The sequence below is a fragment of the Fluviicola sp. genome (assembly GCF_039596355.1).
Taxonomy (GTDB): Bacteria; Bacteroidota; Bacteroidia; order Flavobacteriales_D; family Crocinitomicaceae; genus Fluviicola.
This window is the reverse complement of record NZ_JBCNJW010000002.1, coordinates 57,672-288,357: the sequence shown is the minus strand read 5'-3', so window position 1 is coordinate 288,357 and position 230,686 is coordinate 57,672. Positions and strand designations below refer to the sequence as shown.

Genomic DNA, 230,686 nt, shown 5'->3' with positions numbered 1-230,686 from the left:
AGTTTGCTAAACTGACGTACTGGCAACGGTACCGCGAGTTCGAATCTCGCTCTCTCCGCTTTTTTTTTCTCAAAGGGCTTGCACAAGTGAAATAAATGAGTATCTTTGCACCCTCAAAACAGAGAAACACTTCAAGAGCGATTGAAGTAAATTGAAATAAAAAGCCTAGTTCGGGGCGTAGCGTAGTCCGGTCATCGCGCCTGGTTTGGGACCAGGAGGTCGCAGGTTCGAATCCTGCCGCCCCGACACAAGAAAAGGGGATGAGCAATCATCCCCTTTTTTATTTAGTATTCGTTTGTTGTTATTCCGATTGACAACAACAACAGAAAGATTACCGGTCCCATAGCTCAGCTGGATAGAGCAACTGCCTTCTAAGCAGTAGGTCTTTGGTTCGAATCCAAATGGGATCACAAAAAGAAAAAGCGAATTACGGTAGTAGTTCGCTTTTTCTTTTTCCCTCAATACTCACTCTCACTCCCGATAGCTATCGGGACGCTCTGTTTTTCAGAGCTTTTTCTTTAAGGGAAGAGTGTGAGTTTTGAGTGTGGGATTTGTGTTCGAAGTTTCGATTAGGATTCTTCGTAGGGTAAATCCCAATTTTTCGTAAACTCTTGATTTCATTGAGTTTCCTAAACATTTAAAGCAGTTCGAATCTAATTGGGTTTCAGGTGTAATTTCCTTTTGATAAAAAGATTCAAATCCAGTATTAAAAACTTAATTGCTATACTTACAATCTGAAAAGCAGCTATATTATGCTTCAATCGAACAATTTAAACCATCAAAACATGAAATCATGGATAGTACTCTTCATCGCTTTTCTTAACGGCTACAACACCTACGCCTGTAGTGTTTATAAAATCACGAAAAATAACAGGACATTCGTTGGAAATAATGAGGATTACTGGGATCCAAATACCAAAATGTGGTTTGAGAAGGGGAAAAACGGAAATTTTGGAAATGTATATGTGGGATTTGATAACTTATACCCGCAAGGCGGTATGAATGAAAAAGGGTTGGTTTTTGATGGCTTTTCTGTCGATCCGAGAGAAATGAAATCAGATTCTAAAAAACTGATTCCAGGGAATGACATCCTCAAACACATTATGCAAACCTGTAAAAATATAGATGAGGTTTATACGATCTTAGAAAAGTATGATTTAACCACTTTTCTTTATTCAGGCATGTGGATGTTCATTGATGCTGCCGGAAATTATCTGGTAGTAGAAGGGGATGCATTAACGAAGGGAAAAGAAGACAACTATTTATTGTCGAATTTCTGTCCTTCGCAAACACCCGATTTAGATCAGTTAGATATCCCGTTTTATCAAAAGGGCCGAAAAATGATGGCTGAAAAGACAGACACGACATTGTCCTATCTTTCAGCCTTATCAGACGCCTTACATCAGAGCTTTCCATATGATTTAGGAGGAACCCAATACACTACAATCTACGATTTAAAAGAAAAAGTAATCCATCTCTACTATTATCACGATTATTCAAAGAGTATTACGATTCATTTAATGGACGAATTAAACAAAGAGGATAACGTACTGAATATTCCGGACCTGTTTCCCGATAATGTGTCAAGCCGAAAAAACATCCAAAAAGTGAATGATGTAAAAGATTTTCTGAAAGAGTTGTCCAATCCGTTACTTTCCAATGACTACTCTAAAATAAAGGCAGAAATTAGTTTTAGAGACCTTTCATTCGTATTGAGTTTATTTGAGAATGAATTGAATGCATTGGGTTATGAATTACTGAATCAAACAGATAAAACTGCAGCTATCAACATTTTCAAATTGAATGTGGAATATTTTCCCAATTCCTGGAATGTTTACGATAGTTTAGGAGATGGTTACCTGGCGGATGGAAACTATGAATCAGCAATCCTTAATTACGAGCAATCCTTAAAGCTAAACCCCACTAATCAAAATGCGATTACTCAAATCGGGAAATTATCTAAGAAGTAGCTTTTCCAAGAATAAGCTGATAATGAAGGACAATTAGAGTAAGGAATTCAAATCTTCTATTAAATGGTTCGAAATAGCTCTAATCAGGATCACACAAAAGAAAAAGAGCATTTGACGCAAGTTGAAAGTTCTTTTACTAACTGCTGGCTTAGTAAAACTCATAATAGTATTTGTTGGTCGATTGTAAAAAATCGGAATTCTCTATATGGTAAAAATTGGATTCAGTAATTAAATCACCCTCATAAGTAAATGTTAATCGGGTTGGTTTCATTATACCGGCCCTGGTAACAATTGACAGTAACTTAAAATCTTCGGAAAACTGATACTCTTTTGTTATTTCGAAATTGACATCCTTTTTGATCAATCCTGTCTTCTGATCAACAATTTTCTTTTCAGTTTTTGTATAAATCAACTCTTCAGATTCATTATCCAATTGGTAGATTGTAGAAATCAAAGTGTCCTGTAAGTATGTGTATGCAATGCTGTCCTTTAGTTTTCCTTTTTGAAAGGGATCATACGACAGTGAATACTTCATAACGCATGACTGTTTATTGACATAAAAATAATGACGCTCGGAAGCAAACGAATTTAAATTGGTTGAGGGAATAAACTTCCTGTAAATCAATCTTCCATAGGCGTCATACTTTAGTTTTTCTCTTTTGTAAAAAGTGGTGTCATCTAACCGGTATTCATTCTCAATTTCGTTCCCCGATAAATCATACTTTAAAATGGAAGTAGTGTCGGAACAAGAAACGGATGTTTTTTTCTCATAATCATAGTAAGAAGTTCTTATTTGAATGATTGTTCTGACTTTATTCTTAAGAAATATTTCCCGCTCTTTATCCAGGTAATTTTTACAGTTTAGGTAATCTTTATTGCTTTGGGCAAAAGCAACGGAAAACACGTGTATCAAGAGTGCTAAAAAGATCAATAGTTTATTCATGATTGTGAAGATTTATGTAATAAGGTTGTTTGAAATAAAGCATTTTAAGTATAAAGTATCGAGAAGCACAAAACGGCTCAAAGTTCATTAGTTATAGTTAGTTTTATTCATCAGGTATTACTACCTAAAAATACGCGTTTTGGTAGTTTATTTATCTAACCATACCAAAATCTTCAAATTTTCTTATAACCGTCAAAAAAATCCCGCATTTTTCCTACTTTCAAGCCAAACTAAACTCCATGATCCGCAAACAATTACTGGTTTTTCTCTTGGGGATAACAACGTTTTCAGCTTGTAATTCCGGAACTCCGAAAGAAGAAAAAACAAACGCCGTGCTTCAAGCCGAGAAACCCAAAACTGTTCATTCGGAAAAGAAGAAGCAAGCTATATCAGAAGATTCAGAGCAAACACCGGATATACCGGATACCGGAAATATATTTCGACGCTATGATGCCGTTAAAAAAGTCCTGAAAAAATGGAACCAGGCAATTAGTGACCATCAGTTGTCAGATCTCGAAAATTTGTATGCGGATGAAGTGATTTATTATTCCAAAAAGAGCAGTAAACAAACAATTTTAAACCAAAAATCCAGCTGGTTAAAAAAACACCCTTCGTACAAACAGAAATTGGGTTATACAGATGTTTATTTTGATCAAGATGATATCCAGGAAGTAGAAGAACCTGTTTTGAAAGTAGCATTTGTGGCCCGATTCACCAAAATATGTATCGAAAACGGGAAGAAAAAAGAGGTTGAATCGTATTTGTATTTCCGGAAATTTGGGAACAAATGGAAAATAGTTTGTGAAACGGATGCAATTACTGAAGTGAATGTGGCACTAAATAAACCTGTGATGGATCTTCCTGAAGGAGAATATCATTACTACATTGGACAATGGTCAGACACGCGCGATGTTCCCGGTTTTGCACATGACATGGCGCCTTACGATTCAAGATTGGATTTTACAATAAAAGACGGTGAAATTCTCGGTGTTTACGATTGGTACAGTGGTACCTTGAGAAGTCATATTTTTTATTTGATTAAAAGCGGAAAGATAAAGAATGGAATTTTGGAGTTAGAAATAGTTTATTGTGAAGTTGATATTCCTTCTATCCCGGAACATATTGACGATATCGAGGAAGATTATTTAAGCAAGGAAACGGAAACATGGAGCTTCAAGATTCTTGACAACAAACAACTGATTGGTATTTCAAAAGATTGTTACTCCTATTCACAGACTTTGAAAAGAATTAATTAGAATTATAAAATAATCTCCTCACATGAAACGGTCCGAAAGGTAGTGTCAAGGAGAGTGCTCGTTTAAAATGCGCATTAGCAGACGTACAGCTTTATGTGCTTTCTTGACTTGTGTTAATTCGTGTTTCGCTATGAAAGCAAATGTTTTTTTACAAAAAAACGCTTTGGTTGTACACCGATCGAGCTCGCAGGACACCCCCTCATTAGATAACATTATCATAAAGGAGTATGAGTATTGAAAGTGATTAAATCTCAAGTAAACTCGTCAAATCCCCAACCAAACAGTTCGAAATAGCTGACATTAATCGCCATCAATGAACTATTGAACTTCGGGGAGGAAGCATTGTGGCAAAAAGACATAAAAAATCGGGTAGTTCTTTTACGTATTCTTCGTTCGTTTCAATACCATTCTTGATCAGAATGTTCATTGCCAGATTGGGAGATATTTTGCTGTCTAAAAAGACCCGGGTTCTAGTATGGGGGGCTATTTCATTTTGGCTACAACAACAGTCATTTCGGATACGTCCATTTTTTAGAAAGATCAGAAATTTGTACTGTAAGTTAAAATCTGGAAAAAATGAACAAAAACATTGTCATCATCGGGGCGGGACCAAATTTGAGTTTGGGCGTTGCCGAGAAGTTTGCTGAAAACAATTTCTCCATCGGATTGATAAGTAGAAATGAAGAAAAATTAAAAGCACAGGTAGCCGATTTTAAAGCAAAAGGTATCAACGCCATATATGCTGTGGCAGATGCCTGTAACACGTCACAACTAGCAGATGCTGTGTTAAAATTGGCGTCTGAAATGGGACGTGTGGACGTGCTGTTATATAACGCTGCTGCAATGAAGTTCAAAAACATTACCGATGAAAAGTCGGAAGATTTAACGGAAGATTTTAGGATGTCAGTTGCAAATGCTTTTCATTGCGTGAAAATCCTGCATCAACATCTCAAAGAAACACGTGGAGCGGTATTGTTTACAGGTGGCGGATTGGCCCTTCATCCAAATGTTCAGGTCGGTTCATTATCAATTACAAAAGCAGCATTGAGAAATCTTGCTTTACAGTTGCACGAAGTTCTTCAAGGTGACCATATTTATGTGGGTACATTAACAGTCAATAACTCCATTCAGCCGGAGAGTGAAACACATTCGCCAAAAATTTTGGCAGAAAAGTTTTGGGAAATGTATCTCAATAGAGCAGAAGCTGAAATCCAGTATTAACCGGATGTATCTTTTGCCGAAACAATACTACCGGGAAAATGGCAAAATCGATTAGTGAACTGTTGATCCTGTAAGTATCATGCTGTTATTTATTCACAATAAAATGGAAAAGTCAAAAGTGATAACAGAATTAAAACGTGCCATTTTAAAATGGGACGAAACACGTATCGGGGATGGTGATTTTGGAGCCATCACGTTTTTGTATAGGGGAAAAGAATTTGGACACATACACCAAAACGGGGATTTGGATATCACGTTCGGGGAACAAATGACTCAAGAACTTTTAAGTAGAAACCTCGTAGAAAAGCATCTTTATGTTCCCAAAACCAATATCACCTATCCAGTGCCAAACGAGGAAAGTCTACCATTTGCCGTTTCATTATTGCGGATGTCCTATCTTAGTCATTTCATAAATAGCAATAAGGAAGACACGATTTCACAGGAAATAGTTGAAAAAGAATTATCAAAACTTCCGGAAAGTTTATCATCGATTTATGTGAAACAAGCATGAAACAAAGCAAGAAAATAACAACGATAACCGAATACCATCGGTTGCGGGGTTTTGGAAAACCGTCACATCCTTTGATAAGCGTAGTCGATTTAGAAGCTGTTCCAACGGAACATCATTTAACAGGTGTGCTGGTGGATTTCTATTCCGTTTGTATCAAACGCAGTTCAAATATGAAGCTCAAATATGGACAGCAGGACTATGATTTTGATAGCGGTGTCATGTTTTTTATGGCGCCAAATCAGGTATTCAATCTGGTTTCCAGCACCAGTGAAACACCCGAACAATCAGGTTGGTTGCTGCTGATTCATCCTGATTTCTTTTGGAATACGCCACTTGCAAAGACGATTAAACAGTATGAGTTTTTTGACTATTCCGTTAATGAAGCACTGTTTCTTTCGGAAAGAGAAGAAAAGACAATCCATGGCATAATAGAAAATATCCGGCAGGAGTATCATTCCAATATGGATACTTTCAGTAAACAAATCATTGTTGCACATATAGAAACGTTGCTCAGCTATTCCGAACGGTTTTACAATCGTCAGTTCATAACACGGGAAAAAGCCAATCATCAAATTTTGGATCAGTTGGAAACGCTGCTGAATGATTATTTTAATAGTGATGATTTGATTTCAAAAGGATTGCCCACCGTCCAATATGTCGCAGAACAACTCCACGTTTCTTCCAGTTACCTGGGGAGTCTGCTTAGAGCACTCACCGGACAAAATACCCAACAGCATATCCACGAGAAACTAATAGCGAAAGCAAAAGAGAAGCTGTCTACAACCGACTTATCTATCAGCGAAATTGCATTTGCATTGGGATTTGAACATTCCCAATCATTCAGCAAGTTGTTTAAAAGCAAAACAAACATTTCTCCTGTAGGTTTTAGGCGGTCGTTCAATGAATGAGCGATTTCTATTTCAAGTACCTTTTGATTGAGTAAATCCACAGCAGGTATTGTTTATGTACGATTCAAAAGGGACCGTTCTAAAAAAAATCAAAGATGTTCCAAACTTCTTGAGGAGCAATAAGATGAAGAAATGGATGGTCGTCAACCATGATAAATCACAGAATTTTCCAGCGATACCACTTTTTCTTTTCAGGGATGAATGTGCGTATTGAGAGCGGGATTCGTGTTCGAAGTTTCGATTCTGTTTTCCGCCCTTCGAGGAGGATGACGAACTTGTAATCTCCGGCTCCCCATTGATTTTATCCCCGTTTTTGACCATTTTCAACGATCCAAATGCATGCACTTTCTTACAAGATCGATTCCCCATTCGAATCCGTAGTTAACACGTCACTCATGTAATCGAAAAACGGACGAAGTTCCCGAAATGTGTGATCTAGTTTTTCCGCGAAGTCTGATTGCAGGACTTCCTTATCCGTAAAATCATGTCTCAAAATAAATTGCTTTTTCCGCAATAGCTCAATAGCCGGATGATCCTTATCAAAACCTTTTGGGGCTGTTTTTACTCCATCACCCTTTAATTCCCCGAATGTCTCGATCCATTTAGGCTGACTTACCAGTTCCTTCCATTCTTCGTAATTGAAATTAATATCCTCCCGAATGCGTCTTAAATCATCCGGATTCGGAGAAAAGAATCCGCCGGCCATAAAACTGTTTCCGGGTTCCAGGTGAAAATAGTACCCGCCCCGCAAATAAGCTGTTGCTCTGCTGAATCGGATTCCGAAATGGGTCTTGTAGGGAGCTTTATCTTTTGAAAAGCGTGTGTCGGCATAAATGCGGAACAAACTGGCTTTTCCCGATGGTGTTTCAATGGAGTCATGAATCCTCATTTTTTCGAGCAGGGAATCTGCAAAAGCAATGGTGTTTTGATGCGCCTTCTCATAAGTACCTTTGTTTGTTTGAAACCAATCACGGTTGTTATTTGCTTTTAGATCGGACAGAAAATCCAGCGTATATTGTTGTATCATAGCATAAAGGTATGAAGAAGTAAGTCCCATGCTCACACTTAAAGAAGACTTTTTCTTTTGGCGGGGCGTGAAACCCGAAAGCGCAATTCCTTTTCGGAGCCTAAATCGAATATCCCTACTTCGGAGGGCGATTTAAAACCGCGAAACCCAGAGAAATTTTGGTGTTTCTGTGGGGTTTGTTTGATAACAGTTTGGGGAGCTTACAATAAGTCCTGCGAAGTAAAAGACTTGGGATGGTGATTTATGTCGAATAAATTGAAAGGACTGAATAAAAAATGGCCGAAAGAAATATCTCCCGACCATTTTATAGATAAATATTTCTTCTTTTTGTTTATGCTTTTCCAACATGTGCAAAGCAAACAACTAGTTTAATGTGATTGTGAATCAGTGATTTATGATCATTCATTGAATTGATCGAACTAGAAGAAGATCGCGATTAAGAATACAATGATGTCCTCTAGCGTGACACCTCCACCTCCGACAACCCAGCCGTGTCCATAACCATCGTCTCCGTAATAGTAAATCGGAAAAGCAAATCCCATGGTTTCATACTCTCCTCCGGGTTCATACCCGTCCATATAGAAAGTTTGCCCGTCAAAAGATGAGGAGATGTTTTGTTCAATGGTTTGTGTGTAAACTCTACCGTACATTTCGATCGAAACAGTTGTCTTTGCATTACTTACTCCGATGGATCCCAGTAAAAACAAAATTAAAAAAAGGAACTTTTTCATTGTGAATAGTTTAAAAGGTTAAAAAAATTGAACCACATTGCGTGGTTATTTTGCAAAACACATCGCGCGCCAATACATTTTGCTGATTTTAAAAATAGAATAAAAAAACACCCCACCAAACTTTCATATTGTTTTTAACAAGGTATCTCATTTCCTGTTAAGATTACAAAACGAAAGAACATAAGCGGTTGTACTTTTTGGATACACACATCCGTAATTTGGATACTCCTTCCGAAAACAAAACCAGGAACTTTGCAGAAAACAAGAGTGAAGTGATGAGTACAATCAAGCAAAGAAAATTAGGAAGCCAGGGATTAGTGGTTCCGGCCGTTGGATTGGGATGTATGGGAATGTCGCCGTGGGGAACGATGGATACCTATGGCAAGGCAGATGAAAAAGAATCCATCGCAACCATTCACCGCTCGGCAGAGTTGGGCGGGAATTTTTTAGATACGGCTGACCTTTACGGACCTTTCCTGAATGAACAATTACTGGCCAAAGCAACCGAAGGAAAAAGAGAGCAATTTATTATCGCATCAAAATTTGGTTATTACATTGATGATAATAACCGGTTTGATTACAGTCCGAATGGAAGCAAAGCGTATGTGAAAAAAGCGGTTGAACGCTCGCTGAAAAACCTGCAAACAGATTACATCGACTTGTATTATTTGCATTGTCCGGATCCGAATACACCGATCGAAGAAACGGTTGAAGCGATGGCTGAACTGGTAAAAGAAGGAAAAGTAAAGTATATCGGGCTTTCCAACGTCGATTCGGAAACCATCAGAAGAGGTCACCGGGTGCATCCGGTGACGGCAGTGCAAAGTGAATTTTCGTTGTTCGACCGGCAAGTAGAAGAGAAGGGAATCATTCAAACAGTGGAGGAACTGGGAATTGGTTTTGTGGCTTATTCGCCGCTTGGACGTGGATTTATCAACGGAGAAATCAAAAAGCCGGAAGATATTCCGGAAAACGATATCCGGAGACTGATCCCGCGGTTTCATCCTGAAAACTTTCACAAAAACCTCGAATTGGTCAATGCCATTCACCAGATAGCACAAGAGAAAGAGGTAACGGCAACACAATTGGCGCTGGCCTGGATCATCGCCAAAGGACACCTGCCGATTCCCGGAACGAAAAGGGTCAAATACGTAGAACAGAACATTGCTGCAACGCGTATCGAGCTGACTTCGCAGGACATGGATTTGCTGGATAGTTTTGCGCATTGAAACAGAGTAATTATCCATCATCAAAACAATGGCAGGTAATGAGGAATTAGCTGCCATTTCCTATCTTTAATCACATGAAACGAGAAGCGCTATATGCCATTAATTCCATTTCGGAATACCATGCTTTGACCAACCTGGGAAAGCCGGTTCATCCCTTGGTAAGCGTATTTAATTTCAAGGAATACACCCAGCCCAACGAGGCGCGCCCAAGAAGAATGCTGTACAATATTTACGTTGTCAATATCAAAAAGAACTTCGACGGAAAAATAAAATACGGTCAGCAATATTACGATTTTGATGAAGGCGTTATGACGTTTTATGCACCGAAGCAAGTCATTGAAATCAAAGAAATGATTACCAAAATTCCGGATGGGTATACGCTGCTGATTCATCCTGATTTTTTGCACGGAACCGCGTTGGGATCAAAAATCCAGACGTATGGATTTTTCACCTATGCTTCCAACGAAGCGTTGCATCTTTCGGCGCAGGAAGAAGAGATCATCGAAGGGATTTTTGAAAATCTCCGCACCGAAATCCATTCGGGAACAGACACGCACACGCACGACGTGGTGTTGTCGCACATTGATCTCCTGCTGAGTTACTGCAAGCGTTTTTACGACCGGCAGTTCATCACGCGCAAAAAGGTTTCCAATGATATCTTCCTGAGATTCGAAGAAATAATTGCTGCCTATTTTAAAAGCAGGGAACTTTCCCCGGAAGGTTTGCCGTCTGTTCAGTATTTCGCCGATCAATTATTTATTTCGCCGAATTACCTGAACGATTTATTGAAAAATCTGACCGGTCAGACCACGCAGCAGCACATTCACAACCATTTGATTGAAAAAGCGAAAGAACTGCTTTCAACGACCACACTTTCGGTGAGTGAAATTGCCTATCAGCTGGGCTTTCAGTTTCCGCAATCGTTTAATAAGCTCTTCAAAAACAAAACCGGCACGACCCCTCTGGAGTTTCGTCAGTCGTTTAACTGATCGGGTTGAACTTTCGCCTGAAAGTGTTATTAAATCATGGAATAGTGTTACTTTGCTGATGGTGCATTGAATAATTTTATCCGGTATCAATAAGTCATCCATGAAAGAAGACATTTTCCGATTGAGTTCGATCAGTCAGCTGGCGCAATTGTTCGGTTTTTCCAAGCCGACACATCCGCTTATTTATATCGTAGATGTTTCAACCTGGAAAATCGGGAAGGAGTTTGTGGGAATGAAATACCTTTCCGAATTGTATACCATCGGGTTGAAAGACAAGAGCTGCGGTCTGCAATATGGGCGCAACAGCTATGATTTTGATGAAGGTGTTTTGTTTTTCACCGGACCAAACCAGGTTGGTGCTACAGATAAAGAACAACAAATCGGCGAAATCAAAGGTTGGATGATTTTCTTTCATCCCGATTTGATCCGAAATACGCCGCTGGGAAAAAGCATCGACGAGCACCATTACTTTTCCTATGATGTGCATGAGGCTTTGCACCTTTCCGATAAAGAGCAAAAAACGATCACGGATTGCATGGATAAAATCCGGGAAGAAATTGCGGAACGGATAGACGGACACAGCAATAAAGTCATTGTTGCGGGACTTGAATTGCTGCTGCAGTATTGCCAGCGGTTTTACGAACGGCAGTTTCATACGCGGACGGCCCAAAACAAAGACATGGTGACGCGGATGAATGAAGAATTGAAAGCATATTACGAAAACAATTTATTCGCTGAATCAGGGCTTCCGCCGATCTCCTATTTTGCGGATAAGGTTCATCTTTCCCCGAATTACCTGAGCGATTTACTGAAAAAAGAACTGGGAATCGGGGCGAAAGAGTACATCAACGAATTTCTGGTGGATAAAGCAAAAACGCTGCTTCTCGGCACGAATGAATCCGTTTCTGAAATCTCCTATAAACTGGGATTCAATTACCCGCATTATTTCGGACGCTTGTTCCGCACCAAAACCGGTATGACGCCCAAAGAGTACCGTCAAATGAATTCCTGAATCAAAATCCTCAAAATGTGTTAGTCTTCAGTTAGTTTGTGTTAATCGCTTTCCCGTTGTAATCAGACCTTTGTGATATAAAATTGAAAGCAATGAAAAAAGTGATATTGATTACAGGAGCATCTTCCGGGATGGGAAAAGAAACGGCAAAAGCGCTCATCAAGCAGGGACACAAAGTGTATACCGTAGCAAGACGATTGGATCAAATGCAGGATTTGGAAAAACTGGGAGGTTTCCCAATCCAGATGGATGTGACGAGCGAAGAAGACATTCAATATGTCGTTGACACGATTATCCGGAAAGAAGGGAAGATTGATGTGCTGTGGAACAACGCAGGATTTGGTCTCTACGGTTCGGTGGAGGATGTGACATTAAACGATGCCCGGAATCAATTTGAAGTGAATGTGTTCGGAATGGCTGCAGTGACTCAAAAGGTGGTTCCATACATGCGGAAAGCGAAATCCGGAACCATTATCAATACGTCTTCCATGGGCGGTAAAATGTATTTCCCGATGGGAGCCTGGTATCATGCATCCAAACACGCTGTCGAAGGATTGAGCGACTGTCTGCGCCTGGAATTAAAACCATTCAACATCAAAGTGGTGGTTTTGGAACCCGGATTCATCGCTACGGAATTCGGTTCGGTATTGCTGAACGGATTTTCCAAAATTTCGAAAGAAAGTGCCTATAAAAACATGATGGACAAAATTGCTGAAGGAACCCAAAAAGCGGCTCAGGGAAATGGTTCATCCAAACCAACGGTGATCTCTGATACGATCCTGAAAATCGTCAATAGTTCGAATCCGAAAACACGTTACCGGGTTGGGAAATTCGCCAAACCGATGGTGTGGATGCGTACCTATCTGGGCGACCGGATGTTTGACCGCATCGTGATGAGCCAGATGAAATAGAAATATTTAATAAGAATTGAAACAAAGAGAAAGCGTTATGAAAGTGACGCTTTCTCTTTGTTCTCTTGTTTCAAAACGGTAACCGTTTCTTTGATGAACCTGGTTACCAAAGAACGCTGCATCAGGCAAAACAGGATTTTCGTACATTTAACTATGCCAATTGAAATTTTTGAAATAGATACCCTTCCAGGGTATGTTGCTTATCTGAAAAAACGGACTTTGATGCTGCTTTGCAGAGAAGAAATAGATTTATTGGAAGCAAATCTGAATGGTTACCTGATGACGAAAGCTGCGGAAATGGAATGGTTTTCCGGGTTCAATGATTTTTTGTTTCGAACATATCCGGCGGAAGAAGGGAACAGAGGTTGGAGATCGTTTTTACTGGAAATGAATCACCAGGATCAGAAACAGGCACTGGCCGATTTTTTCGTGCAGTTTGAAGCCTATTGCGCCGCTCATCCCAGATGAGGTAATGATAAAAACCGCCTCTCCGTCCGGAGACAAAGAAGCGGTTTGGAAATCACGTGTTTTTTACTTTAAGGCTTGGAAATCGATACTTTGCGAACAATGTGTTCCGTTCCGTTATCAATTTCAACCAGGATCATCTGCGTTGCAACATGAACCGGGATGGCTAATCTGAAGTGCTGAGCACCGGCTTCAGTAACCCGCGTTTCATGCGAGATTTCTTTTCCGTCGATGGTTCTCAGGGTCACTTTCGTTTCACCCGGTACCGATGTCGTGAAATCTACATTCAGCTCATCACTTGCAGGGTTCGGATAAAGTTCCACCTGGGAGTTATTATCCGATGATACTTGTGGTTTCCCGCTTCCGGATGACATGGATTTTCCGCAGTCAGCGATGATGTCTTTGCAGATTTGTTTCTCACACTTCTGTCCGTTCGGTTTCACAGCTGTGATCATCAGACAAACCACGTAAGGACCACTTCCCGGAAGAGGCGTGCTGATGCTGATACCTGAGCCGGCATAAGAACCGTTGACAGTCCAGCTGAAACTTCTGTTTGTCATGCATTCAGGAATCAGCGGCTGAGCCGTTAAGTTCAGTGTACAATTGGTGATGCTGTACAGGAAGTTTCCGTTCATTTGTGCACAGTTGCAGGTGGTGCATTTTTCTACTTTGATATCGCGGCAAATTTTCTTCTCACACACTTTTCCGTCAGGAAGCGTAGTGGTCACTTTCAGGCAGATCACATACGTTCCATTGCCCGGGAAACCGTAGATCATCGATGGAGTTGTACCCACAACTACGCCGTTTACAGACCACTCGTAATTGAAATTTTGCATGCAGGAATTACCCTGAACAATCGCATCGAAATTACCCTGACATGACTGTACCACAATATTCATATCAGCAGCCAATCCTTCGCAGTTACATGGACTACACTGAACCTGTACGTCTTTGCAGATTTCCTGCTCACATTTCTTCCCGTCAGCAGTCACAGTAGATACTTTGACGCACACATTGTGAATGCCATTGGAAGTGAACGGATAGTCGAACACAGCACCTGTTCCTACTGAAGTTCCGTCTACGATCCATTCGTAGTTGACATTACTGAAACAGTTGGTATTAGTACTTGCGGTGAAATGACCGACACAATTTGCTTCAAATGTATAGTCGAAATCGGCATTCAGAGCACTGCAGTCGCATGGAGGCGGAGTTGTACCGCAGTTCGTGGAGATATAACCGGAAAGGATGAATGCTCCGAGCTGATCGATAAACTGCACTTTTGCACGCACTTTCCAGGTTCCCGAAACCGGTGAAGAAACGGTGTAGCCGATGTTCGGACTCACGGTATAGGCCGGAGCAGAAGGAACAGTCAGCGGAATGTTTGGCCCGGTTGGGGGAACGAGTTCCAGTGAAACGAGCACATCATCCCAGGCAACTCCGAAATCCGTTGTGAAGGAAGAAGTTCCTGCCGGGATATAGAAATCGCGGTCGAAAGTTTCAATCCCTACCGGGTCGTTGTACGTACCTGTTGAATTGATCCAGCAGGCATTGGTAAGTCCAACCGGAGTTGGTTCCCAGTAACCGGTAAAAGTTGCCACACGATGCGTAACCGGCCCACTTGCAGGACCTGCAGAAATAGTCCAGTTCGGATCAGCCGCACCCAAAGCAATGGCGTTTCCGGAGTTGTCAATTCCCGTACTGATGTTGTACTTCGGACAGTGTCTCACTTCTCCGGAAAGAATAAATCCTCCCACGCTGTCAATGAAACGGACAACCACACGGATTTTCCAGGTTCCCGCAACCGGGCTCGTAACAGTGTAGTTCACAGATGGGCCTACCCAGTAGTGGTTCGGAGTTCCAACAGGTACGGTCAGCGGAATGCTTGGTCCGCTTGGCGGAACCAGTTCTGCAGACAACAACACGTCGTCCCAGGCCATACCGAAATCAGCGACAATACTTCCGTCTGAAGGGCTGACAGTGAACGTGCGCTCAAAGGTGTAATCTCCCGGCGTACTTCCGAAAATAGAACCGGTTTCATCAATCCAGCCGGCATTGGTAACGGGCATTGGGGTTGTTTGCCAGTAAGGAGAATAGGTTGCCTCCTGGCGTGCAGATGTGGCTCCGTTCGGACCGGCAGTGATCTGCCACCAGTAGTCAAGATTACCTACTCCTGTGGATGCATAGGAAGCATCGAGTCCCGTGCTGACATTTTGTGCAAATAAGCTGTTTGCAAATAACAGAAACAGCAAAAGTGAATAGTGAATGCGTGTTTTCATGTAGTGATAAAATAAATGAAGGTTTATCGATCGAAGTGGTTTTCGAAGGCGCATAGCGTGTCCGGGTCACGAACTATTGAATAGTGTCTCCATAAAAAGTGAAATAGTGTTGGTACCAAAGTATTGGATTTCAGAATTCAAAATAATGAATTGAAAATCAATTGATTGAAATAAAATGGAAGAGCCCCGGTTTTGTTGAGGAATGGATAAATGAAGTGTTTTTATTTTAACATAAAACTGATTTATTGTTTTTTTTGTATTTCTTGGTTGGGATTTAGATCGTGCAGATTCCTGTTTGAAACCTGCACACTGTCTTCCAGCTTAGAAACTATACGAAGGGCATGCGAAAATGTAGCAATACAAATACAAGTACAAAACGGATTTCCCCACGGAGGAAATAGGAAAAATGATGATGATAAAATAATCGAGAATAGCGATTTTGATCTAAAAACAGGCTAAATTGAACATGCTTTTTTGATGTAAACGATAAAAAAATAAGAGCATGCATTCAGGAAAATCCAAAAAAGAAAAAAAAGCGGTGAATAAGCGTGTTGAAATGCGTGAAAACCTCAGGAATTTAACCATTGAAGAAATTGAAAGTGCCTATGAATATCAACGTAAACATACGGACTGGACGTTTTATACCGAGCGGGCGTTCATTGAGAATCTATTCACCAATCGATTTAACTTTTTAATTGTGATATATTCTCTGTTTGTCACAGCCTTTGCAACAATTCAGGGGAGAGATAACAAACTCATCATACTAATCTTAGCTCTGATAATTACTACCATGATGAGCATTACCCTGATCAGGGTTTATGAAAAACTCATGATTAATTTAAAGATACTGCACAAACTCAATGAAAAACACGTTTTTCCCATGATTTCAAAAGAGATTATAAACACAAAGAAATTAGGAAATGTGAACCCGATATTAGCTGTATACATACCACTTACATTCATTATTTCGTTGATTTTGGGAATTGTATTTATTTCATTGAACTTATGGGAGGTAAAGTAGTTTCCCTTACAATCCTGCTGCCTGCCGACGCTCGTTTAGATAACGTTTTACTTCCGAATTGGTAGCAAACTGACGTGTAATCTTTTTTCCGCTATCCGGATGCCCGGGTAATCCGCGAACGTAGATATTCATCAGTTCATTGATGTAGCTCACCGGTTGGCAGTCATCATTTCCGGAAGGTGGTTCCCAGGTGGTCAGCATGCCGTCGCTGTATGGAATCCGGTCGCTGTCAGTCTGAGGATTCTTGCAGGGAAGTTTGGTGTAATGCGACAGCCATTCCGGGCAATCCGTCCGCATAGTATCCAGGCCGAAATCAAAGAAAGCCGATTCCAGGGACGGTGCATTTTGGTCGCGGTCGGTCAGGTTGGATGCGTTTGTTCCGTACTGCTTGTTCATCGTGTCGATCAGAAACTTGAGTAAGGACGTATTTTGATACTGGTTTTGATCAATTCCTTTGGCGAGCCACGGAGAAATCAGGAGTGCTGGTACACGGAATCCGAGCAGGGAAAAATCGAATGTGGAATTTAGAACCCATTTGTTGCCGCAACAACCCGGCTCGGATTGAGTTGCCGGTGAAGCATTGGCAACCGGTGGCGTGGTCGTCGGAGGAGCTACATGATCGTAAATACCTCCGTTTTCATCAAATGTCACAACCAGCAAAGTATCTTCCCAGTAACTGCTGTTTCGCAAGGTATTGTAGACTGCAGCAAGCAGGTTTTCACCTGGTTGAATCATCGCTGCGGGATGCATGCTGGTATCGGTGTATGCGGTGGAATTGGGAAGCCAGCACATGATGAAACTGTAGAACGAGAGCGTTTCGTTGGCGCAATCATCGGCGAATTGCGTAATGGGAGCACCGGAATAGAACTGAAGATTGGAATTCAGAAAACGGGTATCGAGCTGCCCTAAATTGCCTTCATTGTCGACAGGAGCATACATAGTCCAGCTTGGAGAACCGCTTGATCCTGACTGCTGGGAAATCAGGTCGAAGATGGAGGTTGCATTGACCATGCCACCGTCGCTGTCATCAATACCTGCATCACCGGTCTGACCGCAATGCATGAAAGCCCGGTTAGGTTCTGCGTGCCCGGGCATGTCGCAATGCCAGTTGTCGCACAAAACAAATTCATCTGCCAGCTGGTGCAGCACTTTCAAATCTCCTTTTCGGAAATAGCTCATCACCGACTGGCCCTGTTGTTTGCAGCTATTGTAGGTTGTGTAAAAACCTGAATTGGTCGAAGGATAGGTTTGCGGCAGGGGAGTGACGTTTCCTGTAAGCCCGGCCTGTGTATACCCGGATTGATAACTTGCTTTCGGATTGGTCGGCAGCGGAGGAGTTCCGCTTACCTGGAAAACCGGGCCGAAGATATCCGGCATCATCCCATCACCGAAATCGTGTGTGAAATCGTGTGCCAGTGGTTTGTTGGGATCTACAGGAGTCGGATGATGTTTCGGATTGGTCTGCTTATCAGGAGGCGAGAGCGGGTTCTGGAGGTTGTAGTAATCCGGCTTGATATTTCCGTTTTGATCCACCAGACCGTTCGTATTGGAAAAATCGCCGAACAGGTGATCGTAGGATCGGTTTTCAAACATGAGCACAACAATGTGCTTGATTTTTTCGAGTCCTTTCGGCGGGCTTGTGTGCGTGGTGTGTTTCATCGTTCTTTAAATTACTCGTGAGTAGTAGTCATACCGACCAGGTATTTTCAGAAGTAAAGTTAATGGGAGAATGGCATGATTGAAAGAGTATAAATACCCGTTTTTGATGCTGTTTGACAAAGCTGAAGTTCCCGGAAAAAGAAAATATTTCAACGCGTGTCGAAATTCGGATCAGAATTGCATACTTTTGTTGAAAAACATTCCACCAATCGTTCATTCTGTTATTCGGATTATGAGAATTTTTACGCTATCAATCATATTGGCGCTGACCCATTCACTGACGGCACAACAAGCCTACACAGGAATCGTATCAGATAACTTCGTCAATTCATTCGTTGCTTCCTACAACCCGTCTACCATCGTAGACTCCAAAAGCAAGTTTTCCCTCAGTGCGCAAGCCAATATGTCCCGGATCGGGAATTTTGCAGCCACGCGGTTTACTCCTTACGGAACCGGGTCAAAGTATAAGAAAACGGATAAACCCGGTTATCAGAACAGCTATATCAACATCGATATCCTGAATATCAAATACGAGCTGAACCATCAGAATGCTTTGGCATATTCCCTGCGTTTCAGAACATTCAATGTGATGAGGAGACTTCCTACTGTCTGGTCCAAAAATGCAGTATTGGATTACGATTCCAACATGGTCAATATGCAGCAGGATTTGACCGGTTTCAACCTGACTAAAATGTACTTTACCGAGCATAATTTTACCTATGCACGCACCATTTTTGATCGCGGAACTTCCTTCCTGAAAGCCGGAATCTCCTTTAAAATCCTCAACGGGTTGGATGCCTCTTATTTTTATGCGAACGGCGGAACAAGTTATTTTACCGATACGACTTCGAAGAGTATGCAGGTCAATAATATGAATGCCAGTTTCGGGAGTGCAGAGACGAAAAATCAATTGTCCTACAAGAACAGGGGAGTTGGTTTTGATTTAGGATTTACGTACGAGTACCGCCCGGATTTCGAAAAGCAATATTACGAGATGGATGGAGCGAAGCGGAATGTGCGCTATGACATCAACAAGTACAAATGGAAAATCGCAGCATCCATTACCGATATCGGTCGGATCCGTTACATCAACGACAGCGCGAATTACTACAATTTCCAAACGGCGAACATCGTGGTGGATGCATCCAAAATCGTCAATGTCAATTCCGCATTTCCAACATCATTGCTGCAAAGCCCGGTGGATTACCTGAAAGACAGTGTGCAGTCGGCAGGAACCAAAGTTTCCACAGAACGAAAAATGTATATGAACCTTCCGACCTCTTTGCATGCCAGTTTTGACATGAACGTGGTGAAGAATTTCTATGTGAGTTACAATGTTTCCGTTCCATTAGGCTTTAAAAAGGATCATACGCGGGTTGGAAATTTCTTTATCCAGACGGTCACGCCGCGCATTGAAAAAAACAACTGGTCGGTGATGCTGCCCTTGTCGCACATGGGGAACGGGAAATTCTACATGGGATTTGCCGGACGGTTTGCATACAAGCAATTCCTGATTTTTGCCGGATCGAATAACTTGTCTCTGCTTTACGGACAAAAAGCATCGCTTTCACGCAACATTTTTGCAGGAATCAGCTACAGTGTTTGGTACAAAGTACCGGGAGACCGTGACCACGATAAGATTTCGGATGAAAAAGATGCCTGTCCGTATGATCCGGGATTACCGGAATACCAGGGATGTCCGGATACCGACGGAGACGGAATCATCGACAAGGAAGATCATTGTATCTACGATAAAGGACCACGCGCAACGCATGGCTGCCCGGATACGGATGGAGACGGAATTGTGGATATGAATGACATGTGTCCGGATGAAAAAGGATTGGGAATTCATTACGGTTGCCCGGACCGCGATATGGATGGAGTGATTGATGCTGCAGACCGTTGCCCGGATGTTCCCGGGATTGAGTTGAATAACGGATGTCCGTTTGAACTAAAAGGCTGCTGTCTGGATGCGGACGGAGACGGAATCCTGGATTCCCTGGATCGTTGTCCGGATGTTCCGGGATCGGTTTACAACGGCGGTTGCCCGATTGACTCAAAAAACATCGATAAAATCAAACTCCAGGAAGAGAAAGAGAAGAAAGATGCCAACAATACCGGTCAGCAGGTGAAAGACAATCCGGCAATTGATTTGCGGACGCAACTGATCACGTCGAAAGAAGAAATGGATAAAGTCTTGCTGAACAAGAAAGTACTGAAAAACCACAATGTCTATTTCGATGTGGACCAGGCAACGCTGACGGAAGACGAGCAGAAAGGATTGGATGCCTTCATGAAAACATTCCGCAAAAGCGCCAAATTATCCATCATTCTGATCGGGTATACGGATCGCGACGGTTCGCTGGATTACAACCTGATTCTTTCGAAAAAACGGGCGGAAACCATTCAGCGAAAACTGATCGAATACTACGGTTTTGATGCTAAAAACATCACGGTTTACTATTATGGAGAAACCAAATCGATCCATAAAGGCTCCTACACGGAGGAAATGAAGCAAGCCGACAGAAAAGTAGAAATCAAATTGATTACAACTCCTGAATAGGGTTGAAGACGGGAAATGCCGGTTAAATCAGTTGAGACATTAAGGATGATTAAAAGAGTAATCAATACCAGGTTTGGAATACAATTAACGGTTGTATTCCTGTTGCTTTTCCAGGTGGTAAGCGCCCAGCATTTTGAGTTTAGCTGGGCGGAAAAGATCCGGTATTCCAATCGGAAAAACGGATTTTTTTCGGAGTTTATCGAGACGAACAGCAGCTACATGTATGTTCTGAACAGCAATTATGCGCTCACGTCGATCAATCAATACAACAAAGTGAAATTGGTCGCGTACAGTAAGACAACGATGACGGAAGAAGCAGCCATTCCGCTCAAAGGATTTTCACAGAACAAAGGAACACGGAAGCAATACGAATCCCTGCGTTATTTCAAAACGGTGGTGCTGGAAGATAAGGTCATTGTATTCTGGACGAAACTCATCAACGCAGATTCGGTGAAAACCGAAGAACTATATGCCGAAACCTTTAAATCGGATCTTGAACGGGAATCCACGCTGAAAAAAGTCTGGACGATCACACAGCACTTTGATGTGCAGCAGTCGGAATTCGCCCTGCCGTCTTTTGTGATTTGTTCAAACCGGGAAACAGATCAGTTATTGATCGGCGCAGAATTGTATCGTGCGGGTGGAAACGTGACCTTCCGGTATGGTCAGGTGAGCGACAGGCTTGAAGTGTCCGGTGAGCAATCCCTGGAACTCCCGGTTAAATGCGGAGAAGTTCAGAATGGAGTCCTGGCTGATTATGCATTGGAACGTGACGGAAACCTGTATATCCGGTCAACCATTGTGCTTTCCAGGGATGAAATCCGTGCCTTGAATCCGGGGGAAGCAAAAGCGTATCCGGTGTTGACAATAGTAAACCCGGGCTCAGGAAAAAAGGCGTTTATTGAAATGCGGGGAGCGCAGAAAACCATTACCGATTTCAGCGTGCTTGTTACGGATAGCACTGCCCGTATTCTGGGCTTTTTCGGAGATTTGAGTAAAGATCCTTCGGGGATTGACAAACAGGGGATTTTCTATGCCGATTTGATAAGCGATTCCTTACACAATGCTTCCCTGAATTACGCCTATTTTGAAAAAACATCCCTGAATAAATTATTCCCGAAAAGTCGTGGTGGACGACGGAAAACCGATATTCCTTCCCTGGAAGAGCAGCTTCAGACACGTTTTGATATCGAATCCATTTTTTCGATGGAAGACGGAAGTGCGGTGCTATTTTTTACCCGTAAATACAATTATGCCGAGATCACGAGTAGAAGTGGAATGGACGGAAAAAACATCTACAAAACCGATTACTATTGCGAAAAAAACAATGTCTCAGCCATTCGCTTCACTGCCGACGGAAAAATTACCTGGACAGGAAACATCGAGCGGAGTAAAACCTATTCGGGTACCGATATACCGGATGTGCGCGTGATCTATAAGTTCAATAAGTTCTACGTGTTTTATGGAACGGATCCGAAAAAGAAAGGAAAGAAGCGGAAAGAAAGCGCCGATTTGAGAGACGTGCTGGAATACGTGACATTTGACCCGGTTTCCGGGAGACCGAAGAAATTCGACCTGGAAGTGAATCCTGAAAAAACGCCGAAGAACGAACGGAAATACGTTGATCCGAATTCACTCTTCCTTTCCGATGGGAGGTTGTACCACTACCAACTGGCTGTGAAACTGAAACCGGAATGGTATGCGCTCAATATCCTGTGTTTTCCATCCATTTATTACTCTGTTTTGAGTGGAAATACCCGTTATGCTAAGGGAAAACTGGGGGTGATCTCCTTGCTGGAAGGGAAAGCAGATAAGAAAAAAAGATAAGGTCATTGGCGTGTGATTCAATAGAAACACCCCGAAAATAGTTCCGGGGTGTCGTTGTTTTGAATGGTAATCTGCTATTGAGGGATTCTTGTTGCTCCGGTCACTTTTCCAGTGGGATTGAATGTAACATTTGATCCTGCCAGGACATAGTAAGGTCCGTCGAAGTCTGCATGACTTTCAGAGACATACATCACGAATCCGCGGTTGTCAGTACGATTCCATGACTCTCTGCCGTTGGGATTAATTGTAAAGTAAGTTGTAGTACCATCATTTCCCCATTGATTGATAGAAACTTTGATAGGTTCTGCTGTGTTATTGTTTACAGTAATTGACATAATCTGTTGTTTTAAATAGTGATTTTCCTACTCTTTTGGCTTTTCGGAACCCGCCTTGATTGAAGCTTCTGAGACAAATTTATCCGATAGCTGCGGGTACAGAGAGCAGGAAATTACCTGGATTCGCAAAACAGGTGATTTCACGTGGATTGTCAAAAGACTACAAAACAGGTAGTTCGTCAATAGAAATAACCGACCGTTGGATGGCATAAATCACCAAACCAGCCAAATTCTTTTGTCCTGTTTTGATAAACAAGTTGTTCTTATGTCCTTCTACGGTTCGCGGTGTGATAAACAATTCCTCACCGATTTCCTTTGCTGTTTTTTGAAAACACAACAAACGAAGTACTTCCAGTTCGCGGAGCGTTAATGATTCTGCCGTTTCAATGACCGGAGCGGGAGATTTGGATGAAATCTGGCTGCGTAAGTGTTGAATTTGTTCGGGTTTGAAATAGTAGTTCTTCTGATCCACTTCCCGGATAATTGCTACCAGGTCTTTGGGCGAAATTCCTTTCGGAAGAAATGCGGAAACACCGAGTTTGACCATGAACCCGGTAAATGACGCCTGGTAATGAGAAGTCAGAACAATGATTTTGACATCGGGATATCGTTCGATCAGGGATTTCGCTACATCGATTCCGTCGTGCTCCTTCATCTTGAGATCAAGCAGAACCAGGTGAGGAATCAACCCGGAGGTTTCCAGCTTTTCGAATAATTCGGTTTTGCCGGAAGCTGTGAATGGAATGTGCATGTCGGGCTGAAGTTCGATGAAATCAGCCAGTAATTCAACGATCAGCTGATCGTCGTCCACGATGATAACGGGGAGTGATGCGTTCATAAGTTCGTAATTGGATAGCGTAAAAGGAAACGAACGCCTTCACCCGGTGAGGATTTCAGTTTGTAATGCGCCCGGATTTCCCGCGCTCTGAGTGAAAGGGTATTCATCCCGATTCCCTGGCTTATTTGTGAGGGCTCAAAACCTTTTCCGTTGTCTGAGAATTGAAGACAAATATTTGCGGGGGTAACGCGTAGCCTGATTCGTAGTTCAGATGCCCCGGAATGTTTGAGACTGTTGGTCATCAGTTCCTGGAGCATTCTCACGAAATGGGTTTTCCAGCGAACCGGTAATTCTGCCTTGAAACGGAGGTCTTGTTCAAAACGAATCTGAAACTGCTCTGCTGCCAGGGAACAGGTGTTTTCAATCAATTGAACAAGCTGAATCTGCTCCATCATCGGCGGACTCAAATCGTGCGAGATTCTCCGGGCGTCCGTAATGATGGTTGCCAGCAGGTCGGTAATTTCCCGCTTGTTTTCCGACAGTTCATTTTTGAGCTGGACAACGATTAGTTTTCCGATGATATTGTCGTGTAGGTCTGCTCCGAAACGAACGCGTTCTTTTTCCTGGATGTCCAGGAGTTGCTGCCGGAAATGGATTTCCGCGCGGATTTTCCCGAGTTCCGTTTCAATCGTTTGTTTGTATTTCAGGCGGAACAGCCGGACAATCAAAAATGCAAGTACAAAAATAAACGTACAGACAATCCCTATCCAAAAGGCAATTGTCTCCGGGTTTTGCCATTTCTGCATAGTTCAATAGTGATATAAATGTAAAGACCAACGGTAACGAGCAGGTGAACCAGCCACAGGTAAAGCTGTGCAGAAGTGTTTTGTTCGATCAGGAAATTAATCGGGATGAAAAACACAATGTAGAACGAAAAACAGATGAGCAGCACACTGTTCAACCGGAAGAAATACCCCATCGTGTGCGAAGGATGTTGCAATTCGTCAAAGAAATACCCGACAGCCATTGCCATGATACAAACGGTGTCGACTACTTTGGCGTATGATTGAAAACCGCTGGCATTCCGGAAATCGGTCGTAAACAATTCCCACAAAATATAACCGATTCCTACCGGGACAATCACTAAAAGAACCGGGTGTTTTTTGTTGGAATACCATTGCCGGTAGAGTACATAAAACAACAACAACTCAAACAGGCTGAACAGAACCAACAGAATCAGGTTGGGTTGTTTCATCCAGACAGGAAGCCGTGTCAAGACATCAAATGTGAGACACAGCACCAGGTAAAAAAACAAGATGCGATGCGCCTGGTTCAGTGTTCGGAATTTGTAAATACCCAGGCAGATTCCCACCAGCAGCGCCAGCGGAGAAAGAATCGTTAAACGGTCTACAAGTGTATAAAGCATCAGGTTGTCATGACTTTTTCTGATCGTGCTACCTGGTTTAACAGGTGTTGATAGGGATTAAACGGTGGAATCAACCGAACCGTGTCGTAATAGATATACAGATTATGAATTGCCTGGTCATCGTCTTTGTACAAAACGAGGTCAAATTCATTGGAATCTTTTAGCGCAAAGTAGGCCGTAAACCGATTGATTCCACTGGAAAAATTTGTCTTCGGAATAAAAATAGCCTGGAAAATGCTTGTTTGTCTGACCATCCAGTCTCTGCCGTTTTTTTTCCAGTTTTCAATCCTTCTGACAGCAATTTCGGGATCGATGGGACTTTTCAGATCCGGAAGTTCCGTTTCTGCAATCGCTTTATGAATGTCTGCACCTTCTATCCAGCCTTCCTTATCATAAGTATCGGGAAGAATGTACAATGCAAATTTCAGCACGTTATAGTCGTCCCGTACGATTCCGAAATAAACATGATGATCCTGTACTTCCTGATCGCAGGTGCATTCGAATTGAAATCCTGCGTATTTGGGAAAGTGTTCGTTGAATGCGTCCCGGCTTCCCTGGAACGTTGCATACCACAATTGAAGTGATTCGATAATTGGCCCGGTTTTGTGAAATGGCTCCATGGTACTTTGTGAATAGTTGTTCACTCAAATATATCATTTTTAGTCGTAGATACTTTTCGCAACACCCGAAAAAAGCCGCTGAATCCGGTTAATATTCCTTTTTCTCATCGTCTTCCAGGATTTTCAGGCATTCCAGTGCTGCGGTTTGGTAGTCTTCCGGTCTGAAGCGCTTTGGGCACTATGGCAGATTAGACAGAACCGGTAGAAAGCTCTTTTTGCCATGATTTGGGGAAGTAGTTCTTCTCTTCTCTTCTCTTTGGAGGAACGGTCGATCTGTTTCCGGCAATTGGAGTGAAGGGGGCACTGAAATTGAAGGTTTCAGCTTGCTTCCAATATGAATAAATCTGCTATAGGAAACTGTTTTTTTACTGATTTTGTACCTTGATATTTAAATTAATCGTAATATTGCAATATTGCAATATAGTAATATGGGAACGACGAAAATAAGTTTGTATACGGCAGAACAAATTGAGATGTCTTCTTTGCTGAAAGCAATTGCACATCCGGCGCGCATTGCCATCCTGGAATACCTCATAAAAGTTGATGCGTGCATTTGCGGCGACATTGTCAATGAATTACCACTTGCCCAGCCAACGGTTTCACAGCATTTGAAAGAGATGAAAAATGCGGGAATCATCAAAGGAAATGTGGAAGGAACAGCAATTTGTTACTGTGTGGATAAAGTCGTAGTTGCCCGGATTCAATCCTATTTTTCAGCAATCTCACTCAAACTGGATCGAAAAACCGACGATTCGTGTTGTTAATTCAAATTCAAGTATATGAAACTGTCAGAAATCAAAGCCATTTTACCGAGCCTCGAAAACGTTGCATTTCAAACTCCGGACGGTTCTTTTGTCCCGGAACACTTTCACGTGACGGAAGTGGGGAACAGTCAAAAACACTTCATTGATTGCGGAGGCACGATCCGAAAGGAAACGGTCGTTAATTTTCAATTGTGGAATGCCGACGATTACGAGCACCGCTTAAAGCCCGCAAAATTGTTGAACATTATCCGGCTTTCCGAAGAAAAACTGGGAATTGAAGACCACGAAATCGAAGTTGAATACCAAACGGAAACAATTGGGAAATACGATTTGGATTTCAACGGAAAACACTTTGTGCTTGTACCTAAAACAACTGCTTGTCTGGCGAATGAAGCATGTGGTATTCCGGTTGAAAAAACGAAGATTCAATTATCCGAATTGCCTGGAAGTGAAAATGCCAGTTGTACTCCGGGCGGAACGTGCTGCTAAGATGAAAACGGTCGTATTCAAATACAAAAAAGTCATCATCATTACCACGTGTGTTGTCGTGTTGCAGCTGCTGTTCGGGTTCGATCCGAAATTCTGCATCATCAACCTGGTTTGGTTATTTGTATAAATTGGAAGAGATGAAAAACGTACTGGTTTTATGTACCGGAAACAGCTGCCGAAGCCAGATGGCACAGGGGTATTTACAACATTTTGCGGGAGACCGGGCAAAAGTCTACAGTGCGGGAGTCGAAGTCCACGGAGTAAATCCGTTGGCGGTTGAATGCATGAAAGCAGACGGGATCGATATTTCGCATCATACTTCCAATCACGTAGATGAATATGCTGCGGTATGGTTTGATTTCGTGATCACCGTTTGTGATCATGCCAAAGAGCAATGTCCTTACTTTCCAACGAACGCCCGAACCTTTCACCACAATTTTCCCGATCCCGCGAAAGCTGCCGGAACCCCGGAAGAAGTGCAACGCGAATTTGTGCGGGTTCGGGAAATGATTAAAGCATATTCGGCGCAATTTGTCAACGATCAGTTGTGATCCCGTAGCTTTAATTCCATCTGGATATTACATCGTTTGTACGGTGTGGCGTGTCCGGCTACTTTTTGGAATCCGAGTTTGTGATACAGGTTGATAGCCGGTTTCAGGATCGTATTGCTTTCCAGGTAGATGTTGGACGCTCCCAGTTCTTTTGCGGCACGGATGATTTCCTGCCCGAGCAGCCAGCCGATGTTTTTCCCCTGTGCTTTGGGAGAAACGGCCATTTTCGCCAGTTCGAAATCAAAATACGGATCGTTCATTTTCACCAGGGCGCAAACACCCAGCGGTTCGTCGCGGTAGAGTGCCACGAAAATTTTCCCGCCTTTGCTGAGAATGTATTCCTCCGGGTTGTCAAGTGCTTTGTAATATGCTTCTTCCATCTCGAAATACGTGGAAATCCATTCTTCGTTGAGTGCTTTGAAATCGTTACGGTATTGGGAAGAGTAGGGTACAATGACCACGTGCTTGCTTTCGCGCAGTTTCTTTTGTTCTTCAACCCGTTTGAGCAGGGATTTCTGTTCCAGCAAAAATTCCCATTCGGCAAGTGCTTCCCATAAGTTGTACGTTGCTTCGCCGATAATTCCCTCAATTGCCTGATCAATATCTGCACACTGTTCCCCGATCATTTTTACGGCGAGTTCACTTCCTTTTTCAGACAATCCGACTACGTTTCTGCGTTTGTCTGTGGAGCTCAGGTTGTCGTTTACCAGGCCTGCTGCAGTCATTTCTTTGATGATCTTGGTCACAGAAGGTTGGGAATGACCGATTTCATTGGCGATTTCAGTAATGGTTTTGGCGCCGTCTTCAGACAAGACGAAAAACACGGGAAACCACTTTGGTGAAAACTCCACCTGGTACAATTCATAAATTTTAGAAGCTTCGTCCGTGATGTTCAAAGCCATAAAACGTAGCCTGCTTCCCAAAGCCATTTTCCCTGTTCGATCAAAAATATTCATGAGACTATAATTGATTACATAATTAGTTATGTAAATATCAGAAAAATAAATGTACACTGCCAAAAAGAACCAAAAAAATGTACGGAGTTGATCTTTTGGAATGGATATACTTTAGAAATTTGTCATAAACTTCGGTGTGAGCTGCCCAAGTACAATTGGGCAATTATGGGATCTGTGATGCGCCTAAAAATTCGTGAATTCGTGGCTTTTCCTATTTTATCGTTCAATAAATAAAACCATAGGAAAGAATCGACTGTTCATCGGTGAAAAAAAAGCAATCTTCGATTTCCTGCCGCGCGTTTGGCTTTTAAGTGCAACATTTGCCGGATGTGGCTGAATCCCAGAAGTAAATCCATCCGGACAGGAATTCATATCCTGGTCTGGTTTCTGTTGTTTTTTCTTCCGTACATGATGTTTCCCCGCATCGGGAACGAATTCCGGCCGGGAGGTCTCACGCACCTGGTTCCGATCATATGCTACGCGATCATTTTTTACAGCAATTACGTCGTTCTCACCGATAAACTCTTGTTTGAACGGCGCTTTGTGTGGTATTGCCTGATCAATGTGGTACTGATGCTTGTTTTTCTCTGGATTAACTGGCTGCTGCACGACTGGCTGCGTCCCAAAATGCCCGAAATGGGAAATCCGCAACGCATGTTTCCCGGCAAGCGCCCCGATTCGGTCAATTTTTTTGTATTGAAAGACCTCTTTTCCTTGTTTATCCCCATCATTTTTGCGATTGCACTCCGGGCGATGGAACGCTGGATTCGAACGGAGGCGGAGAAAACGGAAATTGAGAATAAAAACCTGGAATCGGAGCTGGAACACCTGCGCTACCAGTTACAGCCTCATTTTTTCTTCAATTCACTGAACAATATTTACTCACTGATTGAAATTTCTCCGGAGAAGGCGCAGGACACCGTTTTGGGATTGAGTAAGCTGATGCGCTATCTTTTGTATGAAACGAACCACAAGCAAGTGGATCTGGCACACGAAATTTCGTTTTTGACCAATTACATCAAGTTGATGGAAATTCGTCAGTCGGATAAAACGACCACGACCTTTTCGTTTCCGGAAGTAGAAGAGAAGAAGTATTTCATTGCGCCGCTCCTGTTTATCCCGATGATTGAAAATGCGTATAAACACGGAGTGTCGGCCACGCGTCCTTCCCGGATTTATTTCGGACTGGATCTCAAAGACGACCACCTCGTATTCTTTAGCGGAAACACGAACTTCCCGAAAAACGAATCGGATATCAGCGGTTCCGGAATCGGGCTGGACAATTTGCGCAAAAGATTGGAGTTAGTATACCCGGGACATCATGAACTCACGATTATGACCGAACAAAAACCAAACGATCCGTCAGGTATGGAAAGTCCGGACAACGGTTTGTTTTGGGTTCGTTTACGCATTGACCTCGAATGAAGATGAAGATCACTTGCCTCATAATTGACGATGAGCCGCTGGCACAGGAACTGATCGGAAGGTATGTTCAGAACACGCCGTTCCTGGAATGCGTGGGAGTTTACAGTAGTGCGATTGAAGCCCTGTCGTTTATGGACACCGGAAAGGTCGACCTGCTCTTTTTGGACATCCAGATGCCTGAATTGTCGGGATTGGAATTCTCGAAGAACGTTCCGAAAGAAACGCGCATCATTTTCACGACCGCATTCGACCAATATGCGCTGGAAGGCTATAAAGTGAATGCGTTGGATTACTTGCTCAAACCGTTTGGTTACAATGAATTCTATGCGGCAGCGCTGAGAGCCAAAGCGTGGTTTGAAGAACAGGCCGATACCGGTTCGAACAGCAGTGACGGCTTCATTTTCGTCAAATCGGAATACAAGCAGTTACGAATCGATTTGAAAGACATTCTCTATTTCGAAGGGCTGAAGGATTACATTAAAATTTGGATCAAAGACCAGCCGAAACCCGTTTTGACCTTGTTGAGCCTGAAAGTGCTGGAATCCGAACTGGATCCACGACAATTTATGCGGGTGCACCGTTCCTTTACCGTGTCGCTGGAAAATATCCGGGTGATCGAGCGCGGTTCGATCCTGATGAGCAACGGAGTATACATTACGATTGCGGATCAATACAAGGGAAAACTCCAGGAATTCATCAGCGGAAAGTCGGTGGTTTGATCTTTTTCCCGGAATCCGGGCGATATTTTCAGCCAGTTCTTCGGGATATTCGGGTTCAACATCTATTCTTCCTCACTTAACTTGCTGCCTGCGTTTACTTTTGAAACCTATCGAAATAACGCTCATTTGGCAATGCAGGGACATCTCATCAAACATTTCTTACTGGTTTCAATTCTCACTTCGGTATCGCTGTCTTTGTTCGCGCAACGGCAGTATACGTTTAATGCAGAAGGAAACCGGTGCTATTTCAACTACGTTTGTTATGCACCGAATAGCAACTACTCGAATGTGAGACGTCCGTTCGTTTTTGTACTGGCAGACGAATACGAAGATCCGATGGACGTTTTTAAGGCCGACAAAATCAAAGACCAGCCCCAGTTTTATAACTATTTGTTTATCTATGTTCCGAACAAGTACGGCAGCAACACCGACAAACTGGAATGCCTGGAATCGCTCACGAGCTTGATTACCTTCGGTTATGCCTACGGTCATACGAATGTATTTCTGCGGGTATTGGATCCGGTGATCAAGCAAACCGATATCGACCTCACCGGGCTGAACAAAACCTATAAAAGCGTCCAGCTGTTTGAAGGAACGAATAAGACACTGGCACAAGACGATCAAATCGCGGAAGATTTCAAGGAGGACACGGAAGCCTACGGAGCAATCAAAGTGGACGACCGGGATCAATACGGAACATTCTACGTGGAAGACGAAAAGAATGAAGCGGTTGTATCGAATCAAAAAGCTGTTAAGACCTATTTCGGGCCACCGAATGAGTATGATTTCACGCTGACGGGAATTGTCAAAGACCGTTCTACCGGTGAAGCACTTCCTTTTTCAACGATCCAGATTAAAGGCACACAGAAAGGTGGTTCATCGAATGCAGACGGATATTACACCATTCAGCAGGTTCCTTCAGATACCGTTACGCTGATTGTCAGCTATGTGGGATTTGAAAAAACAGAAGTGTTCCTCTCACCGGCAATCAACAAAAAACACTTTGTAATCGAGTTGGTTCCGACCACCCAGGAATTGCAGACAGTTACTATTACGGGAATCCGCCAGGATGTGGTGTTGTCGAAACGGGAAGATGTGAGTGTGATCAAAATGACGCCGAAAAAACTGGAACAGCTTCCCAATCTCGGTGAACGCGACGTGATGCGTTCTTTCCAGCTGATGCCGGGAGTCAGTGCTTCGAATGAATCTTCTTCCGGGTTGTATGTCCGCGGAGGAACGCCGGATCAGAACCTCGTGCTCTACGACGGATTTACGGTGTACCACGTAGACCACCTCTACGGATTTTTCAGCGCGTTCAATTCGAATGCCTTGAAAGACGTGCAGTTGTACAAAGGCGGATTCGAATCGCGTTTTGGGGGAAGATTGTCGAGTGTGACAGAAATCACCGGGAAAGAAGGAAACCAGAAAAAGTTCAACATGGGCGGCGATTTCAGCTTGCTGAGTATGAACGTGTTTGCGGAAATTCCGGTCGGGAAGAAATTCTCGTCGGTGATTGCATTCCGCCGTTCTTACAAAGGACCGATTTACGACAAGATTTTCGAAAAATTCAATACCAGTTCCAGCACCACAACAGAGCAGACCGGCGGAGGAGGAGGTTTCGGCGGGAATCGCTCCCAGCAAACAAAAGTGACTTCCTTCTTTTATGATTTGAACGGGAAATTTACTTACAAACCGACCACCAAAGACATTATTTCCTTCAGCATTTTCAACGGAACCGATAAATTGGACAACAGTTCGTCTTTTGCATCTCCTTCATTCGGGAACAGCAATTCCAACTTCAGCATGAGTTCTACCGACCTGACCAAATACGGGAATATCGGAAGCAGTTTGAAATGGTCGCGAAAATGGAGCGATAAACTCTATGGGAATACCATTTTGAGTTACTCCAATTATTACAGCGACAGGGATAAATCCCAGACGCGCACCGTCACCAATTCAGACGATGAAACAACAACCTCCAGCAGCGGAATTTTTGAGAATAACGACCTGAAGGATTACAGTTTCAAATCGGATTATGAATGGAATCCGAGCGATTTCAGCCAGCTGCAGTTTGGGGTATTTGCAACCTATTTTGATATCGATTACACCTATGCGCAAAACGATACGACGACCGTGTTGGATAAACACAACCGTGCATCTTTGAGCGGAGCTTATGTGCAGAATAAATTCAAATTCCTCCGGGATCGGATTCAGTTTGTACCCGGAATCCGAGCAAGCTACTTCGAAACGACGAACAAGTTTTATTTCGAACCGCGGGCAAGTGTTACGGTGAACCTCACGGATAAACTGACGCTCAAAGGTGCAACCGGGAAATACTACCAGTTTGCCAACCGGGTAACGCGTGAAGATATTCTCTCCGGGAGCAAAGATTTCTGGCTCTTGTCGGACGGAAACTCCATTCCGGTTAGTTCAGCTGTACATTACATCGCCGGATTATCCTATGAAACGCAGAATTACCTGTTCAGTACGGAAGGATATTACAAACAGATCAGCAATCTCACGGAATATTCACTTCGTTTCAATACGAGTCCGGGCGGTGTGAGCTACGATGAAAACTTCTTCACCGGGAACGGGTATTCCAAAGGAGTCGAATTCCTGGTTCAAAAGAAATCCGGGAAACTGAACGGATGGGTGAGCTACACGCTGGGTCAGGCGCGCAACAAATTTGCAGTCTATTCGGATGGGTATTTTCCGGCAAACCAGGATGTGACGCATGAATTTAAAGCGGTTCTGATGTACAAATACAAGCGCTGGGATTTTTCGGTGACCTGGATTTATGCCACAGGACGCCCGTATACCGCGCCTTCGGGAGCTTACACCGTGACTTTACTTGACGGATCGACCCAGGATTTCTTCACCGTAACAACTAAAAACGGACTGCGCCTGCCGGATTACCACCGCTGCGATATGGCAATCAATTACAAATTGCTGGGCGGGGTGAAAGGCGATAAAAAACGCCGGGAAATCGGTTATGTGGGCTTCTCCGTGTTTAATCTCTACAACCGCATCAATACCTGGTATAAACAGTATTCTATCGAAGACGGCCAGGTGATCGAAACCAATGTCAATTACCTCGGATTTACGCCGAATGTTACACTCTCATTAAAACTGCGATAAATGAAACGAATGCTCTTTGTTGTTTGTTCCTGCCTGGCGCTTTTGGCGCAGGTCGGTTGTAAAAAATCAGAAGTGTCTGAGTTTACCGACACACCCATCATCGAAGCGTACCTGGAGCCGGGCGATTACCTGACGGTGAAAATCAGCCGGCAGATTCCCTTTGCAGGAAATGCGCAGTATTCAAACGATGATATCGATAACCTGATGCTGACGGTGACCTACGATGGTGGTACGCATGTACTCACACCACTGGGTGATGGAACGTATATCGACAGCACGATCTCCGTCACAGCGGGAGGAAACTTCAGTATTTCCTTCCAGTTCAATTCGAAATTCGTTACGGCTTATACTTACATTCCTTCCAAACCGCAAAACATGACGCAGTCTGCCACGGAAATCGCTATTGAGAAAATGGACAGCACGTCGGGTCCGCCAACGCAAACCACTCAGCCCGATCCGATTGAGATTCACTGGACAAATTCCGATGGATCGTATTACCTGGTGTTGGTCGAAAACATTGAATCCGTTTTGGATCCGATCCGGGATTTTGGGGATAACGCTCCTCCGGGAAACCGCTTTCGGAAATCACCTACAAACCTCGGCGTAGAAGAAATTCGCTCATCGGATTTCCAGTATTACGGCACACACCGGATTATCCTGTACCACGTACTCCCGGATTATGCTTCATTGTATGAAAGTACCAGTACCAGTTCCCAGAACCTGACGAATCCTTCCACGAGTATTGTCAATGGTTACGGCATTTTCACCGGCTTGAATTCCGATACCTTGTATGTGGAGGTAACGCAATAAATGTGAAACGAAAAAGAATCAACTAAAACTGTTTCAGAGAGCAATCTTTTTTCAATGATAAGAGAGATGGAGGTTAATAAATTGAAAGTCGATTTGTTCCTGGATTAGTTGGAACCTGGCTCAGGCCGGTTCATAGAGAAAAGTGTCATGAAGGTGGCGCTTTTTTCGTATACTGTTTGATCTTAAAACCGGTTCTGATCGCGTAAGCAGGGGTTATCCCTGTTTCTGCTTTGTTTGGTTTTTCGGGGTTGAATTTGACGTAGTTTTACCCCGGACAAAAACCAATCATTATGAGCGACATCACATTGAATTTTATCAACCGTTCCAACGATACCAATAATAGCAGTGTCGTGATTTTTCAGAAAAATCAAGCTGCGGATTTCAACGAATTGGCTGTTGCCTGGACGGTCATTCAGAATTGCGGATTCGGAGACAATCATCCGTTTAAATACCCGTTGGGAATTACCGTAGGAGCATCCGATTCCTGGGGAAATTTCACTCCACAGCAACCTGCTGAACCGGGGATGGCTTTTGAAATGGTAAAAAGTAATTCCGGAGATGTGTTACAACTTTCCCGGGATAACGCAACTTCACCCCTGGAGTATGAAATTAAAAATGCATTGCCGCAGGGAGGGATGAATGCGCATTGTTACCGGGACAATCGTGTTTGTGCTTCAAAAACCGGGCTTGCACCCGGACAAAAAGCCGTTTTTTCATTTGAACCCCGGATTTGGATCGGAGTAGTTTCCCAGGTAGTGCAGGGAGATGTGCTCCATGCGGCAATTGTTTCAGATATCAATACCGAAATCAATTTACTGGGAATTTCCAGTGCAGATATCGTGATGACCGGCGGTGGATCGGGGCCCGATGCTTTACCGTTTCAGTTTACATTGGAAAATATCAACGCGATTTAAGAAATCAAAAAAGAGAAGGTTTTGTCCTTCTCTTTTTTGGTGCTTCTTTTTATCGGATCAGGTACACTGCATCACCTGGATTGCCTGCATACACGCTTCGCAAACGAAGCCGAAAACAACCTGGTCGCCGATGTAACCTGTCCATTGACTTGCCTGGTTTTGTCCCACATAGAACATCATTTTATGGCATTTAGGGCAATCCGGAACTTCCGGAGACTGCACCCAATTCGGTCTTCCGCCCAATGTAGCAATTCGTTTGTATTTATTTCTGGAAACGTCTTCCGGTCCGTAGAACAGGTTGGCCGGAACATGCTCATCCAGTGGTTCCGCAGATTCCGGGTCGCAATCCGCTTCCTCCGGATCAATATCGTACTTAAAAACGGGCCCGTCCGAGTAATGAACGTATGTGCCGAGGAATTTCCAGGGCTTTTGATACACCGTCTGAAAGACGTTCGATTCCAGCCAGGCATCACATGCTTCGCAATTGGATGAAAAGAAGTGATACGAACCGGTTTTTTCCAGAACGCTTCCTTTAAACGGAGCCACTTTCGTGAAATCGATATTCAGAAGAGCCGGAATCGGGTTGTTGCAGGTGGCAACTTTACCGCCCTCAAGGGCTGTTTCACTGACTTCCAGAAGTTTCAATCCGTCGGGAAGCGGTGTGTTTTCAGCATCATCCGGTGCTTTGAACAAGCTGTATGAATCCGCTAAAAATCGTCTTTCAAATGTTCCTTCTTGAGTAATGATCACATGCATGTCTGCAGCGGTTTGGATGATGCTGTCAGAATCTTTTGCCAGCTGTGCCAGTTGCTGCAGGGCATAATCCGTATTCGCTCCCAAAAGCAGTAAGATAACTTCGTCTTTGTAATCGTCAAATTGTGCAACCAATGAATCGATTTCGGCATCCGTAGCATCTTTTGCCAGCAGCCACCAGTTTTCGAGATCCGTTATGCCGAGTTCTTCCAGCTGGTCGATATCCGCGAGTAAACCCGCTCTGTAGAATGCCAGTAATGCAGGTTTGTGTTCAATGATTTCACGGAGGGTGTTTTCTTCTGCCATACCGCCCGGGTTTGTCAAAAGGTAATAAACCAGTGATTTTTGTTCCCCTTCGGTCAGGTCTCCAACCTGGAACCAACCGATTTCGTTGTCTTCAAGGGCGTATTTTTCCACATACCACGCTTCTCCTGAAGGGTTTGTGATTGTATTTTCTTCCGGCATATATTTGCTGTTTTAGTTGGTTTTCCTACGAAGATAAGCATCTCAGGAAATCAATTGATTGATTCAATCTGTTTTTTGATTGTAGCCGATCTCTTTTATTTTTGCTAAAAACAACCCCAAAAAGGATATGTCGACAATCTTTATCAAGAACATGGTTTGTAACCGCTGCATTCTGGTCGTTCAGAATGAATTGGATAAACTTGGGTTACCTGCAAAGCAAGTCAAACTGGGAGAAGTGGTATTGGAAAAAGAACCGACAGCAGTGGAAAAACAAAACCTGGAACAGGTGCTGGTTCCGCTGGGATTCGAAGTGATTGATGACAAGAAAGGCCGGGTTATTGAAAAAATCAAAAATGTCATTATTGAATTGGTACATCACCAGGACAACGAGAGCAAGAACAACCTGTCGGAAGTGCTGAGCGCGGAGTTGAATCACGACTACAACTACCTGTCGAACCTGTTTTCGGAAGTTGAAGGAACAACGATTGAAAAATACTTCATTGCCCAGAAAATCGAGCGGGTGAAGGAACTGCTGGTTTATGACGAACTTTCCCTGAGCGAAATCGCCTTTCAGCTGAATTACTCGAGTGTATCGTATCTGAGCAACCAATTCAAAAAAGTAACGGGATTAACTCCCAGTCATTTCAAACAGATCAAGGAAGACAAGCGAAAACCGCTGGATGAGGTGTAAATTTTACAAATCAATTCCATAATTCCGCAACACCAGACGCGGACTTTGTTGTCAACTTTGCAGTGTATCACAAATTCAGGCAGGTTATGGCAGCAAACAATCAAAAAGAATGGATTTACCTCCCTTTGGAGCATGTTGAAAGTGAACATTGCGCGCTGATTGTCGACAGGGGACTCGAAGCAGTTGCAGGAATTGAAAGCCACCGGGTAGAACTGAATAACGGGCGTGCAGCGATTACGATTCAAAACCCGGAAGTACTTCCGGAAGCTATAAAAGCCATTCGCGATCTCGGGTATGGAGTTACGACCGTTAAAAAGACTTTTCCCGTATTGGGAATGACCTGTGCATCCTGTGCAAGCAGTGCAGAAAGTATGGTACGGTATACGGAAGGCGTGGTGAGTTCATCGGTGAATTTTGCTACCGGTAACCTCACGGTGGAGTATCTGCCGAATCTCACGGATGCTACAGCACTTCAAAAAGCCATTCGCTCAATCGGGTATGATTTACTCATCGAAGACGAAACCTCACAGCAGGAAACCCTGGAAGCCATTCACGAAAAGAAATACCGGCAATTGAAAAAACGCACCATTTGGGCAGTTGCTTTGTCCTTGCCGGTTGTCATCATCGGGATGTTTTTGATGGACATGCCATATGCCGATCCGATCATGTGGGTTTTGTCTACCCCGGTCGTGGTGTGGCTGGGAAGGGATTTCTTTATCAATGCCTGGAAACAGGCCCGGCATCGTTCGGCGAATATGGATACGTTGGTGGCTCTGAGTACCGGAATTGCCTATTTATTCAGCGTTTTCAACCTCTTGTTTGCCGATTTCTGGCACCAAAGAGGATTGCATGCACACGTCTATTTCGAAGCATCGGCAGTAATTATTGCGTTTATTCTCCTGGGAAAACTGCTGGAGGAAAAAGCGAAAGGGAATACGTCTTCGGCCATTAAAAAACTGATGGGATTGCAGCCCAAAACGGTGGTGATTATCGGGGAAGATGGCACCGAAAAAGAAATAAGTATTGAAGAAGTGAGTGTCGGAGACAAGATTCAGGTAAAACCGGGCGAAAAAATAGCCGTCGACGGCATCCTGACTTCCGGATCATCTTATGTCGATGAAAGCATGTTGAGCGGAGAGCCTGTTCCTGTTCTGAAACAAGAAGGTGGTAAAGTGTTTGCCGGTACAATCAATCAAAAAGGAAGCTTCCGGTTCGAAGCCGTGAAAGTGGGAAAAGAAACGATGCTGGCGCAAATCGTACGCATGGTACAGGATGCCCAGGGAAGTAAAGCCCCGGTACAAAAACTGGTCGACAAAATTGCAGGAATTTTCGTTCCGGTTGTGATGGGAATCGCGCTTCTGACTTTTATCCTGTGGTTTTTCCTGGGAGGAGAAAACGGTATGGTTCAGGGATTACTGGCTGCAGTGACTGTGTTAGTAATTGCTTGTCCCTGTGCTTTGGGCCTGGCTACTCCAACCGCTATTATGGTGGGAGTGGGAAAAGGTGCCGAGAACGGAATCCTGATTAAAGATGCGGAAAGCCTCGAACTTGCCCAAAAAGTAAATGCGGTGGTGCTGGATAAAACCGGAACCATTACCGAAGGTCGCCCGGAGGTTACGGGACTCAACTGGCTGGACGGCCGGGAAGAAGCGAAACAAGTGCTTTTCAGTATGGAAAAACAATCCGAGCATCCACTTGCCGAAGCGGTGGTGAAATACCTGGAAGGAACGCAGCCGGTCGATTTGGAAATCTTTGAAAGCATTACCGGAAAAGGTGTTCGTGCGGTTTACAAGGACGAAAGTTATTGGATTGGAAACAAAAAACTGCTGGCTGAAAACAACATTACACCGGAAGACAAATTGCAGCAGCAAGCCGGAGAATGGGAGCAACAGGCGAAAACTGTTATTTGGTTCGCGGATAGTAAACGTGCACTTGCTGTACTTGCTATCTCAGATAAAATCAAAGAAACATCCGTTGAAGCAATCCGGCAGATCCGGGAAATGGGAATCGAGGTATACATGCTCACCGGTGACAATGAAGCATCCGCGAAGGCCATTGCACAGCAAACGGGAATCGGGCATTACCAGGCAGAAGTATTGCCCGGGCACAAAGCTGATTTTGTCAAAGAATTGCAGCAAAAAGGAAATGTTGTAGCCATGGTAGGCGACGGAATCAACGACAGTACCGCACTCGCAACTGCTGATGTGAGCATTGCGATGGGAAAAGGAAGTGACATCGCAATGGATGTGGCAAAAATGACCATTATCTCTTCCGACCTGACACGCATTCCGCAGGCAATCCAATTGTCCAAACAAACGGTGGCAACGATCAAGCAAAACTTGTTTTGGGCCTTCATTTATAACCTGATCGGGATTCCGGTTGCTGCCGGGATTTTATATCCGGTCAACGGATTCCTGTTAAACCCTATGATTGCAGGTGCGGCGATGGCTTTGAGTAGTGTGAGTGTGGTGAGCAACAGTTTGCGCCTGAAATGGAAAAAGCAAAAACAGTAAATCTCATAAATCAAACCGAAAATAGTATAACAAACCCGTGGACAAGGATTCCGAACTTTGTTCCATCAGAAAAAAGTAAAATACAAGACATGGAAAATACAGCAATTCAGTTCAAAACAAATATCAATTGCAGCGGTTGCGTTGCATCAGTGAAACCGCACCTGGACCGGGTGGAAGGAATTTATGAATGGAGCGTTGATACGGAAGATAAAGACAAGATTCTGACCGTGAAATTGGAAGGTGTGACAGAAGCCGAAGTGAAAGAATTGGTTCGGAAAGCGGGCTTTCGGATTGAGTCTGTGGAAGTGAGTAGGAACGAGTGATTTACAACCATACCACACCATTTTATAAAATGGTGTAAAAAGCCTAATTTTAAAGGGGTTGAGGACTATTCAAACGAAGAGGAAGTCACCCAAAAGAATAAAAACTAAAAAACAAAAATGATGAAAAATCTTGTATTGGCATTAGCAGTGATGTTGTTTGGTTATACAGCATCTGCGCAGGACACAAAAGCACTTTTGGACAGCTATCTGAAAGTGAAAAATGCGCTTGTAAAAAGCGACAGTAAAGCAGCATCGGAAGCCGTGGCGGCATTTTCCAAAAAGATCAGCGGCGAAAAGGATTTCGCTCAGAAAGCGACTTTACTGAAGTCCGTTGAAAAAATGAACAAGGCAGCAAACCTGGAAAAACAGCGTGCTGCATTCAACGACGTTTCGGTACAGATGTGGAAGTTGGTTCAAAACACCGCACAGGTAGACGAACCGGTATATTACCAGTATTGCCCGATGAAAAAAGCCTATTGGCTGAGTTCTGAAAAGGAAATCAAAAATCCGTATTATGGTTCTTCCATGCTTACTTGCGGCAGCATTTCCGATACTAAAAAATAAATCTCGCCGGCATCCGGCTTTTTAGAAGGATTCTTTTGCGGCAGGGGGAATATTGACTTCCTGCCGTGAAAGGAAAACCGATACTACTGAAAACAAAGCAGAAAAGCTGTCATTTCCGGCAGCAGATGATTCATTTTATCCGATTCAAATGGGACAATACCTGAATAAATACCTGTTGATGCTGACAGTAGTACTGTGTGTTTCTCAAACATTCGCTCAAAAGGTCGTGCATTACGATTTGTATGTGCAGGACACGTTGGTGATGTACGCTGGGAAAAGCAAAAAAGCGATCGCTGTGAACGGGCAGATTCCGATGCCCACACTGGAGTTTACGGAAGGAGATACCGCTGAAATAGTGGTTCATAACCGCTTGAAGGAAAACACCTCTCTGCATTGGCACGGATTGTTTCTTCCAAACAAAGAAGACGGTGTGCCATTTTTAACCCAAATGCCGATTAAGCCGGGCACAACTTATACCTATCGTTTTCCCATTATTCAAAACGGGACACATTGGTATCATTCGCATTCGGGTTTGCAGGAACAGATCGGGATGTATGGAAGTTTTATCATGCACAAAAAGCCCGGTGATCCTGCCTTTCGGAAAGGAATTGATGATCTGCCGGAGATTCCGCTCATGCTGAGTGAATGGACGAATCTGAAACCCGAAAACGTACACCGGATGCTGCACAACGCTTCCGATTGGTTTGCAATCAAAAAGGGAGCAACACAAAGCTATGCCGAAGCAATTCGTAAAGGATATGTCAAAACCAAATTGACCAATGAGTGGAAACGCATGCTGGCAATGGATGTGAGTGATGTATACTACAATCAGGTTTTGATGAATGGTGTTCCGGTTGGAGAGCTCAAAACAGTTGCTGGAAGGGAATTGAAAGCCGGTGATCAAGTGCGCTTGCGGATTTCAAACGGTGGCGCTTCTTCGTATTTCTGGCTGCGTTATGCAGGTGGAAAAATAACCGTTGTTGCAAGTGATGGAAATGACGTGGAACCCGTGGAAGTGGATCGCCTGATTATTGCCGTTTCAGAAACCTATGATGTGGTGGTCACCATTCCGGAAGATGGAAAAGCGTATGAATTCATGGCTACGACGGAAGACCGCACCCGGTCGACCAGTTATTTCATCGGGAACGGAGAGAAACAATTCGTGGGTGACATGTCGCGACTCAAGTATTTCGAAGGAATGAAGATGATGAACGGCATGATGAAAATGAACGGGAATCTTGACGATATGGGAATGCACATGAGTCTCAATAAAATGGATATGAATGTGGTGATGTACCCTGAAATAACCGGGGAAGATCAAAAGGCGAAAAAGAAAAAGAAACCGGCTCATCAGCACGAAGAGGAAAACCCCGATCGGTACAATGCCAATGCATTGAGCAGCCTGGTCACGTTGAATTATTCCATGCTGAAATCTCCCCAAAAGACCACACTTCCCGAAAATGCCCCGGTCAGAGACGTGAAATTTGTATTGACAGGAAACATGAACCGTTATGTCTGGAGTATGGACAACCGCGTGTTGTCGGAAAGCGACAAGATAGCCGTGAAAAAAGGCGAAGTGCTGCGGATCACGATTTACAACAACTCCATGATGCGCCATCCGATCCACCTGCATGGATTTGATTTCAGAGTGCTGAACGGGCAAGGAGAAAATGCCCCCTTGAAAAACATCATAGATATCATGCCGATGGAAACCGATACCCTCGAGTTTCTGGCAAATACGGAAGGTGATTGGTTCTTTCATTGTCATATTCTCTACCACATGATGGCTGGTATGAACCGCGTTTTCTCCGTAGATGATTATCAAAATCCGCTTTTACCGAACAAAGAAAAGGCCTACAAGCTGCTGCAGCGTGAAAGCAATATGCCGCATTTCATGGCGCAGAATGACTTTGCCACGAACGGGAATGACGGAGAACTCATGCTTCAGAATGCGCGTTGGAGCCTGGGAACGGAATGGCGTTTGGGCTATAACAAAATGCATGGCTATGAATCCGAAACGCACTTGGGGCGATACATAGGAAAAATGCAGTGGTTGATGCCATTTGTCGGGTTCGACTGGCGCTACCGGAAAATGGGAATTGACGAACACGAGAAAAACCTTTTCGGTCAGGCAAACAAGAAAGACAACCGGGCTGCGGTTAGTTTCGGGGTCATGTACACGCTTCCGATGCTGATCAATATTCAGGCAGAAGTTTATCATGACGGGATTTTCCGCTTGTCTTTGATGCGGGACGATATTCCGCTTGCCAAACGTCTCAGAGCGAGTTTTATGGTAAACACCGACCTGGAATACATGGTTGATCTGCGTTATATTCTTACCCGCTACATGGGAGTGAGGGCGCATTATGACAGTGATATGGGGTTTGGAGTGGGGCTTTCGTTGAATTACTGATTGAAAACATGGACGTAATATTGCGGAATTACGTCCAAAGTCGGAGCCGCTTTTTACGCTTGATTTGCTTTATTCAAAACCAGTGTAAACGTACTTCCCGCGCCAAAATCACTTTCAACCGTGATTTGTCCGCCCTGAGCTTCCACAAATTCCTTACTGATAGCTAGTCCAAGTCCCGTTCCTTCCTGCTTGGTGCCCGGAACGCGGAAATAACGCTGAAAAATCTTGTCTTTGTATTGAGGCGCAATTCCCTGACCGGTATCTCTGACCGAAAACAGGATTTGGTCTTCCACTTCCCGGATCGTGAGGTAAATAACCGAATCGTCATGAGAATATTGAACGGCGTTGGAAATGAGATTGGTGAGTACCCAGGTCGTTTTTTCGCCGTCGGCAAGCACTTTCGGAAGTGTTTCCGGGTAATCCGTTTCGAACCGGATGTGTTTTTGTTCCGCTTTTGACCGGGTAGCATGAATCGCTTCAATGAGAATCTCTTGTGCTTCGGAAGGGAGAATCGACAATTGAATATTTCCGCTTTCGACTTGCGTCATATTCAGCAGTTCTCCCGTGATACGCAGCAGGCGGTTGATGTCGTCCTGAATGCTTTCAACCAGTTGATGTTGTTCCTGGTTCAGGTTCCCGATTTCCTTGTTTTCCAATAATTGCAGGCTCATTTTGATCGACGAGATCGGCGTTTTGAACTCGTGTGAAACGGTGGCAATGAAATTCGTCTTGGCAAAATCGAGTTCCTTGTATTCGGTCACATTTTTCAGAATAATGACGTGTCCGGCAAACTGTTTACCCGATTCCCCGGTCGGAGTGAATGCAATTTCGAGGATTTCCTTCTCAAAATATCCCTCCTTATTGTTCGCGAAAATCTGGATTGATTTGCTTTTGTCTGTAGCAGAAACAGTATCCGGAAGCAGGTCTTGCAGCAAGGTACGGATCAGGTCGTTTCGCAGAGCCAGTTCCCGGGCCGACTGTCCCACCAGTTTTTCGTTCGGAAGTCCGGTAATCCGCGTAGCTTCTTCGTTGGCAAACAAAATCTTCCCGTCTTCATCCATCCCGATTACCGGATCGTGGAGAATATTGATCAGGGTTTCGATCCGCTTTTTGTCCATCATCAGGCGGGCCAGGTTGCTGTTGTTGTACTCTTCCAGTTTACTCGCCATGGTGTTGAAAGAACGCGCCAGTTCGCCGAATTCACTGTGACTTTCAAAATGCACGCGCTCCGAATAATTTTCCCGGGCGATGGCGCGGATGCTGGCAGTGAGTTCCCGGATCGGGTTGGCGATTGAACCGGGAAGATTGATCAGCAGGGTAAAAGCGATGAGGAAACAGCAGGTTCCGGTGATGACAATCCAGATGGTGGCCTGATTTGCCGTATTTTGGGCTACTTCACTCTTACTTTGAATGGCCTGCATGTTCATATCCATGATCCGGAAAATGCCTTCGCGTATTTCAGCGGCATCCGCCGGATTAGGATGCTTTTTCCAGCGATTGAAAGCCCGTCTCACATCATCCGTGGCATCTTTTTCACCGGTTTCCGTGGTGTTTTTCTCCTGCCGGATGAGGTTCCGCTCAAACCGGTGCACAGCCGTTTCGTGGTGGTTTTCCAGGTTCATGAGCATCATTCTGCTGTAGAGCATACTGTTGTAGTTGTCTACCAGGATGTTCCGGGAATCGTGCTTGAGTGCATTGATGTAAATACTCCCGACCAAACTCAGCAGCAAAATCAGCAGGAACAGGAGTCCGACGCCCAGGGTCAGTTTTGTCTTGATTTTCATTATGAAAGAATTATCAGGTCAATATCGTTTTCCGTCAGTTTCTTGAGCAGTTTGTTAAACACATTCGTTGCGGCAATGATCCGGAGCAGGCTGAAATGCGGTTTTCCCACACAGATGGTCGTTACTTTTCGCTCCGACGCCTGATCAATGATACTCTGTGATACGGATTTGCTTTTCACCTTAATAATTTCTGCACCGAGTTCGGTTGCCAGCTTAAAGTTATTAATTAAATGCCGTTGTTTGTCCAGTGCAATCTTATCCGGGTTTTCTTTGGGAATCTGTACATACAAAACGTACCATTTGCTGTTGTAATAATTGGCTAAACGGGCTGTTTTCCGGATCACCGTCCGGGCTGTTTTTTCGTTGCTACTGATACAAGCCAGAAAGCGTTCGTGACGTACCATGTGCGGTTTGGTAATCTCGCTTTCCACTTTCCGTTCCACCTGTGAAGCGACTTCTTTCAATGCCATTTCCCGCAACTGGAGAATGTGTTCGCTCTTGAAAAAGTTGTTTAACGCAGCGTTTATTTTATCGGACGGATAAATTTTGCCTTCTTTCAACCGGGAGATCAATTCGTCGGCAGTTAAATCGATGTTGACAACCTCATCTGCCTGCGAAAGCACGCTGTCAGGAATACGCTCCTTCACCTCAATACCGGTGATTCCGGCAATTTCCGCATTCAAACTTTCAATATGCTGCACGTTGACGGCAGAAATCACGTTGATTCCGGAATCCAGTATCTCCATGACGTCTTGCCAGCGCTTTTCGTTCTTGCTTCCTTCGATGTTGCTGTGAGCCAGCTCGTCAACAATTACAATCTCCGGGCGCAGACTGATAATGGCTTGCAGGTCCATTTCTTCGAGGTCTTTTCCCTTGTAGAACAGATGTCTTCGGGGAATCACGGGCAGTCCGTTGAGCAAAGCGTGCGTTTCGGAGCGTTGGTGCGTTTCCACGAACCCGATTTTGACATCGATTCCATTCTTCAACAGCGTGTGGGCTTCCTGCAGCATGCGGTACGTTTTTCCCACACCGGCACTCATCCCGATATACACCTTGAATTTTCCCCGTCTCGATTTTTTTATCAGATCGAGGAAATGCTGTGCTGATTGCTTGGTCTCTTCCATGATTCTTGAAGATTAGTATGTTTGACCTACTCCTTGATATGCCTTGTTTCCATGGAAACCGCGCAGAGAATCAAGTTGTTTTCTCCACGCGGTTTGTTGAAAATGAACGGGCTAAATCCGGAAGAGGATCGCAAAAATGAGTTTGTTTTCGCTCTTCACCAGGTCCGGACGCCAGGTCCCGTTCGGATCAACCGGAGTAGTCGTATAACCCGTTGGAGAAGTCACACCGCCATGTCCGGCAAAATACGGAATGGATGAATGCCGTGAAACAAATTCCACCCGGAACGTGATGCTTTGGTTCGGCATCCAGTCGAAATTGGTGCTCATATCCCAGCCCTCAAACTGATCTCCCGGGTTGGCGCTGAACGGAAACGCTCCTTCTGTCTGCGTCGGGTTATTCGGATTGGGCAGCGGACTCGCTTGCCCGGTTGGGTAAAGCACCAGGTAGCGTCCCGGGTTTTTCATCCAGCCGCCGCCGAATGTCCAGGCAAATTTGTTTTTCCCAAACCACATGCGGTTGTAGAACATCGCACTCAGGAAATATTGAGCAGGTTTCGACGGATCATCGTTCTTAAAACCGTTTACGCCGCCGCCTTTTTCAAACCCGATATCTCCGGTGAGTGAGAACGCCATCCGGCTGATTCCTTTCGATTCCGGTTTGTTCAGGTAGCGAACCAGTAAACTGTTGTCGCTGTGGAAACGCGTGCGTCCGGGAATTCCGGCAGCATCTGTTCCCACGTAATCATTGGTCAGCAATTTGACCTTACTGTTGCTCGACATGTAAGTTACATTTCCTCCGAATCCGGGCATTTTGTTGAACTTTCCGTAGCTCTGCCATCCGTTGATAATCCACGGTTCGACCTTCAGGTTTTTGTTCACGAAAATCTGTGTACGTGCCCCGACGAAGAACCAGGGGGTGTTGTCTGAGGTGAAAGAAGCCTGGTATTCCCAGTTTTCCGGTTGGTAATACGAATTCAACCCGACGTAAGACATAAACATTCCCATATCGACATTGATTCCGTGCAGTTTGTTGAAATGGTAACCGGCGTAGGTTTCACTCAGATAACGGTACACATCAGCAAGTTGGTATTGACCTTTGTACGGACTGTAATCGTTTCGGGGAACGACTGTTGAACGTGTTCCGAATTGAGTCATCACGCGGGCACGGGCGTTCTTGTAATTGAAATCACCGCCAAAATGCAAAGCTGCCAACTGAATTTCATTGTGGCGGGCCAGTGCCGTTGATCCGACAACCGTATTGTCGATCGGATTGTTAAACGAGTAGTTGTAATTCACGTCGATAATCACGCTGGGAGTGAAATACTTCATTTTACTGAAGAGAGAAGAGTCTCTGCGGTCGCTCCCGTTCTGCCAGGTTTGATCGATTCCTTCGAAGGGTTCTCCTTTCTGCTGGGCAAAGGCCGAACCGGAGATACAAGGCAGACCGAAGATCAGAGCGGCTGCGAGGATGTTGCGTTGAAGATTCATGTGTCTTTTTTTGAATGATTGAGCTTGTTCGAAAATCTCGGTGAGTTTTAATCCGATCGAAAAGGGGGAGAAAAGGTTCAAAAGGTTGAAAAAGTTCAAGGATGTTTTTCACCTTTTCAACGCTTGGATCTTTTGAACATTTCCGGGGTCAATTCGAACCGATAAAAGCAGCTTTAACCTTAGAACAACTCATATGGATTATTACTTGTTTTTAATTGCTTGATCCAGCTCGAGGTTGAGCTGAAGGACGTTGATGCGTTCTGGTCCGAACAGGCCCAAAAGCGGTTTTTCGGTGTGTTTTTCGACCAGTTTTCGGAGTTCGGATTCGCTCAGACCACGAACTTTACCGATGCGTTTCACCTGTACGAGCGCTCCCTGAACCGAAAGGTGTGGGTCGAGTCCGCTACCGCTCGCCGTGATCAGATCCACCGGAATAGCTTCTCGCCCGATTCCGGGATTGTGAACTAAGAACGTATCGATGCGCTGCTGAACCGTTTCCAGGTATTCCGGGTTCGAGGGGCCTTTGTTGCTTCCTGCCGATCCCGCGGCATTGTAATTCACCGCTGACGGACGTGACCAGAAATAACGGTCGGAAGTAAATTGCTGTCCCACGTTGACGTAGTATGTGTGTCCGTTGACTAGCTGTGTTTCACCTTTTCCGTTTCCCGGACTGAGTTGCGCGATTCCCCAGATCAGCAAGGGGAAGAGGAAACAGAAGCACCCGATGCAGACCAAAGTGAGCCGGATGGCTGTTGTGAGTGTATTTTTCATGCTGTTATTTTTTAGATAGAACTTCAAAATTTCTTTGCGCTCTCTGCTTCTTTGCGGTTCACAAAAGGAGCGAAAAAGAGCGATTTACAGGAACAATCCCACCACCAGGTCGATGAGTTTGATCCCGATAAACGGTACGATGATTCCTCCTAAACCATAGATCAGCAGGTTTCTGCGGAGCAACGCACTCGCACCGATCGGTTTATAAGCCACGCCTTTCAAAGCCAATGGAATCAGTAGCGGAATGATGATTGCATTGAAGATCACTGCCGAAAGAATCGCGCTTTCCGGGCTGCTCAGACGCATGATGTTCAAACCTTGCAGTGCTGGAATAGCCGTGATAAACAAAGCCGGGATAATGGCAAAATACTTGGCAACGTCATTCGCAATGCTGAAGGTAGTCAGCGTCCCGCGTGTCATCAATAGTTGTTTCCCGATCTCCACGATCTCGATCAGTTTGGTCGGATCATTGTCCAGGTCGACCATGTTTGCAGCTTCTTTTGCAGCCTGCGTTCCGCTGTTCATGGCAACGCCCACATCTGCCTGAGCCAAAGCCGGAGCATCGTTTGTACCGTCACCCATCATTGCCACCAACCGGCCTTCTGCCTGTTCTTTTTTGATGTAATTCATCTTGTCTTCCGGTTTTGCCTCCGCTATGAAGTCATCAACTCCGGCCTTTTCTGCAATGAATTGTGCTGTCAACGGATTGTCTCCGGTCACCATCACGGTTTTGATTCCCATTTTGCGCAGGCGTTCAAACCGTTCGCGGATGCCGGGTTTGATGATGTCCTGTAATTCGATCACCCCGATGACCTGCTCGTTTTCGGAAACAACCAAAGGTGTTCCTCCGTTTCCGGATATTTTGCGAACCAATGCTTCCGTTTCTGCCGGGAATGCATTTCCGGCTTGAAGACACAATTGTTTGATCGAATCAGCTGCTCCCTTGCGGATGCGGGTATTGTCGAAATCGATTCCGGAACAGCGGGTTTCAGCGGTGAATTTGATAAAGCGCGGATTGCTGATTCCGTAGCTCGCAGGATGTACTTCCGCCAGCTCAATAATGGATTTTCCTTCCGGTGTTTCGTCCGACATGGAGCTGAGAACGACTGCCCGGATGAAGCGTTTTTCATCCACGTCGTTGAGCGGGTAGAAGTGAGTTGCCTTGCGGTTCCCGATGGTAATGGTTCCCGTTTTATCCAGCAGCAATACATCGATGTCGCCCGCGGTTTCCACTGCTTTTCCGCTTTTGGTAATCACATTTGCCCGCAGTGCGCGATCCATTCCTGCAATTCCAATGGCAGATAACAAACCTCCGATCGTCGTCGGAATCAGGCATACGAAGAGCGAAATATAGGCGGCAATTGTAATCGGTGTGTGTGCATAATCCGCAAACGGTTTCAGCGTCACGCAGACAATAATGAATACCAGTGTAAATCCCGCAAGCAGGATGGTCAATGCGATTTCATTGGGTGTTTTCTGCCGGCTGGCTCCTTCCACGAGTGCAATCATTTTATCCAGGAAACTTTCTCCGGGTTCTGCGGTTACTTCCACCTTGATTTGATCGGAGAGCACTTTCGTACCACCTGTTACCGAGCTTTTGTCACCTCCGGCTTCGCGGATTACCGGTGCACTTTCTCCCGTTATGGCGCTTTCGTCGATGGTTGCCAAACCTTCAATGATTTCTCCGTCGGAAGGAATAATATCCCCGGCTTCGCAGACAAAAACAGCGCCTTTTTTCAGTTGGGACGATTGAATTTTCCGACCGTCGGCGAGTCTTGCAGGAGTTTCCTCGCGCGTTTTACGCAAGCTGTCTGCCTGAGCCTTTCCACGTGCTTCTGCCAGTGCTTCCGCGAAATTGGCAAAGAGTAAAGTGAGGAAAAGCAGGAGGAAGACAGCGAAGTTATAGCCGAAAGAACCTTGTGCGTTGCTTGTCAGTGAAAGCAGTGAAACAAGCAGCATAATCAGCGTTCCGATTTCGACGGTAAACATCACCGGGTTGCGGAAGAGGATTTTCGGATGGAGTTTCACGAAAGCTTCTTTCAGCGCCGTGATGACGTGTGCTTTCTGAAACAGGGATGTGTGTGTATTTTTCATCGTTCAGATTTTTGAAGCGTTAGTGAAGAGAGAATTGTTCGGCAATCGGCCCGAGTGTGAGCGCAGGGAAGAAGGCGAGTGCTGCCACAATTGCAATCACGGCGAAAATCACCATTCCGAAGGTCGAAGTATCTGTTTTTAGCGTTCCGCTGCTTTCCGGGATGTATTTTTTCGCAGCCAGCATTCCTGCAATGGCCAGCGGCCCGATAATCGGCAGGTAACGTGCCAGGAGCATCACGATTCCGCAGGAAATATTCCAGAACGGTGTATTATCGCCCAACCCTTCGAAACCACTCCCGTTGTTCGCGCCGGATGAGGTAAACTCGTAAAGCATCTCACTGAATCCGTGGTGTCCGGGATTATTCAGCCAGGAACCGTAATGTGCCGGATCGGTAGAATAGAGGTAACCCGACAAGGCTGTTCCACCCAAAATCAGCAGGGGATGGAGCAAAGCAATCAGCATGGCGATTTTGACTTCGCGGGCTTCGATCTTTTTCCCGAGAAATTCCGGGGTGCGTCCCACCATCAATCCGCTGATAAACACCGCCAGGATGATGAAAACGTAAAAGTTGAGCATGCCCACGCCGACACCACCGTAGAAACAGTTGACCATCATTCCCAACAACTGATTCATGCCGCTGACAGGCATGTAGCTGTCGTGCATCGCGTTGACGCTTCCGGTGGAAATCACGGTGGTCGAAATACTCCAGTAAGCCGAGGCGGGCGTTCCGAAACGCACTTCTTTTCCTTCCATATTTCCAGCGAGCTGGTTCACTCCCATATGGCTGATTGACGGGTTTCCGTTCATTTCGGTTACCACAGTCGGAATCACTAATAGCAGGAACCCGATGCTCATTACACCGAAGATCACCCAGGAGAGTTTGCGTCGTTTCAGGATGTAGCCCAGCGCAAATACCAATGCGAATGGAATGAGCATTTGTGTGACCATTTCGAGCATATTGGTCAGGTAATTCGGGTTTTCCAGCGGGTGAGCCGAATTGGCTCCGTAAAATCCACCACCGTTGGTTCCAAGGTGTTTGATGGCTGTGAATGCAGCTACCGGGCCGCGGCTCACTTCTACTTGCTGACCTTCCAGCGTGGTGATGTGATCTTTGCCTTCGAACGTCATCGGTGTTCCGTTAAACACCAGAATGACCGCACTAATCACTGCGATCGGAAGTAAAATCCGCGTACAGGAACGCACGAAGTAGACGTAAAAATTTCCGACCTGATCAGTGGTGCGTTCTTTCATGGCGTGGAAGAGCACGGCACAGACGGCAATTCCGGTTCCGGCACTGATAAACTGCCAGAGCATCAGAACCAATTGTCCCAGGTACGACATCCCGCTTTCACCCGAATAGTGCTGCAAGTTGGTGTTGGTGACAAAACTGATTGATGTATTGAACGCCAAATCCAGGCGCATCGACGGGTTGTGATCCGGGTTGAGCGGCAGCCAGCCCATGTTGGTGAGCACGAGCATGGAGAGGATGAACCAAACGGCATTGATCACCAGTAAAGCTTTCAGGTGCTGTTTCCAGTTCATTTGCTGAGAAGTATTGACACCTCCCAGTTTGTAAAACACCTTGTCGAGTGGGGTTAGAATCCGGTCGGGCCAGGTGTTTTCGAGATTCAGCACTTTTCCCATATAGCGCCCGAACGGTAGTGCAAGAGCCGTTACCAGGACAAACATCAGGATAATACCCAGTATTTCAGTATTCATAAAGACGATTTTAATGCGTTAAAAACCAAAGAGTCAGCCGGAATGCGCCCAGCACGAACAGGAATGTGACCAGGTTGGCGGTAATTCCTGTTCCTTCTTTTTTCAATTTGGACCAATTCATCGTTCATCAGAATTTTTCCGGTTTGACTAAGACATAAAGCAGGTAGCCAAACACTGCAATCGATACAAACAATAATGCGATCATGATTTTTTTCTTTGAGAGTTGTAAGAAGAGATAAGACTCCAAGAGACAAGAGACAAGAGACAAGACTTGAAGTCTTTTAGTCTTGCGTCTAACTAGATACCGCTTGCTCCGATCTGCCGGCAATATTCTTTTTTCAGTCCTTCGGGAAATAAATCCAGGTAGCTTTTACCCCAGCTGTAATTTATTTCCAGAATCATGGAAATCGGGAAAATGAATTTATTGGCAATAAGAGATTTGGTGTAATCGCTTCCAGCGGTGAAAATCTGCTCCGTTTTCCGGAATAACTCGATGACTTTTTCTTGCTGGTTCAGAAGAATGGCCTTCTTCGTTTCACGCTCCAGGTGTTCTACCTCCCAGGCGTTTGTTTGTTGAATGGTGCTCATAAGAACTGTTTTTATTTTCCCTTCTTAGCCAAATGGCGTTCCGTTGTGGCACGGGAAAATCAAATCTGTTCTGTGACAGGTGAATAGCGATTTTGGGTGTTTTTAGTGCAATGAAAAACCCTAGCGTTTTGAAAGGGTCAGACCTAGCATTTTGAAAGGGGTGCGAATTAAAAAACGCTGACGAAACCAGGATATGTATTCGTTGTATTAAATGCTTTTTGATAGAACAATATCTTCTGACTTCCCACGGATGCACAGATTAATAGCTCGCCTAACGGTCTCGCTCTAGTGGCGTCTGGTAAGCGCCACAAACAATTTGTGCATTTGCGGGAAAAAACACAAATGAAGTGTAATTAAAGCGATCAGACTTACTCGATGCCGTATTCGGATAATTTGCGGTAGAGCGTGGTAAGTGCAATTCCGAGGAGTTCTGCGGTTTTTGTTTTGTTTCCGTTGGTATGGTTCATCACCTTCTGGATGTGCAATTTTTCGGCGCTTGCCAGTTCGAAAGCAGATAATTGCTTGTCTTTCCGTTCCGGGAGCGAGTGGTTTTGCAGATCCATCGGAAGGAGATCCGCGCCGATACTGTTTCCCGAAGCCAGGATCACAGCCCGTTCGATTACGTTGCGCAATTCGCGGATGTTTCCTTTCCAGGCGTGGGCTTGCAATGCTTCGAGCGCTTCTTTGTCGATTCCCGAAATCCGCTTGTTCATTTTGACTTCGAACAACCGGGTAAAATGTGCTGCCAGTAGCGGAATATCGGAAGTGCGTTCCCGCAAAGCCGGAAGCTGGATGCTGAACACCGAAATGCGGTAGAACAAATCCTCGCGGAATTGTCCGTTCTTCACTTCCTCAGACAGATCACGATTCGTAGCGGCGATGATGCGGACATCTACTTTTGTTGGTTTCGTTTCCCCGATGCGGAAAAATTCGCCGGCTTCCAGTACGCGCAACAATTTGGCTTGCAGTTCCAACGGCATTTCCCCGATTTCATCCAGGAAAATGGTTCCTTTATGGGCTTCTTCGAACAAACCTTTCTGATCTTTCGTTGCCCCGGTAAAGGCTCCGGCTTTGTGTCCGAATAGTTCGCCTTCCAACAAATCTTTGGTGAAAGCAGAACAGTTAATGGCGACAAAACTGTATTTGCTTCGCGCACTTTCCTGGTGAATGGCCTGTGCAAAGACTTCTTTCCCGGTTCCGGTTTCCCCGGTCAAAAGAACGGTAGCATCGGTTTGTGCTACTTTTTTTGCCAAATCTACAGCTTGCGTAATGGCTTTGGAAGAACCGATCATGTTGTCGAAAGAATGTTTTTCTCCGAGTTGTTTTTCGAGTTTCTGGACACGCTTCGCCAATCCCGCTTTCTCCATGGCACTATATACCAGCGGAATGATCTTGTTGTTGTCGTCGCCTTTGGTGATGTAATCGAAAGCGCCGTTTTTAATGGCCTGCACGCCATCCGGAATATTGCCGTAGGCCGTGAGTAAGATCACTTCGGGAAGCGGGAAACGCTCTTTGATCTGCTTGACAAGTTCCACGCCGTTTCCGTCGGGAAGTTTCACGTCGCAGAGCACCACATCGATTTCGTGCTGTTCGAGCTTCTTCAGCGCCGAAGCACCATCTCCCGCCTGGATCACTTCAAATCCTTCCAGGCTGATGATCCGCGTCAACAGCGACCTTAACTTTTCTTCGTCGTCAATGATTAAAATCTTGCTCACAGCATTTCGATTTATTGGGGTAAATGTAGTGTTAAAAGGAATTACTCCCGCAAATTACGCGGATAGCTTTACCCAGCATCTTTGCGAACACCATACAAGTACTTGTAAATTTCTTCTGCCAGCACTTCCGGTTTTTTTCCCCTGCGGTTGATGTCCGTTACTCTGCGTGCCAGTTTCATGTAATCATCATAGATCCGTTCCATTTCAGGATGTTGTTCAATTCCCATTAATTCATAAACCAAGTCTTCCAGCATCAATGTGTAAGCATCTGAAACCGTTAACCCCACCCAATCCAGGCGTCGCAGAAAACGGTAGTAAATGAGGTCTTGCTCGATCAGTTTGGTAACCAATTCTTTTGGAAAGTTGTTTGTTGTGTTCATGATTATAGAATTACATTAATTAATTAAATTTTTACATCAATAATTGATGACTTAAAGTTATAATAAATATATGTTTTTCAAAAATAAAATATCAAAAAAAGTAATTTTATTGATTATTTACGTTATTTAATTGAGTGGTGGGAAAGTGTACATTTGTTGAATAGCTATAGTATTATGACAAAACGCATTATCAATAGAATCAAAGTAGTTTTAGTAGAACAAGGAAGAACGAATAAATGGTTAGCTGATCAATTGGGAAAAACAACACCTACGGTTTCCCGCTGGTGTACCAATGATATGCAGCCTTCTCTGGAAACTTTAGTAGAAATTGCAGAGATTTTGAAAGTAGATGTAAGAGAATTGCTGATTTCGACGAAGTGACCTAAAGTATATCCCGTTTTCTTTGCGCTCTTCGCGCCTTTGCGTTAAAACCCTTCCACGAAAAGAACTGTGTTTTTCTGTCCCATCCCTCCCCAACCTGTAGACTTTCTCCACACTTTTTGAAAAGCTAATTTCGTTAATTGCTTGTTTTTCAATAGTTCCTTTGTTTGGGTACTGTTGTTGATTCATGTATGTCACATCCTTAAAAGAAGTGATTATGATGAACAGTAGTTACCACAACAGCAAAGCCCCGGGAACATCCAAAACAGTTTACCCTCCGGGCATTCACACGCTTCGGGAATACAAAGAAGAAAAACAACGGGAAACAAAAAAATCACCTATTTCTTCGCATCATCTGGCTATTGCAGGAGCGTTCGTCTTGATGATCGGGGCAGTGCTCCTAACGATGATGCTTCAGCCGTATTTCGAGGAAATCCATTTGAAACGCATGAGTTCGGATTGGGGAGTGGCATTGAATACACTGGCCATTGTGTTAATCGCAGCCAAAGTATGTTTTCTGATCTACCTGTTGGTGCTGTATCTGCGCTACAAACCGGTTGTTTCGGTATCAGATGATGCGTTGCCATCTTGTACGGTGATTGTGCCGGCATACAATGAAGGACAGTTGGTATGGGAAACACTGATGAGCCTGGCTGGAAGTGACTATCCGCAGGAAAAATTGCAGTTGATTGCCATCGACGATGGAAGTAAAGACGATACCTGGTACTGGATGAAAAAAGCAAAAGAAACGCTGGGCGATCGCCTTTCAGTGTATCAGCAGCCGCGCAATCAGGGAAAAAGACATGCCCTGTACCGTGGATTCCAGATTGGAACAGGAGATGTGTTTGTGACGGTCGATAGTGATTCGGTAGTGAAAAAAGATACCTTGCGTAACCTGGTGAGCCCGTTTGCAGTCAATGAACGCTGTGGAGCAGTAGCCGGAAACGTACGCGTATTGAACGATAAAAAAGCATTGATTCCGAAAATGCTCAACGTGAGTTTTGCCTTCAGTTTTGAGTTTGTGCGTTCGGCACAAAGCAGTTTGGGATCCGTATTTTGTACTCCGGGTGCATTGGCAGCCTACCGCAGAGATCTGGTCATGAACTGTCTGCCTGAATGGATCGAACAGCGATTCATGGGACGTGTTTCCGATATCGGGGAAGACCGTGCAATCACGAATATGATCCTGAAACAGGGATATGAAGTCGTGTTTCAGCGCAATGCCTGTGTGTATACGAATACGCCGGAGCGCTTCCGAAACTTGTACAAAATGTTTATCCGATGGGAACGAAGCAATGTGCGTGAAAACATCATGATGAGCAAATTTGCTTTCGGAGATTTCCGGGAAGGCCCAAAAACAGGAACACGTATTTTATTGCTCAATCAGTGGCTTAAAATCCTGATGGCATACCCGGCTACTTTGGTGATGTTCTACCTGATTTGTACTTACCCGTTGTTGTTTTTGAGCGGTACTTTGATCGGAATCTTTATTTTCTCAAGCGTCCAGATGTTCTTTTATGCACGAAAACACAACCTGGCAGAGTCATTAATGGCTTATCCGTACAGTATTTTCTACGCATTTACCTTGTTCTGGATTACACCATATGCCATTGCTACAGCAGCAAAAAGTGGGTGGTTGACACGCGAACTTCCTGAAAGTGGAATGGCACAACGGGCTGCATAAGTCCGGTTCCACTTTTTTTCAATATTAAAATAGGTCGTCCGGGAATTTAGATGATTGTTGACATTTCCTGTGGTATGCACTGCAGGAGAAAACCAGGTGTTTTTTGGGTTTAATGCTTTTGGGTGGATCAGCTATGTTTTCGTACAAGACCTGATAAAAAAAGAGGTTGTCTCAGTTTGAGATGACCTCTTTTTTGATGGCGGAGGAGTCTGTAGAAAATTAAAGTGTATTTTTTACACTTTAATTCGATTGTCTTTTGTATTTTTGCTTTTTCTATGTGTTTGATTAACACTAAGAGGTATGTATCAGAAGAAATAGAAACATTCAGATAAAAATGACGAAGATGATCGAATATCGAAAAGGAGATGCTACCAATCCCGTTGGAACCGGAAAGAAGATCATTGTGCATGTGTGCAATGATATCGGAGGTTGGGGAAAAGGTTTTGTTGTAGCGATTTCCAGGAAATGGAAAGAACCGGAAAAGCAATACCGGGAATGGCATCGGCATTCGGATGGTTTCGAATTGGGTGCTGTGCAATTTGTACAGGTAGAACCGGATTTGTGGATTGCGAACCTCATTGGGGAGCATAAAATCGACAGGGGAGTAGATGGTACGGTGCCTCTCAGGTATGAAGCCGTAGAAAAAGGATTGATTCAGATTGTTGAGAAAGCACTTGATTTAAAAGCCTCTGTTCACATGCCGCGAATTGGTTGTGGTTTGGCGGGTGGCAAATGGGAATTCATCGAGCCGTTGATTACTAAAACACTTTCGGAGTCTGGAATTCAAACGACCGTATACGATTTTGAATAGCTTCTCCTTCAAAAAAAGGAGAAGCTATGATTTTATGTGTCATTCGAATTAGAATCGAATGGAGTTGAATTTGTAGCGTTTGGAGTCGATTCCCGGCATACGTGAAACCAATACGGTTCCGTTTTCGGTCGGGAAGAACAACATGGCATCAGCCGCCATCGGGAACGCATTCGGTTTCTGAATGGCATCCAACGGCAGGGAGTTGAATGTGCGGTCGCTATACGCGAATGTTCCGTCCGGATTGATCACCGTCAGCAAAGTCGGGTATGCCGCTTCTTTACCATACAGGTTATCGATATTGATTTTGGAACCGTTGCGGTCAACCCAGTAACGGAAATTGCGTACCGGAGCATCGTTTCTCAGATCGGTAAAGTTCCAGATCAGGTGCAACTTGTCGTTTTTCAACTGGTAAGCAAACGAACCGAAATGTGCCTGCGGATCGCGGGTTCTTACCATCTGAGCTTTATCGTAGAACACATTCCATTCACTATTCCCGGAAGCATCTTTCGACAAAATCATGATCCCGCCAAATTGCAGGTCGAAATCATACACCGGTGGAGTCGTAGTACCTACAGCCGTGCGGTTGGAACGTTGCTGCTCCGCCATGAAAATCAGTCCTCCGGATGGTTTCAGCAACACATCTTTCAACACAAAATCATCCAGACGTGCGCCTTCTTTTGCCGCCTGGTTCGGAGATAAAACAAGTCCCAGAACAGCAGCTCCCAGCGGTTCGACCTTATTCATCGTCACTTCTCCGGCAGTATTGGATCTCAACTGCCACGTACCAAGCCAGTTTGTAGCACTTGTTCCCTGAATGGCAAGCATTCCTGCAATGATCACCCCTCCGCCCGGATTGTTGAGCATGCGGTAATGCGTCGGGAAGTAGTTTTGCAGATCGAGTACCTGTTTCTGAGAAGATTTCCCATTGCGGGTATACAATTCGTAAATATGCTCTTTTCCGCTGATTTTGATGTCTTTGAACAAATAAGCCGTTCCGCTGTTATCCAGTTGAATAGCATTGGTCGGGTACTTGTCCGCTTCATTGTCCAGCACGATGTCTTCTTTCCACAGAGATTCCCAGTTGGAGGTATTGAAAACCTGGAGACGCTGTTTTTCCTTTTCACCTTTCGTAAACGGTTTTTCCGTCAGGACCAGCAATTTGGTTCCGTCAGGAGAAAAACGTACACGGTAATTGGAGCTTCTCATTTGTCCCGGTGCAGGCTCTGTTTCCAGCAACGTAGCTTCGGTTGGAAGCGTTCCGTCTTCACCTAATACTTTTACCAGGAACGAGTTTTCTCCTTTGGATTTACTCCATCCTTCCAGGAATACGTATACTTTTCCGTTGGAAAATTCGGTCAAACGGTGCATGGTGTTCTCGTTGAAACTTCCGCCCGTAGCACCTACGTCGACATTGAAAACAGGCTGGAAGGTAGGCGAGTATTTTTCAACCATCACCTTCATATTGCTCACAGGGCCGTATTCCCGCAACAGGTAATAGCCGCTGTTGTCGTATCCTAAAGTTCTCGTCCAGGGTGCATCCGGTTTAATATTGGTCAACTCAGCCGAACTTTCAACTGTTGGATCCTGGGCAAAAACAGAAGAGGTGCCTGCCAGTAAACAGGCTGATAAAATCAGGTATTTCATAGCTTATTTTTGAGATGCGGCCCATTTGTTATACTCATCAATCACAGCAAACATGTTCAAAAACTTGTAACCGCTTTCTTTGTTAGTCACTTTTTGAGCCATATCCGGGTTATCAGCAATCAGTTCAGGCATTTTTTTAGCAAAAGACAATCCCAGGGAGCTGTGTTCCATCGGAGCTGTAGGGTCTTTCGCGATGATGATTTTCGTATCGAAACGACGTGCGTCAAACGCTTTCCAGCTTTCACCGCTTTGCTTCACCACCGTGTTGTAATTGTCTTTCGTAGCATACCATTCGTATACCCGGATCGCACCGTCAGTGACTACCAGGTTGAAATTCGGTTTTTTCAATAAACCACCGCTGTAGTTGATTGATTCGTATACTTTATCGGCAATTTTATATCCTTTGATTTCTCCCGGTTTGTATTTGGCAGTCGGCTTTTTGTCTTCTTCGTGAGCATAAAACTCCGCCTCATTTTGGTTACTTGCCCCGAGTCCTCCGTTCGAACAACGTGTTTTAGCCTTTAAAAATCCCTGGATGGAGTCACCGTCAAGTGTGATTACGTAGCCCGGGTATTTCTTACCGACCTCGTATACTTTGGGATCCCAATCTGCTGTAGAGGAAATCGTTTCCTGAGCGTAAGTCATAACAGAAAGCAGCATCACTGCTCCTGAAAGTAAAATTGTCTTCATTTTCAAGCGAATTAAATTATTTTGATTGCTACAATGATAAGCATAATTTGTTCAATGGATTCTAAAAGTCATGTGTGAATCAGTCTTTTCCGGGGTTGAATGTATGACTTGCGGAGAGCAGATCGGTCAGAATTCCTTTTGAGGCAAAGCTTCTCCCTGATTTTTTTCGTTATCTTGTCATTCAGAACCCCAATCGCAAAAATAAAATAACCTTATGCCGAAATGCCTGTTTTTCCCCCTATTGTTTGTTTTCCTGCTCCAGTCCTGTGGAGAAAATCCGGTTTCTGAAAAGACTGAAAAACCTCCGGTACAGGAAACGAAAATAAAACCGGAAACGAAGACTGAACCGGAAGTCATTTTCCATGAACCGGAAGAGGAATTGGTTCTTTTCGACATGTGGTCTCCGGATGAAACTACGAAATCGGGATTTATTTCCCTTTCGGATATCGACCCCTTGAGTGAAAACGAAGACTCTTTAGCGATTCCGGACGTATCCTCGTGGTTGTATGACGAAGCAAAATACTTTAAACTGGATGCCGAATACCGGAAACGTTTCCTGGCACGGACAAAAATTTCGGAGAATGACCGGGTTTTTATTTACAATTATTCCTCCGACCTGCTGGTTTCCGTCCCGGTGAAGGAACTGAAAGTAGTGGTTTACCTGAGTGTGTATGTGGATGAACGCGAAGCGCCATTTTCACAGATGGATTACCACATCGGGTTTGAAGTGAACTGGAATCTGTTGAAGGGATTTGATACGGAGTATTTCGCATATACGCTGGTTTCCGTGGGCAAAGAAAACCCATTCACCAAAGGGCAAATGAAACCAATGAAGTGGAAAAAAATGGATGTAAAATCTTTTCCACTGGCGAAAATGAGCGGAAAGAACAAAGCACGCGTTAAGAAACTGACAGTCGGAAAAACAACCGCGTATTCCTATACCCGGGATTCATTGAGTTATTTTATGCGGGAAATGTTTGAGAAGGAAAGTCCGGTATCCCGCTGTGTGGTGGTATTGAACAACCAAACAGATCAGCTGGTTTTTGAACGGATTTATGAAGAAAGTGAAGGAACGGGTCTTGCGCCCTTGAATGGCACCAATTCCGGATTTGACGGTGTGAACCAATGGAGCGGGCAACTTTTTAAAAATAGACCGCCGGTTTTATTCGGATTTCAATATTATTCGTTCGGATGCCCGGAAATTTCCTTCCTGAAAAAAGGCGTACAGGATGTTTACATCAACTGCGATAACCGGCATTAAATGATTTTGCTGTTCACTGCGTAGGAAAGTGCTTCCACGATTGTGTTCACACCCAGGCGCTCAAAAATACGTCTCCGGTAGTACTTCACGGTGTCGGGAGCAACAAAAATCTTCTCGGCAATCTGGTTGATGGTGAGTCCCTGTGCGTGGAGCTGCAGAATCTCGATTTCCCGTTTGGTGAGTTTTGGTTTCCCCGATTTGATCCACAACCTGCTTTCGGTGTCGAGTTTCAGGATTTCATCGGAACCTTGTTTGTGGATATACACGTTTCCAGGTTCCTGGTGATGTGAAAGCGACACAATACACATGGCTTTCCACATTTTTCCTTCACCGGTGAGAAAGAGCGGAGTGAGTTTGTGATTGATGAGGACTTTCCTCCCGTCGGAGTTTACCAGGTGGAAATCATACGTAATGCTGTAGTGCTTCTTTTCCTCCGTGGGCAGTTTTTCGAAGAAATTGAAACCGGCTTCATTGATGGTGTTCAGTAGTTCCAAATCTTTCTCCGGAACATTCCGGAAGTAGAATTCATAACCCATTTCCATGACTTCCCGGGCCGGATAACCACACAAAAACAACGGATTTTCGGAAACGTACTCAAAACTCATGTCGGAGTAATCGATCACATACACGCTTTCATAGGTCAACCGGGCAAAGGAACGGATGACTTCCAGGTAATCTGTTTGCTGCTGCTGATCCGTTTCTGAGATTTGTCCCAGGTGATTTTTAGTCAGCAAACCCGATTGAAGATCCTTATTCTTTTGTGTCATACCCCAACAAATTTACACTAAAGTGTAGTTTCTGAAATCATTTTTGTTTGGACTTTTGGAGGAAAGTAAGCGCGAATGGTGAAGAAAATATCTGAATGGAGCCTGGAAGAGTTGAAAAGACGAAAATCACTCCTGAAAACTTGTCTCATTTCATTTGGAATCCTGGGGGTTTTGATGGTTGTTTTGCTGATCGTGATCAAAGCAAAACTGACTTTGTATGTTCCGGTATTCATGCTTCCCGTTACCTGGCTTCCGATGATTACTTCGCTGAAAGCAGTGAATGATGAATTGAAAGTGAGAATCCCGGAAAGTCAACCGAAATAGCAAGATGGAAATGGAAACAGGTATAAACTGTGCTCATTGCAAACAGGAAGTCAACGGGCGTTATTGCCCGAATTGTGGAGATACTGTAATCGTAAAACGGGTCGATGCGCACTATGTCATTCATGAAATACAGCATTTCCTGCATTTCGAAAAGGGAATTCCCTATACGATTAAGGAATTGATTTTGAGACCGGGAAAGAGCGTCCGCGAATTTGTACGCGTCAACCGGAACAGGCTGGTGAAGCCAATCTTATTCCTGATCGTTACGTCATTGATCTACACCTGGATGACTCACTTGTTTCATGCGGAAGTAGTGGAAACACCTGAAATGATCCGGATCCGGGAAACGGCCCTGGGAGCTATTTTTGATTGGGTTCAAAGCCATTACGGTTATGCCAACATCCTCATGGGACTGAGTATTGCGCTTTGGCTCAAACTGTTTTTCGGAAAATACGACTACAATTTCTTCGAAATCCTGATCCTCCTGTGTTTTTTAATCGGAGTCGGGATGTTGATTTTTTCGGTCTTTTTCATGGCAGGAGCATTATTGCACGTGGACTTGTCCAATGTTTCTGTCATTTTCGGAATTGGTTACTGCGTTTGGGGAATCGGGCAGTTTTTCGACGCGAAGAAAGCAGTCAATTACCTGATGGCCTTAATTGCTTACCTGCTTGGAATGATTATTTTTTGGATCGTCGCAGTTGCCGTTGGAATCACCATTGACCTGATCAATCACGCAGTATAGCGCGGGATCAGAATTCCGGCAATAATTCTTTCGCTTCGTCGAGGAGTTTTCCGCCTTCTTTTCCTGCCGCTTCGCCCACTTCTTTGAGGGTTTTTCCTTTTCTGAACCGATCAATTTGGCCTACTGCTTCTTCCAGGACAGCCACTTTCTTCGCTATTTTGGAAGCATTCGGAACCTGCTTTTGCTTGATCAGCTTATTGGTGTTGACCTGTGCAATGCGGTTATACAAAAAGTTCCCGGTAATTTTCAGCATAAATACCTTATCGTACAAATCCTTCAACACTTTCTCTGAATCGTCCTTTTTCAGGTAAGTGATTGATTCTTCCACGATTTCGCGGTCTTCCGGAAGGAGTAAATCGCTTTTCTTCAGTTTCTTCAGTGAAACGATTGCCTGCTCTTTGTTTCCTTTTTTCAGCTGCACATAACTATCGACCACCCACACCAATTCGTTGTCGAGTTTCAGCTTTTTGCAATCCTTCAATACGCTTTCAAAATCCTCCACGGCACGTTCCCCGTCAATGTCGCGTTCCATCATCAGGCGGTCCACTCCGCGAAACAGGCAGTTCATTCCGTGATATGCCGTGCGGGACTCTTCTTTGTTCAAATGTCCTAATTGTAAGGTCTGCATCGTGAAACTCAAATCTACGTTTTTGTTCTTTTTCAGCCATTCCAGGTTTTGAGTATACTCGTTTTCAGAGAGGTAGTAAAAGCCCTTTTCCATGAAAACAAAACCCCGCAGAAAGCGCAGGAGTCCTTTCAATTCGGTGTCAGGAAGTTGTTCGGGATCTGTTTCCGCACATTCATACAGCGCGATTTCGGTTCCCAGGTCTTTACTCGCCATCGCCAGGATGGTCAGAAAGCCATGTTCGCGGGCTTCCTCTTCCAGTTTCGCTTTGTCTTTGAAAAACTGTGAGCTTTTGGTTCCGTTCCAGTGTTTGCTAAAAGCGTCTACGATGGTCGGGAATTGGTCTTCATCTGTTTTCGTTACAAAATCGTCCATTTGGGTATATACCTGGTACATCGACCAGCAGTCTTTGATGCTCAGTTCATCTGCATGATCCAGTTCCATGATCTTTTGAACCAACCCGTCCGATTCCTTTTTAAACGCTTTGAACTCCGCAGAACCGGTATCGTCGGAAGCGTAGCCGCGAAACATCAGTTTGACGAATTTATACGGAACGACTTTCCCTGAAATCAGGTTTTCCCGGAGTGCCTCACGGTCTTGTTCGAGCAATTCTTCATCGGTTTTTTCGGAAGTGCAGGCGGTGAGCAGTAGTAAACACGTCAGGTAGAACAGTTTTTTCATAGTTTCGGAAACGTTGAAGGTTCATTTGAAGGCGCTAAAATGAGAAAAATAAACCGGTTGAATGAAAGGAAGATCGAAATTATTTCTGGACTTTGCGGCCTCAACTTCTTTGCGTTTGAGATACGTCGCTGGAACACAAAGTTCGCATACCGATTTCAGAAGAAACTCTGAAAATCATTTCGTACCTTTCATCAGATTCCAAAATCGTAATCATTATAAAAACTGAAAAGTATGAAAAGAACGGCAAAAGCACACTGGTCCGGTACATTGAAGGACGGAAAAGGAGAACTGACTACCCAGAGTGGTATTCTGAACAACAGCAATTACAGTTTCAAAACACGCTTTGAAGAAGGTGTGAGCGGCACGAACCCGGAAGAACTGCTTGCGGCGGCGCATGCCGGATGTTTCACCATGGCTGTTGGAGCTGCGTTGACACAAAAAGGAATTACGGCAATTGATCTGCACACAGACGCTGCGGTTTCGATGGAAGGATTGAAAATTACAGGAGTGCATCTGTCTATCAGCGGAACGGTAGAAGGAATTTCTGCCGAAGAATTCAGTGCGATTACAAAAGATGCGGAGAAAAACTGCCTCATTTCACAGGTTTTGAGCATTCCGATTACTTCCGAAGCGAAGTTGGGATAACTAAAAAAGGATAAAACAAATGCCCGTTTTCACGGGCATTTGCTGTTTAAATAGAAAGCCTATTGTTTCGGTTCGGCAAGCCAGGTATTGTTCATTAATTCGTAATCGCTCAGTGTTTTCAAAAAAGCAATGAGCAGTGTTTTCTCATTTCCGGGAAGCGGAATTCCGTTTTCCAGGGAAGGATCGAGCGTGGCACTGTGCTGAATGCCGTTGTTGTAATGATTCAAGACATCATTCAGGGTAAAATAGCGCCCGTCGTGCATGTAGGGATAAGTCAGCGCCACATTGCGCAGACTGGGAACTTTGAATTTTCCCCGATCGCTTTCCTGCTGGGTGATCAGGAAGCGTCCCTCATCCTGGAAATTCTGATCCAACCCGTTGTTGCGGTAGGAATGATCGGTAAACAAGGGCTCGGTGTGGCACTGGCTGCATTTCTGCTGAAACAGTGCATATCCCTGCTGTTCGGCTTCCGTAAAAGTTGCTTCGCCGCGTTTCACCTGGTCGTATTTTGAATTATCCGAAATAAGCATCGCCAGGTACTGAGCGAACGCTTTCAATACTTTTTGATCCGTGATTTCGTCCTTTCCGTAAGCTTCCTTGAACAGCTTTTTGTATTTGTCGGACTGTTGCAGTTTGGCAACGATGTTTGCCAGTGTTTCATTCATCTCCACCGGGTTGGTCAGCGGCGCAATCGGCATCACTTCTATGTGGTTGATTCCTCCGTCCCACATAAAAGCCGGCGACCAGGCCATATTGAAAATTCCCGGCGAGTTCCGTGTTCCGACCAGGTTGTTCACTCCCGGACTCAAAGCCGTATTGTGTCCCGCGAAAGCATGCGATTGGGCATGACAACTTGCGCAGGAAACCATGCCGTCTGAAGAAAGCATCGGATCGTAGAACAGCATTCTTCCCAGGTTGAATTTCGCGTATGTCTGCTGGTTGTTTTCGAAGTTATAAGCCGGCGCAGGAAAATAATCCGGAGAACGGAATCCCCATTTTTTGATTGCCTCAACCTTTTCCTTTCCGCACGACGAAAGCAACAGGCTTCCAGCGAGAAGAGCCGCCGGAAGCTGAAGGATTCGCTTATTCATAAATCTGCTTGAATGCAAACGAAGCGTAAAAATCATCCGCCATGGTTTTGGCTCCCGTGCCCGGCATGTGGATCATGGAATTACCAGAGACACTTCCCGAAGTTGCCCACAAAGTTTCCGGTGCGGCAGACAAACGGATTTCGCAGTTTCCATTACCCGTTACTGACAAACTGTTCGATCCGAAATTGTGGGATCGTTTCGTTACGATGTTATTTGCTCCTGAGAATCCGCCCAAATGGAAGGTAAATGAACCCATTCCTGCATTCGGGGATGTTCCTTCGGCTTTCAACATGATATAGCCCGAATTCCAGCTCCAGAACATGCCGAGGGAAGGGGATAACGCGCCGTCCTGTGCACCCGATACATTGCGTGTACTGTCCACTCCCAGTACGTATTCCACAGCGGTGTATTCTCCTTTCGGTACGCCAGCCAATGGAACGGAAGGTGTTGTTCCCTCCGACAAGTCGAGCAGGAAGTAACTGTTTGGCTGCGTCCACCAGCTGCCATCTGCTTTTTTCAGCCGGATATTGGAAATATAGTATTTGAACGTCACAAAGTTCAGCGTGTCGTTGGTCAGCGGGTTGATTAAATCGGTATTCAGAGCGAATGCGAGGCTATCTTGCCAGGAATGTTCTATTTTCAGGATAACGGTATCCGTTTCAGCGTTTGCAGGTGTTATTTTGTCTTTTTTACATCCGGTAGCTACGGATAGGAAAAGGGCTGTCAAACCCCATATAATGTTGTTTTTCATGGTGTTTCTCTAAAATAATATGGTTCCGGATGAGGTATCCCCTGGACGTAATATTGCGGAATTACGCCCGGCTTTATACAGCGGAAATTTGCCTGTTTTCACCTGCCTGAATCACCTGAAATGACCTCGTAAAGGCATATAAAAGCACCCGCAAACCGCCCGTGCCGGAACAGCATGTTCACTAACTAATAAATGAAATCAGCTCGGATTAAGCTGAAAGAAGATTGGAAGAAAAACAACTGGGCGGATGAAAAAATGCCCTTGCAAAAGAGTGGTCGTAATGAATGGCATATCCACCTCCCTGGTGAGCAGCTGGTTCTGAATTGCTGGTTTGAACCGGGTTCATCGTAAAATCTTCGAAGAAAAGCAGGAATTCAGTTGATTTAATGTTCTTCGGATTAAAAGGAGCTTTGGATTCCTGGTAATCCTGTTCGATCTGCTTCAACTGTTTGGAGAGGTAACACTGTCCGTTGCAATGCATCATCGGATTATCCTTATTGATACAGTACAACTCCGTGATTTGAATCTGGTTGATTTTCCAGTCGATGAAAACAACAGTCTTGATCGATGCCTGTACGAGGAACGAACAAATGATCAAGAAAAGTACTGTTTTTTTCACACCCCGAAATTAATCATTTTAGGTGTGAAACGTTTTCTTCTTTCGGAAGAAGGTAGCGATTTCGTTGACTGGAAACTGCTGTTTCAAGGCTTCTGGATATGTATGTTTTTCAAAAACAAGTATTTATACCTGGATGAAACAGGTGTTTTTATGGGGGGGGGTAACGATTGAAAGAATTAGTTTTACCATATCCTATTCAGAAACTATTCACATCATGAAAACGAAAACGCCCTTGACCCTCCTAACGGGAGTACACTTGTTATTTCAAAGGAAGTCAATTCGATCAGGTACTACAATATTCTCAAATGATAAACCTCGTTTTCCCGGCAACGGGATCACCTCAGCCGGTCGTATGGCCGCACATTACTATCAATAGTCTGGTCAAGGTATGATAGTTTCTAGTTCAACAAAAAACCGCCCGGAAACGGGCGGTTTTTCGCGTTTGGAGGGTTGGGTTTGTGTTTTGGATGTGTTGTATGAGGGATGGAACCAGATAAAAAGGATTGATGGGATTTCAAGAATAAACCAGCCGGTTCGTCATTTTGCGAATTGGCGAATTCGCCAATTTACATTTCAAAAAAGTGGAGTGAAATCTACCATTTTCATTATAAACTTCTCTAACTCCTCAATTCTAAGAATCCAACCATAAAACCGGTTCCTTATTTCTTCAGATACAACGTACCTGTTTTGATCACCTGTTTGCTCAATTTACTCTCTGCAGTCAATCGCTCCAATACTTTCTCGGCCTCTTTGGTCGACAGGGAATAAAGCACGGCGTATTCCTTCGCTGTAAGTGTCGGGTAATGCGAGAAAATGGCCAGCGGATCAGAAGTATCGATTGGTTTTTTCCTGGCGTCCGGTACAATTCTAAGAATCGCCTCTTCGAAAACATCGTAAGGCTTGAAACCATAAACCAGGAAACGCTGTTCATTGGAACCTGAAAAATACATCGAAGGAAAACCTCTTACGCCCAGTTGACGACCGTAAGCCAAATCCTCTTCAAACAACTTCTTCGCGTCGCCTTCGTAGTCCTTTTTCAGTTGCTCCACATCCAGCCCCACAGCTTTTGCCGCTGCACTGATGTGTTCCCACTTTGTGATGTTCTTCTTATCCAGGAAAACATATTCGCGCAGTTTTCGCATGAATGCAATGGCCTTTTCCTTGCTCTGCATTTGCGCAGCTTTTACGGCAATACTCGGAGGATAAGAGGACGGGAGCGGATCTTCGAGCCACACACTGCCGTCAATCGGCATTTCGTAATAAGCACTCACTTCTTCCCAGTGATGAGCCACGTCGGAAGGTTTACTGATCCCACCGCTGTTGTAAGACCAGTCGGGGAGCAAACCTCCCATGCGGTAATCGATTTCAACGTAGTCACCGTATTCGAGTTTCAGTTTTCTCAGCTGCGGTTCAATTCCCCAGCAGGAAGAACAAATCGGGTCGGTGTAGTACACAATTTGAACCGGTTTCTTTTGGTGTAGCTCGATAAATTGTGAACTACTGTCAGTTGCTCCGGAGTTTGGAATTTCGCAGGTTCCCGTCATAGGGTCGCATAAAAGCGGATTGGATGTATGTGTTGTTTCGTTCATTTTGCTCTTTGTTTGTGACTGGCAACTCAACGTGCCGGTCAGGATCCATAATATGAATAATATTCTCATTGGAATCGGTTAAAAGATTCTTTCTGCTGCCGAAATGCGCTTTCTTTTCCTGTTCTGAATCATAATCTTTAAATTTGTATGGTTACTGAATCTGTTTGTTGCGTACAAAGATCGTGACTGTTTATGATTCTGTCAATTAGTCAAAAAAAGATGACTACTAAAAAAGAAATGGAAGAGATCACCAATGGATGCCCGGCCGAGTGGCTTTTGAAAACCCTTTCGGGAAAGTGGAAGCCCCAGATTTTCCGCATTGCGCTTTCGGGCCCGATCCGCTTCAATACCTTGTTGCGTCAGATCGAAGGTTCGAACAAGCAGTCATTGGCTGTGGCCTTGAGAGAATTGGAAGAACAGGGTTTGTTGATTAAAACGACGATCAACCTGAAACCGCTCCACATCGAATACCATTTATCAGAAAGAGGACAGTCGCTGATTCCCGTTTTTCAGCAATTGGAGCAGTTGTCTTAAAGAACACGGATTTAAATGAAAATCAGGTTGAATTTAAACACAGAAGTTCTATCTTAGCTTACATTTACCACATTCATAAACTACACGCTCTATGACGAATTGTTTCCGGATTCTTTCGCTTTTATTGCTTCTATGTACTTCCTGTTCATCAGGGAATAAGCTCCATGTGGTATTGAATGATGGTTTTGGAGTAGATGAGGGGGATGAGGTGGAATTGAACAACGTCAAAATCGGGACGATCGATGCCATTCATTTTACCAAAGATTACAAAATCTGCCTGACGCTGACAATCGATGAATCAGTCAAAATTCCGGCAGACAGTAAATGTTTCTTCCTGATCAATGTACTGGAAATCGAACCCGGGAAATCACAACGCTTTCTGACCGAAAAAGACACACTTTTTGCCGTGCAGGAAAACAATTATCCCGTGAATGAACTGATTGATAAAGTGTCCGATTTTATCGATAGTTCGCGTCCGGTGCGAAACCAGGATACGATTATCGAACAACTCAATGAACTCAATACAGAAGTGCATAAGCTCAACGAAAAGATTCGTCCGAAAGGCAAGTAAAACGGGTGGTTTTTAAAATGTTCACCCGGGTAACTATACTCTAGTATACTAGCGAAAAATGCCGTTTTTGTAGGGAAAGCCGATTCAGAGTAGTAAGTTTGTCGCTTTATAAAAGAAATGAACTTTACAAAAGGATTATTATTGGGATTGACCAGCGGGATTTTATCCAGCGGCGTGTGTATTGCATACAATGAAATTTACAGCAAAGCATTCTATATTGATTTCAGCAACGTGCTGACCATTACCGGAATTGTGCTGTCGAGCATCCTGGGCTGCCTGTTGATGGCAATGGGGTATGTGATCATCTCCAAACTGAAAAAACCGGTATTCATTCCGTGGTTGAATGTACTTTACTGTATTTTGAGCTTTGTGAGTGTCATCGGTGTGTTGGGCTTCAAACTGCCTTTGGATGTAGAATTCCCTGAAATGTTCCCGGGACTGGCTATTCCAATGCACTTCTTCCCGACACTTTCCTTCTTAGCGTTGGTTCCGTTCTTTTGGAAATTGAAAACAAGTAATTAATTAACAAACAAGAGGAAGCACTGCTTCCGATAATTTAAAAACAAACATATATGAAACGTCCAGTAACAATTGTAGCAGCTGCTTTTGCAGGTTTAATGCTCTCTTTCACAGTTGCAACTTCTTCTATTTGGTCTTCAGACTCCGTACACTCCCGACTAGGTTTTACAGTAAAACACATGGGGCTTTCTGATCTGAACGGAAGCTTCAACAACTACGAAGTGAAAATCTCCGCAACAAAAGAAGATTTTTCTGATGCGAAAGTAGAAGTAACAGGAGATGTCAACAGCATCAACACAGGAAGCGAAATGCGTGATGGTCACTTGAAAAGTGCTGATTTCTTCGACGCAGAGAAATTCCCGAAATTCACTTACGTGAGCAAGTCTTTCACAAAATCTCCGAAAGTGAAAAACGAATACACAATCGTAGGTGATTTGACTTTGCACGGTGTAACAAAAGAAGTAACAATGACTGCTGTTTACAACGGAACAATCACTCACCCGATGAGTAAAAAAGAAGTAAGTGGTTTCAAAATGACCGGAAAATTCAACAGATTGGATTTCGGTGTTGGAGCTTCAACTCCTACAAACGCTGCTAGCGACGAGATCAAAGTAACTTGTGACTTAGAGTTGGTAAAAGAATAATACATGAAAAAAACAGCTTTTTTTATGTCGGTACTCCTCCTGATCGGGGGAGTATTTGCGTTCACACAGGTTGCGACCTGGAAAGTAGCGAAGGATTACAACATCGAGTTTTCAGCAAAAGGGGTAGACGGAGTCTTCAAAACCTTTTCGGCAACGATCAACTTTGATGAGGCAAAACTGGCAGCTTCCAAGTTTGTCATGACCATTGATGTGAATTCCATCAATACCGGAAATGGCTTGCAAAACAAACATGCCGTAGGTGACGAATGGTTCAACGCGGAGAAATATCCGAACATCAAATTCACCTCTTCTTCCTTCGAAAAAACGGCTTCAGGATATTCCGTAAAAGGAAAACTGCAGGTGAAAGATGTGACCAAAGATGTAACGATTCCATTCACATTCAGTAAATCCGGAAGCAAAGGAAAATTCGTTGCTTCATTCAGCATCGACCGTTCTGCCTACAACGTAGGAAAATCAGGAGGTGATGTAGGAAACAGCATTAAGATAACAGCGACTATCCCTGTTACCAAATAATAGCGTTTTTAGTACAAAAGGTGACTGAACACTGAGCGGAGTCGAAGTGTCAGTCACCTTTTTCATTTAAAGTTGTTTACAAGAATCCGCATTTGGCTCTTTGCGCCCTTTCATTCTTTGCGTTTAAGACAAAAGCATAAATTTAATGAACCGCAAAGGGGCAAAGAACGCAGAGATTGTATTGTAATACCTATTTTCTAAAGCCACTTTTTCCGCTTAAAAAAGAGCAGCGTAAAGGCCGAAGACGCCACCATCAGGATCACCGCTACCGGATAACCGTAATCCCAGTTCAATTCAGGCATGGCCCGGAAATTCATCCCGTAAATACTCGCAATCAGGGTGGGAGGCATGAAGACCACCGAAACGACCGTAAAGATTTTGATAATCTTGTTTTGCTCGATGTTTACCAAACCCATTAACGTGTCTTGTAAGTATTCCAGGCGTTCGAAACTGAACTGCGTGTGCTGCAAGAGCGACATCACGTCCTTCATAATCACCCGCAAGCGTTCGCTGGTATCGTGATCGATGAAAGGAGAGCGCATCAAAGCCGAAATCAGGCGCTGCTTATCGGTAATGCTCTCGCGGATCAGAATCGTGTTTTCCTGCAATTCCGCAATTTTACGGAGCGTTTTTTCTTCCGGATCCGACAAACTCTGCACTTTCCGGTTGATGACATTCGTAATGCGTGTCAAACTCTCAATGTAGTCTGCATCCAGGTCGATACGGGTTTCGAGTAGCAGTACCCAGATTTGCGAACCGGAACGAATGAAATCCTGGCGCGAAACCTTGATTTTTTTCACGACTTCGGCAAAAGACTGCAGTTCCACATTGCGAACCGTAAAAAGTGTATTGCCTTTCAGCAGAAACGAAACCTGGTGAATCCGGGGTTGTTCTTCATCCTTTAAAAATCCGCTGTTTGCCTTGATGGAAACGGCGTCCTCGGAGTAGCGCGAACTACTCTCAATCTCGACGGCTTCCTTGTAAGTTGGCAGTTTTACCTGGAAGAAATCAGAAACATGCTGTTTTTCTTCCTGACTGGCATGTAGCAGGTCGATCCACAAATACTTGCGGTTCGGATCGAGAGCTACTTTTTCAGGATATTTTTCCCAAACCAGTTCATTTTCGTGTGTATAAAATACGCGGATCATAAGCTTGGATTTTGAGTTGAAGACTAACGAACACAAAGATGTCTTTTTTCGCTTGAATTCAGGTCAAATGAACGTTATTTTTCCTTAACACAAAAAAGAGCAGTTCGTTGAAACCACTCTTGTATCATTTGAAGGATGAAAATACCCATCGGATTATTTCCCGGGATGGATCATCCAAACCGGTTTTTCGCGGTCAATTTCCTCCAGGCCTCTGAAAACCGTTCGTGGAGGCTGAACAGGAATATCGGTGTGGATCAGGGTATTGAATTCCATTTCACGCCATTTGAAATACCCGCTGTCAATGCCCGGATAAGTCTGAATCTGGTCGCTCTGATCTTCATTGAGTCCCTTTTGCAGGCGGTATTCGGCATCAGCGAGGTGAAACATGAATTCAGCACTGAAGGTAGCATCTTTGAATGCCTGGAACAGCAATTCGAGGTTTGGTTTAAAAGGTTGGCCGTAAAATTCGTCCACCAGGCAGCTTGGATAAATCAGGTTGAGATCCCGTGCGACCTTGATGCGGCTCTTGGAATCCAGTGCGTTTCGCAGCTGATCCAGCATTTTGAGTTTTACTCCTTCACGAATAGTTGCGTTGAATAGCTTACGATCCCAGTTTTTCACTTCCAGCCCGGCTTTGCGCCAGGTAAGCGGTGCACGCACCGGAATATGATGTTCCGCAGCAACACGGGCATAAGGTTTAAAGAGATTTGTATTGATGTATACCAGTCCGTGGTGATTGGAAATCGAATCGATTTTTTCGTCTCCGAGTAGCTCCTGCAAAATGTTGATTTGGGAACGGAGCTCTTTTTCCAGGTCATCGGGGTCAACCTGGTTGAAGCGGTAGTTTATGGCAGATTTGAAATCCTGTCTTTTCTTGTTCTTGCTGAGTTTGGTCAGGGAGTTTCCATAAAGCATCGTATCGATATCGTTGGAAAAACCGGCCGTAATGCAAAAATGCAAGCCGATGGAAAACTCGAAACCTTCTTTCCGTAAATCAAGCAGTTTCTGAATGCGTTCGGGCAGTTCTGTTTCGCCGTTCCGGTCAAAACGCACGGCAAAACACGCCACAGAGTTGATTTTACCCGCGCGGATTGCTTTGATGATGCCCTGGTCAATGTAGTCAATCGCTCCGTAGTCGTCAGCGGTGAGAATGTATTTGCTGGTTCTCATAATGAAATAGTGTTTATATGTTAAGTTAAAAAAGCAATTTAATTAAAAATAGCGTCCTGAAGTTCAGGTGATTGAATCTTGTTTCTTTGTGTGAATGAAATTCAATCTGTTCAACAATTTAAAGAGTTCAAATAAAACTCTTTGAACGATTCAATTGTATTTATATTTTATGTGAGTCAACATTCATCATCACCTCACATTTTTATGTCTTAACGGTTGGAAAGTGATTACATGCGATTCATTTTCAGTTGGTTGTTTCCGGAATGCTCCGTTTGATCACCGTACGGGGTTCGTCAAAAGACTGCTTCCGGTAAGGGAACACATCCGCGAGCTCACCGCTGAAGTAAAATTCGTAAGCTACCGAACCGAACGTATACTCCGTATTCTTAATCTTGTAGACAGAACCTCCAACCGCCGGATTGGGCTTTGGAGAAGAACGCTGGAACCCGAGATTGAACAGGGAAGCCAGGATTTCAGGACGGTCATCGATCGGGTAGCCGGCTTTTTCCCATTGGGATTTAATCTCCCGCAGGAACAAAGCAGTATAAAGATACGAATAATAATGGTTTTCCCACTGTACCAAACGCTGTAATCGAACATCCAATGTGTCATTTGCTTTAGTGGCATAATTGGCTGTTGAATCAAAATCCAGTAACCGTTCATATTTTTCGCCCGGGTAGAACGGACTGTCCTTTTCTCTCAGGTAACGTTCGATTGTAATGGCTGTTCCGTTCTTGATTCCCGTTACTCCGTAAGACAAGTGGTTTTCCAGGGCCAGAACCTTTAACGGACCGATGTAGCGCTTATAGGATTCCCTGCTGGAATTGAACAAACGAATCTGCTCCCCGACCAGGCAGGCCACGATTAGTCTTGGCTCCACTCCGGTAACGTGATACACCGAATCAATGTACTTTTTGTCCTTGGTAACAGCTTGTTTGAAATCCTGCCATTCGGCAATGTTCATCCATTCAAACACACTTAAACCGGTTGTTTTTTGCGGCGCTTTTTGTTGTTTGTGCTTCCATTTCGAAACGGCTTTGCGATAAGCCTTGTTCTTTTTCAGTAACTGAAGATCTACCGCATCGAGCATGCGTAAGGCCAGCTTTTCGTCCTTGTTTTCGTTGTAAACAGAGAGAATGTAATTGGCATTTTTCGGGTAAAATTCATTGACCAGCATAATCCGGTTCAGCACCTCGAAACGGTGTTTGACCATCGATACCGAATCGACCTTGAAAGATTGGTCATACTTGTCGTGCATTTCGGCAAAATAGCGGTTGTTTGCGTCAACAGATCCGCCTTCATTTGTCCAGTTGAACTTAACGGCAAAATAGGTTGCGGTGAGAATAAAACCATAGGCTGCAAAGCCGTAGAGGAGGATGGTGTAGGGTATTTTGAACCACTTTTTCCTTAAGAAGGAGAATTTCATTGACGTTTCATTTAAAACTGAGACAAAGCTATAAACTAATTATGAATCGGATTGTGTTTTTAATACATCCGGAATCGTTTTTCAAACATTGATTTTATCTGGTTGCTGCTCTGAACGAAGCAATCCGGATTTCCGTTGTCAGGTTGGAATGCGCATCAGCCAGTTTTTGAATCGGAACAAAACGACCGTGACCGGATTCCGCCGCCTGCTGCATCAAAACAGCATCTTTATCTCGTGCCTGAATCCCGACTACGGAGAAAATGACACCGTCTTTGGCATATTTCTGCACCGTTTTCTCGTAATCATCCGAATCTTTATTGAATGCTCCATCCGTGATAACGATTACCATGTTGGCTTTCTTCGGATCGTAGTTTTTCATCACTTCCTTGTACCCGAGCTTGATTCCTTTTCCTCCGGCTGTCATTCCGAGCGGTTTCAGGTTGGAAATGGATTTTTGTAGTTCCTCTTTGTGATCACCGGATGTGGGACTTTGAAATACTTCTGCTGTATTGGAATAGGTCACCAGACCCATTTTGTCCTGAGGCCGCAGTTTGGCTGCCAGCTGGTTCAGGGAGTATTTCATGAGTTCCATCTTTTCACCCATTTTCATGGAGCTGGAGATATCCAGTACAAAAACCACATTGACGTCTTTGAAGTAATCCGCGTCGAAATTTTCAGCAGGAATAGCAGCCAGTTCCGGGATTGTTTTAGCAACGACAGGGTCTACTTTTTCGGTAACCATCTGCTGATCGAGTTGTTTCTGAGCTTCCTGCTTCGGCAACTCTTCCGCAATGTCGATGATTTCCGGTTCCGGCTCGGGAACAGGAGGAGCGGCAAACTTCGGATCTTTTGAAAGCGGAATGGTGATTTCCGAGATTTCGGGACCAACATACACACCGGCTTCTTTGGTCAGATAGCCTTCCTTGCTCACGATGAAATAGAAAAATCCCGGAGGAAGTTTTTCCCGGAACAATCCGAGTCTTCCGGTAATCCACGTACCGCTCGGCTGACCGTTGTGAATGATGCTCACAACCGTTTTAGACAACCGTTCTTTGGTTTCCTTATCGATGGTGATGATTTCGAGTTCACTGGATTTGTTGCCGCGTACCGGTGCAGCGTTGAAATCCGGACATTGAGTCATGTAATTTTCACCGCCGGGTTCTTCGGTCAGTGTTCCTTTCAAATGATACACCACCGGAGCATTGGTCTGATCGCTTAAATGCAGTTTCACTACGTAGTTGAAAGCCCCCGCTTTTTTCGGGTTGACCTGTAAACGCAAATGAATGGACGAATCCGGTGCAATGAGGTCGGAAGTCAACCGGTAGGTCACTTCCGGACTGTGTTCGACCCGTAAAATATAGATTTTGCTTTGCTTTGGATTCCCGATCGTCAGATCAATGTAGCGCTTGGATGAAGCGTCGATTTTTCCGAAGTCAAATACATCGTCGGAAATGGTTTGCTGCGCGAATCCCGTGACCCAGCAGGTCAGTATACAAATAATGATGAACCCAACTCTCATAGTTAATCGACTTGCCCTAAATTACGCAAAAATGCCTTGCAAGAAGAATGCCTGTTTTTTTGTTTGGTTACAGGGACAAAAAAAATCCCTTCCGGTTTGGAAGGGATCTGATGCTTATTTCGACCACTCTTTCAACGAGTCGTTGAACATTTTGGTATAGTTGTCGTACTTCGTTTTTTCCGCTAAAGCCAATCCTTTTTTCGCAGATTCGATCGCTCCTTTTTTGTCGCCCAGTTCTGCCTGGATCAATGATTTGGTGCGTAGAATCCAGAATGCTTCCGGGTTCATGTCGGATGCTTTGGTAGCCCATTCCAATGCTTTTTTCAAATCCTTCTTGTTCTCCAGGTAGTAATTTGCAGCACCGAAATAATCGTTTGCAGAAGGCCCGGCCATCGTTTTGTTGATGTTTGCCATCACTTTTGCGTCTGTTGGGACACTGAACGGAAAAGCAACCGCCGTTTGATCCCATTTCAGGGTCAGGGTAGCACCATTTACAGATTCCAGTCCGTCGATGGAAATGGTGAAAGTTTCAACAGCCTCTTTCAACGCAGTTGGTTTGGCAGAAACTTTCAACGCCACTTTCTTGTCGTCCCATTTCTCCGGAGTTCCCCAGTTGTCCGTAGCCGTGTAGAAAATCAACTCCCAGGAATCTTTCCCCGGCTTGGTGTACAAGGCATACGTTCCCGGCTTCAAGCTGTCTTTTCCGAAGATCAGCGGATCGGAATTGGTAAAGGTCGTGTTTTCATTCGCCCCGGTTCTCCAAATCTCTCCGAAAGGAACGACGTCGCCAAAAATCGTACGTCCTTTTTTACTCGGACGGGAATAGTGAATGCTCACATCCGTCAAACCGATCGTTTGTTCCAGTTTACAGGCAGGACTCGGCTGCGGAGCTAATTGTGCGTTAGAAATAGCGCTGAATCCAAGCGCGAATATAACGGTCGTAAATACATGTTTCATAACAGTGAATTTGAATTATCAGACAAAAAAAATGTTGGGATTAACCCAACAATTTCTCTAGTGCGGAAGCCAGATTATCATCGGCGTTCCCGTATTTGTTTGTATAATCGTTGTGGGATCTTTTGATGACTTCGAAAGCTTCTTCTTTTCCGTAAACGTGTGTGATCTCTACGTTTTTAGCACCTCCATCCAAATCTTTGTAAGTCAGGAAGAAGTGGCGTACGCGGTCAATCACCATTTTCGGCATTTCGCTGATGTCTTCCACCGAACCGTAAGCCTGGTCGCCTTTCAAAACAGCGATGATCTTGTCATCTGCTTCACCACCGTCGATCATACGAAAACCTCCGATCACCTTTGCTTCACACAAGATATTTCCGTGGTTGAATGAACGCTCGGAAAGCACACAGATATCTAACGGATCGCCATCACCAACGATGTCTGTTCTTCCTGTTTTTTCATTGGAAAAAGCAGCAACTTCCGTATCACAGTATGTTTGCGGAACAAAACCATACAAACACGGCATGTGATTAGACAATTTCTGAGGTCTGTCTACCATCAGGTATCCGGAAGACTTATCAACTTCATATTTAATGGAATCCGCAGGGATGATCTCAATATAGGCATTCACGATTGCCGGTTGTTTTTCCCCCATTTCAATTCCATGCCAGGGATGCGACGTAAAACGTTTGCTCATCGCATCAATTAGTGCTTTAACTTCTGCTTTCATAGGGTGCAAATATACAATAAGAATGGTTTTAATTGCGGATAACGAAGCAGAAAAGTATTCGCGTTCGGGAAGAAAACCAATGGCTTAAATTACCTTTCAGAACTGCCCGTTTCGTTTTTGTTATCAGAAACGCGGATATCTCTCTGCGGGTATGGAATCCGGATTTGGTAATGCCGGAACAGGCGGTCGATCTCGAACCGAATCTCCGATTTGCAGATGCTGATGTCCCAGCTTTGGTCTGCCCAGAAAATCACTTCCATTTTCAGACCGTTTTCTCCGAAATCATTCAAACGCACACTCACACCGCTCGATTTGTTTACCAGCGGATGACTTAGGACGGCTTGCTTCAGCAGTTCGGTCACCAGTTGCGTATCGCTCCCGAAAGCAACCGTTACCGGGATGCGGAAACGGGAAAGCGTGCTGCCGTGACTCCAGTTTTCGATGTATTCCTGGGTCAGTTTGGCGTTCGGAACAATGAGGACGTTTCCGTCACGGGTTTCGATTTGGGTTGTACGGACATTGATCCGGATGATTTTGGCAACCATTGGTTCGGATGATTTTCCATCGTTGATTTCCACCACGTCCCCCACGCGGATGCTTCCTTCGAAAAGCAGGACAAGGCCGGAAAACATGTCTTTGAATACATCCTGGAGCCCAAGCCCGATTCCGACCAATAAAGCGGCAGAACCTCCCAGGAAGATCTTGGCATCCACATCCAGAGCAGCAAGAATGGAAACGAAAGCCATGATCGCAATGATGTATTTGGCAACCTGGATGTAAATGTATTCCGTCCCGATTTCCATTCGTTTGGCGCGTTGGAACCGGCGCTGGATAAACAGGCGCACGATGTTCAGAACAACCCGCGACAGGAAGATGATGAGAATTACTAATGCGACATTTCCGAAACTGATTTTGATTTTCGAGGTATCAATGAAGTTGTAATCCAGGAATTCCCCGAAGGTCACAGATTCGTTATTGATATTGAAACTCATGACGGAAATATATCCCGCCAGTGCAAAACCACTTTGGCTTAATAATCTGAACCAGGTTGCTTTTCTTCCTTCCAGGTGAATGTTGGCAGAAGTCAGGTAGCGTTTCACCGAACGGCGGAAGATTTTCCTCAGGACATAAGCTCCGAAAAAGGAGATGGCGATAATGAGGATGTTCCACATACAAACCGCATAGGGGCCTAACCAAAAGAGTGTCTCATTCATAGGCGTTTAATGCAGCGTTTGATTCAGTTTACCCATAATCGACATCTTCACGCGTTCCATCACAATTTGTTCGGAAAGCAAATCCTGGAGTTGTTCGCCGGAGAGATTTTCTCCCAATTCGTTGAGTTCTTTCCGGATTTCATCAATGCGCTGCATGACCCGCAACTTCTTGAATGCGTAAATACCACTCATCACGGTGGTCTTCAGTTTGTCAATCTCGCGGTTTGTGTCGACATTGTATTTGGAAAGCCACTTGGGGCTTAATTCATACTGCTCGGTTTCAATTTCCGTGATCCACTGCACAATTTCCGGGTTTTCGTGGCGAAGCCAGTAGGAAATTTTGTAAAGTGTTTTATCTGCTAAACCATTTACGATCTGCTGGTAGATTTCCTGGAACAGCGGATATTGAAAGGTGAGTTCATCTTTCGACAGTTCGTGATGAATGAGCTCTGCTGCACTGACTTCTACGGTGTGTGCCACTCCGTGTTCGTCGATATGGTCTGTAGTGATCGCAAAAATGCCGTATTTCACCAAAATGCGCATCAACTCATATTCCTCCCGCGCATACGGAGTTTTTATTTCCGTGGCGGTTGTAGCTTGTGGAGTAGGCGTGGTGAAGGTGTCGGTGATTTCCGGATTCTGAGCAATTATCGGCTCATCCAGTTCCTTTGCAATCTGGTTTTTGCGGAGTTTGTTCAACTCGCCGATCACAATGGTTTCGTCCATCCCGAACTGGCGCGCAATTTCCGTTGTAAACACCGAACGCGTAATCTGGTCCGGAATCAGGGAAATGGAATGAACCACATCGCGGATAATTTGTGCTTTCTGGAGCGGATCGTTGTTTCCTTCCGCAAGCAGGAGCGAGGTTTTGAAGCTCACAAAGTCTTTCGTGTTGGCCTTGATGAAATCCATCAATTCGGTCGTGCTGACCTTTTTGGAATACGAATCCGGGTCGTCTCCATCGGGGAATAACACCACTTTGACGTTCATTCCTTCCTCCAGGATCAGGTCGATTCCGCGGAAAGAGGCTTTGATCCCGGCCGCGTCACCATCATAGAGAATGGTAATGTTCTGCGTATAGCGTTTGATCAGTTTGATCTGTTCCTTCGTCAACGATGTTCCGGAAGAAGCTACCGAATTGGCAACTCCGGCCTGGTGCATTGAAATAACGTCGGTATATCCTTCACAGAGAAAGCAATTGTCGTATTTGATGATATCGCCTTTTGCAAAGTACAAACCGTAAAGAATCTCACTTTTGTTGTAAATGATACTTTCCGGCGAGTTGAAATACTTGGCAATTTTCTTGTCCGTAATCAGCGTTCGACCACCAAATCCGAGTACCCGCCCGGAAATAGAGTGGATGGGAAACATCACACGTCCGCGGAAAAAGTCAAAACTGCGGTCTTCCTTCGTTTTGGTCAATCCGACGGATTCGAGGTATTCTTTTTTATATCCTTTTGCGAGCGCGGCTTTGGTAAATGCATCTCCCGAGTTCAAACAGTAACCGAGCTGGAATTTCTTGATAATATCCGCCCGGAATCCGCGTTCTTCGAAATAGGAGAGACCAATGTTCTGACCTTCGTTGGTTTCGTGCATGTTGTGCATGAAATGCTCTTTCGCAAATTCGTTGATGATGTACAAGCTTTCACGTTCCGAAATAGCCGCAATTTCTTCTGCCGACTGCGGTTCATCTTCCGGAACCTGAACTCCATATTTATCGGCCAGCCAGCGAAGGGCCTCCGGGTATGAGAAGTGTTCCTTTTCCATCAGGAAACTCACCACCGTTCCTCCTTTCCCGGAAGAAAAGCACTTAAAAATCTGTTTGGCGGGAGAAACCATGAATGATGGCGTTCGCTCATCGACAAACGGACTGAGTCCCTTGAGGTTGGAGCCGGATTTTTTCAGGTTCACAAATTCCCCGATAACTTCCTCAATCCGGGAAGCCTGCATGATTTCATCGATAATATGCGGGGGAATTCTGGACATGTTATTTACTGTACAATTTCTTTGTTTCCGTAATCTTTTTCGTTTTGAATGGTTCCATCTTCGTTATAGAATTTCCATACGCCTGCTTCTGTATCCATGTTAAATTCTCCGGTATAACGCATCGTCCCGTTCGGGTAACGTACAAAAATGAAACCGTGTTTCTTTCCGTTCACGTATTCGGTCATGGAAAGTTCATTCCCGCGCTCGTCGTAGAAAAACCAGCGCCCGTTACGTTGCTTATCTTTATCTTGTGGTCCGCGGAATTTAATCGCTTTTCTTCCCGGATAGTATTCGGTATAGATCCCGTTTTTGATCTCTACCAAATCCTCCGTTTTCTCTTTTTTAGGAGCTTTTTTCTCTTCTCCGCAACTGCTCACAGCGAGTGAAACCGCAGTAATGAAAATAAGACCGAATAATTGCTTCATGCTTGCTTTAATATAAATTCAAAGATACTTAATCCCGATAATTATCGGAGTGCAAAAACGCACATATCTTTTCAGAACGTAAATTTTCGGATACAAGTTGAATATAAATTGAAAATGGAGAATTCAAAATGGAGAAGATTGGTTGGATGCTGACTGAGCGGCTTGTGGTGAGTTTGCCGAACTAAGTCGAAGGCTGCATCCAATCAATCGGGCTGTCAATGCCTTCTCAATGATCCCTTTTCAATTTATTTGTCTCTGGTAACGGTGTACTCCACCAAGCCGATCAGTGCCCGTTTGGATTCGGAGTCCGGAATATCAGTCAGCAAATTCAACGCTTCTGCTTTCAATTCCAGCATGCGCTTGTGTGCATATTCGATTCCGCCGGCTTCAATGACCAAATGGATGGCGCGTTGTACGTATTTCTTCTCTTCGTTGTGGTTTTTCACAATGTTCATGAGTTCTTTCCGAACGGCAGGATCGCTGTGGCGAAGTGCATAAATGAGCGGAAGTGTCATTTTGCGTTCACGGATGTCATTTCCGGTTGGTTTCCCGATGTTTCCGGGAGTTCCATAGTCAAAAATATCGTCTTTTACCTGGAAAGCAAGCCCGACCAATTCACCGAAGAGACGCATGCGGTCTGCCATGTCTTCGCGGTCAACGGAAGCAGCGGCTGATTCACAAACGGTTGCAATCAAACTCGCTGTTTTCTGGCGGATGACATCAAAATAGACTTCTTCCGTAATATCCAGTTTGCGGGCTTTTTCGATCTGGAGCAATTCTCCTTCACTCATTTCGCGGACGGCACGCGCCACAATCTGAAGTGCACGGATATTGTCATTTTCCAGGGAATGGAGCAATACCCGCGACAGCATGTAGTCACCGACGAGTACAGCAATTTTGTTTTTCCACAAGGCATTCACGGAGAAAAATCCGCGGCGCTCATTGGCATCGTCTACCACATCGTCATGAACCAGCGTAGCTGTGTGCAGCAATTCGACCAGTGAAGCACTCTGATAAGTTTTCTCGTTGATCTCTCCAAGCATTTTAGCCGTGAGAAACAGGAACATCGGGCGCATCTGCTTGCCCTTTCTGCGAATGATGTAATGCGTGATTTTGTCCAGCAAAGGAACTTTTGACTTCATGCTCTCATGGAAACGAACTTCGAACAATTTCATTTCGGTCTCAATGGGTGCTAAAATCTCCTTCACTGTCATGAATACAAATGTACTTTAATTCAAAATTCAAAATTTAAAAATTGAAAATAAGTTGGGAGAAAGTTCTGTCAGGACTGGAAAAATTGAAATTTTAGAATGGAAAAGTTTGGGATGGATAATATCTGAGAATGAATAGCAAGTAACTTTGCAACAGCTGATCTTCGAAAAACAAACTTAGAATTCGTAACTCGTAATTCGTAATTCGTAATTCGTAATTCGTAATTCGTAATTAAAACGATTACCCCGCTTTCAAAACGCGTTTGTCGATCATCTTGTTTTTATTCGCTAACTGACCACAGGCAGCATCGATGTCTTTTCCGCGGCTTCTGCGCACGTTGACAATCAGGTTGCATTTTTCTTCCAGGAAACGGGCAAAATCATCTACTTTTTGGCGGTCCGCCTGCTGGTATTCGCCACCGTCGATCGGGTTGTATTCGATGATATTGATTTTACACGGAACGACTTTGGCAAAATCAGCCAGTTCCCGCGCATCTTCCAGTCCGTCGTTGAAATCTTTGAAAATGATGTATTCAAAGGTGACGCGTGACCCGGTTTTTTCGTGGAAATAAACCAATGCTTCGGAAAGTGCTTCCAGGTTATTGGTTTCGTTGATGTCCATGATTTTGGATCGTTTCACATCGTTTGCGGCGTGCAATGACAACGCGAGGTTGAACTTCACCTGATCGTCGCCCAGTTTTTTGATCATTTTGGCAATTCCGGCAGTGGAAACCGTGATGCGCTTCGGCGACATGCCCAATCCGTTTTCGTCAGTCAGGATTTCTGTGCTGCGGACTACGTTTTTGTAGTTGAGCAAAGGTTCCCCCATTCCCATATACACGATATTGGAAAGATTGGTATTGTATTTACTGCTTGCGAGGTTTTTCAGGTAAACCACCTGATCCACGATTTCGCCCGCACTCAGGTTGCGCATCATTTTCAGACGGCCCGTTGCACAAAACGCGCAGGACAAACTGCATCCCACCTGGGACGAAATACACGCTGTCATCCGGGAAGTGGTCGGGATTAAAACGCCTTCGATTACCTGTGTTTGTCCTTCGATTCCGAAAGCACATTTGATCGTTTTATCCGATGAAACCTGCTGATCTTCTACCGTGATGCCGTCAAAATAAAAGCTTTGCTGTAATTTCTCCTGCAAGCCCTTACCAATGTTTCCCATTGCTTCAAAAGAGTGTACCTGTTTCTTCCAAATCCAGTCATATACCTGTTTGGCACGAAATGCAGGTTCCCCCAAAGCAACCACTGCTGCTTTCAGTTCTTCCTGGTTTAAATTCCGGATATTGATCAATTTGGACGACATGTTTACACTAATAGGGCTACAAAGTTACGGCTCTTTTCCCGACAATTCAATAAATCAAAAGAACTTACAATTTTTTATAATCTTCGTAGAGCGTATTCAGGAAATAGGAACAGTTTAATTGTTCGCGTTTGAAGTCTTTCCCGGAGAAAGTACTGTCGATGAAAATCTTCTGCTCCATGTTATAGGTAAAGTTTCCTTTATCCGTTGCCCAGCCATACCCGCGAATAATGGCATGGAACGCAAACAAAGGAACTTTTGGATTCATCAAATCCTTGCTATACGGGTATCTTGCCGTGTTTCCTTTCATTTGGTAGAGTAGCGTTGCAGCAATATCTGCCTGCGATCCGATAACATCCATGCGTTTACCGCGATAGGATTTTTTGATCGGTTCTCCATAAAACAAGAGCGGAATGTGGTAGAACTTCCCTTTTCCCGGATCAGATATTCCCGGAGCAGGATGTCCATGATCGGCAACAAAGACAAAAAGGGTGTTTTTGTACCATGGATATTTTTTACAGTTCTGCATAAACTCACCCAGGCATTCATCCGAATACACCAAAGCATTCATGAAATCTGCTTCTTCACCGGTAAAATGTTTTCCTTTTCCTTTTGGCTGGTCATACGGAGCGTGCGTACTTCCCGTAAAGGCACATTGCAGGAACGGTTTTTTGTTGTTATTGATCTCCCGGATGAGGAATTTATACAAATCCCGGTCGTAGAAATTGAGTTTTCCGCGGGGTAAATCCGAAGGGAAATCCGCTTCGTCTTTCACCACGTCAAAACCGTGATCCATGAAATAACCACCGATGTTCCCATATTTCAGGTCGCCGCTGAAGATGTACGAACTATGATACCCCCAGGCTTCCATGTCTTCATTTAAACAGTGGAGTTTGCGGTACTTTTCAGGCTGCATGGTGATGGACACTTCCGGCAGGGTATAATGTCCGCTGAAAATACTGGAGTTCCCGATTTCAGAAGTAGTACTGGTGGCGTAAATGTTGGTGAATAAAACACCGTTTTTAGTCAGCTTATCAAAATTCGGAGTAGCGCCTTTGTTTACGCTCATGCTTCCGATTGCTTCGGCAGACCATCCTTCCAACACAATGAACACGACATTCGGCCGGTTATTTTCCAGGAAATAGTTGGAATGCTCTTTCGGATAGCTGTACCATTCTTCCACCGTTTTTCTTGCCAGTGCTTTGTCTACTTTCGGGATAAATGCATCGATTTCGGAGCGATTGTAAAGCAGGTAGCTCTTTCCGAAAAAATAAAGCGAATTGATCGAAATATCGTTGGCAATCGTTTTATTGGAATAGCTGGATGCGTTGATGTTCAACGGCACAGGCTGAAATCCGCCGCGGAGAAAAATAAAGAAAAGGAAACCAACAATGGCGTATGTTACCGGTAAAGCGCCCCATTCAAAGGCATGCCGGATAGTGACAAGCTCCGGGGTTCTTTTTCGGAAGAATAACCTCGAAAGCACAAGGTACGCTGCGAGCTGAATCAAAGCGTACAAAATGTACCAGAAAATCATCGAATAGTTTGCTGTCCGGGCTACCTCATCCGGGTGGGAAAGGTGCATGAATACGCGCGAAGTAAGTTTGTGGTTCCATTCTCCGTAAGCCACAATTTCGCCGGCCTGAACCAATACCAGGAACACAATCGATGCAACAAGCGAAATCCGGAAAAGGCGTTTCCACCAAACCCAGTTGCTGTAGTGTTGAATCAACCGGAATAAGAATGGGATCGCTGAAAGTCCGGCAGCTGTTGCCAGATCCAGACGGAAAGAATAAACGAAGCTCAACAGCCATTCACCCAGGCCTACATCCTTCAATTTTCCCCAGTGATGGATAGAGAAAAGAATCCGATGAATGTCAAAACAGACAATCCAGAAAATAAGAAGCTTAAAAACATCGCGAAAAGGACGAAGCATGCAATCAGATAATGAGAGTACAAATTTAGGGCTTATTTTTTACGCAGGTATTTTTCAAAGGCTTTTATTGTCGTTGTACTGCCCGATAACTTTTTTCCCGCGCTTCTGTTTCAGAAAATCGGTGTGTTCTTTGATGTTTTGTGGGTGATTCTCCCGCTAATACCGCTGATTTCGCAGATGAATAATCTCTTGAGTTATGCGTGCTACGTTTCTATGTGGTTCTTTTCACGCAGATCATACAGACTTCCACAGACGAGTTCTATCTGAACTATGTGCGCTATGTTGCTATGTGGTTTATTGTTTCCTGCAGATGAGTGATAAAGCTTTGTGCCCTCGCGCGTCTTTTTTACGGTAAAAATGACTTCTCACTGAGTATGCGCTCTCCCGAATACACCAAATTCCAGATTTTTTTCAGATTTTTAAAGGAACTTTGATCTATGAAAGTACTCATTGTAGAAGATGAACCGGAAATGCTCGAATCCATTGAGCGGGCGCTGAAACAGGAAAATGCCGTGGTAGAATCTGCGTCGAACCTGCAGGATGCGCTGGACAAAGCGTTGATTTATGAATACGATTGTATTCTGCTCGACGTGAATTTGCCGGATGGAAGTGGACTGGAATTACTCCAGGAACTCAAAAATCACAACAAGTCGGAAGGAGTACTGATTATTTCCGCACGGAATTCGCTGGATGATAAACTGGAAGGATTGAATCTCGGTGCAGATGATTATTTGACGAAACCCTTTCATTTTTCGGAGCTGATAGCACGAATCCGTTCCATTATCCGGCGTAAGAAGTTTGACGGGAATTCCTTGGTGGAAATCGGGAATATCCAGGTGGATGTGACCAACCAAACGGTTGTGATCTCCGGAAAACCGGTTACGTTGAACCGCAAAGAATTCGCTATTTTGATGTACCTCATTTCAAACAAAGGGCGTTTGGTGCATAAAACTGCATTGGCTGAACATGTCTGGGGAGATAACATTGACGAATCGGACAATTTTGAATTTATCTATTCGCAAATCAAGAACCTGCGGAAGAAAATGAACGACCTGGAATCAGGTATCGAAATACAATCCATTTACGGAGTCGGATATAAACTCATCGAATCGTGAAATTAATTCAGCGTACAGTCATCTTTATGTCGGCGGCACTGCTTATTGCGCTGTCGGTTTGGGCATTCATCTTTTATGTAAACATGATCGATGAGGTGCATGACAGCATTGATGACGGATTGGACAATTCCAAATTGCTGATCATTCACCAGGCGGAACTGGATTCTACGGTGCTTCATAAAAGTAATTTCGACGAAGGAAACTACTTTATCCGTGAAATTCCGGAACACCAGGCATTACGCCATTTTGATGACTATAAGGACACGCTGATGTACATGGAGAATGAAGACGATTTGGAACCTGTGCGCATGCTCACAACCGTCTTTGAAGGAGAAGAACATAAATTTTACCAGCTCAAAGTCATTTCTTCGATGGTGGAGGAAGACGACCTGATTGAAGATTTGTTTTATTCCTTGTTGTGGCTCTACATCACCTTGATTGTGACCATTTTGATCATCAATGTACTCGTTTTAAGAAGTATGTGGAAGCCTTTTTTCGGTTTTTTGAATCGATTAAGCCGCTTTAAATTGGGTAAAAATGAAGAAGTAGCTCCGCTTGAATCCAAAATCATGGAGTTCCAGCTACTCAATACCGTCATCATGGATGTATTGGACAATACGGTCCGGTCTTACCATAATCAAAAACAGCTGATTGAAAATGCATCCCATGAATTACAAACTCCGCTGGCTATTGCATTGAATAAACTGCAGTTACTGGCAGAAAACCCGGAATTGTCGGAAGAACTGGTAAAAGAGGTTTTTCAAACCATCGAAACACTGGAGCGATTGACCCGTCTGAACAAATCCCTGTTGCTTCTCTCTAAAATTGAGAACAAACAGTTTTTGAACGAGGAAAAAATCAACATGAACGAATTGATCTGGTCTGTTTTAAGCGATTTTGAAGACCAGATTGCACACAAAGAACTCGAATTGCATGTGGCGGAAGAAAACCGGCTGGAGGTAAAAATCAATGTCGAACTGGCACGCATTTTACTGACAAACCTGGTTAAGAATGCCATTCGTCATAATGTCAAAAACGGTGTGATAGAAGTCCGGATTGGCGCTAATTTCTTCGAGATAAGTAACTCCGGATCGGAAAAATCATTGGATCAGCAGGCCGTATTCACGCGTTTCTACAAAGAATCCAAAGACAAAGCCTCCACCGGATTGGGATTAGCCATCGTAAAATCCATCACCGATGTTTCCGGCTATCGAATTACCTATGCGTATTCGGCTTCCCAACACCATTTTAGGGTGTGGTTTTCGTAAAACTGGTGTTTTGTTGTTTTCTCCCGCGGATTTCACAGATTACACATATTGCGCAGATGAATTGTTCATGGAGTGAACCTTCGCACTGTTTGCATCTTTGCGTTTCAATCAGGTCTGGTGATCTATGTGCTCTATGATTCTATGTGGTTGAGGAAGTCATATAAATCCTCGTGCCCTTGCGCCTTTGTGGTAAAAAAGAACGTTATTTCCATGCTCTTCCCATTATTCCCAATTCTTTCCCGATTTGCCGGCTAAGTTTGTATCATCATTCAAACAAAAACAATATGAAAGGGTTAAAATTGATGCTGTTAGGTTTTTTGGGAACCGCATTTGTTTCGTGTGCAAGCACCGCCGTTGATCAACAGGAAATTCCATCGGTTGTGATCAATGCAGTTATGACGAAATACCCGGATGCAAAAGACCTCGATTGGGAAATCAAAGGCGATATCTACGAAGCTGAGTTCGATTTGGGAAAAGACGATTACGAAGTCTGGGTAAATAAACAAGGAACGATTCTGAAAGTGGAACAGGAAATTCAAATTACTGCAGTTCCGGCCGTAGTACTCAACAAAGTGAAAGCAGAGTCGAATAACGCCAAACTGGACGACGCTAAGCGCATTGAAATCGGTCAGAAAGTGTACTACGAAATTGAACTCGAGGGAACGTTCGGAGATCAGAAAGTGGTTTATTCGGCCAGCGGAGAAAAACAGGATCCGTCCGTACTGATGAACATTAACAAGTAACAAAAACACGCCGGGACTGAGCGGAGTCGAAGTCCCGGCATTTTTTTATCGCGATGAAACAAGGTATTCTCTTTTTGGTTTTGAGTTGTTCCCTGTCTGTTTTCGGGCAGTTGACTCCTCCTGGATTGGGTAGTAATTCGAAAATGAATCTCTGGTTCGCAGTTGGTTTGGATCAGCAGCTGGATTCAGCGGGAAGATTCCGTTCGATGACTTATATGGGAATCGCCGGACAAAGTACTGTCGATAACTCCAATGTCTTTGACCGGCTGGGAATCCTGGTGGTGAATGAGGAAGTAAAATTCGCGTTCAAACCCACCTGGAGCGTTTCTTTGGCTGCTAGTTACCGTCATCAGAATGAATACGAAAAAGTATCCCCTTATTTAGCCGCCGAAGACAAATTCAAACAGGAATTCCGGCTTTATTCCCGGATTACAAAAAGCTGGAAGAAAAAATGGATTCCTTCTGTTACATTCAGACAGGAATATCGGAGATTCTATAATCCCGAATTCAGAGAGTGGAAAGTGTCTACTGCATTTCGTTCCCGCTTGAAGTTTCAAAGTCAGTTTGCGCTTAGCCGCAATGAACGCCTGGAACTGATTGCCGGTTGTGAGTTCTTGTTTTCCACCGAATTTGAAGAAGAAACACAGCAGTGGGAACATTTTGAATACGGAGAAACCCGTCTTTCGGCAGTGTTTACCTATAAATCCAAAGATGAAAAATGGACTTATGGAATCGGGTATATGGACGATTTGCTGCACGTAGATGCAGGAGAAAAATCGGTCAATTACATCACCTTAAGTATCGTTGCCACCGATCTTTTTTGAAAGAAAGCAGTATAAGTATAAAGTGATAATTTTTCAAATGTATGAGAGTCTTCACATCGTTCAAAAAGAAGAAAGGTTCAAAAAAATTGTAAATTGATTATTTGAACTTTTGAACTTTTGAACTTTTGAACTTTTGAACTTTTGAACTTTTGAACTTTTTTATACTACTAAACCCCATTTGCCGATAAAAACTTCCAATCACCGGTATCTTCAGGCAACGCATAAGGTAAAACAATCAGTATTGCCACTTTTTCCGTTCCCTTTTTTCATGAACCACCCCAAAATCGGTTTTTCTGTCAGTTTCCCTGTCACCTTGTCGCTTTTCCCGTAATGGCAAGGTCCTTGACTAAGAGAAACAAAAAAATCAACAAAATGGCAGAAGAAGGAATTCAAAACGAAGAATTTAACCAGGATACTGACGCTCAAAACCAGGGAAACCAGAGTGAAGCAGTGAATGAGCAGCTGGAAAATGCTGACAATTCGTCAGAAACATCGGCTGCATCCTCAGCTGAAGATCAGGTTGCTGCCTTGAACGACAAATACTTACGTCTGTATTCGGAATTTGACAATTACCGTAAACGTACCAATAAAGAAAAGCTCGAATTAATCTCAACTGCAAGTGCAGGTGTTTTGAAAGATATGTTGTCCGTAATGGATGATTTCGAACGAGCGATTGCAAATAACGAGAATTCTGAAGACCTTTCAGCTGTAAAAGAAGGGTTCAAACTGATCCACCACAAATTGAGAACTAGTCTGGAAGCAAAAGGATTGAAACAGATGGAAGCAAAACATCAGGTTTTTGATGCGGATTTGCACGAAGCGATTGCAAACATTCCTGCACCGTCTGAAGATTTGAAAGGAAAGGTCATCGAAGATGTGGAAAAAGGATATTACCTGAATGATAAAGTGATCCGCTTTGCGAAAGTGGTAGTAGGAAATTAAGAAAAGGTGATTCACGAGAAGTGATTGAATATGGATAAAAGAGATTATTACGAAGTTCTTGGCATTTCAAAGGGTGCGTCGGAAGCAGATATTAAAAAGGCTTACCGTAAAATGGCTTTGAAATATCACCCTGACAAAAATCCGGGTGACGCTGAGGCGGAGGAAAAATTCAAGGAAGCGGCTGAAGCATACGAAGTACTTTCCGATGCGAACAAGAAAGCGCGATACGACCAGTATGGTCATGCCGGTTTGGGTGGAAATGCTGGTTTTGGTGGCGGAATGAACATGGACGATATCTTCTCTCAGTTCGGAGATATTTTCGGCGGTGCATTCGGCGGCGGAAGCTTTGGCGGGTCAAGAGGCGGTCAGCGGGTCGTTCGCGGAACGAACCTGCGCGTTAAAATGAAACTGACCCTGGAAGAAATTGCTGAAGGGGTAACCAAGAAGATCAAGGTTAACAAACTGGTAAATGCAGAAGGTGTTACCTATAAGACTTGTGCAACCTGTAACGGTTCGGGAAGAATTACGCGTGTAGCTCAAACTTTCCTCGGTGCGATGCAGACGCAGTCTACCTGTACAACTTGTCAGGGAGCAGGAAAAATGATTGATCAGAAACCGGCAGATGCAGACAATCAGGGATTGAAGCGCCAGGAGGAAGTGATCGAAATCGAAATTCCGGCAGGAGTAGAAGAAGGCATGCAGTTGAGTGTTTCCGGGAAAGGAAATGCAGGGCCGTTCAACGGAATCCCGGGAGATTTGATCGTGGTGATCGAAGAACAGCCGCATGAAGAATTGCGAAGAGACGGTGAAAACCTCCACTACGAAGCATTTGTGAATTTTGTGGATGCTGTGCTGGGTGAAACAATCGAAGTGCCGACCGTAACCGGAAAAGCAAAAATTAAAGTGGAACCGGGAACGCAGAGTGGAAAAATGCTGCGCCTGAAAGGAAAAGGACTTCCGGTTCTTCAAGGCTACGGACACGGAGATTTGTTCGTACATATCAATGTCTGGACACCGAAAAAGGTAAGTAAAGAGGAGAAGGAAATCCTGGAGAAATTGCGCTCCAGTGAGAACTTCAAGCCGAATCCGGGACAGAATGAGCGTGGATTCTTCCAACGTATGAAGGATATGTTTCAATAAGGAATAGAATTACAAGTGATAGAATAGAAAGAGCCGGACAGAATGTTGTCCGGTTTTTTTGTTTTGAGATGATCAGCATTGGGATGGAAACCCGGATAGACATCCCGCGGCGGCGGGACAAGTTATGTCTATTTTCCCAGTAATAGCAGGGGCTGTATGCAATATCGCGAACATGCATACACACGCCTTTCGATCTTTCAATATTCAATTGAACAAATGAGAATCTTCCGTTTCGGGAATGCGGGTAAAGCAGATAAAAGATGAATAGGCATCCATCTGTTTGCCAGTAGGAACGGGGCTTTCAGCACTTCGAAGAAACAAAACATACCTCCTCCCGTTCATTCCTTCTCAAAAACCATCCCGAACTAACCTGCAGAAAACGAGAATGTTCTTTTCAGGAGTCTGAATTTTATAAATTCTAAATAAGCATTCCTTGAAAAAAGAGGAATTCTTTTCACTAGCTTTACATAATGAGACGATTTACAAATCCACTCGAACCTGCTATTGGCATCCGGCATTATTTACTGGCCGTGATGGTTATTCTATTCGGGTTGGTGATTCTGAGTCCCTTCCTGGTCGGATTGATAAAGCAACATATCACACCGGCAGGTTCCGATATCGGAGAACTTCATAAATACGTGTCGAAGAATGTTTTCTTTCTGATCAACATGCTGCCGTTTTTGATTGGATTTCTCTCGATTGCTTTGTGTTCCCGTTTTCTCTTTCACAGGCCGCTGAGAACTTTTTTTACAGCCCGGAATTGCTTTGATTTCAAGCGGTTTTTCTTCTCATTCGGATTGTGGTCGGCGATCATGCTGGCATCTTTCTTCCTGACGTTTATTGATTTCAACCACCGCCTGGTTTGGAATTTCCAGAGTGAAAAGTTCGTTTACCTGGTGATGATCGCACTGCTGCTTGTCCCGATCCAAACGGGATTCGAGGAAACTTTCTTTCGTGGTTTTTTACTTCAACTTTTTGGAAAAATGACCCAGAAAGGTATCTACCTGGTCTTTATCACAGGCATTCTTTTCGGGGCGCTTCATCTGATGAATCCTGAAATAGAAGAGCTCGGTCTGTTCGCTGTGATTTATTACGTGATATCCGGACTATTTACCACATTAATTGCTATTTTGGACAACGGAATAGAGCTGTCGTGGGGATTTCACCTGGCCAATAACCTGTTTGGAATCATCATCGTAACCAATGAATGGCAGGTATTACAGACGGATGCCTTGTTTATGGATGTATCTCCTCCCACACTGGGATGGGATATGTATGTAACCATGTTCCTGCTTTATCCGTTAATGATTTTGGTATTTTCCCTGGTTTACCGGTGGAAGAACTGGAAAGAAGTACTTTTTAAGTCATAAAGCATTAGTTGTGGTCAAATGTTAGAAATTCACGAGCTTACAAAACGCTACCAGCGGAAAGCTGCGATAGATCAAATTTCCTTCAGCCTGAAAAAAGGCGAAATATTCGGCTTACTGGGGCCAAATGGAGCCGGTAAAACAACATTGATCCGGATCATCAATAAAATCATCGAACAAGATTCGGGAACCATCCGGTTCAATGGCGATTTATTGCAGCAAAAACATTTGGCGCATATCGGGTATCTGCCCGAAGAACGCGGTTTGTACAAACAAATGACGGTTGAAGCACATGCCCATTTTTTAGGAGCATTGCGTGGTATGAGCAGAAGTGAGATCAATGCCTCGTTGGATTATTGGTTGAATAAATTCAATTCCACAGACTGGAGAAAAAAACGCATCCAGGAATTGTCGAAAGGAATGGCGCAGAAAATTCAGTTCATTTATGCGATTTTGCATGAACCGGATTTACTGATCCTTGATGAACCGTTCTCCGGATTCGACCCGGTCAATGTGGAGTTGATCAAAGCCGAACTCCAGGAAATGAAACTGAAGGGGAAAACCATCCTCATCTCAACACACAACATGCGGAGCGTGGAAGAAATTTGTGACCGCGTAGTGCTGATCCACCAATCCAGGAAAGTATTGGAAGGCCGCGTAACCGAAATTCGCGAAAGCCAGAAAACGGGAGAATATGCCGTTCGGTTCAGAGGAAACATGATTGCATTTGTAAATGCCTTGTGGATCGGTTTTGAATTGGTCGATAAAGAAATCCTGGGCGATGACCGTTTCGTTGCCCGTGTGAAAATGAGAGGCGATAATTCCTTCGAAGATTTGCTGAAAACCCTGATCGGACAAGTGAAAATCGAAGCAGCATGGGAAGTGCTCCCATCCATGAATGAAGTGTTTATTGCAACCGTAACAACTGAAAACGATGAGAAATAGTTGGATTATAGCCATGCGTGAATTGAAGGAAAGACTGGTAAGCCGTTCGTTTATCCTGATGACGCTGCTGGGGCCTTTGGTCGTATTGACCTTTACCTATCTGATTTTCCAGTTCGGAGGAAAAGAGCAGCAGAAATGGCACGTACTGATCGTCGATCCGGCAAACATCATGGAGCAGAAAATCATGGCCGGAGAAGACCCGAATATTCAGTATTCGTTTGCGAATAATTACATTGAAATAGAGCAATTTGCCAAAGAAAAACGCTTTGGACCATACGATGCGATGGTGGAGGTGAATGAAAAAGTGCTCTCGAATAAAAGCTGCTTTTTATTCTACAGGGAAAAACCGTCCTTCACGATGTCGGTCAATATCCGCTACCAGGTAGAAAGACGCCTGGAAGAAGTGCTGGCAAAAGAATTTACCAAACTGTCCGTATCGGAATTCCGGAAAATCAAACAACCGCTGAACTTTGCTTTCCGGAATGTGTACGACCCGAAAAATGCGACGGGAGATTTGGCAGGCTGGGTAGGTTTGTTCTTCGGGGCAGTCATTTTCGTCTTCATTTTCTTGTTCGGAATGACCATCCTGAGATCTGTTTCCCGTGAAAAGACAAACCGCGTAGTTGAAATTCTGCTGGCAACGGCGAAACCAAGAGCCTTGATGCTGGGGAAAATCCTCGGAATCGGTTTAAGTGCATTTATCCAGGTATTCCTTTGGATTCTGATCATCGGCTTCGGTTTGTACCTGATGCGTGAAACGATTTTTGTGGATATTTACGATGCATCGAACCAGGTAGAAGGACAAGTAAGCGATTACAATCAATTTGTAGAATTGGTCTTCGACCGGGTGCAGTTTGGAGTGATGCTCTTCTATTTCTCCCTGTTCTTTGCAGCAGGTTATTTGTTTTACGGAGCATTTTTCGCGGCGCTGGGAGCTACTTCGGGTTCAGAGTCGGACGGACAGCAATTTCTCATTCCGTTGATCCTGATTTTGTGTTTTGCGCTCTATGCAGGGTATTATGCATTGGAAAATCCGGATAGTCCGTGGACGACTTTCCTCTTGTATTTCCCGTTTACCGCTCCGGTGGTTGCAATGGTCAAATTATCGATTGGGTTCACCAACGGCGATGCTTATCAATTATTCGTTTCGTTGTTCCTGTTGCTTGCCGGTGCGGTTTTGGTCATCCAGTTAGCTGCACGCCTGTTTAAAAACGGCTTGCTCCAGTTTGGGCACACTCTGCGTTTGAAAAACATTATTCTTTGGTTGAAAGTCAGGTAAGATGCGTATAGCAGTCATTGATTTAGGAACAAATACGTTCAATTTGCTGGTAGCAGACCTGGATTCCAACGGTTTTGAGATCGTCCATAATTCGAAGGAAGGAGTGGCGCTCGGAATGGGGGGAATCAACCAGGGAGTGATTTCCGAAGAAGCGAAAGAAAGGGCTTTTGCCGCTTTTGCAAAATTCCGCGAAATCTGTAATGCTTTGTCCGTTTCTGCCATTGTTGGAATTGGCACTTCGGCGGTACGTGATGCGCAGAATAACGGAGAATTCATTCGGGAAATCAAAGAACGATTCGATATCGACATTGAGATTGTAGACGGTTTGGAAGAAGCCAAATTGATCTACCATGGCGTTAGCTGGTCGTATGAATTCGACCAAACGTCTCTGATTATGGATATCGGTGGAGGAAGCACGGAATTTATCCGCATTGAAACCGGAAAGGAACTGGAATTTTACAGCGCCAATATCGGCGTTTCCAGGGCTGTTCAGTTATTCGAACTGAATGATCCGCTTTCGGCTGGTGATCAGCAAGAATTGGTTGAGTGGTTTGAGAAAAATTCGGAAGGAATCAACCATTTTGGCCCCTGTGAAGTATTGGTAGGAGCTTCAGGAAGTTTTGAAACCTTTTACGAAATGATTCACGAGCGGGAATTCCCCAAATCATTGGAAAATATCCGCATTTCGAGAGCAGAATTAACGAAAACCCTCGACTGGATTATCGGGTCGACTTTTGAAGCGCGTGAAAACCATCCGTTTATTATCCCGATCCGCCGGAAAATGGCCCCGATTGCAGCCTTGAAAACGAAGTGGATCATGGAAAAATTCGGCATCCGGGAAATCGTGATTTCTCCGTGTTCACTGAAAGAAGGAGTGCTCAGACGCTTTTTTAAGTGAGAATTGAAAAGATGCGAATTTTGGAATGCCTGTCTCAATACTTCCGCCTTGTCCGTTTGAGTATTCCTGACAGAAACGAAGTGAATCGTCAGGGATGTATCGAGAACACATGGCGGAAACGCTATAAGACATTTGGTGACCAGCTCTCATTCCGGTTTAAATCGTATCCATTTTCAATTCTCAATTAGATTCAAGACCGTTCGTCAATTCAGCATACGTAATTCATAATTAAATCCTTATTTTCGTTGACCAATAGTAATACATGGCAAAGATTTTAATCATTGATGATGAGCGGGCTATCCGCCGGGCTTTACGTGAAATTCTCGAATTTGAAGACTTCCAGGTAGATGAAGCGGAAAATGGAGTAGAAGGGCTTGAAAAAGCAAAAAACACCTTGTATGATATCATTTTCTGCGATATCAAGATGCCCCAGATGGATGGAATGGAAGTACTGGACGCACTGGTTTCCCAGAAAATCGATTCCCCTGTGATTATGATCTCCGGTCACGGAAATATTGAAACGGCAGTTGAAGCAATTAAGAAAGGAGCGTTTGACTTCATTGAGAAGCCGCTCGATCTGAACCGCATCCTGGTCACGATCCGAAATGCGAAAGACCGGGTGGTATTGGTGGAGGAAACCAAACAACTGAAGACGACCGTTCGCAAGTTCAAAGGTTCTTCAATCATCGGGGAAACGGAAGGAATCATCAAGATCAAGGAAATGATTGAGAAAGTGGCTCCATCGGATGCCCGCGTGCTGATTACCGGGGCAAACGGCTCCGGAAAAGAATTGGTAGCGCGTTCCCTGCACGATTTGTCGAACCGCAAAAAAATGCCTTTTGTAGAGGTGAATTGTGCGGCTATTCCGGGCGAATTGATCGAAAGTGAATTGTTCGGCCACGAAAAAGGAGCATTTACTTCAGCGGTAAAAGATAAGAAAGGCAAATTTGAACTGGCTTCGGGAGGAACCTTGTTCCTGGATGAAATCGGAGATATGAGCGCTTCTGCTCAGGCGAAAGTATTGAGAGCTTTGCAGGAGAATGTCATCCAGCGTGTAGGAAGCGAGCGCGATATTAAAATCGACGCCCGTGTGGTTGCTGCGACCAATAAAGATTTGCGTCATGAAATCGCGGAAGGACGTTTCCGGGAAGATTTATACCACCGTTTGGCGGTAATCCTGATTCATGTTCCTTCGTTGAACGAACGGAGAGAAGACATTCCGTTGCTGGCAGAACATTTCCTGGCATTGGTGTGCAACGAGCACGGTGTTCCGAAAAAGGAATTTACAGACGAAGCCTTACTGGAATTACAGCAAACAGATTGGACCGGGAATATCCGCGAGCTGCGTAATATCGTAGAACGACTGGTGATTCTCTGCGGAGCAAAAATTACCGGAGAAGATGTCCGGATGTTTGCCAATCCAAAAAAGTAAACAGCATAAAAAAACGGGAGCCTTTTGAGTTCCCGTTTTCATTTGTCAGAATACCTGATTATTTTTTCATTTCCTTCGCACCAACTTTCATCAGGGCGTAAGAGAATTCGCATCCTTTTTTCGCTTTCAATGCGTTCAGAATTTTTTCAATCACCACGTCCTGGTCTTCTGTAGTGTATACTTTGTCGTATTTTTTCTCCAGATCTTTGGAACACGCTTCCATATCTTTTCCAAGGTCGATCATTGCCTGAGCATCTGCCATACCTTTTTCCAAATCTTTCATCATGATTTCAGTCATAGCTGCCTGCATGTCAGTTCCGTCTTTCTCAGATTTGATGATTGCATTTTTCATTTCATCAGAAATACCTTTGGAAGATTTAGTCACGCAGTCACACATGTCTTGTGCCATTGCATCGTAATCTGCATCATTGGCCATGTTACAAGATGTAACCAGCACTGCGCTTGAAATAGACAGTAAAAGGATTAATTTTTTCATGTTTTTTTGTTTAAAACTAAGTAATTTAATTGAAAAGCGAGGAGAATTCAAAATGTGAATTGATAACCGGTGATCAATAATTGAGGACTGCCTATGAACAATTGATAATCGGAATTGGGGCTTCAGGATGTTTTTAGCTTCTCAATAAACCACCTCGGTCACTTCAATTCCGCCCCATTCCAGTACATCAAACCCGGAACGGTTCATTGTTTTCAATACCTGTTGTTTCAGGATGAGTGGTTTCGAGACGTTTATTGGCGACCATACCAGGTACACCCGGTTCAAGTGTGCAGGTTGGGGGTCGATCTTCAGTGTTGCGAATTGATTACAGGCATCCTGCAGGATGAATTGCATGCACACCTGTTCGTGTTGCGCCAGCTGTGGTCCCCAAAAGGTGATAAAATCCGTTTGTTCCCGTTCGTTGAATCCCAGCTCGGTAAGGTATCTCTCCAGGGAAGAGATCACAGAATCCCGTCTGACAAGAAAACCACCCATTTCAAAATCGAACCGATCAAAGCGTTGTTCCGCTTCCCAAAAGAGATAAGGATAGCTTTTTCTGTTTATGGTAACCGATCCGTCGGGATGTGAGATTCCTTTCCAGCCTTTGGAATAATCCGGGTAGCTGAACGTGAGCTCTCCCTGTGTTTTCAAGTTGATGGAAACTTCTAAATCTGATTCCGGGTAGAGGTAAATGACCGGCTTTTTGACAGGTCTGGGTTCGGTAATGTGCTGAAAATGCAGTGAAATAATGGTGATTTTCCCTGATTTGATTTCAATGCTGTCTGTTTCAATTTCCCGGAATCCGATGCTGTAGAACCGGAAAACCGCTTTCTGAGGAGTTGTGATTGTCAGGAATGTATTGGTGGAATCCATCCGGAAACTTTCCGCATGGTCGTTGATACTGAATCGAATTTCACCGTTCGGTTCGTAATCGTGATCAAACTCATAGGTGATCTTAATCCGCGCGATGCTGGGAGCAGCTTTCCGGTCGGTCACATAGCTCACCGTATAGTCCGGAACAGATTCGGCAAGTAATTGCGAACTCACACAAAGAAAAAAGATCAGTAAACGCATATGCTAAAGGGATGTTTGGATCTGCATTCCGCCCCATTCGACCAGGTAATTACCCGAACGATCAAGAGGCTTCAGCTGCGGTACATGAAGTTGCAGCGTTTGTTCAACCGGAAGATCCGATCCGCGAAAAACCAGGTAAATGCGGTTGATTTTGAATGCAGGTGACATTTCCAGTGAAGCAATGGGATGGATGTTTTCATCCTGGAGCCAGAGGATTTCAGCATAAGGCTGTTGCTGCATCCGCGGTCCCCAATAGGTAATAAAATCCGCTTTTTCTTTGGCATTGAAACCGATTCTGTCGAGCTGACTTTCGAGATAAGTAACGACCTGTGAACCTTCAATCACATCGGCATTGTACCAGTTTAAATGCAGTTTCTCCGAATTCAGAGCTGCATCCCAAAACAGGTAAGGATAAGTTGTTCCGTTCATCCGGATGGTTCCGTCTGGCGAACTGCTCCCTTTCCATCCTCCATTGTAAGCCGGGTAGGTGAATTGAATAGCCGCTTCGGTATTGACTTTCAACGAAAAGGGTACTTCGTGTTCGCTGTAGAGGTAAATAACGGGTTTTTCGACCATGATCTGGTTGTAGTTTCCGGTTGGCTCGAATTGAATTCCGATCTCCAGGTATTTTCCTCCTTCCAGCTCCCGTTCAAACTGAATACTCTGAAAACTGGCATTCAGGAAGAACTGAAATTGGTGTTTTCCTTTGCTGAGCATGTAACCGAAAGCCCTGTTTTTCGCTGTGATTGTATGCTTTTTGGTCTTTTTATCAATGCGTGCCTGTATAATTTCCGGATGTTGATCCAGCAATAACTGATTGTTGTAATCAAACACACGGATCACGAGTTTAACGCTGTCGGGATGAATGGATTTCGAAACGCTGTCTTTGATAACCCAAAAGGGAGGAAGCGATTCTCTCTCTCCCGAGATTCCGAAAAACGGCACACAGCAAATGAGCAATAAGGTCAATTTTTGAATCATAAGTCAGGAAATTTGATTTCGAAACCACCCCATTCAAGCAGGTTGAATCCGGTTCGGACGAAAGGAGTTTGTACTACAGGATTTAAATAGCTTCGGAACGATTCATCCCATTCCGAGAAAGCAAGATAGATGCGGTTGATTTGTTCCGGTTGCGGATCGCAATGCAGTGTTGCAAATTGATCGCAGGATTCCTGCAGGTAAAACTGGACGAAAACGGATTCGTACTGAATCATTTTTGGTCCCCAATAGGTAATAAAATCAGCTTTTTCATTGGAAGAAAGCCCCAAATCCGAAAGCTGTTTTTCGAGGAACGAAAGCACTTCTGTTTTTGCGACCTGGTAGCCGCTTGCTGTTTTTTGTAACTGGAACTGCTGTTTGGAATCCCAGAATAAGTAAGGATAACGTTTTCCGCTTATTTCGATTTGTCCGTTGGGATGAACTTTACCTTTCCATTCATTGGAGTAAGGAGGATACGTAAAAGAAAATGTTCCGTTTGGAATGACTTGCAGGCTGAAGTCTAGGAGTTGGGGACTCTGAAAATAGATAACCGGTTTGTCTACCTCCACCTGGATGTAATTGAGACTGAACCGGACGTATGCGTCCTGCGTCGTTTGACTCTGAATGTCGATACTATCCGAAATGATTTCACTGTAACCAGGTCCGCCCCAGAACTTAAAGCGTGTTTTGCCGCTTTTTATTTCCAGGGTTTGAGTCATACTGGAATCCAAAAACAAGGTGTCAGTTTTGTCGTTTACCGAATAATAGACCACGGTTTCAAATCCTGTTGGGATATTCCGGAAATTGGGAATCCTGAAGCGAAGCGTAACGAGTGCCGTTCCCACTTTCAAATCTTTGTTCGGCTGGCTGTTATACAAGTAAAATTCCGGGGCTTTTTTGAATTGAACAGCTGCATGTGCCGGGAAAATCGTTCCGAAAACCAGTAAAATCAGGATAATGAACCAACTCTTTTTCATGTTTCTATAGTACATATAACAAGCAATACAAATCAATTGTAAAAAGGTTCAATTTGCAGGATTGGTGTTATTTTTCCCGCAGATCCCGCTTATTGTGCAGGATATCGTAAATAACACTCCATCTAAATCCCATAGGATGTGCGCTGTTCACAGAAAGAAACTTTGCGTTCTTTGCACCTTTGCGTTTTATTTGAGTCCAGAGAGCAGCGTTCGTGTAGTGTTTCTCTCCTTAGTGGTTCGCAGATGATGATATAATTTGATTACCGGCTCTATGTGAACTATGTATTTATGTGGTTTATTCAACTCCAACAATCTATGCAAACGGAAAAGGCGATAATTTCTGACAAAATAGACTGTGGAAGATTAAAGTTCTTATTTTTGAGTCGAACAAATTTCAGGTATGAACTTAAAAGGATTCTTTCAAAAAAACTGGCCGTATTTAACCATCATTGCATTGATGCTGATCGTTTCGGCTATTTTCTTTAAGCCTCAGCTAGAGGGATATGGTGTGAAACAACACGATAACAAAGAGGCAATCGGAATGGCCAACGGTGTTAAAATGTACCGTGAATCTACTGGCGACGAGCCCAAATGGTCGAATACGACTTTTGGTGGAATGCCTGCAGAGCAGATCGGGTTGGAGAAACCGGGAAATTTGTTCAGTTCAATTTCCAGAGCTTATTTCAAAGTGCTGCCTCAGCCGATGGGCTTGATTTTCCTGCACATCCTGTCGTTCCTGATTTTTGCCCGTTTACTGCGGTTAAACCCGTGGATCGGACTATTGGGAGCAGTGATCTTCGGATTTGCCAGCTATGAGCTGATTGTAATCCAGGCCGGGCACGTCATTAAATCAGCGGCGGCAGCGTTTTTACCGGCATTGCTCGGAGCGTTTATCTATGCCTACAAAACCAACCGAATGTGGGGAATTGTATTGTCGGGGATTTTTATGGCACTGGAGCTGACGATGAATCACGTACAGATTACATACTACTTCCTGTTTGTCTTGTTCTTTGTGGGAATTTACTTCCTGGTTGAGGCAATCCGTGAAAAGAAATTGAAGGATTTTGCACTGACTTCCATTGGAATCATTGCAGCCTTTTTACTCGCTTTTGCAGTCAACAGTGAAAACATCGTACTGACAAATGATTATGCAAAATACAGTATTCGCGGTGCAAATGACGTAACAATCAACCCGGATGGAACCGTTGCAAAAAATCAATCCAGTGGTTTGGACAGAAGCTACATCACGCAGTGGTCTTATGGAGTAGGAGAGACATTTACCTTGATTTCTCCGTATGTGAAAGGAGGAGCTTCTGAGCCGATCGGGAATTCGCCGTTTGCAGAACAAGTTGAAAACAGCGATTTATCTCAAAATCAAATTAACGGGGCGCTAAACGGTTATTCGTATTGGGGAACCCAGCCGATTACTTCAGGACCGGTTTATATCGGTGTGGTTGCGATCCTGCTTGCCTTTTTAGGTTTGTTCTTCATGAAAAACAAGATCAAATGGCCGCTTTTTGTGGTGACGATCCTGGCAATCATGCTTTCCTGGGGTAAGAATTTCATGGGATTGACAGACTTTTTCATCGACCATGTTCCGGCATACAATAAGTTCCGGGCGGTAACCATGATTTTGGTCATCGTGGAACTCACAATTCCGGTAATGGCAGTATTGTTCCTCAACGAATTGATCAAAGAACGGGAACAAATCATTGCCCAGAAGAAAAAAATGATGATTGTTTTGGGGGCTTTTGTGGTCTTTTTAATTGCTGTAAAAGTCGTTGGTTTGGGGGATGGATATTCCAACCCGATGGAAGCGAAACAATACGCCGGATTGAATGAAGCATACCTGTCGCAGGTCATGCAGATGGATCCGAAAGTTGCCCTTGCAAACTACCAGCTGGATTTATCCAATCCACAACAGGTTCAACAATTCGTCAGCGCACAGGTCGATGGACAAATGGAATCCTACCAGGCTGTGAAAACGGCTCGAAAAGAGATTTTCAATTCCAGTATGACACGCTCGATTTTATTTGCGATCCTGGCAGGCGGATTGTTTGTGATTTTCCTGTATGTGAAATCAGATAAAACGGCAAACACGGTTTTGATCGCAGGATTGGTTGTGTTGACATTTGCCGACATGCTTCCGGTGGCTTACAATTACCTGGGAGGGGTCGAAGATGCAAACGGAAACGGATATAAGTATTGGGAAGATGCCAGTATTTCGGCTTACCCGATTGCGGCTACGAAAGGCGATGAAGAAATTCTGCAGTCCGAAGTGCGTCAAAACCCGGCACTGGCATCGAAAATTGCAAACGGAAAGGCAAAAGGAGAGGCGTTGGCAGACGACCTGGAATACGAAGGAGCTGCACGCATGAACGTAATCAATTCCTACCGTTTCTACGAATTAAATGCAGCTACCAATTACCGTGTGCTGGACTTCTCGGGAGCATTTTCAAGCAGCCGTGCGTCTTTCTATCATAAATCCATCGGAGGATACCACGGAGCGAAATTGAGAAACATCCAGAACCTGATCGACTTCCACTTATCCAGAACCAACAACCGTGTGCTGGATATGTTAAACGTGAAGTATTTCCTTCAAACCCAGCAAAACGGAATGGACACGGCGATCCTGAATCCTTCAGCGCTTGGAAATGCATGGCTGGTGAAAAGTGTGAAGGAATACGCTACACCGAATGACGAAATCAGAGCGTTAGGAAATAAATTCAAACTGGAAAACAAAGGCCCGGGAGTATTGCTTGTCAACAAACAACCGGTTAAAACCGCTGAGGTTTACGGTGGTGAAAAACTGCAGTACCTTGCTCCGGGACGTAAAGATTCGATCGCTGTGCAACTTGCCAGCGGACTTCCTAAAGGGCAGGAAGCGATGTTTGTTATGGATGTGAAAGGAAGTACGAACCTGGTTCCTTTGATTACCCTGCAGATGGATACTGCAAAATCATTCACTTCGCTGGTTTACCTGAAAGTGGAAGATTCGTTTGATCCGGCTAATGAAGCGGTGATGTTGAACTCGGTTGCAAAAGAACTCAGCAAGAAGAAATTCTCCGGAGAAGGATCGATCAAAGAAATTTCGTCAGCACCGAACAAACTGGTTTACCAGGCTGATTTGAAAGGAGACCAACTAGCTGTTTTCTCCGAGATTTACTACCCAATCGGGTGGAAAGCATTGGTTGACGGAAAAGAAACGCCGATTCTGAAAGTAAACTACCTGCTCCGCGGATTGGAATTGAAAGGCGGAAAACACAAAATCGAGTTTGTTTACGACTTGCCAAAATACCATACGCTTGGTATGGTGGCACGAATCAGCTCATTGATCCTGTTGCTCGGATTGGCATTCATGGTGTTCAAAGAATTTCGTAAGAGAAAAAATACACCGGTTGCAGAAACAAAATAGTTGATTGAATAAATCGCACGAATAGTGAAACAGCTGGCTTATGGCCGGCTGTTTTTATTTGTTTAAAACTCTTTCTATTCGTGTTAGCAAAGCCAAAACGGGAGTTGAGAGAGCATTTACGATGAACTCAGAGATGAAACTTCCCGAATATGATTCTGTCAGAGGAGTGTTTTTTGAAGGAAATGATCTGTACGAAAATGCGGGATTTAAAGAAAAGAATCACATACAGATCGCTATTCGTAACCAGGATTGCATTAAAGGCTTCTTTATACCAAGAGATTTGGATTGATTTGAAAGGGATATCACTTTGAAAAGTATTGATGCCACTTCAACGCTGCAAAACGTTTCATACGTGCCCACAAACTGCCTTTCCGGGTCGCAAAATAGGTTCTCAAAGCTTCGTAGGCCGGCCGGTTCTCTTCTAGTAAATCAGGGAACGCCGTAATTCGTTTCGGATAGATCGGAACTTCATAAATATCATTGATTCCCGAATGTACACCCGAGCCGTCGTGCCCGATATTCTGCACCAGCGATTGGGAAGGGTTAAATGTTAATCCGTCTTTGAGGAAAATAGATGCATACCAGCGGATTGCCCAGCTGTTGTTTTTCCCGGATTTGAATTCCTGCATCTGCTTCCAGTAGTTCATGGAGTTGTCGATGGCAAAGGCACTTTTCTTCTGTTCATCAAACTGTTCCAGGAGGATGTCGATATCGGGTTCGAAGTGTTTCCATGCTCTCTCCCAGGTAGCCCATCCCCAGCTGGTTGCAGCCCGGAAGAAAAACGTTTCGGGAAGATTGTTGGTCTGAATCGGGAACATGTATGAACCAATGTGCATCACTTTTTCAGTTTCGCGGTAATGATTCAACGCATCGTTGAAATAACGGAGTGTATGCGGAGAAGAAATCAGGTCGTCTTCATAAACAATGACCTGTCCGTATTCGCTGATCAATTGGGTAACACCGGAAATAATCGAATTTGCCAGCCCGGAATTCTCTGTTCGCTCAATAACTTCAACAGAAAGAAACCCCGTCGTATTTCGAATAATCTCCCGTACCTCAGTTACTTTTTCTTCGTCCTTCGGTGTTTTTGCCCCATCTGAAAAAATATACAATTTGCTTTGGGATGCCAGCTCATTTTGTTTCAGTGATTCCAGCGTTCGGCGCGTGTGTTCCGGACGATTGTAAACAAATAAGGCAATGGGAGCAAGATCGTACATGTGTTCAAACGAGTTTACCTGGAGGAATTAAAATATGTGCAGACTTTGGTCGGATTTCTCAGTTAAAACGGTATAGGCATTGGCAAATTGTTCTCGTTTCTTTTTTCCGAAGATATTTCCCAGCACTTTTTTTGTTTTATAAATCACATTGATCTTCGCGTTTTTAACAAACGATTTCCCTTTTTTCTGAATAACAAATTCACTGAATTTTGTGATTTCCGGATCGGTAAGAGAAAGTTTGTCGCCCAAGATCTTCAAGCCTTCACTTTGTAGTAAAAATCGCAACGAGGTTGGGGTATACATATTGATATGCCCGTAGCTCAGAAAGTGATTGATGCGTTTGTCTACACCATACCGGTAATCCTTCGGAACTTCGATGACAATGTATCTTGCTACCCGTTTCAATTCGCGGATTAGTATGCGTTCGTGCTCTACATGTTCCAATACGTGTGAAAGCACAATCAGATCAAAACTATTGTCTTCATACGGAATGCGGTAACCGTCAAAAACCTGCACTTCTTTTAAGCTGGAAAGATTTCTGCCCCGGATCTGATCCACACCGCTTTGTGCAATTTCCAGAGCGTATAGTTCAGGAGCAAAATTGGCCTGATCCAGGAAGTGCAGAATACTTCCGTCGCCGGCTCCTACCTCCAGAACCTTGCGTGGTTTGATGGATTGGCACACATCCAGGATGTTTTGTGCTTTGTATTTCGCCCCAAGCATCCGCCAATTGCTTTGATCGTTAGTATAAAACTGATCGTAAGCCGTTTTGACGCTTTCAGTTAAAAATTCAGACATTCTTTATTCGGGTTAAATAAGATTCTGTTCGATATCCAGCCAATGTTCCGCGAACATACAGGTTTTATGCTTTGATTCCGTCAATGATCAGGCTGGTGTAATTCAACTCACCATTCGCATTGCGCTGATCATGTTTTTCAGAACGACGGATAAATCCTTTTGCAGGATCCCATTCATTGTGATGAAATTCCTTGTTTTCGTCAAAGTATTCCAGTAATTCGATCTGAAACCCGGCTTGACTAAACGTATCGCTAAATGTTTTGTAGTTGTACAGTATCTTATGATCGTCAGCACCGGCTCCGTGCCCGCCAGGTCTCACATATTCGATGTATTCCGGTTTTTCATGAAATCCGTCCGGAACGGCAACCCTGATCCAGCCGCCTTTTTTGAGGAATTTAAAGCAAACTTGTGCCGCTTTTTTTCCTTCTTCGGGTGTCAAATGTTCCCAAACATGTTCAGCCAGAATACAGTCTACCTGACCTTCCTTGAAGTAATTGAACCACGTTTTTTCGTCCAGGAGGTTTAAAAAATGAGCTTCACTCGGGATCCAGCCTTCATCAAAAACACCGGAGCTTCCGACTACCAGTTTGATCGGTCCTTTTTCCGCATCGATCCGTTTTCTGAAAGCACGCTCTTCAGCGGCGTTTTTGTATAACTTTCTGTAGATTGATCCAAGCGTTTTTTTAATCATGACGTTATTCTGTTTCTGTTTGTTGATTTCCAAAGTTAAGTGAATAAACGAAATTATCCCACTGTGGCAAAAACATTTGGGGATTATCCGTGAGTGCAATTTGATCTCCATCGGCTCAATTCCCCGGAATCTGATTGATAAAATAGTGTTTGGATATTTCCCGGCAGATTTATCGGGTATAAAATTGTATCTTTGATAGCCAAAATAAAATGAATGAAAGTTGCACTGATTACGGGTATTACAGGTCAGGATGGATCTTATTTAGCGGAATTACTTCTTGAAAAAGGATATATCGTTCACGGAATTATTCGCAGAGCGAGTGTCTTCAACACCGAACGGATCGATCATCTGATCGGGAAGGAGCACTTTATTTTGCACCACGGAGACGTGACGGATAGTTCCAACATCAATAAACTGATGTCCACGATTCAGCCTGATGAGGTGTATAACCTGGCTGCTCAGAGTCACGTGCAGGTTTCTTTTGAAGTTCCGGAATATACCGCTCAGGTGGATGCGATGGGAACTTTGAGAATCCTGGATGCATTGCGGAATTACTGCCCGAATGCACGGTTTTACCAGGCTTCTACATCGGAATTGTACGGTAAGGTGCAGGAAATCCCTCAAACGGAAAACACGCCTTTCTACCCGAGAAGCCCGTATGGAGTGGCAAAGATTTATGGATTCTGGATCGTGAAAAACTTCCGTGAAGCTTACAACCTGTATGCCTGCAACGGAATTTTGTTCAACCATGAAAGCGAGCGGAGAGGAAAAACATTCGTTACGCGAAAAATCACCATTGGTCTTGCAGAAGTGGCACAGGGAATCCGCCAGACACTGGCTTTGGGAAATCTCGATTCCAAGCGTGACTGGGGGTATGCGAAAGAATACGTAGAAGCGATGTGGTTGATGCTGCAGCAGGATGAACCGGAAGATTTTGTGATTGCTACCGGAAAAACGGTTACCGTACGGGAATTTGTGGAAAAAGCCGCAAAATATGTCGGATTTGACATCGGTTGGGAAGGAAGCGGAGTAGATGAGATCGGAATTGACCGCAATACAGGGAAAAAAATCATCGAAATCAACCCGAAATACTTCCGTCCTACGGAGGTGGATTTGTTAATTGGTGATGCGACCAAAGCGAAAAACAAATTGCAGTGGGAAGCCAAAGTTGAATTGGACGAACTGGTTCAAATCATGATGGAACACGATATCGAAATGATCAAAAATACGAAGGCATTTGCAGATGAAAAAAGAAGATAAGGTATATGTTGCCGGCCATAACGGAATGGTTGGAAGCAGCATTGTCCGTAAACTGGAACGCGAAGGATTTACCAATATTATCACCCGGTCATCGAAAGAACTGAACCTGATCGATCAGGCGGCAGTTGCTGCGTTTTTCGAAGAAACCAAACCGGATTATGTGTTCCTGGCGGCAGCCAAAGTAGGAGGAATTCAGGCAAATAATAGGTACAAGGGAGATTTCCTGTACGATAACCTGATGATTCAGACCAATGTGATTCATGCGGCGCATGCACACCAGGTCAAGAAACTCCTGTTTCTCGGAAGTTCCTGCATTTACCCGAAGTTTGCACAACAACCGATCTCGGAAGATAGCTTGCTGACCGGAACTCTGGAACCGACCAATGAGCCTTATGCGATTGCGAAAATCGCAGGGATCAAATTGTGTGATGCATTCAGAGACCAGTACGGAGTGAATTTCATTTCGGCGATGCCTACAAACCTGTACGGTCCGAATGACAACTACGATTTGCAAAATTCGCACGTTTTGCCGGCAATGATCCGCAAATTCCACGAAGCGAAGCTTTCGGGCGGAAAAGAAGTGGTGATCTGGGGAACAGGCAAACCGATGCGTGAATTTCTCTATGTAGACGATTTGGCAGAAGCTTGTTATTTCCTGATGGAAAATTACAATGATCCCGGAGCGATTAACGTCGGTACGGGAAGCGATATTACCATCGAAGACCTGGCATACCTGGTCAAACGCATTGTTGGTTTCGAAGGAGAATTAGTGTTTGATACTTCCAAGCCCGACGGAACTCCGAAAAAGCAACTGGATGTGTCGAAGATCAACAAGTTGGGATGGAAAGCAAAAATTGACCTCGAAAAAGGAATTCAACTGGCTTACGAATCATTTTTGAATCAAGCGAAAAAGTAGACTGTTTTGAAGAAAATCACCATTGTTTCCAGGCATTATCCGCCCAATAAAAACATCAATGGATTTTTAGCCAACCAAATGGCTGAATACCTGATTCGCGATTCACATGCCGAGGTGACTATTTTTTGCATGGATATGGAAGCCGACGGAAATACCAGTTCCGTTGAACCCAATGGAAAGGTGGTGCGTATCCGGCAGCGATTCAATCCCGAAAAGAAAGTTGGAAAATTGCTCAACATGATTTATGATGGATACATGCTCATTAAAAGAAGCAAACAACATCCTTCAGATTTGATCATTGTGACTTCCAGTCCGCCATTGTTACCTTTCTGGGCTTCCAGGTTGCTGAAATCTGGTAAACGCAAATGGGCGTTTTGGTCGCTGGATTTATTCCCGGAAGGATTTGTTGCGGCGAAAACGATCGGTGAGAAGAATTTATTGTACCGCTTTCTGAAGAAAAGAACCTATAAGCATGCTCCCGATGTGCTGATTGCACTTGGAAACGAGCAGTCAAAATACATTCAGCGAAATTATCCGAATCCCGTTCCGGTGATCATTTTGCCGGCAGGAGTGACCCTGGACGAAACTACCGGTGAGCCGCAAGTGCACGAAAAACCGGAGTGGTACAACCCGGATGTCATTACATTGGGATATTTCGGAAACGTGGGACAGGCTCACAACCCGGAATTCATCAAACAAATGATTGCAAAGTCGGCGCAGGCGGGCTTTCAGTTTATTCTGTCCGTCTACGGAATTCATGCGGAAGAAATGAAAGCTTACGGAAAAATCTTCGACCATGTGATTGTGGTGGAAAATGGACTGGCACAGGAGCATTTGCAATACATCGATGTGCATTTGGTGACTTTGCGGTCTGAATGGACACATGCAGCGGTTCCGTCCAAAGCGGTAACGGCTATTTCTATCGGTCGCCCGATCGTGTTCTGCGGAAGCGAAGAAAGCGACAACTGGCAGATGTTTAAGGAAGCGGCCTGGTTTGTTCCGGAAACACAGGAAATGAATACAAAGATCGATGAGTTGCTTGCAGGGCTGAATCCTGCTGAAATCTTCCGGAAAGCATCGTTGACCGGAGAAATTGTGAGTTCCCTGAAGCAACAGGTGCTTGATGCGTATCACCAAATTGGAAAAGCGTGATATGAAAGTGCTGTTGATCAATACCTTTGAAACGCAGGGAGGTGCGGCAATTGCAGCCAAACGGCTTTTGACGGCGCTGAACAAGACCAATCAACTGGAGGCTGACTTGCTGGTCAATGAATCACAAACGAATAGTGTGCACGTACACGAAGTAGCCGATACGAACTGGAAAAAACGCATCCGGAAGTACCGTTTTATCCTGGAAAAGGTATTCTTCATGCGTTATGAAGTTTCTGAAAAAGAACGGTTTGCCTTTTCAACAGGTAAACTGGGAGTCTCCATTCAGAATCATCCGTTGGTAAAGGAAGCTGACATCCTGCATATTCATTGGACAAATCACAGCTTTTTGGCGCATAAACACATCGGGGAATTGATGAATATGGGCAAACCGGTGGTGGTTACGCTACACGACATGTGGTATTTCACCGGAGGCTGTCATTATTCGGGAGCATGCGAACGATTTATGCAGGAATGTGGAAACTGTAAGTTTTTGAAACATCCGCATGAGGGCGATTTGTCTTCCAAAGGCTGGAAAACGAAGCAAGCAATTTATTCCGATAAAATCACCTTTGTGGCTTGCAGTAACTGGTTGACTGATATAGCAAAAACGAGTAGTTTATTAAGTAATAACCGCGTTCTGGCGATTCCGAACCCGATTGATGTTTCGGTTTTCCGGAAAAAGGATCAAACGGAATCGCGGAAACAATTCGGATTGCCGGAAGACAAAACTTTGTTGTTGTACGTCGCTGCCAAAGTAGATGATGAACGAAAAGGGTATAAGTACTTGTCGGCAGCCTTGAAGGAATTATTTGAATCGGATTCGGAGATCAAAAAAGACCTGGAAATTGTGGTGATGGGAAATGTCAAAGACAAAAGTGAAATTGAGTTTTACTTCCCGACGCACTTCACCGGAAGTTTGAGTGACCCGGAAACCATTGTTTCATGCTATAGTGCGGCAGATTTGTTTGTAGCGCCTTCTTTGGAGGACAATTTACCGAACACACTGATAGAAAGCATGGCTTGCGGTACACCGGTGGTTGCTTTCAATACCGGAGGAATCCCGGATATCATTGATCACGGAGTAAACGGTTACCTGGCAGAGTACAAAAATGCACAGGATTTGATTCGTGGAATCGCGTGGACATTGCAACGACCTGAGCTTTCGGATGCGAGTATTGAAAAGGTTCAAACGGCATTTTCTGAGGCCGTGGTTTCTTCCCGTTTTATTGATTTGTATCGCTCGTTGGTGTCGAAACAAGCGTGTCCGGAGAGCTGTTAAAGCATACGCAACCCCTTTTTACTAACGGTTCAGACACAGTTTTATAAAATGGTGTAGAATCTCCATGGTAGTACGAAAAAAGCAGGAGCCGGAAGGTTAGATTTTCCCTTTCAACACAATCAGCGGAGACAGAAAACGGCTTTCAATCGGGATGATTTTAGTAAACCCTTTTCCGGCAACAAACAGCAATTTCATGAATACTTTCACCCATGCCGGCTGTGATTTGATATTTTCCAGCCAGATACTGAATTTTCCTTTGTAGTAAACCGAAACATCCTTCAATCGAAGTTCATTGGCAATGGTTCTCAATAACTCCAAATCCATGGAATCGATGTTGTGCGCATCGTAGTTTTCCTTGTCGAATTTGCGTTGCAGCCAGCCGTTGATTCCCTGGAAATTCGGGAGGATAATCAGCAATTCTCCTGTTTCATTCATGTAATCCAGGTGGCGCTTGATGATGGCTTTGGTGTCGAGGAAATGTTCAATCAAACCAACTGAAAAAACCAGGTCGTATTTGACAGTCACTTCGTGATCCAGTGTTAAATCATCCTCAATCAGGTGAACCGATCCTTTTTCGAGTCCGTTTACTTCCATCAAATCGTCTACAATCGACTGGTTGATGTAGTAATCGAGCAGGGTGGTGTCGAGTTGGTGCTTTTTTTGGATATAAACGGAGAATGTTCCCGGAAAACCACCGAGTTCAATAGAAGTGCGGATTTTGCTGTTGGAAATCACTTTGTCCAATTCCTGGTTGTGAAACCCGGTATCCGGAACTTTTGATACGATCGTGTCCCGTTTGTTGTTCCAATAATCTTCCCAGAATTTTCGTTCGGTCAGCAAATCTTTTTCTTCCATTTCTCGTATTCAAAATTTGATGGAACTGAAGTTTTTCAGCACCGGATTTCGGTTTCGAAGGTATTCAAAATTTTACCAATATCGGTGAATTCCGCTGAATTCTTCATCCGGTTTCTAATTTCGGTTAACTTTGCAGTTCGCACAATCAATTCATGGGATTAGTCCAAAAAGATGCTTTCAGAACAACAGTGATTTCCTACTTTGGAATCCTTTTAGGCTATTTAAACAAAGGTGTGCTGTTTCTGCTGATTTTGTCTACGGCTCAAATCGGGCTGGTGAACCTCATCGTTTCCATCGGAACCTTGTTTGCTCAATTAGCCAATTTTGGCACACTTTATACAACCTGGAAATTCTTCCCATTCGTCCGGAATGATGAAAAGAAACACCATGGTTTTCTTCCGTTCATGCTGTTGATAGTCGGTGCGGGAATTTTACTCTATTCGGTGGTTTATATTGTCTTCCGGGAACAAATTCAGCAGATTTACCTCGAGAAATCGCCGCTTTTCCTGGATTACTATTACTGGACTTTGCCCATTGGAATAGCTTATGTGGTCTTCATGGTGCTGGAGATTTACCTCCGGAGTCTGTACAAGAACATTATTGCCGTTTTTGCCTATGAAGTGGCATTAAGGGGCGCAACTACGGTAATCCTCGTCCTGAAATGGGTTGATTTGATCTCGTTTGAATGGTTTGTGGCACTGCACAGCCTGGTCTATATGATTCCGACGCTCATCCTGGTCATTTACCTGATCCGCCTGGGAGAATTCAATGTGCGTTTTTCCAATATCCGGATTGCAAAGAGGTTGCGACGAATCATCTTTTATTTTTCGACTTTTTCCTATTTCAATACGCTTGGAGCAACACTGGTCAATTCACTGGATGTATTGATGGTTGCACAGCTGATCGGATTGAGCGAAACAGGAGTGTTTACGACCGTTGTGTTTCTGACCAGTGTGTTGCAGGTTCCCTTTAAATCCATCGCCCGGGTAAGTACGCCATTGATCTCCGATTATTGGAAACACCGCGATATGGCAAAAATGCGAGACTTGTATCAAAAAGTGAGTTCCGTTTCCCTGGTTATCGGCTTGACCATGTTTATCCTGGTGTGGGTGAATATCGATTTCCTGTTTTCCTTCCTGAAACCCGAGTTTAGAGACGGAATCTGGGTCTTCTTTTTCATTATGATGGGACGTTTGGTGGATATGTACTTCGGGTTGAACGGCGCTATTTTTGTCACCTCTAAAAAATATAAATACGATCTTATATTCACTGTTTTCCTGATTATCGCCGTATTGGTGCTGAATATGGTCATGATTCCTGTTTGGGGGATTGTGGGAGCTGCGATTTCAACGAGTATCGCGCTGGTGGTTTACAATGTGGGAAGATTGATTTTTGTGTGGGTGGTTTATAAACTGCATCCCTTTCACCGCAACCAGTTCGTGATCATCGGGCTGTCGGTAATTACCTTGTTGGTCGGGCACTTTACACAAGGTCTTATAAACAACAAGTGGATTCAATTTTTGGTCGAATCCACTGTTGTGTCTGTTGTGTTTTTGGTTCCGATTTACGTTTTCTCTCTGGAAACCGAAACCATCAATTATATCAAAAAGGCTTTTGCCTTTATCAGGTCGAAAATCTCTTAAGCGATCGTTTTACGAACAGCTTCAATTGCCTGACTTAGTCCGGATGCGTTTTTACCTCCTGCTGTAGCGAAGAAAGCCTGTCCACCGCCACCGCCTTGAATCAGGGCTGCTGTGGATTTAACCAGGTTCCCTGCATTCCATCCTTTGGAAGAAACCAGACTCTCGCCAATCAGGATGCTCAAAGCACATTTGTCGTCTTCTTTTGAACCGATCACGGCTACCAGGTTTGGAACTTCACCCTTCAATTGGAAGAGGATATCTTTTACGGAAGCCGCATCCAGGTCGATAATCGCATCTACGTAAGAGAAATCCCCTTTAGACGTGATTTTCGTTTTCAAATCTGCTTTGACCAATTTAGCCTGTTCTTTCCTGAAGTTTTCAACTTGTTTTTGAAGCTGGTTATTTTTTGAAAGCAAATCTTCCACTGCTTTGGTCAGATCCTTCGGGTTTTTCAATAACTCATTGACCGACTTCAGTTTTTCTTCCTGGTCAGCATAGTATGTTTCAACCGCAGCATTCGTAATCGCTTCAATACGTCGAACACCTGCTGCGACCGCAGATTCAGACTGAATTTTAAACAAACCGATTTGCCCGGTGTTTTTCACGTGAGTTCCTCCGCACAATTCCACGGAATCACCGAATTTGATCACACGCACCGTGTCGCCGTATTTTTCACCGAACAAAGCCATCGCACCCATTTCAGTTGCTACTTCGATCGGAACATTGCGTCTTTCGTCCAGGTCGATATTGGCACGGATAGCCTCACTCACCAATGCTTCGATTTTCGCCAGTTCTTCGTCCGTTACTTTGGAGAAGTGCGAGAAGTCAAAGCGCAGATAGTTCGGATTCACCAGGGAACCTTTCTGCTCCACGTGTGTTCCGAGAACAGTTCTCAAAGCGTGGTGAAGCAAGTGCGTTGCCGAGTGGTTGTAAGCCGATAATCTGCGTTTCTCTGCGTTGATTTCCGCTGTGAATGGGTTTGAAGGGTTTGCCGGAAGTGTTTCGGAAAGATGCACAATCAGGTTGTTCTCTTTCTTTGTATCGAAAATCACCACGGATTCCGAGTCGTTGTAGATTCTTCCGGTGTCACCAACTTGTCCACCACCTTCCGGGTAGAAAGGTGTTTTGGTGAAAACCAATTGGTAGAATGTTTTTTGTTTCTGCGTTACTTTTCGGTATTTAACGATTTCAACCGCTGTTTCCAGGTAATCGTAGCCTACGAATTCTTCCACGGAATCTTCGCGCAGCTGCACCCAGTCGTCTGTTTCGATTGCCGTTGCAACTCTTGAACGATCCTTTTGTTTGTTCAATTCTTCGTTGAATCCGGCTTCATCTACGGAGAGGTTGTTCTCACGAGCAATCAGGCTGGTCAAATCGAATGGGAACCCATAAGTATCATACAATTCGAATACCGCAACACCATTCAGGATGCTTGTACCTGATGCTTTTGCCGTTTCAATCAATCCTTCGATGCGCTTAATTCCCTGTTCCAGTGTACGGAAGAAAGAAAGTTCTTCTTCGCGGATCACTTTTTCGACCAGTTCGCGTTGCTTGATCAGTTCTGTAAACGGATCTCCCATCACTTCCGAAAGAACAACCGATAACCCGGAAAGGAAGGGTTCTTTCAGTCCCAATGTTTGGTAACCGTAGCGAACCGCACGTCTCAAAATGCGTCGGATTACATAACCAGCTCCCGTATTGGAAGGCAGCTGTCCGTCAGCAATGGAAAAAGCAATGGCACGCACGTGGTCAGCGATCACACGCAATGCGATATCTGTCGTTTCGTCAGTTCCATATTTTTTACCGGAAACCTGCTCCATGTGGCGGATCAGGGTCTGGAATAAATCGATGTCGTAGTTGGAAGTTTTCCCCTGAAGTGTCATAGCAAGGCGTTCCAATCCCATTCCGGTATCTACGTGTGTAGCAGGAAGTGACTCCAAACTGCCGTCAGCCTTGCGGTTGAATTGCATGAAGACGTTGTTCCAGATCTCAATCACCTGCGGGTGATCCTCGTTGACCCATTTTTTTCCGTCTCCTTTCGCTCTTTCAGCTTCCGGACGGTTATCTACGTGGATTTCGGTACAAGGCCCGCAAGGTCCTGTGTCACCCATTTCCCAGAAATTGTCTTTTTTGGAAGCCAGAATGATACGATCTTCCGCAATGAAACGCTTCCAGATATCATAGGATTCCTGGTCTTTCGGAACGCCATCCTTTTCATCACCTTCAAAAACGGTTACATACAGGCGGTCTTTCGGAATGCCGTAAACCTCCGTCAGTAATTCCCAGGCCCAGGTAATCGCTTCTTCCTTGAAATAGTCGCCGAACGACCAGTTTCCAAGCATTTCGAACATGGTGTGGTGGTAGGTATCCACACCCACTTCTTCCAGGTCATTATGTTTTCCTGAAACCCGTAAGCATTTTTGAGAATTGGCGACACGACGGTGTTTCGGAACCGCGTTTCCAAGGAAATAATCCTTAAATTGGTTCATTCCGGCATTGGTAAACATCAACGTCGGGTCATTTTTAACAACCATCGGTGCAGAAGGAACAATCTGGTGTCCTTTCGATGCAAAAAACTCAAAAAAGTGCTTGCGAATTTCGTGTACTGTCATTGTAGTTAACTTGCGAACTTTTGTTCAAAAATTTATTGTTGGCAAATTTAGTGTAATTACTGAATTTTATTCGTTTAGAGACGGGATTTCCTGTAATTTTTCTTACTCCGGTTTCGAAAGGATCGGTTTTATAAATGCGGTGAATAAAACGATGAAACCGGTTCCGATGAGTAAAATCCACAAAGGGTCGCAGATCACATAAAACAAAGACGTATGAATCCGGTATGTTTCATAGCAGCGGGTGGCTTTTTCCGTCAATAACAGATCGAAGAAGATCGCAGCAACAAACGGAATGATCGGTGCAGCCACAAAACAGAGGTACATGGTGATGTTTAAGACAGCTTTGCCCACCTTTTTAGACCGGTAAAAGATGAAAAACAGCGAATAGAGAATGAATGCAAAGACAAGCATTTGAGAAAAGACACGGAAATTGATATCTACTCCATATTCAGTGCGTCTATAGACTGCAAAAAAGAAGAAAAATACATTTAGGATGACGAGTGCTCCTCCTATTGGAACAGCAATTAACATGTGAATGATATTTCCGATGGAAAGCAATAGAAAGATAAAAGCCAGGGCCACAGCTCCGAATAGTGAGCTCATGATGAGCGGCCAGGAGTAACTGTAAGCATAAACTTCTGCGGCATTTTCATACAATTCACTGACTTCGGTGTTAGCCACAAAATACATGGGAGTGTGATAGTAATTCTGATCCTGACTGGCACGGAATTTTTCGTATTCCGTAATCCCATTGTAATTATTTTGAATGGAAGAGATGAAATCGGGGTCTTCAGAAGATCCCGAAACAGGATTCTTCACGATGAAGCGATCCGCATGATTCAAAACATAACTCCAGATCGAATCGGTGTTCAGTGAATGGCGAACCTCGTGTTTGGATAAAAAACGGGCATACCGATCCAATACCTGTTTTCCCTTGTCATAAGTGTTTTCAGAGTTAAACAGATCGACAACTTCCCGGTTGAATTCGCGTGACGGGTGAACTTCGGAATAATCGTAATAACGGTACGAATGACGATAGCCGTAAAAGGAGAAATAGTAGGAGTTAAAAATAGAAATGGGTTGTTTATCCAGTTTGTTTGGTTGTATGAGTTGATTTTTGCAAAGTCTCAGATCGAATGGTTTATAGGGAACCAGATCAGCATATTTTTTCCATCCGGTCACGTAATCGTAATTGTGACGATTACAGGGATTGCCTTCAACGATGTTTTTGTACGTGACGAACTGAATCAACTGCCTGTTGACTGTGTCCGTATAGCGGAGGTTCTCTCCCGGGTGATAATCTGTGAGGAACGGACTGCTGAGCTTTCCTCCGGTTTCCATCATACTTGAATCGATGATTTTTATGCTGTTACTCCACGATTCACTGTTTTTGTCGTAACTGATGATTTGAACTTCCGGGTGGGCCATGTTCAGGTAGGAACGGTAACTTGGAGATTCCATTCCAAGCAGAACCTGCGAGAGATTGATCGTTGAAATCATGGCCTTCAGTTCTTCTTGTGGAGCCAGTTCGCGTACTTTGTGATTCACTCCCCATTGAAAGCTGAATAACGGCCAGGAAAAACTCCAGAAAATGATGACAAACAACCCGAACAAACGCGTGAGGTAGAATCGCTGAAGCGGGTAAAAATGCCGGATGGCACTTTTCCGGAAAAAACTCAGCGACCAGACAATGATTCCGATCAACCACAGGATGACCAAAAAGAGCATGGCATTGGAATGTTCGATAAAGCGGCTGACACTGAAATTATTGATCAGGTAATTGGTTGTGTAGGTAACACCCCAGATGTAAAAAAACAAGCTGGTGATTACACTGAAAAAAAGCACATAAACGATTTTAGTGTGCCAGATCAGCGGGAAACGTTCAAGTAGAAACCTATCGAGTTGCTTTATTTTTTTCATGCGGTTAATGTTGGATAAATAAGCGTCTGGTTGATTTGGAAATATCTCGGATATACGTCATTTGAACCTGGTGGTTGATGAGCGTTTGCATGATGTCATTCATGTGTTGTTCCGCACTGAAATGTAACAGGAAAACTCCGCCGTTGTACGATGCTTTTGTGGGCTGGTGAACCGAAAGAATTTGGAGAAGTACTTCCTTGGTGATTTGTGCGTCCAACTCAAGGATGGTTTCGGGGGTGGTATTTTCATTCACATCCGCTTGTCCAGAGTGATCCGAATAAACCGGTTTCCCCTGTTTGAGGAAAATAACCTTGTCTGCCACTTTTTCAACTTCGAAAAGCTGCTGGGAACTCAAAATAATCCCGAGCGGATTGGATAAGCTTTTCCCCATGTTCTTCAAGTCTTCCAAAATGAGCTGTTGTGCCAGAACATCCAGGTTTGCCAAAGGTTCATCGAGTAATAATAACTTCGGTTTACGCAGAAAGGTTCGTGCAAGTTCAAAACGCATTTTGTAACCGGAAGACAATTCGCTCCAGCGGTGGTGCCGGAATTTCCAGAGCCCGAAACGGATGATGTACATCAATACGATCAACTCGTTTTCTTCTCCGAAGGTTCCGTACTGGCTTGCGGCAAACTTGAGGTTGCTTTTCAGGCTTCCGTGCCATTTCGGCGTACGTTGCGGAATGTAGGCAAGATGCGTTTTGAGTTCATAGGAATTCAGCTTTTGAAGTTCATTCGTGTACTGAATTGTTCCCGAATCGTAAGACAAATCCTGGGCTAGTGTGCGCAACAGCGAGGTTTTTCCGTTTCCGTTCTCACCAACAAGTCCCCAGATTTCACCAGCTTTTAGATCCAGGGAAATCGGCCCGATGCTGAATTTGCTGCGGGGATATTCTTTCACAAGCGTGTCAACGGCCAGTAACGTCGGAATTTCGTTAAACAGAACCGTTTCATTGGTTAATGAATCGGTCAGTTGGAGCAACTTTTCCGTGTAGGCCTCGTTGTCATTTTCATGCGCTTCGTGCCATTCAACCAGGTCGATTACGGCCCGGTAATGGTTGGTGTTCTGGGTATCCAGCACACAATCAACCAGGCAGCGAAACCCCAGGTCAATATCTCCGTGAATCAAATGTTCACGGGTTTGATTCAATTTGGTGGTAAATAAATTCATCTGTTTATTTTGCTCTGAACATCATTCGTAGTGCGGCGAATATACAGATAATCACAACAGTTACGAAAAAGACATCCGGGAAATTACCGAAAATCTCCTGCATGACCGGATGACCGTCTTTGGAAATCACCGTTTGAACGTTAAATACTTTCAGCAAGGTTGCTGAAATCAGCAAGATTCCTAGTAGCATGATCGAACCAAAACGGTAGATATGCCATCTGAGCTGATTATTCCCGATGGAATTGCCGTCTTCACCGATCTTGATGTTGTGTTTGAGTCCGTCCTGTTTGAATCCGGTTACGATGGATCGGATATCTTTCGGGAGGGTTTCAATCAGGTAGAGGTAGTCCTCCGCAGAACTCACCACTTTGGATTTGATGTTTTTCCACCCGAAACGTTCCTTGATTTTCTCTTTGGCGTATGGTTTCACCATTTCGATCAGATCGAGTTTCACCTGTAGCGATTCGGCTACTTTCTGAATGGTTACGAGCGTTTTCAGGAGCATGTATAAACTACTTGGAATAGAGATACCATACTTCATCAGCAATTTGAATGTGTCGGTAAACAAGCCGGAGATGTCCACGTCGTCGTAATCGAAATAGGTGTATTTCTGGGTCAGTTCCCGGATTTCGAACTCCAGGCTTTCCATATCGCGCAAACTGTCTACTTCTGTCAGTTTGAGGAGCGCTTTGGCAATTTTATGCGGATTCCCGTCCGAAAAGCCGATCAGGAAGTCGATTAATCCGTCAATTTGTTTGGGTTTTAAACTCGCACACATCCCGAAGTCGATCAATACGAGCTGGTTGTCATTGCGGATGAAAATGTTTCCGGAGTGTGGATCGGCATGGAAAAAACCATGTCTTAAGATCATGCTCAAAATGATGTTGACCCCGTTTTCGGCAATAATTTTTGCGTCATATCCTTTGGTGATGAGGTTTGCCAGGTTATCCGGAGCTTCTCCTTCGATGTACTCCATGATCAGGAGTTTGGAGGTCGAATATTTACTGAATACTTTCGGAATATATACCCGATCGTCGCCCTTAAACATATTTGTGAAGCGCATCATGTTCGACATTTCGTTCATGAAATCCAGCTCTTTGAGCATGATATCCCCGAAATCCTCGATGAAGCGGATCAGGTTGAAGTTGCTGATCTCCGGGTACTGAGCCTGGATTTTCCGGGCGAAAATCTGCAGGAGTTTAATGTCCAGACGGATTTTGTTCCGGATATTGGGGCGTTGTACTTTCAAAACCACTTCTTCGCCCGTGATGAGCTTAGCACGATAAACCTGTGCAATGGATGCCGATGCGATGTGGTGTGGAGTAAATTCCGCAAAAACAGAATCCATATCCGCTCCGATTTCGTTTTCGATGATCTGGATTGCGATATCGTCCGGCATGGGTCGGGCAGAAGATTGCAATTTTTTCAACTCGGAACGAAGTCCTTCCGAAGCAATATCAGGCCTGTCGGCTACAATCTGTCCGAATTTGATGAACGTAGGGCCTAAGTCCTCAATAATCAGTCGGAGTCTTTCCGAACGCGTTTTCCGGTTCTTTCCTCTCGGGTCGAAGATTACCCGCAATGGGCCGGTTGTGAGCCAGTTAGCCAGGTAATGCCCTATGATAATCCGGATAATGGAAAGCAGACGGAAAAAATTCTTGAGATTGGAGCTGAATCGAAATATCCACATATTGCAAGGTTCTTTAACTCAAATGTAGTCGAAAGTTTACGAAACTGAAATAAGGTAGTTAAAATCGGAACAAATATTTTGAATTTAGCATTCATTCACATTTTTTCTATCTTTAGCGACTTGAAAACGATTTACTAACGGTTACATCATAACGGTAAACAGAAATTAACTATTAAAACTTATGTCCAATATTTTTAAAAAGAAATCCATTCCGCTTTTGCTGAAAGAGGCAGCAGCAAATGAAGGGGGATTGAAAAAAACGCTCGGAGCATGGTCATTGATTGCCCTTGGAATCGGTGCAATTATCGGAGCGGGTCTATTTGTAAGAACAGCGGCAGCGGCAGGTGAAGCAGCCGGGTCAGGGGTGACTTTGTCTTTTGCTTTGGCAGCTGTTGGTTGTGCTTTCGCAGGATTGTGTTATGCAGAATTTGCATCAACGATTCCGATCGCTGGAAGCGCTTACACGTATTCCTATGCAACACTCGGAGAAATCGTAGCCTGGATCATCGGATGGGCTTTATTGATGGAGTATGCATTGGGGGCGGCTACCGTTTCAATCGCCTGGAGTGAATATCTGAATAACCTGCTCGGCGGGGCCATACCCTATGAATGGTGTCACTCTCCGTTTGAACATGTGAATAAACTAGCTGGTGCAGAATATATTACACAGCTTCCGAAAGAATTAATCGAAACAGCTAAAAACGGAGTAGTGATCCTTTCCGACAGCGAATTGGGAAGATTGAGCGCAGAATTAAAAGCGCAGGTACAAACAACTTCCGGCTACCTGAATGCTCCGGCACTGGCGATTTTGCTGGCTGTAACTCTGTTATTGATCAAAGGAACGCAGGAATCTGCATTTATCAACGGATTGATGGTATTCCTGAAAGTGGCGATCGTATTGGTATTTATCGCGATCGGATGGAAATTTATCAACCCGGCAAATCATACGCCTTACCTGATTCCGGAAGGAGTTGAAAACCACGAAGGAATTTTCCGCCACGGTTGGGGTGGAGTAGTTGGAGGTGCAGCGATTGTATTCTTTGCATTCATCGGATTTGATGCCGTATCAACTGCAGCGCAGGAAGCTAAAAACCCGAAAAGAGACATGCCGATCGGAATTTTGGGATCGCTGGTAATCTGTACAATTCTGTACATTTTGTTTGCACACGTATTGACGGGAGTTGCTCCATGGCAGGAATATGAAAAAGCAGGAAAAGAAGCATCTGTAGCTTATGCGGTAAATACGTATATGCACGGCTATGGCTGGCTGGCAACCGGAATTACGATTGCGATTCTTGCCGGATTCTCTTCCGTGATCCTGGTGATGCTGATGGGACAATCCCGCGTGTTCTACTCCATGTCAAAAGACGGATTGATCCCGAAAGTATTCTCCGATCTGCACCCGAAATTCCGTACCCCTTACAAATCAAACCTGATTTTGTTTGTACTTGTGGGAGCTTTTGCCGCATTTGTGCCGGGAAGCGTTGCAGGAGATTTGACCTCGTTCGGAACCTTGTTTGCATTCGTAATCGTATGTGCCGGAATCATTGTGATGCGCAAAAAATTCCCGGATTTGGAAAGACCGTTCAGAACGCCGCTGGTTCCATTGGTTCCTATTTTGGGAATCATTGTTTGTGCCTTCATGATCGTAGCATTGGATCTGACAACTTTAACGGTTGCAGGATTGTGGATGATTGTGGGCTTTTTGATCTATTTCACTTACGGAAGACGAAATAGTAAAATCGGTGAACAACAAGAATCCTCTGAAGAATAAGATTTGAAAAATTAGTTGAAGTCTCGCTGTTTACGGCGGGACTTTTTTATGACTGCTTATGGAAGAAAACTCAAAAAAATCCCTGGGATTGATGGACGCGACCTTTTTGGTTGCGGGAAGTATGATCGGTTCCGGAATATTCATCGTTTCTTCGGAAATGGCTCGGGATCTCGGAAGTTCCGGCTGGTTGTTGTTTACCTGGCTGATGACGGGAGTGATTACGCTGTTCGGAGCACTGAGCTATGGTGAATTGGCGGCGATGTTCCCGAAAGCAGGCGGACAATTCGTTTACATCCGCGAAGCCTGGGGGAAATTACCTTCCTTTTTGTACGGATGGACCACTTTTACGGTGATTCAAACAGGGGTAATTGCAGCAGTTGGAGTGGCATTCGGGAAGTTTGCCGGTGTCTTTTTTCCGGTTCTGGTCGATGAAACGTTGCTGGAATTCGGCGCTATGAAGATCAATGGGGCGAATTTTGTCGGTGTGGGAACGATCCTGATTCTGACCTTTCTGAATGTACGCGGAATCAACTATGGAAAGATTATCCAGGCCATTTTTACCAGTTCGAAACTCATTGCGCTGGCTGTTTTGATTGTAGCGGGAATCATCCTGGGAATCTCTTCCGGCTTTTTCGATGAAAATTTTCAGTACATGTGGGAAGCGACTTCGACTAAAAAACAAGCTGACGGAAGCTGGCTCACAACTGATTTGACGACGGTAGGTTTGGTCATCGTACTTTCCACCACCATCATTAACTCGCTTTTTTCTTCCGATGCGTGGAATAATGTGACCTTTATTGCCGGAGATATCCGTAATCCGGAGCGAAACCTACCCCGATCTTTGTTTTTGGGAACCTTCATCGTGACCATCCTGTATATCCTGGCAAATGTTGCTTACCTTGGATTATTGCCGCTTCAGGGAACTCCTTTTGAAGGTGATTTTGTGTATTCGAAAGAAAGTGTGCTCTCCACCGGAATTCAATTTGCAAGTTCGGACCGCGTGGGTACTTCTGCCGCATTCATGCTTTTTGGTCAAACTGCCAATTACCTGATGGCGATCCTGATCATGATTTCGACATTCGGTTGTAATAACGGCTTGATCATGGCGGGGTCACGTTTGTTCTATGCGATGTCGAAAGACGGATTGTTCTTCCGGAAAGCAAGTACCATTAACCGTTTTGGCGTTCCTGCCTGGGCGATGTGGATTCAGAACTTATGGGCGATTGTATTGTGTTGTTCCGGTTCCTATGGCATTTTGATCAAGTTCGCGACTTTCGGATCGATGGTTTTCTATATTGTGACAATTCTCGGGTTGTTCAAACTGAGAAGAACCATGCCAGATGCTCCACGACCATATAAAGCATTCGGTTACCCGGTGGTGCCGTTTTTGTACCTGGTTTTTGCCGTGGTGATCTGCGTTTCGTTGACAGTGTTTACGTTTTGGGACACTTTCGGAAGCATTGTATTGATCCTGACAGGAATTCCTGTTTATTACCTGGTTTTCAATAAAAAAGATCAGGAATCGACCTTGGATCAAGGGCTTTTTTAACCGGATATTTGCTCAAAATGGCGCTGTAACCCGCATGGTTACTTCGATTCGTAATATTGCGAAATCGCAAAATGGCGATTTCCAAAATCGATCTGTCTTTCGATTGGGGATTCTGAAAGTGACAAAATGACATAATCGGTGCAGCCTGTTTGTCAACTTCGTCAGTAAAATGAACACGCTAAACTTCAAATTCTGCCATTTTTGACAGAAAACAGTGTCGTCAAACTGCTGGCACAACCTTTGACTAAAAGAAGGAAATTTCAGATCAAAAACGAAAAGTAAATAAAAATGGGAAAAATAATTGGAATCGATTTAGGAACAACAAACTCTTGTGTTTCTGTAATGGAAGGAAATGAGCCAGTTGTAATCGCAAATTCTGAAGGTAAACGAACTACTCCATCTGTGGTAGCGTTTGTAGAGGGTGGCGAGATCAAAGTAGGAGATCCTGCTAAACGTCAAGCTATCACGAACCCAACTAAAACTATCTATTCAATCAAACGTTTTATGGGTTCATCATTCGATGACACACAGAAAGAAGCAGCTCGCGTACCTTACAATGTTGTAAAGGGCGATAACAATACACCTCGTGTGGATATAGACGGACGTTTGTACACGGCACAGGAAATTTCAGCAATGATTCTTCAGAAAATGAAGAAAACGGCTGAAGATTATTTAGGTCAGACAGTTACTGAAGCGGTTGTAACCGTTCCGGCATACTTCAACGACTCGCAGCGTCAGGCTACAAAAGAAGCCGGAGAGATTGCAGGTTTGACAATCAAACGAATCATCAACGAGCCTACAGCAGCAGCATTGGCTTATGGTTTGGATAAAAAAGGAGTCGACCAGAAAATCGTAGTATTCGACTTCGGTGGTGGTACGCATGACGTTTCTGTCCTTGAATTGGGAGACGGAGTATTTGAAGTATTGGCAACAGACGGAGATACGCACTTAGGAGGTGACGATGTGGATGAGGCAATCATCACGTGGTTGGCTGAAGAGTTCAAAGCAGAAGAAGGACTTGATTTGCGTCAGGATCCAATGGCTTTGCAACGTTTGAAAGAAGCAGCTGAGAAAGCAAAAATCGAGTTGTCTTCTACAACTTCTACAGAGATCAACCTGCCATACATCATGCCGGTGAACGGAATTCCGAAACACTTGGTGAGAACCTTGCAGCGTTCAAAATTCGAGCAATTGATTGCTTCAATTGTTGAAAGAACAATCGCTCCTTGTCGTTCTGCTCTTCAAAATGCAGGATTGTCTACAAGCGATATCGATGAAGTGATCCTGGTAGGTGGTTCTACACGTATTCCGGTGATCCAGGATGCTGTTCAGCGTTTCTTCGGAAAAGCTCCTTCAAAAGGTGTAAACCCGGATGAAGTAGTAGCAGTTGGTGCTGCAATCCAGGGAGGTGTATTGACAGGTGAAGTAAAAGATGTCTTGTTGTTGGATGTTATTCCATTGTCTTTGGGAATCGAAACAATGGGTGGGGTATTCACGAAATTAATCGAAGCGAATACCACTATTCCAACCAAGAAATCCGAAACATTCTCTACGGCAGCAGATAACCAGCCGGCAGTAGATATCCACGTATTGCAAGGTGAGCGTCCAATGGCGAACGACAACAAAACATTGGGTCGTTTCTCATTGACAGACATTCCACCAGCTCGTCGTGGTGAACCGCAAATCGAAGTAACATTCGACGTGGATGCAAACGGAATCATGCACATTTCTGCAAAAGACAAAGGAACAGGGAAAGAGCAGTCTATCAAGATTGAAGGATCGTCCGGTTTGTCTGACGAAGAAATCAAACGTATGAAAGCAGAAGCAGAAGCAAACGCAGATGCAGACAAAAAACGTAAAGAGGAAGTAGAAACGTTGAACAAAGCGGATTCATTGATCTTCCAAACTGAGCGTCAGTTGAAAGAATACGGTGATAAAATTCCTGCAGATAAGAAACAACCGATCGAAGATGCTTTGACAGCGTTGAAAACGGAATTCGAAGCAAAAAACATGGCAAACCTGGAGCCGGCAATGGAGCGTTTGAACAACGCATTCCAGGCTGCTTCACAAGAGATGTATAATGCTGCAAATGCAGGTGGCGGTGCAGGAGCTGAAGGTGGAAACGCCGGAGGAAATGCAAGCGACGAAGTAACGGATGTAGACTTCGAAGAAGTAAACGATAAGAAGTAACAAAGTTACTGATTGGAGAAACGTTAGTGCCGACCTGTAACAAAAGTTACTTTCCTAAAGGAATAAAGAATAAGAAAGCCCCGTTGAGCAATCAACGGGGCTTTTTTTGTTTTCTTAAGTTCTAAAGTTTGAGGGTTGGCGGTTAACATTTTTAGGAGTGCTTTTCCGCTTTCCTTTTCGATAGACTGTCTCCATTCAAATTGGTTGCCTTGTCCGGAGTAAATTCTTTGAATTAAAATTTCAGATTCGCGAGTTTCTCCTGGTTTTTCAGAAGGGCTTCCTTGTATTCTTTTTTCAGGGAATTGACCAATTCGGTTACAGATTCAACGTTGTCAATTCCAGTAGTGCCTTGTCCGGCTGACCAGATATCTTTCCATGCCTTGCTATGTTCCGCTGACAATTTGGAAAAGTCTTCTTCTTTTTTCTGCGAAATGTCAATGCCTGATTTCTCAATGCTGGGAATCAGGAAGTTGGCGTTTACTCCCGAAATACCATCGGTATAGATGATATCGTCGATGTGGGAAGCAACCAGCATGTTTTTGTAATCTGCTTGTGCCATGCTTTCCTCCGTAGCAATGAATCGCGTTCCCATGTAAGCAAAATCAGCGCCCATGTTTTCTGCCGCAAGAATATCTTTTCCTTTGGTAATGGCTCCTGCTAAAATCAATGTCCCGGAATAGAACGAGCGGATTTCTTCGACCAGCGCAAACGGGTTGGCTGTTCCGGCATGTCCTCCGGCACCGTTTGCAACAGCAATAATTCCATCCACACCGGATTCGATAGCTTTTTCAGCGTGTCGTTTTTTAATCACATCGTGGAAAACCAAACCTCCGTATGCATGTACGGCATCGACCACTTCTTTCACTGCTCCGAGTGAGGTAATCACTAACGGAACTTTGTACTTGACACACAACTCCAGGTCGGGCATCAATCTCGGGTTGGTTTTGTTTACAATCAGGTTGACACCGAAAGGAGCAGGTTTGATGTTTGTTTCTGCTTCGAACGCTTTGAGTTCGCTGGTGATTTCTATCAGGATTTGTTCGAAATCGGCCGCTGTTCTTCCGTTGAGAGAAGGCACTGTTCCGACAATTCCGTTTTTACAGCACGCGATGGCTAATTTGCTTCCGGAAACCAAAAACATCGGAGATGCAATGACCGGTAGTGTGACACTGTTTTTAAATGCTTCAATATTCATAGTTCTTTGATTTTTCAACGGTCTTTTCAAAGCGGAAATTACGGATAAAATTGGGATTGTGTGTCCGGTTTTGGAGGTTAATTAAATGATTTTGGGAGAGGGGTGACGTCATTTCCCAATATTGGGACGACCAGGAAAAGAACTGTGATTTTTTCTTCGAAAAAGAGATCTCGTTTTTGACGTAATTCCGCAATATTACGTCGGGTAGAAACCATTTTTTTGAAACTGAAGGTTGGGCGTAATATTGCGGAATTACGCCCGATCTATAAAAGTCTAAACCGCCGACTGATACCGCAAAAAACCATTCTCAATTTCCAGCGGTGCATCGAAATTCGTCTCATACAAACCTCCGGTCCCAAGTCCCTGCGGCAAAGATGGATTGAATGTTGCGGTAAACTGAGCGATTGCATTCAGCCCGATATTACTTTCCAGGGCGGAAGTGATCCACCACGGAATCTTCCGTTCATCAGCCAGTTCGATCCATTCTTTTGACCCGCTAAAACCTCCGTGCAGACTTGGTTTCAGAATAATGTATTGCGGTCGGATAGTATCGAGCAGTTCGATTTTCTCATTCCGGAGATTCACCCCGATCAATTCTTCATCCAAAGCAATCGGGAGTGGCGTTTTTGCACACAAATCTGACATTTCCTTTCGAAATCCCGCTTTGATCGGTTGTTCGATACTGTGGATCTCCAGTTTGGAGAGTTCTTCCAATTTGCGGAGCGCTTCATCGGGATGAAAGGCACCATTTGCGTCTACCCGGAGTGTTATTTTCGACGCATCGAAGCGTGAGCGGATTCCTTCGAGTAATTTCAACTCTTGCTGGAAATTAATTGCCCCTACCTTCAGTTTGATGCAGGAAAATCCGGCTGCTAATTTCTCTTCGATTTGATCCTGCATAAACGATTCATCGCCCATCCAGATCAATCCGTTAATAGGAATCCGGAATCCGTGTTCCTTCTTCCCGGAGTCGAAGTAAATCCCTTTCCCCCCGTTTTGCAGATCGAAAAAAGCACTTTCCAGGCCACATAAAATAGAAGGAAAATCAAGGAGTAATACCTTGTCTTCGATAAAACGGAGCGGATTTTGACAAACCAGCTTCAGTTGTGCTTCGTACTGCTCATCCGAAAGATAATCGGGCGATAAACCCGGAATGACAGAGCATTCTCCCAACCCGATGATTCCCTCAGTATTTGTAAGGGTTAGTTTCCAGCCCTTTTTCTGTGTCAAAACACCACGACTTGTACCGCTCGGACGTTTGAAGTTCAGAACAAAAGCCTCGTATGAAGCAGATAACTGCTGGTTTTTCAGAGAATCCATTGATTAACAGAAACGCTGATCACATACAATACACTGATGAAAAAAGTTCCCAGAGCTACTGTTTTCAACTGAGAATCCAATTCTTTCGGAACGCTGTTCTTTGCTACGAAAACGAGGTGTTTCGCAAAGAGAATTGCCGGAATCAGGGAAATGAATCCCAACCAGTTTTTGCTCAACACCAGGAATAAAATCCAGCTGGCAAAAGCCGTTGAAACCAGGAAGAAATGATAGCGTTTGGCATTTTTAGCTCCCAGTTTTACAACCAATGTGCGTTTCCCTACCTTTTCGTCGTTTTCGCGGTCGCGCATGTTGTTCAGATTCAGAACGGCTGTACTCAGAAAACCGATTGTTACCGCCGGAAGAATCAATTCCCAGGAAAGTGTGTCGGAGAACAACGGATAAACGCCCATGACGCTCACCAGACCAAAGAAGATGAATACAAAGACATCACCAAGACCGTTGTAACCGTATGCTTTTTTACCGATCGTGTAAGTAATGGCTGCTAAAACAGAAGCAATCGCCAGTCCGATGTAGATGTAAATGCTCGCCGGAGAAAGGTGTTTGGTTCCGAAATAAATCAGGAATCCAGCACTGACAAAAGAAATTGCAGCAGTGAAAACAACGGCGTTTTTCATGGCAGATTTCGAAATCGCTCCCGACTGAACAGCCCGCATAGGTCCGATTCGACCGGAGTTATCCGCTCCTTTCAATGAGTCTCCCAAATCATTTGCCAGGTTCGACAAAATCTGGAACAGCAGGGTCGTTGAAAGAGCTAATGAAAAAATGATCGGATTCCAGTATCCCTGATAAACTGCAACAAAGGATCCAACCAATATTCCTGAAACGGATAGGGGAAGTGTTCTTAAACGAAGCGCACTTATCCAGTCTGATGAATTTGCCATATACAAATTTCGGTATTTTAATTTTTCAAAGGGTCGATTATAATCGGAAAGTTTAGGATTTCATAAAAAAATGGTTTCTTTGCCTGAAATAAACTGAACATATGAAAAAGCTTTTAGGAGTTATTATGCTTTCAGCAGTTTCTTTATCAACCTATTCACAGGAAGAATCCGGTTATAGAAAATTTGCAGTCAAATTCTCGCCTACACAATTAGCAGCAGGCGAATTCAACTTTAGTTACGAACAACGTTTGGCAAGACTTGTCAGCATGGAATTGGAATTGGGGCCGACCATCTCCCAGTTCGGATTGAACTTCGGAAATCAAAAATTATGGCAGGGAGATCTCGGATTGTGGGATTTCAACGCGATCGACTACGACGCGGCTGCGGCAGTTGGTTTCCATGTTTCATTGGCTCCGCGTTTTTACCCGGCATCCGATGATTCTCAAATGAAGGGACTTTACCTGTCTCCGGTGTTTAAATTCAGACAGTACAACTACACCAATAAAGATGAATCCTATTATATGCTTGATAATGCACGGTCAAGTATCAATCAATTTATTTTCCGCTTCAATATGGGCTTGCAATTCTGGCCGGGAGACGGAAACTTCTGCCTGGATATGTATTTCGGGGTAGGTTTGGGTACGTTTAACATTACTGGACAGAGCGTCGGAACATATGAAAATCCTCCGGGATCCGGGAATGTTTCTCCAAGATGGGAGACTTACAGAGATAACGGAATCCGTATCAATGCCATCACAGGAATTAAGTTAGGTTTCGGAAAGTAATCGAATCAGAAAGAAGATTAAGCCCCGGCATTTCGACTTCGCTCAATGACCGGGGCTTTTTGTATTCAGTAGGTTATCAGCAGGAGTATTGACTCCTGACGCTATAAATCTTACCTTCCGGCTAAAAGAAAATATATGCGTGCATAATTAATTTTTGTATATTTGGTTGCAATCAATTGAAGATGGAAAAATTAGCCCTCTGCGAACTATTGAATATCGAGCATCCGATTATTATGGCTCCCATGTTTTTGGTTTCGAATGAAGCGATGATTCTCGCTGGTACAGACCACGGTATCGCAGCCTCAATTCCAGCCTTAAACTACCGTTCTCCGGAATTATTGAAAGAAGGCTTGAAACGGATGAAAGCCCGGGCAGAAGGCCCGATCGGGATTAACCTGATTGTGAATGCATCCAATATCTACATGGAAGAACAACTGAAAATCTGTGTGGAAGCAGGAGTGGATTTTTTCATTACTTCACTGGGATCTCCCAAAAAAGTCATTGATGCGGCACGGGGAAGAGGAATCAAAGTATTCTGTGATGTAACAGATTTGGAGTACGCGAAAAAAGTAGAGCAATTGGGTGCCGATGCGGTGATTGCGGTCAACAACCGTGCGGGTGGACATGCCGGGAAAATAGACCCGAAAGCATTGATCCGAAGTATGAAAGAGGCATTGTCAATTCCGGTTATTTCGGCTGGAGGAGTAGGAACCAAAGCTGAAATGGACGAATTGGTTGAGGCAGGAGCGGATGGTTTTTCCATCGGTTCGGTTTTTATTGCATCGACTGAAGCGGGCGTTTCGGAAGAATATAAGCAAGCCTGCGTGGAATACGGGGCAAAAGATATCGTTATGACATCCAAATTGTCAGGAACTCCCTGTACGGTGATCAATACTCCGTATGTGCAGGAAATCGGAACGGAACAATCCGGGTTGGAACGTTTTCTGAACCGGAATAAACGCCTGAAAAAATGGGCAAAAGCAATGACATTTTATCGCGGAATGAAATCGCTGGAAAAAGCGGCATTCAGCGCAACATATAAAACCGTTTGGTGTGCCGGGCCAAGCATCGAACACGTGAAAGCCATTCGTCCGGTGAAAGAAATCATTGAAACCCTGGTAAAATGAGTGCATCCAATTTAAAAAAATACAGCATGATGCTGCGTCTGATGGGAATCGTCAAAATTCCGATGATCGGTTATGTGAAACCACGCCTGATCCGGATAACGGATCACGATGTCCTGGTTCGGATCAAACTGAGACGACGTACGAAAAACCATCTGAAAAGCATGTATTTCGGAGCTTTGGCAGTTGGAGCGGATGTAACGGCAGGATTACCGGCATTTTACTTCTGCGATGAACTGAATGTGCGTCCTTCCTTTGCATTTAAAGGAATGAAAGCCGAATTCATCAAACGGGCAGAAACAGATGTGGAATTCAGCTGTACTGAAGGACAAATCATCCGTGAACAGGTTTTGAAAGCTATCCAGACAAACGAACGTCAGAATCATTGGGTGAAAGTCACTGCAAAAGACCTGAACGGAGACATTGTAGCCTTGTTCGAGATGGAAATTTCGGTCAAAATCAAGTAAATTGAAAATGTATCATTAAGCATTGAAAAGGTAAAAGTGAAAATAGAGACCAGACCCTCAGTGTCATGAGCTTGTCTCTTCATGTTCGTGACAATTTCGAAATTGTTCATCGAACCATTTCACTTTTAAATTTTACCTTTTCCATTATCCAATCAATATTGGGTTAGCCGAAGCATCATTTTAAATTTCGCATCTTGAATTTAAAATTATCTTTGCCCAAAAAAGCAAACATGAATCGCATTACCTCAGAAGCTTGTAAGCAACTGATTCAAAATAATGAGGCAGAACTGATTGATATTCGTGAGCCGTGGGAAGTGGAAATCTGCTCCATAGGCGGAACCCGAATTCCGATGCACCGCGTTCCGGAACTGGCTGAAACGTTGGATAAATCGAAACAGTATATTATTTTGTGCAAAACAGGCCGTAGAGCAGAATCCGTAGCAAACTTATTGGAGTGCAGATACGCTTTTCAGCATATTGCGATCCTGGAAGGAGGAATCACCGGCTGGTACGAGACCTTTGAACCTCATTATGAAATGTATTAATCAACAGGTATGATAGAACTATTCAAACACCTGATCCATCTGGACTTCGAATGGATTGTGGAAACTTATGGAACTGCAGTTTATGTGGTCCTTTTCCTGGTAATCTTCATCGAAACCGGGTTGATCGTAATGCCATTTCTTCCGGGAGACTCCTTGCTTTTCACAGCGGGAATTTTTGCAGCTTCCGGTCAGTTAAACCTGTTTTACTTGCTGGCTTTGCTTTCTGTTGCGGCAATCCTGGGTGACAATGTCAATTACTGGGTAGGCAGAAGAGTAGGATTGAGTGTCTTTAACTGGAAAATCCGGGGAAAACAACTGGTGAAACCGAAATACCTGGAGCAAACTGAAGCATTTTTTGAAAAACGCGGGGTATTTGCCATCATCATGGCGCGTTTCGTCCCGATCGTGAGAACATTCACGCCGTTTGCGGCAGGAGTTGGAAAGATGAACTACCGCAAATTCCTGATTTTTGATATTATGGGTGGTGTACTTTGGATTACGAGTATGACGATTGCCGGATATTTTCTTGGAAACATTCCGTGGATCAGAGAAAACAATGAAAAAGTGGTATTACTCATCGTTTTCATCTCTGTTTTGCCGATGTTGATCAGTATCCTGAGATCCAAATTAGCGAAAAAGAATGCCTGAATTCGGATTAATCGGTCAAACGCTGGGACATTCGTTCTCCAAAAGCTACTTTGAGGAAAAGTTTGCCCGTGAAGGGTTAAATAATGTCTTTAAGAATTTTGAATTACCCGAAATAGCTGCTATTGAGCAGGTTTTTAGTAATCCAGACCTAAAAGGATTGTCGGTAACAATTCCCTATAAAGAAGCCGTAATTCCTTTCCTCGATGCACTTTCGGAAGAAGCTGCTGAGATTGGAGCGGTGAACTGCATTTCTTTTCAAAACGGTCAGAAAACGGGACACAATACAGATGCTTTTGGATTCCACCAGATGATCAAACCCTTCCTCACGAATGAGCACGAACGTGCGCTCATTTTGGGTACGGGTGGGGCTTCCAAAGCAGTTGCGTACGTCTTGAAAAAGATCGGGTTGGATGTAATCTGGATTTCACGAAACCCGCAGGGAACGAAAGAATTTTCCTACGAAGCAATCAATGAACACATGCTCAGAGCCTGTAAAGTGGTAGTGAACTGTACTCCCGTAGGAACGTTTCCGGATATTGATTCCAGTGTGCCCTTTCCCTTTGAACACCTGACTGAAAGTCATTTGTGTATCGATTTGATTTACAACCCGGAAGAGACCCGGTTTTTGAGAGAATCCAAAGTTCACGGTGCGACTATTTTGAACGGACTTTCCATGTTGAAAGAACAGGCCAATAAAGCCTGGGAGATTTGGAATAAGTAAGCTGAGTCAAAAACGGTGAATCTGATCGGGTCTTAAACGGAAGATAGATACCCGGGTAGTGGTTCGCAATATGGCGATATGGGAATATCGGAATTTGTGAGTGTAAACCTACCGAATTTTCACATGATCAAGGATCTCATGAGTTGCTTTTTCTTCGTAAATTTGCTTTATGCATTCGCTCAAATCATTGATCAGAGAAGGGGAACATCAACAACAGGATTTCAAATTCCGGATTGACGATTCCAAGAAAATTGCCCGTACTTTAGCTGCTTTTGCTAATACCGACGGCGGAAGACTGCTGATCGGTGTAAAGGATAACGGCAAAATTACCGGTGTTGATCCTACGGAAGAAATCCACATGATTGAAGCTGCTGCAGATATGTACTGCAAACCAAAACTGGAATTCAAGTCGCAAATCTGGCAGGAGGACATGAAGCTGGTGCTGGAAATAACAATTGAAAAAAATGTCAACCGCCCGGTTATGGCTCCCGATGAAGAAGGAAAATGGAAAGCATATGTCCGCAGAAAAGACCATACGCTTTTGGCCAACAAAATTTTGCTGAATGTGTGGAAAATCGAGCGTTTTGACCAGAAACGACCGGAGAAAATCGGGGAGGAAGAAACCAATCTGCTGGGAATTATTGCTCAAAATCCGTTGATTACCCTGAGTAAAATTTACAGGCTTTCGGGATTGGAAAAATCACATATTGACCGGTTGCTTCCCTTGTTTATCTGTTGGGATCTCATTTCGATGGAGATGAATGAGAACGGTACTTTTTACAAAGTAAAGGAGGAGTGATTGAGGGGATGTGAATGAATGGAGGCAGGTCTGAAACCCAGTGAGAGCAGACTTTTCACACATCCTGATAACTATCGGGATTATAAATTTGTAAAATTATAAATTCCGGGTTCTGTTTTTTGGTTCCGAAACCACTTATTTCAGTGATAATCAACCGCTTTTTCGGAATTTCAAAATATTGTCATATATTCGCGCCAAATTTGAAGATTGAATAAGGCACTGTACATTTCAAGTCTGTTTTTTAGCTTACTATTTATAGGTGTCGTTTTTTATTATATTGAACTTGTCTTTATGGCAAGACTCTATGATTTGAAAACATATGGGGAATATGCGGGCGTATCAAACAGTCCTGCGGAAGATCTGACTATTCAGGCTACAGAAATCAGCTTATTTTTCTTTTCATTTTTTCTGATGACTTTTTTGCTTGGATTGATTCGGGTCAAACGAGTTACAAATAAAGTTTTATCAATTATAGGCCTGTCATTATCTGCAGTGTTTTTACTCTGGGATTTGGCAATGCTGAGCTCTCCGTCACACTTGAGCTTTGATGAAGCAGGTATCGGATTTTTGTTGTTTTCACCTGTGATAACGGCCTTTTCCATTGTCGGAATTGTACAGTCAAACAGGTATAAAAAGCAGGGAATACGATATAAACAACCAATGGAATCAGATTTGTTAGATTCCTAAAAAAATATAATTTTAATCGATACGTTTAATGTATTATTATATTAGGCGTAGAAAAATGCAAACAAATGGGTAGACCTCCAACAAAACCAGCAAGATTGCGAGATGGTTTTTACATTGAAGTAAGAAATTCAGGATCACAAGGTATACGAATCAGAAGAGATACTAGAGAGCAAATGCTTCTTGCAGCTGAGGATTATTCACGTACCAAAGACGTAGTGATTCTGGGCGAAATGAAAGATGACAAGTGGATTGATCAATAAAAATCATTCATCGCAGAATGTGATAAAGCAGCTTTTCCGGATGAAAAGCTGCTTTTTTATTTTGATCTGTTCTTGTCATGTCGTCTTTTTCTGATCGGAATGAAATGCGGATCAGGAAAGTATCGAGTCGCGACAACTTAATGAATCACCACCAGTTTTACAGGAGATTTCAATTCAGCACCACCATTGTAGCGCACGTAGTAAACGCCTGAAGACAAAGCATCAGTTCTCACTTCTACTTTAGAACCTTCTGCCTTTTGAGTGGCAACCACGTCACCGTTCAGGTTTACGATCTCAATTTGTCCTCCCTGGATATGCTGATCAAAAACAATGTTCACATGCGAACTCGCCGGATTCGGAACCAGGTGGAACAACGTTTTCTCGTTCTCAGTCAAACCGGTATAATCAATGTTATACAACACTTCGAAATCATCAAAGTAGAAACCGTCAGCGCGTGTGCCGCCGTCGGATTTCAGGATGAAACGAACCAAAATGCTGTCGCCGATGTAATCACTCAGGTTGATTTCTTCCAACACCCAGTTGGATTCTGTTCCTTCGTAGACCGGCTGTCCGTTGGGTTGAACCGATCCGTTTGCGCTGTTACCCGGCACGGTATAATTTCCGCATTGCCCGATCCATGTTGCGCCCTGATCTGTGGAAACCTGGAACTGACAGTAATCGTAATCCGCTTCGATGTCCCATTTCGCATAGAACTTGATCATGGCTGCGGTTACATGCGTCAGATCGATCGTGTTGTTGAACTGGTACGTTTTTGTTGTGTTATTTGCGTAATCTCCGCTTGGGGAATCTGTGAAAGAACTGCTTGGTGAAACATAGGTTGAAGTGGTTGTTGCCCAGCCTCCTGTCCAGTTCACGGCGCTGTTTGCTTCGTCTACAAATTGGGAAGTCACACTTCCGAATGTTTTCACAATCGTATCGTGTTTCGTCCAGCCCGGATATTCTGTATTCAGAACGTATTTGATTACATCTCCGAACTGAATGCCTGGGTTCAGCACATAAGAAATTCCACTGTTTTCCGTCCCCATGATCGCCAGGTTGTGTGTAACACCTGATCCAACGGATTGAATTCCGGTGATCGGCGTAATGCTTACAGCTACAGGGCCGTTTTCCAATCCCAAACGATATGCACTGTGGTTGAAGTTTCCGGTCGTTGCGGCAATCATTCCCGGATCAAGGTCTTTGACTTCCAGGTAGCGGTGTGTTAAATGCGATAAAACCAAGTTCGGGAACACCATGTCCTGGCAGATCCCGGTAATTTCGTTGCTTGCCGGCCAGAAACCGCCGCTGGTATTACTCACTTCCGGAGTCATGGCGAAGATTTTTGGTTTAACTACCGTATCAACCTTGTACATGTAATCGTCCGAATCACCGGATGCCGGATAAAGCGCAGACGATTTCAAATTTGCGTATCCGTTATACTGAACCATGTGGTGCGTGAAAGCCTGGAAATAATTGTGATCCACAGCGTATTCCGCTACAGTTGTACCGATCGGGTGGAGAATGTCGTTTGCGTAGGTGTGGGAGTTGAATGCATACTGGAAATCGCGGTTTTCGCAGAACCATTTCATGGCCTGTGTTTCCGGCTCGGAAAAAGCGGCAGTTCCGCAGTATGTTTCATTACTTTGAGTCGATGTGGTACCGGTTGTTCCCCAGCCATATGAGTAATTTCGATTCAAATCCACACCGTAGCTTCCGCCGCTGTTGTGTCTGCGGTTTTTACGCCACAAACCACCACCATTCGGATCAGTTGTTTCGTTGTAGATATATCCATCGGGGTTGATCATCGGTACGAAATACATTTCGGTATTGTCAACCAGGAATTTGATCTCGTCGCTGGAACCGTAGTTTTCCAGCAAATACCACATGTAAAAGATCACTTCCGACAAGGAGTTCGGTTCACGGGCATGATGTACGGCTGTGTAAAGTACTTCCGGTTCTGCTTCATCCGTATTCGGGTTGTCACTTAAACGTACCCAGTAAATAGGCCGGCCCTCAATACTGGTAAAACTCCCGATCGGACTTTTTGCTGTGATGAGGTTCGGGTACTGAGCTGCCATCGCATCAATTTCATCGATAAATTCCTGGTAGGTGTAAAATCCTCCCATGGAACCGAGGTTGAAGTTGCTGGGTACAACCGGAGTAAAGCCGGAAGTGCCACTGGTTTGTGAACAATTGAGGTTCTTTTCCGGCACGGTCTGACCTTTGCCTGCTGCGCCGCTGTTTTGATTGACATAATAGGCTTTGACATCTGCAATGAGAATGTCCACCTGGAAACCGGCATCACGCATGCGTTGAATTTCTTCTGCCGAAAAGTCGGAGATGAAGAACGTTTCGCGTTTGACTGTTCCGTGATCAATAGCGATTCCGAGTTCTGCCAGCGTTTGGAGACCTCTTGAATCCGCCATGACTTTGGCTCTCGAATAATCCTGGGAAAATCCCCAGCACGAAAGGAGGAGGGAGAAAATGAGGAGAGTTTTTTTCATGAGTAACTAGTTTGCCATAAAAATAACGAATCTTAATCATTCTGTAAAATAAGTGAGAAAAAACTATAAACACTTGATGCGGTGGACGATTGAGCTAAGTGATAAAGTGTCAAATTGTTATGCGCGATCTGTTTATCGGTTGATCATAAACTTACCAGAGACTCTTTCATTTTATAGCGCAGGTCGGAGGAACAGCACTTTTTCCAATGAAAAAATGGCTAAGTTTAAACAGCTACAGTCACTGAATATTTAAACATGCTTGTAAATGTTTGATAGTCCGTTTGAGAAGAAAATAACTGAAGACTTTCGTGCAAATGATCGAGGTGGAAGTTTTAGCTTTTAAATAGAAGTGAACCGATGCGGATGGAGCAAGCCTGAACTTCATTAATAATTCAGGTATTTTATATCAAACACTATTCACATGAAAAGAAGAACCATTTCTTTTACGGCAATTGCTGTAATATTAGTTACGTCTTTTGCGGCGTGCAGTAAATTTAAAAACGAAGATTCCCTTCAATCAGAAATCAAAGATTCAAAATCAGCAACGAAAACTTTTTCGTGTGCGCCTACTTCGGGGACTTTACCGGTTGCAATCACTCCGGCAAATGAAGATGCTGTTATCGATGCTTTTGCGGCACTTCATAACGATTATCTGAATTATTATTTTACGTCGTTAAGCAGTCAGGCATTGCCGTTTCCAAGTAATGAATACGATGAACATTTCAGAAATACAGCTATTACTTATTTTGGAGAACATTCAGTTGTCGTAGATAATGAGTACTATGATTGTATTCAATCTTCCAACCCTGATACGGATCTTGCCGAATTTCGTTCATCATTTAGTGCTGAAGGACTGGTAATTTACGATCAACTTTGCAATTTGGCTGATCATTATGAGGTTGAAAATCACGATGATTTTGTTGTAAATCTGAATGATCTTTATGCAAATTGTAATTCGGTTGCCGGAACAGAACGGGTGACGCTGAAATTTGCGATTAAAATTGCGATCAATTCTTTTACCTATTGGAAAGAGAATGTAGAAGAATGGGTTTCCTATTATGAAAATAATTATACGAATAGTGTTGGAGTTGTTCATGAAAAACAAATGACAGATAAAAACAAGCAGATGCTAGTCAAGGCTGGAAAAGCGGATCTTAAGGGCGCGATCAGAGGTGCAACCGGTGGAGGACTTGGTGGAGGACCTGCAGGTGCAGTTGCCGGAGGATTGGTTGGTGCCGGAGTTTATTCTGCTGCCTCTATTGTATGGAGTGCAATCTTCGGGTAGTCCGTTTTTGGAGTCATAAATCAATAGAACTTCGGTTCAGAGCGGGGAGTTTTCCCCGCTTTTTTGTTTTGGAATATCTCGTGCTGAAGTCTATTGGAAAACGATGAGTATTATCAGATGTCTTGTCTCGATACTTCCGCCTTGTCAGTTTGAGTGTTCCTGACAGAAACGAAGTGAATCGTCAGGAATGTATCGAAAACTCGACAAGACATCAGGCTTAAAAACGAAATAGTTTGATGTTAGGAATTCGTAATTCGTAATTCGTAATTATTTCCACCTCACCGTTTCAATCAAATGAATCAAATCCACTTTCAGGTAATTCAATGAAGGACGCAATGAATCATAATTCGGTCTGCAGTTCATTAATACTTCGCCACGCAGGAAATGAGAAGTGGAATCTGTCAGGTAGAACTGGAAATTGGTCGCTACATCGCCTTCAAATTCGAAAAAGGTTCCGTAAACTTTCTTCTCCGGGAAAATGAACTTCTGGTCGTAAATTTTGGTCGCTTTGATCTGGTGTTCGTCTACTTTGTCGTTCGACAGGTTGATGTACCGGATCAGCGTATCCCGGTTTGGAATCGGGTAATAATTCAGATAAAGTACTCCGTTCAGCGGCCCGAGGTTAATTTCCTTGTGATTCGTCAATTCGCCTTTATAAGTCAGCGGTTTGGCAATATACGCTTTCGAAAGCTCAAACGAATAGGTCGTTGCATCATCAATTTTCTGATACGTATGCTTCGGAAAATCCGTGCGGAGATACGTCGGAGGTTTCGGGATCAATATTTCATCACCGCCGCATCCTGTAAAAAGAAAGCTTAAAACCACTGCTGCACTAATTATCCTCGTCATTTTCCTGAATTGTTTTAATCATTTTTATGCGCCGTTTGTCGGAACTCTCGACGACCAGTTTGATGTTTCCACAGCGAATGTATTCGTTATTTCGCAAAATACGGCCTGCCTGCTCAATAATAAATCCGCCGATCGTGTCGGATTCTCCCTTGATTTGCTCGAAATCCTTTCCGTCGATCTCCAGGACTTTGTAGAAATCAACCAGGGCGGTTCTTCCTTCAAACAGGTAGGTTCCATCGTCAATTTTTGTGTAAATGAGATCATCATCGTCAAATTCGTCCGTGATATCCCCTACAATTTCTTCCAAAACATCTTCCAGAGTCACCAGTCCGTTTGCACCACCGTATTCGTCGACTACGATCGCCATGTGCATTTTCATATCCTGGAATTCCTTCAGCAGGTCGTCTATTTTCTTGTTTTCAGGAATGAAATAGGCTTTCCGCAACAATGTTTTCCAGTCAAACGATTCCGTATTGATGAACGGTAGTAAATCCTTGATATACAAAATACCGATCACATTGTCGAACGACGTTTCATGCACCGGAATCCGCGAATAACCGGCATCCAGAATCACATCCAGTACTTCCTGAAAAGTAGATTCACTGGAAATGGTTACAATATCCAGCCTCGATTTCATGATTTGACGCACGTCGGTGTTCCCGAATTTGATAATTCCTTCCAGGATGCGGTGTTCGTCATCGTTATCCGAATCTTCTTTGGTAAGAGCCAGGGCATGCTCCAGGTCGTCTGCAGAAAGATTGATTCCGCGTTTTTTCGCCCGGCGGTTGATGAGGTTGGTACCGTTTACCAGCAGCCAACGCAGCCAGGAAAACGGAGGTAAAATATTGATAAACGCAAGAATCCCCGACATGAAACGCGCAGTGGAGATCACATTCCGGGAAGCGTAGAGTTTCGGCGCAACTTCACCGAACAGGAGAATAAATGTTGTAATTCCGACTACTTCAATTAAAAAACGAAGCGTATTCGGTTGATCTGATTGTGGGAAAAGCTGGTCGAGAACACCTGTTGAGAGAATGATGATGCAGACGTTGAAGAAGTTGTTCGTGATCAGAATAGTTGCAAGCAGGTCTTTCGGTTTGGAAATGAGCTTTAAAATAGCTTTGGAAGTACGGGATTGTTCGTCCTCGAGGTTTTTCTTTTCGGATGGCCCCAGGGCAAAAAATGCTACTTCCGATGCCGATACCAATGCGGAACAGGCAATGAGAAAGAGAATAGTGATTAAAGAAACAATGTTGTCAGAAAAATGAAAGCCGGCATGCATACTGGCGGGAATCACATCTGAACTTAACTCGGGTATACTATCCATGGCTAAAACGGTAAATCGTCATTGGGATCCATGTCCAGGTTCATCGGACTGGGGTTTTGAGGTTCCTCCGTCGGATAAGGAGGTGTATTGGTGTTCATGGGGCCTCCCGGTTCATTTCGGGGAGTCAGAATCGTCAATTCATCAGCAACAACTTCCGTTGTATAGCGCGTTGCTCCGCTTTGATCCGTCCAGGAACGTGTTTTCAATTTTCCTTCCACGTAGATTTTCTGACCTTTCCGCACATATTTTTCAACCACTTCAGCTAATCCTCTCCAAACCACGATATTATGCCAATCGGTATTGTCTCTGCGCTCACCGGTTGTTCTATCCGTATAGGTTTCCGAAGTTGCAATCGGGAAACTGGCAACAACTGCACCGTTTTCCAAACGTCTCACCTCCGGGTCTCTTCCTAAATTTCCGATTAAAATAACCTTGTTTACACTTCCTGACATAATTTCGAATCTTTGTAGATATAAAGTTAAGAATTTCGATTTAGGAATTACGAATGAATTAATTTTTTCCTGTTGGGTTCGAGAGCCAAGACATAAAGAGTCAGGATTTAAAGACACAAGATCCATTCAATGTTAAAATCTCCGGACTTTGTCTTGACTCTTGACTCTGGGCTCCTCATAGTCCCGACTCCGGCGTTCTCGCCTCAATCCGTAATTAGTGTTCTAAATATTTCTCCATTAAACGATGAATCGGATAATCCGGTAAATCCTTCTTGTCGATGAATTTAAAATCGAAGCCTTCAATTTCAGCATCTGTACTCTTATAGAAATAAGCATAAATGTGCTGATGGCTCAGAATATGCTTTGTTTGATAACATAAATCGGCTGAATCTTTAAAAGCTTCCGGAACCGATTCGCTTTCACTTTCGATCAATGGAAATTCGTAGAGTTTTTCCCATACATCTTTTCCCGTGCGTTGATCCAGGGCAATCTGCTGATCTTTTTCGAGGTGTAAATAATGAAAATACCGCTTCCGTACTTTGGTCTTTCCTTTCTTATAGGGTCTTTTCCTGATTAATTCCAGATTAAAAGCACTCGCGCAGCTTGTTGAAAGAACGCAGCTTGCGCAATCCGGGTTGTTGGGAACGCACTGCATAGCCCCGAATTCCATAATCGCCTGGTTGAATAGTGCCGGATCGGATGCGGGAATGAGTGAATCTGCCAGTTCCTGGAACAATTTTTTGCCGGGGCCTGAATCAATCGCTTCATCCATTCCATAGTACCTGCTCAAAACGCGGTATACGTTTCCATCCACTACTGCATGAGGCAGATCAAACGCGAAAGAAGAAATGGCAGCCGCAGTATATGGCCCGATTCCTTTCAGCTGGATAATTTCAGGATAGGTTTGCGGAAATTCGCCTCCGTATTCATCCCGAACCTGCTGCGCAGTTTTGTGCAGGTTTCTCGCCCGGGAGTAATAACCCAAACCTTGCCAAAGTTTCAAAACAGATGCCTCATCCGCATTCGCAAGGTCATTCAAAACGGGGTAATTTTCGATAAATTTCAGGTAATAATTTAGTCCCTGATCGACTCTCGTTTGTTGCAAAATCACCTCCGACAACCAGATAAAATAGGGGTTTTTGGTGTTTCTCCAAGGGAGTTCACGTGCATTTAGTCTGTACCAATCGCTTATTAGTAGAACAAAATCAGCCATTTAGGGAAAAAATTGAACATTTTTAAAAATAAAGCAAAAATAAACGCTTTTGCTGACTACTTTTGCACCTGGAAATCACATTGTTGAAAAAACTTTAATTTATAATAAGATGACAAAGGCAGATATCGTTGCTGAGATTGCAGAGGAAACAGGATTGGAAAGAAATGAAGCTCAGAAAGCTGTTGAAGCATTTATGACTTCTATTAAGACTTCTTTGACTAAAGGTCAGAACGTGTATTTAAGAGGTTTTGGTAGCTTCATTGTGAAAGAAAGAGCAGAGAAGACGGGGCGCAATATTTCAAAAAACACAACGATTATTATCCCAGCTCACAATATTCCTTCATTCAAACCGGCAAAAACATTTGTTGAGGAGGTGAAGAATAAAGTGATTGTGAAATAATTCCATCTTTTTTACAACAACTACTTTGTAGGAAAACTTATTTTAATATCTTTGCACTCCTGTTTCACGCAGGAGTGCTTTTTTTAAAGCTATTGAGATTGAAATAATTGAATTAATAACCATAAAATAATATTGCTATGCCAAGCGGTAAAAAAAGAAAAAGACATAAAATGGCGACGCACAAGCGTAAGAAAAGACTAAGAAAAAATCGTCATAAAAAGAAGAAATAAGAACTTCTTACAGATAATTGGAAGAGCTTAGTAAGTGCTTTTACTTACTAAGTTTTTCTGTTTTAGTTACTTTCTAATTATACGTTCGTGAGTTTAGAACTAGTTGTAGACGCCCGTGAAGGTGGTGTATGGCTTGCTCTCTTGCGCGATGGGAAATTGATTGAACTGCACCAGGAACAGGGAAGTACTGACTTTGCCGTAGGTGATATTTACCTTGGAAAAGTGCGTAAAGTAGTTCCCAGTCTGAATGCTGCGTTTGTGGATGTAGGTTACGAGAAGGACGCATTTTTGCACTATCTGGATCTGGGCCCGCAATTTCAATCGTTGAATAAATTCACCAAAGACACCCTGCAAGGGAAGCAGAATGTCGCTGATTTATTGTATTTTAAATCAGAGAAAGACATTCCGAAAGACGGAAAGATTACTGAGATAGTATCAACTACATCACCGATATTGGTTCAGGTTGCCAAAGAACCGATTTCAAGCAAAGGTCCACGCTTAAGTGCGGAATTGACACTGGCAGGCCGTTATTTGGTCCTGGTGCCGTTCTCGGAAAAGGTTTCGATCTCCCAGAAAATTAAAAGTCAGGAAGAACGGGATCGTTTACGAAGCCTGATGGATGATATCAAACCGAAGAACTTCGGAGTGATTATCCGTACGGTTGCTGAGAACAAGAAAGTGGAAGCGATCGATCAGGATTTGAGAAACCTGATGGAGAAGTGGAAGACCATGCATACGAATCTGAAGCAGGCAACGCCACCCCGCCGCGTTTTGGGAGAAATCGATAAGACTTCCTCCATTTTGCGCGATCTGTTGAATGCAGACTTTTCAAATATCCATGTGAGTGACGAAAGACTGATGTCCGAATTGAAAGAGTACATCAGCGGAATTGCTCCGGGAAGAGAAAAAATTCTGAAACTGTATGACGGAAAACTCAATATTTTTGAGCGTTTCGGCATAAATAAGCAAATCAAGACGATGTTCGGGAAGAAAGTGCCGCTTCCTTCCGGAGGATATCTGATCATTGAGCATACGGAAGCCATGCACGTGATCGACGTGAACAGTGGAAACCGCAAAGGTGCAGATGGACAAGAGTCTAACGCACTGGCTACGAATATCGAAGCTGCGGAAGAAATTGCGCGTTTGTTGCAGTTGCGTGATATGGGAGGAATCGTTTGTATCGATTTCATTGATATGCACGATAAGGAAAACAACAAAGAGTTGTTCGAAAAGCTGAAGGAATTTATGCGCTCCGACCGGGCGAAACACAATATCCTTCCGCCGTCCAAATTCGGAGTTGTTGAAATTACCCGTCAGCGCGTACGCCCTGAAACAGATATCAATACTTCTGAAACCTGTCCGACTTGTAACGGGACAGGAGAAGTACAGGCATCGATCCTGTTTGCGGAAGAAATCGAAACAAACCTGAATTTCCTGCTTACTGATAAGAAGGAAAAGAAACTTTCTTTGCAGGTTCACCCCTACCTGGAAGCTTATTTCAAAAAAGGATTGATTTCCAAACAATGGAAGTGGTTCTTTAAATACAAAAAATGGATAGATGTCCGTGGAGTGACAGCCTACCATCTGTTGGAATACAATTTCCTGGATAAAGATAATAACGAAATTGCTCTCTGATATGGGGAGCAATTTTTCTTTTCTGGAAGCTAAACACAAGATCGAAGCATATTGTGCTTACCAGGATCGCTCGCATTTCGAAGTAAAAAACAAGTTGTTTTCCTGGGGACAAAGTCCGGATCAGGTGGATCAGCTGATGGCTTACCTGATTGAAAACAAATTCCTCGACGAAGGACGCTTTGCCGAATCTTACGTTTCAGGAAAACTCCGTATAAAACATTGGGGACGCATCAAAATCAGGCAGGGACTGCGTCTGAAGCAGATTCCCGAAAAGATTGTCCAGCTTGCTTTCAAGACCATCGATCCGGATGAATACTTCACTATCCTGAAACACGAAATCGCCAAAAAGCAAAAAGACCTGGCTTCGGAAAAAGATCCCTGGAAGAAAAAAGCCAAAGTGCTTCGTTATGTGCAGTCGAAAGGTTTCGAAAACGACTTGATCTTTGAGGCATTGGCGGAAGTGGAAGAAGAGTGAATCTCGTTTTGAAAGAGCCATTGACCCGCGTCTCCCCTTGAGGGGAGATTGAGAGGGGTGGTTTCTTTTGAAAATCTGTTTTGCCACTTCCCTTAATCCATCCTCCAGGAGGGAGAACGTAAGATCGGCTTCAATTTTAAGATCTGAATCAGTTGCTTAAATAGAAACCTGGTAATACGCGATACCATTTTCGTGATGGTTTGCCCGAATCACCAGCGTACGGTTATCTGACCAGCGAATCTCAGTGATTTCGAATGCTTCGGACTCTAAATCTCCCAGGTAAAGAAAATGTGCTTGTCCCTTTTCTTTTTGATCGACTTTTAAGACTGTTAAATAAGAAGTTTGGTGATGATATCCCGCGTTTTCATAGTATGCCAGGAGCTTTCCGTCTGGTGATTCTGCGGGGCCAGTCGGTGGGCCATCTGAGTATCCTGAAATAATTCGGTGTGCTACCGTGTCGGCTTTATTGATCAGAATTAAATCGCCGAAGTAAAGTCCACCGTCGCCGATACTGTTTTCCGTTAAGACATAAGTTTGGCTTTCAGGAAGAAATCCATGATAGTAAAATCCCTGCTTCGAATCAGGTTTGAATGTGAGTTTCCCTGCTTGCAATGCCAGTTGCTTGATGTGATTATTTTTCGTGTCATAGCATTTATATTTCCTATATGGGCAAGCTTTAGCACTCAAAAAAAGCAGTGAATCACACGGCTTGGCACTCAATGATAAATAATCGGATTTCGGTACCTCCTTTAAGTCTTCAATCACGGTTAGTTTTTTCAGATCAAATTGTTTTCCAGCCGTTTCATCCGGACGAGTTTCTGCTGTTTTTCCGGAGTGTGAATCCTGTTTAGGAGAATTGCTACAGGATGCCAGGCAGAGCAGGGATAACAACAATAGGTTTGATTTCATATGCAGTATCAGTATATTTTCGGTTGATGATTTGATCAATAAAACAAATGTATAAAACCCCTGAAAACAAAAGAACCTTTCCGTTGAGAAAGGTTCTAAGATAAGGTTTGTCCGTTCGAATGTCCGCTTTTGTTCTCGATACATTTTTCTCATGTCAATTCGAGTTCCTGACGGTAGTCAGGAGTATCGAGAATAAGTGAGAAAAATTACTCGAACAGACAAGCGCGAGCAAACAGCTAATTCTATTTAAAAGTCGATTTCTTAAACAAGCCCAGTATTTTTTGTTTGTCAGCATCGTTGTTATAAGCGATAGTAACAGTCATGAACTTATTTTTCACGATCGAAGTCAGCAAGAGCTGATTCGCAAAGTTTTTATTGTCGCGGTCATAAAGCGCAATCTGGTAGGTGTCGAATGTGACACCACTCACTTTCAATGTTCCGTTGATCGAATCCAATGTGGTTCTCTGATCCAAATAATTGTTGTAGATCGTGGTGTGGATGCCGGAAATAATGCGTTTGTATTGTGCTTCGTCTCCTGAGAAATCTTCCCACGTCGATTGGAAGTTATTGTCAAAATTCTTTTGAAAAGCCAGCGTCCGCTTGATTCCGGATGAATTGGAAGAAGAATCGCCTGAAATTTCTTTGCTGCGTTGATCCAGTGATTCCAAACTCGATTTGGAAGTGATAATCCAGTTGTCCGGAAATTCCATCGTCCACCCCAAAGCCTGGCTGGTAAACGTATTTCCGCTGAAAGTACCTTCGTCAACTTCTTTGGAATAATCTTTTTTGGTACCTCCTCCGCATGCGGTCAGGATCAGGAATACAAGTGCTGAAACGGGGATGAATAGCTGCTTTGTTTTCATATGATTGGCTTTAAATTGTGTTTATGCGAATCGATTTCTCCGGATTGGTTCCTTAAAAACGTACCGCTTTGATCAAAGATAATGAATATTCAATGCCTGTTTGCCGAATACCCTGAAATGTACCGAATATGGTGTGAAGTGCAAAGATGGTTGACTAGACTCGTTAATTACGAATTACGAATGAATTTATTTTTTAATTAGGAATTAGGAATTAGGAATTAGGAATTAGGAATTAGGAATTAGGAATTAGGAATTAGGAATTAGGAATTAGGAATTAGCTAAATTATACCAGAAACAAGATAAATTCGTTTGAAGAAGCGGAATTTGACTATTTTTATCACCTGAAATAAAACCCACGTGACGCGATCTGTTGTAATTATACCGACTTATAACGAAAAGGAGAATGTTGAGCGTATGGCTCAGGCAGTGATGAACTTGCCGGTTTCGATAGACATTCTTTTTGTCGATGACAATTCTCCCGATGGTACTGCATCAATCATTCGCGATTTGATGGGACAGTTCCCCAACCGCATTTTTCTTGAAGAAAGACAAGGTAAAATGGGACTTGGAACAGCCTATATTCACGGTTTTAAGTGGTCTCTCAATCACCATTACGATTACATATTCGAGATGGATTGCGACTTTTCGCACAATCCGCTGGATTTGCCGCGACTGCTGGCAGCATGCACCGAACGCGGAGCAGATCTGAGTATCGGTTCGCGCTACACGAAAGGAGGGAAGGTGCAAAACTGGCCTCTGGGACGCATCCTGATGTCTTATTTTGCTTCTGTGTATGTCCGGATGATCCTGTTTATCGGGATTGCTGATACCACAGCCGGATTCATGTGCTACTCCAGCAAAGTGTTGCGGGCAATCGATTTGGATAATATTCACTTCAAAGGATATGCGTTCCAGATCGAAATGAAATACGCTGCAAAGCGAAAAGGGTTTAAAATCATCGAAGTTCCGATCACCTTTATTGACAGACAATTCGGAGAATCCAAAATGTCGTCGAGTATTTTCAAAGAAGCTTTCTTTGGAGTTTGGAAAATGAGAAATTTGAAGGTCTGATGGCTAAGATTTTATTAAAAGGCGCAACACTTGTAAACGAAGGAAAAGAGTTTGCTGCCGACGTGTTGATCGAAGGGAAACGCATTTTGAAAATCGCTCCGGTTATTGCCGCTGAAGGTGCTGTAACGGAAATCAATTGTGAAGGACTGCACCTGCTTCCCGGATGCATTGACGACCAGGTTCATTTCAGAGAACCAGGATTAACGCACAAAGCAACCATTCAATCCGAGTCGAGAGCCGCAGTTGCCGGGGGAATCACTTCGTTTATGGAAATGCCGAATACCGTTCCGAATACGCTCACGCAAGAGCTGCTCGAAGCGAAGTATCAGCGCGCATCCGAAGTTTCTCCTGCAAACTATTCCTTTTTCATGGGAGCTTCGAACGACAATTACGATGAGGTGATGCGTACCGACATTCAGAACGTCTGCGGAGTGAAAATCTTCATGGGATCTTCTACCGGGAACATGTTGGTCGATAATACCAACACGCTCGAACATTTGTTCGCAAACGTTCCGATGCTCATCGCAACGCATTGTGAAGACGAAGCAACCATCCGCCGCAACCTGGAAATTTTCAAGGAAAAATACGGAGAAGAAATCCCGATGTCGGCACACCCGCTGATCCGAAGCGAAGAAGCGTGCTACCTGTCTTCATCCAAAGCAGTTGAACTTGCAAAAAAGAACAATACGCGTTTACACATTCTGCATATTTCAACCGGCATCGAAACGGATCTGTTCCGAAACGATATTCCGCTGGAGCAAAAACGAATCACAGCAGAAGCGTGCGTTCACCACTTGTGGTTTTCGGATGAAGATTACAATGAAAAGGGTGCCTGGATCAAGTGGAACCCGGCGGTGAAAACGGCAAACGACCGTGACCAGATATGGAAAGCGCTCCTGGACAACCGTATTGATGTGGTTGCAACGGATCATGCACCTCATACCATCGAAGAAAAACAACAAAAATACTTACACGCTCCGTCGGGTGGACCATTGGTGCAGCATGCATTACTGGCTATGCTGGATGCTTCTGCAAACGGAAGAATTCCACTGGTGCGTGTTGCTGAGAAAATGGCTCACGCAGTTGCAACCTGTTTCCAGATCAAAGACCGTGGGTATCTTCGTGAAGGTTACTTTGCGGATTTAGTATTGGTAGATCTGAAAAAGAAAACAACCGTGACGAAAGATTCGTTGTTGTACCAATGTGGCTGGTCTCCGTTTGAAGGAACTACATTTTCTGCATCTGTGGAGAAAACCTTCGTGAACGGGGAGATCGTGTACGAAAACGGAAAACTGACCGGAATTCAAAGCGGAGAGCGTTTAACATTCGTTCGATGAGAATCCTGGCCTTCATAGCGTTTGCACTGGTATGGGGGATTCAGTCCTGTAATGGTGAGTTGAAGGCTCCTGAAAAGCCGGATCAGTTGATCCCGGAAGAAAAAATGATTGACCTGATGACCAATATGCTCATCCTGGAAGGGCATATTCAGAATACGTATTCTTCGGTGAACCGTTATTACAAAGTCATGACTGCTTCCGGGCGGGATTATCTGAAATCACAAGGTGTTACGCAAAAGCAATACGAAGATTCCTTTCGTTATTACAACAGCATGCAGCAGGATTATATCAAAATGCTGGATAAAGTCATGGAGCGCCTGCAGAAGGAATCCATTGAATTACAGAAAAATCCCGCGGTTAACGACAGCTTGAATTGATCGTAGTCATGAGTTTTCGGAACTCAGTGCGGTAAATCGATTCGTTGAACCACTGCTTTTGATTCTGAACGATGCAGTTCCACCAGCCGTAACGGAGTACTTCGATTCGAGCCCATAGTTCCTTGTCCGGGCTGTTCCAGTTCTTTTCAAAAGATTGAATAATCGGATTCGGATCCAAAGCTTCGGCAACTTCCTTCTCGTGGATTTCTTTCCAAAGCTCCAGGAGTGTTTTTCCACCCTTTTCGAGTGCAGTGATGTAACGGGAACAGTCCTTGCTGTATGGTGTGCCTTTCAATGCTTTCGGGTTGGTTAATGCGATCACGGCCTTTTCCCTCAACAGACACTGCTCCTTCAGATTTTCGTCGCGTGCCTTTTTGATTTTCGACCAGTATTCTCCTTTCGGATATTCCATTTGATCGAGTTCTTTCAGGAAATTCCCGCATTCGAACCGGATGTTTTTCACGCTCAGATACGCGGTGTCTTTCGGTTGATAAGCCAGGAAAGGCTGACTCAGTTCCGAAGCCTGAACCAGGGTGTAATGCGCATTCTGAACCTGCTGGTAGTTTGCTTTCGAACTATCGATCGTGGCGGTAAACAGGCAGGAACCTTCATACCATTCAAAAATTTCAACTTCCTGTGCTTTTGTTGTCAGGGAAGCAGTAAAAAGAAGGGCAAGCGCAAGGACGAATTGTTTCATCTGATTTTTCTTTCCGGGTTTTGATTCAGGAAACTGGACCAGCTGCTTCCTTTTGTTTTGTTGTTTTCACCGATTCCTTTGGAAAAATGGTGGCAGACAGCTGCAGCCAATCCGTCGGTTGCATCCAGGTATTTCGGCATTTCCTCGAAACGCAGTAAGGTTTGCAGCATCGCCGCAACCTGTTCTTTGGAAGCGTTTCCGTTTCCGGTAATGGCTTGTTTGATGCGTTTTGGAGTGTATTCTTCGTAGGGAATATTGCGTCGGAGTGAAGCGGCAATAGCAACGCCTTGTGCACGTCCGAGTTTGAGCATGGATTGTACGTTCTTGCCGAAAAACGGGGCTTCGATGGCCATTTCGTCGGGCATGTATTCTTCCATGAGTCCGTCGATCCGGTCAAAAATGCGTTTCAGCTTATCCGGTTGATTGTCCAACTTGCTTAATTGTATAATTCCAAAGTTGAGCATCTCAATTTTCGTGCCCTTAATATGAATTAAACCATATCCTAACACCGTTGTTCCGGGGTCAATCCCTAAAATTATTTTATCTTCGGCCATGCAAATGAAAGAGGAGCTTAAAACTACTAAAAAACGGGCTGGAATCATGACATTCATCAAATTATTGGTGTTTGTGGCCGTTCTTGGGAGTTTGTATGTCCAGTTGGCCCGCGTGGATTGGGAACATGCAACCGGACTTGAAATCAAACACTGGTGGGCGCTGGTTCTGGCTTTTCTTTTGCTTGTTCCCAACCTCTGGATGGAATTCCTCAAATGGAAACAGATTACCAAACCGCTGAACGTGGAACTCAAGCTGGTCAAAAATGCATTCTGGGCCGGAGTTGCTTCGGGGTTCATGTCGCCAAACGGTTGGGGAAATTTCCTGGGGCGTTTGATCTTCTTCCGCAAACGGGAAACCATCTATATCATTTTCACCACGGCACTGGCAAACCTGAGTCAATTGATTCCAACCTTACTTTTCGGGTTGTTTGCGGTATTGTTTACGTATGGAAATTCCAATTCCCTGTGGATTGCGGCTTCTTCCGGGGCATTGATCATCCTGGCAGGTTATTTCTACGGTGATTACCTGCTTCCGAAAAAACGAAGCTCAGTGACCTTTATCCGCAGACTGCAAAGCATCCGCGGGAGATACCAAAGCCTGAAATGGCCTTTCCTGGCCTTATCGTCGATTCGTTTTGTGGTTTTCAGCCTTCAGTATGTATTGTTGTTTGTGGCTTTTGGTTACGAAGACTTCCTGTTTTTGCTGATCCACATCTGGTTGATTTACCTGTTTACGTCTTTTGTGCCGTCTTTGTGGTCTGGAAAAGTACTGATCCGTGAAACGGCAGCTTTGTTCGTTTTCACGGGAACAGCTGTTTCAGCTCCGGATGTCATCGTTTCAAGCATTATTATTTACCTGATAAACATTGCGCTGCCTGCTTTTATGAGTAGTTTCATCTGGCTGCCCAAACGAAAAAAATAAACTATGTGGTTGATTGGTTCCTGGCTGCTGATTTATGTGCTTTCGATCCTCACGTTGCTGTTTGGAGTGAATCGTTTGAGAATCAGTCGAGCGTCAAAAAAAATGATGGCGATCGATGAAATTACGGTCGTGATTCCTTTTCGAAATGAAGCACACAACCTGAAAGCGTTTATGGAATGCATTTATGCCCAGCGTTATCAGCCGGCGCAATGGATTTTTGTCAACGACCATTCCTCCGATGCATACATCGACTTGTTTAAAGAAATGGATGACTTTCCGATCCGCCTCATTCACCTGCCGGAAGAACAACGCGGAAAAAAACGCGCAATCCGTTTCGGAATGGATCATGTGCGGACAGAATACTGCCTCACAATGGATGCCGACGTGGAGTTCGGGAAAGAGTACATGAAATCGATGCTGCTGCTGCCGGAAGCGGAATTGCTTATTCTCCCGGTTGAAATGACCGGAAGTAAGTGGTGGCAGTCGTTTTTTACCATCGAATACCTTTTCACCAACTTGCTGAACAAAGGAATTGCAGGATGGGCACGCCCCGTGAACTGCAGCGGAGCAAATTTGCTGATTCACGTTTCGAGTTTTGACCAGGCAGACGATATTGAAGACCACGACCATATTTTGAGCGGAGACGATATCTATACGCTTCGTGCGTTTCGCGCTTCCGGAAAACGAATTGAAATCGTGGAAAACGAAGCCTTGAAGGTGGAAACCGAAACTCCCGGAACACTTTCCGAAGTGATGGAACAGCGTGTGCGCTGGTTGGGAAAAACCAGCCATGTGGCAGACCAGCTGAATAATTTCCTGGGTATCTGGGCTGTCGGACTGCACCTGTATTACTTCCTGCTCCAGATCATTACGTTTTTTGCCGGGGTCTACTGGCTGACATTTTTACTGGTTGCCTTCAAATTCGGAATGGATTTCATGCTGGTCAAAATGGACAAAAAGCAGCCGCAACGCTTTGACTTGCTGGGACTCGCTTTGTTCGAGCTGTTCTACCCGGTGTATTTATTTGCGCTTCTGGCTTACACGATGGTTTCCCAGCCGGAGTGGAAAGGAAGGTGAGTTTTAGCTCTTTTTAATAAATTGCTGGGGTATTTCTGTGTAATTTTAAAAAAAACGTTTGCTCCTGAAAAGTAGGTGATTTAAAGTTTTCATAGCTGTGAACAGAGTTTGTTTGAAAAAAGTTCATACTTCGACAAGCGCAATATGCTTAGTTCAAAAGTTCAAAAGTTCAAAAGTTCAAAAGTTCAAAATTGATTTTAAACTCATTGAATCCTTTTAACCTTTTGAACAGCCAGGTATGTTCTGGTCCGGTTGAAAATGGATTGCCTCGTTTTTAGGAGAATACTTAAAGAATAGTCAAATTTGGAGTCTTCTAAGCGATTTACTCAAACGGCCCGTGGAAAGCTGATTTTAGCCTTTGCTTTGGTGTTGTGCGTTTCTCTTCTCACCTGGATTGTAAACCGTAGTGCGTTTGACCGGATCAATAACGTCGTGGAAGACCTTGCGCGACCAAACCAACGCCTGGAAGCACTGAGCGAACTGCAATTGGAATTCACCCGGCTGAATGATTTTTACCGTGTAGAAGCCCTGCAAAACCGCTCCCGCACATCGGATAATTTCAATTCACGTATTGGAGAGATTTCAACAAAACTGAACCAACTGAAGGATTCGTTTGATACGGATCCCGAGCAGGTAGACCGGTTGGTGCAAATGGATTCCATTTTCGATCAGCGGAATAAACTCTTTGAGAAATACCTGAAAATCCGGTATAATTATTTGTATAACGGTCGGGTAGACCGCCAGTTTGAGGAATTGGCCGACAAGATCGACGAGGAAAACCTGAAGATTGATACCAATGTGGTGACAACTGAAAGACAGACCAAGACAACCACTTACTACAACCCTGTCCCGAAAGACGAAGAAAAACCGGAGAAAAAACGCCTGTTTCGTAAAAAGAAGCCGGCAGGACAGGAATTGAAGCCATACGTAGTCGTGGAAGAAAAAACGAAGGTATTGGTAGATACATTGGCTGTTTCGCAAAAAAAAGACAGTATTTTGGAGAATATCAGGCTTTCCCTGGACCAGGTGGAATCTGAACGGAATACCGGCCGTCGGTTCTTGCAAAAACAAGAGCTGATCCTCATCAAAAGCAATGAAATTCTGTTCAATCGCTTGCTGGAATTGGTCGACGAAGTCAAACAGGAAGAGCGGATTAATGCGGAAGTCAATTCGGGGATTTCCATCCAGATTGCCCGCGAAACGATTTCTTTTACCAAAGGACTGACCCTGATTTTTGTTCTGGTGGCTTTTGTCCTGATCGTGTTCATCATCGGGGATATTTCAAAATTCAACCGCTACCGGAAACAGTTGGAAGCATCACGTGCTGAAGCCGAATTTCACAGCCAGGCCAAACAGCGCTTTTTGTCAAATATGAGTCATGAAATCCGTTCGCCGCTCCAAACAATCGTCGGGTATTCTGAATTGATGCAGGATGAGAAAGTGTATGATCCGGCAAAAGTCGAAGTGATTGCCAATGCTTCGGAGCACTTGCTGCAGGTGGTGAATGAAATCCTGGATTACTCGCGGATTACATCGTCGAATTTTGCGATTGAGAAGAAAGCTTTCGATTTGGATGAGGTAATCCGGGAAGTGGTCGACCTGTTAGCGTTTCAGTGTCGTCATAAAGGCATTCAATGGAAATTCCGTTCCGAACTGCCAGAAGGGAATGCTGTGATCGTTTCGGATCCGTTCCGCCTGAAACAAATCCTGATCAATGTATTGAATAATGCGGTGAAATTCACGCAGGAAGGAGTGGTTTCCTTTTCGGTGAATGTGAAAGAACACGCCAATAAACTGGATGTAGATTTCGTGGTGTCAGATACCGGAATCGGGATGAGTACCGCAGATTTGAAGGTTGTTTTCCAGCAATTTGAACAGGCAAAAAATGCACCTGTGCAATCCGGAACCGGTTTGGGACTGAGTATTGTGAAAGAATTGGTAGACGCATTGAACGGGAAAATCCAGGTGAAAAGCGAATTGGGCGAAGGAAGCGAATTTGTAATTCGTTTTTGTTTCGAAAAAGCCAAACAGGAGCAGGGAGCAGTAGATGCCGCATTTGACGGAGATATTGAGGTCGACGGTGTCATCTGGACTGTGGATGACGATCCGGTGATCCTGAAGCTCTGCGAACATTTGCTGAGCCGGAAAAACCTCGAATACCGCTGTTTCAATAATCCGAAAGACTTGCTGAAAGCTCCGTGGGATGAGCGCGTCAAATTGATCTTTGCCGATGTACGGATGCCGGAAATCAGTGGCATTGATCTGTGCCGGGAATTGCGCAGACGCGGCTACCGCGATGTGAAAATTGTAGCGCTTACGGCCCAGGTATTACCCGACGAAAAAGAATTGTTCCTGAAAAGCGGTTTCGATGAAATTGTATTGAAACCATTTAAGAGCCATGAATTCTATGAACCGATCCTGGAAATTGCGGTGAAGAAACCGTTGTTTGATTTTGCGTCATTGCGGGTAATGATTCCGGATGAAGCCGATTTCCAGGAGATCAAAGAACAGTTCAGAACCGATTCGGAAGCAGATTTGAAACTTATTGAAGAAGCCCTCAACGGAAAAAATCACCCGCAATTGCTTCTGTTGGTTCACCGCCTGGCAGGAAGATTCGGCCAGATGGGAGCAAAGGAGCTTGCTCAGAAACTGAGAGAACTGGAACAGAAACTCAAATCAGGAGATTCGAACGTTGATTTGCAGGAAATCCGGAATATCCTTCCTGCGTTGGAACAAGCAATCGATTCGATTGGTTAATACCGTTTCGTCACTTCTCGATACGCCTCGCAGTCGAAGTGACAGTAACATCATTTTTCTCACTTATTCTCGATACTCCCGACGAATAGCTACGCTTCTGTCGGGAACTCGAATTGACATGAGAAAAACAAAGAAAATCAATCCAGTTGGTACTTTTCCATTTTACTGTAAAGTGTCTTCCGGTCAATGTTGAGCAGCTTCGCTGCCTTGGATTTGTTGTACCGCGTTTGAATCAGCGCATTTTGAATCATTTCCCGTTCGTTTGTTTCCTGGATTTGTTTCAGGTCGTTCGGATTTGATTTCTGAGCGCGCATAATCAATTCTTCCGGCAGGGAATCCATTTCAATTTTAGAGCCTTTGCTAAGCAACACCAATCGTTTGATTACATTTCCCAGTTCACGCAGGTTTCCGGGCCAGTCGTATTGTCTGAAAACCTGAATCACGTCATCCGGAACGCTTTGTACGTTGCGGTCGAGTTCCTCGTTGGAACGTTCAATGAAATAACGGATAAACAATTCAAGATCCGCCCCGCGTTCGCGCAAAGCAGGCATTTGAATTTTGAATTCGTTGATCCGGTGGTAAATATCTTCGCGGAAATTTCCTGCATCCATTTCCTGTGCCAGGTTTTCATTGGTTGCAGTAATCAGCCGGATATCAATCGGAATGCTTTTCCCGCTTCCGACGGGTTCAATGGTACGTTCCTGTAAGGTTCGGAGCAGTTTGATCTGAACGTCATAGCTCAGGTTCCCGATCTCGTCGAGGAAAAGTGTACCGCCATTGGCTTTTTCCATCACCCCGACTTTGTCTTGCAATGCACCTGTAAAAGCGCCCTTACTGTGTCCGAACAATTCGCTTGCAGCCAGTTCTTTCGACAAAACACCGCAATCGACTGCCACAAAAGGTCCGCCGGAACGCTTACTCTGGTTGTGGATGGATCGCGCCACGTGTTCTTTTCCCGTACCGCTTTCCCCGATAATCATCACGGATAAATCGGTAGGAGCAACCAGGTCAATGTGTTCGTATAATTTCTGAGAAACGGCACTTTCGCCCTTGATGAACGAGTTACTGCTGTTGGATTCGTTCTTTTTGGAAGATTTGCCGGCTTTTGCTGGCGTACCTTCTTCCGTTTCGGATGTTTTTTGAAGTGCTGCCTGAACCACCAGGAGCAATTCATCCGGGTTAATCGGCTTGATGATGTATTCAAAAGCACCGGATTGAATAGATTTGACTGCAGTTCGCACATCGTCAAAACTCGTAATGATGACGGTAGGAAGTGCCGGAAAACTGCTGCCCATTTTGGCGATTAGCTCCAGCCCGATTCCATCGGGAAGACGGTAATCCAGGAGCAGGAGATCGAAGGCGCTGTTTTGCAATAATTTCTCGCCTGCCTGTAAGCTGGATGCCGTTGTTAACTCATATCCCTTTTTCTGGAGAAATGTAGTCACGATTTTTGAAAAAGTCGGATCGTCTTCAATTAGCAAGATCTTATTCAATGGACACGTTTTGATATTCCTAATAAAAATAAGAAAGGTCTGCCAAAAGCGAGACCTTTCTTAAGATAAATTAAGGAATTCGGACTATTTGATAACAGTTCCATCCTCGTTAAATTTCACGACTGTTGCTTCAGCCTGAGCGTTTGTCAGTTCTACTTCGTAGTAAGGCTTTTCAGCTTTCACGATGTATGCAGTTTTCGGAGCCCATCCCTGGAAAGCATCCGCTTTCAATGCAGTCTGAACTGCAGCCGGAAGCTCTTCCACTTTGATTTGTACTTTATCAGGATTGCTTACAGCTACTGCTGTTTGAGTTGTTTCCTGCGTTTTTGTATCTGCTTGTGCGTTTGCAAAAAGAGTTGTTGTAACTGCTACTGCTGCGATCATAAACTTTTTCATGGTCTTTAATTTTTAAGATTTATGCAGAGAGCAATAGAAATATGATGCCAGTGAGGAAAGTGAGAAGTGAAAAGTAAGGATTTTAAGGGTTAATTAATTGATTATTAATCAAATAATTATTGGTGGTTGTCGAAAATGGAGAACTGAGAAAACAAGCCAAAAACAAAAAACGTGTGGGATAAATCCACAAATTGAGTAAGAGAACTACAATTTGGCAGGAAAATCACTGCTTGCTTCCAGGTTTAATAAACGACTGATTTTCTGTTTGATGGGGAACAAGGAAAGGTAATAGAGCAATGCTGCCATAGAAAGGTAAATGAAGTAGGTGTTGCTCGTGAGCAGGTAAACCACATTGGAAAAGAGAATGGCTGCGTCGAGCAAGCCGAGTTGCAGAATCTTGAAACCGGTATAAGACCGGAGTTTTGCGGCATCGCTTGATGCATGAATAGATTGCGCAATGGCTTTTTTGGAAAGAAAAATTCCGGCGGAAATGGCTGTAACCAAAACAATGGGAACGATTAACTGGAACAATTCGTTCATTTCGGGGTCCCTGACGGAATCCGGATCAACCAAAAGCAGGATCAATACCAATGAGAAACTGATGAGCCCGAAGAGCAGTCCGAGGTAAATAACGAGTAGTTTGGTGTATTCCTTTTCGAAATGTGTTTTGGATGATTCGTTCATGTGGCGAAGGTATTAAAAAAAATCCCCTGGTGGTTGACCAGAGGATTTTGAAATTAAAACGGTAAATCGTCGTCGTCACTCGGAGCCGTAGAAGCACTTGGTGTAGCGATCGGATCGAGGTTCATGGCACTTGGTCCTCCAGCCGGAATTCCTCCGCCCATAGAAGGTGCAGCTCCTACGCGTTCGATTCTCCATGCCTCCAGTGTGTTGAAGTATCTCACTTCTCCCTGCGGACTTGTCCACTCACGACCTCTTAAGTTAAAAGATACTTCGATCTGGTCCTGTAAACCGAATCCATCCACCAGGCTGCATTTGTCCTGTGTCAATTGGAACAGGATATCCTGTGGATACATACTTGAGTTATCAGTTAAAACAAATTCTCTTTTTGAGAATTTCTCAGATACTTGAACGGTATCATTTTTCACCTTTAAGATTCCGGATATTTTAAACATATTTCTACGGGTTATTTACAAAATTTTCAATCGTTAAAAGAAAGCAGGGTCATCCATGCTCCTTCAATATCTTGTTGCTGAATCAATTCTTTTGCACGCTCGTGCAGAGCCAGTTCCAGCTTTGCAGGCTCATCTTCTAAAGTTAAGAATAAATCACTTAATTCCAATAGTTTATACTCGTTCACATCCGTTTCATTCGGGAGTTCCGTAATGCCGGCAAGTTGTGCCAGGTCGTTTCCGCTTAGAATGGTGCTTTGGCGAATGTCTTCAGGAAGCTGGTCGAAACCAATCCCGATTGTAGTGATCGGTTTGGTGATTTCAAACATGGAAGCTTCGTTGGCATGACAATACCAGTTACCGCCCATGCGAGCCACCAGGTTGATCTTTTTCTGATCAATCGTGCCGTCTTCAGCAAGGATTTCTTCGTGGATGTGGATTTTTGTTACTTCACAGATCACCAGGTTTCCGGCTCCTCCCTGATCTCCCAGTTCTTTCACTTCGAGTACTTTGCATTCGAACTGAACAGGAGCTTCGAGTACGCGCATCGGTTTCACGGTGTCAGAAGCAACCGGAGTGAGGCCCGATTTCACGAATTCGTCTACATCCGGAGCGAACGGAGAACTGCTCAGGCTCATCTGGTGCAGAATGTCGTAGTTCACAATGTTGATAACTACTTCCGGGATTTTCTTGATGTTGTTATACGTGTCCTTGGTGGTATTGGTTCTTCCGTTTCGCGCCGGGGAAAAGATCAGGACGGGCGGAGCAGCCGAGAAAACATTGAAAAAGCTGAACGGAGACAAGTTGTTTCCCCCGTTTTCATCAATCGTTGAAGCAAAAGCGATCGGTCTTGGGCCAATTGCTCCCAGCAAATATCCATGCAATTTCGGAATCGGAAGTTCCTTCGGATCGAGCGTTAACATCTGTTGAATTTTTTACAAAAGTACCAAATTCAGGCAGGCATTTTGCTGTCGGCCGATAGAATTAATTAACAAAATGGAACCGCTTTCCGTCCATCGAAAAGAAGAAACAAGGTCGCTCACGAGGTTTTGATCCTGGAAACAGACGACAAATCGAGTTCTTTGATGGCCGTTTCTCTCATTTCGACTTTCCGGACTTTTCCGGTAATGGTCATCGGGAACTCATCCACGAATTTCCAATATTTTGGAACCTTGTAGTGCGCAATGTTGTTCCTGCAAAATTCGACCAGTTCCTGCTGGTTGATTTTCGCACCGTCTTTCAAACGAACCCAGGCCATGACTTCTTCTCCGAATTTTTCGCTCGGAACGCCAATGATTTGGACATCTGCCACGGCTGGATGGGTATAGATAAAATCTTCAATTTCTTTTGGTGAAATATTCTCTCCGCCACGAATAATCAGGTCTTTGATCCGGCCGGTAATGTTGATGTATCCTTCGTTATCCATGGTTGCCAAATCGCCGGTGTGCATCCAGCGTTGCTGATCCAGAACCGTATTTGTTGCTTCCGGGTTATTCCAGTATTTGAGCATGACCGAATATCCCCGTACACATAGTTCCCCGCTGACACCGCGTTGCACGATATTCCCCGTTTCCGGATCAATGACTTTTAACTCCAGGTGATCATGAACTGTTCCAACGGTGCTGACTTGTTTCTCAATCGGAGTTCCGATAATGGTTTGAACCGATACGGGAGAAGTTTCTGTCATGCCGTAACAGATGGAGACTTCGGTCATGTGCATGTTGGATTGCACCTGCTTCATAATTTCAATGGGGCAGGGAGAACCCGCCATCACGCCCGTGCGCAGCGATTTCAGATTGAAACGATGGAATTCCGGATGAGTCAATTCGGCGATAAACATGGTGGGAACGCCATAGAGTGAAGTACACGATTCACTTTCCACTGCCTGCAGTGTTTTCACCGGATCAAAGCTTTCCGAAGGAATCACCATGCATGCTCCGTGTGAGGTACAGCACAAATTCCCGATCACCATCCCGAAGCAGTGATAAAAAGGAACCGGAATGCAGACACGGTCTTTTTCAGAATAATTCAAGCGTTTACCAATGAAATACGCATTGTTTAACAGGTTGTGGTGAGACAGCGTTACCCCTTTGGGGAAGCCGGTTGTTCCGGAAGTATATTGAATATTGATGGGATCATCGAACTGTAGATTGTTTTCAATGGTTCCTAATACGGAATCACTTGTTGCTTTTGATTTTTTCAAAAAGGTATTCCAGTCTTTGTCAAAGAAAACGGTTTCTTTCAGAGTCGGGCAATCTGCTTTTACTTCAGCTACCATTGCTTCGTAGTTACTGGTTTTGAACGTCAGGGCAGAGAACAGGTAACTGATTTCGGCCTGGTTTAAAACAAAACTCAGTTCGTGTGACCGGTATGCGGGATTAATATTGACCAAAATAGCGCCGATTCGTGCTGTTGCGTACTGAATCAAGATCCACTCGGAGCGGTTGGGACTCCAGATTCCTACGCGGTCTCCTTTTTCAACTCCAAGGGCAAGCAGCGCCTTTGCCACCTGGGTGGTTTGTGCATAGAATTGACTGTATGTGACCCTGTAATCCTGCTCAACACAGATTAAGGCTTCCGATTGTGGAAACAGGGCAACCGTTTTGGCCAAATTCTGACCGATTGTTTCACCCAATAACGGGAATGAGGATTGCCCGCTGACATAAGATATTTCGTTCAACTTCATACTCTTTTTTGATTGATGATTTCGTCATCCTCAAGCCGGGGTTTACTTGAAACTGTCTGTTGCTAATGTAGGAAAAATCTCATGCCGCGGTGTGTTTATTTTACAGATGAACGGAATAATTAACAAAAATTTGAAAAGCGGGAAAAGCGATCAGCGAACGACTTTTTTTGTGATTTTTCCGCCAGCTCCCGCTATGTGGATCAGGTACATTCCGGATGGATATGCACTTAGATCGACAGATGTTGTCTCTGCCAGATCTGCTTCTTTCAAAACCTGACCCGATAGATCGACAACGGAATAATGCAGTTCTTTTCCGGAGTTTTTTACTTCCAGTAAAGCCTGCTGGTTTACCGGGTTGTAAAACACACTCACGAAGTTGCTGAGATCCTGTTCGCCCAAACTGGCTGTAATTCCTCCTTCTTCAATAAACGCTCCCGAGTCGAAAATACGGTCGCCGGCATCTGCAATGGCGATGACGATGTGGTACGTTTGATTGGGAACAACTGCTGATTTTGCCGTCAGGGGAACCGTTAGCCCGTCGTATCCGGGGTAGGTGTTACTGGAATTGTAAGGTGCTTCATTTCCGTTTCCGTTATAGACGAAATATGCCGGATTTACAGGTTGAGAAGGTCCGATACCGCTTCCTGTTCCGCCCGGATTTCCGTTATTGATGTTGTTGACGCTGATTGGAGTTCCGTCTGAGAGACGTGCAATATTCTGAACTCCGCTGATACCCGGGCCGGAAATATAGATGGCAAAGGCATCACAAAAGCTGGAACCTACGTATTCCGGGTATTCTTCCGACGCAAAAATATACCTGATTCTCAACGTGTCTCCGCTTGGAACGGCATCAAATTCGATGACGGATGCATCAAAGGTTGTCGCTCCGGTCAATGGTTGCAAAGGGCTGTACCCGGGATATCCGTTGTCCTGGTAGCTTTCGGGCGAGGTATTCGGTCCCTGGGAAATGAAATTCGCACCGGTGGTGAGTAATAAACCTGAAGTGAAGGGCATATTCTGAACGTTGGCGGAAAAATAACAGATTGCCCCGTTGTAGCCGGAGAAACTGACATTCGAAATCGACACGTTGGCACTCGACAAAGCGGTAGGAACAAAGTCATTTGGGTTGGTTCCGCCGATCGTAATCTGGGATAATGAAACCAGTGAAGAACTCAGTGTGAGAAGCGTGATTAAGTATTTCATGAAAAGATGATTTCCATAAAACTAGTGCATTTTGATTAAAAATACAATTTAATCTTTCGGGCCTTTCTTCTGCAAAAGGATGTATAAATTGGTATTCAGTTCAAACGAATGACCACGTCCGGTGGAAAACGAACTCCATTTTGCGGAGCAGGAAAGTGGTTCTTTTCCGTTCATAATCGGCATGTCGAAATCCTTCACGCAGTTGATCCAGCGGAATTTCACCTTGTTCTTTTTATAAATCAGCTGCAATGTCGGCGGTTTTTTAGAACGCAGGTACTGATCGAAAATTTTCGAAAGATCCATTCCCAGTTCAGTCGACATAAACTGCTCGATTTGTTGTGTGGTAACGGTTTGATGGTAAAACACGGCATTCATTTTTCGCAGCATCATGCGGAAAAGCGAATCGTTGGCGTAGATGGTACGAATCGTGTGGAGCATGTTTGCTCCTTTGTAGTACATATCGCCGCTTCCTTCCTGTTGCACGCCGTATGGCCCGATGATCGGTTTGTCATTGTGGATGTTTTTGCGAAGTCCACGGCAATAGGCATTTCCGGCTTCTGTTCCGAACCAGTAATCGGTAAAAAGTGTTTCGCTGTAGCAGGTAAATCCTTCATGAATCCACATGTCTGCGATGTCTTTCGAAGTGATGTTATTCCCATACCATTCATGCCCGCTTTCGTGAATAATAATGAAATCCCATTTCAAGCCTTCTCCGGTTCCGCTCAGATCGCGCCCCATGTAGCCTTTGAGGTAATTGTTTCCGTAGGCAACGGCGCTTTGGTGTTCCATCCCGAGATGAGGTGCTTCGACCAGTTTGTAACCGTCTTCATAAAAAGGGTACGGCCCGAACCAGTATTCCAGAGCTTCCAGCGTTTTGGGAGCATCTATGAAGTGTTTTTTTGCTTTTTCCTCGTTGCCGCGAAGTACCCAGTAATCGACCTCCAGGTTTCCTTTTTCGCCCGCGTAATGATCATGAATGTTTACATAATCTCCGATATAGGGAATCATGCAGTAATTGTTGATCGGATTTTTGACATTCCAGGAAAATGTAGCCAGGTTGTTTTTGCCGACTTCTTTTCCAAGGAACAATCCGTTGCTCACACAAACCAGGTCTTCCGGACAGGTGTAATGCATCGTTACGCCTTTATCCGGCTCGTCGTATTGCGAATCTTTGCATGGAAACCAAACGCTGGCTCCCAATCCCTGGCAGGCAACGGTTACCCACGGTTTTCCATTTTTGTCTTTAGTCCAGATAAGTCCGCCATCCCAGGGAGCATTTTTAGCAATGCGCGGTTTCCCGTGGAAATAAACGGTGAGTTCATTATTGTTCACAGGATCGTAACCCGCATCTTCGTATAAGATGATGTATGCATTTCCGTCGCGGGTAATCCGGTTCCCCGGAATTTTATAGTTCCCGAGAAAAACGCTGTCAATGACCATTGGTTCCTGTAAATCGATCTGTAATTTCCGAAACGCATACACTCCGGTTACGCCAGGGGTCGTATAGATCATCACGTTCTTTCCTTTGATTTCCTGCTTTTCGATGTCGAAGGAAACACTCAGGTCGTAATGCTGCAAATCCCACCAGTCGCGCGTATTTCCGTAGCCTCCGCGCAGCGAATCGGCATGCGAAAATTGCCCGTAAGAGGAAAAGGCCAAAGCAGCGAGTAAAATGACAAGCAGTGATCTCATGAAAGAAGTTTTTTCGAAGGTAGCGATTCCTTGTGACTAATTCGATTTGTTCTTTTTTTCAGTCAGCCGGAAGCGTACAATGTCTTCGATCAGCTGGAGGGGAAGTGCTTCGTTGAGCGGGAATTGCACGGAGCCTTTTCCCTGTTTGTATTGCGACAATTCCTGTGCGAAAGCCTGGTGTCCGGTTGGAGTGGCGTAAAACCCGATGTGGGATTTGTAGCCCGCAAAGTAAACCAGCGGTTTTCCCTGAACCTTGTATGCCGGCATGCCGTAAGAGATCGATTCGACTGCTTCAGGAGCCGTTTTCAGGATGAGTTCCCGCATGACCGTTAATTTCTCCTGCGTTTCCGGATCAAACTCCCGGATGTATTCGTCTACGTTGGTGAATGTTTTCATTGTTTTAAGACTAATGGACTTAAAGACATAAGAGTCAAGACTTGATTTACATCTGTCTAATATCTTGACTCTCGGGTCTTATGTCTGACAATGATAAATATAAACGAATCTCACTACTTCTGCCTTGTTCTCAATACATTTTTCTCGTGTCCATTCGAGTTCCCGACAGACGCGTAGCTGATGTTGGGAGTATCGAGAATAAGTGAGAAAAATGACTCGAACTGACAAGGTTCAATACCTTGACTTATTTCTTTTTCCGGATGTATTTGGTCAAACGGCTGTTGGTTGGGTATTTCCTGTTTTTGGTGAGGTTGTTTACTATCAATGCAACGATCAGCAGGATCAGTACACCTGTGAGCACCGGAGACAACACGTAGAAAAATCCGAGGGCTTTGATTTTCGGGGTTGCGGTTACGGCAATCAATGCGGTGGCTCCACCCGGTGGATGCAGCGTTTTGGTGATCTGCATGACAACAATGGACAGGCTTACCGCCAGCGGGGCTGAAATCCAGAGTTGTTCGGGAAACAGTTTGAAGATGCACACGCCGATAAAAGCGGAAATAACGTGCCCGAAAACCAGGTTTCTCGGTTGTGCCAGCGGACTTTGAATTGCTCCGTAGATCAATACGCTGCTGGCTCCGAAAGACCCGATCAGGAAGATATTGTCCAGTTTGTCCAGTGAAAAGGACTGAATCCAGGCAATTATACCGATTCCGAAGAACGACCCGACAAAAGTCCAGAAGTGTTCCCTGAAATCAACGAGGGTTTCTTTGTATAGAACGTATTTTGCTTTCCGTAGTGATTTATTCCCTTTCTTTTTGCTCATATCCGGATGCAAAAATAGCAACTATTCAGGGTTTCACCGCAGAACAGTTTGCTTCGTGTGTAACCGGGAAATTGCAGGAATTCGCTATAAAACACTGTTTGTGGGCTTCCCGGTGCAGTTCGTTTGCTTCGTCGATCCGGGAAGCGTCTGTGATGATCACTTCCGGATGTAATACCACCGATGTGAAATGCCCGCCGTTCGGATCTTCTGTCATCGTGCCGGCAGGATTGTCTTTGTAATCGCTTACGACAATTCCAGCATCGGCACACAAATGCAGATACCAAAGCATGTGACAGCTTGAAAGCGAAATCAAGAAGAGATCTTCCGGGTTGTATTTGGAAGCATCACCTCTGAAGGCGGTGTCCGCAGAACCCTTCAGATCGGGTTTCCCGTCGATTTGAACGGTGTAATTCCGATCGTATGACGTATATCCGGTTGTCCCTTCGCCTCTGTTTCCCGTCCAGGTAACCAATGCTTTGTAATGGTGTTTTCTGCTCATGTTATGAATGCTTTTTCAAAACAAGTGTTGAGTAATGACGTTCTACGGACTCTCCGCTTTTGGCAATCACCGTTTCGGTTTGTTCGTCCTGGTGTTCCAGATGGAACGGTGTTCCGGAAACAATTTCCAGTACTTCGTCCGGGTTGTAGAGTGTGAATCCAAATGCAGTGAACGGAAGCATTTCCATAAAACTGCGGTGTGCGAAAGTGAGTGCCAATGTTCCGTCCGATTTTAAAACACGCGCCAATTCTGCGAAAACCGATTTCGGGTCCTCCCAGAAATAAAGTGTGTTTACCGTAAAAATTTTATCGATCGAATGATCTTCGAAAGGAAGTGTTTTTCCGTCATACAATACAAACTGTGCTTTCCCTGTTTCTACGGCATAGCGGTTGATCTGTTTTGCTTCATCGCGCATCAGTGAGGAGATTTCCAGACCGATGTACTGAATTCCGTTGGATTGCGCTAGCAGAAAATCCAGGTGCCCGGCATTTCCATGACCCAGTTCGAGTACGCGGTCGTCCGGACACAATTTCAGGTTTGCAATGGCATTTCGGGTCATTCCTATGTTGGTCTCATTCATCATCTGCGCTACTTCCGAGCCTTTATCTCCCGAAGGATGACTCAGCTGTGTAGCGAGTGCTTCGAGCTGTTCTTTTTCCATGATTTCTTTTTTTACTAAGTTACGAAACGAATGATCAATTACGAATTACGAATTACGAATTACAATGCCGAATTTTTGAGAAGGGAGAAGTTAAAAGGGAAAGTTCTTTTCAATCGTACATTCTCAATTTTAACCTTGATTTATGCTGACCGTCGTCGAAGCATGAATGAATCACTGGTCTTCCTGCGGGCTGAACGTGATTTCGAAGATGGTTTCCGGGTAGGTGTGGAGTTCCATCGTCCCTTCGAGCTGGTCTGTCAGTGATTCGATGAGGTCGAGTCCGAAAGAGCCTTGTCTGGACGGAGCTTTCCAGGTTCCGCTGTCTTTGTAGATCAGTTTACATTTTTTGCCCTGGAAGTGCATGAACGAAATGGAAATGAGGCAGTTGTCGTAATCGTCGAATGCGTATTTCAATGAGTTTGAAATCAATTCGTTCAGGATCAATGCAATCGGCACGATGGATCGCAAACCAATGGATTCGATATCGCACTCGATTTTCAGGCTGACCGGGTAACCGGATTGATAGGAAGAAACCAAATCGGAGGACAGATCGTGCAAATATTCGCGCAGGTGAAGCGTCGAGAGGTGGTCGCTCTGATACATTTTCTCGTGAATCATCGACATGGCAATGACGCGGTGCGTAGCATCCTTGAATTTGGCAATGGCTTCCGGGTTTTCCAATTCCCGCGATTGCAGGCGCAGCAAGCTGGTAATGATCTGCAGGTTGTTTTTGACCCGGTGATGGATTTCTTTCAGCATGACGGTTTTTTCCTCGTTCTGCTTGGAAATAATGTTGTATTGAACCCGGAGTACATCCTGTGCTTCACTCAGTTTTTTCTTCGCCACTTCGTTGGTTCGGATGTTTTCCCAGCCCAGGTAACCGATAATGGCAAAACAAAGGGATGAATTCACGACCGTACTCATAATCTGTTCGTTATTGATTGCCGTTAAATGCTGCATGTGGCTGGCAAAGAAGAACAGGTAGTAACACGCCATACAAATGGCATGGAAGATAGAAAAGACCAATCCCCAGCGAGGCCCTAAAACCAGGAATACGAACAAAATATTGATCGTGATCCAGAAACTGTCTACGAAATGTGGCTGGTTGTGGATGAAAAAAAGCGTTGTTGTGCAGCACAAGGCTCCGATGATGTTGAAAACGATGGTGGGAACGAGGTAGCTTTTTGATTTGCGGATGTATAAAGTAGTTGCGACAACTGCAAAAAATGCCACAGAGGTAATCAGGGCTACGGTGATGTCAAAATAACTGAAAAGAACGATGGTCAGTACGCCGATGGTCAGGGAAAGAAACAGCGACATGCGGTATGCCAGGACATACTTTGTTTCGAGTTCATAATCACCGGTTCCGATGGATGGGGGCGTTGTAATATTAGTTAGTAGTGTCGACATTCCACTATTTTATGCCGTGAATATACTGATTCTTTATCAGCCCGGACCTTTCGTAACAGCGAATTTTCAGTTTTATAAACGAAAGTTAACGGAAAAAGAAATCCCTGGCTTGTATGAACAGAACCAGGGACTTACTTTTCGTGTCGTAATCTTTCGACTATTTTTTTCTGTCTACTTCAACAGCAGCTAATTCATCCGCTTTGTAAGCACCTGAATCCAGCTTCTCTTTCAATTTCTTGAATGTTTCAATCGTGTAGTTTACATCTTCCAATGTATGAGCCGCAGTTGGGATAATACGCAACATGATCACGTCTTTAGGAACAACCGGGTAAATAACGATTGAACAGAAGATGTTGTAATTCTCGCGCAGGTCGAATGTCAAATTCGTTGCTTCTGCCAGGTTTCCTTTCATGAAAACCGGAGTTACAGGCGAGTTGCTTGCTCCGATATCGAAACCGGCATTTTTGAATCCGGATTGAAGTGCATCTGCGATTTCCCACAGTTTGTCTTTCAATTCAGGACGTGTACGTAATAACTCCAAACGCTTGCGTGCTCCGATCGTAATCGTGATAGGCAGTGCCTTTGCAAACATTTGGGAACGCATGTTGTAACGGAAGAATTCGATGATGGATTCTTTCGCACAGATAAATCCTCCGATGGAAGACATGGATTTTGCGAATGTTCCGAACAATACGTCGATTTCGTTTTGAACTCCCTGAGCTTCTCCGGCTCCTTGTCCGGTTTTACCCAATGTTCCGAATCCGTGAGCGTCATCTACGAACAAGCGGAAGTTGTATTTTCCGGATTTACGGAATTCAACGATTTCTTTCAGTTTCCCCTGGTCACCAGCCATTCCGAAAACTCCTTCCGTGATAACCAGAATACCACCACCTGTCTGCTCAGACAAACGGGTAGCATTTTTCATCTGCTTATCAAAGCTTTCCATATCGTTGTGCTGGAATACGAAACGCTTTCCTGTGTGCAGGCGCATTCCGTCCAAAATACAAGCATGTGCTTCCGAATCGTAAACGATGATGTCATTGCGGTCTACCAAACAATCGATTGCAGAAACCATTCCCTGATATCCGAAGTTTAAAAGGATACAATCCTCCATTCCCATGAATTCAGCCAACTCGTTTTCCAGTTTTTCGTGTTCGCTCGTTTGCCCGGTCATCATACGCGCCCCCATCGGGTAAGCCAAACCGTACTGTTCAGCAGCTTTGCGGTCTGCCTCACGAACTTCAGGGTGATTTGCCAATCCCAGGTAATTGTTCAGGGACCAAACCAAACACTCTTTTCCACGGAAAATCATTTTGTTGCCTAATTCACCTTCTAACTTCGGGAAGGTAAAATAACCATGTACTCCTTTTGAGTATTGACCAATCGGTCCACGGTTACGTTCAATTTTATCAAAAATATCTGCCATACTTGTTCATTTTCCATTAACCTGCCATAGGGCGAAGCTAACAGTTTAGGGTGCAAATTTAGCAGTAATAAGGCTCATATTACCAATTTGTGACGAAAAATTAATTAACCAAGAAATGAACAGTTTGCCAAATGCGGTTGATAAAAACAAACGGGGAAGACCGTTTGATCCTCCCCGTTGATAAAATACTGAGGACTAAAACTTAGTCGGAGAATTTTACGACAAACTCCACACGGCGGTTTTCTGCACGCCCTTCCTTGGTATCGTTACTTGCTTTTGGCTTGGTTTCACCGAATCCATAAGCGCTGAGCCTGTCTGCTGCAATGCCCTTTTTCTCCAGGTATGCTTTCACTGCTTCTGCACGTTTTTGAGAAAGCGCCATGTTTTTGGCATCGTCGCCCTGGCTGTCTGTGTGTCCGTTGATATCCAGTTTATAGGATGGGTTCTCGTTCATGATTTTAACCACGTTGTCGAGAATTCCGTAGGATGTTTTCTTAATAACGTCTTTTCCGGTTTCAAACTGGATGCCTTTCAGTGCCCGTTCAAAGACTTTGAGGGTTTCAGCCTTGATTTCCGGACAACCGTTGTTTGCTGCTACACCTGCGATTTTCGGACACTTGTCTTCATTATCCGGAATGCCGTCATTATCCGTGTCCGGACAACCGTTGAATTTCGCCAGTCCTTTTACTTTCGGACAGGCATCATCCGCATCGGTAATTCCATCGCCGTCTGCATCCGGACAACCTTTCATGGAAGCCAAACCCTTGACATCCGGGCAGGCATCATCTGCATCCGGAATACCATCACCATCTGCATCCGGACATCCTTTTGCACTGGCTACACCGGCTACTTTCGGACAAGCATCTTCTGCATCGGTGATTCCGTCTCCATCTGTATCGGGGCATCCTTTCATGGAGGCAATACCGGCTACATCCGGACAGTTATCCTGGTAATCCGGAATTCCGTCTTTGTCTTTGTCCAATGGACATCCCATCAAGTCTACTTTGACTTCCAATGGAGTATTCGGACATTTATCCCGGCGATCTCCCACTCCGTCACCATCCGTATCTTTTGTCTTCCCGACAGTAAAAAGTACACCGATGGTATGAATCATAAACTGATCGTTGTATTTTCCGCTGGAATGATGATCCCGGTAATCCCGGCTGGTATAGGCGTAATTCAGGTTGTAATTGAATCCGAATTTCTCATTTACCATGATGTTGAAACCCAGCCCGGCATTCCCGGTCCAGTCTGTTCCTGCAATATTGAGGTTGTCTTTGTCTTTCAGGTAGTGCGCAAACCCTGTTCCAATAAAAATATAAGGCTGAAAAACAGATTCTTCTTTCAGCCACTTTCCATTATTGAATTTGAACTTCAGATTCAGGTTTCCCTGTCCCATATCAGAACGGTATCCCATGTTATTCGGTAAGTGAAACCCGAGTTTTCCAACTGTGAAATCGAGCCCCAGGTTAAACCACGGATTCAGGTAGTAATTTCCCGACAGGCCGAGTTGCCCCCTGTAGGCTTTGTTCATATTGAACCATTGCTGATTCAGTTCACCATGGTAATCGGAGAGCCCTCCGTTTATTCCGATGGCGAATTTTCTGTCAGCGCTCTGTCCGAACACGGTCCCAAGCGCTAAACACATAGCGAAAGTGAATAATGGTTTTTTCATAACTAAAAAAATAAGTATGATTTCAACTAAATGTAGCTGAAAGATTTACTAAAAACAAACTTTTTGTTAAAATATACTTATTAATTGCGTTATACAGTTATGAATTATACAGTTGTTTTTGATTTACAAGGTGTTAAACCTGTGAAGTGATGACCTGACATTCCGGGAAAAGGAACGTGAAATCAGCTGACCGGCTGCCTGAATTTCACACAGGAAGTACTTTCAGTGAGCCGCTCTGCATTTTAATACGATACCGAATCAGAAGATTTCATCTGCATCTACCAGGTAGCGTTCCTTAATAATATTACAGTGGTGGATTCCGTGTCCCAGGATCATCCAGCCCAGGTTTCGTGCGGTATTCGGACTGTTGTTTGCCATTCCTGCTTCGTCGAGCATCGCTGGGGTCATTCCTTTGAACAACGAGATGGTTGCTTTCCGCACATCGAAAAATTCGTCCTTCAGATCACTTAATGTGCGCTGCTCGGTATTATTGTGCTGAGCATACCAACCTTCGTCGAAGCCTTCAACCGGTGTTTTGTCTTTGCGGGAAAAGCGCAGTGCACGGTATTGAAACACCCGTTCGGTTTCGATAACGTGGAGAATCACACCTTTCAATGTCCATTTATCATCCGCATACTGAAAGTCGGCTTTGTTTTCGGGAAGTCCTTCGATAAAAGCGGTTGTCTGTTTCAAATCCTGTTCCAAAGCAAGCATCAGATCGTCTTGTCCGATGGTTCGGTCGAAATAATATTTTGCATATGCCGGGGCTGTTTCCGGGTTAGGCCTTCCGATAAAACTCATGTTGGGGCTGTTTTACTTCAAAGTTAAACAATATTCTTTAGTCCTGTAACAGAATATCAGGCGGGATCGGTTTTGTTTGCAGCGCCCAAAAAGTGAATGCTGTCGAAAATAATTCAACGCGTTGAAAAGTTCAAATAAAAGCTTTGATCGATTGAGTTCCTATATTAAATTATTGTTGAGGAACGGTGTTTTAGATAAAGCCATTAATTTTGCAGAAAAAATCACATGAATCGTACCGCCTGTATTTTCTTATTGATCATTTCCCATTTTTCGTTCGGACAAATCATCCGTCCGCGCATTGAGCAAGCACAAACACTCGACGAATCGCTGAATCATGCGTTGATGGGAGTTGCGAATAAGCGCTTGCTGAGTTTTTCAGAGAAAAAGGATCAGATGAACATCGATGTGTACGATACCGATTCCCTGAATTTGCTTTACCACGAACAGATTCAGCTCTATGGAAATGATAAATACGATCTGGAGGTTCAGGGAGTGTACCGGGTAAAAGATGGTTTCAAGCTGGTTGCTTCCGGTTTTTCGAACCAGACGGATCAATTCGGACTGTTTGTTTATTCGATCCAGGAAGATGGAAAACTGGGGAAGAACTTCCAGAAGATTTTGTTTGCCAACAGGCCGGGAAGTGTATACGCTGTTCGTCAGAGTATTAAAACCAATTCCGATCAGTCGTTGCTGCTGGTTCACCTGGGGTTTGTAGACTCGTATCACGATTTGGTTGACCACCAGCTGTTTGTTTTCGACTCGAACCTGAAGACTTTGTTTAACCTGAGCAATGATGGGGTTCCGGCTTCGACAGTGAAAGAGAAGTATGCATTGGTTTACTGCATCGGTGCGAATCACCTGTATGAATTCAGGCAGGAAGTAACCTATAATAAGTCGCTCAAAAAGTACCAGGCTGTTTTGGGATTCAAAAAATATGACTTTAAAGGAGCGGAAACGGTTTACACGCAATCGATCAAACTGGGGGACGGTTTTCAGCTTTCGGACATGTTGTTGAAAGAATCCGGGGGCAGTCTTCAATTGTTCGCTTCCTTTATCGCAAGTGCGAAAAAGACGATTACCGGGATCAGGGGAATCTATGTGGCGAAATTCAACCCGGATCTGACCATACAATATGCCAAAGCGCAGAATCTCTCACAGGCTACGCGTGCAAAAAGTTTGAGAGGGTATGAGAATACGGAAATGCTGGATGTTCCGTTGCTTTATTCGTTAAACCACTGCATGACGGATAGCCTGGGGAATTCGTATTTGTTGTACGAACGTACTTCGGAGAACAATTCTTACGGAATCCGCGAGTTTTATTTCGGGTCGGTTATTGCCGTGAAGATCAATGAAGCGGGAATCATGGAGTGGGATACTTTCATTGCAAAATCCCAGTTTTTCACGGAAAATGCGCTTCCCATTCCGCTGATTGTGCCGAATGTGGGGTTTGCCGTTTTGTTCTCCATCCGTTTTTCCAAAGACAGCCGCCAGTATCTATCTTTTAAACCGATGATGAAGAATAATGAGCTGTACCTGATTTACAACGATAATCCTGAAAACGATGGCAAAACCGCAGGGCAGGAGCGTAAAAATATGACCAACATCAACCAGAGCGTTCCGTTTGTGATCCGTCTTTCAGCTAATGGAAAGGTCGAATACCAGATGCTGAAAGACCTGAAAATCGGATCTGAAAACCAGCGGATCGTTTATTCCGTTTTGGACGGCACCACTTTATTTACTCTTCGCGACTCGAAGAAACAGGAAGTGTTGCAGCGGATTGTGTTTGAATAAGTATTACAATCCTTTATCCAACAGGTAAACGAAAGCCGCCATACTTGCGCAGCCCAGTTCCAGTTCCCGTTTGTTGACACTTTCAAAGACATCGCTTGGCGCGTGGTGGAAGTCGAAATAACGTTGTGAATCCGGTACAAAACCGAAAAGCGGAATGCCTTTGTAGGCTTCTTTCAATGGACTGATGTCCACGCCTCCGTATCCTTTTTCGAAGTGGTATAAACCGTAAGGCAATAACAAAGATCTGAAGGACTGGATCAGCTTCAGGTAATTGTCCGGGCCGTCGCATTCGAAACCGTGCGGAGTGAATCCACCACGGTCGCTTTCAATCGCCGCAACCTGTTTCTCGTTGTTGTCTTTTGCCCATTTGGCGTAGCCCTGACCGCCTTTGTTCCCGTTTTCCTCGTTCATAAAGAAAACCACGCGAATGGTGTGAACAGGTTGAATTTTCAGTTGCTTCAGAATGCGGATTGCCTCCAGGCAGTGAACGATTCCCGCTCCGTCGTCGTGTGCGCCCTCACCGGTATCCCAGGAGTCAAGATGTCCGCCGATGGTGATAATCTCACCACTTTTGGAGCTTCCTTTCAGTTCGCCTACAACGTTGAATGACTGTACATCCGGGTAATCGCGGCAATCCATTTCGAAGATCAATTGCGTCTTGCCCTTTTGGATCGCTTCAGCCAGTAGATTAGACGATTTGGTAGACAAAGCTCCTGCCGGAATTTTAGCAATGCCTGTTTCGTAGTACATCGATCCGGTATGCGGATGCTGATCTTCGGGCATCGCCAATGAACGAATCACCACTCCGACAGCTCCGAGTTTAGCCGCTTCAACAGCACCTTGTCCGCGAATGGCATAGCATCCTCCGTATGCGGTGAACGTCACAATGTCTGCCGGGTTCATGGGTTGATTCAGGAATACAATTTTCCCCTGTACCTGCGCTTTGCTTGCTTTTTTGAGTTCGTCGAGGTGATTGAACTGGATCACTTCCGCTTTCAATAAGCCATTCGTTCCGATAGAACCACCCAGTGCCAGGATATCGAGTTGAACCACCTGGTTACTTGCAGTCTGGAACCAGGCAACTTCTTTGGTGCCGCGTTCCCAATGCGGAACGGTTACCGGTTGCAGCGTGACTTTATCGAAACCATATTCTTCCATTTTGCGTTTTCCCCATTCAACGGCCATTTGAGCCTGGGCAGAACCGGTAATCCGCGCGCCGATGTCTTTGCAGAGTGAACGCAGGTCTTCATGGGATTTCCCGCGAAGCAAGGCTTCATTAAAAAACTGACGGATTTGTACGGAATCGGATTGCTGGCCGAATAAGAGTGCCGAAGAGAAAAGGGAACAGCTGATAAATAGGGTACGAAAGAATGTCATGGGGCATTTTAATTTGATCCGCCACGAAAATAATAAATCGATCATATAATTACGAATTCTTGAGAGTTACGAATGCCTAATTACGAATTACGAATACTTGTTTTTTGTCACTTCGGGACCGGAGGTGTATCAGGAACGGACTTGAAACAAGCATGAAGAAATAATTCGTCATTCATTAGGGAGTCTGAACCTTTTCAATTTTCACTTTTACATTTTCAATTTAAAAGTATCTTTGCACAAAATTTTTTTATGGCCTTGAAATGCGGAATCGTTGGTCTGCCGAATGTGGGTAAGTCAACTTTGTTTAATTGTTTATCTAATGCAAAGGCGCAGTCTGCGAACTTTCCCTTCTGTACGATCGAACCGAACGTAGGAACGATTTCCGTTCCGGATCCGCGTCTGGAGAAGCTGGAATCCATGGTAAACCCGGAGCGCGTAGTTCCTACAACAATGGAAATTGTGGATATTGCAGGGTTGGTGAAAGGCGCTTCGAAAGGGGAAGGATTAGGAAACCAATTCCTGGCAAATATCCGCGAAACAGATGCGATTCTGCACGTACTGCGATGTTTTGAAGATGGAAACATCATTCACGTAGACGGACGTGTAGACCCGGTAAGTGATAAAGAAATCATCGATATCGAATTGCAGTTGAAGGATTTGGAATCCATTGAAAAACGCATTCAGTCATTGGCTCGTAACCTGAAATCCGGAGACAAGGAAGTGGTGAAAGAGAATGAACTGGCATTGGCAATCAAAGCAACTCTGGAGCAGGGGAAATCCGTTCGTTCCATGACTTTTGATGAAAAGGAAAGAGAGATCGTTCAAAAGTTCCAGTTGATTACATCCAAGCCGGTAATGTATGTGTGTAACGTAGAAGAATCTGCGGTAAAAACAGGAAACGCACACGTGGAAGCGGTTCGTGAAGCAGTGAAAGACGAAAAAGCACAAATCCTGGTAGTTGGAGCGAAGATCGAAGCAGATATTTCCGAATTGGAAACTTATGAAGAGCGCCAGATGTTCCTGGAAGAACTCGGGTTGGAAGAACCGGGAGTGAACCGCTTGATTCGTTCGGCTTATGCCTTGTTGAATCTGCAGACTTATTTTACAGCCGGTGTGAAAGAAGTGCGTGCCTGGACGATTCCGGTAGGTGCAACTGCTCCGCAGGCGGCAGGGGTGATCCACACAGACTTTGAAAAAGGATTTATCCGTGCAGAGGTGATGAAATATGAAGATTACACGACTTTGGGTTCTGAAGCAGCAGTGAAAGAAGCCGGGAAATTTAAAGTAGAAGGAAAAGAATACATCGTACAGGACGGAGACATTATGCATTTCAGATTTAATGTATAAGTAGTTTATAAATTATATTCGTGAACCCTGAACAGCTTGGTTGTTCAGGGTTTTTTCGTAAAATTCGTGGGATGTATTTCCGGTTGTACACAAATCCCTATTTTAGAAGCAAATTTGAATCACAGATCGTAAAAGGATGAGCCAAAGCAGTCGCGGAAAAGAACCTTCGGATGATAAGTTGTTTGGCTCGGATTCCGTGCGTCAGAAGCTGAAAGATGCTGTGGCAGATCTTGGTCATTTGATGGGACGGGGTTATGCTCAGAAATCGGCGCTGGCGTTGATCGGTAATCGATACAAGCTGAATGTCAGGCAACAAAAAGCGGTACAGGGAATGGCAGCTTCATCCGAACAAATATTGAAACGGCAGGAAAGAAGTCTGTCTTTCGAAGTGTTGGAAAACCAGGAAGTTGTCATGGATGGATTCAACGTATTGATCTTGTTGGAAAGTTTCCTTTCCGGTGCTTATTTGTTTAAAGGTGCGGATGGATTTTACCGTGATCTTTCCAGTGTGCACGGATCGTATAAAAAAGTGAGTCAGACTGCCAGAGCAATAGAACTGATAGGAGAATTCTACGAAAAAGCGAAGATCAAAAAGATTCATTGGTATTTTGATAAACCGGTTTCCAATAGCGGAAAACTGAAAAAAATCATCGAAGACATAGCTACGGAAAAAGGATATGATTGGCAGGTTAAGTTAACTTTTCAGACAGATGCGGACATTGTGAATGAAAACAAGATTTCAGTTAGTTCAGATGCGTGGATTCTGGATCACAGCGACCGAAATTTCAATTTCCTGAATGATGTTATCAACAACCAATCCGCATCGAATATCATTGATTTAGATTTTTAAAGAAAATGGAATACGAAAATAATTCCCCATTTACCCGGGAAGAATGGGAAAACTGCATCAAAGTATTGTCGGTGTTGAAGGATGATCCGTTTAACAATCCGGATAACCGCTTGCTGGCAACGCTGATTACCAAAATTCATAAGCAGGTAAAAAAGACCAAACGTAGTGAAAACCTGGCCGATAGAAGGGAGAAAGACCTGGGAGTTATCCGGAATACGGTTGTGAACCAACAGGCGCTTGCTTCGACGAGTTTGTTCTGGGATTCGGATTTCCGGGAAGAACAACCTTTTTCAAAACTGGAAATCGCACGAAGTTGCTATTGCTGTAATCAACCGTTTGATCTGGCTCATTTTTTCTATGCGCGTTTATGTCCGGATTGTGCGGTAGAAAATTATAAGATGCGTTTTGAAAATACGGATCTTACGGGAAGAAAGGTGATTCTTACCGGTGGACGTGTAAAAGTGGGATACGCTACTGCTTTGCGATTCCTTAGAAATAACGCAGAAGTAATTGTCACGACCCGGTTTCCCGCACTTTCTATGACGCAATTTCAGCAGGAATCGGATTATGAAGCATGGAAAGACCGCCTCACTGTTTACGGGTTGGATTTAAGGAATCTGCATGCAATCCAGGAGTTTATTGCTTATTATGCTTCCCGGTTTGATACGTTGGATATCCTGATCAATAATGCTGCTCAAACCATTCATTACCCAACGGATTATTACGGTCCGGTTATTTCGGGTGAAGCCAAAGCAAAGCAACAACTGGGATCAATAAAAAATCTCATTGAAAACCAAACGCCGATCTCCAATGAGCTGAAAGCTTTGGAGTATACTTCGTTCAAACAAGAGTCGATTCCATTAAACCGTTTTGGACAGCCTGTAGACATGCGGGAGAAAAATAGCTGGAATTCGTTGTTGGAAGAAATTTCCACCCAGGAATTACTGGAAGTGAACCTGATTAATCAAATAGCACCTTATTTGCTGATCAAAGAGTTAAAACCGTTCTTCCTGCGCTCCACATTTGAAGAAAAATTCATTGTAAATGTGACTTCTTCGGAAGGTCTGTTTAGTTATTCGAATAAAACGAAATACCATCCGCATACCAATATGACGAAAGCGGCTTTAAACATGCTTACACGTACCAGCGCCCAGGAATTTTCGGAAGACAAGATTTACATGTCGTGTGTGGATGTGGGCTGGATTTCTACCGGTGCTATTGAAAGTTTGCGGAAAAAACAATTCGAAAAAGGTGCTATTCCACCTCTTGATTCCGTAGATGGGGCCAGCAGGATTTTTCACCCGATTTGCCAAGGAATTGAAAAAACGTATTTTTACGGAGTATTGCTAAAAGATTACAAGGTTTCCGAATGGTAATCTCCGGAAATAAAGAAATGACCGAGGTATTGGTACAGCTGGAAGAACGCCTGCTCACCAAGCAGGAAACGCAAGTTCGAATCTTGCATACCCTGGTCTGCATGGGAGCGGTAGTTTAGTGGAAAAACAGGGGAACGCAAATCCCCGGACACAGGTTCGAATCCTGTCCGCCTCACAAAAAGAAAAAGCGAATTACGGTAGTAGTTCGCTTTTTCTTTTTCCCTCAATACTCACTCTCACACTCGCTCTGTTTTCAGAGCTTTTTCTTTCAGTGTGAGTGTGAGGACTGAGTGCGGGATCCGTGTTCGAAGTTGCGATTTCGTCTCTTCCCTGCGAGGGAGGACTAAGGTCTGACGACTCTGACGAGTGCCAGACTCCGTCAGAGAGGGTGACGAAGCAAAATCTTCCGCAAACCATTGGTTTTAGTGTGTTTTCTTGTCGAATCAAAGTTGTTCGAATCCCATTGGGTTCACAAAAAAAAGCGAAATACACCTGAATTTCACTTTTTTACTCCGATTTTGCTATCGGGACACAACCCCCACACAAATTAAACCTGTAGAAAGTTAAAGCATTGTAAACCAAATAGGTTGAAAAATAAAGTGAAACGGATATAAATCGGTCCTGTTTTATCTCTTGATAATGTGCTGAAGCCCCTTGTTGAAAGGCTAATTTTACGCCCAAGTTTAATAAGAGTTTATGAAATCAATAGCACTAACATGCCTTTTTGCAGTCTTTTTGACGGCTGTCGGGGCACAATCATTAAGTCCCGTATCACTGGAACAATTGGTGAATACGGATATTCCGACCGATCAATACAACAGCCAGGTTGCCGCAGATCCGAACGGCGGATACGTGATTGTCTGGACAACTGCTCAAAGTTCCGGAACCGTCATCGCCAGAAGGTACGACAGTTTCCATAATCCAATTACGGCCGAATTAACCATCAATACGGATAATTCCAGGTCGATCAATATTGAATATTGGAAAAACGGCAAATACATCATTTCATTTATCGAAACATCAGGAACTACGCTGAAATTTGTGGTTTTGGATGAGTTGAATGCGGTTAGTGCAGAAACAACGGTACTAGGATCGCTTTCGAAATATGACTTGGCTCCCAAAGGGGATTCGCTGGCATTTTTATATACTAAAACTTCGAACAATCAGGTGTATTTGCGTGGATACAATCTATCCACCAATGCCTGGATCAATACAGAGGTTTTAGTTTCTGAAATTACCGGATCTTCAGCTTCTTATGATGAGCCGAATATCGTTTATCATCCAAACGGGCGAATGACCGCAATCTACCACTTGTACATTAATACGTCCGGTTGTTGTACGTTTGACCGCCGGATCATGAGAAAAACATTCAATGCGTCTTATCTTGCTGAAATTCCGGAATATGCCCTTTGGAGTTCCAATTCGGATCTCAATGTCGGAAGCGATTTGGATGCCAGCGGGAATGCCAATGGAGAAGTCATTGTAACCACTGCACACGGTGCAACCACTTCGCAGCGATACCTGCGCTTGTGGATTTTAGGAAGTACAGGTTCGGCAATTGTCAATAACGCGGTATTACTTCCTGTAGTAACCACCAACGATTGGTACGATAATATTGAAGGACATTTGTATGATAATGGAGATTTTTTAATTTCCAAGTCCATTCGAACAGGAGGTTATACGAATCCGAATGACAGTGAAGCATACGTTATTTATGGAACAAATTACAATGCGAGCAACAGCGGACTTTTACGCATGAACAGTACGCTGGCAGGTTACCAGATGTATACGAGTGTAGCGAAACTGCCGAATGGCGGGTTTATCGGTTGTTGGTGCGGTAACGGATTTCAGGGGGATGCTCAGGGAGTTTATGCCCGGGCATACAATGCGGTTTCTTTCCCGGGAGTTGTTTTCAGCAATGCCGGAGCATATACGGTAACGGAAGCCGGAACAACGGCAACTGTAGGAATTGCTTTGGGAACACAGCCAACAGGAAACGTAACGGTAAATCTTTCTTCCTCCGATTTAACGGAAGGAACACTGAGTACTGCTCAAATGACGTTTACGCCTTCCAACTGGAATGTGGTTCAAAATGTCGTGGTAACAGGAGTAGACGATACAGCCGATGACGGAGATATCAGTTTTAACCTTGTAGCTTCAACCAGTACCAGTGCAGATGCAACGTATGCCGGTTTGGCGAATAAGAACCAGGCAATGGTAAACCTGGACAATGATGCAACGATGACCATGCCTTCTGCTCAAAGTTTTTGTAAATCAACCGGAATGAGCGGAGTCAATGCAATTATAACCAATGTGGGATTGCCTATTAGTTCAGTCACAGGAACGAGCAGTAACCAGGGCGTGATTGATAACAGTGATATCACCATCAATAACCAGGGAAGTGGTACGTATGCAATTACGATTACCAATTTGAGTAACAACTCTCCGGGAACGGCTCAGATTACATTGACGGCGACAGACGGTCAGTTTAATTATACGGGAACATTTCAGGTGACTACCACCGGAGTGGCAATTGTGACTTCTGCGACTTCAAACAGCATCTGTCAGGGAGAATCAGTGACACTTTCTGCAACAGGCGGACAAACTATTTCCTGGAGTAACGGAGTTGTGAATAACGTGGCCTTTACCCCCACAACGACAACCACTTATACCGTTACAGCTGATAATGGTTCGGGATGTACCGGAACAGCGACCCAAACCATCACTGTACATACAGTTCCGGCAACGCCAACTGTCAATGCAAATGGTCCATTGTCTTTCTGTGTAAGCGGATCCGTTACGCTGAGTTCTTCATCAGCAAGCGGAAATACCTGGTCCACCGGAGAAACAACCCAAAGTATTGTGGTGTCAAATGCCGGAACATATACTGTTTCTGTATCAAACGGAACATGTGTTGCCACCTCTGCGCCTGTCGTAGTAACGATAAACAGTAATCCAACAGCACCGGTGATCACATCCAACGGATCAACAACATTTTGCTCGGGAGGATTCGTTACATTGAGTTCTTCATCGGCAACCGGGAATACCTGGTCTACCGGGGAAACGACCCAAAGTATCGTTGTTTCAAATGCCGGAACGTATACTGTTTCAGCATCAAACGGAACGTGTGCTGCAACTTCTGCACCTGTGGCGGTGACCGTAAACAGCAATCAGACAACGCCGGTTATTACGGCAGGCGGCCCAACTACTTTCTGTGATGGCGGGTCAGTGACCTTAACCTCTTCCCAATCAACCGGAAACTCCTGGTCAACGGGCGTGACTTCGCAGACGATTCAGGTAACAACCACAAACACGTATCTTTTGACCACAACTGACGCGAACGGATGTGTATCTCCTGCGGCGAGCATCCTTGTAACCGTACAAGCTTTGCCAACTATTTCTGCCGGACCGGATCAGACGATTTGTAAGGGAGATCTGGTAACCTTGCTGGGAACCGGTGGAACAACTTATTCCTGGACCGGTGGTGTTACGAACGGAACGCCTTTTTCATTGAACAATCAAGCTACTTATGAAGTGACCGGAACAGCAAGCAACGGATGTACGAATACCGATCAGGTAACCATTTTTGTAAATAATCTTCCAAACGTAAGTGCGGGACAAGACCTGGTAGTGTGTAACGGTGCATCGGTTACGTTGAATGGTTCGGGAGCTGCAACATACTACTGGAATAATGGAATTACAAACGGTGTTTCCTTTATCCCGACTCCCGGAACGACCACTTATACCGTAACGGGAACAAATGCCAATGGTTGTGAGGCAGAAGATCAGGTAACGGTAACAGTGAATTTACTGCCTGCAGTTACGATTTCTGCGATTCCTGTTTTCTGTGTTTCTGACGGAGCTTCTATCCTGGATCAGGGAGCGCCGGCTGGCGGAAGTTATTCCGGAGACGGGATTAGCGGTACGGTTTTCAGTCCTTCACTGGCCGGGGCAGGAATTCACCAGATTACCTATACGTATACGGATCAGAACAACTGTCAGAATACGGCTTCTACAAGTATCCTTGTTGATCAGTGTCTGGGAATCGATGAATGGCAACAAAACCAATTATCCGTGTATCCGAATCCGACAGCAGGATCTGCAACGATTGAATTTCCCGGATCGTTCAGCTACGTTGTTCTGGATGCTCAGGGAAGACAAATCCTGGATGGAATCGGTACGGATGTAACGAAACTGGATTTAACCGTATTCAGTAATGGGATTTACCAGGTAATGATTCGTACTGCGGAAACACAAATTGCGGTACAGGTAGTCAAAAACTAGGATTTTTCAAGAATAATCTACAGGGCATCGGTTTTACCGGTGCCTTTTTTGTTTGGAGGAGTTTCGGTCAGTGATCCGAAAACCAGGGCACAAAAAAAGGTTCCCAAACTGAGAACCTTTTTTAATAAATCGGAGTTTAATATTCATCTTCATTAAACAAGAAGTCGTCTTTAGACGGATAATCTGGCCAAATTTCTTCGATGCTTTCATATACATCACCTTCATCTTCCAAATCCTGAAGGTTTTCAACTACTTCCAGAGGAGCTCCCGCACGAATAGCGTAATCAATCAATTCGTCTTTTGTTGCAGGCCACGGAGCGTCTTCTAAGTAGGATGCGAGTTCTAATGTCCAGTACATGTCTTAGTGATATTGTTGTTTATTTGCGCAAAAATAATCTTATTCTAAAAAAAACCAAGTGTTTTGCGAACGAATCCAAAAAAACTTTGGCAAGCATTTTAAAATCAGTTCGTTCGCGGCTTCCACGGTGTTTCCACAGCATTTAATTCGTGAGCCAGCTTGCGTGAGAGGACAAAAAGATAGTCACTCAGGCGGTTCATGTAGGCGCTGATCAGCGGATTTACGGGCTCGGATTCACTGAGTTGTGAAACCAGTCGTTCGGCTCTGCGGCAGATACAACGGGCAATGTGGCATTGTGAAACAATCACGTTTCCGCCCGGAAGTACAAAGAATTTCATCGGTGGAATGTCCGCATCCATGGCATCAATGTGGTTTTCCAGGAAGGTAATGTCGCTTTCATACAATTCCGGCAAGGTCATTTTGGATTTCACCGGATCAGCTGCGAGGTGGGAACCGATGGTGAAAAGACGATCCTGGATTTCTATCAGCACAACCGATTTGGCTTCTTCCTGGATGAGGTCGCGCAGCAAACCGATGTAGCTGTTCAGTTCGTCTACCGTTCCGTAACTTTCAATCCGGATGTGGTGTTTCGGCAGGCGGGTTCCCCCGATCAACCCGGTTGTTCCTTTATCTCCTTTTTTGGTATACACTTTCATGATTTAAATGTAATTAATTTCCCGCTGTGTCGGCTAAAGATGAACAAATGAGTGAAGGAAATTTCTTACATTTGAGAGAGCGAAAACGAAACTATGAAATTCATTGCAACTACGGAGGTGGTGTGATGCCTGTTTTTGGTCTTCGTGCTCTTACAGAATAACAGAGGGAATTACCGGATTAAAAAACACCAAATAAGAGTCGTATGAAGAAACAATTGTTAGTAGCAGCATGTACCGCGATCCTGGTTGCCTGCGGAACCGCAAAGAATAGTTCTGCAAAAGTAGAATCAATGCCTTCCCAGGCGGATGTTGACCGTGTACAGAGTAAATTTCCCGGGTATACTTTAACAGATCTGAATGACGGTAAAAAGTTGTTCGAAGCGAATTGTGCTTTGTGCCACGGATTGAAAAAACCTGCTTCAAGAACGGAAGAGGAATGGAAAACGATTGTTCCGCGTATGGTTAAAAAAGCAAACGGAAAGAATGGAAATGCATTGGATGCTTCCGGAGAAGAGAAAATCCTGCGTTATGTGATTACGATGGGGTCTGTGCCACATTAGAAAAAAACAACGTTGAAAATTGAACACAGCCGGTTGCTGAGCGAAGTCGAAGCCAGGCTGTGTTTGTTATTTTATCGGTGGTTTTAACTTCGCCTGTTCTTGCAAATCGTAATCAAAACAACCTGTTCTTAAAGATTTTAGGACGGAGAATGAAATGTTCCTTGGTTTGTTCTTCTCTGCGCCACAACAAGCCCATACGCCCCAGGTCGATGGAAACATGAAAGCGTTCGTCCGAAACCAGTTGCTGCCACAAATCCCACATGTCGTCGCTCCAGCGGATATCGTCGAGAATAAAGATTGTCTGACTGTGCGAATGATTGAACAATTTGTCGAGATACAGCAACGTTGCTTGTTTGGAATGGTTTCCGTCCAGGAAGATGAGGTCGTATTTCCCGATAGCAGGAAGTTCCACAAATTCTTCAAACGGACTGCAGATGGTCGTGATTCCGGATAAATCCCAGTAATCAAATTGTTGAAGTGCCCTGGAAAGAATCGCGTCGCAGCCTTCCACGGTAATCAGGTGCGATTCCGGGTTTCCGGCTTTGAGATGAATGCTTCCCGTGCCGATAGATGTTCCGAGTTCCAGCATGAGCGCCGGTTTGTAATGCCGGGCAATTTTCCACAGAATTTCTCCGTAAAGTCCCTTACTGCTCGCATTTTTAGCCAGTTGAGCAACGGAACGGGTATGACTCATTTGTTTGGAACCGGCTCCTAAATCCGTGATTTTGAAAGTTTTCCGGTTCTTTTTGAGGATTTGCATCCACTTTTTTCGCGCAGTGAGAAAATTTTTGTCCACTTTTGTCGTTAGACAATTGTCCACAAAATCAAAAACAAAGGGAGAGTGAATGCCATGTCTGCCTTTTGATTTGCGTAAAAACCCGAAAATCGATTTGGAGTTTTGCATGGCACAAAGAAACAAAAAAACGCTACAGAAAGCATGCTTATGCTAAAAACTAAGTTAGACATACAACTTGAACGCCTGCGTGCACCACAACCGGCATTGAACCTGGTTTCCGCGTGTAAAATCAACGAAGGAATTATTGCTTTGAGTGAAGATAAGATTGATGAACTGGCGCAGTCGCTTTATCAGTCTGATAAAAAGATCACTTTCTTTATACCTGCATCGGGGTCTGGTTCCCGGATGTTTCATTTTCTCTTTGAATTCCTGGATAATCCGAATGAAAGCAACAGCGGGTATGTAGAACGTTTTTTGACACACATTGAAGATTTTGCCTTTTTCTACCAGTTTCCGGCTTCGATTCAGAAAGCATTACGGAACAGGAATATGGACCTGGATGCGCTTGTATCGTTTATTTTGAACAACAAAGGTTATGGTTTGGCGCATTTGCCGAAAGGATTGATTCCGTTTCACAAAAACGGCCCGTTCTTGTTGTGCCCGATCCAGGAACATGTGGTTCAGGGACAATTGCTGAATCAGAATACCTGTTCGTTTCATTTCACGATCCAGCCGAAATTCCAGGAATACATTCAACGTCAGCTGGAGTTTCTGGAAGGGATGACTTCCCGTAAGTTTGAAGTTGATTTTTCGGTTCAGAACCCTGATACGAATGCGGTTGCTTTCGATGATCATTTACAGCCAATCTTGTCGCCGGATGGTGATTTACTGACTCGTCCGGCAGGACACGGCGCTTTGCTGGAAAACTTCGGTCAGGTTGATGCGGATATGGTGTTTATAAAGAATATCGACAACATTCAGCATTACAATCATTCCGAAACGGCGATTCGTACGCAGCGTATGCTGGGCGGATTGTTCCTGGAGATTCAGAACGAAGTGAACAGCCTGTTGACGGATTTCTCCGAAGAAGCCTGGAAGGTATTCAATCAAAAATACCAGGTGTTTCATGAGTCTGTAAACGAACTGTCGAAAGACGAAAAGATAGCGTTACTGAACCGGCCGCTTCGAATCTGTGGAATGGTACGCAACGAAGGACAACCGGGAGGAGGACCTTTCTGGGTTGAAAACAACGGCGAGATTACGAAGCAGATTGTCGAAAAAGCGCAGATCAACCCGAAAAACGATCAGCTCCGTGTCATGGTGCAGAGTTCTCACTTCAACCCGGTTATGATGGTCTGTCAGGGCAAAAACAGCGATGGTTCGAAAATCAATGTGGATGCTTTCAAAGACGACAATGCATACTTTAAAGTGACAAAATCCAACAAAGGGCAGACCATTCATTTCGTAGAACTTCCCGGTTTGTGGAACGGTTCAATGGCAAAGTGGAACACGGTGTTTGTTGAAATTCCAAGTGAAACTTTCAGCCCGGTGAAATCCATCCTGGATTTATTGGACAAGGCACATCAACCGGGGTAAATTCAAAAATTTCAAATTCAAAATTCAAAATGGAGGTGGTGGTACTTTTGAATTTTGCATTATTCATTTTTGAATTAATAAAGCTTCTGTCGTTTCAATAAATACTTCACCAGAACGTCCTGGATCGGATTCTGGATATCTATGGCATAAAAATCGACGTTGTACTGTGTACATTTCAGATTGACTTCATTGAAATAACGATTGATCTCAGTCGTATATTTTTCCTTGATTTCTGCCGGTTGCAGTTTCATTTTTTCACCGGTTTCCATATCGATCAGGTTGATCGGATTGTGGCCCATTTCAAAATCAATTTCAGTCGATTTATCCATGACGTGAAACAAAATAACCTCGTGTTTGTTGTGCTTCATGTGCTGAATGCTCTGCATGAATTCATCCAGGCGCGAAGGATCGTCGAGCAAATCGGTGAAAATAACGATCAGGCTTCTTTTGTGGCATAATTCCGCCACGTCGTGCAGGCAGGAGATTGTTTCCGTGAGCCTGGAATCTACCGGCTGGTATTCGTGGAGCTGTTTCTCCATTTCGTGGAGTAAAAAGCGGTGGTGTGCCCCCGAAGATTTAGCCGGAGTATGCAGGAATAGCTGATTGTGAAACAGTGATAATCCAACCGCGTCACGCTGTCTTTTCAATAATTCCGACAAGGAAGCCGCCGCTAAAACCGAAAATTCGAGCTTCGAGAGATCGTTTTTACCACTGTAATACATCGAAGAGGACACATCGATCACCATTTGGCAACGCAGGTTTGTTTCTTCCTCATATTTCTTGGTAAACATCTTTTCGGAGCGTCCGTAGAGTTTCCAGTCGATATGCCGGGTTGATTCTCCCGGGTTGTATAAACGGTGTTCGGCAAATTCGACCGAAAATCCGTGGAAAGGACTTTTGTGCATTCCGGTGATGAATCCTTCGACCACTTGTTTGGCAAGCAATTCCAGGTTCCCGAACTGGGCCAGCTGATCTTTTTGAATGGTAGACAACATGATTCGAAAATACGTATAAATGTGTCAGGTTTCGGAAGTTTTGCGAATTTTAGGAAAGTATTTCCGTTTGAACATCTTCCGAAACGACTATTGCTTGTTTTTCGTTGGCTTTGTTTCGGAAAATGGTTCCCAAAATCACCCCGAATACCACCAGGCAGACACCTGAAATAGAAGCGATTTCCAGTCTTTCATCAAAAATAAACCAGCCCGAGAGCAGCGCATAAATTGCACCGATGTATTGAAATGGAGCGATGACAGCGGTGTTGGCCGACATGAATGCCCAGGTCATCAGTACCTGCGCAATCTGGGTAAACACTCCGATCGTCAGCAAAATCAACCATTCGATTCCCTGCGGAACTGTGAAGTCAAACAAACACCAGAGTCCTGTTATGGGAAGGGCAAGCATCGGAAAATACACCACGATGTTGATCGGTTCTTCGGTTTCTTTCAGTTTGGAAATGGCATTGTAGGCAACACCCGATAAAACAGCTGATACGACTCCCAGCAGCATCCAGATGACGTCCGTTCCGTGGCCTGAAAAACCTCCTGCCATGCCGTTCATCCCGATGAAAGCCACACCAATAAAGGCGATGAGGCTGCTCAGGTATTGAATTCTCGACACGGATTCCCCGAACAAACGCGAAGCGATCAGCACGGTGAAAATAGGAGAGAGGTATTGCAGTGTAGAAGCGATAGCCAGCGGAAGTTTATGCAGGGTGAAGAAAAAAAGTGTGAGAGCGACCATGCCGGCGGTTCCCCTCAGGAAAAGCCATCTGCGGTTGTTTCCCAAAAGCGAAAGCCCGCGGTATTTGATGATTGCCGCACTGATGGAAAAAGAAACTACACTCCGGAAAAATACCAGTTCATGTGCCGGGTATTTTTGCAGGTTCGGAATAATCGGGTTGGATGGATTTCCGAGCATCTTGACAAAGAAATTCACAACGAAAAAGGAGATTCCGGAAAGGATGATGTATAGAATGCCTCTGACCATGAAGTAAAGTTACGATCTATCTATCATTCGATCATACATCATCCAAATAGTTTTCGTAGATTTAGGTAATAATTAAGGCATCATGAAAAAGCTTTTAACAGGGTTCTTTATTGTGTTGTTTGTTTTGGGGTCTCAAGCCCAAATCGGGAACGATAAATGGAATATTACCGGGGAAATCACACTTCCAATGGGAATGGGGAACAAAATGTTTAAAAACTACCTCAACGGACTGGTGAACGTGCATCCGAAGATTCAGTACAAGCCTTTCAAACACTGGTACGTTGCTTTCGGGCCGCGATACATGTACTACAAAGTCAATGAATACCGGATTCCGTTTGAGCCGGGTGTCAGCAACGATTCCGTTTACAATCATAAAAAAGTCGTTTCCATGTCAGGAGGAATGCATGTTCTCGGCGGAGATATCGAATTGGGCTGGACGAATTGGGTTGGCCCGCGTCTCGGATTGGAATGCGGCGTGCGTTTCGGTGTGGCTCAACAGTGGTTTGTCACTTCCGGAACCCGTAAATACGGTTCGCAGAGTGTAACAGCGGCATACATCGAACCTGCTATTTCACTGGTGCTTGCCGCGGATGAAGCTGTAGCTTACCGCTGGATTGTAGGATATAATTTCTCCGGGTATAACTTCCAGGGCTACCGCATCGGATCAACTTCTTCCGGCGGTTATACGGCCAAAGATTTGCGTGGTCCTACACAATCACTCCTGGTTGGTTTTGCCATGACCTACTACTTTAAAAACAAGCGTTCGGATGTCTTTATCGACACTCCGGGAGAGTAATCCCTTGATTTTACATTCGTATTCTGATTGAATGGAAGGTTTCTTTTCCAACGTTCAACTTCAATAGTGCTTTATTGAAAAAGTTCAAAAGTTAAACCGGTTCAAGGGATTCGTTAAACCTTTGAATTAACAAACCAGTACTTCCTTTCTTTTACTGGTTTAGGTGTTTTTTCATCACTTCTGTATTTGTCCGCTGATTGTTTGGTTCAAACAGGCGTTTGAATCAGTTTATTCAGTCATTTCCACCATTGACGGTGCTGTGGTTACCGTTCACCGATTTTCCATAGTTGGTCTTGATTTTCATAGTCAAATTTGTTGTGTTTAAAAATGTATTTAAGCGCTATAGCTTGTTGTTAGCGAATGTGTTTACGTATTTTAACAATTAAACAAATTGATTTTAAACAGGTGTTTAAAATTTGTGTTTAAATTTGCGGCGATTTTGAACTTATGAGTAAAGAACTATCAACTGAAGAAAAAATCCGGGAAGCAGCAAAACGCGTGTTTGTTGAGAAAGGATTTGACGGCTGTTCTTCTCGGGAAATTGCCAAAGAAGCAGGGATGAATGTGGCCCTGGTAAACTATTATTTCTGCTCCAAGAAACAGCTTTTTAAACTGGTGTTTGAAACGGTCATGGAAGATTTCATGATGTCGACGCTGGAAGTCTTCAAAAAAGACCTGAGCCTGGAAAGCAAACTGCGCATCTTTATTGAACGGGAATACGAGTTTCTGACTTCGCATCCGGATATTCCGCGCTTTATCATTTCAGAACTTGCACGAGGAGATAAATTTGAGTTTGATCCGCGTTCGATCCTGGAGAAGATTGAAGCAACGGGGGTGTTTGAAGAACTCGGTAAAGCACAGGAAGAAGGGATTATCCGTAAAATGGATTTGACCAACCTGATGATCCTGATCTCTGCAAACTGTCAATATCCGTTTGTGGGAAAACCGCTGATGAAACACTTGAACAGACTCGATGATGATCAATACTCCGAGTTGATCACGCTTCAAAAACAATATGTAACGGAAATGCTAATCGGATACCTGTTTATCCAAAAAAATAAATAATAAACACTTCATTTAAACAAAGATTTAAGATGAGAAAAGTTTTTTTAGGTGTACTCTTGGTTTTAGGAGTTGGAAGTGGCGCTTCAGCTCAGGTACTAGACCTTGAAACCTGCTTGAGAATGGCGGACACGGCGAATTTATCCATTGTTAACTCCCGGTTGGACGTAGCAGCGAATAAAAGTCAGATTTCGTCTTATTTGGCTGCCCGCTTGCCGAAAGTCACATTTGCAGGCGACTACAAGTACAATGCGATCATCCCCGGACAGCTGGTTCCAGCTCAGTTTTTCGGTGGAGCACCGGGGACCTATGCGAAAGTTGCTTTCGGGGTTCCGTATAATTTATCCAACACGATTCAGTTACAGCAAACGTTGTACAATCCACAGGTAAACTACGGGATCAACACCCTGAAAATCCAACAGCAGCTGATCGAAATCCAGCAGAGAGTGACGGAGCGCGACAGCAAAACGGAAGTGGCAAACGTGTTTTTCAACCTGCAGGCAATCAACAAGCAGATTGCGTTTGTAGATTCCAACCTGGTAAACATCGAAAAGCTGATCCACAATATGGAAGCGATGGAAAAACAACAGATGGTGATCAAAACGGAAGTGGATAAACTGCGCATTAACCGCCTGAATTCGGTGAACCAGAAACAAACACTGATGGCGAATAAAGACCAGTTGGAAATGATGCTGAAAATCCTGATCGGGATTCCTGAAGAGCAGAAAATTGAATTGGCTTCGGATGACCTGGTAGAGAAATCAATCCTGGTAGACGGAGCAACCATCAATTACCCGGAACTGGAGTTGATTAGTGCACAGATTAAAATGAACGAAGAAGAGCGGAAAGGAACCAACATGTCTTACCTTCCGACGCTTTCATTTGTTGCGGCTTACAATTACACCTATAACATGAAGCCTTCCGATAATGTCCGCACCGGGATTGAATCTGCCTTTTTAGGGTTGAGCCTGAACTGGACGTTGTTTGACGGATTGGAAAAACACCACAAGCAAAAGGTAACCAGCATCAACCACACGAAGCTGGAAAACCAGGAGGAACTAACCAGACAGCAATTGCACATGCAGACCGAAAATGCGAAGAAGCAAATCGAAATCCAGGTGAACTCACTGGGAATTGCCCAGGAACAGCTGAAACTGGCTCAAAGCGTTTACAGGCAAACGGAATTGCAGTACAATGAAGGAACTGTTGATTCAAATGATTTGGTGAATTCAAGTAATAGCTTGCAGCAAGCCCAAACCAATGTGGTACTGGCATATGTGAATTTGCGCCAGGCAGAATTGGAGTATTTAAAAAACATAGGAGGAATTAAATAATAAAACAGATTAACCGTAAAAAAGATGAAAAGAGTTATTACAATCGTTATAGTTGCTGTAGTTCTTGTCGGACTGGTAGTTGTAAAATTAATGTCGAACAAGAAGGAGGTACAGGCAAAAATCTTTATCAATGACCCGGAAGCAGCTGTATTGGTAAAAACAGCAAATCCTCAAACGCACCAGTTTGCGAGTTCTTTCTCGTACCTGGGAACCTTTGAGCCGTCCAGACAAAACGTCGTAGGTTCGGATGCAAACGGGAAAATCATCAGCATCAAATTTGAAGAAGGCGACCAGGTGAGACAAGGTCAGCTGCTGGCAAAAGTGGACGATGAAATGCTGCAATTGCAATTGGACAATGCAGAAGTTGGTTTGGAAGGAAACAAAAACGACGACAGCCGTTACTCGAACCTGGCGAAAGAAAACGCCGTTTCAGGAGTACAGGTAGAGAAATCCAAACTGAGCGTTCGTTCCGGAGAAATTCAGAAAAAACAGATTCAGAAACAAATTCGCAGTACATCCATTACAGCTCCGTATGCAGGAGTAATCACGCGCAAAATGATCGATTTGGGATCATTCGTAGGAAATGGAACGCAGCTGTTCGAAATCACGGATATTTCCAGCCTGAAACTGACTGTAAACGTTCCGGAGCGCGATGTATTGAAGTTTCATTTGGGGGAGCAGGTAACGGTACGTGTAGATATTTACGGAGACCGCGATTTCAAAGGAAAAATCACCAATATCAGTGTGGTTGCAGACAAAGCACACAACTTCAAGGTACAGGTAGAAGTTCCGAACCCGAAACGTGAACTGATGGCGGGAATGTATGGTTCCGTACGAATCGGAAACAATACCAGCAAAACAGCATTAGCTGTTCCGCGTTTGGCATTGGTGGGATCGTCTAAAAATCCTCAGGTATATGTGGTACGCGGAAAGAAAGCGTATCTGACAAACTTTACTGCAGGAACATCCGACGGAGATTACATTGAAGTAGTAGACGGAATTAAAAAAGGAGACGTGATCGTTGTGAAAGGACAAGTGAACCTCCAGGATAAAACAAATGTTAAAACCAACTAAACGGATTTAAGGTCATGACATTAACAGAGTTAGCCATTAAACGGCCATCCTTCATTATTGTAATCTTTACAATTTTGATCGGAGGTGGTCTCTTGAGTTACAATCAGCTAAGCTATGAGCTTCTACCTGATTTTTCTCCACCGATCCTGACAGTTACTACGATGTACCCGGGAGCTTCTCCTGCGACAGTAGAAACGCAAGTTGCCAAAAAGCTCGAAGATGCCTTGAGCGGACTCGAGAATATTTCGGAAGTAACGACTTTTTCCATGGACAATGCGTCTGTGGTAATGCTTGAATTCAAAGCTTCGACGAATATCGACATGGCTTTGGAGGATGCCCAGCGGAAAGTAAACAATATTCTGAATGATCTTCCGGATGGAGCGAAAACTCCGGTTCTGGCAAAGATTGACCCGAATGCCTCTCCGGTACTTCAGGTGAGTGCAGTAGCGCACAACATGGGAGACCGCGAGTTCATGGAGTTGATGGATAAACAGTTACTTCCGCAGATCAAGCAGACAAAAGGTGTTGCTGAAGTACAGGTGATCGGAGGTGAAAAACGTGCCTTCAGAGTAGATGTAGACAAAGACAAGCTGAAAATGTACGGATTGTCCCTGGCGCAGGTAAACCAGATTGTAGCCTCTGCAAACGTGGAGTTTCCTACCGGAAAATTGAAAAACGAAACGGAACAGATGACAGTGCGTCTGGCTGGAAAATTCCAGACGGTAGAAGACCTTAGAAACCTGATCATTTTTACTGACGGAACTTCATCCGTTCGTTTGGGAGATGTCGCAGACGTATCTGACGGTTCGGAAGATGTCGTAACCGTGAGCCGTTTCAACGGAGTCAACGGGATCGGTCTTCGAATCAAGAAGCAAAGTGATGCGAATGCTGTGGATATGGCAAATCTGACCAAGAAGAAATTCAAGGAAATTGAAGAGAAATACCAGAAAGAAGGAATCAAATTTACGGTTGCGACTGATACATCCCTTCCTACGATCGAATCGGTGGATGCGGTATTGCACGATTTGGAGCTGGCGGTAATCCTGGTAGCAGCGGTAATGTTGCTCTTCCTGCACAGTTTGCGTAATGCAATGATCGTATTGATTGCGATCCCGGCTTCTTTGATCTCGACGTTCATTGCAATGTACATGTTCGGCTATACACTGAACCTGATGACACTGTTGGCGATGTCCCTGGTAATCGGTATTCTCGTCGATGACTCCATCGTGGTACTGGAAAACATTTACCGCCACTTGCAAATGGGGAAAGGCCGAAGAAAAGCTGCTTTGGACGGTCGTACGGAAATCGGATTCACAGCCCTTGCGATTACATTGGTAGACGTCGTGGTGTTCTCTCCGGTAGTCTTTATCGAAGGAACGATTTCAGACATCTTGCGCCAGTTCTCCATTGTGGTGGTTGTTTCGACGTTGATGTCCCTGTTTGTTTGTTTCACACTCACTCCGTGGCTGGCTTCACGTTTGGCAAAAGAAACCAAACTCAACCCGAAAAACCCGTTCCAGCTTTTCCTGATCTGGTTTGAAAACACGATTAAATCCTTTACTGAAGGATACGTGAAACTGGTTGGCTGGTCGTTGAGACACAAGCTGATCATGGGGCTTGGAATCCTGGTGTTGTTCTTTGCTAGTATGGCGACCATGGGCTTGGGGATTGTCGGACAGGAATTCGTAGCACAGGGAGATCAGGGGAAATTCATGATCAAACTGAAATACGATAAGAGTACAACATTCGAAGAAAATAATACGACGACGCTGGAAATCGAACAGATGATCCTGGCGCAGAAAGACGTAGTAGACATTGTTTTCTCCAACGTCGGTGGACCTTCTTCCGGAATGGGAGCTGCGGCTTTCGGACAGGAAAACAGATCTGAGATCACGGTTAAAATGAAGAAGGATATGCAGAAGAAATATCCGACTTTGAAGTACATGAACGAAATCCGGAAGAAAATCCAGGATAAATACCCGGGAATCGAAGTGAAAGCGTTGAACATGGGAATGGTGGATTCGGAAGAAGCACCGATCGAGATTTTCCTTTCTTCCGATGATCCGGAATTATTGATGGCAGAAGCGCGCCGTATGAAAAACCACATCCTGACGATTCCGGGAGCAAAAGACCCGACGATCTCAACAGATGAGTTTTCTCCGGAAGTGCGTATCGAATTGAACCGTGAAAAAATGGGCCAATTGGGATTGCCGATTGCCAGTGTCGGAATGCAGCTGCAAAACGGTTTGACCGGAAATGACGATGCGCGTTTTGATGTAAAAGGTGATGAGTACGATATCCGTATCATGCTGGATAAATACGACCGAAGCAACGTGGATAACATCAACGAAATGACTTTTGTGACCAATGATGGAAAACAGGTTCGTTTGAGCGAATTTGCAGATGTTTCCATTGAAAATGGCTATGGTCAGCTGGAACGAAAAAACCGTATTTCAAATACGACGCTGAGATCCTATGTGTTGGGAACAGCTTCCGGAACGGTTGCGGATTCAATTTCCAAATACCTCGAGAAAAAGCCGCTGGATAAGAATGTGCGTATGCTGTGGGGTGGTGAAGTAAAACGTCAGAAAGAATCCATGGGTGCATTGGGTACGGCAATGGGAATCGGTTTGATTCTCGTTTACCTGATCATGGTGGCGTTGTATGACAACTTCATTTATCCGTTCGTTGTATTGTTCTCCATCCTGGTGTCATTGATCGGGGCCATTCTGGCACTGAATTTAACACAGTCGAATATGGGAATCTTTACCATGCTCGGGATGTTGATGCTCCTCGGACTCGTGGCCAAGAATGCGATCCTGATCGTGGATTTCACCAATCACTTGAAAACGGAAGGTCGTTCGACCTACAATGCGCTCCTGGAAGCGGTTCGTGAACGGATGCGTCCGATTTTGATGACTACGATTGCGATGGTTATCGGGATGATTCCGATTGCAACTGCAACAGGTTCAGGAGCTGAATGGAAAAACGGACTTGCGTGGATTTTGATCGGGGGCTTGACAAGTTCAATGTTCTTGACTATTATTGTAGTACCAATGATGTATTACATCGTGGACAGATTACAAGCGAAATTCACCAAAAAGAAAATAAACCTCGAAGGGGAAGACGAAGCTACCGTACACGGAGTGATCTAATATTAACTGAAACAAGAAAATCCGGCAGACTATCACTGCCGGATTTTTTTTGCGTCAGACATTGACGATTTATATGTACATTCGACTGTAAGTCCGATTGAAATGAAAAGATTGTCCGCTATTTTGCCTTTTTTACTGCTCATTTTTTCTATTGAAAGCAAAGCCCAGGAGTCCGGAATGAAAAAGCCGAAGGTCGTTTCTTTCGACCTGGAGAAATTGAAGCAGCTGGATTTTGGTTCCGGCGCATTGGATCCTGATAAGCTGCTTTTCCGTTTTTTTCCTGCACCGATGGATGAAGACGATCCCGAATTGGTGGAATGGAGAACGGCTGCTTACTGGACATGTCCGACGTGTACAAAACAAGTGTACAGGACTTACGGCGATGAGCCGGAAGAAGAGACACTTCCCTATGACCGCAATTACACGGTGGCAAACGGAGTGTATGAGTATCAGTTAGAAAGCGGTGTTTCCCGGGCGGTCGTTTGTTTCTCAACATCGCATGTGAATGACGGAACCGGACGATTTTCACGCGGTTTACTTAGTGTGGCGCTTTTTGAAAAACAGCAGGATCATTGGAAACTGATCCATTTCAACCCATTTGTGAATTTCCAGGGAAGCTTCACGATGGCTTCGGCAGTTGATGGAGTATATCTGTCAAAACACAAGAAAATTTACTTCCTGATCCATGGCGGACAGGCAAACGGTGTTTCTACGGAAGACTATTGGCCTTTGTACCAGGGATTATATGTACTTGATCCGGAGACACTGAAGGAAATTGTTCACCTGCCGAGTGCCAGTTGCCAGGAAAACGGAGAGGCTCTGGGAACCGTTTGGGAAAGTGAACTAATCGATATTCAAAGCAGCAAGACAGAAACCGTGTTTTTCGTGAATTCAAAAGGCTTGATCGTGAAAGACTATATCTGGGAATTTCCCGCTGCGTTTGAGTATGTACGTGAAGTAGATTTTGCGCTGCTCCCGGCTCGTTTCCGTTTTGAGGCGGCTCAGATGATCGCGAGTTCGGCAAACGGACTGGAAGTGAAACAAACCAATATTGTTATTCATTATAAAGATGAAAAAGGAATGGATCAGCAGAAAATAGTTCCCGCTCAAACGAAAAAAGTACGATGAGGTTTTTAACAGTGGGCGCGTGCTTATTCCTGATTTTTGGTCTGAAAGCCCAGAAAGACATGATTTCCATCGAAGAGTTTTCGATAAACGACCAGGTGTTTACCGGTTCAATCGGTGGAAAATACCCGATTACGATGTACCTGAAGTTCGAAGAATATTCCCCGGAAAACTGGCTGAGTTATTCCGTTTCGGGATGGTACTATTACGACCATGTCAAAAAGAAAATTCCGTTGGTTGGCGTATGTTCCGGCCGTTTGGTACTCTATTCGTTTACCGATGCAGCACGTGCAGATAGCGTGAAACAGATGCTTTCTTCCGTTTCCAATCCCTGGGAAGCAACGGATGACCTGATGAACCGTTCTGGTTTTGTGGAGAAATTCGATGTGGATTATGCAGATTACAGGTACAAAGGAACCTGGAATAGTGAACAGAAACAATTGGAAGTGGCATTCAATGTGAGTCAGATTGATCTGGATCGCAAGCTTGAGTTTCTGGTATTGCCGCTTGAAAACGGAGAACAGAAGCGGATTGACCTGAGTTTGTTTGGAGGTGTTCCCTACGGTTTTTCGATTTTCAGTTCGAAATACGACGCTTCGGGCTCGAAAGTATTACTGAAATACGAGATTAGTTCAACTTCCAATCCCAACGGAATGTGCGGTGCAGGAATGGAGATCGGGTTCATTCTCCTGCATTTTGACCCGAAGGGAACGATATTGGATTACCGGCTTGAAACGGTGGAAAGCTGTCTCGGTAATCTCTGGTCGGAAAGTTCGGATGCCCCGGGTTCGAATGGTAAAAAAATCGTTTACAAAGTCACGGATTCAGAAGAGAAAGTACGGATGGTGACGGTAGACGGAATCAATTTTTCACTGCTTGCAAAATAGAAGATGAGTCGGGAAAGAAAACGTTTTTTAGTGGTTGTGAGCGGTATTTTACTACTTGCGTTGGCTGGAATGGCTTCGCTGGCTTCCCGTTCCGAAAAAACAACCGGACCGTCGAAAAAGAAAGAAGCTGTTAAGCGCAAAGAAATAACGGTCGAGAAGTTTGAAATTTATGACAGCATCCGCGGAAGAAGAATCCCGTATGCCTTGTTTCGTCCCAAAAGAGCGCCGGGAGATTCGGATTCCATCCGCCTGGTGATTTTTAGTCACGGCTACGGGGCCAATTATCCACGGAATTACCTGAATTATTCCTACCTCACGAAACGTTTGGCGCGTGAAGGATTCTGGACCTTGAGCATCCAGCATGAATTGGAAGGGGATTCGCTCATTCCGCAAACGGGAATTATCCAGGTGGTTCGCATGCCTTTCTGGAAACGGGGAGAAGAGAATATTTTGTTTGTACTGAATCATTTCAGGGAAACTAATCCGGAGTTAGTCATTCAATCACTCGACCTGATCGGGCATTCGAACGGCGGCGATATGAGTGTGCTCACAGCACGGGATTACCCTGGATTGATCCGGAAAGTGATTACGTTGGATAACCTGCGCATGCCGTTTCCACTGTGTGCCAATCCGCAGTTTTCCAGTTTGCGTTCTACCGATAAAACAGCAGATGCGGGTGTGCTTCCGGTTGCTGCATCATGTGATAGCCTGGGAATCCGGATTATCCAATTGAAAAGCATTACGCATAACCAGATGAATGACGAAGGAACGCGCAAACAGAAGAAGCAGATCAATACGTATATTCAGAAGATTCTGGAGGATCGGATTTGAGCTGAATCCCTTGCTGCTATTGGGCAAATAGATGGATGTCTATTCGTCTTTTCAGCGGCTGAAAACCCTTGAGTTACCTTTTCAGGGATAAGTGTACACTTATCCACCATTTACCTCGGTAAGTATTCTCTGAATCAATAAATGCTTAATCTCTCAGCAAATAATTGTAACGCTGAACTGCATTTTCCAAGCCAATATACAGCGCATCCGAAATCAGTGCATGACCAATGGAAACCTCTGCCAATTGCGGAATGTTTTCCTTGAAGTAACGCAGGTTTTCCTGGTTCAGGTCGTGTCCGGCATTGACTTCGAGCCCAAGTTCTGAAGCGCGTTTTGCTGCCAAAATAAATGGTTCGATCGCCTTTTCTTTGTTTTCTGAAAACAACTCGGCATAAGGACCGGTATATAATTCGATGCGGTCGGTTCCGGTTCCAACTGCGTGTTCGATATTGTTCAAATTCGTATCTACGAAAATAGACGTTCTCACTCCCCAGGATTTAATCCGGCGGATAATGTCCTGAAGTACGGCCTGATGTTCCTCCGTATTCCATCCTGCATTGCTCGTCAGAACGTGAGGAGGATCGGGAACCAGGGTAGCTTGTGCCGGTCGGATAGCCTCAATCATCTGCATGAAACGCTCGTCCGGGTAACCTTCAATATTGAATTCCGTTGTGACTACTTTCGATAAGTCTACCACATCCTTCCCTGTGATATGTCGTTCGTCCGGTCTGGGGTGAACCGTAATCCCTGCAGCGCCGAAACGCTCACAGTTGATAGCTGCCTCTACCACACTTGGAATATTTCCTCCGCGTGCATTTCGAATAGTAGCAATCTTGTTAATGTTCACACTTAACCTGGTCATAACAATCTCCTTTTTTTCATTTGAGTCACGAATATAGGGAGGATTTACCTGATGAACATGTTAAAGTTTATGAAACTATTTAACGTTTCTTTCGGTTTTGTTTACCTGTAAAATCGTATCATTGACCTATGAAAGTGGTGCGTTTTGCTCTTTTTGGTATCCTAACTGCTTTGATAAGTGGTTGTTTTGTTTTTGCTCCTTCGCCGGAGAAAACAAACCGCAAGTCGCTGAAAAAAGCGCCTTATGATGCGGTTATTGTTCCGGGAGTTCCTTTTGACGGGACGCATTGGAGCGAAACCATGAAAATGCGGGTGCAGTGGGCAAATTATCTGTATAAAAGAGGGATTACCAAAAACATCATTTATTCCGGATCGGCAGTGTATACCAAATACGAAGAAGCAAAAATCATGGCGCTTTACGGCGAAGCATTGGGTATTCCCAAAGAACATATTTTTGTGGAACCCCGGGCAGAGCACAGCACAGAAAACGTGTACTACGGTTATCGCCTGGCGAAACAGCAGGGGTTCCAGAAAATTGCGCTGGCAACAGATCGTTTCCAATCAAACGGTATGCGGTCATTTATCCGGAAATTCGATCTTCCTGTTGGCTTGCTCCCGATTATCAGCGATACGCTTCTGAAGCAAGATCTCACCGAACCGAAAATTGATCCTGCTCCGGCAATCCGGCAGGGGTTTGTTTCCATTGTAGATCGCTTGTCCAAATGGCAGCGTCTGCGGGGAACATTCGGGCAGTACATCCGCTGGAAAGAAGAAGATCTGAAGACCAAACACCTGCGCAAAAAATATGGTAACCGGATAGAATCGTAAGAATGAATCAGATGAATGCAATTGAATGGGCAGCCTTGTTCGGACTGGAAACCATGACTGTTCCGGCGAAAACGCAATTGGTGAAGGAAGGATCGGTTGCACGAAAAGTGTACATCATCCGGGAAGGAGCGTTGCGCATCTGGCTCAGTAAAGACGGGGCGGAAATCACCAGCCAGTTCTTTTTTGAAGGAAAACTGGTGGCTTCACTGGAAAGCTTCCTGAGCGGACAACCCAGCGAATTCTGCCTGGAAACGATTGAAGCCTGCGATTTGTATGTGCTGGATAAGATGACGTTCGACGAACTGATGCGGGGCGATTCGGAGTTCCGGGATTGGTTTCAGCAGTACATTCTCGACCGGTTTTTGTATTATTCGAAACACGTGTTGTCTTTTTTACGCGATAAACCGGAAGAACGCTATCTGCATTTGCTTCAGAATAACCCCGAATTATTGAAGCGTGTCCCGCAACAGTACCTGGCAACGTATATCGGGATTACACCGGTTTCCCTGAGCCGCATCCGGAATAAGGTGGCGAAAAAGAAGGAATAAAAAGAGTTTGAATTCCTGATGGGGAAAGGGCTGTACCTAATATCGCGAACATGCTGCCAAAACCGCCAAATGACTAGTTCATAAAAGATTGAATCATCACCGGCGCTCTCATCCTGCTAAAATCATAGCTATCCGTCCTGTGAAATTTGCGCGATCAGCGGGAGATTTTTCTTTTACTTTACAATTGTTAAGAGAGAAGTGCTGTTTGAGTGGGAACTTTGCAGAAAAAACAACATGAAAGCAGCAGTGATTCAACAATTGGGAACAGTTCCCGTTTATTCGGAGCATCCGGATCCGTCACCTTCCGGAGATCAATTAATCATTCACGTAAAAGCGTCAGCGGTTAAAAATCTCGACAAACTGCGCGCAAGCGGAAAGCATTATGCCAGTTATACTGAACTTCCTGCAGTCGTGGGGATTGACGGAGTAGGTGAGCTGGAAGACGGAACGCTGGTTTATGCGCAGGGAATTTCCGGAATGCTGGCAGAGAAAGCCCTGGTGAGAAAAGGACAATTTGTGCGTTTGCCTGAAGGGTTGGATCTTGTTCAGGCTGCGGCGTTACCAAATGCAGTGATCGGAGCGGCAATGGCGCTGCGTTACCGTGCTCAGACAAAACCCGGAGATGTGGTGCTGATAAACGGAGCAACGGGAGTGACCGGGCAACTGGCAGTGCAGCTGGCAAAACACGACGGAGCATCCAAAGTGATCGCAACAGGTCGGAATGAAGCCGTTTTGAATGAATTGAAAGCACTTGGAGCCGATGAAATCCTGCTACTTTCCAATTCCGATGAAGAAATCAAAGAACAGATCAAACGCATTCACCGCGAAACACCGATTCATTGTGTTATCGATTACCTGTGGGGGAAACCGGTCGAATTGATTATCGCGGCATTACAAGGAGGCGGTGTCAACACCTTTACTTCCCGGGTAAAGATCGTAACGGTCGGCAGCATGGCGGGAGAAAGCATTGCACTTCATTCCGGAAGTCTGCGCAGTTCGGCGATCGAAATCCTGGGATCCGGGTTGGGAAGCCTTTCAAAAGAAGACCTGGCTGATTTCTTCACAACCGTACTTCCGGAAGTGTTCAACCTGGCCCGAAACGGGAAACTCCAATTGCAGACACACGTGGTACCGCTTTCAGAAATCGAAACTGCATGGAATATGGAGCTGAACGGAGGTACAAGACTGGTTGTTTCGATAGATTAAATTTTCACAAAGTTTTCGCTTATTAGCTAGGTTTTTACTACTTTGGCGCATATTATCATGACAGCAAAAGAAGTAATTACAGACGAGATTCCCCCGTTAATGCATACAGATTCAGGGGAGAAAGCATTGATTTGGATGGAAGAATTCAAAGTCTCCCATCTGCCGGTTTTAAAAAACGGAAATTTTGTAGGATTAATCTCCGAAAGCGATATTCTGGATAAGAAAGATCTGGAGCAGACTCTGGATGTTCTTTTCGATCATCTTCCACGTCCTTACGTGTTTGAGCACGCACATATTTACGAAGTACTGGCAAAAATGGCGGAGCACCGCATTTCAGTTTTGCCGGTACTCGATATCAATGAAAATTACCTGGGATGTACCAGTGTGCACCAGTTGATGACATTGATTGCAAATACAACAAGCATCAAGGAAGTAGGAGGAATTGTCGTATTGGAAATGAACAGCGTGGACTACTCGCTGGCTCAGATTGCACAGATTGTGGAAAGTGAAAACGCAAAAATCCTTTCTTCATTCATCATGTCATCTTCCGATACCACGAAGCTGGAGGTGACCCTGAAAATTTCAGAAGTGGATTTATCGCGTATTATGCGTTCCTTCGAGCGCTACGATATGGTCGTAAAAGCAAGCTTCCAGCGTTCTACGGATCAGGACGATATGCAATTCAGGTACGATGCACTCATGAACTATCTAAATATCTGATATGCGGGTCGCAGTCTACTCCAAAAAGATTACCAAGGCAAACATTCCGCTCTTCAAGCGATTTGCGGAAACCATCGAACGCTTCGGCTGGGAACTGGTACTGGAAAAAGAGCTGAAACAACAGTTGGTCAAAAAAGGCTGCATTTGTACTGAGGCAGATATTTTTACGCGCCACGAAGATTTCCATCACGGAATCGACCTGGCATTCAGTATCGGTGGCGACGGAACCTTCCTGAAAACGGTTTCCTACATCCGCAATTCCGGGGTTCCTATTTTGGGAATCAATACCGGAAGACTTGGATTCCTGGCAAATATCAGCGACGAATTGTTTGAAGATGCACTGGAATTGGTGCGTCAGAAACGATACGACTACCAGAAACGCTCCCTGCTCAGAGTTGAGACAGAACGTGGTCTGTATGGGGCCGACAATGTGGCGATGAATGAAGTAACCTTACTGAAAAAAGATACTTCATCCATGATCACCGTCAATACCTATCTGGACGACAAATACCTCAATTCGTATTGGGCAGACGGTTTGATCGTCTCGACGCCGACAGGTTCCACGGCTTACAACCTGAGTTGTGGCGGGCCGATCGTAACACCGGGTTGCCAGGTACATATCATCACGCCGATTGCTCCGCATAACCTGACGGTCAGACCGGTGGTTGTGCCTGATAACATGCCGATTAAACTCAGTGTGGAAGGAAGAGAACGCAATTATCTGATCTCGTTGGATGGAAACGCCAAAAGTATTCGCCAGAATGAAGAAGTTTTGATCAGAAAGGCAGAATATATGATTAATGTGATTAAATTAGAGGACACGAATTTCCTGGATACGATCCGAAACAAAATGTCGTGGGGGAAAGACCAGAGAAACTAACGTTTTAAGAATGAAATCAAAAAGAACATCACTTGCGGATATTGCCGAAAGTTTAAATGTTTCAAAATCTACCGTATCATTTGTATTGAATGGAAAAGGAAAACAATTCAATATCAGTGAAACGACTCAAAAGTTGATTCTTGAAAAAGCAAAGGAACTGAACTACGTTCCGAATTATTTTGCGAAAGGGTTACGGGAAGGTAAAACACAGACCATCGGTTTGGTTTTGGCAGATATCTCCAATCCGTTCTATTCCGAATTGAGTAAAGCTATCCAGGAATCGCTCTATGAAAAAGGCTATAGCTTGTTCATTGTGTCAACGAATGACGATGTAACGATGGAGCTGAAACTGATTCGCGATTTGATTCTTCGTTCTGTAGACGCCTTAATCATTGCTCCATGCAACGGAATTCCAGCTCTGAAACCTGTTTTGGACGAAACACCGATCCCGGTAGTTTGGGTAGACCGAATCGGGGATGAATTTGCCGATTTTGTGGGAGTGGACAATTACCTGGAAGCATCCATGCTGATCAAGCGCTTTTCCCAATTGCCGAAGAAAGTCGGAATCCTGCACCCGAAACGCTCCGATGTGATGACCATTCAATTGCGCATTGACGGAACTAAGTCTGCATGTGAAAAGAATGGAATTCCATATCAATTGGCCGGTTTGACAGAGAATGCAGAAGAAAGCGTGGAATTGGTGAAACAATTGGTTGACAGCGGAGTGGATTCACTCGTTGCCCTGAATAACAAAGTGGCACTTCATGCAATCAATGCACTGAACCTGCTCAAAGTAGATATTCCGGGTAAGGTGCGTATTATCTCATTCGATGATTCGGAAGCCTTCTCTTATTTTGCTCCTCCGGTAACCGCTTTGCGCCAGCCTGTTGGAGATATCGGAAAAGAAACGGTAGAACGTTTGATGGACCGCCTGAAAGAATCTACAGAAAACCGCAAGCACCTGATGATGGAATGTTCGTTTATCGAACGCGGATCGCATTAAGACGAATTGATTCTTTTATTTTCCCGCAGACTTCGGCGTGAGCTCAGTCGAACGAGATCGCAGAAGAACACAAATAAATTGTTATTGTATTCCAGATCATGATATAACAACTTTATCAGGTTATACTTTTTCGTATGTAGTTTTAAGCAATAATCCTTTGTGTCCTTGCGCCTTGTTTCACGCAGATTGTATCGGTTTCCGCAGATGAATACGATGTATTTTAATTTGTAAATCTATTTGTGCTATGTGACCTATGTGGTTTGATTCTATATTAAGCCATCATACGGAAAAGGTTAAAGACAAAAAAAGCCGTAGACAAACTCCACGACTTCGTATCGGTAATAGATGTGTTAGAATTTCTTCTTAAACAAATATATTCAAGGTTGTAACCACTTCCAAATTAATTTACTAGTTCGTACGAATTATTCGGCAAGCGTTAAATTAATTACTATGAATGCTTAGAAATAACCGTATGAATGAAATATTAAGAATGGATTAATACCCGGTGTGTTTCGAAAACAGTACCTTGTTTGTTCCACGCTTTCAGAAGATATACCCCTTGTGACAGATTTGTAATTAATTGATTTTCTGCTGATTCATTATTGTTTAAAACTTCGGTAACCGGTTTTCCGTTTAGGTCAAAAAGCTGGTATTGTACGAGATTATCTGAAAAATGAATGGAAACAGTAGTCTTGTCCGTATAGACTCCAGTGATGAGTTTTCCGGAGTCAACGGAGCAACGAAAAGCGGAAATCAAATCACTGTCATCACGTTTACCGTCCTGGTCAACAGAAGTAATGCGATAGTATACCTGTTTATCCCAGGAATGCTGATCAATGAAATGGTATTCAAGGGGAGTTTCCGAATTACCGCTCGCCTGAACCCACTTGAGAGGAAAGAACAGTTGACCGTCAAAAGTATACTCCAATTCATAATGATCTAAGCGTGTTTCGGTTTCCGATCTCCAGAACAGGTGATTGTTTTCTCCGTCGCAGCTGGTTTTAAAAATGCTGAGTTCTACCGGGAGCACTACCGTGGAAGGGCAGAAGTATTGCTGGTTGTTTAATCCACCGGTTGCGGCGGTAGCCCCCCAGTAAACCGTGTTATCTCCACCAAATACCGTATTTATAAAATCACCGTTGCAGGTCAGGCGCAGGTTTCCGTCCATATATATTTTGAGGTTATGAGTAGCAGGATCCCAGGAAATCATGATGTTGTGAACGACCCCGTCATCCAGGTTGGCTGAATTGGCAAAAGCGGGAGTTGGACCACAATAGGGCGCGGCAGGTCCCAGTAGATTTCCATCTGTTTCAATGGCAATGTGATCTGCTGCAATGTCAAATACGTGCGCCGGATTGTCGTTGTCGTAGGTGTCAAATTCCACGACCAGCGAATTGGGAATGTTTCCTGCACCCAATTGTCCTCCTGCGGTTCCGCAGGCACTGGGATTTGGCTGGAAAGTAAAAGTCGTTCCATCTGCACCATTGATGTTGTTTCCGAAATAATAATTCAAAGAAAGATTGAACGTCTGGTTGAAATCAATGACGGTATTATTCCAGGCACAACCGGTTTGATTATTGGTTGCAGGAGTTAATTGGATACAGCTTTGCCCGCCGATTGTTTGATAACTCGCATTTCCGTTCAGGCAGTAGTTTCCGGTATTAGCGACCATTTTATATGCCATTGTCACAGTGGATGCCAAATCATGAACGCAATTGTACTTGGAAATAAGAATGCGCACTGTTCCCGTAAAGTTTGCCGTCCAGAGGATGGATGCGTTCGTTGAACAAACATCATCCGAATAAACAATTTGTGTCGCTCCGGAAGCATCCAGGAGTGTCAACTGCGTATCGATTCCCGAGGAAGCTCCACCGGCACAAAACGTAAATTCATATTGGTTGCATTGAACCACGTTAACGGTATAATACCTCCCGTTCTGGGTCGATATGGTTTGGTAGGAAGCAGTTGGGGTCAGGATTCCGGATGCAGTTCCACCGGTACACGCAAGAGCGGAAATAACTGCCATTGTGCTGAAAGCGAGCAGCAAGATAGATTTCTTCATAGTCTAAGTTTGCGCAAATATGCTAAAACGTTGTAGCATTTTGCAAATTTATTAATGGAAATTTTACTAAAATTTTAGCTTTCAGTAACTTTTGTTGAGTAAACGGTGAAAAAAAAGGCACCTGTCTTTAGACAGATGCCTGATCAATGGTTTATGTTGAACGTTTTGTGGGCTTAAAAACTTGGACTGCTAATCGTTTTAAAGGAGCGGGTAACAACCTTGGCATCTTTCGGATATTTCACCGAATAGCCCAATTCTAGTTTCACAGTTTCTCCCGGTTGGATTACCACCTGGTAGGAAACTTCTCCCGTTACATCATTCTTTTTCCCTGTTCCGATTGTTTCCACACTTACGGTGATTTCACTGGTGCGTGATAACGGAATTTGGTCGAATACATCGATTTTTACCGGAACAGAGCGGTTGTTGCGCAATTGAATTTCATAGAAATATGTATCCTTTTTCGTGCTTCCGTATACTTTCTTCGTACTCATTTCCGATTTCAGTTTCCGCAATACCTGGATTTTGGAATCACGCCCAAAAGACAGGTGCAGGGTATCGTCCACATTGTTCGTATTGATTTCGCTTACTCCGACATAATTTCCGGCAAAATACACATTCGTTGGCCCCGGAATCAAATCCAGATCCTGCCACCCGACGATGTTTGCGAGTAGGAATGAACCCTGATCCAGTTTCGGAACAGAAACATGCGTAAAGGTTGCGGGCATATTGATTTCGCGGATTTCCACGATATACGGTTTGGAATCGGAAGGGCAGGAGAACGGGTGCGCAATCGCGAATTCGGCATTCAGATCCGAGATTTCGATTTGTTTCATAGCTACCGTATTGACTTTTTTACCCGATTTTTCAAATTTCCCTCCGGCGGATTCGAAATCGGCATTGACCTTTTGGTCCAGGACATAGTTGTCATAGGCCCGTTGATTTGCCATGTTGATTTCATTGACCACCTCGCTTCGGTAATTGATATTTTGCTGAATCGGCTGGTAATATCCTTTCTTGTTTAGTTCAGCTTGTTCACCATATCGGAGGTAAAACGGGTTCAAAACGGGAGAAGCGGCGCTCAGCATCGGGTCAGAAGTACTCAACGTCAGGTTGACATTTTTCCATTCGTTTCCTGTGTTGTTGTAAACCTGCGCTTTGTATTTCAGGTTAATCGGCTGATTGAGATCTGTTGCAGACAAATCGTAAGTCGCTGCCCAGCCGCAATCCGAAACGAGGTATTTCAGGACTCCCGCAATTTCAGTCGGACTGTCCGTGTCAATCAGTACAATCACCTGGTTGCTCCGCTGATTTTCAACGTAATTCAGTTCCGTTAGTTGGAAACGGGTGTCGTTAATTCTCGAAGAAAGAATGTCCTGTTCTTTCTTAATTTTCGTAACAGCCTTATTGATTTCAAACGTGCGGGTGCGGTAGTATTCCCCCGCCGCTTTGATCTGTTCGATCGTAATCGAGTTGTTTCCTTTCAAATCCTTGTTGGTGTTCAGAATCCCGATCTCAGCCTGGTAGGCATTCATTAAATCTGTGTTCAGCTGAAAACGGTCTTTCAATTGTTCCAGGGAGTCCGAAAGAATCTTGATCCGCGGATTCCACTGTTCAGCTGCCAGGAAGTCCATCTCGGTAGAAACCGAAACGAGCCGGAAATTACCTGAACCGGTGAATTGAATGGTTCGGGGATCGGCAAAAGCAGAAATCCCGGAAAAGATCACCTTGTTTCGTCCTTTGACGAGTTTTACAGGAGTTTCGTGCGTCATTTCGCCGGCTGTCAGGAAGAGTTTTACTCGTTTGACGTCCGTTTTCAATACCTGTTCGTGGATGTTTTGAGAAAAACCTGCTATGGGCAACAGCAGAAAAAGTAGGTTAGCAACTTGTTTTTTCATAAAAACGATTTTAAGGGTATACAATGAAGTGGCTTTTTCGTTTAAAAAAAGAATTGTTTTATTTTTAACATTTTGTGTTAAAACAAAAACATTGTTAAATAAATATTTATCTCTAATTTTGTATTTCGAAAATAGAAATAAAATGAATACGACATTGTTAGAATCAGTTGCCCAACAGTTTGGCACACCGGTTTATGTTTATGACGAGAATAAAATCATTTCTCAGTATAACCGTTTGAAAAATGCTTTTGGTCCGCAGGAAGTGAAGCTTCACTACGCGATGAAAGCATTGAGTAACATCAATGTCCTGAAAACGCTCAAAAAGGAGGGAGCAGGTTTGGACGCGGTCTCCATCGAAGAAGTACAGCTTGGATTACGAGCAGGATTCCACCCGGAAGAGATCATGTATACACCCAACGGAGTTGCTTTTTCAGAGATTGAAGAAGCGGTTTCCCTCGGAGTGATGATAAACATCGACAACCTGAGCGTGCTGGAGCTTTTCGGTTCTGTTTTTGGCTCGGATGTCCCGGTGTGTATCCGCATCAATCCGCATATCCTTGCGGGCGGACATGCCAATATTTCGGTCGGACACATCGACTCCAAGTTCGGAATTTCAATCCACCAGCTGCGCCACATCCAGCGCATCGTGGAACATTACAAATTGCACATTATTGGCTTGCACATGCATACGGGAAGTGACATCGTGGATGCGGATGTGTTCCTGCAGGGAGCTGAACTGTTGTACCAGGCGGCAAGTTATTTTCCCGAACTGGAATTCATGGATTTCGGTTCCGGTTTCAAAGTAGCATACAAAGAAGGCGATTTTGTGACGCCGATTGAAGAAATCGGGAAGAAGATCGGGGAGTCATTCCAGGCCTTCTGTAAAGAATACGGCCGGGAACTGGAATTGTGGTTTGAACCCGGAAAATTCCTGGTGAGTGAAAGCGGTGTACTATTGGTTTCCGTCAATGTGGTGAAACAAACTACTTCGACCGTTTTCCTCGGAGTAAACAGTGGACAAAATCACCTGATCCGCCCGATGTTCTACAATGCCTATCACCGGATTGAGAATATTTCCAACCCGAACGGACAGCAGAAACTCTATTCTGTAGTGGGATACATCTGTGAAACAGATACCTTTGGCTACGACCGCCCGATTGCCGAAGCAAAAGTCGGCGATGTATTGGGGATTTACAATGCAGGAGCCTATGGTTTCAGCATGAGCAATCAGTACAATTCCCGTTTAAGACCGGCGGAAGTATATATCCGTGATGGCAAGCCGATGCTGATCCGCAAACGGGAAACCCTCGACGATGTGATCCGTAATGAAGTAGAATTGTCTGAAAGCCCGGTATTGGTGCGTTCCGCTGAATAATTCGTTTCGCGCGAATTTCCTTTACGGTCTTAGCATCTTTGCGTTTCATTTAAAGAGTGTTTTAGTTTAAACGCGAAGGTGCAAAGGACGCCGGGTTTTAATGAATCACTAGCGGGTGAATTAACCTCAAAGTGGCTTACGAAATCTTCCGTGCAAGAATAATCAGATCAGTGTCGGATTCTGTTTCCGAGAGTACATAGGGTTGACGGTGAACAGCAAGAATTTCAAAGCCAAGTTCCTCAAGCGTGTTTTCGAGGAAAAGACTTTCATAAAAATACATCATCAGCTGCTCGCCGGAGCTGGAAGTCCGCATGCGGGATTTTTCATAGGAATCTTCCATGGTGCTGAGATACAGAAAACCGTCCGGGTTCAAAATCTGGTGTGCTTTTCGCAAAAACAAACGTACCTGATCCCAGGAGAAATAAGGAAAGAGGAAACCGGCAACCAACGCATCAAACGATTGATTCAGAGTATCTGATTTCAAGGCATCGTGAACGAAGAACCGCCCGCTGGGATTATTCTTACTGGCGAGGCTGACCATATTCGGAGCCAGGTCAATTCCGGTCAGTTGCAGTTCTTTTCCTGAATTTAATAAGTAATGGCTGATATTTCCCGGGCCGCAGGCTGCATCCAAAACCGTTGCGCCAGGTCGTATATGGGCAAGAAATTCATCCAGGTAAGCCTTGTAGGCATCCACTGAAAAGAACTTTTGCTGATATACCTCTGCCAGTTTATTGAAAAGCGCTACAGCTTTTTGGTTTTCAGTGTTTTCCATTGAATGGTTTTATAATTGATAGATCAATGCAGGAGCCTTTGTTTTTTATTAAACATCCCGTCGTTATTCAGTTAAATCTATTATTTTCTTTGAAAATAGCAACTTCTTTGTTTTAAATTCGTTAGACTAATAGAATTTGTAAAATAATTCATTACACTATGAGATTACTACTACTAGCGTCAATAGCTTCGGCTATCGGTGCGGCTACTACTTACGCACATGCAGCAGCTGTGCATCGCACACCTGTGTATCGGATTGGGATGTCTGATACATTGTCTCCGGACTCACTCCAACTACTTTACAGGCAAATTGACCAGCTTTCGGTATTTGATCTGAAGAAAGTACGGGAATCGTATATCTATCGGAACAGGACTCAGCCTTCCGATCAGAACAAACGGATCTTATTGTATGTCGAAGAACGAATAAAGGGTGCGCAATGAAAAAGCTGATCTATTTCTTTGTGTTCATTCTGATCAGTTTATCGGGATACACACAACCACCTTGTGGCTCCAATCCGCCGGCCGGGAATACCTGTGCCACAGCTACTCCGATTTGTGAATTGAACGGATATTGCGGGAATACGTCCTCGAGTTACACACCGGATGCCTGGGGTTCTACGGGATCACTATTCGGATGTGGATTCCTGGGATTGAGTTCCTGCCCGGGAACCGGATTATTGGCACAATTCTGCGGATCGGTTGAAAATGATTCATATTTGACTTTTGTTGCATCATCTTCAACGATTTCGTTTAATGTTTGGGTGTATAATTCGACGTACGGCGACGGAATTCAGATCATGATTTTCTCCGCCAGCAGTTGCTCCGGGAACGTGACGTCATACTATTGCAATCAATTGGCACCTTCGTCAAGCGCACAAACGGTTTCAGCTTCCGGGTTGACTCCGGGAAACACCTATTACATTATGATTGACGGATTTGCCGGGGACGTGTGTAGTTACACTTTTGCGGCCAATACGGGGGTTTCGATTCCGGTAGATGTGACGCCTGTTACAACGTCAGTCTGTGCGGGGCAATCCGTGACTTTAACAGCAACCGGAGGAAACGGGACTTATACCTGGAATGCTTCACCAAATCTCAGCGGAACGACCGGAGCAACAGTCACAGCGACCCCTCCGTCCACTCCGGGAACGTATACTTACACGGTGAATTCTTCCGGAGGAAACTCCCTTTGTCCGTCTTCGACGGCTGCTACCGCCACGATCACGGTCACGCCTTGCGGCGGATGTACGGTTACAGCCGGGAACAGCGGGGACGTGTGCGAAGGAACGCCAACTTTTAACCTCACGGCTACCAATGTGGCGGGAGCAACCTTCAATTGGGTAGGGCCCAACGGCTTTTCTTCCAACGTTCAAAACCCGACATCCGTTCCGGTTCCGGCAACGGCGGGTTCGTATACCTACACTGTTACGGCAACCGTTGGTGGTGTTCCGTGTACTTCGACAACTACACTGGTGGTGAACCCAACACCGACGATTACTGCTTCTGTTACCAGTTTGTGTGTAGGAGCAACGACCACTTTAACCGGATCGGGGACAGCGCATGCATCTACACCTTGGGCATCTTCCAATACTGCTGTTGCGACCGTTTCTTCTACCGGAACTGTTACGGCAGTAGCACCCGGAACAACCACGATTACTTATATGAACTCGGGATCTTGTACGCAAACGCAGGCAATTACCGTAGTGGCAAACCCGACTGCAAGTATTTCCGGAACGGCAACGATTTGTCCGGGAACGAGTACCTCGCTTTCGTTTACCGGAACACCGAACGCAACGGTGACTTATCAGGCCGGAGGAACCAATCAGACTATTTTATTGGATGCTGCCGGAAATGCGACGCTTGCTGTTTCACCGGCAAGCACAACGGCTTATTCATTGGTGAGCGTACAGATTAACCCGCCGGGCGGATGCAGCACGACTGTTTCCGGAACGGCAACGGTGACCGTTTCTGCTGTTCCTGCTGCTGATGCGGTTTCTTCGATCAATGTTTGTACCGGGGATAATGTGCTTGTTCCTGCCTTTACTTCAACACCAACCGGGGCTTCATTTGCCTGGACGAACAGCAATCCATCAATCGGACTGGCGGCAAGTGGCACGGGATCCATTGCTTCTTTTACAGGATTGAACACCGGAACAAGTCCGGACAGTGGAACGATTACGGTTACTCCAACGATGAACGGCTGTGTGGGATCGGATATGACGTTTACGATTACCATTACGCCGCCACCTGTTGCAAATGCAGGAACTGATGTGTCGTTGTGCCAGGGAGTATCAGGCGGAAACCAGATCGGACTGCCTCCAATTTCAGGGAACGCGTATTCCTGGTCTCCGGCGGGCGGATTGAGTGACGCAACAATTGCAAATCCGACCGTCAGTACGGCGGTTCCGGGAACAACGACTTATACCGTAACGGTAAGTAATGCCGCAGGATGCACGAGCACAGATGCCGTAACAGTAACCATTTTCGCATTACCGGTTGTGTCTTTCTCCAGTGATATCACGGCGGGATGTAACCCGCAATCGATCATTTTCACGAATAACAATGCCAATTCGGTGAATTGCGTTTGGAATTTCCAGGGATTCGGAACACAAAACGGATGCGGGCCGGTTACACAATTGTATAATGCCGCCGGAGTATTCGATGTGGGACTGACGATTACCGACGCAAACGGTTGTACCAATTCTGCTGTAAATACGGGAATGATTTCCATTTATCCGCAGCCGGATGCATCGTTCAGTGCAAATCCTACGCAAACGAGTATTGTGGATCCACATATTGTGTTCACCAATACGTCATCGTCTGCAACTACTTATGCCTGGAGTTTTGGTGACGGAACGACTTCTTCTCTGATGAATCCGTCACATACATTCCCGGAGACTCCGGGTTCGTACCAGGTGATGCTGTATGCATCTTCCGGCCCGTGTATCGACTCGGCGTGGACGACGATTGAAATCCTGGATGAGTTGTTTTATTTCATCCCGAACACATTTACTCCGGATGGTGATGCGTATAACAATGTCTTTTTGCCAATCTTCAACGATAGTTTCGATAAACAATCCTATACGATGCTGATCTTTAACCGCTGGGGCGAAATCCTCTTTGAATCACATGATTTGGCTGTGGGATGGGATGGAACCTACATGGGAGAACTATGTAAGGAAGGGCAGTATACCTACAAAATTGTGATCAAACATCGCAACAAGGATAAACGAATTGAAGTGATTGGGCACGTGAATCTCTTCAAATAGTGGTATCGACTCCGCTCAGTCTGCTATTTGAAGGTTTTATTGCAGGCTGAACGGAGTCGATGCCTGCAGCAAAAGAAAAAGGTCTGATCAATTCAATCGATCAGACCTTTTGGGTTAGTAAGCTACCACACTTACGTCATTTAGTGATTCTTACCCGGCTTATTTTGTTTTCGGGGCAAGTTTTTTCGTTTCTCTCAGGTGCAACGCTTTGTGATAAATAATCGGGAAGACCAGTAGCGTGAAGATGGTTGCTGTAACCAATCCTCCGATGATCACGATGGCCAGTGGTTTCTGACTTTCGGAACCGATTCCGCTGCTCAATGCGGCAGGAAGCAACCCGATAGCAGCCATCAGTGCGGTCATCATCACCGGACGTGTTCTGACTTTCACGGCATTGATAATGGCCTCGGTCAGATTATCGGTCGACTTGGCCTGCTTGTGAAATTCAGAGATCAGGATTACCCCGTTCTGGACACAAATTCCGAAGAGCGCAATGAAACCTACCCCGGCTGAGATTCCGAAGTTCATCCCGGTAATGTGCAACGCCAGGATTCCCCCGATGAGTGCAAACGGAACGTTGATCAATACATACGCGGCATCTTTTGCGTTGTTGAACATAATAAACAGGAGAATGAAAATCATAACCAAACTAATTGGTACTACCTGTGATAAACGCTTACTGGCACGTACCTGATTTTCAAATTCTCCTGTCCAACCTAATTTATATCCTGCAGGAAGTTTAATATGCGCATTGACATTGTGTTGTGCTTCGGCGATGGTACTTCCCAAATCGCGCTCACGGACAGAGAATTTCACCCCGATGAAACGCTTGGTATTGTCGCGGTAAATGAATGCCGGACCTGTAATTTGCCGAACGATTGCGACTTCTTTCAACGGAATGCGGTTTCCTGTAATTGTCGGAATCATCAGCATCAGGATGTCTTCTTCGTTTTTTCGGAAGTCCTTGTCGTAGCGGATGCGGATATCGAATTTCTTTTCGCCTTCGTATTTCTGCGTGGCTGTTTTTCCTCCGATTGCCATTTCAATTACCGCCTGGGCTTCTGATTTGGTGACACCGTAGATGGCCATTTTTTCTTCGTCCAGGACCACGCTCATTTCGGGCTGACCTACGTTCCGCAGAATACCTACGTCTTTGATTCCCGGAACGTCTTTGATCTGTGCGATCACCTGGTTTGCATATTCATCCAGTTTGTCGAGATCGTCTCCGTAAATCTTAATCGCATTGGAAGCTTTGATTCCCGCTGCGGCTTCTGCCACGTTATCGATAATCGGCTGGGAATAGTTGAACGTAATTCCCTGGTATTTGCTCAGGCTTTTGTCCATTTCATCCACAATTCCGTCAAGCGTGATTTTGCGCTTCCATTCTTCTTTCGGGTAAAGGTCTACCTGGAACTGAACGAAGTAGAACCCGTTCGGATCGGTTCCGTCGTTGCTTCGTCCGGTTTGAGACAATACGGCTTTCACTTCAGGGAACTTTTTCAGTTTGTCCCGCAGTTCATTCGTTAGTTTCACACTTTCGGTCAACGAGGTACTCATCGGTAATTCGGCAGTAACCCACAAGGCTCCTTCATTCAGCGGCGGAAGGAATTCTGTTCCCAGCCAGCGGGTCGAAACCATCGTTACTGCAAAACAGGAAATCGCGATCAGCAAAGTCAGTTTTTTGCGTTTGAAGGTCCACCGGAAACCGTTTCCGATGATGCGGCTCACAAAGCGTGTTACAAAATTGTCTTTCTCACGCACATTTTTGCGGAGCAGGATGGAGCTCATAACCGGAACGAGCGTCAGGGTAAAGATCAATGCTCCCAACAAGGCAAATCCAAGTGTCCAGGCAAGGGGGGAGAACATTTTTCCTTCTACTTTTTCGAAGGAGAAAATCGGGAGCAATGCAGAGATAATAATCAGTTTGGAGAAGAAAATGGCTTTTCCCATTTGGATTCCCGTGTTCCGGATCAATCCCAGTTTCGCCAGTTTGTTGAAGCGTTCCATCCCGATTTGATGCGCTTTGTGGTCGAGTGCGACGAAAATTCCCTCGACCATGACGACGGCTCCATCGATGATGATCCCGAAGTCGATTGCACCCAATGAAATCAGGTTGGCGCTCATCCCTTTCAATTTGAGCATGAAGAACGCAAATAACAGAGACAATGGAATAACGACTGCTACAACGACCGTTGTGCGCCAGTCCGCCATGAAGAGGAACACGACTACCGTTACCAATACGATTCCTTCCACCAGGTTGTGCATGACCGTTTCGGTACAGTAGGTCATCAGGTTGTCGCGGTCATAGAATGTTTCCATTTTGACATCCGCAGGAAGGGTAGAGGTGTTCAGTTCTTCGATTTTCTCTTTGACACGAGCCAACACCTCACTCGGGTTTTCACCTTTTCGCATCACGACGATTCCTTCTACGACGTCGTCACTTTTTCCAAGACCAACCTGTCCTACACGCGGAGCGCTGGATTCTTGGACCGTAGCCACGTTTTTCACCAGGAGCGGGTTGCCGTTGAAGATGTCGACAATTGTGTTTTCGATATCGGTTTTGTTGTCCAAAAGCCCGATTCCACGAACTACATATGCCTGTCCGTTTTTCTCGATGACGTCTCCACCGACGTTCAGGTTCGAACGACTCACCGCGTCATACAACTCCAGGGGCGTGAGGTCGTATTGCTGCAGTTTCACCGGGTCAACGGAGATTTCGTATATTTTTTCCTGTCCACCGAATGCCACAACATCTGCAACTCCGGCCACACTGCGCAATTCGCGGTCAATAGTCCAGTTTTGAATGGTTAACAAATCGCGTGAATCCCGGTCTTTACTGGTGAGAATGTAGCGGAATATTTCTCCTGTGGGGCCGTAAGGTGGCTGTACATCGGCATCCACACCGTCTGGGAGCTGGACGTTTTTGAGCAGGTTATTGACCTGTTGCCGGGCGAAGAAATCGTCTACGTCGTCTTCAAAAATGACTTTGATAACGGAGAGTCCGAACATGGTCACACTGCGCACATTGGTTTTCTTCTGCACACTGTTCATGGCAATTTCGATCGGAGTGGTCACAAAACGTTCCACCTCTTCCGCGCTTCGTCCGTTCCATTCGGAAACGATGATAATCTGTGTGTTGGTAACATCCGGGAAGGCCTCGATTGGAATCCGGATGTAGCTGATTACTCCTGCAATGACGAGCAATCCGACCCAAAAAAACGTGAAAAACCTGTTTTTGAGGGAAAATGAAAGAATACTTTTAATGAAATTGTTCATGTTTCCCGTTTTAATCGTTTAATGCGTCATAAATCAGCAGACCGTTTTTTGAAATGATTTTCTCTCCTGGTTTCAATCCGTTTTTGATGTAGGAAATGTCTCCCAGCTGTCGGTACACTTCCACTTCGCGTGTTTCGATATCGTGGCGGTTTTTGAAGACCATGATCCAGTATTTGCTTTTATCGAAAATGATAGAAGAAGAAGGAACGGTAACCATCTGCTGGTTTTCGGAGTAGTGTACGTCTACCGTACAGTTCATTTCCGGCTTCAGTTTGAAATCTTCGTTCGGAATAGAAATCCGGATTTTCATGGATTTCGTTTGTGCGTCGATTACGTTGTAAATTTTCTGGATTTTGGCGTAGTACGGACGATCCGGGAATGCAAGGGTTTGAACCGTTACGTCGTATCCTTCCTTGATTTTGCTGATGTCGATTTCATTTACGTTTGCAACCGCCCAGATTTCCTTGGTTTCAGCAATCGTGAACAAGGCTTCTGCATCTGTTGAACGCAATTGCTCATTCTGGAAAAGCGTTTTGGTGATCACGAAACCGCTCATCGGAGCTACAATGTTGTATACCGAACCCGATTTCAGGTTGTAGATCGAATAGATTTCGTTAATGCGCTTCAGTTCGGCTTTCGCCATTTCCAGTTCTTTTGCCGCAATGGTCACATCTCTTTCAGAGTTGAGTTTTCCACTAAACAAGTCTTTGGCAACCTGCAGGTTTTTCTCTGCGGTCGCTACGCCGTTGATCGCATCCAGGCGGTCTTTTTGAAACCCTGCGATCTCCACACTCTGGATGCTCGCCATGATTTGTCCCTGCTTCACGTAATCTCCCAATCCAACATGGATGGAGGTCACAACCCCGCTGAGAATCGGGTAGATTTGAGCCATTTTATTGTTGTCTGCTTCGATTTTCCCGAAGAGGCGGATGCTGTTTTTTACATCCTGGTTCTCTGCTGTGTAGAACTCACATTTTTTGAGCATGGCATCGCTCATAGAGAATGTCTCGATGTTTTCTTCCTGTTCTTTGCCGCCACATGCGCTCAAAATCATGACGCAAAGTGCCAGTCCGGCCTGAATACCCGTTTTATATCGCATTGTTTTCATCTTAATAAATATCTTTTCCGGTTAATAGATTGATTTGCTCGGCGGAGATGACCAATTGTGTTTTGATCCGTACCAATTCTGCCAGTACGTCGTTGTATGATTCGAAGAAGTCAATGAACTCAATGATCGACACGTTTCGTTTTTGAAAGTTGATGCTCATTCCTTCGACCGTTTTTTCGAAATCGTCGTTATACAACTGGCGTGATTTGTTGTATTCCGAAACCGTTTGAACATAGTAGGCGTAACTGTTATTGATCCGGCTCACAATTTCGTTTTCTTTAGCCTGGAGGTTGTATTGCGCTTCCTGCAGTCGGTATTGCGATGTTTTGATATTTCCGCGGTTCCGATCCCAAAGCGGCAGTGGAATTGCTATTCCGGCATTGACCTGGTTGTTGAAAGCACCACCTCGTTGGTCGTATGATGCAAACAGGTTGATATCCGGCACTGCGACCCGTTTCTGATAGCTCAGGTACTGTTCTGCCAGCACTTTATTTTGTTTCATTAAGAGCAATTCCGGCAAGTTTTGCTGCGCTGCGTTTTGCAGATCGCTTACAGAGGAAGGAGTGAGGTAGCGGTTCAGGTTTGCATCTGTTGAATCAGGCAAAATGAAGCTGCTCATCTGAAGCAGAATCTGCAAATCGGTCTGCGTTTGAATGTACTCTTTGAATAATTCCGCGCGGTCGTTGTTCAGCTGGATGTATGCCCCTCTCAAACGCACCACTTCTTTCAGCGCGATGTTTCCTTTATCTGCCTGCACCTGGTAAGATTTCAGCAGGGTATCGAGCAGATTCAGCTGCTTTGCATACTTTTTCAACAAGAAATCCTGCTGTCCGATCGTGTACAAGTCACTGTGAAGGCGAAATTTGAGTTCGCGTACCAATTGCTGAAATTCTAACTCGGCAATTCCGGAGTTGGTTTTCGCAATTTCGATTTCAGCACGTCTTTTTCCTCCCAGGATGATCAGCTGTTCCAGTTGAAAGGACTTTTGACCGGTATTCCCGACATGGAATGCCTTGTTGTTGTCCGGATCATAGGCATTCAAATCTGCCGTGAAAATGGGATTCGGATAAACTTTCGCCTGAAGAATCTGTGCCCGCTCCGCTTCGATGTTCATGGAAGCCGCCAGGAGGTAATAGTTCTTTGCTAAAAAAATACTGTCAGCTTTCCGCAAACTGAGGTGCAGTGTATCTTGTGCAAACAGTCTGGCTGAGACCAGAAGTATCAGGAATAGTGATGATCCTACTTTTTGCATGTGTTTGGATTTAAAGTACAAATTAACTTTTTAGCACCTTAAAAACAACTTAAAATGGGTAAAAATTACCTTAAGGAAGGGTGATGCGGAAGCGGTTGGTGTTCCTGGAAACGGTCTCGTAATCGATTGATCCTCCGTGCATCGTAATGATTTTATTGACGAAGACCAGTCCTAATCCAAAACCTTTTTTTCCGGTACTGTTCTTTCCGCGGAAGAAATGTTTGAAGAGGTAATTGACTTCCTGTTTGGTCAATACTTTGCCTTTGTTTTCGAAACTGATTTCGAGTTGTTCCCCGCAGTTGATTCGTATTGCTGCCTGACCATCGGAGCTGTAGTGAATGCAGTTTTCCATCAAATTGGAGAGCGCGGCTTTGATCAGACGGGAATTCCCCGTGATCTCCAGGTGGTTTTCATCAACCGGTTCTTCGTAGTCTACTGAAAATACAAAATCGGGAGCAACGTTTTTTAAACTGTCCGAAATATCAAAGATCAGTTCATCGATGCGGAAGCGCTCGGTAAAGGAATCGCGCGATGTTTCCGTTTTGGCAATTTCCAGCAGCGAATTGATGATTTCACTCAAACTGCGGGTATCTTCTTTCTGGTTTTGGATTAAGCGTTTGATTTCCTCCGGATCGGTTTCCTTTTCGATGCGTTCAAAATTTGAAACCAGGATGGCAATCGGGGTTTTTAACTCGTGTGAAATGTGGTGGATGGCGTGTTTTTGAAACGCAAAGGCGTCATTCATCTTGAGCATCAATTCGTTGAAAACGTTTGCAAGCACTGCAATTTCATCGTGTGTATCTACAAAAGGAATCGGTGCGGGTTTGGCATCAAAGTCATATGTCCCGATCCGGGCGGTGATTTCTTCCAGCGGTGTGGTGATTTTACGCGAAATGTAGAAGCAGACCAATACAATGATGATCGTGATTCCGACAAAGGTCAGCAGCAGTACGTATTTCAAAAAGCGGAGTTTCGAGTAGCCGAAATCGTCGTATGCCTTGCTGATTCCGTAGTAGACTTTTCCTTTTCGCTGGATGTAGATTCCTACCACGTCGTAGAGTCCGTCTTTGGTTTCGATCCACTTGTTTTTGGGATTCAGGTGAATGAGGATGTTTTTTGACACCGGAACCGGGATGTCTACGATGTTGGAGTAGATCAGGTGCTTATTTTTGTTGAAGATCAACAGTTTTTCGTTGTACAACTTGTTGATGTTGATCTGATCCATCGCGTGGATGATATCTTCATCGGTTTCTTTGATGTCCGACAAGAACTCCAGGGTGGACGAAATTTTTTCTTTCTGGCGCATCTGGAAACTTTCTTCGCGCTGTTCCGAAAAAATCAGGTACACGGCAATGAAAGCCACAGCGGTAATCGCCGGGATAATGAGCGAAAAATAAAGCAATATTTTTTTGCGAATACTCATTCGGAGTCAAAATAGTAACCGTAACCGATTTTTGTTTTGATGCTTTGTTTGCCAAAAGGTTTATCGACTTTCCCTCTCAAAAAATTGATGTATACTTCAATGGTATTGGTGTTGGCATCGACAATATTCCCCCAGATTTCTTTCACCAGGTCTTGTTTGGAAACCAGTTCTCCCTTGCATTCAACCAGCTTTACCAAAATTTGGAATTCGCGTGGAGTCAGTGCAATTTCTGTTCCCTGCCGGCTTACTTTTTTTGTTGCACGGTTGATCACAATATCGTCTGCGACCAGTGACGTATTTTCTTCCGAACCTCTTCCGATACTCTCACTGCGCTTGATCAGTGATTGAATACGGAGTAGAAGTTCCCGCATGTAGAACGGTTTGGTGAGGTAATCATCGGCCCCGGAATCGTAGCCGTGAACCTTGTCTTCCAATTCGTCGAATGCGGTGAGCATAATGACCGGGGTGTGTTTGTTGAAACTCCGGAACCCGGTGCAGACTTCATACCCGTTTTTCCCGGGAAGATTCACGTCCAGGATCACGCAGTCGAATTTCTTTTTCCGCAGCAGCTTTTCTGCAATAATCCCGTCATAGGCAAATTCGACCTGCATGTGTTCTTCCAGCAGTGCATCGCTGATGTTACGGCTGAGAATGGCGTCGTCTTCGATTAATAAAATGCTTTTCACAGGAATTTGAATTATCGGAATTGAAATGTTGGTTCTGCCAAAATAAGGATTTTGCCTTGAATTACGAATTACGAATTTTTTGATTCGTAATTTGGCATTAGGAATTCGCAATTAAATCTGTGGTGATTTTCGCAGAAAGCAGGCACAAGGGAATTCCTCCTCCGGGATGAACACTGCCACCGGCGAAGTACAATCCGTTGATTTTACTAAAGTTGGGATGTCGGAAAAAAGCGGCCATCCGGTCGTTGGAACTTGCGCCGTAAAGTGCTCCCGCAAAGCTGTTTGTTCGTTCCGCAATGCGTACCGGATCAAGAAAGTCTTCAGTTTCGATGAGGGATTCTATATCTGTTTGCAAGATGCGGTTGATTTTCCGGATGCATTGTTCGCGAACCTGTAAACGCAGTGCTTCCCAGTCTTGCCCCTGATCGCTTGGAACATTGACCATGATAAACCAGTTTTCGTGTCCTTCGGGTGCGTCTTGGGGAACAACTTTCGATGAAACGTGGATGTAAATCGTCGGATCTGCATATACGGACTGCGTTTCGAAAATGGCTTTGAATTCTTCCGGATAATTTTCGCTGAAGAGAATATTGTGGACGTCCAGCTGCGGAAATACCTGTTTGATTCCCCAGTAAAAGATCAGGGCAGAGCTGCTGGGCTCCTGGTTCATGGTCTTTTGCGGTGCTTTTTGTGCCGGAATCAATTGGCGGTAGCTTTGCTTGACATCGCAGTTGCTGATTACCACATCGGCCGGATAGAATTCCTTTTCGGTTGTAACTCCTTTCACTTTCTTCCGGTCGGTTTCAATGGCAGTAACGCGTTCATTGAGATGAAATGCGACACCACAGTCCGTTGCTAGTTTTACGCAGGCAGTCAAAATTTGATGCATCCCTTCTTTGGGGAAAAACGATCCGATTCCGAATTCGAGGTGGGGAATGCTGTTGAGCACTCCCGGAGCGTGGTATGGATTTGAACCGTTGTAAGTTGCAAAGCGGTCGAAAAGCTGGATCAGTTTCGGGTGATTCAGTCGTTTGTGATTGACCGCGTGCATGCTGTCGAATAAATTCAGTTTCCGCATGGACGAAACTGTTTTCAGAATGTCGCGTGAAAGGTAGGTACTGAATTTGTGCAGCGATTTTTCGAGGAAAGAATGCCGGGTGTTTTCAAAAAGATATGCGCTGTGTTCCAGGTACTCTTGTAGCGGTTGTGAATCTACATCCAGTTTCTCGCGCACTTCCCGGAAGAGCTTTTCCCGGTCGGCATAGGTGTGAAGAACCGTTCCGTCTTCGTAGAAGTAATGACACAGGGTTTCGAGTTTTTGATAATCGAAATAAGCTCTGGGGTCTTTCCCGTGCAACTCAAACAATTCGTCGACCAGGTGGGGAAGTGTGAAGAGGGAAGGTCCGGCATCAAAGCGGTAGTTTCCGAGTTGAATGGACGTAAGTTTTCCGCCTGCATACGCATTGGATTCGATCACCGAAACGGAATATCCTTTTTTTGCCAGGCGGACTGCACTTGCAATTCCTGCAATTCCCGCACCGATGACGACTGCTTTCTTTCCCATGATTTAAAAGTAGTCATTTCCTCATTTCTTAACCGAAGTCAACGAAAAATGACAGGACCCTGATTTAGTTTTGTGTCATGAAAACGAATAAAATGAAAGCAGTACAATGCACAAAGTATGGTGCGCCGGAGGTGTTGAAGTTGATCGAAATGGAGATTCCCGTTCCGAAAGAGGATGAACTATTGGTACGAATCCATGCAACGGCGGTGAATTCGGGAGATGTCCGGATCCGGAAAGCAGATCCCTGGGCAGTTCGGCTGTTTTTCGGATTCAAACGACCAAAACAAGCTGTTTTAGGGGGTGTTTTTTCCGGAGAAGTAATGGCAGTAGGGACATCGGTGAAAAACTACCGGGTTGGGGATTGTGTTTTCGGAACAACCGGTATGACTTTCGGAACATACGCAGAATACCGGTCGGTGAAAGAAACGGCGGCCATTGCCCTGAAACCCGAATCATTGAGTCATACTGAAGCGGCAATTATTCCTTTCGGCGCACTGACGGCACTTCACTTTATCCGGAAAGCAAAGGTGGGTTCGGGACAAAAAGTATTGATCTACGGAGCCTCGGGAGCAGTTGGTTCGGCTGCAGTGCAATTGGTAAAATACTACGGAGCGGAGGTTACGGCGGTTTGCAGTGGTCGAAACCGGGAGTTGATGCACCGGATCGGGGCAGATCAGGTGTTGAATTACCAGTCTGAAGAATTGGCGCTGAACCGGGAGAAATACGACGTCGTTTATGAAACTGTCAATAAGTGGTCATATGCTGAAAGCCTGAAACACGTCCGGAAAGGAGGGACGCTTATTTTGGGAGCGGCAGATTTTTCTAAAATGATTCTTGCCGGGGTTTCCAATTTGTCCGGGAAGAAGGTATTGACCGGTGTGTCGAAGGAATCAGCGCTTGAAATGAAGTGGATGAAAGAATTGATTGATGAGGGCCAATTTACTCCTGTTTTGGATCGGGTGTTTTCATTGGATGAAATTGTAGAAGCACACCAGTATGTCGACGCAGGCCATAAGCGCGGAAATGTAGCCGTTCAGGTCATTCGTTAAGTTCACTTTTGTGCAAGTCTTTTCCGGATCCGGCTGAGTGATTCGGGTTTCACCCCGATATAGCTTGCGATCATGTATTGCGGAATGCGTTGGATTAATTCCGGCCGGGTTTGAATCAGTTTCAGGTAGCGTTCCTCCGGTGAATCGGTGAAATACGACCCTGAAAGTTCCTGCTGCTCTGCAAAGACTTTTTCCATGACTTTGCGCGAAATGGTTTCCAGTTTCGGGAACTGTTTGTAAAGCGCTTCTTCTTTTTCGCGGTTTCCAACAACCAGGATACTATCTTCACAGCATTCCAGGAAATGTTTGGATGGCTGGTTATTTGTCATACTGTTGACGGAAATCACCCATTGCTCCTCCGAGAAAAAGTTATTGGTTTTTTCTTCGCCTTCAATCAGAAAGTATTGTCTGACACAACCTTCCAGTACAAAATAGGCTTCCATCGAGATTTCTCCTTCTTTCAGTAAAATTGATCCTTTCGGGTAATTTTTGATGGTCAGTGTGGCAACAATCCCATCAATTTCCTCCTGCGAGAGCGGAAGAATCTTCGAAAAATAGGTAAGGAGTTTTTGTTCCATCGGCATATTTACTGTTCTTCGAGCTGCAGGTATTTGTTGGAAGCAAAAGTGATGTAGTAAATTGCCGCCAGGGTTCCGAGCGGATTGTGTTTTGCAAAACTGGACATCGTGAGTCGCTTGGTTTCATTTTCCCCGATATTAAAGGAAATCGGTTTACTGGTACACCAGTCAATTTTCACCTGCACCTGGTTGTCTCCTTCCGGAATGTCGAAGATTTTCGTTTCTCCGTTAGAGATCACGCCGATTACTTCTCCGTTGACCAGTACGTTGATGTCTCTAACCCGGTTTGCATATTCGCTTACGCGGAACAGTTCTAAATTCGCCATTGAAAAGAGTTTTTGATAAGCTCCGGATAAAGGTATTATTTTATCTTTCTCTTCCCATGAAATGATTCCTTTTCTGATTATTTCAGGCGCATTCCAATCCCAATCCCGATATTCCATTTCCCGTTTGCTGTTGCAGTTTTAGCATTGTAGTAAAACGGAACCTGGAGAGCGAATTTTTTATAACAATAGGTGAGTCCAGCACCCAAATTCGGGGTAATCGGTGCGTTTTTATAAGTTCCATGGTCTTCTTTGTATCGGAGGGAAGGAAGCATCCCCAGGATGATTTTTGAACTTTTCAGAGTGAAACTGATATTTGGTCCGGTGAAATTGAGGAATGCACCATGGTCGACATAGCCGAGGATAAACGTTCCGTCGAATGGGCGAAATGCCACTTTCGGGGTTGCCGGCTTGATCGTTTCAGAAGCAGGTGTTTCCTGTGCCTGAACGGGAGTGAATGACTGGATTAGTGCTAGTGCGAGAAATGCACTTTTCACCGCTGAAAGGAGTGATTGTTTCATCTTTTTAGCGGCAAAGTGAAGGGTTTTGAGGTGATTTTGGAAGTGAGGTGCGGATGAATGTACCGAGGGAGTAAAAAAATGTAATCAACCGGAGGTAAGGGAATCTTAAAATCGCTTTGAAATTTACTTACCAGGGTAAATGGTGGATAAGTGTACACTTATCCACCATTTATAAAAACCAGCGAATTTTCTCCCAATCGTCGGACATTTGCTCGTTCTTTGACCAGAAATACATACTCCCGATATAGTACCCGGTTATCAACCCGCTGCGTTCAATCAAACTCACATGGTGATTAATCGTTTTCTTATGCAGGGGAATAAACTGTTCCAGAACCGGAACATTCATCATCAAATGATTCTCCAGGTAACGCAGAATCTCAATACGTGCAGGAGAGGAAATCACTAACCCAAGTTCCGCATCCCGATACCGCTGATCGGTAAAAATGGCTTTCTTTTTTGCTCCCATAAAAATGACTTTCTATTTAAGTTAAGTAAAAAGATCAGTTCTAACAAGAGCAAAAAGATTGTTTTTCAGGTTTTTATAACAAAACGGAGGATTTCCAAACTACCGGAATAAAAAAGGAGGCCCTTTTAAGAGCCTCCCTTCTTCACAAGTATGCGTAGTTGTTTTGGATTATTGCTGTTTCACGATTCGCTTCAACGCTTTTCCGGATTCCGTTTCAATTGAAAGGAAGTAAACTCCGTTACCGTAGGAAGAGAAATCGATCTGCTGACCGTTTGAAATACGTTTCACATCCAGTGTTTTACCCTGAGCATCTGTAATAGTCAGAAGTGCATCAGCAAAAGTCATGGAAATCGTTACATAATTCGTTGTTGGGTTCGGGAATACCTGAATAGCCTGAGCATCCAGTTCTTCCAAACCTACGTTGTTGATCGTAACACAGCTGGAAGTAGCACTACAACCTGCCGCATTGCTAATCACCACCGCATACGAACCGTTACTTGTCGGAGTGAAGTTCTGACTGGTAGCACCTGTAACCGGCACGTTTCCGTTACAGTTCAGCCACTGGTA

At 44.4% G+C, this 230,686-nt stretch carries 206 protein-coding genes and 5 tRNA genes (2 of these 211 only partly in view); 109 read left to right on the top strand and 102 right to left on the bottom strand.

The window, feature by feature from the left end:
* The 4 genes from ABDV94_RS06490 to ABDV94_RS06475 form a co-directional block, all read left to right on the top strand.
* Positions 1-58: transfer RNA gene (locus ABDV94_RS06490), tRNA-Ser, on the top strand (it extends 29 nt beyond the left edge of the window).
* Between the two features lie 113 nt (positions 59-171).
* Positions 172-246 (top strand) — tRNA-Pro (locus tag ABDV94_RS06485).
* A gap of 90 nt (positions 247-336) precedes the next feature.
* Positions 337-410: transfer RNA gene (locus tag ABDV94_RS06480), tRNA-Arg, on the top strand.
* A 375-nt stretch (positions 411-785) separates the two neighbouring features.
* A complete protein-coding gene (locus tag ABDV94_RS06475) occupies positions 786-1,970 on the top strand; it encodes a tetratricopeptide repeat protein (protein ID WP_343605783.1) in 1,185 nt (394 codons plus the stop codon).
* 148 nt (positions 1,971-2,118) lie between these two features.
* Here ABDV94_RS06475 and ABDV94_RS06470 read toward each other — a convergent pair whose 3' ends face one another.
* The gene (locus ABDV94_RS06470) at positions 2,119-2,913 is read right to left on the bottom strand and encodes a hypothetical protein (protein ID WP_343605781.1); all 795 of its coding nucleotides are present in this window, start codon (positions 2,911-2,913) and stop codon (positions 2,119-2,121) included.
* 239 nt (positions 2,914-3,152) lie between these two features.
* On the opposite strand from ABDV94_RS06470, the gene ABDV94_RS06465 reads away from it, so the two are divergent.
* The 4 genes from ABDV94_RS06465 (at position 3,153) to ABDV94_RS06450 (ending at position 6,809) form a co-directional block, all read left to right on the top strand.
* Positions 3,153-4,169 (top strand): hypothetical protein, encoded by a 1,017-nt coding sequence (locus ABDV94_RS06465; protein WP_343605779.1) that lies wholly within the window; start codon positions 3,153-3,155, stop codon positions 4,167-4,169.
* Positions 4,170-4,745: 576 nt separating this feature from the next.
* Entirely contained in the window at positions 4,746-5,390 is a 645-nt protein-coding gene (locus tag ABDV94_RS06460) for an SDR family oxidoreductase (RefSeq protein ID WP_343605777.1), read from the top strand.
* A gap of 103 nt (positions 5,391-5,493) precedes the next feature.
* Positions 5,494-5,901 carry a luciferase family protein gene (locus ABDV94_RS06455; protein WP_343605776.1) on the top strand — a complete coding sequence of 136 codons (408 nt, stop codon included), beginning with the start codon at positions 5,494-5,496 and terminating at the stop codon, positions 5,899-5,901.
* Positions 5,898-6,809 carry a helix-turn-helix transcriptional regulator gene (locus ABDV94_RS06450; protein WP_343605775.1) on the top strand — a complete coding sequence of 304 codons (912 nt, stop codon included), beginning with the start codon at positions 5,898-5,900 and terminating at the stop codon, positions 6,807-6,809. Before ABDV94_RS06455 ends, ABDV94_RS06450 begins: the two co-directional genes overlap by 4 nt.
* A 349-nt stretch (positions 6,810-7,158) precedes the next feature.
* On the opposite strand, the gene ABDV94_RS06445 is transcribed toward ABDV94_RS06450, so the two are convergent.
* Positions 7,159-7,836, bottom strand: a complete 678-nt coding sequence (locus ABDV94_RS06445) for a DUF2461 domain-containing protein (protein ID WP_343605773.1) — start codon at positions 7,834-7,836, stop codon at positions 7,159-7,161.
* 419 nt (positions 7,837-8,255) lie between these two features.
* On the bottom strand, positions 8,256-8,567 hold the full coding sequence (locus ABDV94_RS06440; RefSeq protein WP_343605772.1) for a hypothetical protein: 312 nt from the start codon (positions 8,565-8,567) through the stop codon (positions 8,256-8,258).
* Positions 8,568-8,842: 275 nt separating this feature from the next.
* Between ABDV94_RS06440 and ABDV94_RS06435 the strand changes: the two genes are divergently transcribed.
* The 5 genes from ABDV94_RS06435 to ABDV94_RS06415 all read left to right on the top strand — a co-directional run bounded on the left by ABDV94_RS06435 (position 8,843) and on the right by ABDV94_RS06415 (position 13,176).
* Complete coding sequence (locus ABDV94_RS06435) at positions 8,843-9,796, top strand: aldo/keto reductase (RefSeq protein WP_343605771.1); 954 nt, start codon at positions 8,843-8,845, stop codon at positions 9,794-9,796.
* Between the two features lie 74 nt (positions 9,797-9,870).
* The gene (locus ABDV94_RS06430; RefSeq protein ID WP_343605770.1) at positions 9,871-10,785 is read left to right on the top strand and encodes a helix-turn-helix transcriptional regulator; all 915 of its coding nucleotides are present in this window, start codon (positions 9,871-9,873) and stop codon (positions 10,783-10,785) included.
* Positions 10,786-10,885: 100 nt separating this feature from the next.
* Positions 10,886-11,797, top strand: a complete 912-nt coding sequence (locus ABDV94_RS06425) for a helix-turn-helix transcriptional regulator (protein ID WP_343605768.1) — start codon at positions 10,886-10,888, stop codon at positions 11,795-11,797.
* Between the two features lie 92 nt (positions 11,798-11,889).
* Positions 11,890-12,708 carry an oxidoreductase gene (locus tag ABDV94_RS06420; RefSeq protein WP_343605767.1) on the top strand — a complete coding sequence of 273 codons (819 nt, stop codon included), beginning with the start codon at positions 11,890-11,892 and terminating at the stop codon, positions 12,706-12,708.
* Between the two features lie 153 nt (positions 12,709-12,861).
* Positions 12,862-13,176 (top strand): hypothetical protein, encoded by a 315-nt coding sequence (locus tag ABDV94_RS06415; RefSeq protein WP_343605765.1) that lies wholly within the window; start codon positions 12,862-12,864, stop codon positions 13,174-13,176.
* Between the two features lie 68 nt (positions 13,177-13,244).
* On the opposite strand, the gene ABDV94_RS06410 is transcribed toward ABDV94_RS06415, so the two are convergent.
* Positions 13,245-15,449, bottom strand: a complete 2,205-nt coding sequence (locus ABDV94_RS06410; RefSeq protein WP_343605764.1) for a hypothetical protein — start codon at positions 15,447-15,449, stop codon at positions 13,245-13,247.
* 502 nt (positions 15,450-15,951) lie between these two features.
* Here ABDV94_RS06410 and ABDV94_RS06405 point away from each other — a divergent pair.
* A complete protein-coding gene (locus ABDV94_RS06405; protein ID WP_343605762.1) occupies positions 15,952-16,470 on the top strand; it encodes a hypothetical protein in 519 nt (172 codons plus the stop codon).
* A gap of 6 nt (positions 16,471-16,476) precedes the next feature.
* Here ABDV94_RS06405 and ABDV94_RS06400 read toward each other — a convergent pair whose 3' ends face one another.
* Complete coding sequence (locus ABDV94_RS06400; RefSeq protein WP_343605761.1) at positions 16,477-18,129, bottom strand: alkaline phosphatase family protein; 1,653 nt, start codon at positions 18,127-18,129, stop codon at positions 16,477-16,479.
* A 232-nt stretch (positions 18,130-18,361) separates the two neighbouring features.
* On the opposite strand from ABDV94_RS06400, the gene ABDV94_RS06395 reads away from it, so the two are divergent.
* Positions 18,362-20,692, top strand: coding sequence for a DUF5723 family protein (locus tag ABDV94_RS06395; protein ID WP_343605760.1), 2,331 nt, complete (start codon positions 18,362-18,364; stop codon positions 20,690-20,692).
* Between the two features lie 45 nt (positions 20,693-20,737).
* On the top strand, positions 20,738-22,519 hold the full coding sequence (locus ABDV94_RS06390; protein WP_343605759.1) for a hypothetical protein: 1,782 nt from the start codon (positions 20,738-20,740) through the stop codon (positions 22,517-22,519).
* Positions 22,520-22,593: 74 nt separating this feature from the next.
* On the opposite strand, the gene ABDV94_RS06385 is transcribed toward ABDV94_RS06390, so the two are convergent.
* The 5 genes from ABDV94_RS06385 to ABDV94_RS06365 form a co-directional block, all read right to left on the bottom strand.
* Positions 22,594-22,854, bottom strand: coding sequence for a hypothetical protein (locus ABDV94_RS06385; RefSeq protein ID WP_343605757.1), 261 nt, complete (start codon positions 22,852-22,854; stop codon positions 22,594-22,596).
* A 160-nt stretch (positions 22,855-23,014) separates the two neighbouring features.
* A complete protein-coding gene (locus ABDV94_RS06380) occupies positions 23,015-23,692 on the bottom strand; it encodes a response regulator transcription factor (protein ID WP_343605755.1) in 678 nt (225 codons plus the stop codon).
* Complete coding sequence (locus tag ABDV94_RS06375) at positions 23,689-24,438, bottom strand: ATP-binding protein (protein WP_343605754.1); 750 nt, start codon at positions 24,436-24,438, stop codon at positions 23,689-23,691. Before ABDV94_RS06375 ends, ABDV94_RS06380 begins: the two co-directional genes overlap by 4 nt.
* On the bottom strand, positions 24,396-25,058 hold the full coding sequence (locus ABDV94_RS06370) for a hypothetical protein (protein WP_343605753.1): 663 nt from the start codon (positions 25,056-25,058) through the stop codon (positions 24,396-24,398). The genes ABDV94_RS06375 and ABDV94_RS06370 overlap by 43 nt, the downstream gene beginning before the upstream one ends.
* Positions 25,058-25,678, bottom strand: coding sequence for a hypothetical protein (locus tag ABDV94_RS06365; RefSeq protein ID WP_343605751.1), 621 nt, complete (start codon positions 25,676-25,678; stop codon positions 25,058-25,060). The genes ABDV94_RS06370 and ABDV94_RS06365 overlap by 1 nt, the downstream gene beginning before the upstream one ends.
* A gap of 428 nt (positions 25,679-26,106) precedes the next feature.
* On the opposite strand from ABDV94_RS06365, the gene ABDV94_RS06360 reads away from it, so the two are divergent.
* From ABDV94_RS06360 to ABDV94_RS06345, 4 genes are read left to right on the top strand one after another with little or no spacing between them, the layout of a single operon-like run.
* Positions 26,107-26,442: a metalloregulator ArsR/SmtB family transcription factor gene (locus ABDV94_RS06360; RefSeq protein WP_343605749.1), complete on the top strand. Its 336-nt coding sequence runs from the start codon at positions 26,107-26,109 to the stop codon at positions 26,440-26,442.
* Positions 26,443-26,457: 15 nt separating this feature from the next.
* Positions 26,458-26,931, top strand: a complete 474-nt coding sequence (locus ABDV94_RS06355; RefSeq protein WP_343605748.1) for a DUF6428 family protein — start codon at positions 26,458-26,460, stop codon at positions 26,929-26,931.
* Position 26,932: 1 nt separating this feature from the next.
* Positions 26,933-27,058, top strand: coding sequence for a hypothetical protein (locus tag ABDV94_RS06350; RefSeq protein ID WP_343605747.1), 126 nt, complete (start codon positions 26,933-26,935; stop codon positions 27,056-27,058).
* Between the two features lie 10 nt (positions 27,059-27,068).
* Positions 27,069-27,482, top strand: coding sequence for an arsenate reductase ArsC (locus ABDV94_RS06345; RefSeq protein WP_343605745.1), 414 nt, complete (start codon positions 27,069-27,071; stop codon positions 27,480-27,482).
* Here the strand turns inward: ABDV94_RS06345 and ABDV94_RS06340 are convergent.
* On the bottom strand, positions 27,473-28,438 hold the full coding sequence (locus ABDV94_RS06340) for a helix-turn-helix domain-containing GNAT family N-acetyltransferase (RefSeq protein ID WP_343605743.1): 966 nt from the start codon (positions 28,436-28,438) through the stop codon (positions 27,473-27,475). The genes ABDV94_RS06345 and ABDV94_RS06340 overlap by 10 nt on opposite strands.
* A gap of 327 nt (positions 28,439-28,765) precedes the next feature.
* On the opposite strand from ABDV94_RS06340, the gene ABDV94_RS06335 reads away from it, so the two are divergent.
* The 5 genes from ABDV94_RS06335 (at position 28,766) to ABDV94_RS06315 (ending at position 35,444) form a co-directional block, all read left to right on the top strand.
* The gene (locus ABDV94_RS06335; RefSeq protein ID WP_343605741.1) at positions 28,766-29,863 is read left to right on the top strand and encodes a histidine kinase; all 1,098 of its coding nucleotides are present in this window, start codon (positions 28,766-28,768) and stop codon (positions 29,861-29,863) included.
* Positions 29,860-30,582 (top strand): LytTR family DNA-binding domain-containing protein, encoded by a 723-nt coding sequence (locus ABDV94_RS06330; protein WP_343605739.1) that lies wholly within the window; start codon positions 29,860-29,862, stop codon positions 30,580-30,582. The genes ABDV94_RS06335 and ABDV94_RS06330 overlap by 4 nt, the downstream gene beginning before the upstream one ends.
* 132 nt (positions 30,583-30,714) lie before the next feature.
* Complete coding sequence (locus ABDV94_RS06325; RefSeq protein ID WP_343605737.1) at positions 30,715-33,720, top strand: TonB-dependent receptor; 3,006 nt, start codon at positions 30,715-30,717, stop codon at positions 33,718-33,720.
* The gene (locus ABDV94_RS06320; RefSeq protein ID WP_343605735.1) at positions 33,721-34,530 is read left to right on the top strand and encodes a DUF4249 family protein; all 810 of its coding nucleotides are present in this window, start codon (positions 33,721-33,723) and stop codon (positions 34,528-34,530) included.
* Positions 34,531-34,820: 290 nt separating this feature from the next.
* Positions 34,821-35,444 (top strand): hypothetical protein, encoded by a 624-nt coding sequence (locus ABDV94_RS06315; RefSeq protein WP_343605734.1) that lies wholly within the window; start codon positions 34,821-34,823, stop codon positions 35,442-35,444.
* A 57-nt stretch (positions 35,445-35,501) separates the two neighbouring features.
* Here ABDV94_RS06315 and ABDV94_RS06310 read toward each other — a convergent pair whose 3' ends face one another.
* Positions 35,502-36,662, bottom strand: a complete 1,161-nt coding sequence (locus ABDV94_RS06310) for a hypothetical protein (RefSeq protein ID WP_343605733.1) — start codon at positions 36,660-36,662, stop codon at positions 35,502-35,504.
* A 127-nt stretch (positions 36,663-36,789) separates the two neighbouring features.
* On the opposite strand from ABDV94_RS06310, the gene ABDV94_RS06305 reads away from it, so the two are divergent.
* The 5 genes from ABDV94_RS06305 (at position 36,790) to ABDV94_RS06285 (ending at position 43,166) form a co-directional block, all read left to right on the top strand.
* Positions 36,790-37,353 carry an AraC family transcriptional regulator gene (locus ABDV94_RS06305; protein WP_343605732.1) on the top strand — a complete coding sequence of 188 codons (564 nt, stop codon included), beginning with the start codon at positions 36,790-36,792 and terminating at the stop codon, positions 37,351-37,353.
* Positions 37,354-37,439: 86 nt separating this feature from the next.
* A complete protein-coding gene (locus tag ABDV94_RS06300) occupies positions 37,440-39,866 on the top strand; it encodes a heavy metal translocating P-type ATPase (RefSeq protein ID WP_343605731.1) in 2,427 nt (808 codons plus the stop codon).
* An 89-nt stretch (positions 39,867-39,955) separates the two neighbouring features.
* Complete coding sequence (locus ABDV94_RS06295; RefSeq protein ID WP_343605730.1) at positions 39,956-40,189, top strand: heavy-metal-associated domain-containing protein; 234 nt, start codon at positions 39,956-39,958, stop codon at positions 40,187-40,189.
* Positions 40,190-40,306: 117 nt separating this feature from the next.
* A complete protein-coding gene (locus ABDV94_RS06290) occupies positions 40,307-40,753 on the top strand; it encodes a DUF3347 domain-containing protein (protein WP_343605729.1) in 447 nt (148 codons plus the stop codon).
* Between the two features lie 178 nt (positions 40,754-40,931).
* Positions 40,932-43,166, top strand: coding sequence for a multicopper oxidase domain-containing protein (locus ABDV94_RS06285; RefSeq protein WP_343606276.1), 2,235 nt, complete (start codon positions 40,932-40,934; stop codon positions 43,164-43,166).
* Between the two features lie 53 nt (positions 43,167-43,219).
* Here the strand turns inward: ABDV94_RS06285 and ABDV94_RS06280 are convergent, their stop codons facing one another.
* From ABDV94_RS06280 to ABDV94_RS06240, 9 genes are all read right to left on the bottom strand, one after another.
* Complete coding sequence (locus tag ABDV94_RS06280) at positions 43,220-44,950, bottom strand: ATP-binding protein (protein ID WP_343605728.1); 1,731 nt, start codon at positions 44,948-44,950, stop codon at positions 43,220-43,222.
* Complete coding sequence (locus tag ABDV94_RS06275; RefSeq protein WP_343605726.1) at positions 44,950-46,074, bottom strand: sensor protein KdpD; 1,125 nt, start codon at positions 46,072-46,074, stop codon at positions 44,950-44,952. The genes ABDV94_RS06280 and ABDV94_RS06275 overlap by 1 nt, the downstream gene beginning before the upstream one ends.
* A gap of 111 nt (positions 46,075-46,185) precedes the next feature.
* Positions 46,186-47,562 carry an outer membrane beta-barrel protein gene (locus tag ABDV94_RS06270; protein ID WP_343605724.1) on the bottom strand — a complete coding sequence of 459 codons (1,377 nt, stop codon included), beginning with the start codon at positions 47,560-47,562 and terminating at the stop codon, positions 46,186-46,188.
* A 201-nt stretch (positions 47,563-47,763) separates the two neighbouring features.
* On the bottom strand, positions 47,764-48,333 hold the full coding sequence (locus tag ABDV94_RS06265) for a K(+)-transporting ATPase subunit C (RefSeq protein WP_343605722.1): 570 nt from the start codon (positions 48,331-48,333) through the stop codon (positions 47,764-47,766).
* Between the two features lie 84 nt (positions 48,334-48,417).
* Positions 48,418-50,427 (bottom strand): potassium-transporting ATPase subunit KdpB, encoded by a 2,010-nt coding sequence (gene kdpB, locus ABDV94_RS06260; RefSeq protein WP_343605720.1) that lies wholly within the window; start codon positions 50,425-50,427, stop codon positions 48,418-48,420.
* A gap of 19 nt (positions 50,428-50,446) precedes the next feature.
* Positions 50,447-52,147: a potassium-transporting ATPase subunit KdpA gene (kdpA, locus tag ABDV94_RS06255; protein ID WP_343605718.1), complete on the bottom strand. Its 1,701-nt coding sequence runs from the start codon at positions 52,145-52,147 to the stop codon at positions 50,447-50,449.
* A 297-nt stretch (positions 52,148-52,444) separates the two neighbouring features.
* Complete coding sequence (locus tag ABDV94_RS06250; protein ID WP_343605716.1) at positions 52,445-52,735, bottom strand: hypothetical protein; 291 nt, start codon at positions 52,733-52,735, stop codon at positions 52,445-52,447.
* A gap of 368 nt (positions 52,736-53,103) precedes the next feature.
* On the bottom strand, positions 53,104-54,450 hold the full coding sequence (locus ABDV94_RS06245) for a sigma-54 dependent transcriptional regulator (protein ID WP_343605714.1): 1,347 nt from the start codon (positions 54,448-54,450) through the stop codon (positions 53,104-53,106).
* 68 nt (positions 54,451-54,518) lie between these two features.
* On the bottom strand, positions 54,519-54,830 hold the full coding sequence (locus ABDV94_RS06240; RefSeq protein WP_343605712.1) for a hypothetical protein: 312 nt from the start codon (positions 54,828-54,830) through the stop codon (positions 54,519-54,521).
* 174 nt (positions 54,831-55,004) lie between these two features.
* On the opposite strand from ABDV94_RS06240, the gene ABDV94_RS06235 reads away from it, so the two are divergent.
* The 3 genes from ABDV94_RS06235 to ABDV94_RS06225 all read left to right on the top strand — a co-directional run bounded on the left by ABDV94_RS06235 (position 55,005) and on the right by ABDV94_RS06225 (position 57,706).
* Entirely contained in the window at positions 55,005-55,211 is a 207-nt protein-coding gene (locus tag ABDV94_RS06235; RefSeq protein WP_343605711.1) for a helix-turn-helix transcriptional regulator, read from the top strand.
* 217 nt (positions 55,212-55,428) lie between these two features.
* Positions 55,429-56,895 (top strand): glycosyltransferase family 2 protein, encoded by a 1,467-nt coding sequence (locus tag ABDV94_RS06230; protein ID WP_343605710.1) that lies wholly within the window; start codon positions 55,429-55,431, stop codon positions 56,893-56,895.
* Positions 56,896-57,238: 343 nt separating this feature from the next.
* A complete protein-coding gene (locus ABDV94_RS06225; protein ID WP_343605708.1) occupies positions 57,239-57,706 on the top strand; it encodes a macro domain-containing protein in 468 nt (155 codons plus the stop codon).
* Positions 57,707-57,754: 48 nt separating this feature from the next.
* On the opposite strand, the gene ABDV94_RS06220 is transcribed toward ABDV94_RS06225, so the two are convergent.
* On the bottom strand, positions 57,755-59,350 hold the full coding sequence (locus ABDV94_RS06220; protein ID WP_343605706.1) for a hypothetical protein: 1,596 nt from the start codon (positions 59,348-59,350) through the stop codon (positions 57,755-57,757).
* Between the two features lie 3 nt (positions 59,351-59,353).
* A complete protein-coding gene (locus tag ABDV94_RS06215; protein WP_343605704.1) occupies positions 59,354-60,040 on the bottom strand; it encodes a hypothetical protein in 687 nt (228 codons plus the stop codon).
* A 214-nt stretch (positions 60,041-60,254) separates the two neighbouring features.
* Here ABDV94_RS06215 and ABDV94_RS06210 point away from each other — a divergent pair, with 214 nt between their 5' ends.
* Positions 60,255-61,301, top strand: a complete 1,047-nt coding sequence (locus ABDV94_RS06210; RefSeq protein ID WP_343605702.1) for a hypothetical protein — start codon at positions 60,255-60,257, stop codon at positions 61,299-61,301.
* Here the strand turns inward: ABDV94_RS06210 and ABDV94_RS06205 are convergent.
* Positions 61,298-62,068 carry a helix-turn-helix transcriptional regulator gene (locus ABDV94_RS06205; protein WP_343605701.1) on the bottom strand — a complete coding sequence of 257 codons (771 nt, stop codon included), beginning with the start codon at positions 62,066-62,068 and terminating at the stop codon, positions 61,298-61,300. The two genes, ABDV94_RS06210 and ABDV94_RS06205, sit on opposite strands and share 4 nt — an antisense overlap.
* A 75-nt stretch (positions 62,069-62,143) precedes the next feature.
* On the opposite strand from ABDV94_RS06205, the gene ABDV94_RS06200 reads away from it, so the two are divergent.
* Positions 62,144-62,392 (top strand): hypothetical protein, encoded by a 249-nt coding sequence (locus ABDV94_RS06200; RefSeq protein WP_343605700.1) that lies wholly within the window; start codon positions 62,144-62,146, stop codon positions 62,390-62,392.
* Between the two features lie 10 nt (positions 62,393-62,402).
* On the top strand, positions 62,403-63,137 hold the full coding sequence (locus ABDV94_RS06195) for a DUF3667 domain-containing protein (RefSeq protein WP_343605699.1): 735 nt from the start codon (positions 62,403-62,405) through the stop codon (positions 63,135-63,137).
* Positions 63,138-63,144: 7 nt separating this feature from the next.
* On the opposite strand, the gene ABDV94_RS06190 is transcribed toward ABDV94_RS06195, so the two are convergent.
* Entirely contained in the window at positions 63,145-64,443 is a 1,299-nt protein-coding gene (locus tag ABDV94_RS06190; RefSeq protein WP_343605697.1) for a short-chain dehydrogenase, read from the bottom strand.
* A gap of 231 nt (positions 64,444-64,674) precedes the next feature.
* Between ABDV94_RS06190 and ABDV94_RS06185 the strand changes: the two genes are divergently transcribed.
* Entirely contained in the window at positions 64,675-65,088 is a 414-nt protein-coding gene (locus tag ABDV94_RS06185; protein WP_343605695.1) for an OsmC family peroxiredoxin, read from the top strand.
* A 59-nt stretch (positions 65,089-65,147) separates the two neighbouring features.
* Here ABDV94_RS06185 and ABDV94_RS06180 read toward each other — a convergent pair whose 3' ends face one another.
* From ABDV94_RS06180 to ABDV94_RS06165, 4 genes are all read right to left on the bottom strand, one after another.
* Positions 65,148-66,179, bottom strand: a complete 1,032-nt coding sequence (locus ABDV94_RS06180) for a cytochrome c peroxidase (protein WP_343605693.1) — start codon at positions 66,177-66,179, stop codon at positions 65,148-65,150.
* The gene (locus ABDV94_RS06175) at positions 66,172-66,930 is read right to left on the bottom strand and encodes an MbnP family protein (protein ID WP_343605691.1); all 759 of its coding nucleotides are present in this window, start codon (positions 66,928-66,930) and stop codon (positions 66,172-66,174) included. Before ABDV94_RS06175 ends, ABDV94_RS06180 begins: the two co-directional genes overlap by 8 nt.
* Before the next feature lie 208 nt (positions 66,931-67,138).
* The gene (locus ABDV94_RS06170) at positions 67,139-67,549 is read right to left on the bottom strand and encodes a hypothetical protein (RefSeq protein WP_343605690.1); all 411 of its coding nucleotides are present in this window, start codon (positions 67,547-67,549) and stop codon (positions 67,139-67,141) included.
* 659 nt (positions 67,550-68,208) lie between these two features.
* On the bottom strand, positions 68,209-69,138 hold the full coding sequence (locus tag ABDV94_RS06165) for a ClpXP adapter SpxH family protein (protein ID WP_343605689.1): 930 nt from the start codon (positions 69,136-69,138) through the stop codon (positions 68,209-68,211).
* Between the two features lie 219 nt (positions 69,139-69,357).
* On the opposite strand from ABDV94_RS06165, the gene ABDV94_RS06160 reads away from it, so the two are divergent.
* The 5 genes from ABDV94_RS06160 to ABDV94_RS06140 all read left to right on the top strand — a co-directional run bounded on the left by ABDV94_RS06160 (position 69,358) and on the right by ABDV94_RS06140 (position 71,940).
* Positions 69,358-69,672 carry a helix-turn-helix domain-containing protein gene (locus ABDV94_RS06160; protein WP_343605687.1) on the top strand — a complete coding sequence of 105 codons (315 nt, stop codon included), beginning with the start codon at positions 69,358-69,360 and terminating at the stop codon, positions 69,670-69,672.
* A gap of 91 nt (positions 69,673-69,763) precedes the next feature.
* The gene (locus tag ABDV94_RS06155; protein ID WP_343605686.1) at positions 69,764-70,243 is read left to right on the top strand and encodes an MlaD family protein; all 480 of its coding nucleotides are present in this window, start codon (positions 69,764-69,766) and stop codon (positions 70,241-70,243) included.
* Positions 70,244-70,360: 117 nt separating this feature from the next.
* Positions 70,361-70,765: a hypothetical protein gene (locus tag ABDV94_RS06150; protein WP_343605684.1), complete on the top strand. Its 405-nt coding sequence runs from the start codon at positions 70,361-70,363 to the stop codon at positions 70,763-70,765.
* A 50-nt stretch (positions 70,766-70,815) separates the two neighbouring features.
* Complete coding sequence (locus tag ABDV94_RS06145) at positions 70,816-71,406, top strand: YceI family protein (RefSeq protein WP_343605682.1); 591 nt, start codon at positions 70,816-70,818, stop codon at positions 71,404-71,406.
* A gap of 24 nt (positions 71,407-71,430) precedes the next feature.
* Complete coding sequence (locus tag ABDV94_RS06140) at positions 71,431-71,940, top strand: YceI family protein (RefSeq protein ID WP_343605680.1); 510 nt, start codon at positions 71,431-71,433, stop codon at positions 71,938-71,940.
* Positions 71,941-72,137: 197 nt separating this feature from the next.
* Here the strand turns inward: ABDV94_RS06140 and corA are convergent, their stop codons facing one another.
* From corA to ABDV94_RS06080, 12 genes are all read right to left on the bottom strand, one after another.
* Positions 72,138-73,088 (bottom strand): magnesium/cobalt transporter CorA, encoded by a 951-nt coding sequence (gene corA / locus ABDV94_RS06135; RefSeq protein ID WP_343605678.1) that lies wholly within the window; start codon positions 73,086-73,088, stop codon positions 72,138-72,140.
* 153 nt (positions 73,089-73,241) lie between these two features.
* Positions 73,242-74,258, bottom strand: a complete 1,017-nt coding sequence (locus ABDV94_RS06130; protein WP_343605677.1) for a ChbG/HpnK family deacetylase — start codon at positions 74,256-74,258, stop codon at positions 73,242-73,244.
* A gap of 244 nt (positions 74,259-74,502) precedes the next feature.
* Positions 74,503-75,684, bottom strand: coding sequence for a hypothetical protein (locus tag ABDV94_RS06125; RefSeq protein WP_343605675.1), 1,182 nt, complete (start codon positions 75,682-75,684; stop codon positions 74,503-74,505).
* Positions 75,685-75,778: 94 nt separating this feature from the next.
* Positions 75,779-77,203: a VWA domain-containing protein gene (locus ABDV94_RS06120; protein ID WP_343605674.1), complete on the bottom strand. Its 1,425-nt coding sequence runs from the start codon at positions 77,201-77,203 to the stop codon at positions 75,779-75,781.
* Positions 77,204-77,317: 114 nt separating this feature from the next.
* Positions 77,318-78,160: a DUF2911 domain-containing protein gene (locus ABDV94_RS06115; RefSeq protein WP_343605673.1), complete on the bottom strand. Its 843-nt coding sequence runs from the start codon at positions 78,158-78,160 to the stop codon at positions 77,318-77,320.
* A 40-nt stretch (positions 78,161-78,200) separates the two neighbouring features.
* The gene (locus tag ABDV94_RS06110; protein WP_343606274.1) at positions 78,201-78,854 is read right to left on the bottom strand and encodes an inorganic pyrophosphatase; all 654 of its coding nucleotides are present in this window, start codon (positions 78,852-78,854) and stop codon (positions 78,201-78,203) included.
* Between the two features lie 122 nt (positions 78,855-78,976).
* The gene (locus ABDV94_RS06105) at positions 78,977-80,101 is read right to left on the bottom strand and encodes a mechanosensitive ion channel domain-containing protein (protein ID WP_343605672.1); all 1,125 of its coding nucleotides are present in this window, start codon (positions 80,099-80,101) and stop codon (positions 78,977-78,979) included.
* A gap of 6 nt (positions 80,102-80,107) precedes the next feature.
* Entirely contained in the window at positions 80,108-82,087 is a 1,980-nt protein-coding gene (gene dnaG / locus ABDV94_RS06100; protein ID WP_343605670.1) for a DNA primase, read from the bottom strand.
* A 5-nt stretch (positions 82,088-82,092) separates the two neighbouring features.
* Positions 82,093-82,512 carry a hypothetical protein gene (locus tag ABDV94_RS06095; protein WP_343605669.1) on the bottom strand — a complete coding sequence of 140 codons (420 nt, stop codon included), beginning with the start codon at positions 82,510-82,512 and terminating at the stop codon, positions 82,093-82,095.
* A gap of 245 nt (positions 82,513-82,757) precedes the next feature.
* Entirely contained in the window at positions 82,758-83,726 is a 969-nt protein-coding gene (locus ABDV94_RS06090; RefSeq protein ID WP_343605668.1) for a polyprenyl synthetase family protein, read from the bottom strand.
* 238 nt (positions 83,727-83,964) lie between these two features.
* Entirely contained in the window at positions 83,965-85,044 is a 1,080-nt protein-coding gene (rlmN, locus tag ABDV94_RS06085) for a 23S rRNA (adenine(2503)-C(2))-methyltransferase RlmN (RefSeq protein WP_343605667.1), read from the bottom strand.
* Positions 85,045-85,108: 64 nt separating this feature from the next.
* Positions 85,109-86,977, bottom strand: coding sequence for a sulfatase-like hydrolase/transferase (locus ABDV94_RS06080; protein ID WP_343605665.1), 1,869 nt, complete (start codon positions 86,975-86,977; stop codon positions 85,109-85,111).
* A 437-nt stretch (positions 86,978-87,414) separates the two neighbouring features.
* On the opposite strand from ABDV94_RS06080, the gene ABDV94_RS06075 reads away from it, so the two are divergent.
* The 11 genes from ABDV94_RS06075 to ABDV94_RS06025 all read left to right on the top strand — a co-directional run bounded on the left by ABDV94_RS06075 (position 87,415) and on the right by ABDV94_RS06025 (position 98,930).
* Positions 87,415-88,092, top strand: a complete 678-nt coding sequence (locus tag ABDV94_RS06075; protein WP_343605663.1) for a response regulator transcription factor — start codon at positions 87,415-87,417, stop codon at positions 88,090-88,092.
* Positions 88,089-89,360 carry a HAMP domain-containing sensor histidine kinase gene (locus ABDV94_RS06070; RefSeq protein WP_343605661.1) on the top strand — a complete coding sequence of 424 codons (1,272 nt, stop codon included), beginning with the start codon at positions 88,089-88,091 and terminating at the stop codon, positions 89,358-89,360. The genes ABDV94_RS06075 and ABDV94_RS06070 overlap by 4 nt, the downstream gene beginning before the upstream one ends.
* A 284-nt stretch (positions 89,361-89,644) precedes the next feature.
* Positions 89,645-90,103 carry a PepSY-like domain-containing protein gene (locus ABDV94_RS06065; protein ID WP_343605660.1) on the top strand — a complete coding sequence of 153 codons (459 nt, stop codon included), beginning with the start codon at positions 89,645-89,647 and terminating at the stop codon, positions 90,101-90,103.
* Positions 90,104-90,156: 53 nt separating this feature from the next.
* Positions 90,157-90,927, top strand: a complete 771-nt coding sequence (locus tag ABDV94_RS06060) for a DUF2490 domain-containing protein (RefSeq protein WP_343605658.1) — start codon at positions 90,157-90,159, stop codon at positions 90,925-90,927.
* 372 nt (positions 90,928-91,299) lie between these two features.
* On the top strand, positions 91,300-91,869 hold the full coding sequence (locus ABDV94_RS06055) for a nucleotide exchange factor GrpE (protein ID WP_343605656.1): 570 nt from the start codon (positions 91,300-91,302) through the stop codon (positions 91,867-91,869).
* A gap of 30 nt (positions 91,870-91,899) precedes the next feature.
* Entirely contained in the window at positions 91,900-93,009 is a 1,110-nt protein-coding gene (gene dnaJ, locus ABDV94_RS06050) for a molecular chaperone DnaJ (protein WP_343605654.1), read from the top strand.
* A gap of 470 nt (positions 93,010-93,479) precedes the next feature.
* On the top strand, positions 93,480-94,379 hold the full coding sequence (locus ABDV94_RS06045) for a CPBP family intramembrane glutamic endopeptidase (RefSeq protein ID WP_343605652.1): 900 nt from the start codon (positions 93,480-93,482) through the stop codon (positions 94,377-94,379).
* An 18-nt stretch (positions 94,380-94,397) separates the two neighbouring features.
* Positions 94,398-95,321: an ATP-binding cassette domain-containing protein gene (locus tag ABDV94_RS06040; protein ID WP_343605651.1), complete on the top strand. Its 924-nt coding sequence runs from the start codon at positions 94,398-94,400 to the stop codon at positions 95,319-95,321.
* On the top strand, positions 95,311-96,600 hold the full coding sequence (locus tag ABDV94_RS06035) for an ABC transporter permease (protein ID WP_343605650.1): 1,290 nt from the start codon (positions 95,311-95,313) through the stop codon (positions 96,598-96,600). Before ABDV94_RS06040 ends, ABDV94_RS06035 begins: the two co-directional genes overlap by 11 nt.
* Before the next feature lies 1 nt (position 96,601).
* Positions 96,602-97,498 carry a hypothetical protein gene (locus ABDV94_RS06030; RefSeq protein WP_343605648.1) on the top strand — a complete coding sequence of 299 codons (897 nt, stop codon included), beginning with the start codon at positions 96,602-96,604 and terminating at the stop codon, positions 97,496-97,498.
* A gap of 262 nt (positions 97,499-97,760) precedes the next feature.
* Entirely contained in the window at positions 97,761-98,930 is a 1,170-nt protein-coding gene (locus ABDV94_RS06025) for a sigma-54 dependent transcriptional regulator (protein WP_343605646.1), read from the top strand.
* Between the two features lie 58 nt (positions 98,931-98,988).
* Here the strand turns inward: ABDV94_RS06025 and ABDV94_RS06020 are convergent, their stop codons facing one another.
* From ABDV94_RS06020 to ABDV94_RS06005, 4 genes are all read right to left on the bottom strand, one after another.
* Positions 98,989-99,426: a hypothetical protein gene (locus tag ABDV94_RS06020; protein WP_343605645.1), complete on the bottom strand. Its 438-nt coding sequence runs from the start codon at positions 99,424-99,426 to the stop codon at positions 98,989-98,991.
* A 141-nt stretch (positions 99,427-99,567) separates the two neighbouring features.
* Positions 99,568-100,500 carry a hypothetical protein gene (locus ABDV94_RS06015; RefSeq protein WP_343605643.1) on the bottom strand — a complete coding sequence of 311 codons (933 nt, stop codon included), beginning with the start codon at positions 100,498-100,500 and terminating at the stop codon, positions 99,568-99,570.
* Between the two features lie 3 nt (positions 100,501-100,503).
* A complete protein-coding gene (locus tag ABDV94_RS06010; protein ID WP_343605641.1) occupies positions 100,504-101,481 on the bottom strand; it encodes a hypothetical protein in 978 nt (325 codons plus the stop codon).
* The gene (locus ABDV94_RS06005; RefSeq protein ID WP_343605639.1) at positions 101,478-102,455 is read right to left on the bottom strand and encodes a hypothetical protein; all 978 of its coding nucleotides are present in this window, start codon (positions 102,453-102,455) and stop codon (positions 101,478-101,480) included. Before ABDV94_RS06005 ends, ABDV94_RS06010 begins: the two co-directional genes overlap by 4 nt.
* Positions 102,456-102,855: 400 nt before the next feature.
* Between ABDV94_RS06005 and ABDV94_RS06000 the strand changes: the two genes are divergently transcribed.
* Both ABDV94_RS06000 and ABDV94_RS05995 read left to right on the top strand, forming a co-directional pair.
* Positions 102,856-105,870 carry a YfhO family protein gene (locus ABDV94_RS06000; RefSeq protein WP_343605638.1) on the top strand — a complete coding sequence of 1,005 codons (3,015 nt, stop codon included), beginning with the start codon at positions 102,856-102,858 and terminating at the stop codon, positions 105,868-105,870.
* A gap of 40 nt (positions 105,871-105,910) precedes the next feature.
* Positions 105,911-106,159 carry a hypothetical protein gene (locus tag ABDV94_RS05995; protein WP_343605636.1) on the top strand — a complete coding sequence of 83 codons (249 nt, stop codon included), beginning with the start codon at positions 105,911-105,913 and terminating at the stop codon, positions 106,157-106,159.
* Positions 106,160-106,172: 13 nt separating this feature from the next.
* Here ABDV94_RS05995 and ABDV94_RS05990 read toward each other — a convergent pair whose 3' ends face one another.
* The 3 genes from ABDV94_RS05990 to ABDV94_RS05980 form a co-directional block, all read right to left on the bottom strand.
* Positions 106,173-107,087 carry a glycosyltransferase gene (locus tag ABDV94_RS05990; RefSeq protein ID WP_343605634.1) on the bottom strand — a complete coding sequence of 305 codons (915 nt, stop codon included), beginning with the start codon at positions 107,085-107,087 and terminating at the stop codon, positions 106,173-106,175.
* A 27-nt stretch (positions 107,088-107,114) separates the two neighbouring features.
* Positions 107,115-107,885 (bottom strand): class I SAM-dependent methyltransferase, encoded by a 771-nt coding sequence (locus ABDV94_RS05985; RefSeq protein ID WP_343605633.1) that lies wholly within the window; start codon positions 107,883-107,885, stop codon positions 107,115-107,117.
* A 64-nt stretch (positions 107,886-107,949) separates the two neighbouring features.
* Positions 107,950-108,576, bottom strand: a complete 627-nt coding sequence (locus ABDV94_RS05980; RefSeq protein ID WP_343605631.1) for a hypothetical protein — start codon at positions 108,574-108,576, stop codon at positions 107,950-107,952.
* Positions 108,577-108,789: 213 nt separating this feature from the next.
* On the opposite strand from ABDV94_RS05980, the gene gmd reads away from it, so the two are divergent.
* Genes gmd through ABDV94_RS05960 form a run of 4 tightly spaced genes read left to right on the top strand, consistent with a single transcriptional unit; the run spans position 108,790 to position 113,183 of the window.
* Positions 108,790-109,836 carry a GDP-mannose 4,6-dehydratase gene (gene gmd, locus ABDV94_RS05975; protein WP_343605629.1) on the top strand — a complete coding sequence of 349 codons (1,047 nt, stop codon included), beginning with the start codon at positions 108,790-108,792 and terminating at the stop codon, positions 109,834-109,836.
* Positions 109,820-110,752, top strand: a complete 933-nt coding sequence (locus ABDV94_RS05970; RefSeq protein WP_343605627.1) for a GDP-L-fucose synthase — start codon at positions 109,820-109,822, stop codon at positions 110,750-110,752. Before gmd ends, ABDV94_RS05970 begins: the two co-directional genes overlap by 17 nt.
* 6 nt (positions 110,753-110,758) lie before the next feature.
* The gene (locus tag ABDV94_RS05965; RefSeq protein ID WP_343605625.1) at positions 110,759-111,904 is read left to right on the top strand and encodes a glycosyltransferase family 4 protein; all 1,146 of its coding nucleotides are present in this window, start codon (positions 110,759-110,761) and stop codon (positions 111,902-111,904) included.
* A gap of 1 nt (position 111,905) precedes the next feature.
* Positions 111,906-113,183: a glycosyltransferase gene (locus ABDV94_RS05960; protein ID WP_343605623.1), complete on the top strand. Its 1,278-nt coding sequence runs from the start codon at positions 111,906-111,908 to the stop codon at positions 113,181-113,183.
* 96 nt (positions 113,184-113,279) lie between these two features.
* Here the strand turns inward: ABDV94_RS05960 and ABDV94_RS05955 are convergent, their stop codons facing one another.
* Positions 113,280-114,038, bottom strand: coding sequence for a class I SAM-dependent methyltransferase (locus ABDV94_RS05955; protein ID WP_343605622.1), 759 nt, complete (start codon positions 114,036-114,038; stop codon positions 113,280-113,282).
* Positions 114,039-114,190: 152 nt separating this feature from the next.
* Here ABDV94_RS05955 and ABDV94_RS05950 point away from each other — a divergent pair, with 152 nt between their 5' ends.
* Complete coding sequence (locus ABDV94_RS05950) at positions 114,191-115,681, top strand: polysaccharide biosynthesis C-terminal domain-containing protein (protein WP_343605621.1); 1,491 nt, start codon at positions 114,191-114,193, stop codon at positions 115,679-115,681.
* Here ABDV94_RS05950 and alaS read toward each other — a convergent pair.
* The 4 genes from alaS to ABDV94_RS05930 all read right to left on the bottom strand — a co-directional run bounded on the left by alaS (position 115,678) and on the right by ABDV94_RS05930 (position 123,074).
* On the bottom strand, positions 115,678-118,293 hold the full coding sequence (gene alaS / locus ABDV94_RS05945; RefSeq protein ID WP_343605619.1) for an alanine--tRNA ligase: 2,616 nt from the start codon (positions 118,291-118,293) through the stop codon (positions 115,678-115,680). The genes ABDV94_RS05950 and alaS overlap by 4 nt on opposite strands.
* 102 nt (positions 118,294-118,395) lie before the next feature.
* Positions 118,396-120,213: a hypothetical protein gene (locus tag ABDV94_RS05940; RefSeq protein ID WP_343605617.1), complete on the bottom strand. Its 1,818-nt coding sequence runs from the start codon at positions 120,211-120,213 to the stop codon at positions 118,396-118,398.
* 4 nt (positions 120,214-120,217) lie between these two features.
* Positions 120,218-121,384, bottom strand: a complete 1,167-nt coding sequence (locus tag ABDV94_RS05935) for an ABC transporter ATP-binding protein (protein ID WP_343605615.1) — start codon at positions 121,382-121,384, stop codon at positions 120,218-120,220.
* A gap of 4 nt (positions 121,385-121,388) precedes the next feature.
* Complete coding sequence (locus tag ABDV94_RS05930) at positions 121,389-123,074, bottom strand: AarF/UbiB family protein (RefSeq protein WP_343605613.1); 1,686 nt, start codon at positions 123,072-123,074, stop codon at positions 121,389-121,391.
* A 181-nt stretch (positions 123,075-123,255) separates the two neighbouring features.
* On the opposite strand from ABDV94_RS05930, the gene ABDV94_RS05925 reads away from it, so the two are divergent.
* From ABDV94_RS05925 to dnaK, 3 genes are all read left to right on the top strand, one after another.
* Complete coding sequence (locus ABDV94_RS05925) at positions 123,256-124,848, top strand: amino acid permease (RefSeq protein ID WP_343605611.1); 1,593 nt, start codon at positions 123,256-123,258, stop codon at positions 124,846-124,848.
* Between the two features lie 58 nt (positions 124,849-124,906).
* A complete protein-coding gene (locus tag ABDV94_RS05920; protein ID WP_343605610.1) occupies positions 124,907-126,397 on the top strand; it encodes an amino acid permease in 1,491 nt (496 codons plus the stop codon).
* 288 nt (positions 126,398-126,685) lie between these two features.
* Positions 126,686-128,587: a molecular chaperone DnaK gene (gene dnaK, locus ABDV94_RS05915; protein ID WP_343605608.1), complete on the top strand. Its 1,902-nt coding sequence runs from the start codon at positions 126,686-126,688 to the stop codon at positions 128,585-128,587.
* A gap of 232 nt (positions 128,588-128,819) precedes the next feature.
* On the opposite strand, the gene ABDV94_RS05910 is transcribed toward dnaK, so the two are convergent.
* From ABDV94_RS05910 to menA, 3 genes are all read right to left on the bottom strand, one after another.
* Positions 128,820-129,782 carry a nitronate monooxygenase gene (locus tag ABDV94_RS05910; protein ID WP_343605607.1) on the bottom strand — a complete coding sequence of 321 codons (963 nt, stop codon included), beginning with the start codon at positions 129,780-129,782 and terminating at the stop codon, positions 128,820-128,822.
* 273 nt (positions 129,783-130,055) lie between these two features.
* Positions 130,056-131,102, bottom strand: a complete 1,047-nt coding sequence (locus ABDV94_RS05905) for an o-succinylbenzoate synthase (protein WP_343605606.1) — start codon at positions 131,100-131,102, stop codon at positions 130,056-130,058.
* The gene (menA, locus tag ABDV94_RS05900; RefSeq protein ID WP_343605605.1) at positions 131,090-132,004 is read right to left on the bottom strand and encodes a 1,4-dihydroxy-2-naphthoate octaprenyltransferase; all 915 of its coding nucleotides are present in this window, start codon (positions 132,002-132,004) and stop codon (positions 131,090-131,092) included. Before menA ends, ABDV94_RS05905 begins: the two co-directional genes overlap by 13 nt.
* A 101-nt stretch (positions 132,005-132,105) precedes the next feature.
* On the opposite strand from menA, the gene ABDV94_RS05895 reads away from it, so the two are divergent.
* The 9 genes from ABDV94_RS05895 (at position 132,106) to ABDV94_RS05855 (ending at position 138,040) form a co-directional block, all read left to right on the top strand.
* A complete protein-coding gene (locus ABDV94_RS05895; RefSeq protein WP_343605604.1) occupies positions 132,106-132,789 on the top strand; it encodes a hypothetical protein in 684 nt (227 codons plus the stop codon).
* Between the two features lie 182 nt (positions 132,790-132,971).
* Positions 132,972-133,916, top strand: a complete 945-nt coding sequence (locus ABDV94_RS05890; RefSeq protein WP_343605603.1) for a nitronate monooxygenase — start codon at positions 132,972-132,974, stop codon at positions 133,914-133,916.
* Positions 133,913-134,380: a DUF4442 domain-containing protein gene (locus ABDV94_RS05885; RefSeq protein WP_343605601.1), complete on the top strand. Its 468-nt coding sequence runs from the start codon at positions 133,913-133,915 to the stop codon at positions 134,378-134,380. The genes ABDV94_RS05890 and ABDV94_RS05885 overlap by 4 nt, the downstream gene beginning before the upstream one ends.
* Positions 134,381-134,610: 230 nt before the next feature.
* Positions 134,611-134,925, top strand: a complete 315-nt coding sequence (locus ABDV94_RS05880) for a rhodanese-like domain-containing protein (protein ID WP_343605599.1) — start codon at positions 134,611-134,613, stop codon at positions 134,923-134,925.
* A gap of 9 nt (positions 134,926-134,934) precedes the next feature.
* The gene (locus tag ABDV94_RS05875; RefSeq protein WP_343605597.1) at positions 134,935-135,573 is read left to right on the top strand and encodes a VTT domain-containing protein; all 639 of its coding nucleotides are present in this window, start codon (positions 134,935-134,937) and stop codon (positions 135,571-135,573) included.
* A complete protein-coding gene (locus ABDV94_RS05870) occupies positions 135,566-136,294 on the top strand; it encodes a shikimate dehydrogenase (RefSeq protein ID WP_343605596.1) in 729 nt (242 codons plus the stop codon). The genes ABDV94_RS05875 and ABDV94_RS05870 overlap by 8 nt, the downstream gene beginning before the upstream one ends.
* Positions 136,295-136,463: 169 nt before the next feature.
* Positions 136,464-137,093 carry an ATP-binding protein gene (locus ABDV94_RS05865; RefSeq protein WP_343605595.1) on the top strand — a complete coding sequence of 210 codons (630 nt, stop codon included), beginning with the start codon at positions 136,464-136,466 and terminating at the stop codon, positions 137,091-137,093.
* A gap of 291 nt (positions 137,094-137,384) precedes the next feature.
* A complete protein-coding gene (locus ABDV94_RS05860) occupies positions 137,385-137,780 on the top strand; it encodes a hypothetical protein (protein ID WP_343605594.1) in 396 nt (131 codons plus the stop codon).
* 65 nt (positions 137,781-137,845) lie between these two features.
* Positions 137,846-138,040, top strand: coding sequence for a hypothetical protein (locus ABDV94_RS05855; protein WP_124745017.1), 195 nt, complete (start codon positions 137,846-137,848; stop codon positions 138,038-138,040).
* 137 nt (positions 138,041-138,177) lie between these two features.
* Here the strand turns inward: ABDV94_RS05855 and ABDV94_RS05850 are convergent, their stop codons facing one another.
* Complete coding sequence (locus tag ABDV94_RS05850) at positions 138,178-140,544, bottom strand: M14 family zinc carboxypeptidase (RefSeq protein ID WP_343605592.1); 2,367 nt, start codon at positions 140,542-140,544, stop codon at positions 138,178-138,180.
* Between the two features lie 421 nt (positions 140,545-140,965).
* Between ABDV94_RS05850 and ABDV94_RS05845 the strand changes: the two genes are divergently transcribed.
* Complete coding sequence (locus tag ABDV94_RS05845) at positions 140,966-141,829, top strand: hypothetical protein (RefSeq protein ID WP_343605590.1); 864 nt, start codon at positions 140,966-140,968, stop codon at positions 141,827-141,829.
* 267 nt (positions 141,830-142,096) lie between these two features.
* Here ABDV94_RS05845 and ABDV94_RS05840 read toward each other — a convergent pair whose 3' ends face one another.
* From ABDV94_RS05840 to mutY, 4 genes are all read right to left on the bottom strand, one after another.
* Positions 142,097-142,678 (bottom strand): hypothetical protein, encoded by a 582-nt coding sequence (locus ABDV94_RS05840; RefSeq protein ID WP_343605588.1) that lies wholly within the window; start codon positions 142,676-142,678, stop codon positions 142,097-142,099.
* Complete coding sequence (gldE, locus tag ABDV94_RS05835; protein ID WP_343605586.1) at positions 142,662-144,005, bottom strand: gliding motility-associated protein GldE; 1,344 nt, start codon at positions 144,003-144,005, stop codon at positions 142,662-142,664. The genes ABDV94_RS05840 and gldE overlap by 17 nt, the downstream gene beginning before the upstream one ends.
* A 2-nt stretch (positions 144,006-144,007) precedes the next feature.
* A complete protein-coding gene (gene ssb / locus ABDV94_RS05830; RefSeq protein ID WP_343605584.1) occupies positions 144,008-144,457 on the bottom strand; it encodes a single-stranded DNA-binding protein in 450 nt (149 codons plus the stop codon).
* A 214-nt stretch (positions 144,458-144,671) separates the two neighbouring features.
* Positions 144,672-145,670, bottom strand: a complete 999-nt coding sequence (gene mutY, locus ABDV94_RS05825) for an A/G-specific adenine glycosylase (protein ID WP_343605582.1) — start codon at positions 145,668-145,670, stop codon at positions 144,672-144,674.
* A 109-nt stretch (positions 145,671-145,779) separates the two neighbouring features.
* Here mutY and ABDV94_RS05820 point away from each other — a divergent pair, with 109 nt between their 5' ends.
* The 3 genes from ABDV94_RS05820 (at position 145,780) to ABDV94_RS05810 (ending at position 148,410) form a co-directional block, all read left to right on the top strand.
* The gene (locus tag ABDV94_RS05820) at positions 145,780-146,070 is read left to right on the top strand and encodes an HU family DNA-binding protein (RefSeq protein ID WP_124745023.1); all 291 of its coding nucleotides are present in this window, start codon (positions 145,780-145,782) and stop codon (positions 146,068-146,070) included.
* A gap of 317 nt (positions 146,071-146,387) precedes the next feature.
* Entirely contained in the window at positions 146,388-147,935 is a 1,548-nt protein-coding gene (locus tag ABDV94_RS05815) for an Rne/Rng family ribonuclease (RefSeq protein ID WP_343605580.1), read from the top strand.
* A gap of 1 nt (position 147,936) precedes the next feature.
* Complete coding sequence (locus tag ABDV94_RS05810) at positions 147,937-148,410, top strand: regulatory protein RecX (protein ID WP_343605578.1); 474 nt, start codon at positions 147,937-147,939, stop codon at positions 148,408-148,410.
* Positions 148,411-148,566: 156 nt separating this feature from the next.
* Here ABDV94_RS05810 and ABDV94_RS05805 read toward each other — a convergent pair whose 3' ends face one another.
* Positions 148,567-149,472, bottom strand: coding sequence for a hypothetical protein (locus ABDV94_RS05805; protein ID WP_343605577.1), 906 nt, complete (start codon positions 149,470-149,472; stop codon positions 148,567-148,569).
* Positions 149,473-149,561: 89 nt separating this feature from the next.
* Positions 149,562-150,182, bottom strand: coding sequence for a hypothetical protein (locus ABDV94_RS05800; protein WP_343605576.1), 621 nt, complete (start codon positions 150,180-150,182; stop codon positions 149,562-149,564).
* A gap of 357 nt (positions 150,183-150,539) precedes the next feature.
* Here ABDV94_RS05800 and ABDV94_RS05795 point away from each other — a divergent pair, with 357 nt between their 5' ends.
* The 3 genes from ABDV94_RS05795 to ABDV94_RS05785 are packed head-to-tail and all read left to right on the top strand — an operon-like array spanning position 150,540 to position 152,967.
* Complete coding sequence (locus ABDV94_RS05795; RefSeq protein ID WP_343605574.1) at positions 150,540-151,253, top strand: polyprenol monophosphomannose synthase; 714 nt, start codon at positions 150,540-150,542, stop codon at positions 151,251-151,253.
* A complete protein-coding gene (locus tag ABDV94_RS05790; RefSeq protein ID WP_343605572.1) occupies positions 151,253-152,590 on the top strand; it encodes a dihydroorotase in 1,338 nt (445 codons plus the stop codon). Before ABDV94_RS05795 ends, ABDV94_RS05790 begins: the two co-directional genes overlap by 1 nt.
* A complete protein-coding gene (locus ABDV94_RS05785) occupies positions 152,587-152,967 on the top strand; it encodes a DUF4296 domain-containing protein (protein WP_343605570.1) in 381 nt (126 codons plus the stop codon). The genes ABDV94_RS05790 and ABDV94_RS05785 overlap by 4 nt, the downstream gene beginning before the upstream one ends.
* On the opposite strand, the gene ABDV94_RS05780 is transcribed toward ABDV94_RS05785, so the two are convergent.
* A complete protein-coding gene (locus tag ABDV94_RS05780; protein ID WP_343605569.1) occupies positions 152,948-153,664 on the bottom strand; it encodes a hypothetical protein in 717 nt (238 codons plus the stop codon). The two genes, ABDV94_RS05785 and ABDV94_RS05780, sit on opposite strands and share 20 nt — an antisense overlap.
* Positions 153,661-154,218 (bottom strand): crossover junction endodeoxyribonuclease RuvC, encoded by a 558-nt coding sequence (gene ruvC, locus ABDV94_RS05775; RefSeq protein WP_343605568.1) that lies wholly within the window; start codon positions 154,216-154,218, stop codon positions 153,661-153,663. The genes ABDV94_RS05780 and ruvC overlap by 4 nt, the downstream gene beginning before the upstream one ends.
* Positions 154,219-154,264: 46 nt before the next feature.
* On the opposite strand from ruvC, the gene ABDV94_RS05770 reads away from it, so the two are divergent.
* The 3 genes from ABDV94_RS05770 (at position 154,265) to ABDV94_RS05760 (ending at position 158,974) form a co-directional block, all read left to right on the top strand.
* Entirely contained in the window at positions 154,265-155,140 is an 876-nt protein-coding gene (locus ABDV94_RS05770; protein ID WP_343605566.1) for a hypothetical protein, read from the top strand.
* Positions 155,141-155,143: 3 nt separating this feature from the next.
* On the top strand, positions 155,144-156,217 hold the full coding sequence (locus ABDV94_RS05765; RefSeq protein ID WP_343605564.1) for a glycosyltransferase: 1,074 nt from the start codon (positions 155,144-155,146) through the stop codon (positions 156,215-156,217).
* 303 nt (positions 156,218-156,520) lie between these two features.
* Positions 156,521-158,974: an ATP-binding protein gene (locus tag ABDV94_RS05760; RefSeq protein WP_343605562.1), complete on the top strand. Its 2,454-nt coding sequence runs from the start codon at positions 156,521-156,523 to the stop codon at positions 158,972-158,974.
* Positions 158,975-159,111: 137 nt separating this feature from the next.
* On the opposite strand, the gene ABDV94_RS05755 is transcribed toward ABDV94_RS05760, so the two are convergent.
* The 16 genes from ABDV94_RS05755 to ABDV94_RS05680 all read right to left on the bottom strand — a co-directional run bounded on the left by ABDV94_RS05755 (position 159,112) and on the right by ABDV94_RS05680 (position 175,271).
* Positions 159,112-160,467 (bottom strand): sigma-54 dependent transcriptional regulator, encoded by a 1,356-nt coding sequence (locus tag ABDV94_RS05755; protein ID WP_343605560.1) that lies wholly within the window; start codon positions 160,465-160,467, stop codon positions 159,112-159,114.
* An 84-nt stretch (positions 160,468-160,551) separates the two neighbouring features.
* A complete protein-coding gene (locus ABDV94_RS05750; RefSeq protein WP_343605558.1) occupies positions 160,552-160,863 on the bottom strand; it encodes a hypothetical protein in 312 nt (103 codons plus the stop codon).
* Between the two features lie 204 nt (positions 160,864-161,067).
* On the bottom strand, positions 161,068-161,547 hold the full coding sequence (locus ABDV94_RS05745) for a hypothetical protein (RefSeq protein WP_343605557.1): 480 nt from the start codon (positions 161,545-161,547) through the stop codon (positions 161,068-161,070).
* A gap of 53 nt (positions 161,548-161,600) precedes the next feature.
* Complete coding sequence (locus ABDV94_RS05740; RefSeq protein ID WP_343605555.1) at positions 161,601-161,999, bottom strand: DUF3127 domain-containing protein; 399 nt, start codon at positions 161,997-161,999, stop codon at positions 161,601-161,603.
* A gap of 26 nt (positions 162,000-162,025) precedes the next feature.
* Positions 162,026-162,919: a flavin reductase family protein gene (locus ABDV94_RS05735; RefSeq protein WP_343605554.1), complete on the bottom strand. Its 894-nt coding sequence runs from the start codon at positions 162,917-162,919 to the stop codon at positions 162,026-162,028.
* Positions 162,920-163,035: 116 nt separating this feature from the next.
* Positions 163,036-164,682, bottom strand: coding sequence for an AMP-binding protein (locus tag ABDV94_RS05730; RefSeq protein ID WP_343605553.1), 1,647 nt, complete (start codon positions 164,680-164,682; stop codon positions 163,036-163,038).
* Between the two features lie 150 nt (positions 164,683-164,832).
* Entirely contained in the window at positions 164,833-165,885 is a 1,053-nt protein-coding gene (locus tag ABDV94_RS05725; RefSeq protein ID WP_343605551.1) for a choice-of-anchor L domain-containing protein, read from the bottom strand.
* Between the two features lie 48 nt (positions 165,886-165,933).
* The gene (locus ABDV94_RS05720; RefSeq protein WP_343605549.1) at positions 165,934-167,577 is read right to left on the bottom strand and encodes a M1 family metallopeptidase; all 1,644 of its coding nucleotides are present in this window, start codon (positions 167,575-167,577) and stop codon (positions 165,934-165,936) included.
* Between the two features lie 36 nt (positions 167,578-167,613).
* Entirely contained in the window at positions 167,614-167,973 is a 360-nt protein-coding gene (locus ABDV94_RS05715) for a DUF1801 domain-containing protein (protein ID WP_343605546.1), read from the bottom strand.
* 244 nt (positions 167,974-168,217) lie between these two features.
* A complete protein-coding gene (locus ABDV94_RS05710; protein WP_343605544.1) occupies positions 168,218-168,799 on the bottom strand; it encodes an HPP family protein in 582 nt (193 codons plus the stop codon).
* Positions 168,800-168,824: 25 nt separating this feature from the next.
* Positions 168,825-169,298 carry an OsmC family protein gene (locus tag ABDV94_RS05705; protein WP_343605542.1) on the bottom strand — a complete coding sequence of 158 codons (474 nt, stop codon included), beginning with the start codon at positions 169,296-169,298 and terminating at the stop codon, positions 168,825-168,827.
* 1 nt (position 169,299) lies between these two features.
* Positions 169,300-169,959: a class I SAM-dependent methyltransferase gene (locus tag ABDV94_RS05700; protein WP_343605539.1), complete on the bottom strand. Its 660-nt coding sequence runs from the start codon at positions 169,957-169,959 to the stop codon at positions 169,300-169,302.
* A 171-nt stretch (positions 169,960-170,130) separates the two neighbouring features.
* The gene (locus ABDV94_RS05695; RefSeq protein ID WP_343605537.1) at positions 170,131-171,369 is read right to left on the bottom strand and encodes a sensor histidine kinase; all 1,239 of its coding nucleotides are present in this window, start codon (positions 171,367-171,369) and stop codon (positions 170,131-170,133) included.
* A gap of 157 nt (positions 171,370-171,526) precedes the next feature.
* A complete protein-coding gene (locus tag ABDV94_RS05690) occupies positions 171,527-172,795 on the bottom strand; it encodes an aminotransferase class I/II-fold pyridoxal phosphate-dependent enzyme (protein ID WP_343605535.1) in 1,269 nt (422 codons plus the stop codon).
* A 202-nt stretch (positions 172,796-172,997) separates the two neighbouring features.
* Positions 172,998-174,470, bottom strand: a complete 1,473-nt coding sequence (locus ABDV94_RS05685) for an OmpA family protein (RefSeq protein WP_343605533.1) — start codon at positions 174,468-174,470, stop codon at positions 172,998-173,000.
* 258 nt (positions 174,471-174,728) lie between these two features.
* A complete protein-coding gene (locus tag ABDV94_RS05680) occupies positions 174,729-175,271 on the bottom strand; it encodes a DinB family protein (RefSeq protein WP_343605531.1) in 543 nt (180 codons plus the stop codon).
* A gap of 225 nt (positions 175,272-175,496) precedes the next feature.
* Between ABDV94_RS05680 and ABDV94_RS05675 the strand changes: the two genes are divergently transcribed.
* Positions 175,497-177,062, top strand: a complete 1,566-nt coding sequence (locus ABDV94_RS05675; RefSeq protein WP_343605529.1) for a hypothetical protein — start codon at positions 175,497-175,499, stop codon at positions 177,060-177,062.
* A gap of 3 nt (positions 177,063-177,065) precedes the next feature.
* On the opposite strand, the gene ABDV94_RS05670 is transcribed toward ABDV94_RS05675, so the two are convergent.
* Positions 177,066-178,439, bottom strand: a complete 1,374-nt coding sequence (locus ABDV94_RS05670; RefSeq protein ID WP_343605528.1) for a M20/M25/M40 family metallo-hydrolase — start codon at positions 178,437-178,439, stop codon at positions 177,066-177,068.
* A gap of 255 nt (positions 178,440-178,694) precedes the next feature.
* On the opposite strand from ABDV94_RS05670, the gene ychF reads away from it, so the two are divergent.
* The 6 genes from ychF (at position 178,695) to ABDV94_RS05640 (ending at position 186,296) form a co-directional block, all read left to right on the top strand.
* On the top strand, positions 178,695-179,786 hold the full coding sequence (gene ychF, locus ABDV94_RS05665) for a redox-regulated ATPase YchF (RefSeq protein WP_343606272.1): 1,092 nt from the start codon (positions 178,695-178,697) through the stop codon (positions 179,784-179,786).
* A gap of 136 nt (positions 179,787-179,922) precedes the next feature.
* On the top strand, positions 179,923-180,636 hold the full coding sequence (locus ABDV94_RS05660; protein ID WP_343605526.1) for a DUF434 domain-containing protein: 714 nt from the start codon (positions 179,923-179,925) through the stop codon (positions 180,634-180,636).
* 5 nt (positions 180,637-180,641) lie between these two features.
* A complete protein-coding gene (locus ABDV94_RS05655; RefSeq protein ID WP_343605525.1) occupies positions 180,642-182,012 on the top strand; it encodes an SDR family oxidoreductase in 1,371 nt (456 codons plus the stop codon).
* Positions 182,013-182,035: 23 nt separating this feature from the next.
* Positions 182,036-182,107, top strand: a tRNA-Gly gene (locus tag ABDV94_RS05650).
* 8 nt (positions 182,108-182,115) lie between these two features.
* A tRNA-Cys gene (locus tag ABDV94_RS05645) sits at positions 182,116-182,187 on the top strand.
* A 521-nt stretch (positions 182,188-182,708) separates the two neighbouring features.
* Entirely contained in the window at positions 182,709-186,296 is a 3,588-nt protein-coding gene (locus tag ABDV94_RS05640) for a T9SS type A sorting domain-containing protein (RefSeq protein WP_343605524.1), read from the top strand.
* A gap of 136 nt (positions 186,297-186,432) precedes the next feature.
* Here the strand turns inward: ABDV94_RS05640 and ABDV94_RS05635 are convergent, their stop codons facing one another.
* Positions 186,433-186,654 (bottom strand): DUF2795 domain-containing protein, encoded by a 222-nt coding sequence (locus tag ABDV94_RS05635; RefSeq protein WP_124745056.1) that lies wholly within the window; start codon positions 186,652-186,654, stop codon positions 186,433-186,435.
* 104 nt (positions 186,655-186,758) lie between these two features.
* A complete protein-coding gene (locus tag ABDV94_RS05630) occupies positions 186,759-187,310 on the bottom strand; it encodes a cob(I)yrinic acid a,c-diamide adenosyltransferase (RefSeq protein ID WP_343605521.1) in 552 nt (183 codons plus the stop codon).
* 203 nt (positions 187,311-187,513) lie between these two features.
* Between ABDV94_RS05630 and ABDV94_RS05625 the strand changes: the two genes are divergently transcribed.
* Positions 187,514-187,870: a cytochrome c gene (locus tag ABDV94_RS05625; protein WP_343605519.1), complete on the top strand. Its 357-nt coding sequence runs from the start codon at positions 187,514-187,516 to the stop codon at positions 187,868-187,870.
* A gap of 112 nt (positions 187,871-187,982) precedes the next feature.
* On the opposite strand, the gene ABDV94_RS05620 is transcribed toward ABDV94_RS05625, so the two are convergent.
* Positions 187,983-188,630, bottom strand: a complete 648-nt coding sequence (locus tag ABDV94_RS05620; RefSeq protein ID WP_343605518.1) for a class I SAM-dependent methyltransferase — start codon at positions 188,628-188,630, stop codon at positions 187,983-187,985.
* 138 nt (positions 188,631-188,768) lie between these two features.
* Between ABDV94_RS05620 and ABDV94_RS05615 the strand changes: the two genes are divergently transcribed.
* Positions 188,769-190,202 carry a DUF4301 family protein gene (locus ABDV94_RS05615; RefSeq protein WP_343605516.1) on the top strand — a complete coding sequence of 478 codons (1,434 nt, stop codon included), beginning with the start codon at positions 188,769-188,771 and terminating at the stop codon, positions 190,200-190,202.
* 74 nt (positions 190,203-190,276) lie between these two features.
* On the opposite strand, the gene ABDV94_RS05610 is transcribed toward ABDV94_RS05615, so the two are convergent.
* Both ABDV94_RS05610 and ABDV94_RS05605 read right to left on the bottom strand, forming a co-directional pair.
* Positions 190,277-191,197, bottom strand: a complete 921-nt coding sequence (locus ABDV94_RS05610; RefSeq protein WP_343605514.1) for a DUF58 domain-containing protein — start codon at positions 191,195-191,197, stop codon at positions 190,277-190,279.
* A gap of 49 nt (positions 191,198-191,246) precedes the next feature.
* Entirely contained in the window at positions 191,247-192,188 is a 942-nt protein-coding gene (locus ABDV94_RS05605) for a DMT family transporter (RefSeq protein WP_343605513.1), read from the bottom strand.
* Positions 192,189-192,270: 82 nt separating this feature from the next.
* Here ABDV94_RS05605 and ABDV94_RS05600 point away from each other — a divergent pair, with 82 nt between their 5' ends.
* From ABDV94_RS05600 to ABDV94_RS05565, 8 genes are all read left to right on the top strand, one after another.
* Positions 192,271-192,984, top strand: a complete 714-nt coding sequence (locus ABDV94_RS05600) for a hypothetical protein (RefSeq protein ID WP_343605512.1) — start codon at positions 192,271-192,273, stop codon at positions 192,982-192,984.
* A 447-nt stretch (positions 192,985-193,431) separates the two neighbouring features.
* On the top strand, positions 193,432-194,049 hold the full coding sequence (locus ABDV94_RS05595; protein WP_343605511.1) for a TetR/AcrR family transcriptional regulator: 618 nt from the start codon (positions 193,432-193,434) through the stop codon (positions 194,047-194,049).
* Between the two features lie 29 nt (positions 194,050-194,078).
* A complete protein-coding gene (locus tag ABDV94_RS05590) occupies positions 194,079-195,380 on the top strand; it encodes a TolC family protein (RefSeq protein ID WP_343605510.1) in 1,302 nt (433 codons plus the stop codon).
* Positions 195,381-195,404: 24 nt separating this feature from the next.
* Complete coding sequence (locus ABDV94_RS05585; protein ID WP_343605509.1) at positions 195,405-196,454, top strand: efflux RND transporter periplasmic adaptor subunit; 1,050 nt, start codon at positions 195,405-195,407, stop codon at positions 196,452-196,454.
* A gap of 14 nt (positions 196,455-196,468) precedes the next feature.
* Positions 196,469-199,609 (top strand): efflux RND transporter permease subunit, encoded by a 3,141-nt coding sequence (locus ABDV94_RS05580; RefSeq protein ID WP_343605507.1) that lies wholly within the window; start codon positions 196,469-196,471, stop codon positions 199,607-199,609.
* A 102-nt stretch (positions 199,610-199,711) separates the two neighbouring features.
* Positions 199,712-200,737: a hypothetical protein gene (locus ABDV94_RS05575; RefSeq protein WP_343605506.1), complete on the top strand. Its 1,026-nt coding sequence runs from the start codon at positions 199,712-199,714 to the stop codon at positions 200,735-200,737.
* Positions 200,734-201,621, top strand: coding sequence for a hypothetical protein (locus tag ABDV94_RS05570; protein WP_343605504.1), 888 nt, complete (start codon positions 200,734-200,736; stop codon positions 201,619-201,621). The genes ABDV94_RS05575 and ABDV94_RS05570 overlap by 4 nt, the downstream gene beginning before the upstream one ends.
* A 3-nt stretch (positions 201,622-201,624) precedes the next feature.
* Complete coding sequence (locus ABDV94_RS05565; protein ID WP_343605502.1) at positions 201,625-202,452, top strand: alpha/beta hydrolase; 828 nt, start codon at positions 201,625-201,627, stop codon at positions 202,450-202,452.
* Between the two features lie 145 nt (positions 202,453-202,597).
* Here ABDV94_RS05565 and ABDV94_RS05560 read toward each other — a convergent pair whose 3' ends face one another.
* On the bottom strand, positions 202,598-203,314 hold the full coding sequence (locus ABDV94_RS05560; protein WP_343605500.1) for a pyridoxine 5'-phosphate synthase: 717 nt from the start codon (positions 203,312-203,314) through the stop codon (positions 202,598-202,600).
* Between the two features lie 128 nt (positions 203,315-203,442).
* Between ABDV94_RS05560 and ABDV94_RS05555 the strand changes: the two genes are divergently transcribed.
* The 6 genes from ABDV94_RS05555 to ABDV94_RS05530 all read left to right on the top strand — a co-directional run bounded on the left by ABDV94_RS05555 (position 203,443) and on the right by ABDV94_RS05530 (position 208,498).
* Positions 203,443-204,141, top strand: a complete 699-nt coding sequence (locus tag ABDV94_RS05555; RefSeq protein ID WP_343605499.1) for a YdcF family protein — start codon at positions 203,443-203,445, stop codon at positions 204,139-204,141.
* Positions 204,142-204,152: 11 nt separating this feature from the next.
* The gene (locus tag ABDV94_RS05550) at positions 204,153-204,689 is read left to right on the top strand and encodes a Crp/Fnr family transcriptional regulator (RefSeq protein WP_343605497.1); all 537 of its coding nucleotides are present in this window, start codon (positions 204,153-204,155) and stop codon (positions 204,687-204,689) included.
* A gap of 234 nt (positions 204,690-204,923) precedes the next feature.
* Positions 204,924-205,895, top strand: a complete 972-nt coding sequence (locus ABDV94_RS05545; RefSeq protein ID WP_343605495.1) for a zinc-binding alcohol dehydrogenase family protein — start codon at positions 204,924-204,926, stop codon at positions 205,893-205,895.
* 57 nt (positions 205,896-205,952) lie between these two features.
* Positions 205,953-206,615 (top strand): CBS domain-containing protein, encoded by a 663-nt coding sequence (locus ABDV94_RS05540; RefSeq protein WP_343605493.1) that lies wholly within the window; start codon positions 205,953-205,955, stop codon positions 206,613-206,615.
* A 1-nt stretch (position 206,616) separates the two neighbouring features.
* The gene (locus ABDV94_RS05535; protein WP_343605492.1) at positions 206,617-207,495 is read left to right on the top strand and encodes an NAD kinase; all 879 of its coding nucleotides are present in this window, start codon (positions 206,617-206,619) and stop codon (positions 207,493-207,495) included.
* Between the two features lie 10 nt (positions 207,496-207,505).
* Positions 207,506-208,498 carry a LacI family DNA-binding transcriptional regulator gene (locus tag ABDV94_RS05530; protein WP_343605490.1) on the top strand — a complete coding sequence of 331 codons (993 nt, stop codon included), beginning with the start codon at positions 207,506-207,508 and terminating at the stop codon, positions 208,496-208,498.
* Positions 208,499-208,982: 484 nt separating this feature from the next.
* Here ABDV94_RS05530 and ABDV94_RS05525 read toward each other — a convergent pair whose 3' ends face one another.
* Both ABDV94_RS05525 and ABDV94_RS05520 read right to left on the bottom strand, forming a co-directional pair.
* Positions 208,983-210,560, bottom strand: a complete 1,578-nt coding sequence (locus ABDV94_RS05525; RefSeq protein WP_343605488.1) for a T9SS type A sorting domain-containing protein — start codon at positions 210,558-210,560, stop codon at positions 208,983-208,985.
* 173 nt (positions 210,561-210,733) lie between these two features.
* A complete protein-coding gene (locus tag ABDV94_RS05520) occupies positions 210,734-212,455 on the bottom strand; it encodes a DUF4139 domain-containing protein (RefSeq protein ID WP_343605486.1) in 1,722 nt (573 codons plus the stop codon).
* A gap of 142 nt (positions 212,456-212,597) precedes the next feature.
* On the opposite strand from ABDV94_RS05520, the gene lysA reads away from it, so the two are divergent.
* The gene (lysA, locus tag ABDV94_RS05515) at positions 212,598-213,830 is read left to right on the top strand and encodes a diaminopimelate decarboxylase (RefSeq protein ID WP_343605484.1); all 1,233 of its coding nucleotides are present in this window, start codon (positions 212,598-212,600) and stop codon (positions 213,828-213,830) included.
* A gap of 136 nt (positions 213,831-213,966) precedes the next feature.
* Here lysA and ABDV94_RS05510 read toward each other — a convergent pair whose 3' ends face one another.
* Positions 213,967-214,605: a methyltransferase domain-containing protein gene (locus ABDV94_RS05510; protein ID WP_343605482.1), complete on the bottom strand. Its 639-nt coding sequence runs from the start codon at positions 214,603-214,605 to the stop codon at positions 213,967-213,969.
* Positions 214,606-214,763: 158 nt separating this feature from the next.
* On the opposite strand from ABDV94_RS05510, the gene ABDV94_RS05505 reads away from it, so the two are divergent.
* Positions 214,764-215,045: a hypothetical protein gene (locus tag ABDV94_RS05505; protein WP_343605481.1), complete on the top strand. Its 282-nt coding sequence runs from the start codon at positions 214,764-214,766 to the stop codon at positions 215,043-215,045.
* Complete coding sequence (locus tag ABDV94_RS05500; protein WP_343605480.1) at positions 215,042-217,873, top strand: PKD domain-containing protein; 2,832 nt, start codon at positions 215,042-215,044, stop codon at positions 217,871-217,873. Before ABDV94_RS05505 ends, ABDV94_RS05500 begins: the two co-directional genes overlap by 4 nt.
* Positions 217,874-218,032: 159 nt before the next feature.
* Here the strand turns inward: ABDV94_RS05500 and ABDV94_RS05495 are convergent, their stop codons facing one another.
* From ABDV94_RS05495 to crtD, 6 genes are all read right to left on the bottom strand, one after another.
* Positions 218,033-221,149, bottom strand: a complete 3,117-nt coding sequence (locus tag ABDV94_RS05495) for a CusA/CzcA family heavy metal efflux RND transporter (RefSeq protein WP_343605479.1) — start codon at positions 221,147-221,149, stop codon at positions 218,033-218,035.
* A gap of 10 nt (positions 221,150-221,159) precedes the next feature.
* Positions 221,160-222,257: an efflux RND transporter periplasmic adaptor subunit gene (locus tag ABDV94_RS05490; RefSeq protein ID WP_343605477.1), complete on the bottom strand. Its 1,098-nt coding sequence runs from the start codon at positions 222,255-222,257 to the stop codon at positions 221,160-221,162.
* Between the two features lies 1 nt (position 222,258).
* Positions 222,259-223,509, bottom strand: a complete 1,251-nt coding sequence (locus tag ABDV94_RS05485; RefSeq protein ID WP_343605475.1) for a TolC family protein — start codon at positions 223,507-223,509, stop codon at positions 222,259-222,261.
* Between the two features lie 70 nt (positions 223,510-223,579).
* Entirely contained in the window at positions 223,580-224,932 is a 1,353-nt protein-coding gene (locus ABDV94_RS05480) for an ATP-binding protein (protein WP_343605473.1), read from the bottom strand.
* Positions 224,929-225,618, bottom strand: a complete 690-nt coding sequence (locus tag ABDV94_RS05475) for a response regulator transcription factor (RefSeq protein ID WP_343605471.1) — start codon at positions 225,616-225,618, stop codon at positions 224,929-224,931. The genes ABDV94_RS05480 and ABDV94_RS05475 overlap by 4 nt, the downstream gene beginning before the upstream one ends.
* Before the next feature lie 97 nt (positions 225,619-225,715).
* Positions 225,716-227,182 carry a 1-hydroxycarotenoid 3,4-desaturase CrtD gene (gene crtD / locus ABDV94_RS05470; RefSeq protein ID WP_343605470.1) on the bottom strand — a complete coding sequence of 489 codons (1,467 nt, stop codon included), beginning with the start codon at positions 227,180-227,182 and terminating at the stop codon, positions 225,716-225,718.
* A 92-nt stretch (positions 227,183-227,274) separates the two neighbouring features.
* Here crtD and ABDV94_RS05465 point away from each other — a divergent pair, with 92 nt between their 5' ends.
* Complete coding sequence (locus ABDV94_RS05465) at positions 227,275-228,231, top strand: NAD(P)-dependent alcohol dehydrogenase (protein WP_343605469.1); 957 nt, start codon at positions 227,275-227,277, stop codon at positions 228,229-228,231.
* A 2-nt stretch (positions 228,232-228,233) separates the two neighbouring features.
* On the opposite strand, the gene ABDV94_RS05460 is transcribed toward ABDV94_RS05465, so the two are convergent.
* The 5 genes from ABDV94_RS05460 to ABDV94_RS05440 all read right to left on the bottom strand — a co-directional run.
* Entirely contained in the window at positions 228,234-228,809 is a 576-nt protein-coding gene (locus ABDV94_RS05460; RefSeq protein ID WP_343605467.1) for a Crp/Fnr family transcriptional regulator, read from the bottom strand.
* Positions 228,810-228,817: 8 nt separating this feature from the next.
* Complete coding sequence (locus tag ABDV94_RS05455; protein WP_343605465.1) at positions 228,818-229,135, bottom strand: hypothetical protein; 318 nt, start codon at positions 229,133-229,135, stop codon at positions 228,818-228,820.
* Between the two features lie 77 nt (positions 229,136-229,212).
* Positions 229,213-229,653: a hypothetical protein gene (locus ABDV94_RS05450; protein ID WP_343605464.1), complete on the bottom strand. Its 441-nt coding sequence runs from the start codon at positions 229,651-229,653 to the stop codon at positions 229,213-229,215.
* A gap of 169 nt (positions 229,654-229,822) precedes the next feature.
* Positions 229,823-230,119 carry a hypothetical protein gene (locus tag ABDV94_RS05445; protein WP_343605463.1) on the bottom strand — a complete coding sequence of 99 codons (297 nt, stop codon included), beginning with the start codon at positions 230,117-230,119 and terminating at the stop codon, positions 229,823-229,825.
* A 168-nt stretch (positions 230,120-230,287) separates the two neighbouring features.
* A protein-coding gene (locus tag ABDV94_RS05440; protein WP_343605462.1) for a T9SS type A sorting domain-containing protein crosses the window boundary here: on the bottom strand, positions 230,288-230,686 show its 3' portion. 4,908 nt of this gene lie beyond the right edge of the window; only the last 399 of its 5,307 coding nucleotides appear in the window; its start codon lies off the right edge, out of view — the gene reads right to left on this strand; it ends in the stop codon at positions 230,288-230,290.

What these genes read in the sequence shown, in the direction of transcription:
- ABDV94_RS06005 (WP_343605639.1), bottom strand. Translation starts at nt 102,455, where the DNA reads ATGAAAAAGAGTTGGTTCATTATCCTGATTTTACTGGTTTTCGGAACG.
- ABDV94_RS05710 (WP_343605544.1), bottom strand. Translation starts at nt 168,799, where the DNA reads ATGAGCAAAAAGAAAGGGAATAAATCACTACGGAAAGCAAAATACGTT.
- ABDV94_RS05570 (WP_343605504.1), top strand. Translation starts at nt 200,734, where the DNA reads ATGAGGTTTTTAACAGTGGGCGCGTGCTTATTCCTGATTTTTGGTCTG.
- ABDV94_RS05855 (WP_124745017.1), top strand. Translation starts at nt 137,846, where the DNA reads ATGGGTAGACCTCCAACAAAACCAGCAAGATTGCGAGATGGTTTTTAC.
- ABDV94_RS06055 (WP_343605656.1), top strand. Translation starts at nt 91,300, where the DNA reads ATGGCAGAAGAAGGAATTCAAAACGAAGAATTTAACCAGGATACTGAC.
- crtD (WP_343605470.1), bottom strand. Translation starts at nt 227,182, where the DNA reads ATGGGAAAGAAAGCAGTCGTCATCGGTGCGGGAATTGCAGGAATTGCA.
- ABDV94_RS06405 (WP_343605762.1), top strand. Translation starts at nt 15,952, where the DNA reads ATGCATTCAGGAAAATCCAAAAAAGAAAAAAAAGCGGTGAATAAGCGT.
- ABDV94_RS05875 (WP_343605597.1), top strand. Translation starts at nt 134,935, where the DNA reads ATGATAGAACTATTCAAACACCTGATCCATCTGGACTTCGAATGGATT.
- ABDV94_RS05655 (WP_343605525.1), top strand. Translation starts at nt 180,642, where the DNA reads ATGGAATACGAAAATAATTCCCCATTTACCCGGGAAGAATGGGAAAAC.
- dnaJ (WP_343605654.1), top strand. Translation starts at nt 91,900, where the DNA reads ATGGATAAAAGAGATTATTACGAAGTTCTTGGCATTTCAAAGGGTGCG.
- ABDV94_RS06065 (WP_343605660.1), top strand. Translation starts at nt 89,645, where the DNA reads ATGAAAGGGTTAAAATTGATGCTGTTAGGTTTTTTGGGAACCGCATTT.
- ABDV94_RS05920 (WP_343605610.1), top strand. Translation starts at nt 124,907, where the DNA reads ATGGAAGAAAACTCAAAAAAATCCCTGGGATTGATGGACGCGACCTTT.
- ABDV94_RS06285 (WP_343606276.1), top strand. Translation starts at nt 40,932, where the DNA reads ATGCTGACAGTAGTACTGTGTGTTTCTCAAACATTCGCTCAAAAGGTC.
- ABDV94_RS05765 (WP_343605564.1), top strand. Translation starts at nt 155,144, where the DNA reads ATGTGGTTGATTGGTTCCTGGCTGCTGATTTATGTGCTTTCGATCCTC.
- kdpA (WP_343605718.1), bottom strand. Translation starts at nt 52,147, where the DNA reads ATGAATACTGAAATACTGGGTATTATCCTGATGTTTGTCCTGGTAACG.
- ABDV94_RS06270 (WP_343605724.1), bottom strand. Translation starts at nt 47,562, where the DNA reads ATGAATCTTCAACGCAACATCCTCGCAGCCGCTCTGATCTTCGGTCTG.
- ABDV94_RS05780 (WP_343605569.1), bottom strand. Translation starts at nt 153,664, where the DNA reads ATGAAACAATTCGTCCTTGCGCTTGCCCTTCTTTTTACTGCTTCCCTG.
- ABDV94_RS05880 (WP_343605599.1), top strand. Translation starts at nt 134,611, where the DNA reads ATGAATCGCATTACCTCAGAAGCTTGTAAGCAACTGATTCAAAATAAT.
- ABDV94_RS06200 (WP_343605700.1), top strand. Translation starts at nt 62,144, where the DNA reads ATGGTGAAGAAAATATCTGAATGGAGCCTGGAAGAGTTGAAAAGACGA.
- dnaK (WP_343605608.1), top strand. Translation starts at nt 126,686, where the DNA reads ATGGGAAAAATAATTGGAATCGATTTAGGAACAACAAACTCTTGTGTT.
- ABDV94_RS06310 (WP_343605733.1), bottom strand. Translation starts at nt 36,662, where the DNA reads ATGCCGGAAGAAAATACAATCACAAACCCTTCAGGAGAAGCGTGGTAT.
- ABDV94_RS05535 (WP_343605492.1), top strand. Translation starts at nt 206,617, where the DNA reads ATGCGGGTCGCAGTCTACTCCAAAAAGATTACCAAGGCAAACATTCCG.
- ABDV94_RS05810 (WP_343605578.1), top strand. Translation starts at nt 147,937, where the DNA reads ATGGGGAGCAATTTTTCTTTTCTGGAAGCTAAACACAAGATCGAAGCA.
- rlmN (WP_343605667.1), bottom strand. Translation starts at nt 85,044, where the DNA reads ATGTCGTCCAAATTGATCAATATCCGGAATTTAAACCAGGAAGAACTG.
- ABDV94_RS05695 (WP_343605537.1), bottom strand. Translation starts at nt 171,369, where the DNA reads ATGTCGACACTACTAACTAATATTACAACGCCCCCATCCATCGGAACC.
- ABDV94_RS05730 (WP_343605553.1), bottom strand. Translation starts at nt 164,682, where the DNA reads ATGAAGTTGAACGAAATATCTTATGTCAGCGGGCAATCCTCATTCCCG.
- ABDV94_RS06120 (WP_343605674.1), bottom strand. Translation starts at nt 77,203, where the DNA reads ATGAGAGTTGGGTTCATCATTATTTGTATACTGACCTGCTGGGTCACG.
- ABDV94_RS05870 (WP_343605596.1), top strand. Translation starts at nt 135,566, where the DNA reads ATGCCTGAATTCGGATTAATCGGTCAAACGCTGGGACATTCGTTCTCC.
- ABDV94_RS05785 (WP_343605570.1), top strand. Translation starts at nt 152,587, where the DNA reads ATGAGAATCCTGGCCTTCATAGCGTTTGCACTGGTATGGGGGATTCAG.
- ABDV94_RS06265 (WP_343605722.1), bottom strand. Translation starts at nt 48,333, where the DNA reads ATGAAAAATACACTCACAACAGCCATCCGGCTCACTTTGGTCTGCATC.
- ABDV94_RS06020 (WP_343605645.1), bottom strand. Translation starts at nt 99,426, where the DNA reads ATGAAAAAATTAATCCTTTTACTGTCTATTTCAAGCGCAGTGCTGGTT.
- ABDV94_RS05995 (WP_343605636.1), top strand. Translation starts at nt 105,911, where the DNA reads ATGGCCGGCTGTTTTTATTTGTTTAAAACTCTTTCTATTCGTGTTAGC.
- ABDV94_RS06340 (WP_343605743.1), bottom strand. Translation starts at nt 28,438, where the DNA reads ATGAATATTTTTGATCGAACAGGGAAAATGGCTTTGGGAAGCAGGCTA.
- ABDV94_RS05925 (WP_343605611.1), top strand. Translation starts at nt 123,256, where the DNA reads ATGTCCAATATTTTTAAAAAGAAATCCATTCCGCTTTTGCTGAAAGAG.
- ABDV94_RS05670 (WP_343605528.1), bottom strand. Translation starts at nt 178,439, where the DNA reads ATGACATTCTTTCGTACCCTATTTATCAGCTGTTCCCTTTTCTCTTCG.
- lysA (WP_343605484.1), top strand. Translation starts at nt 212,598, where the DNA reads ATGAATACGACATTGTTAGAATCAGTTGCCCAACAGTTTGGCACACCG.
- ABDV94_RS05750 (WP_343605558.1), bottom strand. Translation starts at nt 160,863, where the DNA reads ATGAAAAAGTTTATGATCGCAGCAGTAGCAGTTACAACAACTCTTTTT.
- ABDV94_RS05620 (WP_343605518.1), bottom strand. Translation starts at nt 188,630, where the DNA reads ATGCAAATCCTCAAAAAGAACCGGAAAACTTTCAAAATCACGGATTTA.
- ABDV94_RS05740 (WP_343605555.1), bottom strand. Translation starts at nt 161,999, where the DNA reads ATGTTTAAAATATCCGGAATCTTAAAGGTGAAAAATGATACCGTTCAA.
- ABDV94_RS06145 (WP_343605682.1), top strand. Translation starts at nt 70,816, where the DNA reads ATGAAACGTCCAGTAACAATTGTAGCAGCTGCTTTTGCAGGTTTAATG.
- ABDV94_RS05575 (WP_343605506.1), top strand. Translation starts at nt 199,712, where the DNA reads ATGAAAAGATTGTCCGCTATTTTGCCTTTTTTACTGCTCATTTTTTCT.
- ABDV94_RS05525 (WP_343605488.1), bottom strand. Translation starts at nt 210,560, where the DNA reads ATGAAGAAATCTATCTTGCTGCTCGCTTTCAGCACAATGGCAGTTATT.
- mutY (WP_343605582.1), bottom strand. Translation starts at nt 145,670, where the DNA reads ATGGCTGATTTTGTTCTACTAATAAGCGATTGGTACAGACTAAATGCA.
- ABDV94_RS06395 (WP_343605760.1), top strand. Translation starts at nt 18,362, where the DNA reads ATGAGAATTTTTACGCTATCAATCATATTGGCGCTGACCCATTCACTG.
- ABDV94_RS06095 (WP_343605669.1), bottom strand. Translation starts at nt 82,512, where the DNA reads ATGAAGCAATTATTCGGTCTTATTTTCATTACTGCGGTTTCACTCGCT.
- alaS (WP_343605619.1), bottom strand. Translation starts at nt 118,293, where the DNA reads ATGACAGTACACGAAATTCGCAAGCACTTTTTTGAGTTTTTTGCATCG.
- ABDV94_RS06295 (WP_343605730.1), top strand. Translation starts at nt 39,956, where the DNA reads ATGGAAAATACAGCAATTCAGTTCAAAACAAATATCAATTGCAGCGGT.
- ABDV94_RS05685 (WP_343605533.1), bottom strand. Translation starts at nt 174,470, where the DNA reads ATGAAAAAACCATTATTCACTTTCGCTATGTGTTTAGCGCTTGGGACC.
- ABDV94_RS05770 (WP_343605566.1), top strand. Translation starts at nt 154,265, where the DNA reads ATGACATTCATCAAATTATTGGTGTTTGTGGCCGTTCTTGGGAGTTTG.
- ABDV94_RS05495 (WP_343605479.1), bottom strand. Translation starts at nt 221,149, where the DNA reads ATGAACAATTTCATTAAAAGTATTCTTTCATTTTCCCTCAAAAACAGG.
- ABDV94_RS06470 (WP_343605781.1), bottom strand. Translation starts at nt 2,913, where the DNA reads ATGAATAAACTATTGATCTTTTTAGCACTCTTGATACACGTGTTTTCC.
- ABDV94_RS06305 (WP_343605732.1), top strand. Translation starts at nt 36,790, where the DNA reads ATGTCGACAATCTTTATCAAGAACATGGTTTGTAACCGCTGCATTCTG.
- ABDV94_RS05805 (WP_343605577.1), bottom strand. Translation starts at nt 149,472, where the DNA reads ATGAGAAAAATGTATCGAGAACAAAAGCGGACATTCGAACGGACAAAC.
- ABDV94_RS05735 (WP_343605554.1), bottom strand. Translation starts at nt 162,919, where the DNA reads ATGTTAACGCTCGATCCGAAGGAACTTCCGATTCCGAAATTGCATGGA.
- ABDV94_RS06370 (WP_343605753.1), bottom strand. Translation starts at nt 25,058, where the DNA reads ATGCTTTATACACTTGTAGACCGTTTAACGATTCTTTCTCCGCTGGCG.
- ABDV94_RS06165 (WP_343605689.1), bottom strand. Translation starts at nt 69,138, where the DNA reads ATGAACGAAACAACACATACATCCAATCCGCTTTTATGCGACCCTATG.
- ABDV94_RS06235 (WP_343605711.1), top strand. Translation starts at nt 55,005, where the DNA reads ATGACAAAACGCATTATCAATAGAATCAAAGTAGTTTTAGTAGAACAA.
- ABDV94_RS06060 (WP_343605658.1), top strand. Translation starts at nt 90,157, where the DNA reads ATGAAACAAGGTATTCTCTTTTTGGTTTTGAGTTGTTCCCTGTCTGTT.
- ABDV94_RS05895 (WP_343605604.1), top strand. Translation starts at nt 132,106, where the DNA reads ATGAAAAAGCTTTTAGGAGTTATTATGCTTTCAGCAGTTTCTTTATCA.
- ABDV94_RS06290 (WP_343605729.1), top strand. Translation starts at nt 40,307, where the DNA reads ATGATGAAAAATCTTGTATTGGCATTAGCAGTGATGTTGTTTGGTTAT.
- ABDV94_RS05630 (WP_343605521.1), bottom strand. Translation starts at nt 187,310, where the DNA reads ATGAAAGTGTATACCAAAAAAGGAGATAAAGGAACAACCGGGTTGATC.
- ABDV94_RS05455 (WP_343605465.1), bottom strand. Translation starts at nt 229,135, where the DNA reads ATGGCGAATTTAGAACTGTTCCGCGTAAGCGAATATGCAAACCGGGTT.
- ABDV94_RS05465 (WP_343605469.1), top strand. Translation starts at nt 227,275, where the DNA reads ATGAAAGCAGTACAATGCACAAAGTATGGTGCGCCGGAGGTGTTGAAG.
- ABDV94_RS06000 (WP_343605638.1), top strand. Translation starts at nt 102,856, where the DNA reads ATGAACTTAAAAGGATTCTTTCAAAAAAACTGGCCGTATTTAACCATC.
- ABDV94_RS06115 (WP_343605673.1), bottom strand. Translation starts at nt 78,160, where the DNA reads ATGAAACATGTATTTACGACCGTTATATTCGCGCTTGGATTCAGCGCT.
- ABDV94_RS06090 (WP_343605668.1), bottom strand. Translation starts at nt 83,726, where the DNA reads ATGACAGTGAAGGAGATTTTAGCACCCATTGAGACCGAAATGAAATTG.
- ABDV94_RS06445 (WP_343605773.1), bottom strand. Translation starts at nt 7,836, where the DNA reads ATGATACAACAATATACGCTGGATTTTCTGTCCGATCTAAAAGCAAAT.
- ABDV94_RS05800 (WP_343605576.1), bottom strand. Translation starts at nt 150,182, where the DNA reads ATGAAAACAAAGCAGCTATTCATCCCCGTTTCAGCACTTGTATTCCTG.
- ABDV94_RS05460 (WP_343605467.1), bottom strand. Translation starts at nt 228,809, where the DNA reads ATGGAACAAAAACTCCTTACCTATTTTTCGAAGATTCTTCCGCTCTCG.
- ABDV94_RS06435 (WP_343605771.1), top strand. Translation starts at nt 8,843, where the DNA reads ATGAGTACAATCAAGCAAAGAAAATTAGGAAGCCAGGGATTAGTGGTT.
- ABDV94_RS05520 (WP_343605486.1), bottom strand. Translation starts at nt 212,455, where the DNA reads ATGAAAAAACAAGTTGCTAACCTACTTTTTCTGCTGTTGCCCATAGCA.
- menA (WP_343605605.1), bottom strand. Translation starts at nt 132,004, where the DNA reads ATGGCAAATTCATCAGACTGGATAAGTGCGCTTCGTTTAAGAACACTT.
- corA (WP_343605678.1), bottom strand. Translation starts at nt 73,088, where the DNA reads ATGATCCGCGTATTTTATACACACGAAAATGAACTGGTTTGGGAAAAA.
- ABDV94_RS06105 (WP_343605672.1), bottom strand. Translation starts at nt 80,101, where the DNA reads ATGAATGAGACACTCTTTTGGTTAGGCCCCTATGCGGTTTGTATGTGG.
- ABDV94_RS06280 (WP_343605728.1), bottom strand. Translation starts at nt 44,950, where the DNA reads ATGAAAATCAAGACAAAACTGACCCTGGGCGTCGGACTCCTGTTCCTG.
- ABDV94_RS06155 (WP_343605686.1), top strand. Translation starts at nt 69,764, where the DNA reads ATGACGAATTGTTTCCGGATTCTTTCGCTTTTATTGCTTCTATGTACT.
- ABDV94_RS05700 (WP_343605539.1), bottom strand. Translation starts at nt 169,959, where the DNA reads ATGGAAAAAGAACAGCTCGAAGCACTCGCTACACAGCTGAGTCATCCT.
- gmd (WP_343605629.1), top strand. Translation starts at nt 108,790, where the DNA reads ATGAAAGTTGCACTGATTACGGGTATTACAGGTCAGGATGGATCTTAT.
- ABDV94_RS06240 (WP_343605712.1), bottom strand. Translation starts at nt 54,830, where the DNA reads ATGAACACAACAAACAACTTTCCAAAAGAATTGGTTACCAAACTGATC.
- ABDV94_RS05985 (WP_343605633.1), bottom strand. Translation starts at nt 107,885, where the DNA reads ATGTCTGAATTTTTAACTGAAAGCGTCAAAACGGCTTACGATCAGTTT.
- ABDV94_RS05980 (WP_343605631.1), bottom strand. Translation starts at nt 108,576, where the DNA reads ATGATTAAAAAAACGCTTGGATCAATCTACAGAAAGTTATACAAAAAC.
- ABDV94_RS06015 (WP_343605643.1), bottom strand. Translation starts at nt 100,500, where the DNA reads ATGCGTTTACTGATCTTTTTTCTTTGTGTGAGTTCGCAATTACTTGCC.
- ABDV94_RS05565 (WP_343605502.1), top strand. Translation starts at nt 201,625, where the DNA reads ATGAGTCGGGAAAGAAAACGTTTTTTAGTGGTTGTGAGCGGTATTTTA.
- ABDV94_RS05480 (WP_343605473.1), bottom strand. Translation starts at nt 224,932, where the DNA reads ATGAGTATTCGCAAAAAAATATTGCTTTATTTTTCGCTCATTATCCCG.
- ABDV94_RS05845 (WP_343605590.1), top strand. Translation starts at nt 140,966, where the DNA reads ATGAAAAGAAGAACCATTTCTTTTACGGCAATTGCTGTAATATTAGTT.
- ABDV94_RS05935 (WP_343605615.1), bottom strand. Translation starts at nt 121,384, where the DNA reads ATGAATTTATTTACCACCAAATTGAATCAAACCCGTGAACATTTGATT.
- ABDV94_RS05530 (WP_343605490.1), top strand. Translation starts at nt 207,506, where the DNA reads ATGAAATCAAAAAGAACATCACTTGCGGATATTGCCGAAAGTTTAAAT.
- ABDV94_RS06220 (WP_343605706.1), bottom strand. Translation starts at nt 59,350, where the DNA reads ATGAAATACCTGATTTTATCAGCCTGTTTACTGGCAGGCACCTCTTCT.
- ABDV94_RS05705 (WP_343605542.1), bottom strand. Translation starts at nt 169,298, where the DNA reads ATGAGCAGAAAACACCATTACAAAGCATTGGTTACCTGGACGGGAAAC.
- ABDV94_RS05450 (WP_343605464.1), bottom strand. Translation starts at nt 229,653, where the DNA reads ATGAAACAATCACTCCTTTCAGCGGTGAAAAGTGCATTTCTCGCACTA.
- ABDV94_RS05715 (WP_343605546.1), bottom strand. Translation starts at nt 167,973, where the DNA reads ATGAAAACATTCACCAACGTAGACGAATACATCCGGGAGTTTGATCCG.
- ABDV94_RS06040 (WP_343605651.1), top strand. Translation starts at nt 94,398, where the DNA reads ATGTTAGAAATTCACGAGCTTACAAAACGCTACCAGCGGAAAGCTGCG.
- ABDV94_RS06025 (WP_343605646.1), top strand. Translation starts at nt 97,761, where the DNA reads ATGGCAAAGATTTTAATCATTGATGATGAGCGGGCTATCCGCCGGGCT.
- ABDV94_RS06315 (WP_343605734.1), top strand. Translation starts at nt 34,821, where the DNA reads ATGAGCGACATCACATTGAATTTTATCAACCGTTCCAACGATACCAAT.
- ABDV94_RS06440 (WP_343605772.1), bottom strand. Translation starts at nt 8,567, where the DNA reads ATGAAAAAGTTCCTTTTTTTAATTTTGTTTTTACTGGGATCCATCGGA.
- ABDV94_RS06335 (WP_343605741.1), top strand. Translation starts at nt 28,766, where the DNA reads ATGTGGCTGAATCCCAGAAGTAAATCCATCCGGACAGGAATTCATATC.
- ABDV94_RS06365 (WP_343605751.1), bottom strand. Translation starts at nt 25,678, where the DNA reads ATGGAGCCATTTCACAAAACCGGGCCAATTATCGAATCACTTCAATTG.
- ABDV94_RS05540 (WP_343605493.1), top strand. Translation starts at nt 205,953, where the DNA reads ATGACAGCAAAAGAAGTAATTACAGACGAGATTCCCCCGTTAATGCAT.
- ABDV94_RS05500 (WP_343605480.1), top strand. Translation starts at nt 215,042, where the DNA reads ATGAAAAAGCTGATCTATTTCTTTGTGTTCATTCTGATCAGTTTATCG.
- ABDV94_RS05955 (WP_343605622.1), bottom strand. Translation starts at nt 114,038, where the DNA reads ATGGAAGAAAAAGATTTGCTGACCGAACGAAAATTCTGGGAAGATTAT.
- ABDV94_RS06190 (WP_343605697.1), bottom strand. Translation starts at nt 64,443, where the DNA reads ATGAAAAAACTGTTCTACCTGACGTGTTTACTACTGCTCACCGCCTGC.
- ABDV94_RS06045 (WP_343605652.1), top strand. Translation starts at nt 93,480, where the DNA reads ATGAGACGATTTACAAATCCACTCGAACCTGCTATTGGCATCCGGCAT.
- ABDV94_RS06475 (WP_343605783.1), top strand. Translation starts at nt 786, where the DNA reads ATGAAATCATGGATAGTACTCTTCATCGCTTTTCTTAACGGCTACAAC.
- kdpB (WP_343605720.1), bottom strand. Translation starts at nt 50,427, where the DNA reads ATGAAAAATACACACACATCCCTGTTTCAGAAAGCACACGTCATCACG.
- ABDV94_RS05840 (WP_343605588.1), bottom strand. Translation starts at nt 142,678, where the DNA reads ATGACGAGGATAATTAGTGCAGCAGTGGTTTTAAGCTTTCTTTTTACA.
- ABDV94_RS05600 (WP_343605512.1), top strand. Translation starts at nt 192,271, where the DNA reads ATGAAAAAGCTTTTAACAGGGTTCTTTATTGTGTTGTTTGTTTTGGGG.
- ruvC (WP_343605568.1), bottom strand. Translation starts at nt 154,218, where the DNA reads ATGGCCGAAGATAAAATAATTTTAGGGATTGACCCCGGAACAACGGTG.
- ABDV94_RS06110 (WP_343606274.1), bottom strand. Translation starts at nt 78,854, where the DNA reads ATGAGCAAACGTTTTACGTCGCATCCCTGGCATGGAATTGAAATGGGG.
- ABDV94_RS06175 (WP_343605691.1), bottom strand. Translation starts at nt 66,930, where the DNA reads ATGAAAAACAACATTATATGGGGTTTGACAGCCCTTTTCCTATCCGTA.
- ABDV94_RS05820 (WP_124745023.1), top strand. Translation starts at nt 145,780, where the DNA reads ATGACAAAGGCAGATATCGTTGCTGAGATTGCAGAGGAAACAGGATTG.
- ABDV94_RS06355 (WP_343605748.1), top strand. Translation starts at nt 26,458, where the DNA reads ATGAAACTGTCAGAAATCAAAGCCATTTTACCGAGCCTCGAAAACGTT.
- ABDV94_RS06320 (WP_343605735.1), top strand. Translation starts at nt 33,721, where the DNA reads ATGAAACGAATGCTCTTTGTTGTTTGTTCCTGCCTGGCGCTTTTGGCG.
- ABDV94_RS05550 (WP_343605497.1), top strand. Translation starts at nt 204,153, where the DNA reads ATGAATGCAATTGAATGGGCAGCCTTGTTCGGACTGGAAACCATGACT.
- ABDV94_RS05910 (WP_343605607.1), bottom strand. Translation starts at nt 129,782, where the DNA reads ATGAATATTGAAGCATTTAAAAACAGTGTCACACTACCGGTCATTGCA.
- ABDV94_RS06400 (WP_343605761.1), bottom strand. Translation starts at nt 18,129, where the DNA reads ATGAAACACACCACGCACACAAGCCCGCCGAAAGGACTCGAAAAAATC.
- ABDV94_RS05905 (WP_343605606.1), bottom strand. Translation starts at nt 131,102, where the DNA reads ATGGATTCTCTGAAAAACCAGCAGTTATCTGCTTCATACGAGGCTTTT.
- ABDV94_RS06390 (WP_343605759.1), top strand. Translation starts at nt 20,738, where the DNA reads ATGATTAAAAGAGTAATCAATACCAGGTTTGGAATACAATTAACGGTT.
- ABDV94_RS06215 (WP_343605704.1), bottom strand. Translation starts at nt 60,040, where the DNA reads ATGAAGACAATTTTACTTTCAGGAGCAGTGATGCTGCTTTCTGTTATG.
- ABDV94_RS06130 (WP_343605677.1), bottom strand. Translation starts at nt 74,258, where the DNA reads ATGAGAACCAGCAAATACATTCTCACCGCTGACGACTACGGAGCGATT.
- ABDV94_RS05640 (WP_343605524.1), top strand. Translation starts at nt 182,709, where the DNA reads ATGAAATCAATAGCACTAACATGCCTTTTTGCAGTCTTTTTGACGGCT.
- ABDV94_RS05510 (WP_343605482.1), bottom strand. Translation starts at nt 214,605, where the DNA reads ATGGAAAACACTGAAAACCAAAAAGCTGTAGCGCTTTTCAATAAACTG.
- ABDV94_RS05940 (WP_343605617.1), bottom strand. Translation starts at nt 120,213, where the DNA reads ATGAAAAAAATAAAGCAACTCGATAGGTTTCTACTTGAACGTTTCCCG.
- ABDV94_RS06225 (WP_343605708.1), top strand. Translation starts at nt 57,239, where the DNA reads ATGATCGAATATCGAAAAGGAGATGCTACCAATCCCGTTGGAACCGGA.
- ABDV94_RS05560 (WP_343605500.1), bottom strand. Translation starts at nt 203,314, where the DNA reads ATGACCAGGTTAAGTGTGAACATTAACAAGATTGCTACTATTCGAAAT.
- ssb (WP_343605584.1), bottom strand. Translation starts at nt 144,457, where the DNA reads ATGTCAGGAAGTGTAAACAAGGTTATTTTAATCGGAAATTTAGGAAGA.
- ABDV94_RS06080 (WP_343605665.1), bottom strand. Translation starts at nt 86,977, where the DNA reads ATGCTTCGTCCTTTTCGCGATGTTTTTAAGCTTCTTATTTTCTGGATT.
- ABDV94_RS05635 (WP_124745056.1), bottom strand. Translation starts at nt 186,654, where the DNA reads ATGTACTGGACATTAGAACTCGCATCCTACTTAGAAGACGCTCCGTGG.
- ABDV94_RS05555 (WP_343605499.1), top strand. Translation starts at nt 203,443, where the DNA reads ATGAAAGTGGTGCGTTTTGCTCTTTTTGGTATCCTAACTGCTTTGATA.
- ABDV94_RS05675 (WP_343605529.1), top strand. Translation starts at nt 175,497, where the DNA reads ATGAATCGTACCGCCTGTATTTTCTTATTGATCATTTCCCATTTTTCG.
- ABDV94_RS05745 (WP_343605557.1), bottom strand. Translation starts at nt 161,547, where the DNA reads ATGAACGAATCATCCAAAACACATTTCGAAAAGGAATACACCAAACTA.
- ABDV94_RS06150 (WP_343605684.1), top strand. Translation starts at nt 70,361, where the DNA reads ATGAACTTTACAAAAGGATTATTATTGGGATTGACCAGCGGGATTTTA.
- ABDV94_RS06430 (WP_343605770.1), top strand. Translation starts at nt 9,871, where the DNA reads ATGAAACGAGAAGCGCTATATGCCATTAATTCCATTTCGGAATACCAT.
- ABDV94_RS05545 (WP_343605495.1), top strand. Translation starts at nt 204,924, where the DNA reads ATGAAAGCAGCAGTGATTCAACAATTGGGAACAGTTCCCGTTTATTCG.
- ABDV94_RS05625 (WP_343605519.1), top strand. Translation starts at nt 187,514, where the DNA reads ATGAAGAAACAATTGTTAGTAGCAGCATGTACCGCGATCCTGGTTGCC.
- ABDV94_RS06375 (WP_343605754.1), bottom strand. Translation starts at nt 24,438, where the DNA reads ATGCAGAAATGGCAAAACCCGGAGACAATTGCCTTTTGGATAGGGATT.
- ABDV94_RS06455 (WP_343605776.1), top strand. Translation starts at nt 5,494, where the DNA reads ATGGAAAAGTCAAAAGTGATAACAGAATTAAAACGTGCCATTTTAAAA.
- ABDV94_RS06325 (WP_343605737.1), top strand. Translation starts at nt 30,715, where the DNA reads ATGCAGGGACATCTCATCAAACATTTCTTACTGGTTTCAATTCTCACT.
- ABDV94_RS06420 (WP_343605767.1), top strand. Translation starts at nt 11,890, where the DNA reads ATGAAAAAAGTGATATTGATTACAGGAGCATCTTCCGGGATGGGAAAA.
- gldE (WP_343605586.1), bottom strand. Translation starts at nt 144,005, where the DNA reads ATGGATAGTATACCCGAGTTAAGTTCAGATGTGATTCCCGCCAGTATG.
- ABDV94_RS06350 (WP_343605747.1), top strand. Translation starts at nt 26,933, where the DNA reads ATGAAAACGGTCGTATTCAAATACAAAAAAGTCATCATCATTACCACG.
- ABDV94_RS05950 (WP_343605621.1), top strand. Translation starts at nt 114,191, where the DNA reads ATGGGATTAGTCCAAAAAGATGCTTTCAGAACAACAGTGATTTCCTAC.
- ABDV94_RS05490 (WP_343605477.1), bottom strand. Translation starts at nt 222,257, where the DNA reads ATGAAAACAATGCGATATAAAACGGGTATTCAGGCCGGACTGGCACTT.
- ABDV94_RS06360 (WP_343605749.1), top strand. Translation starts at nt 26,107, where the DNA reads ATGGGAACGACGAAAATAAGTTTGTATACGGCAGAACAAATTGAGATG.
- ABDV94_RS06450 (WP_343605775.1), top strand. Translation starts at nt 5,898, where the DNA reads ATGAAACAAAGCAAGAAAATAACAACGATAACCGAATACCATCGGTTG.
- ABDV94_RS06300 (WP_343605731.1), top strand. Translation starts at nt 37,440, where the DNA reads ATGGCAGCAAACAATCAAAAAGAATGGATTTACCTCCCTTTGGAGCAT.
- ABDV94_RS05660 (WP_343605526.1), top strand. Translation starts at nt 179,923, where the DNA reads ATGAGCCAAAGCAGTCGCGGAAAAGAACCTTCGGATGATAAGTTGTTT.
- ABDV94_RS05610 (WP_343605514.1), bottom strand. Translation starts at nt 191,197, where the DNA reads ATGTTGTCTACCATTCAAAAAGATCAGCTGGCCCAGTTCGGGAACCTG.
- ABDV94_RS06075 (WP_343605663.1), top strand. Translation starts at nt 87,415, where the DNA reads ATGAAAGTACTCATTGTAGAAGATGAACCGGAAATGCTCGAATCCATT.
- ABDV94_RS05725 (WP_343605551.1), bottom strand. Translation starts at nt 165,885, where the DNA reads ATGAAATACTTAATCACGCTTCTCACACTGAGTTCTTCACTGGTTTCA.
- ABDV94_RS05690 (WP_343605535.1), bottom strand. Translation starts at nt 172,795, where the DNA reads ATGGCAGATATTTTTGATAAAATTGAACGTAACCGTGGACCGATTGGT.
- ABDV94_RS06345 (WP_343605745.1), top strand. Translation starts at nt 27,069, where the DNA reads ATGAAAAACGTACTGGTTTTATGTACCGGAAACAGCTGCCGAAGCCAG.
- ABDV94_RS06460 (WP_343605777.1), top strand. Translation starts at nt 4,746, where the DNA reads ATGAACAAAAACATTGTCATCATCGGGGCGGGACCAAATTTGAGTTTG.
- ABDV94_RS05445 (WP_343605463.1), bottom strand. Translation starts at nt 230,119, where the DNA reads ATGGGAGCAAAAAAGAAAGCCATTTTTACCGATCAGCGGTATCGGGAT.
- ABDV94_RS05505 (WP_343605481.1), top strand. Translation starts at nt 214,764, where the DNA reads ATGAGATTACTACTACTAGCGTCAATAGCTTCGGCTATCGGTGCGGCT.
- ABDV94_RS05605 (WP_343605513.1), bottom strand. Translation starts at nt 192,188, where the DNA reads ATGGTCAGAGGCATTCTATACATCATCCTTTCCGGAATCTCCTTTTTC.
- ABDV94_RS06180 (WP_343605693.1), bottom strand. Translation starts at nt 66,179, where the DNA reads ATGAATAAGCGAATCCTTCAGCTTCCGGCGGCTCTTCTCGCTGGAAGC.
- ABDV94_RS05595 (WP_343605511.1), top strand. Translation starts at nt 193,432, where the DNA reads ATGAGTAAAGAACTATCAACTGAAGAAAAAATCCGGGAAGCAGCAAAA.
- ABDV94_RS06410 (WP_343605764.1), bottom strand. Translation starts at nt 15,449, where the DNA reads ATGAAAACACGCATTCACTATTCACTTTTGCTGTTTCTGTTATTTGCA.
- ABDV94_RS06125 (WP_343605675.1), bottom strand. Translation starts at nt 75,684, where the DNA reads ATGAAATTCTCCTTCTTAAGGAAAAAGTGGTTCAAAATACCCTACACC.
- ABDV94_RS06230 (WP_343605710.1), top strand. Translation starts at nt 55,429, where the DNA reads ATGATGAACAGTAGTTACCACAACAGCAAAGCCCCGGGAACATCCAAA.
- ABDV94_RS06010 (WP_343605641.1), bottom strand. Translation starts at nt 101,481, where the DNA reads ATGATTCAAAAATTGACCTTATTGCTCATTTGCTGTGTGCCGTTTTTC.
- ABDV94_RS06160 (WP_343605687.1), top strand. Translation starts at nt 69,358, where the DNA reads ATGACTACTAAAAAAGAAATGGAAGAGATCACCAATGGATGCCCGGCC.
- ABDV94_RS05850 (WP_343605592.1), bottom strand. Translation starts at nt 140,544, where the DNA reads ATGAAAAAAACTCTCCTCATTTTCTCCCTCCTCCTTTCGTGCTGGGGA.
- ABDV94_RS05680 (WP_343605531.1), bottom strand. Translation starts at nt 175,271, where the DNA reads ATGAGTTTTATCGGAAGGCCTAACCCGGAAACAGCCCCGGCATATGCA.
- ABDV94_RS05580 (WP_343605507.1), top strand. Translation starts at nt 196,469, where the DNA reads ATGACATTAACAGAGTTAGCCATTAAACGGCCATCCTTCATTATTGTA.
- ABDV94_RS06035 (WP_343605650.1), top strand. Translation starts at nt 95,311, where the DNA reads ATGAGAAATAGTTGGATTATAGCCATGCGTGAATTGAAGGAAAGACTG.
- ABDV94_RS06330 (WP_343605739.1), top strand. Translation starts at nt 29,860, where the DNA reads ATGAAGATGAAGATCACTTGCCTCATAATTGACGATGAGCCGCTGGCA.
- ABDV94_RS05790 (WP_343605572.1), top strand. Translation starts at nt 151,253, where the DNA reads ATGGCTAAGATTTTATTAAAAGGCGCAACACTTGTAAACGAAGGAAAA.
- ABDV94_RS05930 (WP_343605613.1), bottom strand. Translation starts at nt 123,074, where the DNA reads ATGTGGATATTTCGATTCAGCTCCAATCTCAAGAATTTTTTCCGTCTG.
- ABDV94_RS06380 (WP_343605755.1), bottom strand. Translation starts at nt 23,692, where the DNA reads ATGAACGCATCACTCCCCGTTATCATCGTGGACGACGATCAGCTGATC.
- ABDV94_RS06185 (WP_343605695.1), top strand. Translation starts at nt 64,675, where the DNA reads ATGAAAAGAACGGCAAAAGCACACTGGTCCGGTACATTGAAGGACGGA.
- ABDV94_RS05885 (WP_343605601.1), top strand. Translation starts at nt 133,913, where the DNA reads ATGAGTGCATCCAATTTAAAAAAATACAGCATGATGCTGCGTCTGATG.
- ABDV94_RS06250 (WP_343605716.1), bottom strand. Translation starts at nt 52,735, where the DNA reads ATGAGCACCATTCAACAAACAAACGCCTGGGAGGTAGAACACCTGGAG.
- ABDV94_RS05970 (WP_343605627.1), top strand. Translation starts at nt 109,820, where the DNA reads ATGAAAAAAGAAGATAAGGTATATGTTGCCGGCCATAACGGAATGGTT.
- ABDV94_RS06275 (WP_343605726.1), bottom strand. Translation starts at nt 46,074, where the DNA reads ATGGAAGAGACCAAGCAATCAGCACAGCATTTCCTCGATCTGATAAAA.
- ABDV94_RS05485 (WP_343605475.1), bottom strand. Translation starts at nt 223,509, where the DNA reads ATGCAAAAAGTAGGATCATCACTATTCCTGATACTTCTGGTCTCAGCC.
- ABDV94_RS06385 (WP_343605757.1), bottom strand. Translation starts at nt 22,854, where the DNA reads ATGTCAATTACTGTAAACAATAACACAGCAGAACCTATCAAAGTTTCT.
- ABDV94_RS05960 (WP_343605623.1), top strand. Translation starts at nt 111,906, where the DNA reads ATGAAAGTGCTGTTGATCAATACCTTTGAAACGCAGGGAGGTGCGGCA.
- dnaG (WP_343605670.1), bottom strand. Translation starts at nt 82,087, where the DNA reads ATGTCCAGAATTCCCCCGCATATTATCGATGAAATCATGCAGGCTTCC.
- ABDV94_RS06425 (WP_343605768.1), top strand. Translation starts at nt 10,886, where the DNA reads ATGAAAGAAGACATTTTCCGATTGAGTTCGATCAGTCAGCTGGCGCAA.
- ABDV94_RS05990 (WP_343605634.1), bottom strand. Translation starts at nt 107,087, where the DNA reads ATGTACGATCTTGCTCCCATTGCCTTATTTGTTTACAATCGTCCGGAA.
- ABDV94_RS06205 (WP_343605701.1), bottom strand. Translation starts at nt 62,068, where the DNA reads ATGACACAAAAGAATAAGGATCTTCAATCGGGTTTGCTGACTAAAAAT.
- ABDV94_RS06415 (WP_343605765.1), top strand. Translation starts at nt 12,862, where the DNA reads ATGCCAATTGAAATTTTTGAAATAGATACCCTTCCAGGGTATGTTGCT.
- ABDV94_RS05585 (WP_343605509.1), top strand. Translation starts at nt 195,405, where the DNA reads ATGAAAAGAGTTATTACAATCGTTATAGTTGCTGTAGTTCTTGTCGGA.
- ABDV94_RS05720 (WP_343605549.1), bottom strand. Translation starts at nt 167,577, where the DNA reads ATGAGATCACTGCTTGTCATTTTACTCGCTGCTTTGGCCTTTTCCTCT.
- ABDV94_RS05865 (WP_343605595.1), top strand. Translation starts at nt 136,464, where the DNA reads ATGCATTCGCTCAAATCATTGATCAGAGAAGGGGAACATCAACAACAG.
- ABDV94_RS06030 (WP_343605648.1), top strand. Translation starts at nt 96,602, where the DNA reads ATGCGTATAGCAGTCATTGATTTAGGAACAAATACGTTCAATTTGCTG.
- ABDV94_RS05860 (WP_343605594.1), top strand. Translation starts at nt 137,385, where the DNA reads ATGGCAAGACTCTATGATTTGAAAACATATGGGGAATATGCGGGCGTA.
- ABDV94_RS06195 (WP_343605699.1), top strand. Translation starts at nt 62,403, where the DNA reads ATGGAAACAGGTATAAACTGTGCTCATTGCAAACAGGAAGTCAACGGG.
- ABDV94_RS05590 (WP_343605510.1), top strand. Translation starts at nt 194,079, where the DNA reads ATGAGAAAAGTTTTTTTAGGTGTACTCTTGGTTTTAGGAGTTGGAAGT.
- ABDV94_RS06140 (WP_343605680.1), top strand. Translation starts at nt 71,431, where the DNA reads ATGTCGGTACTCCTCCTGATCGGGGGAGTATTTGCGTTCACACAGGTT.
- ABDV94_RS05890 (WP_343605603.1), top strand. Translation starts at nt 132,972, where the DNA reads ATGGAAAAATTAGCCCTCTGCGAACTATTGAATATCGAGCATCCGATT.
- ABDV94_RS06465 (WP_343605779.1), top strand. Translation starts at nt 3,153, where the DNA reads ATGATCCGCAAACAATTACTGGTTTTTCTCTTGGGGATAACAACGTTT.
- ABDV94_RS06210 (WP_343605702.1), top strand. Translation starts at nt 60,255, where the DNA reads ATGCCGAAATGCCTGTTTTTCCCCCTATTGTTTGTTTTCCTGCTCCAG.